The sequence below is a fragment of the Rahnella victoriana genome (genome assembly GCF_004330295.1).
GTDB lineage: Bacteria > Pseudomonadota > Gammaproteobacteria > Enterobacterales > Enterobacteriaceae > Rahnella > Rahnella victoriana.
On record NZ_SJOJ01000006.1, the window covers coordinates 1 to 203,071 of the forward strand.

A 203,071-nucleotide genomic window follows, 5' to 3' on the forward strand; every position below is an offset into this window, starting at 1 on the left:
TTAATAGACCATGCGAGACTTATAGCCTGAATTACGCATATAAGAGCAAGAGTAAACAGAATTTTTTTGTTTTTTAATTTTATAATAATACCAGCAGTAGCTGGAATCAGGGTAAGTGCACATAATAGAGCATTAGGTATGTCAGCGCCTAAAATTTGAAATATATATAATTGTGGCACAGACAGCACTAATGTGAAAAATAATCGCCAATGAAGTGGCAGCATGAAGAATATCACAGCCAATGGTACAGCAATGAGCAATGCCAGGAATATCATTTAATAGTCCATCGTTTTTCAATGTAGATATGAAGGAAGTGATTTACATTAGTGTTCATTTACTTTCGTGAGGTATTAGCTATTCCTATTCTAAATACGCCACCCACATTAAGAGGGTGACGTATTTACTTTCAGATTAAATCAATAACAATTATTAACTACATTGCAAATCGTTTAAGACAACGCCATCAATATTAATGCCATTTAATTCAAAATATTCGAGAGATTTGGAAACTTCCTTAATAGAGTTATAATTACTTCTAGCGAATAAAAGTGAATAACCTACATGCTCACCGACAATCGAAGCATCTGTATAATGTAAAATTGCAGGTGTGTTAATGATGATGTAGTCATATTTTTCATTACACCAGTCTATTAATTCTTTGAATTTACTTCTGGAAAGCAACTCCGAAGAGTTATCGGAAAAACTGCCAGAGGAGATGATATCAAGACTTGAGGTCTCATCCTTGTTGATAAGGCTCTCTACTGAAATTTCGCGTGATAAATATTCCGCCAACCCCGTCGTTTGGCTAAGCGAAATATATTGACCTACATGACCAGTTTTCAGATCAGCGTCAATCAGTATCACCTTAGAATCTGCTAGAGCAAATAGCCTTGCCAGGTTGACAGTTAAACATGTTTTGCCGGAATCATCCGTGGCACTGGAAACCATTAAAGCTCGATTAGCTTGGTTTTTCATGGAAAACTGTAATGTTGTCCGCAGACTTCTTAATGCTTCAAGGGACGGACTGGTTCCGGATAGTATTAAATTACCCAGACTGAAATACTTACTGCCATAACCATTATCTGCTCTGGGAACAGAGGCAACGACTTTGATGCCTTTGGCTTCTAATTCATCGGATGACTTTAATTTTTTGCTAAAGGTTGCCTTAATTATAATCGGCAACGTTGAAAGTAACAGTCCGATGAACGCAGCAGCAATCACTATTAACTTGCGTTTTGATGGCAGCGGAAGGTTATCCAACATTGGCTGGTCTACGACCTTAACATCAACCAAATTATTAGTAAGAATGGTATTAATCTGTTGCTGCTTATCAAGCAGGCTGATGTAGATCTCCTGCCCTGTCATGATATTTCTGCTTAACCTGATAATTTCCTGTGCAGAATTATTATCATTAACTGAGTTCAGGTCATCATTTTCGACACCTAATTCATTTGTCTTTTGGTTCCCTTCAGTTGCAACTTTATTTTTTCCATTACCTGGATTCGCAAGAGCTGGCAATCCAGAATTTACGATGTTAGCCCCCCCCATTTTATTTATTGATGCCTCAGCATCGTCTAAATTATCGCGCAACTGACCAATTCTGACTTTCAGATAGAGCAAATTCTCTTCCGCCTCAGACTTTCTGCGTTCTGTTCTATTCGCCACATAATTGTCTAAAAGTGTCTTTAGGGTTAACTCAGTACTTTCAGGCGTCTCACCAACAAGAGTGACTGAAATCAGCCCGCTGCTTTTAGCCGTTTCAATTGCCGTTAGCCCGGTTTGAATTTCATTAATAACACTTCTGAAATTTCTTTTAACAACGTCAAAGCTGGTGCCAGCCAATGCATCCGTTGAAGCGACTTTAATAGCAAAGCCATTTGATGATGCTTCCTCTCCAACTTTGCCTTTTAAAACTTCTTTACCATCGAAAGATAATGTGAAATTTTCAGCATCGATGAAGTTAACTTTCATCTTTTGATCTAAGACTTCTTCCGGAACGCTCAAGCTTTCAATTTTTAGATTTTTTTCATTACGATTTGAAAACTGGTTTTCTAACTCACCGATAATTGGCAGTGAAGATTCTTTAGTAAGAACTGTTAATGATAAATCCTTAATTGTCTTATCAATTACCGCGCGTGATTTTAACCATTGAATTTCTTCGTCAGAGCTCGTCGCTGATAATGTCATATCATCAGGATTACTATTTAACTGGACCAATGCGTCCGCTTGATATTGCGGACTAAAATATAATGAAATGATGGCACCGAGAACTGTTGCAAATACTACAGAGGAAAAGATTAACCACTTTTTTCCCCAAAGTAACTCAAACAGATAACTTACTTTTAGCTCATCGTCAGTGTTACTGGTAAAGACAGTGGACTCGTTCTTTTTGGCCATATTTATCTCTTATTAGGTTGTGAAACATCTCTTAAAAATTTTATTACTCAGCGCACTTAGGATTTTTTATGTCCCTAAATGAGCTCATGTTTCCCTACGTCAGACATAAATCCTTAAGGTCAACAACATCTCGTTTAAAGCATTTAAGCCAGGTTGCTCACTACTAAGAGTGTTTTTCATACAAAAATCTTGAAATTGGCACGCTACCGCCCTTGGCTTGTAGCTACCAATGTGCCTTATGTTACCTGCTAAATGTCTAACGGAACATTCCCGTCAGGATGTCCGGAAACAGCAAATTTTAAGCTAACAAGAAAATTTTTGAACAGCAAAACTCTTAAAATCACGATTTTCAGACTGATACTTGAAAAGCTTTATTTTTTGTCAAATATTGAGCTTTTTCGGACTGTGAATCATATAACCTTACAAAATCTGATTATTTTATGTGCAAAGTCGAATAAAATTAGCGGCTTAGCCCTTAAACTCTTACCATATTGTAGCTCTCTCACCGACATGACGCCATTTTTAACCGCATTATTATAGGGCATAAATTTTAGTGCTCCTTTCTTGTGTTGGCCCTGATACCGTCACAACATGTTTTAACTACCACGCTGATTTAAATTTGAAATTTCACCCTCTCCCGCCCATTATTCAACGTGCGGCGACCGCCGTGTAACCTAAGGTGAAAAACGCAATATGGAATGGATCGCCGATCCGTCGATTTGGGCCGGGCTGGCCACCCTGGTCGTTCTCGAAATTGTTCTTGGGATAGACAATCTCATTTTTATCGCCATTCTGGCGGAAAAACTCCCACGCCAGCAGCGTGATAAAGCACGGGTTACCGGGCTTCTGCTGGCACTGGTGATGCGTTTGTTGTTGCTGGCGTCCATTTCCTGGTTATCAACTCTGACCCGCCCTCTTCTCAGCCTTCTCGGTCATCCGTTTAGTGCGCGAGATATGATCATGCTCGCGGGAGGGATATTCCTGCTCTTCAAAGCCACGATGGAGCTGAACGAGCGGCTTGAAGGAAAGGATGAGGAGCAGAGTCACCAGCAAAGTGGTGCTAAATTCTGGCCGGTTGTAGCGCAAATCGTGGTGCTGGATGCCGTATTTTCACTCGATTCCGTGATCACCGCTGTCGGCATGGTGGAGCATCTTGCCGTCATGATGGCTGCCGTCTGTATTGCCATCGGGCTCATGCTGCTGGCGAGTAAACCGCTGACCCGCTTTGTGAACGCACATCCCACCATAGTCATTTTATGTCTCAGCTTCCTGCTGATGATCGGCTTTAGTCTGGTCGCTGAAGGTTTTGGCTACGCCATCCCCAAAGGCTATCTGTACGCGGCTATCGGCTTCTCTGTCATCATCGAGGGATTGAACCAGCTGGCGCAGTTTAACCGTAAACGTTTTTTATCCTCGCGCCGGTCTTTGCGTGAGCGTACGGCAGAGACGGTATTGCGTGTATTGCGCGGTAAACATGAAGAAGCTGAGCTGGATGCCCATTCTTCCAACCTGATCGCAGACAGCGCTAACGAAGAAGACGCAATTTTTAACCATCAAGAGCGCCATATGATTGAGCGCGTACTGGGGCTGGGACAACGGACCGTCAGCAGCGTGATGACTTCCCGTCATGACGTCGACAATCTGGAGCTTAATGATCCGCTCGAAGTGCTGACCCGCCAGATTGCCGAAAATCAGCACACCCGGCTGGTGGTGACGGAGGACAGTTCGACCGACGAACCTTTGGGCGTGGTGCATGTTGTCGATCTGCTGAGACAACAGCTTCTGCAGAATGAATTAGATTTGAAGGCACTGATCCGTCAGCCGCTGATTTTCCCTGAGCAACTTTCGCTGCTGATGGCCCTCGAACAATTCCGGCTGGCGAAAACCCATTTTGCCTTTGTGGTGGATGAGTTTGGTTCTGTCGAAGGGATTGTTACCCTGACCGATGTGATGGAAACCATTGCCGGAAATCTGCCGGAATCGGATGAAACGCCGGACGCCCGTCACGATATCCAGCAACAGGACGACGGCAGCTGGATTGCCAACGGCTATATGCCTCTTGAAGATCTGGTGATGTATATCGCGCTGCCGGTGGATGAAAAGCGGGAATACCATACCCTTGCCGGTCTGTTGATGGAATATACCCAAAGCATCCCGCAGGTTGGCGCACAGATAGAGATTAACCATTATCTGTTTGAACCGCTGGAAGTGAGCAGTCACCGCATATTGAAAGTGAAAATCACCCCGCCTAAAACCGAATCAGAAGACGATTACGAAGTCTGAGATGTTACGATTCACCGATAAAAAAACGGGATGCCTTTGCGGGCACCCCGTTTTATCTTTTTGGTTTAACAGCAATTACTTATTCAGATATTTCTGCACATCATCGTTTTCTTTGCTGTCTTTCCGCTTGTCGATCCAGTTCTGAATAGCGCTGCGGGCACTTTGCTCAAGTGTTTTGCGCAGCACCTGATCGACCTGCAACTGATAACCCATTTGCGCCCACGGTCCGTAAACACGCAGCGGGATGTCGGTGGTTTTCAACGTATTGATCAGGTTACTGTCGCCTTTCCAGCCGCCGGTCACGCGGATCAGCAGGTTCATATCCACTTTCTGCGCGGCCAGATCAATCGTGCCATCGCCTTTTGCCGACACCATCGGCGACTGGCCTTCCAGATTACTCAGCGTCAGCTTGCCGCCGGCGAGTTCCCCTTCGGCTTTCAGGGTATCGATCTGGCTGTAATGCTCATAACGTTCAAGCCCCTGAACCTTATCGCTGTTGCGGGAGACCGCCTGCTGGATAAGTTGCTGGATATTCAGGCCATTCAGGCGTGCATTATCCATCGATAACTGGCCGTTGCCCTTCCAGCGACGGGCAAAATCGGCTGCTGACAATCCTTCGCCGTTCACCTCACCTTTCATGGAGAAGCTGCCGGTCAGCGCCTGCGGTAATCCATACGCGGTCAGCAGATTACCCAGCTCAATTTTATCGACGTCCGGGGTCATATGAACCTGGATATTTTTCCCGGAGGCATCCATATCACCCGGCAGGGAGAAATGTCCGTTGCCCATTGTCCCGCTGAACGTCGCGAGAGAAACCTTGCCTTGCCGGTTATCTGCGTTCAGCGCCAGATCGTGAATTTTCATTCCGCGATAGGTCAGATCCGCGACTTTCAACGCCAGACGCGCATTGAAAGCTTGCAGGCTGCTGAGGCCGTTAGGCTGCTCGTCCACATCGCGCGCAATAACAGGGGCTGATGTCATCGACTGAGCGGTCTGATCTGCCGGTTGTTCCGCAGCCAGCGGCTGCCAGCCGGAAAGTGCATCAAGGTCGAGTTTATCGGCATTTAAATTCAGCTGATAATCCGCAATATCGCCGCCCAGCCTGGCAGACGCGGTGCCTGAAATCTGATTGTCATTCGCCGTCAATGCCAGCTGTTCCAGGGTCAGGGAATCATTATCACGCTCATAACGGGCCTGCATAGCGCCCTTGCCCTGAATGCCTTTGACCGGAATATCGGCACCGCTGAGCTGATAGCTGAACTGACTGATATTGGCAGAGACAGCCTGTGGATAATGTTGCATATCCAGATCCGCCTTCATCGTAAAGGCAAGATCTCGTTGATTACGGTTGATGCGGGTGGAAAGCTGGATCGTCGCCTGACGGCTGTCGTCTTTTTCCATTTCCAGATTGATATCACGCACATTGATTTGCTCATCATCGCCGCGCTGCCAGATAAGCAGACTGTCGGCGACCGTGATCTTATCGATATCAAATTTCCATCCGGCGTCGATGCCGGTGGCCACAGGGGCAATCGGCGTCGGTGTGGAAGGCGCGACCGGCGCATCCGGCTGATTCTCTTCAGTATCGGGCGTTAAACGGATCACCGCGTTTTTGAACAGAACTTCTTTCACCGCAAGCTGATGAGACAGAAGAGGCCAGAGTTTGACATCCAGCCGCATGTTTTCAGCACTGACAACCGGTTCTTTAGCACCCGGTGCGGTCAGGGAGGTTTGTCCCGCAATGATGCTGAGCTGCGGCCAGACATGCCAGCGCAGGGATCCGTTAATGGCTAAATGATAGCCACTTTTGACCTCAACGCGTTCCACCATGTACTGGCGAAAATCATTGGGGTTGATCAGGAACACCAGCGAAGTCATGCCGGCAATGATAACCACCAGTAAAATCACCAGTGTTGTCAGTAGTCTTCTCATGCCTTCCTCACGTTTTTATCCCAATGAACGGATAAAAAACAGAATCAGTCTTTATCAATACGACTGGCAATTGCGCTTTGCTGGTCGCGGTATTTCGCGTCCTGACGGCTGTTGTACGGGCGCGCCGCTGAACCGGATAACGGTTCAAAACTCAGTGCACCAATCAACATTCCCGGGCGCAACGCCAGCGGAAGCTTACCTGAATTATAGAACTCCAGGACAATACGCCCCTGCCAGCCCGGATCAATACGGTGTGCCGTTACGTGCACCATCAGCCCGAGACGTGCCAGGGATGAACGTCCGTCCAGCCAGCCGACCAGATCGTCAGGAAGGGTGACAGACTCATAGGTGACCGCCAGCGCCAGTTCGCCCGGATGCAGGAAGAAAGCTTCGCCTTCCGGCAAGACAATCTCATCGCTCATCACTTTATCGAGCGCGGCGCTGACTTCATCTTTCGGGCCACTCAGGTCGATATAACCCGCGTTATGCCCCAGAAAAACGCGAAATCCGTTACCCAGACGCACATCTACCGTTGCGCCGTTAATTCGTTCAACCGGCGGACGGGGTGAAATGCCTAATTTGCCGCTGTCGAGCCAGGCTTCTATATCTCGGTCGCAAAGTCTCATCGTTTCTCCGGTATGGTTTTTACGGATTGTTCCGCGATTAATTGAAGAACTGGCTGATTTTCGCCTTGAGGATATCAATCGCAATCCGGTTTTTGCCGCCGCGCGGCACAATGATGTCTGCGTATTGTTTTGAAGGCTCGATAAATTGCAGGAACATTGGACGTACCGTTTTCTGATACTGCGCCATTACGGAGTCCATCGAACGACCACGTTCGTTAACGTCACGCTTCATGCGGCGCATCAGACAGATATCCAGCGGGGTATCAACGAAGATGGAGAAATTCATTTCATCACGCAAGCGCGCGTCGGTCAGGAGCAGGATCCCTTCCAGAATAATCACTTTCTTCGGTTTTAACGTCACTGTCTCAGGCAGACGCGTGTGCTCAATGAAGCTGTAGCTCGGCAATTCAATCGCCTGACCCGACTTCATGGCCTGCAAATGCTGGAACAGTAAATTATGATCCATCGCACTTGGATGGTCGTAGTTGGTTTTGACCCGCTCTTCCATGGTCATGTGACTTTGGTCTTTATAGTAGCAATCTTCCGGGATCACCCCGATATGCTCATCACCCACCTGATCACGAAGTTCACGGTATAACGTACTGGCGATAAGGCTTTTTCCCGAAGCAGATGCGCCAGCGATACCCACGATGACACACTGATGGAATTTGTCAGACATAAAATTAAAGACCTGATTTGGAAGTTGGAAGGCAAGCACAAGGCATGTGCTTTGAACGCGCCAATTATAAGTACAAGACACTGCCCGATGCCAGCGTTAAGGCTGTGTAATCGCTGACATCAGGCAATAAATCGCGGAGTTGGGAGATTAAACGGCCCGGAATGCAATTTCTGTCGGGATGGCGTCGCCTTTCCAGAACAATTGTGACGCCACTTTTGCCGCCAGTTCGCGGTAAATCGTGGTGAATTCACTTTCCGGATTCGACACCACCGTCGGTTCACCGCGATCCAGATCTTCACGCAGTGAAATATGCAGCGGCAATTGCGCCAGTAATTCGCAGCGGTATTTCTCCGCCAGACGTTGCGCACCGCCGGTGCCAAAAATCGGCTCATGATGCCCGCAGTTGCTGCACACATGCATGCTCATGTTCTCGACAATGCCCAGAACCGGCACATGCACTTTCTCAAACATCACAATGCCTTTCATTGCATCCAGCAATGCGATGTCCTGCGGTGTGGTCACAACAACGGCACCGGTCACCGGAATGTTTTGCGAAAGCGTCAGCTGAATATCACCGGTACCCGGTGGCAGGTCGATCACCAGATAATCAAGATCCGGCCACAGCGTGTCGGAAAGCATCTGCATCAGGGCTTTGCTGGCCATCGGCCCGCGCCACACCATGGCGTTTTCATCAGTGACCAGATAACCAATCGAGTTGGTAGCCAGTCCGTGCGCCATAATCGGGGACATATGCACCCCGTCCGGCGAGGTCGGACGTTCGTCTTCGGTACCCAGCATATTAGGCACTGACGGGCCATAGATATCGGCATCCAGAATACCGACTTTGCCGCCCTCTGCCGCCAGCGCCAGCGCCAGATTCACCGCGGTGGTGGATTTACCCACGCCACCTTTGCCTGAACTGACCGCCAGAATATTACGGACACCTTTGATGCCGGGCTGATCGTTGGCCCGCTTCATCGTGGCGACATCGTGACGCAGGTTCCACTGAATCGCCGAAGCACCGGTAACCTGCAACAGTTCATTGCTGGTTTCTTCTTTTAATGCGTCAAATCCGCTGTTCCACACGAACGGCAACGTCAGATCGATGTGCAATACGTCGTCCATCAGCACGCACTGATGCAACGCTTTCATCGCGGACAGGTCTTTTTGCAGTGTGGAATGGCGGAAGGTGGCCAGTACGCCGGTCACGAGTGCGCGCAGCCCTGCGGGGGTGGTCTGCTGTGGGGATTGAGATGTCATCCCGGCTCCTTGAAAGGTGTTATCAGACTATGTATCTGCCTTTAAGCATAACAGAACACGCGTAAGGAGATCCCCCCGTTTGTTTACGCGGGGCGGCGGTTTCGGTTAACATCAATACCCCTGATTTCAACTACAGAAAGCAAGCTCTTACTATGGCTCAAGTCGCGAAAAAAATTTTGGTAACCTGTGCACTTCCGTACGCCAACGGATCCATCCATCTCGGTCACATGCTCGAGCACATCCAGGCTGACGTCTGGGTTCGTTACCAGCGAATGCGCGGCAATGAAGTGCATTTCATCTGTGCGGACGATGCACACGGCACGCCGATCATGCTGAAAGCGCAGCAACTCGGGATCAAGCCGGAAGAGATGATTGCCGAAATGAGCCAGGAGCATCAGAAAGATTTCGCCGGCTTCGGCATCAGCTACGACAATTATCACTCCACGCACAGCGACGAAAACCGTGAGCTGTCCGAGCTGATTTACGGTCGTCTGAAAGAAAACGGCTTCATCAAGAACCGCACCATTTCCCAGTTGTACGATCCGGAAAAAGGCATGTTCCTGCCGGATCGTTTCGTCAAAGGCACCTGCCCGAAATGTAAATCGCCTGATCAATATGGCGATAACTGTGAAGTGTGTGGCGCGACCTACAGCCCGACCGAACTGATCGAACCGAAATCAGTGGTTTCCGGCGCGACGCCGGTACTGCGTGATTCCGAGCACTACTTCTTCGATCTGCCAGAATTCAGCGCCATGTTGCAGGCGTGGACACGTTCCGGCGCGTTGCAGGAGCAGGTGGCGAATAAAATGCAGGAATGGTTTGAATCCGGTCTGCAACAGTGGGATATCTCCCGCGATGCGCCGTATTTCGGTTTTGAAATTCCGGATGCGCCGGGCAAATACTTCTACGTCTGGCTGGATGCGCCGATCGGCTACATGGGGTCATTCAAAAACCTGTGCGACCGCCGCAGTGACCTGAACTTCGACGAGTTCTGGAAAAAAGATTCCACCACCGAGCTGTATCACTTTATCGGTAAAGATATCGTTTATTTCCACAGCCTGTTCTGGCCGGCGATGCTGGAAGGCAGCGGTTTCCGCAAGCCAACCAACCTGTTCGTGCACGGTTATGTCACGGTTAACGGCGCGAAAATGTCAAAATCACGCGGCACCTTCATCAAGGCCAGCACCTATCTGAATCACCTGGATGCGGACTGCCTGCGTTATTACTACACGGCGAAACTGTCTTCACGTATCGACGATATCGACCTGAATCTGGAAGATTTCGTGCAGCGCGTTAACGCAGACATCGTGAATAAAGTGGTTAACCTGGCGTCACGTAACGCCGGTTTCATCGCCAAACGTTTTGACGGCAAACTGGCTGACAAACTGGCTGACGAAGCGCTGTACAAAACCTTCACCGATGCCGCTGAAAGCATCGCTCAGGCGTACGACAGCCGTGAATCAGGCCGTGCAATCCGTGAAATCATGGCGCTGGCTGATCTGGCTAACCGTTATGTCGATGAGCAGGCCCCGTGGGTGGTCGCAAAACAGGAAGGCCGCGACGCCGACCTGCAAGCGATTTGTTCAATGGGCATCAACCTGTTCCGCGTACTGATGACCTATCTGAAACCGGTTCTGCCTTCCCTGTCAGAGCGCACTGAGGCGTTCCTCAACTGCACGCTGGACTGGGACGCGATTGCGCAACCGCTGCTCTCGCATCAGGTGAATCCGTTCAAGGCGCTGTTTAACCGTATTGAAATGGATAAAGTGACCGCGATGGTTGATGCCTCGAAAGAAGATATCGCTGCCGCCAACGCACCGGCAACCGGTCCGCTGGCAGATGATCCGATTCAGAAAACCATCACTTTTGATGATTTCGCCAAAGTGGATATGCGTATCGCGCTGATCAAGAGCGCTGATTTCGTGGAAGGTTCGGACAAACTGCTGCGTCTGCAACTGGATCTGGGTGGCGAAACCCGTCAGATTTTCTCCGGTATCCGCTCAGCCTATCCTGATCCGAAAGCACTGGAAGGCCGTCTGACCATCATGGTCGCCAACCTCGCCCCGCGTAAAATGCGCTTCGGTATTTCTGAAGGGATGGTAATGGCAGCAGGCCCGGGCGGAAAAGACATCTTCCTGCTCAGCCCGGATTCCGGCGCACAGCCAGGTATGCAGGTTAAATAAAACTCATGACTGCTCCTCCCCCTGCGAAGGGGGAGGTTGGGAGGGGGTTTTACAGACAAAATTAAGGGTTGGAGAAAACTTCAGCTTATTTTTTTGACCTTAATACCCCACCCCAGCCCTCCCCTTCGCAGGGGAGGGAGCATAATTACTTCGGCCAGTTCGGCCACACGCTGCGCGGATACTCCCTGTCGATATCCGATTTCGCCAGCCCGATATCCTTCAGTTGATCTGCACTCAGCGCATGCAAAATCTTGCGACTCACGCGCCGCTCATTCCAGCCATGTACTGCGGCAAACAACTGTTTCAACCATCCGACCTTTTTCTGCGGCATCTGTACTGCCCGCTCATGCACTGCGATTTCTGCACAAACCCGTGTCTCACATCCGGCAAACTGCCGTTCTTCAATGATATTTTTCATATTCTGCTCCCGTTGACGACCTGACATCAGGATCTAACAACGGGCAAAAACATTACAGATTCAGTTTTTTTGTATTTCAACCATACAGATCTGGATCTGATGACAGATTCAGCGTTAGATTGTGTCCATCTGTACTGCTTTCTTTGCACAGGCGTTGAGGAAAAGATAATGAATCGTTACGAAAATCTGGCAAATGTCCTGAGTGATCGTATTGAACAGGGGCTGTATCCGGCGGGGATCCGTCTGCCTTCAGTGCGGGTGTTAAGCAGTGAACACGGCGTCAGCGTCAGCACTGTTCAGCAGGCGTACCGCGTACTGGAAGAAAAACAGCTGGTGGAAGCCCGGCCGAAATCGGGTTACTTCGTGAAAGATTCCCGTATTCAGGCGGCCCTTCCGGCGGTTTGCCGCCCGACGCAGCGTCCGGTGGATATTTCCCAGTGGGATCAGGTGCTGGAACTGATCACTTCCCCGCATCGTCCCGGCGTCATTCAGCTGGGACGCGGCTCGCCGGACGTGACTGCTGCCACGCTCAGGCCGCTCAGCCGCCTGATGGGGCGTGCCGGGCAGCATCAAAACCTCAGCGCGTTTCATTACGACAGCATTTACGGTTCAGAAGATCTGCGCGAACAGATTGCCCGCCTGATGATCGACAGCGGCAGCCATATGGATGCCAGCAATATTCTGATCACCACCGGTTGCCATGAGGCGCTGTCTATCGCCATCCGTTCGGTCTGCGAGCATGGCGATATTGTGGCGGTGGATTCCCCCAGTTTTCACGGCGCGATGCAGACCCTGAAAGGCTTCGGCATGAAGGCGCTGGAAATCCCCACCGACCCGGTGACCGGCATCAGTCTGGAAGCGCTGGAAATGGCGCTGGAGCAGTGGCCGGTCAAAGCCATACAGCTGACGCCCAACTGCAATAATCCGCTCGGTTACAACATGCCGGATGACCGCAAGAAAAGCCTGCTGCGTCTGGCGCAACGCTACGATATCGCGATTATCGAAGACGATGTGTATGGCGAACTGGCCTATCAGTATCCGCGCCCCGCCACCATTACCTCGTTTGATGAAGATGGCCGCGTGCTGCTGTGCAGCTCGTTTTCCAAAACGCTGGCGCCCGGTCTGCGCGTCGGCTGGATTGCACCGGGTCGCTATCATGACCGCGCCCTGCACATGAAATACATCACCACCGGCGCATCCGCCACCCTGCCGCAAATCGCTATCGCGGACTTCATCAAACAGGGGCATTACCTGCAACATATGCGGCGGATGCGTAATCAGTATCAGCGAAATCTGTGCACCATGACCGACTGGGTGATGAAATATTTCCCCTGCGGCTCGCGGGTCAGCCGTCCTCAGGGCGGATTTTTGCTGTGGATCGAACTCGATGAACGTGTGGATACGCAGCGCCTGAACCGGTTGCTGGAAGAACATTTCGTGCAAATTGCCATCGGTTCGATATTCTCTGCCTCTGGCAAATACCGCAACTGCCTGCGCATCAACTATGCCCAGACGCTGACGGCCAAAACTGAACGTGCTGTCCAGCAGGTGGGCATGACGATTTCACAAATGCTGGAAAACTGCTAAACGTCATCCGGAGAGACTTTTACCGTGCAGATAGAACCGTTACCGCCACTGAACACACTGGTGGCTTTTGAATGCGTGGCGCGTTATTGCAGTTTTTCGCGGGCTGCCGATGAGCTGAATCTGACTCAGAGCGCCATCAGCCGCCAGATTATCCAGCTGGAAGACATGCTCGGCTGTAAGCTTTTCCAGCGCGCCCAGCGTAAAACCACGCTGACACCGCGCGGTGAAACCTATGCGCAACAGGTACGTAAACTCCTGGGCGATATTTCGCAATCCACCGCAGAAGTCATGGGCTGGAATGGCCTGCCACAGGTAACCCTGGCCTGCACCAGCGCCATGAGCGGGCTGTGGCTTTCATCCCGCCTCTCCTCTTTGCGCCAGTTACTGCCTGACCTGCAAATCCGCATGAAGATTTCTGACAGTTTTTCAGACCTCAAGTCATCAGAATTTGATCTGGCTATTTTCTATCTCCGCGAGCCACCGTCCGGCTATCACGTTCAGGCACTGTTTGATGAAGTGTGTTATCCGATGTGTTCGCCGGAATTTCTTACCCGGCTTCCGCCGGACGCGTCTGCGGCTGATCTGCTCGAACAGACGTTGCTGATCCAGGACGACCCGCAGCGGGAATGGACCGGCTGGCGCGACTGGTTTGCCTCACAGGATGTCAGTTTCGTGACGCCACGCAGAACCTGGCGTGCCAATAACTACCCGTTTCTGGTGCAGTCGGCGGTACTGGGGGATGGAATTCTGCTGGGCTGGGAAGGACTGGTACAGGATTATATTAACAACGGCCAGTTAGTCGCCGCACACCCCGGAAAACTGGCCGCCGCCGGAAAATGCTACATGCTGACCCCGCAGGACAGATTCCTGAAACCGGTGGTGCACAAAGTGATTAACTGGCTGAAACAGCCATAATAAACGCCTCCCCCTTCGCAGGGGGAGGCGTAAAATAATAATAATCTTATATGTTAATTATATATCTGCAGGCGGGATTTTATTCCTTTCCAGATATCTTCGTTTTCTCGCAGAATTCATACCAATTAATGTAAACAACAGCCAGCATGACTGTGAAATACAGGATGCAAGGTTAAAATCATGGCTTAACGAATACAGCCCAAACACACCGCCGATTATATTAAGATAGGCGTAACTGTTAGCATCAACCGCTAGCCTGCGCATCTGAACCAGCGCATAAGCCAGAAGATAGCAAAACACGCCAATTAAGCCGACAACCGTATGCAGTTCCACGGGTCCCTTTCCTTTCCTCATAGTGATTAGCTGGAAAAATAAAGCTTTTCAGGGTGTTCTGCCGCGTCTTTTTCGCATACCCTCATGATAAATTCTCATGCAAGTTCAACAGGGGGTTTTGATATAAATCATCAAGGCAATCCATTGCGCCATTTAGAAACACCCGGGGTATTTCGCCTGCACCTATAAAATTCCAGCACGTACTATGGAGAAAATTAATGAAAGATAATAATTCCCCTTTGACGAAATTAATGCAGGATGCACAACTTAGCCGTCGCGGCTTTATTACCAGCGCTTCCGCTGTGGGTATTACCAGTGCCATGGGCTTTTCACCGTTCTCTGCGTTCGCGGCCGGACCGAAAAAAGGCGGTGTATTAAAACTGGGTATGTCAGGCGGAAATACCAGTGATACGCTGGACCCGACATTATTCAGCGACTGGGTGCCCTTAAATCAGGCGTATATGCTGATGAACGGCCTGATTGAAATTGATGAAAATAACAAAGCCACGCCGGAATTGTTCTCCGCCTGGGAAGCCAAACCGGGTGCCGCCGAATGGGTGTTTACCGTTCGCGATGGCGTGACCTTCCATAACGGCAAGAAACTCAATGCCGAGGACATCCTCTACTCCATCAACCTGCATCGCGGCGACAAATCGAAAAGCGCCATCAAAACCCAGCTGGCACCGATTACCGGCCTGACCAAACAGGGCGACAACCAGATCCTGATCACCCTCGACAGCGGCAACGCCGACCTGCCGTATCTGCTGGCGGATTACCATCTGGTGGTGGTGCCGGACGGCTTCACCGACTGGTCGCACCCGATTGGTACCGGCGGGTTTATCTTTGATCAGTATGAGCCGGGTGTACGCTCCCTGTTCAAACGCAACCCGAACTACTGGAAGCCGGATCGCGCGTTTGTCGATGCGGTAGAAGTGCTGGTTATCAACGACCCGACCGCGCGTACCAACGCCCTGATTTCCGGTCAGGTTCATGCAATTAACCGCGTCGATTTCAAAACTGTCGATTTCCTTAAACGCAGCCCGGCGCTGAACATTGTGCGTTCTTCCGGCGGCCAGCATTTCACCTTCCTGATGGATTGCAGCGTCGCGCCGTACAACAACAACGACGTGCGCATGGCGATCAAACACGGCATCGACCGCCAGAAAATCCTCGATACCGTGCTGCGCGGCTACGGCTCGCTGGGCAATGACCATCCGATCCCGAAAACTGACCGCTTCTTCAATCACAGTCTGGAACAACGCGTTTACGATCCGGATAAATCAAAATTCTACCTGAAAAAAGCCGGTCTGACGGATCTCAAAATCGAGCTGTCTTCCTCTGACGCCGCCTTTGCCGGTGCGCTCGACGCCGCTGCCCTGTTCCAGGGACAGGCGCAGAAAGGCGGTATTCAGGTCAACATCAAGCGCCAGCCAGCGGACAGTTACTGGGATGACGTGTGGATGAAAGCGCCGTTCAGCATGGGTTACTGGGGCGGACGTCCGACGGCGGACCAGATGTTCTCCACCGCCTACCAGTCCACCGCCAAATGGAACGATACGCACTGGAAAGATGAGAAGTTTGACGCCCTGCTGTTACAGGCCCGTTCCCTGCTTGATGAAGGTAAACGCGCGGAAATCTATGGTGAACTGCAAAGTATCGTGCGCGATAACGGCGGCGCGATGATCCCGCTGTTTGGCGATTATCTGGATGCGGCCAGCAAAAAAGTCGGCGGTATCAAACCGCATCCGATGTTCAACTTTATGGGTGGTCGTCTGGCCGAGCGCGTCTGGCTGGAGGCATGATGAAAAAACGGATTTTACAGCGGGTCCTGTTGGGCATCATCACGCTGTGGCTGGTTTCCGTGCTGATTTTTATCGGCACGGAAATGCTGCCCGGTGACGTCGCCACCGCCATTTTAGGCCAGAGCGCCACGCCTGAAACCGTGGCCGCATTGCGCCTGCAACTCGGGCTGGATGAACCCTCTGTGTTGCGTTACCTGCACTGGCTGGCGGGCATTATGCACGGCGATCTGGGGCATTCACTGGCGAACGGTCGCGCCATCAGCGACGAACTGCTGCCCCGTCTGGCAAACACCTTGTTCCTCGCCGGATACGCGGCAGTCATCGCCATTCCGCTGGCGGTCGGTCTGGGTATCGCGTCAGCTATCTGGCGCGGTTCCGTCTTTGACCGGCTGGCCAATACCCTGACGCTTATCAGCATTTCGGTGCCGGAGTTTTTCGTCGGCTACATTCTGGTGATCGCCTTCGCCATCCGCCTGACCTGGTTTCCGAGTCTGGCGATGGTCGACAGCAGCTCGTCGTTCATTGACCGTCTTTACGTCTGCACCCTGCCGATGCTTACCCTGACGCTGGTGGTGCTGGCGCATATGCTGCGCATGACGCGGGCCTCGGTGACGGCGGTCATGGCCAGCCCGTATATCGAAAGCGCCGTGCTCAAAGGCATTCCGCGCTGGCGCATTGTGGTTTCTCACGCGTTGCCGAACGCCCTTGCGCCAATCATCAACGTGGTGGCGTTTAACCTCGCGTATCTGGTGGTCGGCGTGATCCTGGTGGAAGTGGTGTTTGTCTATCCGGGCATCGGGCAATACATGGTAGATGCCGTGACCAAACGCGACCTGCCGGTGGTTCAGGCCTGCGGTCTGCTGTTTGGCGGCACTTACATTTTTCTCAACACCACTGCCGATTTACTGGCGATCTGGTGCAATCCACGTCTGCGCCATGCGCGCTAAAAGGGGGAACACATGAACCGATATTTCATTAACATCCCGCTGTCGGCCTGGATTGGTATTGTGATTATTGCGGTGAACCTGCTGGCGGCTATTTTTGCGCCCTGGCTGGCGCCGCACAGCGAAACCGAGCAGGTCGGCGACATCTGGCTGCTGCCTTCCGCCGCCACGCCCTTTGGCACTGACAGTCTCGGGCGCGACATGCTGTCCCGCATTCTGTTCGGTGCCCGCACCACCATTGCCATTGCGCTGACCATCACCTTCAGCTCCTTCATCATCGGCATTGTCACCGGCTTCACGGCGGCGATTTATGGCAAATGGGTTGATGTGGTGCTGTCGCGCATCGTCGATACCGTGATGTCGATTCCGGTGCTGATTTTCGCGCTGATCGTATTGTCCGTGATGGGCACCTCGATTCCGGTGCTGGTGCTGACCATCGCCCTGCTCGATGCCACCCGCGTGTTTCGTCTGGCGCGCCTGGTGGCGCAGGCAATCGTCTGTCAGGAATACGTGGAAGCGGCCCGTCTGCGGGGTGAAGGCTTGCGCTGGGTGCTGATGAAAGAAATTCTGCCCAACGCCCTGCCGCCGCTGCTGGCAGAGTTTGGTATGCGCTTCTGCTTTACCTTCCTGTTTATCGCGGGCTTAAGTTTCTTAGGGCTGGGTATTCAGCCGCCGTATGCCGACTGGGGCAGCATGGTACGTGACAACGCGCAGGCGATTAACTTTGGTCAGTTCGCGCCGTTGTATCCGGCGGCGGCCATTGCCCTGCTGACGATCGGCGTCAATCTGGTGGTCGACTGGCTGCTGGCACGCAACAGCCTGCCGCATGGAGATGAAGCATGATACGCACGATTTTAGAAATGCGCGGGTTGCGCATCGAAACTCTCGACGGTTCGCCGCTGGTGCAGGATATTTCCCTGACGCTGGCTGCGGGCGAAGTGCTCGGCCTGATCGGGGAATCCGGCGCAGGCAAATCCACTATCGGGCTGGCCGCGTTAGGCTATGCGCGGCAGGGCTGCCGGATTGCCGGTGGTGAAGTCTTCCTCGATGGCACCGATATCGTTTCGCAGCCCTCACGCATCAAGCGTGAATGGCGCGGCAGGCGTGTGGCCTATGTGGCACAAAGCGCGGCAGCTTCGTTTAATCCGGCGCTGACCATTGAAAAACAGGTCTGCGAAGGTCCCATCCGCCACGGGCTGATGAACAAAGAAGAAAGCCGTCAGTGGGCGATTTCACTGTTCCGCTCGCTCGATTTGCCGGATCCGGAAAACATCGGCAAACGCTATCCGCATCAGCTTTCCGGCGGACAGCTTCAGCGTGCGATGGCTGCAATGGCGATGTCCTGTAAACCTGATTTACTGATCATGGATGAGCCGACCACGGCGCTGGACGTCACCACGCAGATTGAAGTGCTGGTGATGCTGCGCAAACTGGTGCGCGAATTCAACACGGCGGCGCTGTACATCACGCATGATCTGGCGGTTGTTGCGCAGCTTGCCGACCGCATTATGGTCCTGCGCCACGGCAAAGAAGTGGAAACCGGCGACACACAAACCATTCTGGAAAATCCACAGCAGGATTACACACGGCGTCTGGTGGCGGAGCGCGAACAGGGGCTGAAGCCGCTGGCAGACGACCATGACACTGCCGGTCAGCCGTTGCTGACGATGCGTAAACTGAGCACCGGCTACAATGGTAAACGGGTGGTGCACGATGTCAGCCTGCAACTGCCGCGCGGCAAAACGCTGGCGATTATCGGCGAATCCGGCAGCGGGAAAAGTACGCTGGCGCGGGCGCTGGTCGGATTGCTGCCCGACACCGCAGGTACGGTGGATTTCGACGGCATGTCGCTTTCGCACAATTTCCACCAGCGCAATAAAGAAACGCTGCGCCGTATGCAGATGATTTATCAGCTTCCCGATGTGGCGCTCAATCCGCGCCAGACCCTGCTGGACATCATCGGCCGCCCGCTGACCTTCTACTTCGGGATGAACAAAAAGCAGGTGCGCGAACGCGTGGAAGAGTTACTGCGCCTGACCGAACTGCCGGTCAAACTGATCGACCGTCGCCCCGGCGAACTTTCCGGCGGACAGAAACAACGCGTCTGTATTGCCCGCGCGCTGGCCGCGCAGCCGGAACTAATTATCTGCGATGAAGCCACCTCGGCGCTCGATCCGCTGGTGGCGGAGGAAGTGCTGAATCTGCTGCGTCGTTTGCAGGAACAGCTCGGTCTGTCCTATTTGTTCATCACACACGATCTCGGTACGGTTAAACGTATCGCTCATCAGGTCGCGGTGATGTATCAGGGGCAGGTGGTCGCCAGCGGCGATACCGACGTGGTTTTCAGCGCGCCAATGCACAGCTATACCGAAAAACTGCTGACCTCCGTACCGGAAATGCGCACCAGCTGGCTGGACGAAGTTCTCGCCCTGCGCGGCACGGCGCTTCCGGCGGCAGCCATTTCTTCGACAGGAGTCTTATGAGCACCAAACGTATCGTGACCGAATTCCCTCACGCCGTCACCGTGACCGAACATCTGTGGATCCCGCTGAGCGACGGCACGCGTCTCGCCGCCCGTCTCTGGCTGCCGGATGACGCTGAACGCCAGCCGGTTCCGGCCATTCTTGAATACATTCCCTACCGTAAACGCGACGGCACCCGCACCCGCGATGAACCGATGCACGGCTTTTTCGCCGGAAACGGCTACGCAGTCGTACGTGTGGATATGCGCGGCAGCGGCGAATCCGACGGTCTGCTGGCCGATGAATACCTGTTGCAGGAACAGGACGACGCGCTGGAAGTCATTCAGTGGATCACCGAACAACGCTGGTGCAGCGGTAACGTCGGCATGATGGGGAAATCCTGGGGCGGCTTTAACGGCCTGCAGGTGGCCGCCCGCCGCCCCGCCGCGCTGAAAGCCATCATCACGGTGTGTTCAACGGATGACCGTTACCGCGACGATATTCATTACAAAGGTGGCTGCCTGCTCAACGACAACCTCTGGTGGGGCGGCATTATGCTGGCGTACCAGAGCCGCCCTGCCGACCCCGCACTGGTCGGCGAAAGCTGGTATCAGGACTGGCTGAACCGTCTGGAAAACATGCCATTCTTCCCGGCGCTGTGGATGGAACATCCGTTGCGCGATGCATACTGGCAGCACGGTTCGGTGTGCGAAGACTGGTCAGCAATCCAGTGTCCGGTGATGGCGATCGGCGGCTGGGCGGATGCCTACAGCAACGCCGTGTTCCGCCTGATGGACAACCTGAAAGTCCCGCGCCGCGCCATTCTCGGCCCGTGGGCGCATATTTATCCGCAGGACGGCACGCCGGAACCGGCGATAGGTTTCTTACAGGAAGCCGTCCGCTGGTGGGATCACTGGCTGAAAGGCGAAGACAACGGCGCGATGGAAGGCCCGATGATCCAGACCTGGTTGCAGGACAGTCAGCCGCCTTCGGCGATGCGTCCGGTCAGTCGTGGCGAATGGGTCGGATTTGATCGCGGCACCGCCAGCAACATTAATCACAGCCCGCGCTGGCTGACACGCGGCCAGCTGAATACCCAGCCGGACGTTGACGCAGGCGTGCTCAATATCTGTTCGCCGCAGAATCACGGTCTGATGGCCGGAGAATGGATGGGCGCCGGTGTGCCCGGCGAAATGCCGCCGGATCAGCGTGTCGATGACGGCATGGCGGAAATCTTCGACGGCGAACCGCTGGCCGAACCGCTGACCATTTTCGGTTTCCCGGAATTCACCGTCGAACTGAGCAGCGATAAACCGGCGGCGATGTTGTACGTCCGGCTTTCAGACGTTTCGCCGGACGGCGCAGTAAACCGCGTCACCCACGGCTGGCTGAATCTTTCCCATCTGCACGGTCACGACAAGTCTGTGCCGCTGATCCCCGGTCAGAAAGTTAAAGTACCGGTACAACTGGACGGCATCGCGCACCGCTTTGCCACCGGCCACCGGATGCGACTCTCGCTGGCGACCACCTTCTGGCCGATGATCTGGCCGATGGCAGAAGCGGCGACGCTGACGTTAGATTTGCACAGTGCGCAACTCAGCCTGCCGGTGTGCGAGCAGCCGGTGGCGATTGAAGGCCCGATCAAAGAACCGCAAAGCGCGCCGCTGACGCCGCAAACGGTACTGTCGCCGGGACGCGTTGACCGCAACATCACTTATGATTTCCTCACCGACAGCTGGACCAGCGTCACGCACGGCGTGGGCGGCGTCTTTGGTGAAGGGGTTTACCGCTTTGATGATATCGATACCACCGTCGATCACGGTCTGCGCCGCGAACTGACGGTGAGTAACAGCGATCCATTATCCGCCCGTTATCTGCTGACGCAGACCATGAAAATGGGACGTGAAGGCTGGTGGATGGAAGCGGAAATCACCCTCGAACTGCGCAGCGACCTGACGCACTTTATCGTCAGCGGCGATATGGTGGTGAGCCTCAACGGCGAGGAAGAGTTCACCAAATACTGGCACGAGAGGATTGCGCGGTAATCGTGCTCCTGCCCTTCGCAGGGGTGGGAGCCGATCGAGCCATTGCAGGTTTCGCTTTTAGCTCCTCCCCTGCGCAGGCGCGGGAGCCGATCGCGTTCAAATTTTAAATCTCAGGAAAAATCGCCGTAATATCCTGGCTTTCCAGTACCCGCCCGTCCTGCGCACGGATTTCCAGTTTGCGCAGCGGCTGGCGGTTTTCACTGTCCACCAGTTGCGTACAGGCTTCGCCTTCCTCAAACAGGTATTCACTTCCCCACTGCCCCAGCGCGACCAGCACCGGTTGCAGCGCCAGCCCTTTTTCAGTCAGCACATAATCCTGATACGCCGAACCATCGGCCGCCGGTTCAATTTTCAAAATGCCTTCCGCCACCAGTGCTTTCAGACGGGTACTGAGAATGTTTTTTGCCGCGCCCAGACTGCGCTGGAACTCGCTGAAACGCGAGATGCCACGCATGGCGTCGCGAACGATCAGCAGCGTCCACCAGTCACCAATTAAATCCAGCGCGCGGCCAGCCGGACACGGCGTGTTTTCCAGACGGGTTCGTTTCATGGCACGTCCTGCTCATAGGGTAGGAAAGAATCTGGTTGCATTATAAAACCACTGGTGCTAAAAATCATCTGGTTTCATTATTAAACCACTTAATCAACCCAGAGGTCTTCTCATGTCAGATTCAATTCGCTCTCAGTCTGTAGCCTTAATCACCGGCGCTTCCAGCGGCATTGGTGCCACTTATGCCGACCGTCTGGCGAAACGCGGCTATGATTTGGTGCTGGTTGCCCGTGATGCGGCGCGTCTGAAAACGCTGGCTGAACGCCTGCAACAGGAAACGGGCGTCAATATCACCGTGCTGCCTGCCGATTTAACCCGCAGCGAAGAGTTAGCCCGGGTTGAGGATTTTATCCGCGCCACGCCGCAGATTTCCCTGCTGATCAACAATGCCGGGGCGTCCCTCAAAGCCGGTTTTGAGAACAGCGATGCCGATGCCATTGAGAATCTGATCACCCTGAACGTGACCTCCGTGGCGCGACTTTCCCGCGTGGCGTTTGATGGCCTGATCAAACATCCGGACGGCGCGATCATTAATATCGCGTCCGTGATGGCGCTGACGCCGGAACTGCAATCGGCGGTGTATTCCGCGACCAAAGCGTTTGTACTGACCTTCAGCCAGACACTGCAATTTGAAATGGCTCAGCGCGGCCTGTACGTTCAGGCGGTGCTGCCTGCCGCAACACGTACGGAAATCTGGGAACGTTCAGGCAAGAATATCGATGAAGTGCCGGGCGTGATGGAAGTGGGTGAACTGGTGGACGCCGCCCTGCTGGGCTTTGACCGCAAAGAGAAAGTCACTATCCCGCCATTGCAGGATGAAAAACAGTGGGACGATTTTGATGCCCTGCGCGGCGCGATGGTGCCGAACTTCCTGCAGGCTCACGCGGCACCGCGTTACAAAGCCTGACACTGACACATTGACCAGTAACATAAATTTACTGGTCAATGTGGATTCGCTTTGCAAATATGTTAATTCGACAACTTTGTGAAGTGAATACGATGACTGACTATGTAATTGCTGCACCCGAAGTTCCCTCTCTTGCCGTTGCTGGCCAGAGCGCCCGTTTTCCTCTGCGCCGCGTGTATTGCGTTGGCCGCAACTATTCCGAACATGCCCGCGAAATGGGCCATGATCCCGACCGTGAACCGCCTTTCTTCTTTGGTAAACCGGCTGATGCGGTGGTTCCCGCCAGCGGCAACGTGCCTTATCCGACGCTGACCGAAGATCTGCATTACGAAGTGGAACTGGTGGTTGCGATTGCCAAAGGCGGCAAAAACATCGCGGCTGAAGAGGCACTGTCGCACGTCTGGGGTTATACCGTCGGCGTGGATCTGACCCGTCGCGATATTCAGGCGCAGGCCAAGAAACAAGGGCGTCCGTGGGATTTTGCCAAAGGGTTTGATGCGTCCGCACCGGCCAGTCCGCTGCTGCCTGTCAGCCAGACCGGACATCCGGCGGCCGGTAAAATCTGGCTGGATGTGAACGGAGAGAAACGTCAGCGCGGCGATTTGAGTGACCAGATCTGGCAGGTGGCGGATGTCATCAGTTATCTGTCGCAGGCGGTGGAACTCAAGGCAGGCGATCTGATTTACACCGGCACCCCGGCGGGCGTCGGCCCGGCAGTGCGCGGTGATGTGATCACCGGCGGCATCGACGGTCTGAGCGAGTTCAGCTTCACCCTCGTGTAATGCGCACAGGACGCCTTTCTCAGGCGTCCTTTTCAGCCGGTTCTCCCCTCATCTCTTCCTCAACCTGTGGGATCAGCTTCTCAAACGCACAGGCACTTGACGGATCAAACAACGACAGCGTTTCGATCTGACTCAGTAAAATCACCTTGCGGAATTTCAGCGCATTCACCGGATCAGAGACCGGCGTGACGCCGTGTTCCTGATAATAACGGGCATAATTGTGCTCAACGCGCAGTTCCAGCGTGTCTTTATCGCGATAGCCGCTGACCATCGGGATCACCACCACGTTGTCCGACGAACTGGTTTCACAGCGTGCGGTATGCACCATGCCGATATAAACGCGACGTGACTGTAAGGTGATAAACACCATGTCGCCCTCTTCCATGCACTGATATAACAGCCCTTCTACCCCGTTGGCGCGGGTGAGTTGTTTGTACAACTGTTTGCGTCCGGCGGTATTGAGCCGTAGCCCCGGCGACCACGTGGTTCGCACCAGACACAGCATCACGGACACCGCGAGCATAATCACCACCGGCGCCTGAATGCCCAGGAAACTCCAGTTGATGAAATCGCGATGATAATGCACATCCTGATGCAAGTGTGGCAGCGCGGGCAGCCAGTTGATCACGCCGGAAATCCCCCACAGCGCCATATAGACCAGGGCGATGACCAGTACGCCCTGAAGGACAAAAATGCAGCCGTACAAGGCCACCAGAAAATAGACGTCCCAGCCGAAAGTCCGTTTAAGTTTGAAACGTGATGAGATGTCGCGGGTGGTATACCAGTAGCCGCAGACCATTAACACCATGAAAACCGCTGTCGCCATTACAGCACACTCATGCGTTTTACGTGGCGGGCAAAGTCTGCCTGCATACTTTGATTGGCCGGGTTCACCGACGCTGTACCATTCTCATCAATCAAAATACGCTCGCCCTCTTCCAGCGTATTTTCCATATCCGCAGCACTGAACAATCCGAGGAATTTTTCCGGGCTGGAAAAAATCTGCAATACAATCTTAAGCATAGGTTGGCCTCCATAACCAAAGGCTAAGCCTAGTCAATCCACAGGGTCACTCCGGCGGTTTCGGATTTATTACACATGCGGATATAAAAAAGGGCCGCCATGACGGCAGCCCTTTACGGATATTCCACGAAATAGGTTATTTCGCTTCTATGCTTTCCTGATGCGCTTCTTCCTGCGCAGCCTGTTCGGCGTGCACTTCAGCGGCGCGTTTGCGCAGGCCAATCCAGCCCAGAACCAGCAGGATAATCAGTACCGGGATCGTCGCCACAGTGAACGTACCATTCGGGTAGTCAAACGCCATCAGGATCAGCACGCCCGCGAGGAACGCCAGCGTCAGCCACGAAGTGAACGGTGCCCACGGCATTTTGAAGGAGACGTCTTTCGCGCGGCCTTCTTTAATCGCGGTACGCAGTTTCATCTGACAGACGATGATGAAAGCCCAGGAACTGAGGATGCCGAGTGACGCGACGTTCAGGACAATTTCAAACACCTGCGATGGCACGTAGTAGTTCAGTACCACGCCGATCACGTAAATACCGACCGTCACCAGAATACCGGCGTAAGGCACCTGTTGCGCACTCATCTTCGACATGAATTTCGGTGCGGAACCGCCCATCGACAGCGAGCGCAGAATACGGCCGGTGGAGTACAGCCCGGAGTTCAGGCTCGACAGCGCGGCGGTCAGCACCACGATGTTCATGATGGTACCGATATAAGGCACGCCCAGCTTGCTGAAGAAGGTCACGAACGGACTCTGCCCCGCCTGATAGGCATTCCACGGCAGCAGCAGAACCAGCAGCACCACGGAACCGACGTAGAACAAGGCGATACGCCAGATCACGCTGTTGATGGCTTTCGGCAGCACTTTCTCAGGATCTTTGGTTTCGCCCGCTGCGGTACCGACCAGTTCGATCGCCGCAAAGGCAAAGACCACGCCCTGAACCAGAACCAGCGCCGGTAACAACCCGTGCGGGAAGATACCGCCGTTATCGGTGATCAGATGCAAGCCGGTGGTGTTGCCGTCGAGTTGTTTGCCGGTGCCGAGGAACACCACGCCCACCACCAGGAAAATCGCAATCGCGGCAACTTTGATCAGCGCAAACCAGAATTCCATCTCAGCGAACCACTTCACGCCGATCATGTTCATGGTGGCGACAATCGCCAGCGCGCCAAGGGCAAACATCCACTGCGGGACATCACCAAACGTGCCCCAGTAATGCATATACAGCGCCACTGCGGTGATATCGACAATGCCGGTCATCGCCCAGTTGAGGAAGTACATCCAGCCTGCAACATAAGAGGCTTTTTCACCCAAGAATTCACGGGCATAGGATACGAAGCTGCCGCTGGTCGGACGGTGTAACACCAGTTCGCCCAGTGCGCGCAAAATAAAGAAGGAGAAAATACCGCAAACCGCGTAGACGATAGCCAGCGCCGGACCGGCCATCTGCAATCGCGCACCCGCGCCGAGAAACAGACCGGTACCGATAGAACCACCAATGGCAATCATCTGAACCTGACGGTTGCCCATACTTTTGTGATAACCATGATCGTGCGAGTCCAGCCAGCGTCGTTTCGCCGCGTGCTTCGCCTCTGCCGTTTTCTTATGAGACTTCATTATGACTTGTTCTCCAAAATAACCTTCACCTGACGCCGGGTGCTGCAAGCAAACGATTGCAAGCCTCGCCGTTTATGGGGTTTACCCACTGTAATTTTTTTAGCCGGAACTGTTTTGGTGCAATAACGGCGAGGGATGCTACCTGTTCTCATTAACCGTGGCAAAAAAAACCGTCATTAAAAATTGTGAGCAGTCATATTTCGCGCAGAGAATTTTGCCCTTGCGTGCGGTCAGGCCGTTCCTTTCGGTAAACACTCTTTTCTCACCCGTTCAATATTAATCGACAGATACATGATCTCTTCGGTGGTCAGTTCACGCTGATACTGCGCGGTCAGGTAATCGCCGATTTTTTCCGAGCACAGCCACGCCTGCGGGTAATTTTCTTTCACCGCCACATGCAGGGTCATGTCGTCATCCGCCACTACCGTGCGGCTGAGCATCCGCTGGGCGAAAAATTTAAGATGGGTGACGAAACGCTGATAGCTCAGCGACTCTTCGTCGTATTCGATGCGTAACTGGTACTTCACCAGATTGAGGATTTCCTGCATCACGCGGGTGATTTGCGCCACTTCCGGCATTTCGCCGTTGAGCTGCGCATTGACCAGATGCAGGGCAATAAAACCCGCTTCATCCACCGGCAGACGCACGCCCAGACGGGAATCGATAATCTCCAGCGCCTCCAGCCCGAGCGCATATTCCTTCGGGTACAGACGACGGGTTTCCCACAGCAAGGCATTGCTGATCGGCACGCCTTTCTTTTGCCGTTCGATGGCAAAATTGCAGTGATCGGTCAGCGCGATATACAGATTTTCCTGTAATTTCCCCAGCCGTCCCCGCGCCAGCGAAATGATCTGATCGCAGGTGGTCATCACTTCCATCGGAATATGCGACAGCAGTTCCGTCAGATGCGCCACCAGTTCGTCATTTTGCAGGGCGAAGATTTTCTCGATCTTGCTGTCATCGAGTTCATCCCCGGCTTTTTTCATAAACGCCAGCCCGCGGCCCATCACCACCTGTTCGCGCTGCTGTTCGCTGACAACCACCACCACATTATTATTGAGTATTTTGGCGATTTTCATTGTAACTCCCTGAAAAGAAAAACCCGATCGTCCGTACGGATGATCAGGTTTTGTCTGCCGCAGTCTTGGGATCTGCCTGATAATTTTACCAGATCCGATCCTCAGTCAGACGTAAATTTTGCACTCAGAACGTGACGATGGCTTTCAGTCCCGTCACCCAGGCATCCTGCGTTTCCTTCACCCCGCCCGGACGGTACCAGTATTGCAAATCCGGTTGCAGAATCAGCCATGAACGCACTTTGATCTGATAATACAAATCGGCGTTCACCGAATGACCCGACAGCGGCGTATACAGCGGATTCCCGTAATCATCCACCTGATAAATGTCATTCAGGTTTTCCTGATTCTGACGGTAGTGATTGCTCATTTTAATGTACGTCATGCCAAAGCCCAGCCAGTCGTCAGGACGGGCATCAAACAGCCCGCGATAACGCATAGACGCCGCCTGCGAGTAATGAATGCTGTTGCTGCGCTGATCGCCCAGACCGAGGCTGTAAGAGACGCTCATGCCACGGTTCGGATCGTCGCCGCGCTGTGTCACCTGCTGGTTGAAGCCGGTGTACATAAACCAGGTGCTGCTGTGTTTGCGATACCCTTCAGGATCCGTCGCGCCCACGCTTTGCGTTTTGCCTTCTGACAAATCGGTTTGCGGTGAGTTGGTATACAGCAGGCCAAGGTTATAAATCCCCGGCAAACCATTCACTTTAGTTTTCAGCTCAGCTTCCATCGGCAGCAGGATACCGCGCGCGCCTTTCAGGGAACCGCTCCAGGCGTATTTGCGATCCGACGCGTCGGGGTTTTGTTCCATGATGCCGGTTTTCAGCGTCAGTTCCGGCGTCAGTTTGTACTGGATCGTGGTGCCCCAGTAATGTTTGTTCCAGTTGTACCAGGTCATGGAGTTAGCCGATTTACCGCCGCACTGGCTCAGCAACTGGAAATCGCAGGGAATGATCTGATCGAAATCCTGATTCTTGTTCATCATGCCGATACGCCAGTGCAGCTTGCGGTCATCAAAGCTGCGGCCAAACGTCAGCCAGCCCAGACGGGTAATCGACTGCCCGCCCCAGCTTTCCTGCGCAATGTCGTTAATCCCGACGCGCGGATCCTGCGTCCGTTTGGTGGTCAGGTTATCATTGTGGTTACGGTTAACAATGTTGCCTTCAATGGCGGCGTCGGGAATGCCGGTGTACATCTCCAGATCCTGGGTAAAGGTCAGCGAGAATTGATCGATATACGCCAGATGTTTATCGTGGTTATACCCGCCACCGGCGTTATAAGAAGATTCACTCAGGTAGCCCAGCTGATAATGGAAACCGTGATCTTCAATAATCGGCCGGATGCCCATCATATCGCCGAGCATCCCTTCGCCGGGCGCTTCAAAACCCAGAACGGTACCGTTCCAGTTTTCGGCAGCCTGCGCTGAATAAATACTTGCCGTGGTAAAACACAGCGCCAGAAGGCTGCTTTTCAGCAGCCGGATATTCTTATTTACAGGTGTAGTGGTAGGTGTTGCAGAAGTCTGAGAAATTTTCATTATTATATTTCCGTATGATTATTAACATCATCATTATTGTTATCGGGCAATACAAGGCGAACAGGCGGCTTATAATATATAAGCCGCACGGGTTATTGATAATTAGCGGGAAATTCAGATCAGGATGTTAACGCTGCACCGTTTGAATTAATCACTTCTTTATACCAGAAGAAACTTTTCTTACGGCGGCGTTCCAGCGTGCCATTACCCTGATCGTCACGGTCAACGTAGATATAGCCGTAGCGTTTGGAGAATTCCGCTTTCGAGGCGCTGACCAGGTCAATCGGCCCCCAGCTTGTGTAGCCCATCACGTCGACGCCGTCTTCAATGGCTTCGCGGACCTGCACCAGATGGTCGTTGATATATTGAATACGGTAATCGTCATTGATACTGCCGTCTGCTTCGACTTTATCCCGTGCACCCAAACCGTTTTCCACAATAAATAACGGTTTCTGATAACGGTCATAAAGTTCATTCATTAAGAAACGCAAACCTTCCGGATCAATCTGCCAGCCCCATTCAGAACTTTTCAGATGCGGGTTGGGCACCATATTTAATATATTGGCGCGCGCCTTAATATTTTGTTCTTCATCTGTCGTCACACAACCGGTCATGTAATAACTGAATGAAATAAAGTCGACCGTTTCTTTTAATGCAGCTTTATCTTCAGCGGTAATAATGATCTCCATTCCGCGATCTTTAAAGAATCGTTGCATATAGGCCGGATACGCGCCGCGCACCTGCACATCGCCGAAGAATAACCAGTCGCGGTTTTGCTGCAAGGTTTCCATCAAATCGGCCGGTTTGCAGGTCAGCGGATATAACATGCCGCCGAGCAGCATATTGCCGATTTTGCCGTCAGGAACGATCTCGTGACAGGCTTTGACTGCTTTGGCGCTGGCGACCAGCTGATGATGGATGGCCTGATAGATTGCCTGTTTGCTGCTGTCTTCCGGCAAGCCGACGCCGGTGAACGGGGCGTGCAGCGACATGTTGATTTCATTGAAAGTCAGCCAGTGTTTCACTTTGTCTTTATAGCGCGTGAACACCGTGCGGGCGTAATTTTCGAAGAAACCGATGGTGTCGCGACTGCCCCAGCCACCGTGTTTTTTTACGATGCCGTACGGCATTTCGTAGTGAGAAAGCGTGACCAGCGGCGTAATGCCGTATTTCGCCATTTCATCAAACAGGCGGTCATAGAATGCCAGACCCGCTTCGTTCGGCTGCGCTTCATCGCCCTGCGGGAAAATGCGCGTCCAGGCGATGGAAGTACGCAGGACGGTAAAGCCCATTTCGGCGAACAACTTCATGTCTTCCGGGTAACGATGATAGAAGTCGATGGCGACATCTTTCACGCCGAAATCCCCTTCCGTACGTTCCTGCACCGGGCCGAAAACGCCCTGCGGTTGCAGATCCGAAGTAGATAACCCTTTTCCGTCAGTCAGGTAAGCCCCTTCAACCTGATTAGCGGCAACAGCACCGCCCCATAAGAATCCTTTTGGGAATTGCTTGTTCATGTGAACCTCCAGGCTCTGGTCGTTATCGTAATAAAGTCAGTAAAGGTGTCTGTTCGCTGACGTCCTGACCGACACCGGCCGGAATGACGTCGAGATAATCGTCGCTGTTGGTGACCAGCACCGGCGTCGTCAGGTCGTAACCGGCATCCGTGATCCCCTGCACGTCGAATTCCAGCAACAAATCGCCCTGCTTCACCACCGCATCGACGTCAACGTGTGGCGTAAAGAATTTACCGTCGAGCTTCACCGTATCGATGCCGACGTGGATCAGGATTTCTGCGCCGTCCTCCGATTCAATCCCGATGGCGTGATGGGTTTTGAACAGTGACACTACGGTGCCGTTCACCGGGGAGACCACCCGTCCTGCCGTCGGCACCACCGCGACACCTTTGCCCAGCAGGCCGCTGGCGAAGGTCGGATCCCCGACATTCTCGAGAGGGATACAGGCACCGGTCATCGGGCTGGCAATCAGCGTTTTTCCTCGCGGGGCCTGTACTGCGTCGGCTTTGGCCTTTTCGCTGACTTCCGGCGTTGCTTCTTCTTTCATGCCGAAGAAATAGGTCGCCAGTGCCGCAAATAACAGGGCAATCAATGTGCCGGCAATCGCGGCGGTGACGGTCTTATCGAAGCCTGTCGGTGGAATGATTTGGGTGAAGGTGAAAATGTTGGCGAAACCAAAGGAATACGCCGTGGTCTGGAAGTAACCGAGTACCGCCGCACCCAGCGCACCACCGACGCAGCCGAAGATAAACGGACGACGGCGCGGCAGGTTGATACCGTAAACCGCCGGTTCGGTAATGCCGAAAATACCGGCGCTGATGGCGGAACCCGCCAGTGCCTTTGTCCGTGCATCTTTGGCGCGCAGCATCACACCGGCGACCGCACCGACCTGGCCCATTACCGCAGGCAGTAACAGCGGCAGCATGGTGTCATGACCGAGCACACTGAAGTTGTTGATCATCAGCGGCACCAGCCCCCAGTGCAGACCGAAGATCACGCATACCTGCCACAGCGCGCCCATAAAGGCACCCGCGACCATCGGGCTGACGTGATAAACGAACTGATAGCCATTGGCCAGTTGCTGACTCGCCCAGGTCGCGACCGGGCCGATGACCAGGAAGGTGAGCGGCACCACCACCATCAGGCAAATCAGCGGGGTGATAAAGTTGCGCAGTGAAGAAGGCAGAATTTTCATCGCGCGTTTTTCCAGCCAGCTTGAAACCCACGCAGCCAGAATCACCGGGATCACCGATGAGGCGTAATTAATAAACACCAGCGGGATACCGAAGAAATGTTCGCTCTGCGCGCCGGGCTGCTGTGCCTCGAAGGCGGCAATCATCAGCGGGTGAACCATCGCCCCGCCAATCATCATGGTGACGAACGGATTCCCGCCGAATTTCTTACCGGCGGTGTAACCGATCACCAGCGGGAAGAAGTAGAACATTGCATCGCTGGCGGCGAACCAGACTTTGTAAGTGCCGCTTTCCGGCATCAGCCAGCCGCAGGCCAGCGCCAGTGCCAGAAAACCTTTCAGGATCCCCGATGCCGCCATGATGCCGATAAACGGCGTGAAAATGCCGGAGATGACATCTATCGCCCGGGCAAACAAACTGCCTTTATCGCCGGTGTCATCCTCACTGTTTTCAGAAAGCGCGCTGCCTTTGACCAGTGCGTCATACACCGCGCCAACATGGTTGCCGATCACGACCTGAAACTGACCGCCGCTTTCGACCACCATGATCACACCCGGATTTTCTTTCAGCCCGGCAGCATCGGCTTTGCGGGTATCTTTCAGTTTGAAGCGTAAACGGGTGGCACAATGCACCACGCTGTTGACGTTGTCTTTTCCGCCCACTCCGCGGAGAATTTCATCGGCTAATGTTCTGTATTCCATGGTGTTGTCTCATCAGAGTAAGGGCGTCGTGCACGACATTGCCGTTGTATTTCAAAGGGGCGGCCTGCCCCTGAATTCAGGCCAAAAAAAAACCTAAACGTCCGGTCTCTTCGTCATACACGAAGAAACGAGAAGTTTAGGTTTTGCCTGTCAGACAGTAACAATCCTGCTTTCTGAAACGGATTCTCTGGCGAATCGGAAACAGAAACAAGTCGTAATACTCGCCGGATGATGAAACTGTGATCGGCTTCAGACTTTGTGCAGACCGACACTCATCCCTGAGCTTCGGTTATGCGTTTACGGCTCAGACGGGAGTGGCTTCTGCGCAAATCAGGCTCTGCGCCCATTCACCGCAAACGGCATCCAGCTCACCGCGTGCTTTGGCTAAACCGGCTTCGCGCGCGGCTTCATCGGAAAATTGCAGCGGCTGCGCATCCACAAACCACGGGTTTTCCACGCCGATAAAACCAAACGCATTTTTCAGTACCGGCGTCATCGCATCCATATTGGCGAACGGGCTGCCTTCACTGAGATCCGCGCCGCGCGTGGTGATAAACAATACTTTCTTATCGCCCAGATTGCCGGTAATGCTGCCGTCGGCGTGCAGGTCATAGGTGATGTTTGTGCGGATAATATTGTCGATGAATGTTTTAAACGTCGACGGGATGGTCCAGTTATACATCGGCATCGCACAGACCAGCGCATCGGCTGCCATCACGCGCTGACACAGGGCGTCGGACTCCGCCAGCACGTCACGCATGCGGTCCGTACGTTGCGCTTCCGGCGTGTAGGTCGCCTGCACAAATTCCGCTGACACGTGCGGCTGCACATCTTCCGTCACATCGAGATAGTCGATCTCGATATCGACCCCTTTCTGTTCCAGTTGCTCAATAAAGTAACGCCCCAGTGCCCGGGAATTTGACCATTGGTGAAATTTTGAACTGGCATCGACGTGTAGAATTTTCATGTTTTTCCTTCCTGATCTTCGCCGTTAACGGCGCGCATTTAAACTAGGACTAACTTTGTCGTAGTTAAAAATACGCGCAATGCTATCCCGCTGGCAAGTGCCAGTGTGAAATAAAAAAAGACAAGGAATCAGATAATGCGGCGGGAGCCTTTATCACCTAACCAGCGGGTGATCTGCTGTTCGAACTCCGGAGGCGCTTTACGGCCAAATTGCGAGGCCAGTCCGGCCAGGGTTTGCGCAGCCAGCACATCGCGCATTTTGTTGTCGGCGTCGATCATCAGGGAATGGATCGCACACAGGCCCGAACTCGCCCAGGCAGGCGGATCGTTGTCAAACACGGCGCAGCGGTTGCGGATTTCCTTGCAGTCGAACAGCTTTTTACGCCCGTCGATAGCATCAACCACATCCAGAACAGTGATCTCGTGTGGCGGTTTCGCCAGCCGGATGCCGCCCTTCGCACCTTCGGTGGCGATGATCAGTTTCGCTTTGTGCAGTTTGGTGAACAGTTTGGCGACGTAATCAAAGGGCACGCCCTGAAGTTCAGATAAATCGCGGACACTGGCTTCCGTCACACTTCCCTGCGGATGGGCGATAAACAGCAGGCAATGCAGTGCGTATTCCACGCCAGCGCTGATATGGGACATACAACCTTTAACTCCAAACTAAGACGGAATGACTCTTAATTAAACACCAGTTGCCCCGAAATTGACACCAAAAGCAGGGATTTCTGCAAGTCAGGCCAAAAGCCCGCGCTCAGTTTGAACCCGCTCACAAATAAAAAACAAAATCAAAAAACGTAATTTGTATATTCGTTTCCTCAATTGTCTGACTCGATTCTATTCACAATACTTCTGGCAACATTTTACTTCTCCATGCTGTTTATCTTTCTTTTCGTCAAAGACATTAATTAATTTCAGTCGGTTATCTCTCCTTACCCAAAGCAGGTAACAAATAATGATGATCACTCCGGTTCTTTCAGTAAAAGATAAGATTGGCTACGGACTCGGCGATATGGCCAGTGCGCTGGTCTGGCAAACTGCGACCTTGTTTCTGGCATATTTCTACACGGATGTTTTTGGTTTACCCGCCGCGATTATGGGCACATTATTTTTAGTCGTGCGTGCCGTGGATGCCTGTGTGGATCCCTGTATCGGCGCACTGGTAGACCGGACAACCTCGCGCTACGGGAAATTCCGTCCCTGGCTGCTGTGGTTTGCGATCCCGTTTGGTGTCTGTTGCCTGATCACGTTTTACGTGCCGGATGTCTCCCCGACCGGAAAAATCATCTACGCGACAATCACTTATACCTTATTAAGCCTGGTGTATTCCGCCATTAATGTGCCGTATTGCGCGATGCCGGGGGCGTTAACGCTGGATCCGCGCGAGCGTCATTCGTTGCAGTCGTGGCGCTTTGCGCTGTCATTTATCGGCGGACTGGTGGTGACGGTGATTGCCCTGCCGCTGGTGGCAAAACTGGGCGCGGGCAATCCGCAAAAAGGCTATTTCTACGCCATGAGCCTGATGGGATTACTCGGCATCGTATTATTTTTCTGCTGTTTCGCCATGACGCGCGAGCGTTATCATCCGCGCAATGACACCTCCGGTTCGATGCTGAGCGATCTGAAATTACTGTGGAATAACGCACAATGGCGCATCGTGTTTATTTTTAATATTCTGCTGTTGTGCGCGGTGGTAATCCGTGGCTCCGCGACCATGTATTACGTGAAATATGTTCTCGCCCGCCCGGATCTGATTTTCAATTTTATTGTTTTTGGCATGATCGCCTCATTATTTGGCGCGTTACTGTCTGAAAAATTATTAGGAAAATTCGACCGGGTTAAATCCTATCAGTGGACGATCCTGACGTTTGTGGTGTGTAACGCGGCTATTTTCTTTATCCCGTCTCCTTCCATTGGCCTTATTTTCGCCTTCAATCTGGTGTTCAGTTTTATCCAGAATCTCACGACGCCGCTGCAATGGACGATGTTCTCCGACGTGGTGGATCACGAGGAATCCCGTACCGGCCGCCGTCTTGACGGCCTGGTGTTTTCCACCGCGTTGTTTGCCATCAAATTCGGACTGGCGCTGGGCGGCGCCATCGTCGGCTGGGTTCTCGGCATGGTCGATTATGTGCCGAATGCCGTCACGCAAAGCTCTGGCGTGATGCTGACCATCAATTCGCTGTTCACGCTGGTGCCGTGCGCCTTGTTCCTGCTGATGGCCGCCCTGCTGTTTGCCTACAAACTTAACAGCCGCACGATGCAGAACATCGCGGCATCCCTCGCCACCCGCCGTTCTTTCGGCGGCGAAGAGGAACCCGTGCTCAGCGGTACCCGCCCTTTGATTAATCAAGGAGATGCAAGATGACTCACCTTTATCAGGATGCTTCACAACCCGTTGCCACCCGCGTCGCCGATCTTCTGGCACGCATGACGCCGGAGGAAAAATTCGCCCAGATGCATGCGTTCTGGCTGATCCTCGACAGCAACGGCAATCATCAGGAGCGTACCGATCTCAGCGACGATTTTGCCGGTCACAAGCAGAGTGACGCGCTGGAACAACAACTGAAGTCCGGCGCGGGGCAAATTACTCGCCCGCTCGGCACGCATGTGGTCAGCCCGGCGGAAGGCGTACGGGCGCTGAACCGGCTGCAAAAAACGCTGGTGGAAGACACGCGGCTGGGTATTCCGGCGATGTTCCACGAAGAGTGTCTGGTCGGCCTGTTGTGCAAAGATGCCACGCTGTTTCCCTCATCACTGAGCTATGCCTCCACCTGGGATCCGCAACTGATGGAGCAGATTGCCGCCGCGATCCGCGACGAAGCACAAAGTGTCGGTTGTCATCAGGGGCTGGCGCCGGTGCTGGATGTGTCGCGCGATGTGCGCTGGGGACGTACCGAGGAAACCTTTGGCGAAGATCCCTATCTGGTTGGTGTCATGGCGACGGCTTACGTGCGCGGTTTGCAGGGCGAAAAACGTGACCTGCTGGCAACGCTGAAACATTACGTCGGGCATTCTTTCAGCGAAGGGGCGCGCAACCATGCGCCGGTGCATCTCGGTTTCCGCGAGCTGAATGACACCTTCCTGCTGCCGTTTGAAATGGCGGTAAAACTGGCGAATGCCGGTTCGGTGATGCCTGCCTATCATGATATCGACGGCCAGCCGTGCCACAGCGATCACTTCCTGCTGACGGAAGTGTTGCGCGAACAGTGGGGATTCGATGGCCTGATTGTCGCCGACTACGGTGGCGTCAGTCTGCTGCATCAGCATCATGGCGTCAGCCATGATGATGCGGAATCTGCCGCGCTGGCGTTTAATGCCGGTCTGGATATCGAATTGCCGAAAGGCGACTGCGCGCAACATCTGGCCGATGCGGTGTCGCGGGGGCTGATTGATATGGCGAAAATTGACGAGATTGTCGCCCGCGTGCTGACCGAAAAATTCCGCCTCGGATTATTTGAGCAACCTTACGCCAGTGTGCCTCAGCCGCAATTGCAGCAACCCGCCACGCGGGAACTGGCCTGGCAAGCCGCCGTCCGCTCCATCACCCTGCTGGAAAACAATGGCATCCTGCCGCTCAGGCCCCGGTCCGGCCAGAAAATCGCCGTCATCGGCCCGACGGCAGATGATCCGCTGGCCTTACTCAGCGGTTACAGCTTCCCGGTGCATCTGATCATCAGCGAAATGGAAGCGCAGACAGAACAGGTCATCACGCCGTTACAGGCTTTGCGTGACGCTTACGGTGAACAAAATATCCGTTATGCCAAAGGTTGCCATATTCTCGAAAAACGCACCGCCGGTGCGCCGGTATTCCCCGGCGATGCGGGAACCCCGATGCAAAATTCACCGGTCTCACAAAGCACCGCACTTATTCCGCAGGCGGTGAAACTGGCGCAGGAGAGTGACGTCGCACTGGTATTTGTCGGCGATCTGGCCGGATTGTTCCAGAGCGGAACGGTCGGAGAAGGTTCTGATACTGACAGCCTGCAACTGCCCGGCGTTCAGCAGCAGTTGCTCGAAGACATTGTGGCGACCGGCAAACCGACCATTGTGGTGATGACCGGAGGCCGTCCGTATTCTCTCGGCGGGCTGGAAGACGACGTCGCGGGATATCTGATGGCCTTCGCGCCCGGTCAGGAAGGCGGACGCGCGATCAGCGATATCATCAGCGGCAAACAGGCACCGTCGGGACGTCTGGTGGTATCCGTGCCGAAAAGCGCCGGGGCGATGCCCTATTATTACAATCACAAACTGAAAAGTGGCGGCACGCCGATTGCCTTCCACTTTGGCGCACAGTACACGTTTGGTTACGGGCTGAGCGGCACCACGTTCCGTTATCATGATTTTCAGCTCAGTCAGCATCCTGTCGCCATCGAAAATGGCGACATTGAGGTGCAGATACAAGTCACCAATACCGGTAAGCAGGCGGGCAGCGAAGTGGTGCAGGTTTATCTGCGCGACTGCGTGGCATCACTGGTGCGTCCGGTGCAGGAACTCAAGGCTTTCGAACGTGTTGAACTGGACGCCGGACAAACCGCGACGCTGAGTTTCAGCATCCCCACCGACATGCTGAATTTCACAAATCATGCGGGTAAACGCATCGTGGAACCGGGTTTTGTCGAGGTACAGGTAGGGTCGTCGAGCAGGGATATTCATGCGCGTGGCAAGATCACGCTGTCCGGCGAAGTGCGGGAGTTGCCGCGTCACTGGCGGATGGTCAGCCGCTGTGAGGTCAGTCAGTAATTTCTGCTGGCTGAGATAAGCAAAACGGACGCTCAGGGCGTCCGTTTGACTTTCTGGCACAGAACCCTGCGCAAAGAACCGGTTATTCCGTTTCTCTCGCGATACCAAAGTGCTTATACGCATGATTGGTTGCCATGCGACCGCGCGGTGTGCGCTGAATAAAGCCCTGCTGGATCAGGAAGGGTTCGATGACGTCTTCAATCGTCTCGCGTTCTTCGCCGATTGCCGCCGCTAAGTTATCCAGTCCGACCGGTCCGCCGGTGAACCTGTCGATAATCGCCAGCAGCAGTTTGCGGTCCATGTAATCGAAGCCTTCGGCATCCACGTCCAGCATATCCAGCGCGCCGTTGGCCACATCACCGTTAATGGTGCCGTCGCCTTTGACTTCGGCAAAGTCACGCACACGGCGCAACAGACGGTTGGCGATACGCGGCGTACCGCGTGAACGGCGGGCAATCTGATGCGCGCCCTCTTCCGACAACTCCAGCCCAAGGCATGACGCACTGCGCCCGACAATGTGCTGCAAATCCGCCACCTGATAAAACTCCAGACGCTGCACAATCCCGAAACGGTCACGCAAAGGAGACGTCAGGGAACCCGCGCGGGTGGTGGCACCAATCAGGGTAAAGGGCGGAAGATCAAGTTTGATGGAACGTGCCGCCGGGCCTTCACCGATCATGATATCCAGCTGATAGTCTTCCATCGCCGGATAAAGAATTTCTTCAACGACGGGCGAAAGACGGTGGATTTCATCGATGAACAGCACGTCGTGCGGCTCGAGATTGGTCAGCATCGCGGCCAGATCACCGGCCTTTTCCAGCACCGGCCCCGACGTGGTGCGTAAATTCACGCCCATTTCGTTCGCCACAATGTTAGCCAGCGTGGTTTTTCCCAGTCCCGGAGGGCCGAAAATCAACAGGTGATCGAGCGCATCTTTGCGTTGCTTAGCCGCCTGAATAAAGATTTCCATTTGCGAGCGCACATGAGGCTGACCGACGTATTCGTTGAGCAGCTTCGGGCGGATCGCACGGTCAATGACCTCTTCTTCACTGAAGACTTCGGAAGAAATCAGGCGGTCAGCTTCAATCATCGTTTACCTCACAGCGCCGCGCGCAGCGCTTCTCTAATTAACGTTTCAGATTCGGCGCCCGGTTTGGCAACCTTGCTGATCATGCGGCTGGCTTCTGGGGGTTTGTATCCGAGGGATATCAGGGCTGCAACGGCCTCGCCTTCGGCGTCAGATTCTTTAGCTTTCGACGACGATGCAGGTAGCGTGATATCAGTATGACTGTTAAATAGATCACCGTTTAATCCTTTAAACCGGTCTTTCATTTCGACAACCAGGCGTTCTGCGGTTTTCTTACCGACGCCGGGTAACTTGATTAATGCGGTGATTTCTTCCTTTTCGACCGCACTGACAAACTGCTGTGCCGACATGCCTGACAGGATCGCCAGCGCCAGCTTTGGCCCGACGCCGTTCACTTTAATCAGTTCCCGGAACAGCGCGCGCTCTTGCTTATCGTTAAATCCGTAGAGCAACTGGGCATCTTCACGGACGATAAATTGCGTGAATATGATAGCTTCCTGGCCCAGTTCCGGCAATTCATAAAAACAGGTCATCGGCATATGCACTTCATAGCCCACGCCGTTGGTTTCAAGCAGCACCAAAGGGGGCTGTTTTTCCAGAATAATGCCTCGTAGTCTGCCTATCACGTTCATTTTCCTTATCAGGTCAAAAGCAGCGATGTTTATATCATAAAAAAAGCTGGATGGATATCCAGCCCAATGGGCTTGCGGCGTCTATCGCATACGTCCGCGCGCCATCTGCAATTTATCGCTGCTGAGCCGGATGGCATTCTGGCTCATGTGACAATGGGTGATGGCAATCGCCAGCGCATCGGCGGCATCCGCCTGAGGGTTCGCCGGTAATTTCAGGATCGAACGCACCATATGCTGCACCTGCGATTTTTCAGCAGCACCGGTACCGACGACGGTCTGTTTCACCTGCCTCGCCGCGTACTCAAACACCGGCAAATCCTGATTTACCGCCGCGACTATCGCCGCACCACGCGCCTGTCCCAGCTTTAATGCCGAGTCGGCATTCTTCGCCATAAACACGGATTCGATGGCAAAAAAATCAGGCTGAAATTGCGTAATGATTTCCGACACACCGGCGTAAATCAGTTTCAGACGCCCCGGCATATCGTCAACCACGGTGCGGATACAACCGCTGCCGAGATAGCTCAGCTGACGCCCTGTCTGGCGGATAATGCCATAGCCGGTAATACGCGAACCGGGGTCGATCCCCAGAATAATAGCCATAGCCAGTCAACGCCTTGTGTTGTCGTTTTTTTTGGAAAGTTGGGGAGAGTATAAACTGCTGAGGCACAACAGGATAGCCAGCCGGTGGCAGCCACCGGCGGCACTGAGATTACAGAGTTTCTGCGATCTCGTCGGAGATTTCACCGTTGTGGTAAACCTCCTGCACATCGTCACAATCTTCCAGCATGTCGATCAGGCGCAACAGTTTCGGTGCAGTTTCTGCATCCATGTCGGCTTTGGTCGATGGGATCATGGTGACTTCTGCGGAATCAGCTTTATAACCTGCCGCTTCCAGCGCGTCTTTCACTTCACCCAGGTTTTCCCAGGCGGTGAAGACGTCGATAGCGCCGTCATCGTAAGAAATGATGTCTTCAGCGCCCGCTTCCAGCGCGGCTTCCATCAGCACGTCTTCATCCAGGCCAGGAGCGAAAGTGATCACGCCTTTTTTGGAGAACAGGTAAGCCACGGAACCGTCGGTACCCAGATTGCCACCGGTTTTGGTGAAGGCATGACGCACTTCTGCCACGGTACGGTTGCGGTTATCACTCAGACATTCAACCATGATGGCTGAGCCACCCGGACCGTAACCTTCATAAATGATGGTTTCCATGTTGGTGTCTTCGTCACCGCCCACGCCACGTGCGATAGCGCGGTTGAGGGTATCGCGGGTCATGTTGTTAGACAGCGCTTTATCAATTGCCGCACGCAGACGTGGGTTTGAACCCGCATCGCCGCCGCCCAGACGTGCCGCTGTCACCAGCTCACGAATGATTTTTGTGAAAATTTTGCCGCGTTTAGAATCTTGCGCCGCTTTGCGGTGCTTGGTGTTGGCCCACTTACTGTGACCTGCCATAAATATCTCCAAAAAGTCTAAAGTCTTAACAGACCGAATAGTTTACAAATTCTTCAATCGCCTGCTGGTTGCTCGGAGACACCGTCAGCGCAGCCGCTGCGGATTTATCGAGCCACCGGTATGCATGATGTTCAGTAAGAACCACATCACGCTCGTCGGGTAACGCCAGACAGAACCAATGTTCTTTGTTACGGGTCACGCCGGGAGCATAGCGATGGCGCAAATGCGCAAATATTTCAAAGTCCTCGCAGCGGTCGCAGTCCTGCAGAGTCAGGTTTTCACCTGCAATGTCGATACCGACCTCTTCCAGAACTTCACGCTGCGCGGTTTGATCCGGGGATTCCCCGTCCTCCAGACTGCCGGTTACCGACTGCCAGAAGTTCGGGTCATCCTTACGTTGGAGCATCAGCACCCTGCCGGTGTTGCTGGCGTAGATGACGCACAGTATCGACTCAGGACGCTTATAGCTCATTAGTTATTCTCTGTATTTGTGTCTGGTGTCACTTCTTTTTTCGCGACTACCGCAATGCCCAGCTCCAGCAGTGATGCCGGATTGGCAAAACTTGGGGCTTCGGTCATCAGACACGCCGCAGCGGTGGTTTTCGGGAAGGCGATCACGTCACGGATATTATCCGTACCGGTCAGCAACATCACCAGACGATCCAGACCAAATGCCAGACCGGCATGCGGAGGCGTGCCGTATTTCAGGGCGTCGAGCAGGAAGCCGAATTTCTCGCGCTGTTCGTGCTCGTTAATCCCCAGAATGCTGAACACGGTCTGCTGCATTTCGCTGCGGTGGATACGCACGGAACCGCCGCCCACTTCGTAGCCGTTGATTACCATGTCGTAGGCGTTCGCGATAGCGGAAACCGGGTTCGCCGCCAGTTCTTCTGCGGTCATGTCTTTTGGCGCAGTGAACGGGTGGTGCATGGCACTCAGGCCGCCTTCGTCGGTGTCTTCAAACATCGGGAAGTCGATGACCCACAGCGGAGCCCACATGTCTTCTTTGGTGATTTTCAGGTCACGGCCAACTTTCAGACGCAGCGCGCCAATCGCGTCGGTCACGATCTTGGCGCTGGCTGCGCCGAAGAAGATCATGTCGCCGTCTTGTGCGCCGGTGCGTTCAATCAGCGCTGACAGCAGGTCTTCATTAAGGAATTTCGCCACCGGGCTCTGGATACCTTCCAGGCCTTTCGCGACTTCATTCACTTTGATGTAAGCCAGACCTTTCGCGCCGTAGATTTCGATGAATTTAGCGTATTCGTCGATTTGCTTACGGCTCAGGGAAGCCCCGCCTGGCACGCGCAACGCGGCCACGCGGCCTTTCGGATCGTTAGCCGGATCGGCGAACACTTTGAACTCGATGTTTTTCATCAGGTCAGCGACATCGACCATTTCCATCGGGTTACGCAGGTCCGGCTTATCGGAACCGTAACGACGCATTGCTTCTGCAAAAGTCATGATAGGGAAGTCACCCAGATCCACACCTTTCACTTCCTGCCACAGTTCGCGGGCCAGTTTCTCCATCACTTCACGCACTTGTTCGGCGCTCATGAAGGACGTTTCCACGTCGATCTGGGTAAATTCTGGCTGACGGTCAGCACGTAAATCTTCATCACGGAAGCATTTTACGATCTGATAATAACGGTCAAAGCCGGACATCATCAGCAGCTGTTTGAACAGCTGAGGGGACTGCGGCAAGGCGTAGAACTTGCCTTTGTGCACACGGCTTGGCACCAGATAGTCACGCGCACCTTCCGGCGTGGCTTTGGTCAGCATCGGGGTTTCGATGTCGAGGAAGTCATGGCTGTCCATGAAACGACGCACGAAGCTGGTGATTTTGGCACGCGCTTTCAGGCGGTTCGCCATTTCAGGGCGGCGCAGATCCAGATAGCGGTATTTCAGACGCGCTTCTTCGGTGTTGACGTGGTTGGAGTCCAGCGGCAGCGATTCTGAGCGGTTGATGATGTTCAGCTTGCTGGCGAACACTTCCACTTCACCGGTCGCCATGTCTTTGTTGAACTGGCTTTCCGGGCGCGCACGCACGGTGCCGGTTAACTGGATACAGAACTCGTTACGCAGTTCAGACGCCAGTTTGTAGGCTTCTGCCTGATCGGGGTCGAAGAAAACCTGAACGATGCCTTCGCGGTCACGCATATCGATGAAAATCAAACCACCCAAATCACGGCGACGGTTAACCCAGCCACACAATGTTACTTCCTGGCCCACATTGGACGCATTCAGTTTTCCACAATATACAGTACGCATAACGGTATCCTTTTGATCCCACTACCCGGCCTCATGGCTCACAGGCACAGAAACGGTTATTGACTCTGGTCGCCCGCCGCAAAACTCAGCAGCGCGCGGAATGGGTTTTATTCAGGTCGAAAAAAGGCGGCTATTATAAAGGAATTTCCGACGAAGGATAAGTGCGAACACGTCAACGCAGGCGCGGAAATTCACACCTGTTGCTTGCTACACATAATTTAACAAAATTATCCCCAATTTGATCCGCCCGTTAGCATAGACTCGCGCAATCCCCTTTGTACACGCAGTAAATGATTCCTTTCTCTCATTACCCATTTTGAAAACCGGGAGCTAAACATGAAACTTGACCCTAAAACCACCGCGCTGGTGCTGATCGACTTACAGAAAGGGATTTTACCGTTCGCGGGTGGCCCGCACACCGCACAACAGGTGCTGGATAATGCCACTGAACTGGCAAACCGTTTCCGTAAGCTGGGCGCACCGGTGGTGATGGTCCGCGTCGGCTGGTCTGATTCCTTCGACGAAGCGCTGAAGCAGCCTGTCGATATTCCTGCGGCTGCGCCGGAAGGCGGTTTACCGGCAAGCTGGTGGGAATTCCCGGAACAACTGGGCGTGACCGACAGCGATCTGCTGGTGATCAAACGTCAGTGGGGCGCGTTTTACGGCACCGATCTGGATTTACAACTGCGCCGTCGCGGCATTAAAAGCATCGTGCTGGCGGGTATTTCAACCAATATCGGCGTGGAATCGACCGCGCGTAACGCCTGGGAACACGGCTATGAGCTGGTGATCGCTGAAGATGCGTGCAGCGCGCACAACAACGATCATCATCAGTCAAGCATGCAGTTTATTTTCCCGCGTATCAGCCGCGTACGTTCCACTGCCGAAGTGCTTGCCGCTCTGCCAGAGTAACGTTACCCTGATTTTCATGCCTGAACGCCGCCCGCTGAGGCGGCGTTTTATTTGGGAATTCCGGCTCAGAAAACAGGGAACAGCGATATGTATATTGGCTTACCGCAATGGCACCACAACGCCTGGACACAGGTGGGTTTGCGTGATCTCCTCCCTGAAAACAGTGCCAGTCTAAACTGAAGTATCCGGTCTTTCTTTCATCTCACTGAGAGGCATATCAACCATGAAAAAGACCCGTTATACCGAAGAACAGATAGCCTTTGCCCTTAAACAGGCTGAAATCGGCACTCGGGTGGAGGAAGTGTGCAGAAAGATGGGGATTTCTGAGGCTACTTTTTACAATTGGAAGAAGAAGTTTGGCGGCATGGGCGTGACAGAACTGCGTTGGCTGCGCCAACTGGCGGAAGATAATCACCGCCTGAAACGGCTGGTCGCCGATCTCAGTCTGGACAAGGAAATGCTGCAGGACGTCATCCGAAAAAAGTTCTGAGGCCGGTGCAGAAACGCGAGGCGGTTGAATACCTGCTGGCGGCGTACCGCATCGGGGTTCGCAGGGGATGCCGGCTGATGATGCAGAGCCGAACGGTCTACAACTACTGCAGCTGCCGCGATGACCGGGCCCTCACGCAGCGGATACGGGAGATTGCAGAAACCCGCATTAATTTGTGTCAATTTTTATGAATTTAATCCCGAACCATGCCACAACACAGGCCGGGAAGCCCCTAAACAAGCCGTATTAAATGCAACTTAAAAAGACTTCTCTGCGTATGCTTCGCTAACATTAGGGTGATTTTGAGCACAGATTTTTAGGATGGTTAGCGCATGTTGCATTAGCGCCTCACTGCGCTCTGGTTCAAACCATTGACCATTAAACTTACCACCATGGAAAAGGTTGTTTCTCACGCGACGTATTAATACAAAAATCTTTAGTGCTACGTTCGGTTCTTCTAGCGGAGTGGCATCCCAAGCAAGAGCACCATCTTTAACAACCTGCTTTTTTGGCGGGTGATTAATAAAATAGTCAACAGCGGCAATGAATGCAGGGTCTTTAGGTGAGGTAAAGACGTGCTTAACATCTTTTGCATACCAATCCCAGTTTGCCTCTGCTTTTCCATCTTTGGGCTTTGGCTGAGTTGCTTTTAGGCAATACTCATAGCGTGAAAACTCACGAAAGAACTCAAAACTAAGATTATCTATGTTGGATTTTTCCATGCTGGCTGCCTACCTTTTTTATTTGACCACTACATCTGACCATCTGGCAATTGTTGCTAAAAACCTGAAAGAAGCATTAGAGACTGGCAAGAAGGCACCTTCATCCACTTATACCAAAGAATTCAAAGATGACCTTGTGTCTGCTGGCGTGTTCAGTATCACGGACGGCGTGGAAGCGTTAAAAGTAAAGGGTGGCAACCCTGCTGTGTACAAGAAAATCGCAACACTGGCTTTCCATGAACTGACAGGTGAAGACTTGCCGAACTACAAAACATGGCAGAAATGGACTGATGAGCAGGCCGCTAAGAAACATGCTGAATGGACTGCTGCGCTTGAAGCGAAAGGTTTCTAATAATGACACCTGCACTTACTTCAAATTGCTACGCCGTAATAACTGGCGGAGGCTTCAGCAGAACTGCCAGATTACCAAGACCACCAAGTGATGAAGTCTATGAAGTCTTTAAAAACGCCCCGCTAGACTTTAGACCGTAGGAGTTAACAATGATTGATGATGATAAGCCACGCCGCCACCAACGCTGGCTGATGGTTCTCGAAAGCGTCAAAGGTGCTGAACATCCGAAACTGGATAATTTGGAAAGCTGGCACACAACACTGAAAGCTGTCGGTGTACCTTCAAAGGTTCTGATAGGCACCAAGAGTAAGCGAACGAAAGCCATAGACCTTACGCTACAGGATTCAAAGCACGTCGCTTTGTATGAGTGGGAAGGTATCAGCGTTCGTTATCACATGAAGCGGGAGAGTTAGAAAATGGGGCATAACAGCAGTTACACGAAAGAAGAACTGAACGCACAAGTTGAAGGTTGCGGTAAGCCGGTACAAGGGTCAACAGCTAACTGTGGAGACCGTCAGCCTGACGGTGAAGCGTGGTACTGCCCTGATTGCCGACGTAAGAATAACGCCGCCCTGAAATCTCTACGCTAAAGACTGATTCCAAGAGCCTCCTTAATCTGGGGCTTTTTTATTGACGCTTCTATGTGAAATCTACCGTACCCACCCACCCTGCCCAATTTTCAGAAATGACGTACATGCACCAGTACTTACCAGCTACTGACCCAGATAATGAAAACCCGCCTCTCAGCGGGTCTGTGCAATCAGTCATAAAGCCATTTTCCAGCCCTTGCAGAATCTGCCAACATCTTGAGCGTTAACGGTTGCGGTTCATCATCATCAGCGCCACACGTGCACAGCGCAAATAAGATAAAGGTCTCTACAGGCCAGTATTTATAGAAATCGAATCCAGCAGGGTCTACCCCGAATTTCTCAAAATACTCATCCATAATCTCAGCACCCGTTTCACTTGCCCAGACATAGCGACCAGTTGACAGGCTGGTGTCAATCGTGACCGAAATCCGTTTCTTAGAAAACAGCACGGGCTTGTTGAATCGCTGGCTGTACCACTCTATGACATCCTCATTGCTTACCATAGTTTGTCATTACCTCGAGCTATGGTGTTGTACTTATTCGTAGCTTTGTACGCTATCGTAGAGACATCAGCAGCAATGATGATAATCCCCAGAATTGGAATCCACCTACCAACGAAAGCCCCCAGATTTGTCACATAGCTGAACTTGAGCCGCTTGATACTCCCCGATGTCAGCGTGGGTAAACGTCTGGTTTTGACGTCGAGTAAATGACGCAACTGTGAACTGAGTGGTGACGTTCCAAGCGTGGCGCCTACTGGCTTCCCTCTTGTTGCAATCTCTGGCTGACCAAGCAGAATTAAGCCAATCGTCAGGAAGTCATCAACACCGAAATGTTCAGCGGTAGTGTCCAAGAAAATCCAGAACAGCAATTCACCCGATGACAGGTTAGAGAATCCCCGATAGAAGTACGTTCCGTTTAGCTCTTCAACTGTATCCATGTTGCAGCACCTATCCGGTTACGCGCTCATTCCACGCATCACTGTACTGAATGTTTCCGTCAAGATACGACCATGTGATTTTGTCATACCTGACCTGCACCTGTTCAAGGTGTCCTACGTTTATGACTGTTTTGCAATCATGCATCATCGGCGTTACTGACACGATTTTAACGTTTTCTAGCGTCATGTTGTAATACTCGACTTCCTCACCAGCGTCATTGATTCGATACCACTTGAATTCAGCGGATTTGAGACTTTGACCCGTGGCAACTGCTTTCATCAGGTAGGGCGATGAGCTATCAAATTCTTTCTCGAAAATAAGTGCACCGTGGACACGTGTACCGGTCAACTTGCCGGTGTTGCCATCCGTGGGAATGTAGAGGTTATGGCTAAATGAGGTGATTTCTATTGAATGCTCACGATTCAGAACGTCAACCGAACCCTTGATAAGCGCCCCACCATCGTCTTTGAGCCATAGGTAAGCTGGTATAGCCATCTTTCAAATCTCCTTTTGAAAATTGTGGAGATAAATTATTCACGCAAGAATGACCAATAACAAGAAAAATTCATAAATTTGACTTATAGGAAGATTTTATTCCAGACACTAAATAGCCACCTTATGAGCGGGTCTGCTTGGTCAGTCATTCAAATTCTTCTTCACCGTCCGTCCAGTCTCTCCTGTCGGTGGAATCATGCCAGCCTTCACGGTCTACTTCTGCAAACTCGTTGTGCTCATTCATCGGCTCACGATGTCTTACGGGGAACGGAAACGGGGCAGATTCTTCATCACGCCAATCACCTGACGGCAAACTAAACACATGATTCATTGCTGCAAACTTTGCGTAAGGTTTCCAATCCTCTACCGTGTCCCATTCTTCAGGCTCGCGTTTGCGCCAGCCAACAATCTGCTCTGGCATAACAGTTGAGAACATCTCTTTAACGTCTCCGTGGTTTGGAGAATTGCCAATGAGACGCTTCACTTCAGGCCAAAACTCAGCAGGTATCAGGGTGCAAAGTTCATCCTGCTTCTTGGTTACTTCAAGGTAAAAATCTTTATGTGTTATTTTCATTCGTCACCGGTCGTATTTGTATAATCAGGTTCAACCTCTGGAAACAAACGGTCATCAACCTGACAGCCAGACGGCTTACCCTGCACAAAGTCAGTAACACGCTCAGTGATACCGGTGCTGACGCCCTCCGCCCCCGTAAACGTGTATTCCTTCTCTCCCAGCAACAGGAAAAAATTCACCCAACTTGCTCCGTCAAAATCTTCACGCCATAACGGATAATTAAAGAACTTATAGCCATTGTGAAATTCGATGTCACATTGCTTCATGTTGGTATTGATTATGATTTCTTTGATAAGGCGTTTAATGATGATTTGTGCTTCGATGCGGTCGGGCTTAGTTGTTAGGTCAAGATGACTTATAGTTTCGAGTTGAGATAAGGATTCCCGCTGGTGACTCTCTGCTACAGACCTTTCAGCATCCTTAATTTGCGTATTGAGTTCACGTAGTCGTTTTGCTGATGACTCTATGCCACCTGATAACTCAGCCAACTTCAAAAGATTTTCTCTTCTCTAAATAAATTCAGTAAGTTGAGACTGTAGTTTACCCATCTCTGAATCCTTCGGCTGTTTCAAAGAAAAGCGATTGGTGTTGTAGAGAAGTCCGTGAACCAATGCGCGGTCTGTTTGAAGGCGACTAAGACCTTTTGTGTTACACCGCCCTCCAGCTTTCATCGAACATTTGTAGATTCCGTTCCGTTTCGCTGTTACGCCTGCAATCACCATGATGAAGCCGCATTCTGAACAACGCATAGCTCTTTTGAAAAGATTTGTTAGCAGTAATAGGTCAGCTAACGGTTTACGCCTTAAACCCTGCTTAAACAATTGTAGAGCTTAAATTTTCTCATCGGTGATAATGGCTGATAGTGGTTCTATATCTTGGTGACTCCTTTGGCGCAAGTTTGTTTGAAGTGTAAAACCAATCACAATCACCGTGTTATTACTTAATAGTTAAATGGCCTAAGTCTGGGATCATAATATTTAACGGCTATGAGCTGGTGATCGCTGAAGATGCGTGCAGCGCGCACAACAACGATCATCATCAGTCGAGCATGCAGTTTATTTTCCCGCGTATCAGCCGCGTACGTTCCACTGCCGAAGTGCTTGCCGCTCTGCCAGAGTAACGTTACCCTGATTTTCATGCCTGAACGCCGCCCGATGAGGCGGCGTTTTATTTGGGAATTCCGGCTCAGAAAACAGGGAGCAGCGATATGTATATTGGCTTACCGCAATGGCACCACAACGCCTGGACACAGGTGGGTTTGCGTGATCTGGCGGATTACGCGCGGTACTTCAATTGTGTCGAAGGCAACACGACTTTTTACGCCCTGCCCAAACAGGATGTGGTGATGCGCTGGCGCGACATGACGCCGGAGACCTTTCGTTTTTGTTTCAAATTTCCTTCCGCCATCAGCCATAAAGCCGCGCTGTCGAACTGTCAGGAAGAGGTCGATATGTTTTACCGCACACTCGCACCGCTCGGTGAACGTATCGGGCAACTGTGGCTGCAACTTCCGGCCACCTTTGCCCCGGTGCACCTCGACCGTTTATGGCAATTTCTGGATGCCCTGCCCGCCGGTTTTGATTACGGCGTGGAAGTGCGTCACGGGGAATTCTTCAATAAAGGTGACGCAGAACGGGCGCTGAATCAGGGATTACATCAGCGCGGCATTAACCGTGCCATTCTCGACAGCCGCCCGGTTCACAGCTCAAAATCGGTGACAGAAGCGGTACGTGAAGCGAAGCGGAAAAAACCTGTCCTGCCAGTGCATGCGCTGGCGACCGCCTCGCGGCCCATTGTACGGTTTATCGGCGGGGACAGCCTGGATGCCAACCGCCCGCTGTTTGGCCAGTGGATCACTAAGCTCAGCGACTGGCAATCTCAGGGGCTGTCGCCTTACCTGTTTATTCATACGCCCGATTGTTCCGACGCGCCTCAGCAGGCACGCAGCCTGTGGCAGGATCTGCGCCAGCGTTTGCCTTCCGTTCAGCCCGAGCCAGACTGGCCGGAACAGGATGCGCTGTTCTGAGAATTTTCGTGTTTTTCTGACGACAGTGTTGCCCCGTCCCGTTATCATAGTGGCGCTGCGGAACCGCCGTATTGTTCCGCCGGGAAACAGGGATTAACCAAGGAAGTCAACATGATTAGCGCGTTATATGTCGTGCTTGCCGCCATACTTTTAATCAAACTCTCTTTCGATGTTGTCCGTCTGCGGATGCAATACCGCATTGCCACCGGCGACGGCGGCTCCTACGAATTACAAACCGCCATACGCGTTCACGGCAACGCTGTTGAATATCTGCCGATCGGCTGTTTATTACTGCTGTATATGGAAATGAACGGAGCGGCCATCTGGACCGTGCACGCCTGCGGTTTATTACTGATCCTTGGCCGTTTATTCCATTATTACGGATTGAAAAACCGGGAGTTTGCCTGGCGCCGCAATGGCATGGCAGCCACGTATATTTCGCTGGTGCTGATGGTGGTGGTCAATATTATCTATCTGCCGTGGTCTCAATTTCTGAATTTTGACTGATCGCTGCCCCTTTTCCCCACTGTTCTGATGCCCTTTTGACGTAACTCCCGGGCGCGCAGGTATCTGCCTGCGCCAGTATCTGCTAAAATCTGCCCTCAACTTTTTACCCACAATCTTTTTGGCCTGACTCACCGCTATGGCAAACCACGATACGCTGTTTTCTGCACCGATAGATAAACTTGGCGACTGGACGTTCGATGAACGTGTCGCTGAAGTCTTCCCCGACATGATCCAACGCTCTGTTCCGGGGTATTCCAACATCATTTCGATGATTGGTATGCTCGCCGAGCGTTTCGTACAACCCGACTCCAATGTCTATGATCTGGGTTGTTCGCTGGGTGCTGCCACGCTGTCAATGCGTCGCAACATTAAGGTGCCGGGCTGCGAAATTATTGCTGTCGATAACTCCCCCGCCATGGTGGAACGTTGCCGTCGCCACATTGATGCTTTCCGCGCGGACACACCGGTAAACGTCATCGAAGCGGATATTCTGGATATCGAGCTGAAAAACGCCTCGATGGTGGTGCTCAATTTTACCCTGCAATTCCTCGAACCCGCTGACCGTCAGCGTTTGCTGAATCAGGTGTATCAGGGCATGCGTCCCGGCGCGGCGCTGGTGCTTTCCGAAAAATTCAGCTTTGAAGACAAAGATGTCGGCGAGTTGCTGTTCAATATGCATCACGATTTCAAACGGGCGAACGGTTACAGCGAACTTGAAATCAGCCAGAAACGCAGCATGCTGGAAAACGTCATGCTGACCGATTCCGTTGAAACCCATAAAGCCCGCCTCCGTCAGGCTGGTTTCCAGCACACGGAAGTCTGGTTCCAGTGCTTTAACTTCGGCTCACTGATTGCGCTGAAAGCCGGAGACGCACAATGATTGATTTTGGTGATTTTTATCGCGTTATCGCCAAAGGGCCGTTAAGTCCCTGGCTCAATACCCTGCCTTCTCAGCTGACTGCGTGGCAGAAAGAATCCCTGCACGGCAAGTTCAAATTGTGGTTTAACTCCGTCGATCGCCTGCCGTTGTTGCAGCCGGAGCGTCTGGATTTGCTGCACAGCGTCAGCGCGAATATGGAAGTGCCTTTGCCAGCCGGTCAGCGCGAAGGGATTGAAAATCTGCTGCGCAACATGATGCCGTGGCGCAAAGGGCCGTTTTCGCTGTACGACGTGGAAATCAATACCGAATGGCGTTCAGACTGGAAATGGGATCGCGTTCTTCCGCACATTTCCTCACTGGCGGGGCGCACCATTTTAGATGTCGGCTGCGGCAGCGGTTACCATATGTGGCGCATGATTGGCGCAGGCGCACATCTGGCGGTCGGTATCGACCCGATGCAGCTTTTCCTGTGTCAGTTCGAGGCCGTACGTAAATTACTGGGCGGCGATCAGCGTGCGCATTTACTGCCGCTGGGCATCGAGCAACTGCCTGAACTGAATGCGTTTGATACCGTTTTCTCCATGGGCGTGCTGTATCATCGTCGTTCGCCCCTGGATCATCTTCTGCAGCTGAAAAATCAGCTGGTCAGCGAAGGCGAACTGGTGCTGGAAACCTTAGTCATCGAAGGCGACAGTGAACAGGTGCTGGTGCCGGGGGATCGATACGCGCAGATGGGCAATATTTACTTCATCCCTTCCGCCGCCGCACTGAAAAACTGGCTGATCAAATGTGGGTTTGTTGATGTGCGTATTGCGGACGTCAGCGTCACTACGCTGGAAGAGCAACGTCGCACCGACTGGATGACCAGCGAATCACTGGCGGAATTCCTCGACCCGAACGATCCGGGCAAAACCATCGAAGGCTATCCGGCACCACGCCGTGCCTTGCTGATTGCACGCAAGCCATAACCTGCCTTTTTGCCGCCGGAGATTTTTCTGGCGGCATGTGCCCTGTCAATCATCCTCACACTTTATCCGTATATTCTCTCACGCTGCGCTGTACATCCTGCGTTAAAAAGGTCTAACCTTTCAGAAAGCTATCGGGGTTTTCTGGCGGAGATCGTCGTTGACGTTACGGGAGGATGTATGAAGTTCCCTAAAGGCAGCATCGTGAAACACAGATCCGGTGAAATCAAAGGTACTGTCATGAATACTTTTGAATCACAAGCGGACAACGTGTCATATTACGTTTCCTGGGAAGATGGCAGCAGCAGCCTGCATCAGGAGAACGAATTACACTGGGCAAATATCGACGTCGCCATCAGAATTAAAAATTTCTACGAGAAGTAGCCTCCTGCGCTCTATCACAAGCCTTTGTAAATCTTCCTCTCTGTATGCTTAATCAATGGATTGATTCATATCATTTCGTGTATAAACTCGGCAAAACCTATTCACCAGTACGCGAATATTTCGTGGGGAAACCAATGCGCAGAAGGATCCGATTCCTGTTTGACCGGGCCGTGATTGTTTTAGGCCTTTTTGTGATGTGCCTGGTCGTGAAAGCAGGAATGTTTGGCGTGGCATTGCTCACCTGGGGCTGAGCGCATAAAAGAAGCCCCGCCAATGTGACGGGTGACGCGGCGGGCTGTATAATTTTTTACTCTTTAAAATCATTGAGTTATACATTCAACTGTATATTTATACTGTATATTATTGTCGATTATAGAAACGTTTTAGGCTATTTTATTCTCCTCGGCACCCCCTGCAGCACCCCCTGAGGCAGTTTGATATGGCCTATTATAGTATTGAGAAAAGACTCACCGCTTCAGGTGAATTGCGTTATCGCTGCACTGTCGGCGTCAAAGAAGATGGTGTTTATCTTCATCGTGAGAGGAAAACTTTCCCCAAGCAAAGTTTAGCCAAAGCATGGGGGATCAATCGCGTCGCTGATATTGAGCAGAACGGATTGCCACTTACTGCCAAACCTTCAGAAAAAATACTGACCTTGGGTGAATTGATTCAAAAGTACATGGATCATCCCCATGTAAAGTTTGGACGGTCAAAAAGAGAAACACTCAACCTGGTCCTAAGGTCTTATATTTCGTCCATTCCCTTAAACGAGCTAACCACAGCTTCGTATATTGATCATGCAGTTATGAGGCGTACAACCGTACAGCCTTCTACTGCGGCCCATGACATCAATTATATTGGTAAGGCACTTAGTTCAGCCAAACCACTTTTCAATATTAATGTCGATTATGATGCTTTTGTCACCGCAAGAGAAACCATGCGCCAGATGGGGATCATTGGGGCCGGCAATACTCGCAGTCGCAGACCTACGGGCATTGAACTCGACAAAATCATTGAGCGGTTGAAGGAAAAAACGCTCACATCCTATTCAGGTGCCCCCTTCGCCGACATTCTAATGTTCTCCGTATTGTCATGTATGAGGATTGGTGAGGTCACCAGAATACAGTGGTCCGATGTTGATAAAAAAAACCGGGCTGTTCTGGTTCGTGATCGGAAAGACCCGCGCAAAAAAGAAGGAAACCACATGGTTGTCCCTCTTCTTGGTCAGGCGTGGGAAATATTGGAAAGCCAACCTGAGAACAGCGATTGCGTGTTTCCATACAAGGAGCGTTCTCTTACTCAAACTTTTCGGCAGGTCACTAAAGATCTGGGTGTTGAAGACCTACATTACCATGACCTCCGCAGAGAAGGTGCGAGCCGATTATTTGAGGCTGGATTTAGCCTGGAAGAGGTTGCACAGGTTACTGGACACAAATCATTAGACATTCTGTGGAAGGTGTATCGGGAAATCTACCCTCAGTCGCTCCACGATAAATTTGCGTCGCTTAAACTGAAGTCATCGGTTGATCAGTTGAAAATTTAATTATACTGTACATGCAACCAGTGTTATTAAATGAGGTGTTTATGTTTGTTGAGCTGATTTACGACAAAAGAAATATGGCCGGTGTGCCGAACGCCAACGCACTGATCCTGGCTGAACTTACCAAGCGCGTACATGGCACCTTCCCTGATGCTGACGTGAAGGTTAAGCCAATGGTGACGCTAAGCAGTATCAACACGGACGCCAGCAAAGCGCAGAAAGCGATTCTGTCCGGAATAGTGGAAGAGATGTTTGATGATGCGAATGAATGGCTGGGAATCGAATGAGGGGGTTTTATGCACGTTGAATTGCTGATCGATAAAACCAAGCAGCTGCCCGTCGGCGCGGTCGAGGCTTTCAAAGTTGAGTTTGAGCAAAGGCTTGAAAGGAATTACCCGGGCGCTACGTTCAGCGTTCGCCGAGCTGGCAGTGATGGGATGTCGGTGATGGGCGGTACGCCTCGGGATAAGGAGGTGATCGACGTGATGCTGCAGAATACGTGGGAAAGTGCGGATGACTGGTTTCACCCTTGAAATAACACGGCTCTATCTTACTCCCTGATATATCCCCAGTATTTGTATTCTGCCCTTTTCGCCATATGATGCTGGGACAGATTTTCTCCCTGCGGCTTAAGAGACCTTCGCCAAATAATTGGATTATCGATGAAATTTAAATTTATACCCCCAGTTATCATACTGGCGGGTGCTGTAGGGTTTATGGTGTGGTTTTTTGCTAGCGGCGCCGCAACGCCTGGTGGTTGAGTTGCAAATGGAGTGTTAATGTCTATTTACTCAATGATTGGACTGGTTCTCATAATATCATCGCTTGTGAATTTGATTTTTTCTATGTGGAGAAGAGATCAGCAGCAGATAATTCGCGCGCGCTGGGTAGCAGTCCTTGCCATCGTGATCATTATTTTGGATCAGATTAGCGGGTGAGAAACTAGGCGGAAGAAAGATTCGGAGGAATTTTGAGCGAGTTACAAGTCTGGATTGCGATGGCAATCGTAACTGCTGTGGCAGTCTATCTGGTAGTAAAGGATATCTACTTTTTGTAAGTGGTGAGTCGGGTGAGGTCGCAGAGATGCGGCCTTTTTTATTGGAGTAAATCAGGCAAGCATTTAGCCAACAAATAATGCTTGCTTGTATAAAAACACAGTATTTATAATGCAAGCACATTTCACAAAAAGCGGTGCTTGCATATGTCAGAAGATAAAGATAACTCAAAAGCTAAAGGCGGCCTTGCCAGAGCTAAGTCTCTAACCAAAGAACAGCGTTCTGAAATAGCTAAGAAGGGAGCCGCAGCAAGATGGAAGAACAAGCCTCTGAAGGCGACTCACAAGGGTAATTTTAAAGATTACTTTGGAATTAATGCTGAATGCTACATTTTGGATGATGAAACAAAAACACCTGTTGTTACTAAAACTGGATTGGCTAGGCTTTTAGGGATTGGAGAATTAGCTCGTGATATTGACAGACTTCTTGAGTCTCCATATATGCGAGAATATGGTGATCCAGAATTGAGGGCTAAAATGAAAAAAGCCTATAATTTTCAGTATAGTGGTCAATCCAAAAACATCCCTAACGCCCACGGATATGACATCACAACCATAGTAGATATTGGCAAGGCACTCATTGATGCCAAGGCTGCAAATGCACTGCCTGACTCCAGAATCAGCTCCGCAGAGACAGCTCAAAAAATAATAAACGCTTCTGCAAAGTCAGGTATTCGTGGTCTTGCGTACGCCCTTGCCGGATACGAGCCTGAAGCTCAGGAGGTTATCGAAGCCTTCAAAGTTCACGTTCAGGAAGAAGCCAGGGCTTGGTCTAAGGTTTTCCCTGATGAACTTTACTATGAATGGTACCGATTATATGGCCTGAATAAGCCTGAGAAAGGCGGACATCCTATTGCGTTTAGATGGTTCACTGAACGTCATATTTATAAACCTTTGGCAAAAAGCAAAGGAGTTGTATTCGAATTAGCCAAACAGAGCCGAGATGAGAACGGATCTCGCAGTGATAAAATCCACCAGTTTTTATCAGAGATTGGGGATAAAGCATTAAGGCATCATATCGGTAAGGTCGTCGGCATGGCGTCCATGTCTGAAAATAACGAACAGTACGAATCCGGCCTGAAGAGGGTTTTCGGAGAAATAGATTAATAAACTTCCCAACCCGGCCAACGAGCCGGGTTTTTTGTGCCTGTCGTCAGATAAAGCGACCACAGTCACATTTTATCCCCTCCCCTGCCTCCACCGTTTGGCTTACACAAAAATTATGTTCTAGCCTAAAAGTACGGTCTGAGACCCCTCATATCGTAAGCAAGCCTTGGAAGACTTATTCTGCCCACTCTCTCCCGAAAGTGGGCTTTTTTTTTGCTTTCAATCTGGAAAACACGAGGCACCAGACTATTATTAGAAAAGCTGACAAAAGAGCAGCAAGCCTGCCAAGGCATAAAGTATTCCTATCCTTGAATCTGCCCGCCTACAACGCGGGCTATTTTTTTTCCACACAGTGGTGTTTATGTTGCATTCCTCTATTCTTACTATGTGAGGGATGCCTACCTCATGCTCCAGTAATGTTGAAAACTTGTGTTTCGCCCGCTGTCCGAGCGGGCTTTTTTTTATTGGTAAAACATCCCAGAGTTTCTTTAATTACGAAACCTTTTTTCTTAAGCTAAATTCATTAAAACCACTAATATCTCTTCGGGAGCATAGCTCTCGTTCCGAAACTAAATTTGGTGATGTTCACTGGCCCTCTTGCGAGGGCTTTTTTATGACATTGAGATCAGAAATTCGATGGCGTGCTTGAACCTATCTTTATGATGCAGATGAACTACTTTTTGCTGTTTCCGCTCCAGCTGCGTAATGATTGTTTCCACACTCACTATCTTACCTTGTTCAAGGACAACAGCGACCGCATCACCGATCTCCTGACGTATTAACAAATGTTCTTCGTCTGTAAGCATAATAACCTCTCAATTTTCTTTGAGATTATCACACCTATACAAAAATGAAGCTCAATGCTTAAGAGTCAGTTTCTTCTTCGCTGATCACACCATCAACAGCAACTGGCGGCATCAGCATACGGACATCAATCCAGGAATTGGCTGGTACATCCATCGATGCGCCAGCAATCAGATCAATATCACCAGTTTCCTCATTCAGCTTATAACGCTTTTTGAACAGCTTAATTGTCAGCGTGCCATCTTCTGCCTGTTCGCCTTCAACGATTGCTAAATCCCCATTCCCAGCAGGGTCAGCAGGTGCTTTTAGATGCCAGCTGTCCTCTGCAAAACCGAGGCTACCAGCGACCGTATAAACGCCGACATCAACCCGAGTGATAGTGATGCCCCGGGCTTCTTCATTCGCGACCCCTGCACCGCACCATTCAAATGAGTCTTCTGCAATATCAGGGCGAGTACATGCTGATTTTGACTGCACTACTCTGGCCACTGGCGACGCAGCGGAGAGGACACCATTAGAAGCTTTCGTCGTGTTTCCGGTTGTGTACAGTTCGTGGTAAGTCCATGCCGTACCATTCGAATAACTGACGAAGGATCGTCTTAAGTTATACGCTTGAAGTAGTCGGGTCGGGCGCGATCCGCGCTGACATACAAAATAGGTAAAGTCAGTTGTTAAACCAATTTGGGGCATGTAGCCGTTAGGGACATTATAGAACCCTGACGGTCTGCTATGGCTGGCCGTGGAGTCTATCGGTTCCATTATGCTATCACCGCCAAGCCCCCACGCCCCGTTAACCATAAGACGCCCCGTGGTAGCGTCTTGAACACCTGTCTGGCCATCCATTGTGCCCGCGGTTTTAATGCCCAAATTATTGCGGGCGCCCGTGTCACCATTAGCACCGGTACCGCCCTGCTGTAGCGAAAGTGGCGTCGTCAGCCCACCAAGTGAGGTTATGTCTGAGTTTGCCCCTGATGCTGCTCGCCCACCCAGTGACGTTTTGAAATAGGTGATAGCTTCCGCAACCTGCGAGCCAAGGCCATCGACCGAGAGCGCATCTGTTGTCAGAATTGCATACGTGGTTCCGGCTGGAATTGCTGCGGCAGGTACTGGCGACAGGGTTAAACTCGTCGCGCTATTGATGGTCTGAATAGTGAACTGCTGCGCCGGGTTGGTATTCACCAGGATAGTCTGCCCTGTGCGGATCCCCGTGCCTGCTGTCGTCCACGCTGTTCCGGTACCGGTGGCCGCGCCAGCGGTGGAAATTGCGATTGTACCTGCTTTGTAAAGTCCCATTCATTTTCTCCGGGCATAAAAAAACCCGCCGAAGCGAGTTTATATGAGTTTGGTTAAGTTATTTACCGCACGTTGTGCGTCTGAAATTTGTTTTACTAATCCATCGCCAGCCAAACGGATCGCCTGCCTTATACTGGGTCTGATTGGCTACATGGCGCACACCATAAATTTGTACTGACGTTTCCTGCCCGCCGATCATGGCGGTGCCAGTGCAAACGGGTTCCTGTTTTTCAAAGACCCCGGCACACGCCGTTACCATTGCGATCATTCCCAGCAGCACGAAGATTCTCATCATTTTTATGTTCCTATCAACTAGATTAAAGGACATTAACAATGAATATGGTGTGGGGATAAGTGGTTATATAGATCAATTATTTGAGATTGATCGTTTTTAACGATCGTTCTCTTTATTTATTGATTAATAACGTGAAACATCAATTGCAAATATCTGGTCTCTCGAGTTTGAATAGCCAACATTATGTAGTTCTTCACCTGGTGCATCACGCTGACCAGCCCTAATCCGAGTGGATGAACCGTTGTAGTATGCTGAAGTATCAATGGGTGAAGACCATGGGCGTGGCTGTGTTGTTCCCAAAACCCCCACCACAATACCCATCACTCTCGGCAGAACCGCCCACTTTCCTGCAACGGTCTTATCAACGAGATAGCCAATGTCCGTGGTTGACCCAATCGTTCCGTACCCAACCGGCGGATTCATCACCTTTGTTTCATTGGTTAAAATGCATTGCCCGGCAGCGTTCCATATAGCAACGCCCCATTTCGGTAAAGGCTGCGGAATGACGTATCCAAAAATATAAATTGTCACCGTGCCCGGACTTCCGCCGACACCTGATACTGAGTAATTTAGGGTATAAGTCGAATCAACCTTTCTGATATAGAAAAGCGTATTTGCCACCGTGGCGTGGCAGGCAATAATAAACGGCGAAGATGAGTTCACCGGCAAATTGTAGGATCCCCCCGTCGACGGTGTTAAAACAATCTTCTGCACAAGACACATCGGCGTTGTGTCCGGTGTAATCCACGGATTTCCGTACTGATCAGTAAATAGTGCGCCCCAGGTTGCCATTATACTTTCACCAAATAAATGATTAACCAGCACTCATCAGCGGTATATGTCCCGGCTGAATAGTCTCCATTCGCATCGCTGATTGTTATCGTGCCACCAGTGCCAGTAACTTTACGGCGTGATCCAGAATATGCATCACCAGTAATCGGTGACTGAATTGCGGCAACTTTAAATCCTGCCGGCACGCTGTAAGAATACGTGCCGGAAACCTGCCCGGCACTCAAATACACGGTGGCCACAACTAACACCGGCACAATACCGGTGTTATTCGGATTCCCGTTAGCGTCCCAAGTCTGTATCCCCCAGTTTGCCATCAGAAGACCCCAGTGATTAAACCAACCTGAACACGAAGCACACCGTTTTCATCTTTCACGCTGTCCGTAACGTTCGTCGACTTTTTAGCCCCATTACCTGACGTCCCCATATTGATGAACGTCCCGCCTTTATCCAGCCGCCAGCCTGAGACGTTAGCCACGTAGTTAGTTGACTGAATGTAACTACCGATCATGGCATTGGTGATAAACCCATCTTTGATAACCGCTGAGTTCATGATCACCTGACCGCCGTCAAGAACGAACGGAGCCACAGCACTGCTCGCGCTTCCCGTTGAGCCGGGGAGGATTGCAAACCGGTCAGTGGAAAAGAGCACCTGAGACTGTACGGTGCCGGTTTCGTTGCTCAGACCGATCGCCATCCCTGCACCGTAATATGCACCGCCGGAGGTAATCCCGACCTTGATATTGTAGCTCGCTGTGACCTGCCCGGATAACGTGGACACGGCAGAGGCATTTGTCTGAACCTGCGCCTGCGTATCATTCATCTGTGCCGTCAACGTTTCAATCTTCTGAGCAGACGCAACCTCGTTATTGGCTACCGCTTTTGTCAGGGTCGTGACGCTGGCGTCGGCCAGCACTTCTGATACTGCCTGGAACAAATTGGCTTCGGCATTGTTGTGGTTCGATGCATTTACACCATCCAACTGTGTGGCCACCGAACCGCTGATATCACTAACCACTTCACTGAGATTGGTGATCTGAGCGGTGTTCTGCCCAACGGTTGTTGAAAGGTCAGTGATCGCCTGAGCGTTGGCAGTGTCCCCTTCCACCCGCGCAGTTTGCTCGGCCAGAATAGCGGCACTGTTGTCTCCCACGGATGTATCCAGCAATGTGATGCGGGAAGCTAAAGCCAGATCGCCCTCTACCCGAGCGGTTTGCTCAGTGGTGATCGCCGCGGTGTTATTCGCCATCTGTGCGCCAATAACATCCAGCTGCTGTGCAAAGGCGCTGTCGGCGGACGTAAGCACCTGCAGTTTCTGGTAGATGGTCGCAACGTTCTGGCCTGTCTGTGCAGACAGCTCGCGGATCAACTCGTCATTGTCTTTTATGGCAATGATGTTATTCAGGACACCTTCAGCCAGAGAACCAAGGCGGCCTTTCGTTTCCCCGATATCGCTGCGAACGTCAGCCAGCTCCTCCTTAGTGATTGCGTTGTTGATTTTAGACAGCAGATCCTGAGCAAGTTGAGTCTCATTAATCTGCCCGGTGAGGTAAGTAAGAATTGCCTCAGCGTCGGTCGAAGACATCCCGGTAACAAAATCAGTCCAGCCCCCAACGTTACCAATCCTGTCAATGAGCCGGGCGCGATACCAGCGCCGTATTCCGGCGGCCAGTGGCCCATGCTGATAACTTGCCGAAGGATACGGCACCAACGCCAGAAGTTGTGCATTCTCATTATCAGCCGTTGTGGATTGCTGGATTTCTGTATAAGCAGTATCTCCGGAACCTTCCGGAAAGGCCCAGGTTACGTTGATATTGAAAATGACATTGTCGCTGGCCAGCAGATTGGTAGGTGTTCCGGGCCTGCCCACTTTGCCGTTTAAAGCTGTGGAATCAGCGTATCCCCACGGAGAAGAAACATCTACGGCATTAACAGCACGCACCCGCACATCATAAACACCGGCATAAATCCCCTGAATGGTGAAGCCCTGAGCACTGGTTTTTCCTACGTTTACCCAGTCGCCGTTGTCTTTGCGCCACTGCGCGGTGTAATTGATTGCCCCTTCCACTTTGTCCCAAGACGCCTGCAGCGACGCAACGGTAAGCCCCTGCGCGATATGGTCAACTTCTGTGACCACGATATTGGCAGGTGCTTTCATGACGTTGGTAGGCGTCACAGTGATCGGCGCAGAGTCGACTTTTACGCCGTCATCGATATACCGGTATTTATTAGGGTCGTGCTGAACACCGGCAACCGTAAAGGTGCCGTCATCATTCGACGCGATGGACGTGATCCGGAAATATTGTATCGCTAAGTTATCGCTGTCGATGGCCCATACAGCGCCAGCGACCGGCGTCATCCGATATGCTGTTGCCACCGTGAACGTTTTCTTATCGGTGCTCACGGCGCTGATTGTCCGGGTCTGCGCTGTACCATCCGGTAAATTCACCACAAGACGATCGCCGATCCCATAGTCAGCTGTACGATCAAGCGTGACATTTCTGCCATTCACCGCACTGATGCGGCCACCGTTGGCTTTCCCGGCTCTGAACGGATCGGCAATCCCGATAATCTCAGCGGGCATCGGAATGTAACCATCAAGACCGACGCCGAATGAGACCGTGCCGTCTTTCGCATTTGACAGGATCACCCAGCGACCGCGACGGTGGGCCTCACTCTGAGAGGTGCACCCAATTGCCGTCAGCTGAGTTTCATTCCAGTTATAACGCTCTACCAGTTCTGGCTCGTAAACACTTTCAATGGTGTCGGAAAAGTGATTACCCGGATCAGACCAACTGACCTGACAGGATGAAAACCGGTTTTTATACGAACCACCTGCGTAGGTGAACAGGCCTTCGACTACGTTAGAGCTGTGGTATGTGAAATCAACATCATCCTGTGGCACATCAGCGCGCACAAATATCTGGTCGTTTCCCCAGAAAGTGATCCCACGGAAGATGGCGGCCAAATCTCGCAAAACGGTATAAGCGTCCTGCTGGCTCTGAATAAAAACGTTACAGGTAAAGCGTGGTTCGGTGCCGCCGGCGCCGTCGGACACTGCCGCGTCGCAATATTGCGCGATGCTGTAAAGCTCCCATTTGTCGATCATGGTTGCGTCTACGCGGTTGCCCATGCCGTAAATTTCATCCAGCACCAGGTCGTAAAAAATCCATGCTGGATTATTGCTGTAGGCAATTTTGAAATCACCTGCCCACGTCCCGCTGTAGGTTCTGGTTACCGGATCATAGGTGGTGGGCACCCGGATCAGTTTCCCCTTTGGCTTGCAGGTTGTTTTCGGCACGCTTCCGTTGAACTGGCTGGAATCCAGTTCGATATAGAGCAGCGCAGTATTGGGGTACCGCAGCTTGCTGTCGATCACCTCAGCAAATGAAAATACTTTGAAGGCATTGATGAGTTTGGTCGAAGTCGAATCGGCGGTGATGCGCCGGACACGTATCGTCCAGCCAGTAGTGGCGGAGGGGAGATCAATACGGTGATCTCGCTGATACTCTGATGTGGTTTTCCCATCGAATTTGCCGTTTACCACTGTCTTGTAGGCGGCGCCATCAGTAGAAAGGTCAATTGCATACTGGGTGACGGTCCCCACCATGTCACCGTTGTCTTTGTACTGATACTGAATAGGCAGGCTCAGCTTGATACGGATGGCATCGAGCGTCAGGTTTGAAAACTGACGTGTCCACGGCGAGGTTTCTTTGACTTCAATACCTACGGAAGATTCGTTGTCAATTTCCGGCATGCCTTGCAGATAGGTCTGATCCTGCGTTCCTTTGCGATAATCCCACTTTACACCGGTGAAGTTATATGTACCGTCGTCGTTGGCCAGTTGGGTATCGTTAAGGAAAATTTGCTGAGCAACCAGGTCACCCTGAATCTCACCCTCTGAAAGGGCGATAACCATTTTTAGTTTTGCTTCAGACAACAGATCATCGGCCTGCTCCACCGGCGTATGGGCACTCCCGCCGCCGCCTTTTGCACCCCGGATAATGGTCTCACCTTGAAGTAATTGCATATTTCGCCCATAAAAAAGGCCGCCACGTGGCAGCCATTGGATGATTACTGATCGAATATCAGGATGTTGCTGATTTACTGATAGATATATGGTGAGTATTCAGCCCGGCCATGTTTGGAGCATGGCCGTTATTCACTGGAGGGATGGCTGATTAACTCTGGGTAAGGAAATAAAATGGATATTCAAACGACTGCAACTGATGATGGGAGAATAATTGCTCTTCAGGTTGCTTTATCAGCTCTGGTAGAACTAATTGGTCGGGATAATGCCACCCTGCATAAAAACTTAATTAGCTTTCTTGAACGGACTGGGATGGACCCTGTGAATACTCGCTCTTCGGCGGCTTTTCATGAGTTAATTCAGATAATCCAAGCCATGGAAGATAGACGCGAATAGTGCCATCGGGGTTATAAACCATAGCCCCACCTTTAGCATCTTTAATAACCATAGTCATAATTCACTCCTGCCTTTCGGCGGTAATTAATTACTGCTGATCGCTGGAGAAAATCCCCGCGCTGATTATTGCACCGCCGATTTCACGCTGACCATAAAGCAGCGGTACCGGATAACCCATAGCCACCGTATTCACTGGCGAGCCGAACGCATAGTTGGCTTTGTTATCAGTGCTTGAGGAAGATCCAACATTGAAACCCGGCTGCGGCGTCAACATTTGAACTACACCACCGAGCATCATGCTTAAACCAACCCCCGATAAAATAGTCGCCGCAGCCATAGAAGCGGTCGCGGTGCCCGCTGCTGTGGCCGACACTGCAGCTCCCCACGCAGCCATAGTCGTCCCTGCTGTAAAAAATGCTGCAACTAAAGCCACTGCACCAATGACGAGTTGTAAGGTCCCTCCGCGCTTTGCGCCTTCAATGACTGGCACCATGGTGTATTCGGTAGCTGCCGCTGACATGTCGAATTCTTCGATCGAGATGTTGTTCTTGCCGTTATAAAAAGCGAATTTCACCCCGTTGAGGTGAGCATTCGATACGTACTTTTTGAATCCCTGCACCTGCGAGCACATCGCGCGCAGAAACTCGTTTAGATCCGCCACGTGGAACCGGTGAACTTTACCGAATTTCTTCGCAAGACCACCTTTCAGCGTCATTGTCTTAAACATGCATTAACTCCTTACGGCGGACGACGCGCACCGTCCGGTCACGATAATATTTGCCGTACGGAACGCGGGCAGAAAGGTTGCCAAACAGGTGGTGAACCATGATGTTTTCGCCAAGATAAATCGCCGCGTGATTGGTCACCGGCGCCTGAACGCTCATCATGATCATGTCTCCCGGCCGCATGCCGCTGGCATCAACCTCTACGAACCCCTCCGCCTGCCAGTTATCGTCATAAAGATTTTCCTCTCCATTAACCCACCATTCACGGTCAACCGAGTAGTTGTTTACGATAATGCCGTGTTCCGTCCGGTAGTAGTCCATGATGAGTGACCAGCAGTCAGCATGCCCCAGCACCCAGCGCCGCCCCGCGAGCTCACGATCGCCGCGCGGTGACAGCGTACAGAAATCACCGTCCGGCCACGACATGATCCCCCACTCAACGCCGGAGTGGTCGCACTGGATGCGGTCCATTTCTGACGGCACCAGCTGCACCACATCGGGGTGCGAGTGGATCACCATAATGACATCACCCAACTCAGTGGCTGCCAGGTAGTCATCGGGCGAAAGCGTGAAAGTATCAGAAGGTTTATCAGCGATATTTCGGCTGGGTATGAACCGCTGACCGGTACCGGTTTCAACGATCAGGCCGCAGGCTTCGTTTGGATATTCGGCTGATACATGCGCACGGATTTCATTCATCAGTTTTTCGCGCATGGTTATTTACCCTGTAAGTTTGCCGCCGGAAACCCGCCGAATGGCAGCGGATTTTCTGTACCGAAACGCAATTTGCAATCTGACATTCGCCCACCACAAACGTCGAGCGCCGGATTATTTGTTGGCGTGCCGTCTTTGAGGAAGTAATTTGAACCCGCGTAATCACACCCGGTGCCAGTGCGGTACCAACCTCGCATGCACCAGGTGCACACTGGGGTTATCTGGCGGGTCGGCAGTTGTAGGCTCTGGACATCGAAAGGAGAACACAGCTCGAAGTCGACCTGAATGCGCGTCTCGGCTTTTTTGGCGTTGATATAAAAGAGTTGAACCCGCTCTTCCGTCTGGCTGGCTGTGGGGTTACCGGATGTCCAGTTAGCCGCATCGAGGTATTTCGCCAGCGTCGTGTGAACTTTGACTTTCGCCTTCACCATATCGTCATACTGCAGGCACAGCGCCGTGACGTAATTGCCTACGTTACCGATAGAAAGCGTGGGTACAGGCTGAGAACCCGTACTGGTCAATTCAAGACCGGTAAGCTCATAAGGATGGGGATCATATTCATTGCCCTGCCAGATAATGGAGGGCAGGTTTTCCGAGGCAAAAGCATTCCAGCCTTCGAAGTCGATATTGTGCGCATGGAAGCGCAAAACAGTATCCAAACCAAATTGAGTACCATCAATCTCAATAAGCTGGATCAGCTGCCCCGGCTCAAGCGCCTGTACATCCTGCGTAAAGCTCATGGTTTCTCCCAATAAAAAAAGCCGCCCGCAGGCAGCCTTTCAGGACTGTATTAATATTAAGGCGCAAAGGCCCTTTCAAAGGTAAAAGTCAGCGTGGCTTTATTACCGGCGGGAAAACTGACCGAGAGGGAGTCAGATTTGACACGCCATAAATATTTCTCTCCCCAGGGATTTGTCCACCAGAACGATGAAATTACGTGGCTCAGTAAGAATTTCCGGATCGTAGCCGCATCCGTTTTTTTTCCGGTCCAGCTCAGGCTCCAACTTTCGTCGTTCACGTTAATGCCGCTTTCGGCAACCTGCTTATAGCCATCGCCAAACTGTGCCTGCAGCGTTCTGACCGTGTCGGTACCCTGTGCACTTTTTTGCGTTCGCCAGGTAAAGGTATCAGTCGCCATATCTCACCCATAAAAAACCCGCCGGAGCGGGTTGATGATATTGAATAGGTTTATTTAATTATCTTTATCAAGTTGGAAATGCAAACTAGAATACCATCTCACTTTTACAACTTAGGAATAAAAAGTATTGAAATTATTACAACAAAAACGACGCCAACTATAATAAAAAGATATTTTGGATAATTAAAATCAGGCATCCCCTCTTTGTTAACCACCTCTTTTTCAGAGATCTTCTCTAAAGATATTTCACTCCCGCAATGTTTGCATTTTTTAGCTTCGATATTAACTAGCTCAGCACAATATGGACATTTCTTAACACTTACCGCATTGATTTTTATTCTATCTCCAAATATAGCCAACAATAGGCCACAAAGAGTAATAAAACCACCTGCGATTATTCCGTTCTGCCTGGTTGAAATCAGGCCTATATTATTCACTCTATAACCAGCCTCAGTGGCAACGCTAACGTCCATTAAGGTGGCTGAAATGATAATAACCATGCCAATAACAAATGCTACGAACCCTATAATTTTCACAACAATTCCCCAATCCTTTATGAATAATCACATCCTACCACCAGGGAAAATCAAAACAATTACTTTCAAAGCATCAATAATTCATTCACTTTTTATACAACAGCCCCCCCGGCGACATTTCCTTCCTGAGCCTTTCAGACAGAACCTGCTGAACGATGCCCTGCAGCTGTTTGGCAGTATTTGTCGTATCACTGAAGCTGGTTTCACCCGCAGCTGACTGTTGGTCGATGGTCACCGGCGCATAAACGCTAATGCCGGAAGATCCAAATCTTCCCCCACCCAACTCTGAATTACCAACATAGCCACCCGTTGCATACCCTTTCATCAGGCGATAAAGATTGGCTATGCCCAGACGGCTGGTCGCCTCCTTGGTGAAAACGAACTCTCCGCCGTGAACGATGCCTTTAGGTTCATACTTACCGCCGTGCCCGGTGTAGCCGCCCACGTCAAACTCCCGGATGTAGCCGCCGTTATAAGCCAGCTGTAAATTACTGTAGGCGCCCGAGGAAAAGGATGTGTTTGAGGAGGATTTGACACTGCCTGCACTTATCCATCCCATCGCAGACTGAATCGTATAGGCAACAATCAACCGGCTGATAACCTGACTGATCATTTTTAAAATTGAGACGCCAAACTCTTTAAAGCTCGCTTTACCGGTAGCCGTCAGACTCGTCAGGCTGTCAGCAAGACCATTGAATCCCGCCTGTGCGACCTGCTGAACGGAAGTGAAAACATCCGTTGCTGATTCGGCATATTCTGCCCAGCCCTGTTTCGCGCCAGCCACCCAGTTTGACCGCAAAGCGTCCTCTGCATCATACGTTTTCTGTTGTTCCTGCAGAACGCGTTGCTGGGCAGAGGGATTAAACACATAGGTTTCCTGCAGACGCTGCAAGGTGGCCGCGCGGTCAGCCTGACGAGAGGAAACCCCCTCCGCCTGGGCATCCAGTGCGGCGCGTTTTGCCGACTGCTGCTGGGCAAATTTATCGGCCTGATCGGAAAGCGCATTTAGTCGTTGCTGGGCAACGACCTTATCGCCCAGCGCAGCCAGTTGCCGCTTGTACTCCAGCGTTTCATCTTTATGTGCCAGCAGGGATTTTTCCTGTGCAGACAATTGTCGGTTGCTTTCCGCCTGCTCGAGTACTGCGTACTGATTTTCGGTTTGCCACAGATCTTTGCGTTGCTGGCTGATAACATCGTTTACGCTGGCATGCTGCTGCAACACGTTCAACTGTGCCTGCAGAGACAGTAAATCGCCTTGGGCGCTGTCTTCTGCCCGGTCTCCCGCAGAAGTGGTGACCCGCGTTTTTTTCGGTTCTTGCCGTTTCTTGGCCTGCTCAACTTCTTTTTCACGCAGGACAATGAGTTTTTGCGCGTTCGCGATAGCGGTAGCATCACCCGAGAAGGCAATTCTCCGCGACTGTTCCCTGGCGTCTTTGAGTTTAGCTTCAGCTCCTGCAACAGCATCCGTAGCCAGATATTCCTTATTTATCCATTCCACTGATTTCTGTGTTGCAAGGTTACCGTCTATCGTGGCTTTTGTGAGGTCCCCCCTTAACTGCTTCGCCTGCTCAAGAACGCCAACGATGGGATCAATAGCCCCCCCTAATGCGACGTTTTGCTTGCCTAAGTTCACACCCGAATAATAATTTCTGACAGCCACTTCCGCGTCGGTCCACGCATCCGGAATACCGAGAACCTTAAGTCGGTGCGCTTCGATCTGGGCATTGAGGCTGGTAAAGTCAGATGATCCTTTGTATTCACTGACCTTAGCTTTGGCGTCGAGATAACTGAATCCGACTGCAATCATTTTCTGCGTTGCTTCGTCAGCGCCATCTTTCGTGGTGATAAAGAGATCGGCGACACTTTTAATCGAGTCGCCAGACGAATCAGCAATAGCGCGAATATTTTGCGCCAGCTTTTCCGCAGCACTGCCACTTAACCCTAACGATCCCTGAATGATTTTGCTGGCTTCTGCAATCTCCTGCCGGCTTTTATATACAGCCATGCCAAGGCTACCAAAGACCACGGCGCCAACGCCGATAGCAGCATTCAGCGGGGTGATATATGTCAGCAGTATTTTGGCAACATTCGCGACTCCCCCAAACGAATCTTTAATCTGCCCTCCCTGCTGAAGCAGAATTAGCCATGGGCTTTGGCCGCCCGCCAACTGGGTAGCAATATCGGTAAACTGTGCCGGCAACATACGCATGGCCGCTTTATATTGTCCGATAGAAATACCGGCCCGTTGTGCAGCAAGTTCCTGTTTAGAGAATGCCTGCTGGACCTGCGTCCCGGCTTTCGTCGAGTCCGCCCCTAAGCCGGTAAATTGCTTGCGGACATAACTAACCTGTTCATTAAATTTTGCGGCATCAACATCAAGGCTGACAACCAAATCACCCACGGGCTGGGCCATAGCGAACTCCTCCTGACAGACCTTCTGCGATAGCCATTAATTGTTCATCATCGAGATCCGGCTGCTCCTCCGCCACATGAGGTTTTAGCAGACTGAAATGGCCCAGGTTAATATCGGTTTCCCCGCATACCAGCGACAAAATATTAAGGTTCAGCGCGGCGAAATGTGTATCAAGCAGCGCATCTTCGAAGTAATGGGACTCATAAAAGCGGTGCCATTCCTCCAGATCGCTGGAGGACATATCAGAAAGCATGGCGCGCCAGTCAGGTCGTTTGAACTCACGTGCCAGCTTCATGACAAAATCCTTTTCACGGGTTAGCGCTTTTCCGCCGTCTCCTTTTCAGCAACGGACTCTGAGGGCGCAGCTTCCGTGGTGACCTCGCCCTGCTCCGGGTTCAGCATGCCGGACAGGATTTTGACCTGCGTATCCGCTTTGCCGATGGCCTCGACAGGCCAGGTGCTCATGACCTGCTGCTGCAGATCGTGAATATCCGGCTTTGGTGACTCACTGTGCCAGAGCGACATGGCAATGATCATCGCACCGGCGCGGATATTGAGTTCGACCAGCGCGGACGTCAGAGTATGATCATCAGGCTCATCTTTCGGCAGGGCCTTTTCCTGCGCCGCCAGATAATGCAGCAACTCAACGCGCTGCAGCGCCGAGAGCTCATACAGCGTTGTTTTCGCCCCGTTAAACTCAAACAGTTCAGACTTTAAAAACATACTCGCTCCGTTAGGCCGCCGTGACGGTCAGGTTACAGATGGCCACTTTCTGACCCTCATTGGTCATGATGATGATTTGCGCCGTGCCTGCTTTGACGCCTTTTGCCGTCACGTTTTTACCGGAGACGGTGATGGTGGCAACGGTCAGATCAGATGACGCCGCGCTGAAAGAACCGTTAGTCGCGCCGTCAGGCAACACCGTGACGCCGATGACGCTGCTCTGCCCGACCACGACGCTCGCGGCGGACGGGGTGACGGTGACGCCCGAGACCGGAACCGCGGCAGCCTGATTGCTCTCCGCCAGCGCCGGCTTGCCGGTGTTGGTGATTTTCACCGTGCGGGTGATCACCTCTTTTACCGGTACCGCCTTGCCTAGGCTACTGATCCAACCACGGAAGACATCGACAGCAGTATTGGGATAACGGATTTTGTACCCGCGCACCGTGCCATCGTAAAACCAGTTAACCAGATCCTGCTGGCCGCTTTCTCCTGGCTTCCAGGCCAGTGTAAAAGATGTGTCGCCGGAGGATTTAGCCCCCTGCGCGGTGCCGTTCCAGTCGGCGTCGGCATCATCGAGATAGGTGTCATCGTAGGATTCCGCCGTCATTTCACCCGGCGTCAGCTCCTTGATTTTCGCCAGCCGCGTCCAGTCCTGATCCGATAACGGATTGGCATAGGGATCGCCGCTGCCGGTGTAAATCCAAAGCGTGGTGCCCGCACCTTTGGTCGGTTCGAGTTGTGTGGTCATAGATTCCTCACATTAAGTAAGTCAGGGTGTAACGCAGGTCAGCAGAGCCCCACGTCGACATTTCATCATCGCGCTGGTAGTCGTAGCCCTCCGGCGTGATGTTTTCGATAAGGTCTGAAAGTGCCGGGATGTCGCCTACCACCGGATAAATATGCTGCTCCATCCACCGGTCGAGCTCGGTGTCGGGGCTCACCGCTTTGAGAAAAACCTCGACGTGAAGCGTTGCCCGCCATTCGTCTTCATCAAGGGTTTCTCCGGTAGGTTCAGCGCCCGAAAGATAGACGGCGACGGCGGGCAGGTCTTCGGCAGTCAAAAAGCTCGGGCGACCGTCATACCAGGTCACAGAGGGGGCGGTCACCGAACGCTTGAGCGCGTCCAGCACGGCGTTGCGGATGTTGGGGTGCTTTATCATCGTTTAACAATCAGCCTCAGTTGATTTTTCAGGGCCCCCGCCATCTCTTTGGGCATATCGCTTTGCATCAGGCGGTTTGTCTCCACCGTATAGGCGTTGGTCAGCGGTGTCGTCAGGGGTATTTTCACCACGTCAATCGGGTACCGGCTTTTTCCCGAGCGCTGGAGAACGTGCCAGCGTCCGTTGGCAAGCTGCTGAATAAAGGCGTCGCGGAACGTGAAACGCCCGATTTTCAGCACGCTGCCCTGCCCGCGCACGTTGCCCTTACGCCGGGAGATACGCATTTGCGCGGCCCCGAGCTTGATGGCGGGCAAGTTGCCCCGGTTGATTTTTAACGTGGCGACCGGCCGGTTCATCGTGGCTTTTTTCAGCTTTGCGCGCTGCATGACCAGCTTTCTCGGCACCTTTGTTTCCTTTGACACCGTGCTGCTGCTCCGGCTGATGGCCCGCCCCGCCACCCGGTTCACGGCCTGCGCCGAGGCGCGGGGAACGGCGGTCTTACTGATGTTGTTCAGATTACTGATCGCCTGTTCAAGCCCTTTGATGGTCATGTGCTCCCCTTTATTCCAGCCAGATTTGCGGCTTTCCGTTAAACACCTGATGGCGGGTGACGATGTAACTTTCGCCCTGATACATCACCTGATCGTTACGGTGAGGCCGGTAACCGGGAGAAAAAACCACTACAGATAGGCCATCGCCGCTCACTGGCCCCATCTCGGGCAGAAAATGGCTTTCAACACCAATGAACACGGTGCCATTAATCACCACATCCCGCCCAAACCGCGCGGTCGTTACCGCATCCATCCGCGCTGCCAACGCATCAAAGGCGTTAGCCATTGATTTTCACTTCAACGACGGTGCTACCCGCGGCGGCAGCTTCCCAGGCAATGCCGGCGGCCACTGCATCCGCAGACGCCAGCTGGATTTCACCGTCCGCGATATACACTTTTGTCCCCGCCGGAATGACGTCGGCGGAGACTTTTGGCAGCAGGAATACCCCTTCAGCCATGCCTTCACCGGTTTCATTCGGGGCAATATCCACCAGAGAGACAGCCACCAGGGAACCCAGTACCACGGGATCGCCGCTCTCAATCACCGCCTGACCGGTATTGGTAATGGAAATGGTCTGCCCTTCCTGCACAAAATTCTTAGCCATAACAAAGCTCCATACGCCCCGCGAAGGGGCGAATTTTAGGTATAAAAAAAGCCCTGACGGGCGTGAAGGTAACGCGGGAAATGTTACTGGCCGCTGGACTTGACCAGGCCGCGGTAATCCAGCGGCGCCACGCCGGCGTCGATGCGCACTTTCGTCGCGATGCCGTCGGTGTTGAAGCCTTCCTGCTGGTCGATGTACGGCAGCTCGACCCCGTTCAGGTAAGCCACCTCGATGGTGTCCATACCCTGTGCAGCGGCCAGGTACCAGGACTTGGCACTGTTGTCGTCCAGACGCGGTTCACCGATCACCGTTGCAAAGTTCTGGATCGGGTTGATGATACCGGCGTTAACGTCGGCGCCTTTCACGCTGGCAGATTTAATGGTCTGGTTTGCCACGGTTTCGAGGGCGGTAGGCACCAGCAGGAACGCCGGGCGGATATTCAGGGTGCGGCTGGTGGTTGGCTCTTTCTGCACGCGCATCAGCTGGCGGCCCGCATCCAGATTCGTGACATCAATGGCACCGGTTGCCAGGTTTTTATGATCGCTGCTGAACAACGCCTTGCCGTCTGACAATTTCGGGTTGCTGGTCAGCACGGCATACACCAGATCGCCGATCGTGGCTTTCGCGGCGCGGCCCATTTTCATCGGCACGTCGGTCAGTTGGTTCAGATCGTCATTGATGATGGCCTGACGGGTAATGGAGAAAATTTCACCGTAAGTGGCCAGCGCAATGGTCTCGCTGTTATCGGTCGTCGTGACGTATTTGTACTCTGCCCCTTCGCGTACCTTACGCAGCGACGGGAAGCCTCCCAGCCCGACGCGGTGAGCCGTTTTAAAGTCGGAGAGTTGCCCTTTCTTCGTCCAAGCTTCAAAGGTCTCCTGAGACTCTTCCCAGCCCTGCAGCAGAGATTTGTTCGCCACATCCAGCAGAATATTGCCGAAATCGGAGGTGGTGTGCGTCATCGCTAATCCCACCATCTGCATCGGATTGTAAGCGGCAACGCCGACCCCGCGCTCGGTCAGCGACATTCGTGCGTATTCACGCAGGGTCATGCCGTTATACACGTTGTCATTCTGGCGGTCTTCATAGCCCGCGCGCGCCATCAGCGCCTGGCGGATCCCGTCGCCGGTGAAATTCCCGTTGCTGGCATGAATGTGCGCGTTATTGCCGTTTTTATTGGACGGACTGGCGTCTTTGCCCAGCATGACCAGCAGCTTGTCCTTGGCCTGCTCGACCGTGCAGTCGATGTCTTCGATGCACGTCGCCTGCAATTCCTGATGGCGGCCGCCGAACATCGCGAACAGGTCTTTGATCCCCGTTACGCGCTGTTTCTGCGCCGCAATCACCTGATTACGAATGGTATTTTCATCCAGTGCGGCGGGGGCAGGAACAACCGGTGCAGCGGGCGGATTCTGCGGCACTGGCGGGTTCTGGGTAGTCGCTTTCGGCTTAGTGATCATGTTTTTCAGTGCGTTAGGCATAGCGTCGAATTCCTCGATACGTTTTGAATTAATGCGGGCCATTGCCTGCACCGCGGTAGAGATCTGGTCGGCAAAACCGTGCTCAAGGCATTCATGAGCGGTCATCCACGTTTCCTCACCCAACATCAGGGCGAGTTCGTCGGAGGTTTTACCGGTTTTTTTGGCATACGAAGGGATCAGCACGGCCTCGACCTTATCCAGCAGGTCGGCGTAGTCGCGCATGTCGTTGGCGTCGCCGCCGGTGATCCCCCAGGGTTTGTGGATCATCATGCAATACCTTGAAAACAGGCTATTGAAGTTAAAGGATATTTTTAAGCATGACTCCGGCAAAAAAACAAACTGCAATACACTTTGCAATACATCTTATGATGTTATGGAGAGCAAAAACTGTTGTTGCTTGATTACTCAACGACTTGCTGGAAGGAATTACATTTGACAACGCGATCAATTAGCTAATATTTATGTATGCAGTTTATTTAACTTGAAGTTCTATCTTTATAGAGGGATTTTAGATGAAACATAATGTCCGTGCCCGAGTTGCTTCAATAGTTGGAGCACATAAATTACAAAAGAAAATTACTAGTGTATTTGACTATACAACTTCGAAGTACGTGAGTCTGGATACTAAATTTGAAAGAGGAGTAGTTAATGGATTTGATTATACAACCTCATCTCATTTTTCTGGTTCCAATTCAGGAACACTAAATTTTTTTAACTACGACTCAAACAGTTATGTAGACATGAAAGAATCGGGCAGTAAATACTCTGGTTTTGATTATGGTTCATCTAGTTATTTCGACGTCACTATATCAGGAAAGAGCGTTACCATATTTGATTATGAGTCAAGCAGTTATTATAACTTTTCTGTATGAGATCATAAACAAGGTGAAGGTTATATCAGTCAGGACATTCTTATGAGCATTTTCGTTACCTTCATATAAATTTATGGCCCTGATGCAGGGCCTTTTTATTCAATGCATCTCCAAGCTACGCGTTTCAGTTAATAGCGCCCGTTGCTTTTGAGTAAGTCAGCCTATTGGCTGGTAATACCTTTTTCATGTGCGCCGCCCAAGCGTCAAAAATGGCTTCTGATGTCCCGGGATACGCGATGAGAAACGACATCAGCACACTATCTGTAATCCGGTCTTGCATATCCCAATCAACGATAAACTGACGGAATAGCGTATAGGCTTTTGCGGGGTCTTTGTTTTCCCAGGTCTCAACAACTACGTCGAAAGCAGGTACCACGTAAGTGATAAACACCGGCAACGATTCGAAATTGGTTGGGATATTCACCTCAAGGGTGAACTGATCACCCTCGGGCCATATGCGTTGCGTTGAATTCATTGCTGATTTTCCACATAGATACCGGCTGAGATAATCGCTCCACCGATTCGGCGCTTCCCATAAAGCAGCGGCACAGGATAGCCCTGAGCAGCGGTATTCGTTACGCCGCCGAAAGCATAGGAAGCCTGATTATCTGCATCCTGTTTGCTGGAGAGACCAGCGGTTTGTGGTGACAGCATTTGAATTACTCCACCAGCCATCAAGGCAGCGCCTGCTTGCATAGCATATGGCCCCCATGTAGCACCGCCCCATGCCTGACCGATAGTCGCACCAAGCACGCCGACAACAACCAAAACGGCACCGAGGATTGTCTGCAGCACACCAGCCCTTTTGCTACCGATTACCACAGGAACAATTTTTATTACTTCCCCTGTGACGGGATAATCTAAGTCGTCTTTCCCAATATTCTTTTTGCCGCAGAATACCGCGTAAGTGATCCCGTGGCGCTGGCTCGATAACATGTACTGATGAAAGCCCTTGATGGTTACCGATAACGCTCGGGATGCTTCATGTTTTGTCCTGATCAGACGATGATGCTTTTTACCGTATATTTTACCCAACTGGCCAAAGAGCTGAATCTCGGTCATAACTTCTGAATTGCTCATTTGCTACCCTCTAATGTTGAAATTGCTCTCGTCACCTCTGACAGGTCTTTCAACAGGTATAAAAGCAATAAACTGATAAGAATCAGTAACAACAACCTGCTGAATATGCTGACTCTATAAAAATCACCAAAAACGGCTATTAATTACCCTTCTCGCGACAATTGGCAGCGGGTAAATCGGGTGGGTTTTCCGCAATCTGGCAGGCTTAATATTATGTTTCTTAATAACTTTCGCTACGGTAGCCCGGTCAATCTCCAAAAACCGGGAAATTTCGCTGATGCTGCATACAGGGACACCATTCATCACCTCAAGTGCAACCTCATTTTCATTAAGAACGCGCAATCTCATTGATATATATCCTCTAATTTCAACTCATGAGTTGATGATGATGATGACGATCGAAATACGAAAACTAGCCGTTTTCCGCGAGCGCGCCGCCCCGTGGCAGGCACTCCCGTCGGGAGTACCTTTCGTTTTGAATCATTTTATTTGCAACTAAATCACGCTTGCCCGGTCGATTTGACCAGCCCGCGATAATCCAGCGCGGCAACGCCTGCATCGATGCGCACCTTCCATGCAACGCCATCAACCGTGAAGCCCTGTTGCTCTTCGAGGTAAGGCGTATCCATGCCATCCAGATAAGCCACCTCGATGGTGTCGCTGCCCTTGGCTGATGCCACATACCATTGCTGCGCGTTCTTCTTATCCAGTCGTGGCTCAACAATGACCTGCCCCATATTCTGCACTGTGTTGGCTACCCCGGCGTTCTGATTGAATACCGGATTGGTATCGCTGCCCACGGTCTGTGTGCCGATCTGGAACGGTGAGGATGTTGATTGCACAGTCCGCATGGCTGCACCTTCCAGCGCGGCAGGGACAATGATGTAAGCCGGGGTCACGTTCAGCGGGTTGCCGTCTGCATCTTCCTGCAGGCGCATGGCCTTACGCGCCTCTGTCAGGCCGTCCATGTCCATGCCCTTAGCAATCAGGTTGTGGTGGTCAGCGTGGAACAGCGCCTTACTGTCGGTGTATTTAGGATTATCGGTCAGCACTGCATAGACCAGGTTGCCGACTGTGCGTGACGCGGCGCGGCCCATCAGTTGCGGGATGGTCGTCAGCTGTGACAGATCATCATTGATAATGGCCTGGCGCGTGATGGAGAAGATATTGCCGTAGGTGGCCAGCGCGATTGGCACACCGTGGTCGCTGGTGGTCACATACTTGTACTCGGCACCCTCCGGCACCTTGTCCAGCGACGTGAACCCGTTCAGACCAACGCGCTTAGACTCATGAAAGTTGGAGAGTGAACCTGTCTTCGTCCAGCTCTGGAAGGTTTCGCCGCTGTCCTGCCAGCCCATCAAAACAGATTTCTCAGCGCCACCGGCAAGGATGGAAGAAAAGTCGCTGGTGGTATGGGTGAATGCAAGGTTCACAATCTGCATGCGGTTGCCGAACCCCGCAACGCTGATCCCGCGGTCAGTCAGAGAGGCTTTCGCCATGTCAAAGAGCGACATCATGGTGTACGGGTTTCCGCGCTCTGCCTGGTCATGTCCGAGTCGGGCATAAAGCCCCTGACGGATGCCGTCGCCGGTGACGTTCCCATTACCTGCGTAAATGTGCGCATTGCTACCGGTTTTATTGGATGGGGTTGCATCTTTGCCCATCAGCACCAGCAGCTTATCTTTGGCCTGTTCAACCGTACAAGATGCATCTTCAATACAGGTTGACTGCAATTCCTGATGACGGCCGCCGAACATGGCAAACAGGTCTTTAATGCCGTTGATACGTTGCTGCTCTGGTGCAGCTGGCTGGGTTACTGAACCCTGTGGCGCAGTGATCATGTTCTTCAGTGCATTTGGCATAGCTTCAAATTCCTCAATTCTTTTTGATTCCAGACGAGCCATAACGTTTACAGCTGGCTCCAGTTCATCGGCAAATCCCTGTTCAACACATTCACGGCCATTGAGCCAGGTCTCACCCTCGAGCATCTGCGCCAGCTCATCGGCAGATTTTCCCGTTTTATTGGCATAGGCAGGGATGAGCACGGCCTCAACCTTGTCCAGCAGGTCAGCGTAGTCGCGCATCTCTTTAGCATTCCCGCCTGAGATGCCCCAGGGCTTGTGAATCATGAGCATGGCATTTTCAGGCATCACCACTTTGTCGCCGGCCATCGCGATAACTGAAGCCATAGACGCTGCCAGGCCATCGATATGCACGGTCAGATTGGCGGGGTGTTTTTTCAGAAGGTTGTAAATAGCGATCCCGTCGAACACGTCACCGCCCGGGGAATGAATAAACAGGCTGATTTGTTTTACCTGTCCCAGCGCGGCCAGCTCGTCGGAGAACTGACGGGCGGTAATACCCCACATGCCGATTTCGTCGTAAATCTTGATTTCAGCAGCGCCAGCCACTTTAGCCTTGATGGAGAACCAGCTTTTCATAGCCATGCCCCCAGGGAAGCGTTGTACCAGTAATGCACGCTGTTACGGACAATTTGCCCTTTAGTCGGTACCGGCATTTCAGGGTGGTTTTTACGGCACCAGTCCTGATAAGCCTCAATCTTGTTCATCGTGTCAGCGTCGATATGCACGGCCTGACCTTTCTTTTTCGTCGGCATTCTTACCCCTGATGTTTATCCAGTATTGGTGCAAGAATCATACGATCAATTATTTTTATCGTAAAGAGCAATATTATTAATCAAAATTATGCAGACACAAAAAAAGCCGGGTCTCCCCGGCCAGATGTGATGCCATGTTAATTCTGCTTTTCTTCATGTTCTTTTATCTGAAACAGCCAGTAACTCAGCGTGGATGAGGTATCACAAATATGATCGTTCATATCACTGCTTGGCTTTGAGCCACGCCGGATTTTATCAATCGAACTCAGATAAACATCATTTATGGCTGGTTCAATAAAACAACGTTCAAACTCTGATAGCTCGCCTCGCGAATGTTGCTTTTGGATTTTCTTTCGTTCCTCCTGAACGTGGTCTTTCAACTCAGTTACCAAATCGGTAATTGCAGGATCCGGACGAAATCGGGGATATTGCTTATCAAGTGCGGCTTCAATTACGTCCAACCTTTCTTTAATTTGCATAAGTCTTTGCATGAAAACTTCCTCAATAAATCAGATAAAAAATAAATTATGCTTTTAAGTGTCCACCTCTCCACCCAAGGCATTTTCTTCATTTAAATCATATCATTAATGGGTGGTTAGTATATTTTCAAGTCTCCTCAAGTCACCACCCCAACTCACCACCTTCTAGGTTTATAGGTGGAGAGGTGGATAGTAGGTGGAGAGTTAAATACAAAGTATCCACCCATTAAATGCATGTTTTTAAACACATAATTTAACGAGTGGAGACAGGTGGAGACTTATTTAATAAATTTTATTCTGTACCCCCTGTTGCGGCAGGTAGCCACTCCTCAGCATCCTCAGCCAGCCGGATGTTTGAGCGCATATTTCCCTTGGTACTTTTCTTTCTAATGTACTCCTTCCCATACTCAGCCATCGCGCCAGCCATATCCGTACCGAACCGGGTAAGTGATACCGGCCTGTTAAGCCCGTTACTCTGCATATAGGCCAGATAGGCGTGATACAGATACTTGCGCGGGCTGAACGGAATGATGCTGGCATTGCCGATAAACATACCGTCGCACTGTACAGACGCCATCAGGTAACCGCAGAAGTCCACCAGCGAATCGCCCTCACGCTTTATGGCTAATGCCTCCTCTGATTTCTGCTGCTCAAACAAAAGGCGCTTAGCCTCTGACTGATCAGCAAATCGAGTCAGCAAATGGCGGATTATCACCGGCAATTCAGCCTCTATCTTTTCGGACAACATCGGATCACGCTCATTCTCTGGCACAACCTGCGAGAAATTGAATATCACCCGCCGCCGCGATATGCCGCCGCTCCGGTCGCTGAATGACATAGCGTTGTTATTGACAGCCAAAATCACAGCCGGGATCCGAGTCGAATAAGGGGCTTTGTGTTTCGGGTCAATAGCCACCTTGTCACCGCCGGTTATGGCCTTAATTCCTGCACCGTCACCGGCATAGCGGGTCATGTCCGGCATGATAATCAATGAAAACCCGACAATCAGCGCCCTTTCTCGCGGCTCTTCCAGTGCCTTCATGCTGGCTGATACCGTGTTGCCCTTACCGGCCAGCATGGTGCAAATCTCGGCCATGACGCTTTTACCGCTGCCACCCGCGCCAGTCACCTCAAGGAACAACTGCCAGTCATAACGGTTTGCCATCACCATATATAGAGCCGCCAGCACTCTATCGGCTTTTCGTTCGTTTCCGGCCGTTGACCAGGTGAGCCACTTCCAGAACGCTGGCGCATGAGTGGCCAGGCTCTCGCCTTCCTCGGCCTGAATGAACTCTACATCACTGGCAATAAGCAACCAGTCGGCCTGGTTGTGTTCCCTGAATACGCCTTCCCGGGTATCAAAAACCCCGTTACTGAAACCAATCAGATTGCGGGCGGTAGGTTCCATCAGTGGCAGGCTCAACTTCATGGTGTCTACGGCGTTCTTCATGCTCGGCATTGAATACGGAACCCGAGATTCCATGAAGATAGCAGCCATTTCCCGCGCCAGCGCTTTATCAGGAACCGGATCCCAGATAACACCGTTGTAGTGATGTACGGTATCCGAGTCACCATTCAGCGCCAGCCGTCCGTCATAATGCGCCAGCAAAACTTCCCCGCGCTGGCTCGGCCCCATCTGATTAAGCGTCGGCGTCCCACCATCCACAGCGACAAATGGCTCTGGCTTTCTGTCCGATTTCTTGACGACTGGCGCAGGGAACAGGCGGTTGATCCGCGCACTGTCACAAAGCAGTGCCTTAACGTCATTTTCTCCAAGATACTTAGCCACCAACTCGGCCCTGGCTTTCTTCTGCTTTTCGGTGTCAGTCAAGATCAAGCCACTCTCACAGAGCGATTCATAAGTTGCACCAGCACCAGGAACAAGGCTCTTTAACTTCTGAGCCAGTGCGCCGAAGGTGGTAGCTTTGTCGCGGTGACGGGCGGCAGCGGCACTGGCTTCTTTCTTGTCGATTGGGTGGCCGTTGATCCATCGATAAACGCAGGAGAACAGCGCATCAGACATGATGTCCGGGTCTAAAGCAGACATACTCATAGCTGTGGCCTCCGTGTCATAGTGAATTTACCGATCAGCGGGTGATACCAGTATTTACTACGGCACTGGCGTTTTGCCCCTTTGATGATGATCAGCGCCGCCTCGCGGAATTTAGTTTCATGCACTGCATAGCTGGCGCCATGACGGACAATCAGCACACCGCTGTTTCTTGCCAATTCCTCAGCCTTCTTGGTGGATATGCCCATCTCAGCCGCCATGGTGGTAAGCGGGGCCATACCTTCTGGGCAGGCATCCTTCCGGGACATTGCCGCAAGCGCCAGCTCAAGGGCGGCAACACGTTTTTCCAGCTCGTTAAATTTGATTGGGCTGATCATTTGGTTCCTCCCCGGCGTTTTAATTCGTAATCGGCGTTCTCACGGTTCTGATCAAGGGCCTGCATCAATCGTGGCAAGTGCTTCAAAGCGCTACTTAAACCCATCATGTCTCTTCGGCATTCTTCATCTGAATATTCGTCACTATCACAAGCTTCCATGGACAAGCAGCCCAGTGTGGTAAGTGCGAAAACTATTCCTGATGCAGCGTCGCCACAGTTGTTTTTGTAATCAGTCAGCGCTTCTTGGGAGAGGTTTTTGAGTAGGTCAGAACTACCCACGACAGCATGGTAGATATCACGCATGACGCACCTCGCTTGCCTTTTTCAGGTCACGGATACGGTTCAGAACTTTATCGACTAGGTTGATCGCTATGTCATGCTCTGTCTCGTTTTCATCATTCATACAAAGCGATGCCGCGAGAAGTGTTTCCATCACCCAGAGTTCGTCTCTTATATCGATATCTGACCATTTCAAATTAGGCATGAGATACCCCCTGAACAGGCAGGCGGCCAGCAAATACCATCACGCAGCCAACTGGTGATTGATTACGGGCTTCGCGTTCGGTAGCGGCGGTAATGCGAAGAATGCTGCTCTCGGTGACACTGAGTGCCAGAAAACGCCATGTGAATTTAGGGTGAGTTTGGGTAGACTGCATATCAGCCATAACTGTTACTCCGATTAACGATTGTGGTTAGAAGCCCGGTGAGTGCTGGTAACACTACCGGGCTTCGCTATTTACACATGTCAATCATATGATGTACATTGAATGACACATTAAAGATACGCCGAGTGTAAGACACATGTCAAACGTAAAGATGCCGAAAGGGAATAAACAAATAGCTTTCCGGGTAGACCCTTCACTAGAGGAGGCTATGCTTTTAGCCATGAAAGAAGATGGTGACGAAACACTTTCTGCATGGCTAAAGAGAGTTGTAAGAAAAGAGCTAAATCAACGTGGTGTTGAAATAAAAAACTAGAGTCAACATTTATTCAGGGTCATGGGTTACGATTGTCTCAAAAGCCTCCATGAATATCTTCTGAAGTTCTGGAGGCGGCACAGATATAAAAGCACATGCAATTGGTGTAAATGCTTCTATCGCTTTTATCGGATCATCGAGATTAATACCTTTTCTTGCGATAGCTAACACTTCGTAAATTGCTGAGATATTATTTCTCTCAATTTGCGTACTCAAATCATGGCCAAGTTTGTTTCTTATTTTATTCAATTGAATTATTCCCGGCCTGACAAATGATGCACTCCCACCAGCTCTAGGGACAAGTTCAATTTTCTGAGCAAAACGTAACTGTAGATTTTCGAGACCGTCTATTCTGTAATAATCCACCAAGAATTTGGTCAAGAAATGCTCCACCACAAGATGACATTTCAGAACTCTACCAATATTATCATGCGGCTGCTCCATTAAATTAATAAAAATACCATTCATTTCGGAGAAATGTTTCTCGATACTTTCCATGTGCGGTTTCATTACTTCTAAAACCTTATGAACTCCGTCTATATCTTTCATATAGATCTCCCTATCATATTAGCCTCAACAATTACACCAAGAGGAATAACATCATTAATCAACTCGTTAATATCAACGCCAGCACGCATATACCTCACAGACCCATTTTTATTCTCATACATTGAAAGTAGTGTAATATCATTAGACTGACATTTAGCATACTGTATAGAACCACCAACAGAATTGCATGCAGGATCAGAAATTACTGAAGCCAATATATCGAGCAATGGATTCTCTTTGTTTATTGCATCTGCCCTAGCGAAATGATTGCCTAATGTGTCTGATGTTTTTAAGAAAGTCGCCCCACTCCCATCAATAATGAAACTTTCTTGCTCGAAGCACTTAGTTTTAGAATAAATAACTTGATTTGAGACAGAATCCATCTTGACACTGAGCTTATACATTTCCATCTGTTTAGATAATGGACAGAAACCAGCAATATAGACAGAACACGCCCCGTCCAACTCCATATAGTACGCTAAAATATCAACTGTAATTTTTTTATACACATTAAATGCAACTTCAGCAATAACATCCATAGATGCATTATTCGTGTCAGGGAAAAATACCATCTGATTCAAAATCTCTGCAAGACTCTCTTTTATGGTATAGGCACTAACAAACCCGCCACAAAAAGAAATAGCTAACTTAACCGTTCCTTTTAATATTTTATTACCGCCCGTTACACTATTCGCCTCGTACAATTCACAATTAAGCCTAGATATCTTCAAACAATGATCTAGTATAGTTTTACCATTACTTAAGCGAGAATCTGTAGCCATGTGAATATCATTAGCTCTGTCTTTCCAAAACACACACATAGTCATTAACTTACTCCCAATTAATTGTTCCACTTACCTCTTATCCAAGCTTGCACCTCTGAGAGTCGGTAAGCAACTGCTGATGGCCCAATTTTGATGCGCTTCGGAAATGTTCCTTCCTGTTCCATGCGCCAGCGTGTGGAGTTAGACAGCGTGGTCATAGCCCGGCACTCAGGTTCGCGGATCATTCTGTCAAGCTCAGGCATGTACTGGAGATCTTCTTTTTTTACGACGGATAACATAGCCATATCAGGCACTCCTTTTCTTAATCACTTTGACTGTATTTTCTTCACCCACCAGCCCATCAAGGTAATCAACCCATCGGTCCAGTGCTTCTTGTTTTTGCGGGATGTATTTACTTCGGTTATAAATTCCAGCAACGCCTCTTATTGTGTGTCCAAGCAGTTGCTCTACTACAAAAAAATCAACTCCCATATCGTTGAGACTTGTTGAAATCGTTCGTCTCAAGTCGTGTAATGACCAGCGTTTCTCATGCTTTAAAGAAACAAAGTTAGTACACCCCATCACGCTGACTGTTGAATCAGATTTCAATTCGCCGAGTATGTAGTTTCGCCTTTTAGTCTCTTCATGCAGGTTTATGAGCCACTGACGCATCTTTTGTGGAACAGGACGAACAATCTCCTCACCGTTTTTACTATGCTCCTTAGGCACAGTCCAAAGCCATTTCTCGAAGTCCCATTCATCCCATGTGGATAGGCGTGCCTCACTGAGCCTGCAGCCGAAAATAAGACACAAAATACTGATCCTCTTTTTGTAATTCATCACACGGGTTTTCCCTTTGCCATGAAAGTAAACGCCCCACAGGTCGGCAACGTAACTTTCTTCAAGCAACCGCTCTCTCTTATTCTGATATTTACCAATATCACCAGGACTCAAGTCATCCAGCACATTGCATCGCACATACTGGCGTACCCGGCAGTATTTGAAGATCTGCTTTAACTCAATCAGCATCGCGGCAGACTGAACCGGTGCAATTTTCTTCACGCGATCAAAGCATTTTATCCAGTCTGAGAGAGTACATTTCTCGACCGGAAAGCCCCCTATGTAGGGAAATATGTATCTCTCATAACGGCGATAAAGCCGCATCGTCTCCTTGCGTTTCTCCCTGGCATAGTTATCAAACCAGTAATCGATAGCGTTCTTAACGGTGACAGGTGTGAATAGGCTCTTTTTGGTGAGTTTGTTCTCTATCCGTGGATCAAGTCCTTGGGATAGCCATGCCCGGCACTCGTCCCTTTTCTCCCTAGCCTGTTTGAGTGTCATATCTGGATATCTGCCTAACGTCATCCAGACCGGGGCGCTTTGTCGGCCAGAATGCCTAAAGAAAAACACAAAGCTTACGGATCCATTCGTGCTGACTCTGACAGACAGGCCTCGGCCATCAGCCACCATCTTTTGACGCTGCTGCGGTTTACCCTCTAAGGATTTTAGCGCCTTGTCGCTTAACTTGTTCTCGCCAGCCATAACACCTCATTCTGCAATACACATTGCAATACACATTCATCCGCAACGCCCAGAAAACGTAGAAAAGCAATGCAAACAACATTCTTTCCTTCTTCATAATTAACAAAGAGTTAATGAATAAAGCTGGTTCTCCATGCGTACCCATGAGGTAGTGTGATGGATAATGGATCATCATCATGGCGTTTTCAGGCATGATTATAGGGTTACCCACCATGGCAATCACCGAGGCCATTGAGGCGGCAAGACCGTCGATATACACGGTTTTGCTCGCCGTATGGCTGTTAAGCAGGTTGTAAATGGCAATGCCGTCAAAGACGTCGCCGCCCGGCGAGTGGATATGCAGATTGATATGATCCAGATCGCCCAACGCTTTCATGCTGCTGGCGAACTGGCGGGCAGTGACGCCCCAGTAACCAATCTCGTCATAAATATAAATATCGGCGGTCTTGTCACCGCTGGCCTTCATGCGGAACCAGCTTTTATCCCCCGCAGAGGCTTTGGGTGACGCCCCCAGTTTATTTCTTGGATTCTTTCGCACTGGCTTCCCCTTTATCGTTTGCCGGGTCCGTGTCGAAGACCAGACCTAACGTTTTGTTTTCATCAACTTCCGCTTTGCGGCGGCGTTTAACATCACCAGGATTCGCACCGCGCGCCCTGACCCAATCCCCTTCCGTCGCAGCGCCACCGCGCAACAGCACGCGCCAGGAATTAGCCTCTTTCATCGGGTCAATCCATGGCATTACCGGCCCGCTGTAAACCGCATTAAACAACGTCGCCATATCCACATCAGGCGGGACATTGATCACGCCCGCCGTGATCGCCATTTGCAACCAGCTGCGGTACATCGGGCGGGTCACTGCTGCGATAAAGGCATCCTGAAGAATTCCGTAGCCTTCAAAAGACTCAACCAGCTCCTGCCGCTGTGAGCTGTATGTACCGTTGTAGTTACGCGAGATGCTGGAAAAGCTGCTTCGGCTGCCGGCGGCCACCGCCCTGAGTTGCCCGTTTCGGAACGACTCAAGGTTAGGATTGGGACGATCCGATTTAATCATCCCGATTTCTTCGCCGGGTTCGAGGTCATTAAAGAGCATGCCGGGCTCAATATTGAGCTCGCGGGAGTCCTTACCATTACCATCCGCGCTTTCGTAAGATTGCCCGTCTCCTTTTTTGACGTACATACCCAGCGCGGCGGCAATACGTGCGGCCGTCAGTTCAGAATCTTCATACTCTTTCAGTGCGCTCAGGCGGATCAGAATGCCGGACAGCAGGCTGTTTCCCCGGACCTGATGAAGCCGGCGCATGAATTTCAGGTGCATCATGCCGTCTGCGGCGATTTCTTTGGTGTTACCGAGCGCCACACCTGAAGTCACCAGATTTTTATAGACGACATACTTTGTCGGGCGACCCCAGTCGTTGAGATAGATCCCCTGACAAACACCCTTCCCGGTATCGTTCATTTCTAAAGGAATGTAGTCCGGCTCCAGCGCCTCAACCCAGAATGGAATTTTCGCCGTCGGGGTAAGTCCGGGGGCTGAACCCCTTACCATCTGGCCGAAAACCTCTCCGTCGCGCAGCCAGGTTCTTGCCATCAGCCGCTCAAGTACGGGGCGGGTAAACTGCCCTGTCACATCGGGCGAAACGGACCACTCTGCCCAGGCTGCCCGTATTTGTTTTGAGAGCTCATCGGCCACCAGCCCCGTTTTCAGGATGGGCTGCGGGTCAACCACAATTCCGCGAGCGCCGACAATGCGCTCTTCGAGTTTATCCAGCAGGCCAATCACCAGATCGTGATTATTGTCCAGCCAGCGTGCCTGCTCCCTGATCGACCGGCCAGCAAACTGCGTGAGCTGATTTGCGTTGCGGTTTTCCCGCTTCGCCCGGTGCGTACGGGTCGGCAATGCTGCCTCATAGGCATTGATAGCCACACGGGACCGCAACCGGGAGGCTTTCCAGCCCGGCGAAAATATGCCAATGGCATCATCAATCAGGCTCATCGCGGAAACCTCGCCAGCCGGTATTGCGGTCGCCCGCGCTGCGCTGCCAGTAACGTGCTGAGCCGTCGCTCCCATTTCTCGCGACCCTTTTGTATCTCGCTTAAGTTTTCCATCGTCATGGACTGCCCGTTGAAGGTGATGGATTTCCCCTGCAAGACGGCGCGTTCAGCGGTCATATACTGCTGGATCATGTCTTCAATATCGGCCTGATTCATACCCAGCCTCCTGATGTCGATGGCGCCCAGGCAGAAGGTTTATCCTCTGTCTTAGCACGGGTTGTTTTCGGTTTTGGGTGATTACTGCGGGGTTTCGGTGCGGGTGAGTCAGAAGGTGAAGACGGCGCGGACTGTTCAATGGGTTGTGCCCAATCAGGCGGTTTTTCCCAGTTTATCCGTTCGTACCCGCGCAAAATCACCAGCGCATGGGCGTAAACCATCAGGTCAAACGCTTCGTTCGCTCCTTTGCCAGGTTTCGTCCATTTGCCGTCAGCACCCCGTTCTTCATAGGTCAGTTCGTCGTAAAACCACTCCCCCAGCCAGTCAGGAAAGTGAACGTAGTTAGCCCCCGGCGTATCGCGCTGAAGCGCATTACTGATCCGGTCTTTAAGCATATTGGTTTGCAGAAGATAGAGGGGCACGTCGCCGCGGGCCTCCGCCCGGCGGTTTGGGCGGTCGGTATTGTCCGGCAGTGACTTGGTGATCAGCTTGCTGCGGGTGGTGCTGTCGCCTTTGAAGAGATAAACGCGCTTGTGCACCCCATCACGGCGGCATTGACGCCAGAACTCATAGGCATTGCCGGTGACACCGTCTTCACCGCCGGAATCGACGGCCATCGCCAGCACGGGCAGAAAAACACCCGGATTGCTGTTGAGTGGCCACTGCTTATCCAGTACGTCTGTTCGCAGTAAATCCCAGTCTTCCAGATAGCCAGCCGGGTCAATCGGCAGGCTTTCGCCGTTCGGCCCCGTGCGCATCGACTGTTTAATGTTGTATCGGTCAACGACCCAGCGCTCACCGTGGGCGCCATAGCCGATCACCTGCACAACGAACCGCCGGTTGCGTCCGCCCTGTACGTCAACGGTCGCCACCAGAAACCGCACCCCGTCAGGCACGGTGCGCTTGGTCACGGTCGAGGCGCGCGCCATCAGGGTTTCGGATTTGCGCTGCTCAACGCTGGACTGAGGGATATAAGGCAGACCCCAGTCAGTATTGATCACCGCTTTAAGGGTTTCTTCACTGCCGTTCGCCTCGTAGTCCTGCTGAGCGGACAGCAACTTGTAGACCAGCTGCGAAAGCGTTTGGTACGCCGCGGCGGGTCCTTCCATCCAGAATGACGCAATGCGCGATCGTCTGGCCGTTCCCGTGACAGTGCCATGACGGTCAATCTGTTCACCGTCGCGCAGCCAGACACCTTTCTGATTAAGTGCGCGTTTCTGCCCTGCTGTAATTTTTCCCCGGCAATGCGGACACTCTATGAATGCCGCCTCGCTGGCGACCACAGGGTCGGCAATATTCTGATAACCCTGCACTACGTCTTTCGCGGGCTGGAAGTGTTCGCCGCAGTGCGGACAAGGCCAGTACCAGCGTCGGCGATCGCCACGGTTATATAAAGAAAGAATGCCGGTGGTCGGCGGCGCCTCATGCAGTGAACTGCGGCGCCATTTGGTATCACGAATATCGCGACCCGGTGAGCTCTCCACCAGCGTCATGCCCGAAGACATAAATGTCGTCGTACGTTTTGAGGCCAGCGTAAAAGCGTCCCCCTCACCGTCAATATCTTCGGGGAATCGGTCATAATCCGTCAGTGCAACGCACTTATAATCGGACGAGGATATAATATTAATAGAGGGCCAGCCGATTTTGAGGTAGTTCCCTGCCCGGAATGTCCGGTCGTATACGTTGTTATCATTACGGCGTGGGCTCAGGCGTTTAGCCACTTCAGGGCTGCTGCGAAAGGTCCGGTCAAGGCGCTTTTTGCTGTGCTCACGCGCCTTCTCTTCCGTCATCTGGATAAGCAACATATCCGAAGGGTCACAGACAACGTTGTAAACAATCCAGCCGTCGATCAGACCGATGGTTTTACCTGTTCGGGACGGACCGACGAAGATCACGGCGTCGTACTCGCGGGATGCCAGGCAGTTCATGGGGTCGACAACATACGGTGCCAAATTCGGATCCCAGGGAACGGAGTTTCCCGCCCCCATCGGCACGCGCATATATTGGCTGACCGCATCGGCAACCAGCATGCGCCGCGGTGCGCGAAGAATGCCCGGTACATCTCTCCGGATGCCATGCGCTGAAGCCCGCTTTGCCATCAGTCCTCCTCAGACGTGTCCTCCTCCGGTTCTGCATCAGTGACCTTCTGCGCAATCTGGTCACGCAGATCATCAATAATATTTTGTATACGCATCACGGCGGACGGCGGTAACGCACAATCTCGCTCGAGTACGTCCGGCAGCGTTTCCAGCACCTGAACCACGGCTTTCGCCATCACTGAAAACTCTCTTGCCACATCTTCTGCAGGGATGAGCTGCCCCATGCTTTGTTCAAAGGTCAGACGCTCATTCTCGGCTTTCCAGTGCGCCAGCCGGTCGGACGGCGTCATTTCTGCCACGTCGCCAGAAACCGTCGGGATCATCAATTCGGTTAACACATCGGTGACGGAAAATAATTTCAGTTTCGCGTTACTGCCCGGTGCCGGGTCGACGTTTTTCAGGCGCGCCGCGACCGTCTGCCGATGCACACCGGTGATCCCTGCAAGTTGGTTGATGTTCAGTTTGAGCGAGGCGATTTCTTGGTCCATGATGGTGAACACTTTTTAAACGATTCGACATCTTTACAATTTCGCATACTGCAAAATCAATAACCTGCACAGATGATGATGATGACCCTAGATCGCGAAAACTAGCCGTTTTCCGCGAGTCCGCCGCCCCGTGGCAAGGCCCCCTGCCGGGAGTACCTTTCATTGCTAATAGTTTCATTTGATACTATAATTCAGGGCTGGCATTGCATTGTTACCCGAATTGCACGCAGGCGCATACGGGACACCATCGATAGTGACCTGCATATTAGCTCCAATAAAAAAACCCGCCGAAGCGAGCCTTGGATAAAACTAAATATATATTTAACTTATGCGCTTAGACTTTTTCTTTCCATTAAACGCATCCTCAGTTACATAAAAGATGTGAATCCACATAGAGAAGACAAATACTGCAGCAGCACTAATCCATGCAATTGCAGGAAGTCTTGCGTCCATAAATCCACCATAAGGAATTACGGACCAACAAAGACTGACATATGTATAGCATATGAAAAGAGGTATAAGGTTCAGTCTACTCAGAAGCAATAAGACAGCAGAGACCCCATAAACTAGCGCGAAAGTTAACCCAAAAGACACCTTTGCATGCTCAACTGTCATGAACACAAGGCAAAGGTTGAATACAATAACTTCGGCAACTATAAGCCAAAGATTCCCAATAGATGGACCACCATAAGCAATCCGGTGTAAACTTTTTTTGATTTCCTTCAAATCATCTTCTGTACTCATTTATATACCCTTCTTAAAAAGCGAACAACGTTCGCAACGGCAAATAAGCCTAAGGTGAACACCCTGACTGTGTTCAGGTATATTGATTTTCCTTTTTCATAATGTCTTTTCTACATCTTACTAATTCAGGAAAGCTGGTTCAATATAATTATAAAAAGTGTAGATTGAGGAGTTCAAAGTTGGAAAAAAATCTAAAATAAAGCGCCATTTTTGCATGAGTCTTGTTCAGGATCACGCAGCGCTTTACAGCGTGGCTAACCGTTTAAGTATGCGTTGCACCGTGATAATCGCCATCTTTCAACGTGTAAAGGCGGTTAAAGCTCAAGTGGATTTTATTAGTCATTTAGCTGCACCTATTGAATTTTGCAACGCTTCTGGGCTTCAGCGGCATAGCCCTGAAGATACTGGATCACTTGGTCGTCTCTGCTGGTTGACTCTCTGAGACTGAGAACAGCTGATCCACCTGCTGGCGTGAGGTCGATTTGTACTGCATCGCCCAGGCTGCCGGTGCCGGAAGTGCTGTTCCCGACGAGCTGGCAGGTGGCAAGGTTTGCCGCGGCGATTCGCACCCGGCGAGTGCCAGCAGCAACATCAGCGCGCAACTTCTCATTCTTGGCCTGTTCATCTGCCATTTCCTTCGTGTGTTTGGCATCAAGCTCCGCCAGCGCGGCCTGTGCCGCTTCGGTGCGCGTCTGCTGGTTGGTCAGGTCAATCACTGCCTGATCGCTTTGTTTCTTCAGCTCCGCCGTGTGGGCTTCATTGCGTTTGGAAACGTCGGCATCCCAGCGCAGACCTTCAATCCACCAGGCCAGCACGGCTGCCAGCACAATGGAGACTGCCGTTTTCCAGTAAGCCTTCAGCAGAGCAGTAAACAGCGATGTTTCCACTGGGGGATCCTCAAATGCCTAATGCCTTTTTGGCGACAGAATATCGAGCCTGACGATCAGCCAGACCGTTGTCACCGCCGTTAATGCGTTTGGTCAGCCCCACAAAGTCGCCGGAGTCGGCAAAGCTGTTGCAGTTATTGGCCTTCCAGAACCAGCCCGCCGACCGCGCCGCGTATTCATCCTGCAGCAGCAGATCAGGATTGCTGATCAGGTCGATGCCCAGCGCGCGGCCACAGGCCAGATAATTATCGAGGAACGTGATTTGCTTCAGACCGCGCCCACGGAATTTGTACCCATCACCCGCCGCTTTGTTGCCGTACCGGCCTCCATAGGCAAGATTGGCAATGGCGCGCTGGCGCTCTACCGGCAGAGGTCCTTCCCCATTCCGGCGCCCGAGCTGTTCCCGTTGTGATGCTGTGAGGCGGGTAAACACAGACAGACCGGCGATCGAATAGTTGAAGGACTCGACCAAGGTTTTGAATCCGCCGGACTCATGCCCAACCTGAGCAATAAATGCCGCCTGACGTGCTGGCGTGGAAATATCGAATTCAGCCATCGTTGATACCAGGTGCGGATACCAGCGCGTGGCTAAGTCGGCGCTAAGTGAAGCCGCCCGGGTAAATTGGTCTTTTGTCATTGCGGAAGTCTCAGGACTTTAATGATTTTCGCCACGTTCCCGCGCACGGCGAATATCGCAATGCAGATCACGAGGTTCAGTAAGAGGATGGCCCAGCGCGTGCCGTCGTAATGATCGAACAGGAAACGCAGTGGGACATGGCCGTAAATCAGGATCAGCAGGTAGGCCAGCCACGACGCCCAGCGGCGATGTGTGGCCCCATTCTTTCGAAAGAAGCTCAGCCGGATAACCACCAACGTACACACCACCACGTTCAGGATTACCAGCGGGTCATTTATTACCACTTTGCCCCCTCCACCGATCAATCAGTGATGTTGGGTTCTTTGCCCGGTTGCTGGCGAACGTAAGCAGCTGCACCGCCAGTGCGGAGATAATCACCGCGCCCAAGGCATCCAATGGTTTATCAGGGTAACTGAGCCAGACAGCCAGCTTAGCGCCAGCAACACCGGCACCGAGCAGGCCACACATGAATGAAACGCCAAAATACGAAATGCGACGCCACGCTGACAGGTCAACGGCTGACGTGACGTAGAACACAGCGCCAGCAAAGGCACCGAACACCACGCCGTAATCCAGACCGGTGAACCAGCCGAAGACACCGACGGTGGCAAGCGCCGCTGAAGCCGCTGAAGCTGAAACCGGCTCGGACATTGATAAACCCCTTATCGCTGTAGGTGTCCTCACAACCGAATTGAGGGCATAAAAAACCGCATAAATGCTTCGGATGATGAATTAAAAAGAAATTTATGATAAATCAGTGCTAACAATACGAAAAATCTTAAAAAAGGAAGAGTCTATGAAAATCACTTGGGTTTTGGGTTTGGTTTTAATGAGTGCAACCCTGACTGGTCATGCAGAAGCCCAAAAAAGCTTTCCAGGTTGGACCTACTCAAATAGCACTGAGGATTCTGATTATTATGTCAAAGATCAATCGGGAAATTTGGAAAATGGCATCAGGTCTATGCTCGTTCAGAACGTTCCCAAGGCTAATAATAATGATAAAACAGTGAACTATAGAAAGTTCACAATTTTGGATAAGGACTGCCAAAACGGCTATGGTGCCGTCACTCTTTATACTCCTTCGGGAGAGTTCGTTGCTAAACTTGATTATGTTAAAGGTGGTAACAGTTTAGCTTCGGGCATGGCGGATATACTTTGTATGGTTAAGTTTGCGAAATAATATGTTCTTATTACGCCTCGCCTGCTCCAGGCTTTACCAGTTCATACTCCTCGACATTCAAATCCAGAAACAACAAAACCCCGCCAAAATGGGGTTTTGAGATTGTCTAAGCTTTGTGACTACGTGACCACTCTTAACACGTTACAAGCAAATTTGCGGACCGCGTTAGTGATTTTTTCTTCAATTTAATTTATGTTTGCTTACACACAGCTTACTCAAAATTAAAAGAAGCCGGACAACTCTGGTTGCAACCTCTGGCTGCTGAATTTTTGTTCCACAAGGAGTTCGTATTGGACGATAATAAGGTTACTATTAACTCAGAGGATGAAGCCTTTGAGTATGTTCAGCAGTACCTATCTGGCTATTCCTTACCCGAGCATATTTCTTTTGATGGTTGGCCTAACCTAACGTTTCGTTTAACGGGCAAAAAATTTAATAACAGTCTTACTCCTTCAGTGATGAAAGGGTTTGTTGAGATGCAGGCGCAGATCAATAAATCTTACGCATTGGCCAAATACGGCGTCCCAGACTCAAGAAAACTGACTAAAGAAGAGTTGGATGCCTTAGAGATAGAGGTAACTGTTGAAAAAGGTTCGTCAATTGTGGAAGTAAACATTGACGGATTTTTAACCAAACTTATGCAGGAATTAATCGGCAAAATGAGCCCTCAAGAAATCGTCATTATCGTTCTGGGCGCCGCCTTGATCTGGGGTGGCACATCCCTTTTCAAAAAATTCCTTGATAACCGCAAAGAGATTCGCATGGCTGAAATCGCTAAAGATGGCGATAAAGCTCACTTGAAGACCATGGAAACTATGAGTTCGCATGAAACCGAACGCCTTAAAGTTGTCCAGCAAATCATCCATGAAAAGCCGTTATTAGATAACATGGAGCGCATGTCTTATGATGCTAAGACCGAAATGGTCAAGTCATTTGTTAGAGCCGACACAGCCGAAATTGGTGGTGTCCAATTAGATTCTGATATGGCAAGTGAACTCACTAAAAACGCCCGCAGGCGCTCTACTGAGATGCGTGTGGATGGAATCTATCGCATTGAAGAAGTCAACAACACTGATCCTGAGTCATTCAAGGTGAAAGTTCGCCGTGTTGGCGGGGATCAGCGTTTAACATGTGTTGTTCAAGATATCTTCTTGGATGAGTCAGGTAACAAAGATGCCCTTCAGAAGGCTGAATGGGAGAGAAAACCTGTTCACCTAAGCATCAACGCTAAACATGTTGATGGTGAAATTAAGTCTGCGGTCATCCTTTATGTTAAAGACGTTGAAGAAAAGCCCGAGTGATCGGGCTTTTCTTCATTAAACTTCCATCTCAAGCCTAACATCAAGCATCGACAAGCAGCCTTCGATGAAGCCTTCCGCCATCTGTAACTTTATGCGGATCATCTTTTCGTCGCAGCGATACTTTTTAGCTATCTGGCGTTTAGGAATATCCTTTATGTAATGGTCATGAATGAATTCCCACTCGTCAGGTCGCTTCTGCTTAAGTTTGCCAACACATGAGTCAATGATCATCGCGTCTGAATCAGTGCAGCTAACCGAGCTTGCCGATTCAGGTAACAAACCTTTGAACCCTGCCGCTATGGGCGAGAATTCCATTTCATATCTATGCCGAGACCATACACCCCAACGCTCTAAAACCAGTTGAATATCACGCATTATTCTCTCCACACTTATCTTTGCTTGCCGGTAGCGATAACACCCATCGCCAGCGCGCGGTCTAATGTCTTCATGACCAAATACATCTGATCACCATGTTCTTCTTCCCAAGCCTGGGTATTCTCATGAAGTGAGTCGTGACACCGTCTGCACAGCGGGATCACGAACAGGTCATGCGATTTTGTTGCCATACCGCCAAAGCCATTGCCGGTGATGTGGTGCGGATCATCAGACCCGTTGCCACAGCCGCAGCATGGCTGGCGCTTTACCCATTGGGTGTATTTCGTGTTTTCGTACCGGCGGCGCTTCGGGCGCAGCATGAAGGATTCAGGGGTTTCCGGATCAACGGCCAGCGCCAGCACAGGTTTGATGTTGCTCGCCAGCACTTCACGTGGTTCGCGTTCGCCGGGGTTGATATCGGATTCCTTCAGCTGTTCGCCAGGCGGCCGGTATCTCATCCCCAGCGCCTCGCAGATAATTTCCTCCGGCAGATGGGACGCCAGACCGTTACTGATTGCCCACCAGCAAAGCTCCGGCAAAGTCAGTTGGTGTCCGGCAGGTAACCGGGAGCGTGCACGGATCATCTCAGACACAAATTCAGTGGCGTTCGCCCGGGCCGCTGCATCAAGTTTCACGGATTCTTTCCCGTGATATTCGTTGTCATGGGACCAGCATAAGGACACCACGCCACGCCCACGGCGAGACTGAACCAGTTCGTGATGATGGTACTGGCCGCCAAAGTCGGTGCATTGGCAGCCGCGATTGCGCTTAACCCACAACGTGAGGGCACCCCACCCGCCAACCAGATTGATAATCGGCTCTGATGTAAGAAATATTGCAAGGCGCGGATCAACCGATAACGGCTGAGCCTCTACCGGTACCAGTCCGTCTGCCGCGCCCCGCAGGTCCGCCGGCTCATCGGTGATCAGCAGGCGTTTCCCGCTGAAATGCTGCAGCAGGTCGCCCGGTGGCCGTAACAGCACGATCCCCAGATCCCGCTGCGGGTATGGTTTCAGTAATGCTCTCACGCCGCGTTCTCCTGTTTCTGTCGCAGATAACCAGCCCACAACCCGGCAACCCATTCAACACCCTTTGCCGTGAAGCGCGCCTGACGGAATGCATGTTGGTTATTCAGGCTTGTACCGGTTTTCAACTCAAACCGCCCTGCCTCTAAATGATTGGCCTTTGGCGTCAACTGGCCTTCCAACCGGTAAACAATGTCTTTTTCGAGCAGGAACATCCGAAATTCAGGTTCTTTCGCATGCAGCAATTTGCAGACCGCGCGGAATCCCATAGAGCCCTTAGCCATGACGTACTGATCAACGAATTCAACTTTCGGGGCCGCCAGCGCCAGCTGAGATTCCAGCACCTGCTTTTCTTCGGCCAAGTCAGCAGCCATGCGGAGAGCTTCCGGCAAAGACTGCGGTAACTGGCTTTTCGATTCCAGTTCCTGCCAGCGGTCAACTACTGCGGCGGTGAACTCGGGCGACAGCCGGGCAACCAGCACCAGCGAATCGCGCTTATTGAACCAGTACTCCTGATACTCCTGACCGTTCTGTTCATGAAAATAGGGGGTGTGCGCCAACGGCGCGCTTAAAATTACACCAACTGCGAGCCGTTCAGCTGACCGCTTCACATCGCTATGCTTACTCTGCACCAGCGCAGCAATCTCACGGCTCGACATCGTTACCACTTTTCCTGACAGCAAACTGTTCGACATAATCACTCCACACGTTAAACCGGCTGCACACCGGCGGTTTTGAAATCAGTAATCGTTATTTCTGCCTTCCCATCTTTGGTAACCGGTCCCCATTCGACCGTCATTCGTTTCACCTGGCTGTCGTCCTTCCAGATCCCCGCGTGGGTAAGGCCATCAAACAGCGCCTTCTGGAAATTATCTAAATCGCGTTTCGCTCTGGTCGGCGGGAACAGAACCAGATGCACATCCAGCTCAGTCAGCAGCGCCGGTGGCCGGCATCGCAACTGTTGATAAATCGCCGCCAGCGCATTTGACCGGAAGATCCGCCCGCGCTCGCTGATCAACACGCCTTTTCTGGTGGAGCGCCAGTAACCGTTGACGCTTGGCGGGAATGGCAGGATCAGTTGCATGCAACCTCCCCCGCCTTGATGAGGCTATTCAGCACAGAGTCAGCATGTTCCCGCGCAGCGGTGTAATCAGTGGGATGCAGCTCCCCCTCCGGGGAGACTGCTTTTAACCAACCGCGATAAGCATCAAGCCAAATATTTTGGAGTTGATTCACGCGGCCACCTCTTTATCAGCGCCACACATTTCCGGCAGGTTGGCGCGCACCAGAGCTTCAGCGAACGGCGGCGGAACCGCGTTGCCGCAGCGCGCAACTTGTTTGTCTTTCGCGTATTTAGTGCCCCGGTAGTCCTGATCGATGATGTACCAGCTCGGGAATCCCTGCGCCGCGTAAAGCTCATGCGGTTGAAGCATGCGCATTCCGATATCGACTATCTGATAATCGACGCCTTCCACTGTAACCAGGCCGAACCGGTCATTCGTTGTAACGGTGTGCAGGGATTCATCCAGACTGACGCCCTCTTTCTCGTTGCCGTAGTACTTGAGCAGGAAAGCGCGAACCTCACCAATGTGCAGGCCGCCGGCAGTGATGGTTGGGGCTGGTTGAGTGACGGGCTGGCCGTCTTTGCAGGTGCCACGCAGCTTAATCAGATTGGATGTGACCAGCGCTTGATGATCGGTGGTGGTAACGGTGTGAGCTGGTGCATCCATCGCCGCGCCAGCACCGGTGTAGTTACCGCCGAAGTGTTTCGCGAGGAAAGCCGTGCATAACTGACTTTTGCCGCCACCGCCCGCAGTGATAGTGCCGTTTGGCTCATCAGCAGCGTGTCCAACACTGTTGCCAAACTGCCGGGCGATCACCGGAGCCACCAACAGGTGTTCTGCTTTGCTGGTTACAGTGGTAAGTGGTTTGCCAGCTTCATACGCCATGCGGTCGCCGCCAAAGCCTGTTTGTCCGATACGAGCAATGATTGGCGCTACCACCGCAAACTTATTGCCGCCAGCAGTTACCGTGCCGATCGGTCTTTCGATATTCAGTGCACGGGGAGCCTGTCCTTCACGTTCGCCATAACCCATCTGAATCAGTGCTGGTGCCAGGGTTGCTTCAACCATGCCCAAAGCATGCCCATTCCCACCCGGGCGTTCTGAACTGCCAGCGGTGATCGTCGGCAATGGCTCATCAACTTCCTGACCAGTCGCACCGGTGCGGAATTTGGTGATGTGTGGGGTAACGACCGCATAACCGTGGGTTTTCGTGATCGTCTGAAGTGGCTCATCCAGCGCCTGACCACGGAAGCAGTTATAAACGGATTTGGTGCTGGTGTGATTGCACTTCACGATAAACGGCGTCGGGTTGTCGATTACAAAGCGCTGGATGCCACGGGCAATACGTTTCAAGGTGTTCTCTGCCAGCGGCTTTTTGCGTTCGAAGATGCTCGGGCATGGGATAGACCAATCAATGCACTCGGCTGCGGTGCGGTATGGCGCCAGCTTGCCGCTTTGTACATCGAGAGACTTGGGATCGCCGTGGCTGGCCAATGGCCACTGAACCGGCTGTCCATCACAACGCATCACCATGAAGAACCGGCGGCGAATGGTCGGCGCGCCGAAGTCGCAGGCGCGTAACTCGCGGTGATCGACAACGTAGCCCAGACCGGCAACCAGACGGCGGACATTGTCGCTGTTCACATCAATGTTCAATACTTCGCAGCACTCGGCAATTGCTGGATGATCCGCGGGAACGCCGGTTGTCAGCATGCCAATGAACGCGGCAAAGGTTTCGCCAGCGAGCGCCGGATCCGGATGTTCGGTGCCGTCTTCTGCGGTAAGCAGCGGACCCCACGTTTTAAATTCTTCGACGTTCTCCAGCATCATCACGCGCGGGCGCTTCGCCAGTGCCCAGCGGATCACAATCCAGGCCAGACCACGGATTTCTTTTTTTACCGGTTTGCTGCCCTTCGCTTTGCTGAAGTGACGGCAATCCGGGCTGAACCATGCCAGGCCAACGGGACGCCCAGCGGTCGCCGCAATGGGGTCAACATCAAACACCGATTCGCAGTAATGCAGCGTTTCAGGGTGATTGGTGCTGTGCATCGCAATGGCGTTCTCATCATGGTTGATCGCGATATCCACGCTGCGGCCCGTTGCCATTTCAATACCGGTGCTCGCACCGCCGCCGCCCGCAAAATTGTCTACGATGATTTCTTTCATGCTGTTGCTCCCATTGCGCGGGCCAGTGTGCCAGCGGTGTTAATGATTTCAGCCGTTGGCAGGCCGTCCATTTTCAGGCGATTGATGTGGTGACGCAGTTTGTTCTGGAGGTGGGCGGCAAGGTTTGAAGACTCAGCCACCTGGTCGAAGAGGTAATGCACTTCGGCTGGCCACACCTGGTTATTGGTTTCTGGTACCGGAATAATTTCGGGAATATTTTGCGGTTGGTTTTGTTGTAAGGCGCCAGCCAGCACAGCCAGATAATGACCGGATAAGGATTTCACGCGGGAATTGCGTGCCGGCGGGATCGTGGTGAAGGTCGCAGGCACCAGCTCGATATCGTTGAACGGGTTTTCATTACCCCAGTGATGCCAGCCAGCAGCATCACCACGGCTGAACAGTTCAATGCGGGATACTGATCCGTAAAGCTCTTCGAGACGGAAGCGCACCTCGGCTGGCTTTTCGCTATGCTCGCCGCGGCAGCTGTATACCACCTGCTTAACGCTGGCGCTGAGACGATCGAGGCCAGAACCACGAACTGCGATCAGCACGTCTTCGGTATTGCCGCGCGTGTAGTTGCCGCCATTCATAACCGTTTCGACGTTCAAAGCATCCATGAAGTCTTCAAGGTCCATCATGGTCTGCTCTGCCAGTGCGCGCTCAATGCGGCTGCGGGCCTGTTCGTAGAGTTTCACCCAGGTGAAGCCCTTCATGGTTTTGACTTTAAAGCCCCACGCCTGCGCCAGCTCAACCGCTTCTGAAGCGAAATTGCCGGTGTACCACATTGCGAGAACGGCATTTTCATCGGCGATAGCCCACACCGGAAGGCGCTTCATTTCTTCGGTTGGCATAGTGCTGTATTGATCGCCCGCTGCGCCGTTGCTTATTTTGTTTGAGTACTGCCACGCCGGATCGGCGTAAATCAGTTGATATCTCATGCTGCTTTCACTCCCTGCTGGCGCTGGGCGCATTCTTTCCAGATGCGGTTCCAAGTGCTGATCGCGAAATCACTACGCATACCGCGTACGCTTGCCTTACTTGCCTCGGTGCAAACCAGTTTTTCCAAATCACTCGGGGCTTTGGCCGCCGCTACGCCACTGATGAACCGGCGATAAGCTGAATCGCGTTCTGAGGTATCAACAGCTACTTCGCCGCGATCCCACTTACCGTTTTTACGGGCTGGGCGGCCAGCACGATTCCATGCGTTGGCTCCCTCGAGATAGCCAGGGAACTTTGAAGGCTGGAACAGCGTGGACGGTCGCAGGTATTCGGCCATTTCCAGATCGCCGCCCCACTTGGCATGCATGTAATCAACGGTCAGTTGCTGTTCTTCACGGGTGAAGCCTTCACGCAGTCTGGCGCGGATATTATCCAGAGAGGATTTGCTGACCTGATAGCGTGAGCCGGTGGTCTGGTTCAGGTAATTCAGAACCTGTTTAGCCTGATCAGTAATTTCGACTTCTGCGTCGGTCTGCGCAGCAGGCTGACAAGGGGTTTTAATATCTGATGGATCTTGTTTTGAATTTACTAACGGATCCCCCCCAGATTCTGGCGGGTGAAAACCGGTATTCGTGCTCGATTTTGATGCGTCGGATTTTGACCGGTCAGATTTTGATGCGTCAGATTTTGATGTGTCAGAATCTGACGGTTCAGCAGCAGCACGAAGCTTAGCGATATTCAGCTGGTACATGTTCGATGTATTGCGGTTTCCCTTTCGGCGCTGGGTGCTGGTGATCCAGCCGTCAGCCTCAAGTTTACCAAGCGTTGTACGCACAGTGCTTTCACCTGCACCCAGCTGGCGGGCAATCGTAGTGATAGACGGCCAGCACAGGCCCTCGTCAGAACTGAAGTCAGCGAGGCGCGCCATAATGGCCACCGCCGATATTTTTAAACCGGCAGCAGCGCAACCATCCCAGACGTATGCGGATAACTTAACGCTCATAAGACCCTCTTAAACTTTCGCCGGAATTGTTCAGTAGGCTGGGCGCACTCATGCGGGTAGCCGGCGCGCATGAAGATGACGCGATCACCCGCTCTGTCGAAGCCCACGACGTGTACCACAACGCCCCACCAATCCTTGTAGTTCCGGTCCAGCTTCTGGATTTCTTCAGACATGCGCTCACCTTCCGGCTGTGCTCACAGACATAAACTACCCACCACGCAGCGAACTGGTAGTTGCAGGGGATCCAGCGGTTACCTATCATCACTTCATACGAAAGAGAGCCAGCGGCCCCGCCTGTCGCAACACAGCGGATTTGCGGAACGCCAGCTTTTATGAGTAGACTGTTCATGCGTTAATTACTCCACACGATTTGTTAATGCACCGACGCCTCGGGACTGCACTCCTGAGGCGTCAACCCTTTCATGCAAAGCCACAACTGACTTCACGTACTCATCGCGGGCAGCCAGATGCTTACGATGCAGAGCCATAATTTCGGCCTTTTCGTCCTGGTCAATAACGCCATCATCTGCAATTGACGCATTGATTTGCTGATCAACCTTCCCGCTCTTTGCCGCTACCTTTACCCCTTTGATAAACAGATCAACGTGGTCCAGTTCGTCACGATTGGGGATTTCAACGAAAAAGCCCCCACGGCGCTGAGCAAAATAATCCGCCAGATGGTTGGTACCGCTGATGTCTTGCATCGCCTCCAATTCAACGATTTCGAAGAACCGGCAGCCGTTTTTTTCGTACAGGTTGTTGTTGAACTGCGTTTCAGTCATTCCCAGAGCGCCAGCCATTGCAGACCGACCACCGGGATAGGCTTTGCACATCGCTTTAACTACTGATTTCAGGTCTACCATTTCTCATTTCCTTCGGTAGTTATGCTCAGGCAGCTGAGTCTGTAGTCTTTTCATAAAGCTCAGCTTTGAACTGAAGCTTTCCCTTGGTTCGGTATGCAGCTTCGGCTGCCCGTCCTTTCGGGATTAACTTCCCGGGGCGATTACGCCATTGATAGACGGCCTCGCTGGTTATCCCAAAAAAGGCGGCAACTTTCTCTGCACTGCCGAAGTGTTTTTCGATGTCGTCTGTGGTCATATCGCCTCCATAACTAAGTTAAGTTAGATACTAAATACTAATCTTTATTAGGTCAATAAAAACTAAGATTACTTAGCTTTATTTAATTCATGGTGGTGAGATGGAAACGGTCGGCCAGCGGATAAAATCGCTAAGAAAGGTGACAAAAACATCCCAGAAAGATCTGGGCAAATTCTGCGGCGTGAGTGACGTGGCGGTGGGTTATTGGGAAAAAGACGTGAACGTGCCGAGTGGTGAGTCTCTTTCTAAGTTGGCTAAGTTTTTCAACACGTCGATTGAATACGTACTTTACGGCACTGAGTTTGAAGATAAGCTGATCACCAGAATGCGGCGCATACCGGTCATTTCATGGGTCCAAGCCGGTGCTTTCACAGAGTCAAAATCACCTGAAACCTTCGCAGATATAGAGCGATGGGTAGAGACATCCCTTAGAGTGTCGGGTAATTCTTTCGCTTTAGAAGTTAAAGGGGATTCTATGACAAATCCCAATGGCCTCCCGACCATTCCCCAGGGTGCCACGGTTATCGTCGACCCTGAGGCAGAGCCTGTTAATGGGAAAATCGTTGTTGCCAGAATAGATGGCACAAACGAGGCAACCGTTAAGAAACTGGTTATCGATGGGCCACAGAAATTCTTGGTACCTTTGAATCCTCGCTATCCAAACTTACCGATCAACGGTAACTGCACCATCATCGGTGTTGTCAAAGGCGTTCAATACGACCTTTAGTCCCTCTCCAAATTCCTGACTATCCCCAAACCAAATTAAACTAAGTTTAGTTTGGTTTTCCGCTTGACCATAAAACTAAGTTAAGTTAGATTTATTCTAACTACAGCACAACGACAAGAACACTGGGGGGTTGAGGGACTCACTTACCATCAACCCGATCTGACCACAGTCCCAGTGTTCTTCCCGTTGTGGTGAATGCGCAGGCTGATGCGCTATCAAAATGCGCCGGAGCCAGTCCGTAAATCCGGGCCGCTATGGACATATGCCGGAGATAGTTCAGCACCGGCCACCGCAACCGCGAGTTGATCCAGCGCGTTATCTGGTCAGTGACCTGCCTGCACTCTCATGGCAGTGACAGCTGGGAAAGACGCGCAAGTCCAGACGATATCTGAGTGACTTAAAAAACAGATGTGAGCCAGTGGGAGCCTGGCACATAACGGAAAGAGCACTGACGGTGAGCAAGCTGGCGAAGCTTTCACAGTCCGACAGTCCCGATAGTGCTCTCTCCGTTGTGGCAAGCATTAGGTGATGGTCGGGTTCCCTACCCGATTGCGGGTTCGACTCCCGCCGCCCAATCAGATCGACGTGGAACCTCGATAATTGCTGTGTGTAGTTGTCTTTCGGCGGTGGCATGACTCTTCAACCATCCAACATCAGGGGGAGCGAAGATAGTGTTCTGATCATGACCACCGCCAATTTTTTCGCAGACATAGACAAGGGCCGCTGGCACCCACCCAGCACGCCCTGTGCATTACCGGCCGCCCTTGTCTATGTGTGTGAGTAATTTCCCGCGGTGTGCGCCGCGATAACGAGGACATGAAAATGGCTGAAAGTCGTATGACCAACGTCCCGGAGTTTCTCTCCGAACTGGACGCCGGTATTTTCGAAAACAAAATCGCCGCCGCGCTGAACACTGCCGCTCTTGGTGTTCTGAATAATGGTGGTAAAGGCAAAGTAACCATCGAGATTGATGTTTCCCGGATCAGTAATTCGATGGAAGAAAAACGCGTGATGCTGGCTCACAAACTGAAGTTCACAGCACCTACGCCGCGCGGGAAATCGTCTGAAGAAGACACCACCGAAACCCCAATGTACGTGGGTAAAGGCGGCAAGCTGACCATCATGCAGGAAGACCAAGGCCAGCTGTTCACCATCGCCGGGGATCCTGACGGCAAACTGCGTGACGCGCGATAAGCATCGTTTAACCATCCGATAAAAGGAAATCATTATGTCTCAAGTTTTAGACGCATCAGCAATCAAAGAAGTCAGGGATATGTCGCTATCCGCGCTGCTGGAAGAGCGCCTGTCCTCAGCTGATTGCCCTGCTGTTGCTTTGCCTGAATCAGTCCGTATTCATTCGCTGGAAAGCCTGCAGGACGGCCGGTTCCGGTTCCGTGGGAAGATGGAAACCGCCAGCATTCAGGATTTCTCCCGTTACTGCAAAGATTACGCAGGCGAAGGCGTCCGCAGCTTCATCAACGCTGACAGCATGTCGGCGGTGACCGTCTTTAACCTCGGCACGCTGGTCGCACCAGGGCACGCGGATAACACAGCCGTTCTGAAACTGAAACGCACCGCGCCATTCCAGGCACTGCTAAATATCAACGGCGATAAAAACTCACAGAAAGATTTGGCTGAGTGGCTGGAAGACTGGTCTGAATTCCTGCTGGCGTTTACCGCTGACGGCGAAGTATTGGACATCAAGAAAGCGATCGGCGGCGTCCGCAAAATCACCATCGAAGCATCCAGCTCTGCAGATCACGAAGATAGTGATTTCGGCGCTAAACGCTCAGTGATGGAAAGCGTGGAGGCGAAAAGCAAAGAAGCCATGCCTGCGGCTTTCGAATTTAAGTGTGTGCCGTATGAAGGCCTTGGCGAACGCCGATTCCGTCTGCGCTACAGCGTGCTAACCGGCGGCAATGCTCCGGTGCTGGTTCTGCGGATCGTGCAGTTGGAAACAGCTGAAGAAATGATGGCCACCGAGTTCCGCGAACTACTGGAAGCCAACTTCACCGACGTTGAAGTCGAAACATTCATCGGTGAGTTCAAAGCCTGATAGCGCGGCCTTAAATGCCCTGACCTACTGGGGCATTTAGTGAATCGTTATTAGTGAAATTTAATTGCCAACTCTGGCAAGGGATTCGTTCACGCTGAAATCTGAGGAAGGCTATTTCATGAAACTTGATATTGCATATTTCTTGGTGCTCGGAGTGGTAATGGGAATGACTTATTTGGGGATGCAGCCATGAAAGAACGCCCTATTTTATTCAACGCTGAAATGGTTAAGGCCATTCTCAGTGGTCGCAAAACGCAGACGCGCCGGGTTATCAAATTCCCTCTTCGTGATGTGAACATGGGTTGTGAGCTCGCTGGAAATGAACTAGCAGGAGAAGTTGCAGCCGGTGATTACCGCAACTGCCCTTTGGACCAGCCAGGAGATCAGCTGTGGGTACGTGAGGCTATTTTCCCAGCACCATTGGAACTTCAGTCGATACCACCACGGGAAACTCTGTGGAACATCGCATATCGCGATGGCAAGCAACTGGAGAAACTTGCGCCAGCGGCATACAACCCAACGATTTATAACTATGAGCGCTGGACGCCATCCATCCACATGCCGCGCTGGGCCAGCCGTATTCAGTTGGAAATAACCAAAGTCGGCGTACAGCGTCTGCAGGAAATCAGTTCAGGTGACGCTGTCCGTGAGGGAATTTGTCAACTTCCGGCTTCTGGCCGCTACTGCATCAATCCCGGTGACCAATATTTCGGCGGTGCCAGTCACAGCGCCAAAGAAGTTTATTCCTGGTTGTGGGAGTCGATTTACGGCGAAGGCAGCTGGCAGGCTAACCCGTGGGTATGGGTGATCGAATTCGAACGTGTAGCGCCAGCAGGGGAGCAGCCATGACTGATAAAACACAAATGGAATATTACTTTGAGTTCCCTGCGTCATACGGCTTTCAGGGCGACACCTATGTTTTGCTGATGACTATTCCGGGCAGAACGCTGACCAGAGTTTTGTCGTCTGATAATTTCGGCCACGCACTGGACCATTCACAGCGCGAAATTAACAAAACGCGAGTTAAAAAATTCCATGACTATTTAGTCAATTCAGTTGAAACCAAAACGGCATTCATTATTCCGCCGCTGGTTGGCAACTGTGATTCTGATATTGAATTCGAACCGTTCGGCAACACGAACGTCGGCATCGTAAGATTTCCAATGGATGCAGAAATTAAATTATTTGATGGTCAGCACCGCGCCGCCGGGATCAGCGATTTTTGCCGGAACTACAGCACCTCAGTTTCAGTTCCTCTGATGCTGACACAGAAATTACCGCTAAAAGTAAGGCAGCAGTTTTTCTCTGACATAAATAACAACGTCTCTAAACCGTCCGCCGCCATCAATATGGCTTACAACGGAAGAGATGCTGTTGCCCAAAGCATGGTGTCTTTCCTGTCTACTCACGAACTTTTCTCAGTGATCACTGACTTTGAGCACAATGTTGTTCCGGCCAAAAGCGAGTTGTGGATCAGCTTTAAGGCGCTGAGTGATGCAACAGCAAAATTCTCTGTCAGTAAGGGGAAAGAAGTCTCAACAGGTGATATTTACGACATCTGGGAGGCGTGGCTTAGCCTTACCGCTATCAAGGATCTTCACCATTCTGTTTCACCCGCTGAATACAAACGGGATTACATCCAGTTCCACGCCGTGATGATCAATGCATTCGGCTACGCAATTCAGGAGCTGCTTAAACATCGTCCGGTTCAGGGGGTTGTGTTGATGATCGAAGAGTTAGCCAACAAGAGCACATCTCTTGATCTGGAAAACTTCTTCGAGATTTTCAATTGGGGAGGTATTTGCGCCAATACAGACAAAGAGCGGCCAACGGTAATTGCCAGTATTCCAGCTCAAAAGGCGGCCGGCCAGCGCCTGGCTCTTGCGATTCAACAGACATCTTTCAAACCGGATATTGCATGACTGAGTCCAACCGTTCGCATTTAGTCAGAAGGTTACTTGTGAAACGAATGCTGAACCTGTGGTTTGTTCCAGTTGAGTTTGCGCCAGCAATGCCACCAGGGAAGAAAATGCTCTGGTGGCGAGCTGGGAAATATTACGGCCGATTTCGGATCAGCCAGTAAGCCGGTGTGCAGCCGACAATAACTAACCGTGTGGAGAATACTTATGAACACAGCTTTTTTATTAATGGCCGAGTTTGAAACAGCCACCATTAGTCTCTCAGATGTTGCAGAGCGCTATTTCGGAATGAAGCCGTCAACGGCAGAAAGCAAAGCGGCCATCGGTCAATTTCCGGTACCAACCTTCCGCGCCAGCGATAGCCAGAAGTCGCCGCGGATGATCCACATTCAGGACTTAGCGGATCATCTGGACAGGCAGAGGCAGAAGGGAAAGGAGCTTTTCGAAAGCATGCAAAGCAGAGCGTGAGCAGCCGGGGAAACCCGGTTTTTTTAATTTTATTTTTGGGGATTCTCATTTATTGCGCGGGTATTTTATGACACATCAGCACCCCAAGAGCACCCCGTGAACATATAACTGATTGTTTTAAATAAAAGAAGCCCCGCCAATGTGACGGGGCCTGGTACTTGCGCAGGGCGACGCAATAAGGGTCGTGTGACCCGGTTAAATTTGCTGTCGTTACGCCGTGCGGGATATTTCATCGTCAAACTGCAATGTGCTTTTCATTGCGGCAACAATATCGCCGTCTACGCAATAACGACTGAATTCATCAAAATCCGTGTCAGAACTCATGGTGACACCGGCTTTGCGGTAGCGCATGGAAGAAGGCACCTGACGCCCTGCTGAGCTGTGCAATTCGGTCAGCCCGATATCGACAAACTTTTGCAGGTTGGTCAGCCGCACACCCGCGCCCGCCATAATAATAGGACCACGCGTCAGCTGATTCAGTTCCCGAAGCATCGGTAATCCGACCTCGGCATTTTGCTGTTGGCCTGAAGTCAGAATGCGCGCCACCCCTAACTGAGTCAACTGCTCTAATGCGATCTTCGGGTTAAGACACATATCGAAAGCGCGATGGAATGTCACGGCCATATCGCCGCACAGCGCCATCACTTCCCACATTCTTGGCATATCAATATGCCCTTCCGCATCGAGCATACCGACGACCAGCCCGGGAAAGCCGAGATCACGGATACAGGCGATGTCACTTTTCAACACCTCAAACTCACTCTGGCTGTAGCAAAAGTCACCGCCCCGCGGACGTACAATCGGATGTACCGGGATGGTCACTTTTTCCTTCGCCAGTTTCAGGGTGCCGTAACTCGGCGTAATACCGCCGTCAGCCTGACTGGCGCATAATTCGACGCGATCGGCTCCGGCTTGTTCTGCTGTCAACGCACAGTCCACGCTGTAACAACACACTTCTAATTTAGTCATGTGATCTCTCCTGATTACGGCATTATGCTACAACACTTGTCTGTAACCGGCCATGTCGCGTAGGCTTTGAGATGAGCATCCCCGCCCAACCTGCTTGCTTAGGAAAGCTAACTATGACACTCAATTTTGATTTATGGGTAGACCGCAGTCACAGTGATAGCGTTAAGTGGAATAAATACTCCCATCAGGATGTCATTCCACTTTGGGTAGCCGATACCGATTTCACGTCTCCGCCGCAGGTTATCAAAGAGTTACAGCAACGCGTCGCCGAAGGCGTCTTCGGGTATGGTTTTACTCCGCCGGAACTGACTGATTTAGTGGTCAGCCGCATGGCAGAACGGTATGACTGGGCGATCAGGCCCGAATGGATCGTCTGGTTGCCGGGGCTGGTGTGCGGATTGAACGTCGCCGTGCGCGCTGTCGTTGCTGCGCATGACACCAGTCTGATGCCGATGCCTGTCTATCCTCCTTTTATGCAGGCGGCGCAATCGGAAGGACGACAGTTTAAATCTGTTAATGTGAATGAGCAGCAACAGCGTTGGGTGGCCGATTTTGCAGCGGCTGAAAACCAGCTTGATGGCAGCGAAAAACTGCTGATGTTGTGCAACCCGTATAATCCGGGCGGAACGGTCTATCGCCGCGAGGAATTACTCGAACAGCACGCTTTCGCACAACGTCACGATCTGGTGGTGTGCTCGGATGAAATTCATTGTGACCTGATCCTCGAACCGGGCCTGAAGCACATTCCGTTTGCCGCCCTGAATGCCGATGCCGAACAGCGTTCGATCACGCTGATGTCACCTTCAAAAACCTTCAACCTCGCCGGTCTGGGCGCCTCGATGGCGATTATCCCGAATGCGGAATTACGCCGTAAATTTCTGGAAACCAGCAAAGGCATTGTGCCGCACGTCAACATTCTGGCCTATGTCGCCGCCACGGCCGCCTACCGCGACGGTGAAGCATGGCTTGTCGCGCAGCTTGAATACCTGCGCGGTAACCGCGAATTAGTCACCGCCAGAATCAACGCCATGCCGGGATTGCGCATGCTGGCACCGGAAGGCACTTATCTCGGCTGGATTGATGCCAGTGCGCTGCCGGTACAGGATCCTTACCGCTTCTTTGTTGAAGCCGGTGTCGGTTTCTCAGGCGGAGCGGATTTCGGCGCACCGGCCTTTGTACGTATCAATCTCGGCTGCCAGCGCGCATTACTGGAAAAAGCGCTGGATCGCATGGAAGCCGCGTTGCAGACATTGCAACGTTAGCGGTCTTCCCTTTCACTGGCGACAATCGCACGCAGACTGTGCGGATGGAATTTGATGGTCACGGAGCCGTCGGTTATCGCCAGCGTCGGGTTCGGCAAACGTTCGTTTTCTCCTTTCGGCGCGCTTTGTTTCAGCTTAATACCGGGTGTCATCAGCGCTTCATCGGCAATCAGCGCCAGCGCCCGCGTAGATAATTCGTCTTCCGCGCCGGGCAGGACAATCTCAATATGCTCCCAGCCTTCGTGCGGATAACGCTTATCACCGGGATACGGCAATTCCACCAGATCGATACTCAGCGGGCCGACCTGCAAAGGCGCGTTAAGCGAAAACAGACAAATCGGCCGCCCGTTAATCAGGGTTTCATTCAGCAGGCTGCCGCATTGTTCCAGCCCCGCCCGCCAGCGGTCCGCCGTGGTGTTCTGATGGCAACGGACTGAAATATGATCCGCATGAAAATCGCCGAGATTGAGTTGCAATTTGGCGGCAAACGCCGTCAGCACACCGACAAAACGCGGCAAATCTCCGGCTAAATCCTGTAACTCAGTCACCTGTTTCATGGCCGTTATCCTGTCTCATTTTAGTTTGCTTGTCTTCAGGGTCGGGTAATTTACACAGCCTTTCATCCGGTTGCCAGAGACATGCCGCAGAAACGCGTTTTCCTCACCTGCCTTCATGCGGCGATACTGACGCCGCGGGGCTAATATGATATAAACACGCATCATTTTAGGTTCGTCCGCATTGGGATGAACAGCAAACAACCACATTCCTAAATAAAGGTACTTCGGTGAATATTCAGTCACTTCTTTCAGATAAAGTCAGCCAGGCGCTGATCGCTGCAGGCGCTTCTGCCGACAGCGAAGCGCAAGTCCGTCAGTCCGCTAAAGCACAGTTTGGCGACTATCAGGCTAATGGTGTTATGTCCGTGGCGAAAAAACTCGGTATGCCACCACGACAACTGGCAGAGAAAGTGGTTGAACTGTTAGACCTGAACGGTATTGCTAACAAAGTCGAAATCGCCGGACCGGGCTTTATCAATATCTTCCTGGACCCTGCTTTCGTGGGCGCACATGTTGACAACGCACTGAACGACGAAAAACTGGGCATCACGCCGGTTGAACCGCAAACCATCGTCATCGACTACTCTGCGCCGAACGTGGCAAAAGAGATGCACGTCGGTCACATCCGTTCCACCATCATCGGTGACGCGGCCGTGCGTACCAATGAACTGCTCGGTCATAAAGTGATCCGCGCTAACCATGTCGGTGACTGGGGCACACAGTTTGGGATGCTGATCGCCTATCTGGAAAAAGTGCAGAACGAAAACGCGGCGGACATGAACCTGTCTGACCTCGAAGAATTCTACCGTGCCGCCAAGAAAAACTATGACGAAGACGAGGCCTTCGCCGGGCGTGCACGTGGCTACGTGGTGAAGTTGCAGGGCGGCGACGAATATTGCCTGCAAATGTGGCGCAAACTGGTTGACGTCACCATGAAGCAGAATCAGCTGACCTATAACCGTCTGAACGTCACCCTGACCGAAGACGATGTGATGGGTGAAAGCCTGTATAACAGCATGCTGCCGGGCATCGTTGCCGATTTGCAAGCCAAAGGGCTGGCGGTCGACAGCGAAGGCGCGGTGGTTGTCTATCTTGATGAATACAAAAACAAAGAAGGCGACCCGATGGGCGTCATCATCCGTAAAAAAGATGGCGGCTACCTGTACACCACCACCGATATCGCCTGCGCGAAATATCGCTACGAAACACTGGGTGCGGATCGCGTTCTGTATTACATCGACTCCCGTCAGCATCAGCACCTGATGCAGGCGTGGACCATCGCCCGTAAAGCCGGTTACGTGCCAGATTCCGTGGCGCTCGAACACCATATGTTCGGCATGATGCTGGGCAAAGACGGCAAGCCGTTCAAAACCCGCTCTGGCGGCACGGTGAAACTGTCTGATCTGCTGGATGAAGCGATTGACCGCGCACGTAAGCTGATCACGGAAAAGAACCCGGAACTGAAAGACGCTGAAGAGCTGGAAAAACTGGTGAACGCGGTAGGTATCGGCGCAATCAAATACGCCGACCTGTCAAAAAGCCGGACCACGGATTATATCTTCGACTGGGACAACATGCTGGCCTTCGAAGGTAACACCGCGCCTTATATGCAATATGCCTACACCCGCGTGGCCTCCATCTTCAAACGCGCTGACATCGACGTGAACAGCCTGACCCAACCGGTCGTACTGAGCGAAGAACGCGAAGCCGCGCTGGCCACCCGCCTGTTGCAGTTCGAAGAAGTGCTGACTGTCGTCGCCCGCGAAGGCACGCCGCACACCATGTGCGCGTATCTGTACGACGTGGCCGGTCTGTTCTCCAGCTTCTACGAGCACTGCCCGATCCTGAACGCAGAAGACGAAACCAGCCGCAACAGCCGTCTGAAACTGGCACTGCTGACTCAGCGCACGCTGAAAACCGGTCTGGATACGCTGGGTATCGAAACCGTAGAACGCATGTAATTCGCGGTTTGTGGCATTAAGAAAGGGCGCTCAGGCGCCCTTTTGTGTTTCTGAGATTCGGATGAATCAATCTAACCGGCGGGCAAATTCCTTCACACGGAAACCCAGCAGGCCGAGCACGGCAAAGTAAGCCACCACACCTACGGCCACTACAGCCGCCAGACGCGCCAGACGATAGGCCATACCGCCCACGTCCCAGGCTGGCATCACGTACATCATGCCAAGCAATGCTGCGGACATTGCTACCACGGCAACAATCAGCTTGATGAGGAAAATTCTCCAGCCCGGTTGTGGCTGGAAGATGTCCTGCTTACGCAGTTGCCAGTACAACAGGGACGCATTCAGACAGGCCGCCAGCCCAATCGACAGGGAAAGCCCGGCGTGTTTGAGTGGCCCGATAAAGGCGAGGTTCATCACCTGCGTCATCAGTAAGGTGATGATGGCAATTTTCACCGGCGTTTTGATGTCCTGACGCGAATAGAAGCCAGGTGCCAGCACTTTCACCACAATCAGCCCCATCAGCCCGACGGAATAAGCCACCAGCGCGCGCTGGGTCATCGAAGCATCAAAGGCACTGAATTTACCGTACTGGAATAAGGCAACCGTCAGCGGTTTTGCCAGAATGCCCAGCGCCACAGAACTTGGCAGCGCCAGCAGGAAACACAGACGCAGCCCCCAGTCCATCAGGCGGTTGTATTCGCCGTGATTACCGCTGGAGAAGCTGCGTGCCAGCGACGGCAGCAGGATGGTGCCCAGCGCCACGCCCAGCACGCCGGAAGGAAACTCCATCAGGCGGTCAGCGTAATACATCCACGACACTGAGCCGGAGACCAGAAACGAGGCGAAAATCGTGTTGATGATCAGTGAAATCTGGCTGACGGACACCCCTAAAATCGCCGGTCCCATCTGGCGCATCACACGCCATACACCGGCATCTTTCAGATTCAGACGCGGCAACACCAGCATGCCGATTTTCTTCAGATGCGGCAGTTGGTAACCCAGTTGCAGCAACCCACCGGCCACCACCGCCCAGGCCAGCGCCAGCACCGGGGGATGGAAATACGGTGCCGCGAACAACGCAAAACCGATCATACTGACGTTGAGGAAGGTCGGTGCAAAAGCGGGTATCGAGAAACGGTTCCAGGTGTTAAGGATCGCCCCGACCAGCGAGGCCAGTGAAATCAGCAGGATATACGGAAAGGTGATGCGCAGCAGCGAGCTGGTCAGCGCAAATTTGTCCGGCGAATCGACAAAGCCCGGCGCGGTAATATAAATCACCCACGGCGCAGCGATCATACCCAGCACCGTGACTATCGCCAGAACCAGTGTCAGCAGCCCCGACACATAAGCAATAAAGGTGCGCGTGGCTTCCTCGCCCTGCTGCGTTTTGTACTCCGCCAGAATCGGCACGAAAGCCTGCGAGAATGCGCCTTCTGCAAAAATACGTCTCAGTAAATTGGGCAGTTTGAACGCCACAAAAAAGGCGTCGGTGACCATTCCGGCGCCAAACACACGAGCCACAATGGCATCGCGGGCAAAACCTAATACACGTGAGAACATCGTCATTGAACTGACGGCTGCCAAAGATTTAAGTAGATTCATGTCACTTTTCTTGTTTACCGGTTTGCTTTTAATTCAGACAGTTAAACGACCACGCCTGCATCAGCAGGCGTGAAAGATGAACCGGCATGGCTCAAAGATGCGCTTAGTCTACGCATCCGCCATGCAATAGCCACCGGCAGTTGTTTTATGTTGTTATAGATTGTTAACCGCACCATCCTGCGCGGTATTCCCTAGTCTGCCTGCAAGATTTTCTCGATCATTGCCTGCGCATAAATCGCCTGCTCACCGCTGGTTTCCGGCGCAGTGTGATTGCTCACACAATCGACAAAGTGTTCAATGGCACCGACAAATCCACGTTGCGTCAGCGTACTTTGCCAGCCCGGTACCGGAAGTTGCGTCAGAATATCCTGCTGCTCTTCGCGCCAGATTTGCATGTTGTCCAGCTGATACACCGCGCCCTCAGTCACCGCCTGAACACTCTCGCGGAAAGTGCCCGCACGGCGATGCATCGATGTGGTGACCAGCGTTTCGCCGCACAGGAAATGATGTTCACCGTAGAGCATCTGATTCGCTTCGTTAATCTGAATCAGGCCGCTTTCCAGACTGGCATTGCCGCCCGCCAGCCACAGCGCGGTATCGACGACGTGCAGATAATCATCCAGCAAGGTGAAGCGCAGATCGTGTGGGCCGACGCTGTCCGTACGGTGCTTATCCATGCGCACCGACGCAGGATTTTGCATCTGGTCCTTAAGCTTGCGGTACAACGGCGCAAAGCGGCGGTTGAAACCGACCATCAGCGTTTTACCCGCTTTATGCGCCTGTTCAACCAACTGTTCAGCCTGATCAAGTTCTGCAGCCAGCGGTTTATCAACATACACATGCACGCCCTGCGCCAGCAATTGTCCGACCACTTCAAAATGGCTGGCGGTGCTGCTGTGCACAAAAACGGCGTCACACTGCCCTGCCAGCTCGTCCATCCGCGAATAATTCGCCATCCGGTAACTGTCGCAGACCGCCTGCGCTTTCTGCTGATTAGGGGAAAAACCGCCCACCAGCGTCCAGTTTTGTGCATGACTGAGTACCGGCAGATACGCCTTTTGCGCGATACCGCCCAGCCCGATAACACCAATACGCAATTTACTCACACTCTCTGCTCCTGTTAATCGGCCAGATGCTGCAACAAATTTTCCAGACGCTGCTTCAGTTCCGCGACTTCCGCCTCCAGCGTTTCTACCCGTGCCGCCAGACCGGCGCTCTCCGGCGCGGCGCTGAACGCAGGTTCGTCGGCGGCGCTGACCGCGTCACTGACTTCGCCGCTGAACAGATGCATAAACCGGCTTTCACGTTTGCCCGGTTCGCGGGCCAGACGCACGCAAAACGGGCCGTCCTCGCGGTTCGCAAGTTCGGTCAACGTCTGTTCGACTTCGCCGACATCGGAAAAATCATGCAGGCGGTTGGTGCGGGTGCGCAGCTCGCCCGGCGTCTGTGCGCCGCGCAGCAACAGTGTGGTCACCACCGCCACTTCCTGCGGGGAAAATTTGAGATTGCCGAATTCAGAGTTACAAAAACGATGCTCGTACTTCATGGTGCGCGAGCCGCTGAGGGTGCGGATAATGTGTTTACGCAGCAGGAGATCCAGCGTTTGCTGAACGTCACTTTCGCTCAGTTCCATGACCGGTTCGCGGTTGGTTTTCTGATTGCAGGCCGTGGTCAGGCCGTTGAGGGTCATCGGATATTGTTCTGGCGTGGTGAGCTGTTTTTCCAGCATACAGCCCACGACACGGGCTTCCCGGGCGCTGAGTTCATGTTTCATCTTGCTCTCCTTATCGGGACGGGGGTGTCCATTCTTGCCAGGTGAGTGCCGTCAGCACGTGGTCCTGCCATTTGCCGTCGATCAGCAGGTAATCTTTCGCGTAACCCTCACGTTCAAATCCGAGGCGTTCGAGAAGCTGACCGCTGCGTTTATTGTGTGGCATGTAATTGGCCATAATGCGGTGCATTTTCTGCTGACGTTGCATATAGCGGATAAGGGTTTGCAACGCTTCCTGCATCAGCCCTTTGCCCTGCCATTCCTGACCCAGCGAATAGCCGAGGAAACAGGCATGGAAGGAACCGCGCAGCACATTACTGAAATTCGCCACGCCCATCACACGATTTTCGTCCGGATCGAGCAGGATAAAATAATAAGCACTGCCCTGTTTTTGCATCTCGGTGATTAACCCCAGACGCGCCTGCCAGCCGGAAGGATAACAATGACTTTCATCCCTGACCGGTTCCCAGGGTTTCAGAAACGCCCGGTTCTCAGCGTAGTATTCAGCCAGCCGGTGCGCATCGCGGTCATGAACCAGGCGCAGGACCATCCGGTCAGTGGTAAGCCGCACCTTTGGCACGGCAGATTTGTAGCCAAACATCCCTTCCCTCCACATCCCGCATGGGTCGATAAATAGAATTTATAGGAAACGACAGATCACCGCTAATTCTGCCAGTCAGAACGCGGCTTGACGATAAAAAAATATTATCAATAGCGCCCTATCTAATTGCCCGATTCCGGTTCAGACTGGATGCGTCTTTTCTCCTTTCTGTATCTGCCGGACAGGATACAAATAATCGCTCATGGTGAAGCATGTCTCTGGTATCACAAGCTCGGAGCTTGGGTAAGTATTTTCTGTTATTAGACAACGCGCTGGTTATTTTAGGCTTTTTCGTGGTTTTTCCGTTGATCTCGATCCGATTTGTCGATCAGCTTGGCTGGGCCGCCATGGCCGTCGGTCTGGCACTGGGCGTACGTCAACTGACACAACAGGGATTAGGCATTTTTGGCGGCGCGATTGCCGACCGCTTTGGTGCAAAACCGATGATCATCACCGGCATGTTATTGCGTGCCGCCGGATTTGCCACCATGGCGATGGCCGACCAGCCGTGGATCCTTGTTTGCTCCTGTATTCTCTCCGGCCTTGGCGGCACCTTGTTTGATCCGCCGCGAACCGCGCTGGTCATCAAACTCACCCGTCCGCACGAGCGCAGCCGTTTCTTCTCCCTGATGATGATGCAGGACAGCGCGGGTGCCGTCATTGGCGCCCTGATCGGCAGCTGGCTGTTGCAGTACGATTTTCATTATGTCTGCTGGGCGGGTGCCGCTATTTTCTGTCTGGCAGCAGCCTGCAATGCCTGGCTGTTACCCGCTTACCGTATTTCCACCCTGCGTACGCCGATGCGCGAAGGCATGATGCGCGTGTTACGCGACCGTCGTTTTCTGGCTTATGTGCTGACGCTGACCGGCTATTACATGCTGACCGTGCAGGTGATGCTGATGCTGCCGATCGCGGTCAATGATGTTGCAGGAAGTCCGGCGGCGGTGAAATGGATGTATGCCGTCGAAGCCGTATTGTCACTGACGCTGCTGTATCCGATTGCCCGCTGGAGCGAAAAACGTTTCCGTCTCGAACAGCGTCTGATGTTCGGTCTGCTGATCATGACACTCAGCCTGCTGCCGGTCGGGCTGGTCACCTCTATCAATCCGTTATTGCTGCTGATTGGCTTCTTCTATATCGGCTCCATCATTGCCGAACCGGCGCGTGAAACCCTCAGCGCATCACTGGCCGATGCCCGCGCGCGCGGCAGCTACATGGGCTTCAGCCGTCTCGGTCTGGCGCTTGGCGGCGTTATCGGTTACACCGGCGGCGGCTGGATGTACGACACCGGCCGCGCCCTGGATCTGCCTGAACTGCCGTGGTTTTTACTCGGCGTCGTGGGCTTCATTACCCTCACCGGTTTGTACTGGCAGTTCAACCTGCGCCGCATCGAACCGGCCATGCTCAGCGGTGGCTGATCTTTTACTCATTTTTTAATACCCAAAATGATTGGCGTTGTAACAAGGCGGCAAGCGGGTGAATCCCGATGAGCTGACAAAGGTCAGTGATTCGGGTAAACGAGCGTAGCCAACACAGTGACAGCGACAAGTCATGACGGGTAGGTTTGATCTCACCCGCATCTATACCCATACTGAATCATAGCGTTAGATAAAATCCGAACCTACATCCGGCAGTTTTCATGCACCCTACAGGTCAGCGCCGGCGATAACAGGAGCTAAAAACGATGAGACTTTACGTTTACGAACATTGCCCATTCTGCGTGAAAGCACGCATGATTTTCGGTTTGAAAAATATCCCGGTTGAGATCAAGGTGCTGCTCAACGACGATGAAAAAACGCCCGTTTCGATGGTGGGTAAAAAGATGGTGCCGATCCTGCAAAAAGAGGATGGCGGCTTCATGCCAGAGAGCATGGACATCGTGCATTACATCGACAAAAGCGACGGTAAGCCGCTGCTGACCGGCCCGCTGAATGCCCAGGTGGCCGCATGGTTACGTCAGGTTTCTGAATACACCGGTCGCCTGCTGTTGCCGCGTTTTGCTACCGCGCCGCTGGAAGAGTTCTCCACGCCGGAAGCCCGTAAATACTTCTCCGATAAAAAACAGGCCGCCAGTGGCAGCTTCGCGGAACACCTGCAACATTCCGAAGGTCTGGTGAAGAAAATCAGTCAGGATTTGCGCGCACTCGACAAGCTGATCGTCGAGCCAAATGCGGTGAATGGCGAACTTTCTGAGGATGATATTAACCTGTGGCCGCTGCTGCGTTCACTGTCGATTGTTCAGGGTATCGACTGGCCTTCACGTGTTCAGGCTTATCGCGACAACATGGCGAAACAAACCCAGGTTAATTTACTGACCCGCCTGGCAAGTTAAGCCCGTCAATCCTATCTGCCGGAAGTGCGCTTCCGGCAATTTCCCCTTTTCTTCCCTCCCTTCAGCACTTAGGCTAATCAGCGTTGTCTGATTGGAGCAATGCCGCTTTGCGGTCATGCTGACAAAATAGTTTTTACGTAATGAGGGAAGAATGACAAAGCGATTTTTAGGTGCCGCCGTACTGATGTGTGCCAGCCTGCTGGCAGGCTGTAACCAGCTGACGCAGTACACCATCAGCGAACAGCAGGTGAATGATTATCTGCAAAAGAACAACAACTTCGAAAAACAGTTGGGTGTTCCGGGACTGGTGGATGCAAAACTGGTACTGACCAATCTCAGCAGCCAGATTGGCCGCGCTGAGCCGGGCATCGTGACGCTGACTGGCGACGCTCATGTCGATATTTCCTCCCTGTTCGGCCCGCAGAAAGCCGATATGCACCTGACCCTGAAAGCGCATCCGACCTATGACCGTGAAAAAGGCGCCATTTTCCTGCGGGATATGCAGGTATCTGATTACACCATCAAACCTGAGAAAATGGATAACGTGATGAAAGGCCTGATGCCTTATCTGAACAACTCGCTGAACACCTATTTCAACCAGCGCCCGGCGTATGTGCTTAATGGCGATCGCAGCAAAGGCGAAGCGATGGCGAAAAAACTGGCGAAAGGGATAGAAGTGAAACCGGGACAGCTGGTGATCCCGTTCACTGACTGACCGGCAAAACCTTGCCATGAAAAAGCCCGGCGTGATCACTCACCGCCGGGCTTTTTTTATGTCAGTCGTCAGGATTACTGGTCGTCTTCTTCCACGTCATCCAGATCCTGCGGTAACTGTTCTTCCAGCTCGTCACGCATGACCTGCAAGGCTTCGCGGCTGATTTCAGACAGCGTGCGGTAGAAACCGCTGGTGGCATGGGCTTCTACTTTGCCGAGGAATTTTCCGCACCACGGGAAGAGTAACTCATCGAAAAGGGTAATCTGCGCACTGACTTCGTCTTCCTGCGACTGGTCTTCCAGCCAGGAGGCCGCCAGTAACATGGCACCGAAATGGTCGGCAGGTGTTTCACCCAACGGCATGCCGCGCTGTTGCAGGAATGTCCGCACATCCATTTCGCTGGCACCCTCAACGTAATCGCTGCGGAAAGGCGATACCGCGCATTCTGAGCCGACAAACAGACGGTTAAACTCAGCGGCCAGCGCTTCAGGATTGGCGCTTTCCTGCAAACGGATCAGCAACGCATCCTGCTCCAGCGGCCAGTGTTCACGCAGCTTGCCGTCCTGAATCAGACCAAACAGCGGAACCAGTAACGGATCCTGCGGCTGGCGGTAAAACAGCGTGCCCAGCACACGGCAGACAATGGAAAATTCATTCATAACAGTCACCAGATCAGACAGTGAAAAGGGTTAATCACCCGCAATTTGGTCGCGACAATGTCACAGTTCGCTTAATTCAGCAATGGGCGCGCGGCCACGTTTTTCCAGAAAATCAAGGAAACGACGCGGACTGACGTTAAGGATACGGTCTTGCGGGAAATCAATGTCGCGCAAAATACGTTCGCAATGTTCAAAGCCGCCGAGGGAATACGCGATATGCGAATCCGAGCCCAGCGCCAGCCAGCCACCGGCTTCTTTGACTGCCAGCGCAATGGCACGGCAGTTTGGCTCACTGCCGACGCGTGAATGAATAAACGACGAATTATTCAGCTCCAGCGCGACGTTATATTTCGCGGCAGCGGCCGCCACGGCCGGAATATCAATCGGGTATTTCGGGTTACCCGGATGGGAAATAATATGCACTTCACCGCCAGCCATCGCCGCAATCACCGCCGCAGTATGGGTCTCTTTATCGACAGGTTGCATGACCGGCTCATGGAAACCGGCAATAATGACGTCGATTTCTTTGAGCATCGGGCCGGTACAGTCGATATCGCCATGAATGTTTTTAATGTTTGATTCAATACCGCGCAGGATACCGATCCCGTTTACCAGACGCGGCCAGACCCGCATATTCATAAAGTGCCAGTAGTGCGGCGCATCGGCCATATCAGGGCCATGATCGGTAATGGCAAACAGCTTAATGCCCTTTTCCGCTGCTTCATCAATGTAATCATGTAACGTGCTGTAGGCGTGGGTGCTGGCAACAGTATGCATATGTAAATCAACCGGGTACGGCATGTGCTCTCCTCGAAAGTATTCCGCTGCGGCGAAATAACCGCAGCATTGATAATGTTAGCAGATGAAAGTCAGTAACCCCGCGCAGGATCGACACGTCCGGCTGGCTCGCGCCCCGCTTCTATCGCCAGAATATTGCTGACGATGCTGTCCATCGCCTGCTCCGGCAAGGTATCCGCACCGACGTGTGGCGTGATGCTGACACGCGGATGCGACCAGAACGGGTGCATGCCCGGCAACGGCTCTTCGACAAAAACGTCGAGCGTGGCCGCCGCAATCTGCCCGCTGTCGAGCGCGCGCAGCAAATCGCCTTCCACCAGATGTCCGCCACGGCCAAGGTTAATCAGATAGGCATTATGCGGGAGATGTGTGAACAGTTGATGATTGAGAATACCGGCGGTGTGCGGGGTATTGGGCAACAGATTGATCAGGACTTTGCAGCCCCCGGCGAACGCCGCCAGTTGGTCATCACCAAAGAAACTCTGCACGCCCTGCTGCGACTTGGCACTGCGGCTCCAGGTGCGGACGTTAAACTGCATCGCCACCAGCGCCTCTGCCACGCGACTGCCGAGCACGCCGGCACCGAGAATACCGACAGTAAAATCACTGCGGGAGTGCGGTGTCAGCGGACGCCACTGCTTCTGTTGCTGGAACAGCTGGTATTCATCCATCCGGCGGAAATAACGCAGCACGCAGGCCAGTGCGTATTCCTGCATCTGCAACGCCATGCCGGTATCCTCAAGGCGCAACAGCGGCACACCGGCAGGCAAGGTGCCCGGCTGACGCTGTTCCTGCGTGAGGATCGCATCGACCCCCGCCCCGAGCGCAAAAATGCCTTTCAGCGTGGTACGCGCCGCCAGCATGGCATGCGGCGGTCGCCAGACCAGCGCATAATCCGCCGGCTGGTCATCGCTGGCATTCCACACGCGCATGTTGGCCTGCGGCAATCGTTGGGTTATTCCGTCAATCCAGGGTTTTGCATCAGCTGTAGGGTGGTAAAAAATAATGTTCATCGGGGAAGCCTCCTGTGAACAGACAGATTTCCCTGAATATCATCAGGATGCAACCCTGTGGAGTAAAAAAGAACAAGCCCCGGAATCCGGGGCTTGTAAGGTGACATGGTGATACTGCGATAACATCAGGCGGTGGCAGGCTCGCGGCGGATCATCCGGCGCAGCAGCGGAATAAGCACCAGCAGCACAACACCCGTCGCAACCGCTCCCCAGCCCAGCGCATTGAATACCTGGCTGTAGCCCGGATTGGTCAGCACCGGCGTGCTGCCCGCGTTTTGTGGCATCAGCCCGGAAATGTAACTCGCCAGTACCGAGGCCACGCCTGTAACCATCATCCAGCAACCCATCATCACGCCCTGATAACGCGCCGGAGCCAGTTTGCCAATCATGGCGTAGCCGATCGGCGAAATCAGTAACTCACCGATACTTTGCAGCAGATAGCTGATGGCAATCCATTTGAACGCCACCAGACCGTCGCCGCCCGCCAGATGGATGCCGAAAGGCAGTACCAGCATGCCCAGCCCCATACAGAACAGGGATGCCGAAAACTGCGCCGGAATATCGATGTTCCAGCCGCGCTGGCGCAGGCGATTGAACCACAGCGCCATCAGCGGGCCGCCAATGACGATCACAACAGTATTGATGTTCTGGATCCACTGCGGTGCCACGCGGATACCGTAAACGTTCAGATCGATATTATGTTCAGAGAACAACATCAGCCCCATTGGTGCCAGCTGATACAACGTCCAGAACACCAGCGAACCGAGCGCCAGCAGCAGATACGCCTTCATCCGGCGGCGTTCATCCGCATCACGATGGCGGAAAGTGACCAGCGTCATCAAGGCGAAAATCACAATGCCCAGCGCGACGACAAAGTAACTGCTGAATTCTGCGTGGGTCAGCAACATACGGATCACCGGCACCAGCACGATCAGAATGGCAATACCGACCGCCAGTCTGCGCAACCACTGACTGCGGCTGACGTCTTTCAGCGGCGTACTGATATCAGCCAGAATAGACCAGCGGGAGATCGTCACGACAATCGCCGCCACATTCCCCAGCGTGGCGAACAGGAACAGCGCACGGTAGTTTTCGCTCAGTTGGAAATACCCTGCCACCGCAAAACCGATAAAGAAGCCGAGGTTCATCCCGGCGTAATTCCACAGAAACGCGGATTCACGGCGGTCATCGTCCGGTGCGAATCGCTGCGTCAGCATCATATTCAGGCAGGTGACATTCAGCCCGCTGCCGGTCAGGAACATTGCCAGCCCCCAGTACAACCCGGTCACGCCCTCCAGCGCAATCAGTGCGCAGCCAAAGACCTGCAACACCATGCCCAGCACAAACAGATTCCGGTTACTGAGATAACGCCCGCCGAGGTAGCCGCCGAACATGTGCAGCCCGTAGTTGAACGCGCCGAACACGCCCATGATGGCGTTGGCGTTATCTTCGCTGAAGCCGAGTTTTTTGGTCGCGTACAGGACCAGCGTGGAATACAGCACCGCAAAGCCGAGCGTCGCGAATGTCTGAACGAAGAATAACGTGCCCGCGCCGGCAGGTATCGCCGTCCGGTGCTGCGATGTGGTGTTATTTGACTGACTCAAGAAAGACCCCTGTCCTTATCTGATAGATAAACTCTGCTTCAAATGGTGACTTGTGCAGTTCTTATACGAAGCATTTTTTTAGAGTGCATTGTTATACCGCTACCACCAGCGATCGCCACAACATATCTTGCTATTTTGCCGTCACAAAAAGCGTTTGCCGGTAAATTGTGCTTTTATGCAGTTATGCTAATTATTTATTCACGATGATAAGCGAGATTAATCACGCAACGTGACCGCATAACCGCTGTTCATCCTTCACGCATTTTTTGCTCTGTAAATCATCAGATTGTTCTAAGTTTGTCTAATCGGTAAAGATCCTGCAAAAGAGGGTTGACGCTGACCTCAGTTTTCCCTACATTAGCGCCGGTCAGCAGCACTGCGGTGTGGCTGACAGCTGGAGAGGTGTCTGAGTGGCTGAAGGAGCACGCCTGGAAAGTGTGTATATGAGCAATCGTATCGAGGGTTCGAACCCCTCTCTCTCCACCACATTATAGAAAAAAGGTCCTGATGAAAATCAGGACCTTTTTTTTGCTTTCGTACAAGCCGCACAAGCAACTCAAATAATCGTATAGCCGCCATCAACGATAAGATTTTCGCCGGTGATCATCCCGGCCTTTTCACTGACCAGATAGGCTACCGCACCGGCAATTTCATCCGGCATCGCAAATCGACCTGCGGGAATTTTTGCCGTCATGGCCGTCGCTCTTTCCCCCTGCCAGTAGCGTTTACCTAATTCCGTTTCTACTACCGTCGGTGAAATCGTATTAACCGTTATGCCAAATTGCCCCCACTCCGCCGCCAGTACTTTTGACGCGATCACCAGACCGGCCTTGCTGGTGCAATACGCCGCATGATTCTCCAGCGCAATCACACTCGCCTGCGAAGCGATATTCACAATGCGCCCGTATTTCTGAGCAATCATGTACTTTCCGGCAGCCTGCGAGAGAAAATAGGGTGCGGTCAGATTCACTAACAACGTGGCATCCCAGCTCTCTTTTTTCACCTGAGAGGCCGCTTCGAGAATGCCGATCCCGGCGTTGTTCACCAGAATATCAATCCTGCCGTAACGGCCGATAACCTGCTCAATCAGCGCGGGAATGGCGGCAATGTCCGACAAATCAGCCGCGATACCGAACCCGTCACCGGTGAGTTCCCCGGCCTGCACGGCAACCTGTGGATCCTTATCCACCATCACGACGGTGGCGCCGAGCTGGATCATCAGTTCGGTGATCGCCAGTCCGATCCCTGCCGATGCGCCAGTCACAACAGCAATGCTCGGCAGAAACGAAGCGATAATGCCGTAACCGATAGTGAACATCGACCAGATCCACCCGGTCGCCGACGCCAGCCTGTGTGAAGGTGTTCTTTGTACGACCAGCACATAGAACGCGTAGAAGAACAGCGGATAGGCAAAACCGCGCAGCGCGTAGAACACCAGAATTAACGGATAATTTTTGGCAGCGAGTCCGAAGTGAAAAAACAGCACGTGGAAAACGACCCACCAGACAACGCCCAGCGCCATAATTTTACGCGGGCCATAAATCTCACTGATGCCGCCGGACAACCAGCTGGCAATCGCAGCAGTGACGGCATAGACGGTGAAGACGGTGAAGACCATCGCGCTTTGCGAAACGTTAAAGCCGATATCAATGATGTATTTCGATAAAAAAGCCAGTTCGACGCCATCGCCGGTCATAAAAATAGCAATGGCGATCTAGCCCAGAAAAGTTTGACGGGCATACCAAAGACGACTTTCGACATTTCAGACGGGTTTTCAAAGGCAGGTGATGAAGTCATTTCCGCTGTATCCTGATTGAAAATTATTGTGAGGAAGGAACGCGGATTGAGTATAAAAAACAGGCGGGGGATGAAACCTTTCTCTCATTGCCAACAGCCTGAGATAATGGCACTCAGTAACAACGACTATTGAGGTGTTTCACAGATTGGAGATCAATCCGGCAGGGCTGCACAGACTCTGAGCGTCTGATGCAAAACGCCGAAATTCTGCTTGACCCTTTTCGGCTGTCTCCCTATAGTAGCGCCCCGTTGCAACGCTCGCGCTGTAACGAACACGGTGAGGTGTCTGAGTGGCTGAAGGAGCACGCCTGGAAAGTGTGTATACGAGAAATCGTATCGAGGGTTCGAACCCCTCCCTCACCGCCATATTAAAGAAAAGGGTCCTGATGAAAATCAGGGCCCTTTTCTTTTGGTGCAACGCATGTGCTCAGTGGATAAAACGACCTCTTTTAGCATTCAGTGGCTGATTTCGCCATCGCCCGGCCAGCCATTCAAATTCCTGATAAGTATTTACCGATTTCAGTTCTTCCCGCAAAGCTTTAATGAAAGGCTCAGCAATATTCCAGGTGTCGATCACGGTCGAATAGGAAATGCGTTTAATCATATCTTCATCATAAATTCCGCTCTGAATAGTCACTGCAACTCGCTCATAAAAATTAAGAATATATTGAAACTTACTGCATTCCCGAATTTCCTCTTCAGTCAATGGAGAGGACTCTGCGGGAAATACAAATGAGCGGAAGGACTTACCTGACCTGTGTACCTTTTTCAGCACTTTCAATGACTGTATGTAACGGCTATCCATTCGGCTTTCAAACAAAAAAATAGCGGTCTGAGTTTTTTTGGCAATACGGACGTTATAAAAAATGGTGCCTATGGCGACAAAAACGCCGAGAAGCAAAATCGCATTACTGAGTAGCTGCATTTTTAACGCATCAAATTCCATGATTTTCATCCATGAAAAAGGCGGGGTAACCCGCCTTATTGAGATTAGTGTCGTTTAGAACCAATCATATTCATCTTGAATTGAGTTCATATGTTCCTCCCTGAGGCTGCTTTATTGCGTTTTCCCGTAACGAAAACATGTAATGAATTCAACGCCATGCCAAATTCAATGAACATAAAATACTCACATGAAGGTTTCCTTGCAATACTGTATGAGCAATTCAGGAAGACATCTCGCAAAAAATCACATCTTCACCAGCATCAGCCCTGCCCTTAATCCCAAAGCCACATTTGGATTCGGGAACAACACCACTTCTTCCTCCGCTTCCACCCGGTAAGTTTTGCCGCTTTCCTGCGCGATCACAAAACCCTGGGTGAACGCCGTAAAATTCAGTGCATCCGCCGGGATAAAGAGCCGGAAATCGTCTTCTGAGCGGATCACATCCTGCACCACGCGGTAATGCATCAGCGGCGCAGTGGCTTCACGCACGGGCAACGGTTCGCCGCTGACCAGCGTTTCCAGCGCGCGGCGGATACCGGTGAACTGCGTGTGATCGTTGCTGCCAAACGGCAGCGCCTTGCCCAGTTCGAGTGTGCAACTGTCAGCCTGAAAAACATCGCTGCTGAAATGCGTAAAAGTGCCACCCGGCGAACGGTGATGCACCAGCGCATCCAGCCCGGCGGCCCCGAGCCACGCCAGCATCGCGTCGCTTTTCGGGCGCGACTGTAGCGGCAATAAACCAAAACGCACATGTTTCGATCCGCGGATCGCCGTGTGCAAATCGTAATGGAACCGCTGCGTGGTGCCCGCAGCCGTCGCACTGCGGTAAAACAGCGCCATCACCTGCTCGAGTTCCTGCGCCCGGCGGGTTTCATCGTTTGGCATATAACGCGCATGACGTCCGCCAAACATGCGGTTCATGTCCGCATCGGCAAATCGCTTATTGATGCGCATCGATGGCGGATTACCCAGCAACACCAGCAGCCGGACGCGTAACGGTCGTTCGCCTGCAAGCAATTCACTGACCAGCTGATTCAGCAATTCTATCGGCGCGGTTTCATTACCGTGGATACCGGCGGAAATCACCACCGCCACCTCACACGGCTGACGCGGTGACAGTTCGAGGATACCTTCGCCGCGCCATTGCCAGTCCAGCGTTTCGGTTTGTCCGGCGGGTTCTGTCACCGCGTCGCCGGAAAGCGTCGTCGCCAGTAAATCAAACATACACTCACTCCTGTGATGGCTCAGCGCTGGAAGGGATAAATCGCACCCAGCCCGAGAATATTGGTCAGCTCATCTAACGCCGTGCGCACTTCGGTCAGCAGTTGCGGATCCGCCAGATCTTTGGCCTGCATCCGGTCACGGTAATGCGTGTCCACCCAGGTGTTGAGCCGTGCGAACTGACTGTCACTCATCAGCGAGGCGACGTTCACCGCATTCAGTTCGTTGCGGTTGAGCGCCACCCGCAGACGCAGACAGGCCGGGCCGCCGCCGTTACGCATACTTTCGCGCAGATCAAACACTTCAATCTGATCGACCGGTCCGCCGCTGTCTTTCAGCGCCGACAGATACGCCCAGACACCGCTGTGCTGCCGCGATTCTTCCGGCACCACCAGCATCATTTTGCCATCCGTTTTACTCAGCAACTGGCTGTTAAACAGATACGTCGCCACCGCATCGTCGAGCGATACTTTCGATTGCGGCACTTCTATGGGTAAGAAATCCAGCTCAAGTGCCGCCATTTTTTTGCGGATTTCCGCCAGCGCTTTATCTGAATTCACAAACGCCTGTTCATGGTGGAACAGCACGTTGCCGTTGCTGACCGAAATCACGTCGTTGTGAAAAACACCGCTGTCGATGGCCTGCGGATTCTGCTGAATAAACACCGTGCGCTTTTCATCAAGCTGATGCAGACGCGCCACGGCGTCGCTGGCTAAACGTGTCTGACGCGCCGGATAACGCACCGGCTCGTTTTCACCGGTGACCAGCCCGTCACGTCCGTAAACAAATACCTGCACGCCGGGTTTATCGTAGGCACCGCACAACCGGTTGTGATTAGCCGCCCCTTCATCGCCCAGCGCCGCCACCTGCGGCAGCGCATCATGATGGGCAAAATACTTATCAGCATGGAACGTGGCACGCAAAATCGCGGACGTGGTTTCCGCCTCAATGGCGCGGTGAAATTTATTGTTCAGGTTGGCGACGGTGAAATGCACGCGCCCGTCCGCGCTGTCTGCCGATGGCGAAACCGTGGCAGCATTGGCGACCCACATGGAGGATGCCGAACTCAGCGATGACAGCAGACGCGGCGAATAGGCCTGCGCCTTGAGCAACACTTCGCGGTCGCTGCCGCCAAAGCCCATCTTGCGTAACGTGCTCATATGCGGGCGCTCGTGCGGCGGCAAAATCCCCTGCGCAAAACCAAGATCGGCCAGCGCTTTCATTTTCAGTAAGCCCTGCTTTGCCGCCAGACGCGGGTTTGCCACCGCGTTCTGGTTTTTTGTCGAGGCTTCGTTACCGAACGACAGCCCCGCGTAATGATGGGTCGGCCCGACTAATCCGTCGAAATTTGCTTCACATCCGGACATGCCTGTCTCCTCAGGTTGCACTTAAATCAATACCAGGCGACAACGTCGCAGGGAGTTCCAGCTTGTCTGTTTCCAGCGAGGCCATCGGCCAGGCGCAATAATCCGCCGCGTAATACGCACTCGGGCGATGATTGCCTGAAGCGCCGATGCCACCGAAAGGCGCGTTGCTTGATGCGCCGGTCAGCGGTTTGTTCCAGTTAACAATGCCTGCCCTTGCTTCCAATAATAGCTGCTCAAACTGATCCCGCTCAGCGGAGATCAGCCCGGTCGCCAGCCCGAAGCGTGTCTGATTGGCCAGCGCGATGGCCTCATCAAAATCGCTGTAACGGTAAATGCTCAGCAACGGACCGAAGTATTCTTCATCAGGAATGCCCGCCACGCCGGTCAGATCGATAATGCCCGGCGTCAGCACGGTATTGAGCGGATCCGGACGGGTCAGCAACAGCAACGGCTTGCCGCCCAGCGCCAGCAACTCATCCTGCGCTTTCAGCATGTTGCGTGCTGCCGCATCAGAAATCACACCGCCCATAAACGGCTGCGGCTCGTCGTTCCAGCCACCAATACGCAGTTGCATGGTCACATCCAGCAGACGGGCGATAAACGCATCGCCTGCCGCGCCCTCTTTCACCAGCAAACGGCGTGCGCAGGTACAACGCTGACCGGCAGAAATGAACGCCGACTGAAGGGTCAGATTGACTGCCGCATCAATATCTTTCACCGGCTCGACGATCAGCGCATTGTTGCCGCCCATTTCCAGCGCCAGAATTTTTTCCGGCTGCCCCGCCAGCTGACGATGCAACTGATAGCCGGTGCCCGCGCTGCCGGTAAACAGCAGGCCGTCGATATTGGCGCAGGCCGCCAGTGCCTCGCCGGTGCTGCGTCCGCCCTGTACCAGATTCAGTACGCCGTCCGGCAGGCCGGCCTGTTGCCATAACTTCACCGTTTCTTCGGCGGTTTTCGGCGTCAGTTCGCTCGGTTTGAACACCAGCGTATTCCCCGCCAGCAGGGCCGGAACAATATGGCCGTTCGGCAGATGACCAGGGAAGTTATACGGGCCGAATACTGCCAGCACGCCGTGTGGCCGGTGGCGCAGCACCGCTTCACCGTCCGGCATTGCCGTGTGTTTCTCACCGGTACGTTGCTGATTTGCCTCAAGTGAAATCGCCACCTTGCCGATCATGGCCTGAATTTCGGTCAGCGTTTCCCAGCGCGGTTTGCTGGTTTCCTGACTGATGATTTCCGCCAGCCGGGTTTTGTGTTCCGTCAGCAGATCCGCGAAACGCTGAATCACCTCTGCGCGTTCGGCCACGGTTTTACGCGCCCATGCCGGAAATGCCGTGCGTGCGGCGGTACAGGCGGCATCGACATCCTCCGCACTGGCGCTCAGCGCCGACCATAACAAGGTGTTATCCGCCGGATTGGTTTTGTTCAGCTGCGCGCCTTGTCCGCTGCGCCACTGGCCCTGAATAAAAAGTGCAGGTTGCATCATGCGAGACTTTCCTTTTTAAGAATTTGGGTGGCAGGCGTGATCGTGCTGCAGGGAAAAAGTGCCACGGCGCGTAAAGCATCGCCCTCGCCCACGCCGAGCAATTCAGCTTCTTCGGCGTTAAGGGTGAGGTTTTCCGGCGTTTCGCAGCCGGGTATCAGCAGGGCACGGAAGTTCTGATATTGCTCGTTGGCGACCAGATACAGCGGCTCGTCGCGGTCTCTGCGGTGTTCTGCCAGCCGCACCGGCAGCAGACGGCTCTCTTTTACCGCACGTAACTGATCGATTTCCCCTTCAAGCGTCGGGCCGGCATCGAAAATATCCACATAACCTTCGTAGCGCAGCCCTTCCCCTTCAAGCACGGCCCGCGCCGGGGCGGTTTGCGGATGGACTTCGCCGATCACTTCGCGCGCTTCATGACTCAGCAGTTCGGTATATAAAGGGTGTTTGGGCATCAGTTCGGCGATAAAGGATTTCTGTCCCATGCCGGTCAGGCGGTCGGCTTCGGCGAATTCCATACCGAAAAAATGCCGCCCGACGCTATCCCAGAACGGTGAATGGCCGCTGTCGTCTGACATGCCGCGCATCTCGGCAATCACCTTGCGCGAAAAATACTCGCGGAACGCCGCCAGAAACAGGAAGCGGACTTTCGACAGCAACTGGCCGTTTTTGCCGTGGCGGCAATCCGGATCGAGAAACAGCGTGCAAAGTTCGGTGTAACCGGTGTGATCGTTACTGAGAAACAGCGTCGGCACCGGCTTATAGATATTCAGGCTTTTAGAGGCATGAACCAGCGTACCGAGGCGGAAGTTGTACCAGGGTTCGCTCAGCCCGACGGCGACTTCAATGGCGCTGACGCCCACCACTTTCTGCTGTTCCGTGTCTTCGAGCACGAACAGATAACCCTGCTCGCCTTTATCCAGACGACCTTCCCAGGTCGCCACAGAGCGTTCAATACGCCCGCGTAAATGCGCTTCATCCTTGGGCAAAGACGTTAAACCGATGCCGGTTTTGCCTGACAACTGCAGGATATCGGCGAGATCGCCGGGCCGCACAGGTCGAATCAACATCATGATGCTCTACCTCATTTAACCCAATGAATCATACGCACAGGCGCGCCACGGCACGTTCCAGGCGGTTCAGCCCTTCTTCCACATCCGCACCGGGAATAATCAGTGATGGCGCAAAACGCAGCACGTTGGGTCCGGCAATCAGCGCAATTAACCCTTCTTCTGCCGCCAGCGTGTTCAGTTGTTTGGCCTGATCTTTATAACGTTCACTCATCACCGCACCGAGCAGCAGCCCCTGACCACGGACTTCGCTGAACACCTGATAGCGGTCGTTGATACGCTTAAGCCCGGCGATAAACCATTCGTGGCGTTTACTGACACCCGACAGCACATCCGGCGTATTGATCAGTTCAAACACTTTACCCGCCACCGCCGTCGCCAGCGGGTTACCGCCGTAAGTGGTACCGTGTGTGCCCGGCTGGAATAACGCCGCCAGGCGATCCGTGGTCAGCATTGCGCCGATCGGGAAACCGCCGCCGAGCGCCTTGGCGCTGGTCAGAATATCCGGCACCACGCCGTAATGCTGATAGGCATACAGCTCACCGGTGCGGCCAACGCCGGTCTGCACTTCATCGAAAATCAGCACGGCCTGATGTTTGTCGCAGAGTTCGCGCAGACCTTGCAGGAATTCACTGTCCGCAGGCACCACGCCGCCTTCGCCCTGAATTGGCTCGACAATCACTGCGCAGGTGTGGGAGGAAATCTGTCCGGCCACCGCCGCCAGATCGTTAAACGGCAGATGGGTGATGGCCGGAGGCAGCGGCGCAAAATCTTCAGAATATTTCGGCTGACCGCCTGCGGTGACGGTAAATAAGGTGCGTCCGTGGAAGGCATTTTTGAAGGCGATGATTTCATTCTTTTCGCCGCCCGCTTTATTGCCAGCCAGACGCGCCAGTTTCAGCGCCGCTTCGTTGGCTTCTGCGCCGGAGTTACAGAAAAAGACTTTGTCCGCAAAGGTGGCATCAATCAGCTGTTTCGCCAGACGCAGCACCGGTTCGTTGGTGTAGCCGTTACCCAGATGCCAGACTTTATCCGCCTGCTCATGCAGGGTTTTACGAATTTCCGGATGCGCGTGGCCGAGCGCATTGACAGCGATGCCGCCCGCAAAATCGACATAATCTTTGCCAGCCTGATCCCACAGCCAGGATCCGTCGCCACGCACGGGAATGAACGCCGCCGGGGCATACACCGGCACCATCCAGTCATCGAAGTTCTGGCGGCTGACGTTTTGCGGTTGCTGTTGGTGTTCCATATAAACCTCTTCAATGTAAGGCCAGTGACTGGCTGAATTCAGGGTGCAGGCGTCCGCCCCCCATACCGGCAGGAATGCTCGTTATTAGTTTGTTATTTAAAAGTTAATAAATAATCTCACTCAGTCACATCATAGAGTGCAGTCTTCATGCCAGCAAAGGAAAAAAGTGAATAAAAAAAGTCACATCCAGAAAAAACAACCACTTAAAACCGGCTGTTATTCACTTTAATTGCATAAAAAATGAATAAAAGAAAAAATCCCCTTTCACAGCAACGAGGGGTAAAGAATGAGTATGCAGGGAGTTATTTTCATTTCGGCGGGATTTATTGTGCAGGACTGTGATCCGGCGCGTATCCGCCATGCCCCCTTAAGAACGACTGCACCTTTGCGGTGCTGCGCACGCACTTTTATCGCGCATCGGATCTGCGTGACTGCCCTCACACTCTGCGCAAATAAAACGCAGCAGGTCGCTTTGCTTTCTGAAAAAGGGCGCATTCACGCCGGTGATGTTCATTTATTGTTAATACAATGATCCAAAATGGTTAATTTGTTATCGGTAACGCACCCCAACTTTCTTCCCGGCCACTGCCTTTAGATTTTAATTAACTTATATTTAACATTAAAGAATACATATATTAACAATAAAGGACTTTGATCACATTCCATTCACGTCTGCGCGAAAACCGCTTTCCCCTTCAGTTAATCTCTGAATGTGGATTACATCACCACTGCCCGTTCCCCTACACCAGAACAGAACATCATAAGAAAGGTACAGACATGAAATTTAACCTCGCATTAGTTAACGCATGTGTGGTTTCAGCATGCATGTTATTCACGACACCGACATTCGCCGCCAAGCCTTACGACATCGCCGTCGTCGCCAAAGTCACCGGCATTCCCTGGTTCACCCGCATGGAAGTCGGCGTAAAAGAAGCCGCGCAAAAACTGGATGTGAATGCCTATCAGGTCGGCGCGTCGACGCCGGACCCGGCGCAGCAGGTCAAAGTGATTGAAGATCTCATCGCCAAAAAAGTCGATGCCATTATCGTGGTGCCGAACGATGCCAAAGTGCTGGAGCCGGTGCTGAAAAAAGCCCGCGATCAGGGCATCGTGGTATTAACCCATGAATCGCCGGATCAGCAGATTGGTCAGTGGGATATCGAAACCATCGACAGCCAGAAATATGCGCAAGCGAATATGGATGAGCTGGCAAAAGATATGGGCGGCAAAGGCGGTTACGCTATTTATGTCGGTTCCCTGACCGTGCCGTTGCATAACGCCTGGGCAGATGCCGCGATTAAATATCAGAAAGAAAAATACCCGGATATGCATGAAGTCACTTCACGCCTGCCGGTGGCAGAAAACATCGATAAGTCTTACTCCACCACGCTGGATCTGATGAAAACCTATCCAGACCTGAAAGGGATTATCGGTTTCGGTTCCCTCGGCCCGATCGGTGCCGGTCAGGCCGTTCAGCAGAAACGGGCGAAAAACAAAATCGCCGTTGTGGGTATCGCCATGCCTGCTCAGGCTGCGCCATACCTGATGCGCGGTGATGTGAAGAAAGTGCTGCTGTGGGATCCGAAAGATGCCGGTTACGCTTTAGTCACCGTCGCCGACCAGCTGTTGCAGGGTAAAGAAGTTACCAAAGACCTGAGCATTGAAGGTTTAGGCAAAGCTGATGTGGATATGGATAAACACGTGATTCGTTTTAATAAGATTCTGGAAGTCACACCAGAGAATGCGAAATCACTCGGCTTCTGATTTCGTTTTTTAATTATTCAATTTACCGGAGATAAATTCATCTCCAGCGCCACACCAGGCAAATAGAAACAGATACGGCGATGTTTGCTGTGCCGTATCTGAATTTCTAATCAGACATTGAAAACTTATACCCTAAATAATTCGGGTTGTGGGAAGGCGGCAAATGAGTGAATCCCGATCAGCTTACATAAGTAAGTGATTCGGGTGAGCGAGTGCAGCCAACGCATCCACAGCGTGAAGTATGAAGGGTATGTTGTAAGGATAATGTGATGAACACTCTCACTCCGTCGTCCAGTTCGCGCACGTCCCCTGCCCCTGCCGAGGCTTTTATCAGCCTCGAAAAAATCAGTAAAAAATTCCCCGGCGTATTAGCGCTGGATAATGTCAGCCTGACGCTGAATAAAGGCGAAGTGCATTGTCTTGCGGGTCAGAACGGCTGCGGCAAGAGCACCATTATTAAAGTCATTTCCGGGGTTTATCAGCCGGAAAAAGGCGCGGCCATTACGCTGGACGGAAAACTCTTTCATACCCTGACGCCGCAACTTTCTTCTTATTACGGCATTCAGGTGATTTATCAGGACTTGTCTTTATTCCCCAATTTATCGGTCGCCGAAAATATTGCCATTCACCGTTATTTACCGGGGGGTGATTTTTGGGTACATCGCGAGGCAATGCGCAAAAAAGCTGTGGCGGCGATGCAACGGGTCGGAGTTTCTCTGGATCCGGATCGTAAAGTCGAAAAGCTGTCGATCGCCGACCGCCAGTTAGTGGCAATATGCCGTGCCATCGCCGCTGACGCCAGTCTGGTGATCATGGATGAACCGACGGCGTCCCTGACCCGCACCGAGGTCAACGGCCTGCTGCGGGTGGTGAATGAGCTGAAAGCCGCCGGTATCTGCGTGGTGTTTGTCAGTCACCGTCTGGATGAAGTGATGGAAGTCGCCGACCGGATCAGTGTGATGCGCGACGGCAAACTGGTCGGCACCTATCCGGCCAGTGAACTCGACAGCAATGAGCTGGCGTTCCTGATGACCGGACAGCGTTTTACCTACAGTCATCTGCCGCACCGCGCGCCCGCCGACGTGACGCCGCTGCTGGAAGTCAGCCATCTGAGCCGCAAAGGCCAGTATCAGGATATTTCGCTGTCGTTGCGTCAGGGCGAAATCACCTCGGTTATCGGCCTGCTCGGTTCGGGGCGCACCGAACTCTGTCTGAGCCTGTTCGGCATGAGCCAGCCGGATAGCGGCGAAATCCGCGTCAACGGCAAGGCGGTGAAATTTCACAGCAACCGCGACGCTATCCGCCACGGTATCGCTTATGTGTCGGAAGACCGGCTGACGCAGGGGCTGATCATGGAGCAATCCATTTACGACAACACGCTGGTGTCGATTTTCGACAAGCTGCATACCGGCACCGGGCTGATGGATCACCGCAAGGCCGCGTCAGTGGTAAAAGACCTGATCCGCGATTTGAACATCAAAGTCTCGGACAGTGGTTTACCGGTGAAGACGCTTTCCGGCGGGAATGCGCAGCGTATCGCCATCGCCAAATGGGTGGCGACGCAGCCGCATATCCTGATCCTCGATTCGCCGACCGTCGGCGTGGATATCGCCAACAAAGAAGGAATTTATCGCATCGCCCGCGATCTGGCGGAGTCCGGCATGGCGGTGCTGATGATTTGCGATGAAATTCCTGAAGCATATTACAACAGTCACCGCGTGCTGGTGATGCGCAAAGGCCAGCTGGTGGCGGAATTCGCGCCGCACCAGAGCAGCGAAGCGCAGATTGCGGAGGCGATCAATGGCTAACACTTCTCTCTCGAAACTGTTCTCCCGGCATGAATTCTGGCTGGGATTGCTGGTACTGCTGCTGGTCATCGGCCTGAGTCTCAGTACCCGTGAATTTATGACGCTCGGCAACCTGACGGACGTCGCCACCAGTTATGCCATTCTCGGCATTCTGGCCTGCGGACTGTTTGTGGTGCTGATTGCCGGTGGCATCGACATTTCCTTCCCGGCCGTCACTTCCATCGGCCAGTACGTGATGGCGAGCTACATCATTCATCATGGCGGCAGCTTTCCGCTGGCGTTTGCCCTCTCGATGGGCACCGGCTTGCTGCTCGGGCTGGTCAACGGGTTTCTGGTGTACTGGCTGCGCGTTCCGGCGATCATTATCACCATCGCCACGCTGAACCTGTTCTACGGGTTGCTGGTGTATCTGACCAACGGCACCTGGCTGTACGGTTTCCCCGACTGGTTTATGAACGGCATTAACTGGTTCTCCTTTACGGCCGCCGACGGGTACGACTATGGCCTGACACTGCCGCTGCTCAGCCTGCTGGGGGTGATTATCGCCACCGGCGTACTGATGAACCGCACCCGCGTGGGGCGTCAGATTTATGCCATGGGCAGCAACCGTGACGCCGCATCGCGCCTCGGCCTGAACATCTTGCGGCTGCATTTTTACGTCTACGGATTTATGGGATTACTGGCGGGCATTGCCGCCGTGGTACAGGCGCAAATTACCCAGTCAGTCGCCCCGAACTCTTTGCTGGGTTATGAACTGACAGTACTGGCGGCGGTGGTATTAGGCGGCACCAGCATGACCGGCGGGCGCGGCTCGCTGACCGGCACCCTTCTCGGTGTCATGTTGCTGGCCTTCCTGCAAAACGGCCTGACCCTGCTGAGTATTTCGTCTTACTGGCATCAGGTTTTCAGCGGCGTGATCATTCTGGTCAGCATCAGCAGCACCGCGTGGAATGAAAAACGCAAACTGGCAAAGGGGATGTGACATGACGACCTTAACCCGATTCTTCCCCGGCGACCGCATCATCCGTTTGCAGTTGCTGATCATCGTCGCCGTGGCCGTGTTGTTCTCGTTCACGCTGGGCGGCAGTTTTTACAGCGTCGGCAATTTCCAGTCGATCTCCTCGCAGTTGCCGGTGCTGGGCATGCTGGCGCTGGGGATGGGCATCACCATGCTCACCGGCGGCATCAACCTTTCTGTGATTGCCGGTGCTAACGCCTGTTCGCTGGCGATGGCCGCCATTCTGGTGGCGCATCCGGGTCAGCCGCAATATTTCGTGCTGGCGATGCTCGCCGGTCTGGCGGTGGCGGTGGCGATTGGCGTGCTCAATGGCGCGCTGATTGCGTATATCGGTGTCTCGCCGATTCTGGCAACGCTCGGCACCATGACGCTGATTGCCGGACTGAATATTCTGCTGACCAACGGCGCGGTGATCTCCGGCTTTCCGGCGGCAATCCAGTATCTCAGCAACGGCAGCCTGCTGGGCATCCCCGTCGCCCTGTTGCTGTTCCTGCTGGTGGCACTGCTGTTGTGGGTGTTACTCGAACACACCACCCTCGGCCGCAGTCTGTATCTGATGGGGTCCAACGAACAGGCCACACGGTTCAGCGGCGTCAACACTCACAAAGTGACCATTGCGGTGTACGTGCTTTCCGCCCTCCTCGGCTGGGGCGCGGCACTGCTGATGATGTCCAAATTTAACTCGGCAAAAGCAGGCTATGGCGATTCGTATTTGCTGGTGACCATTCTGGCCTCCGTACTCGGCGGGATTAACCCCGACGGCGGATTTGGCCGGGTCATCGGGCTGGTACTGGCGCTGATCGTGCTGCAAATGCTGGAAAGCGGCCTGAACCTGATGGGCGTCAGCAGCTACCTGACAATGGCCCTGTGGGGCGGCGTCCTGATCCTGTTTATCGCTCTGCAAAACAGAAAATCTTAAGCGAAAGCTTTTTACCGAAGGGAAAGAACATGGCGAGTTATTTTGTTGGAGTTGACGTAGGAACCGGCAGCGCCCGTGCGGGCGTATTCGACATGACCGGCCGCATGGTCGGTCAGGCCAGCCGTGAGATCACGCTGTACCGCCCGAAAGCCGATTTCGTTGAGCAATCTTCCGATGAGATCTGGCAGTCGGTCTGTAACGCGGTAAAAGACGCGGTCAATCAGGCTGACATCAACCCGATTCAGGTCAAAGGCATCGGCTTTGATGCCACCTGTTCGCTGGTGGTGCTGGATAAAGAAGGCAAACCGCTGACTGTCAGCCCGTCCGGACGCAGCGAGCAGAACATCATTGTGTGGATGGATCACCGCGCCATCACGCAGGCCGAGCGCATCAACGCCACCGGTCACCGCGTGCTGGAGTTTGTTGGCGGGATTATTTCGCCGGAAATGCAGACGCCAAAATTGCTGTGGCTGAAACAGCATATGCCGACCACCTGGAACAACGTCGGGCATCTGTTTGACCTGCCGGACTTCCTGACCTGGCGCGCCACGCAGGACACCACCCGGTCACTCTGTTCCACCGTCTGCAAATGGACCTACATCGGTCACGAAGACCGCTGGGACCCGAGCTATTTCCGCCAGATCGGGCTGGAAGATTTGCTGGAAAACAACGCGGCGAAAATCGGCAGCGAAGTGAAAACCATGGGCGAACCGCTCGGCCACGGCCTGACTCAGCGCGCCGCGGCGGAAATGGGGCTGATGGCGGGCACGGCGGTCAGCGTGTCGATTATTGACGCCCACGCAGGCAGCCTCGGCATTCTCGGGGCCAGCGGCGCTTCCGGTGAATCCGCCGATTTCGACAACCGCATCGCGCTGATTGGCGGCACCTCCACGGCGCACATGGCGATGTCGCGCAGCGCGCGTTATATCGGCGGCATCTGGGGACCGTATTACTCGGCGATCCTGCCGGATTACTGGCTGAACGAAGGCGGGCAATCCACGACAGGCGCACTGATTGACCACGTGATCCAGTCACACCCGTGTTATCAGGATTTGCTGAAACAGGGCAAAGACAGCGGCAAAACGATTTATGAAGTGCTGAACGGCATCCTGCGCAAAATGGCCGGCGAACCGGAGAATATCGCCTTCCTGACCAAAGACATTCATATGCTGCCCTACTTCCACGGCAACCGTTCACCGCGCGCCAATCCGACGCTGACCGGTACGCTGACCGGGCTGAAACTGTCACGCACGCCGGAAGACATGGCGCTGCATTATCTGGCGACCATTCAGGCGCTGGCGCTCGGCACCCGTCACATTATCGAGACCATGAACCAGAGCGGTTACCGCATCGATACCATGATGGCCAGCGGCGGCGGCACCAAGAACCCGGTGTTTGTGCAGGAGCATTCCAACGCGACCGGCTGCGCGATGTTATTGCCGGAAGAAAGCGAAGCGATGTTACTCGGCAGCGCCATGATGGGCACCGTCGCGGCGGGCGCGTATGACTCATTGCCGGAAGCCATGGCGGCGATGAGCCGTATCGGCAAAACCGTCACGCCGCAGACCAACAAAATCAAAGAGTATTACGATCGCAAATACAGCGTATTCCATGAGATGTACAACGACAGCATGAAATACCGCCGCCTGATGCAGGGGGAAACCGAATGAATGCAGAGGAAGAATTTGCCCTCGCGTGTCAGGGCTGGCAAACCTACAGTCAGGAATTGCTGGCATTGCAGCACCATCTTGATGCCGATATCTGGCAGCAACTGCTGACGCTGGTGACCGGCTGTAAGGGCAAAATTGCGGTCACCGGCGTGGGCACGTCGGGGATTGCGGCGCGGAAAATCGCGCATATGCTGGCGTGCGTTGAACAGCCTGCGGTGTATCTCAGCGCCACCGATGCCGCGCACGGCGATTTGGGTTTTATGCGCAGCAACGATCTGATGATTTTGATTTCCCGCGGCGGCAACTCCGAAGAGCTGACGCGCCTGTTACCGACGCTGAAAGCCAAAGGGGTGGCGATCATCAGTGTCACGGAGAATCTGGATTCGGCGATTGCCCGCGCCGCCACGCTGGTGCTGAAAACGCATATCCGGCGGGAAATCGACCCGCTGAATATGCTGGCCACCACCTCCATCGTGCTGGTGCTGGCGGTGTTCGATGCACTGTGCGGCAACATTATGCTGCGCAACGGCTTCGATCAGCAGCGCCTGCTGAAAGTGCATCCGGGCGGCAACGTCGGCAAAACGTTGCGCGAGCAGGATGTCTGAAACGTGACTTTTACCCGTTAATCTCTTCCGCCACCAGCGCCGCCAGTACCGAGATGGCGCGCGCGGTGTGCGGTCCCCATTCGAACGACGTATTGATGCGGATGCAGTGACTGAAACGCTCATCGGCGGAGAACATGGTGCCCGGCGCGACGCTGACGCCTTTGGCCAGCGCGCGCTGATAAACCCGCGCCGCATCCACGTTATCGCCCAGATCCAGCCACAGAAAATAGCCCCCCGCCGGTTGTGTCACCGACACCTGCGCCGGAAACTCCGCCAGGATCGCATGACGCATCGCCATCTGCCGTTGTTCCAGCATGCGCCGTAAGCGTCGCAGGTGCGTATCATAACCGCCCTTGTGCAAATAATCGGCCAGCGCCAGTTGCACCGGCACGCTGGCTGACAAGGTGCTCATCAGTTGCAGGCGTTGAATACGTTCGGCATACGCTCCCGCCGCCACCCAGCCCACACGAAAACCCGGTGCGAGAGATTTTGAAAAAGAGGAGCAATGCAGAATTTCGCTGCGGTAAGACGACGCTTTCAGCGGTACTGTCCGCTCGCTGCCAAAATGCAGTTCGTTGTAAACGTCGTCCTCGATCAGCGCCACCTGATGCTTTTGCAACAATTCAACCAGCCTTGCCTTGTTCTCCGGCGGCAAACTGCATCCCAGCGGATTTTGAAAACTCGACATCAGCCAGCAGGCTTTGACCGGATAGGTTTCCAGCGCCTGTTGCAGTGCATCCGGATCCATGCCGTATCGCACGTCGGTGGGAATGGCGACGGCTTTCAATTTGCGCCGCTCAATGGCCTGCAATACGCCATAAAATGCCGGTGACTCAATGGCAACCCAGTCGCCCGGTTCGGTTACCGCCTGCAAACTCAGACCAAGGGATTCCATCGCACCCGAGGTAATGACGATTTCATCCGGGGCCACTTCAATGCCGTTCTGCGCATAGCGCCGGGCAATGCTGCGGCGCAGTTCTTCGTTGCCGGGCGGCAGATTGGCAATCGCACTGTGCGGCGACATGCGGCGGACGGCGCTGGCAAGAGAACGCGCCAGACGGGGCTGAGGGAAAAGTGTCGGATCAGGAAAGGCTGAACCGAGCGGCACGACAAAAGGATCCTGCCCGGCTTTCAGAATATCGAAAATGGCGTCATTTACGTCCACCTGTTCCGCCGCATGCAGCCGTTCATCTGCCGCAGCCCGCACCGGACGCTGCGCTCCCGCCGCCACGTAATAGCCGGACTGCGGACGGGCGACAATGACTCCCTGACTTTCCAGCAACTGATACGCCTGCAATACCGTCATCAGACTCAGGCCGGATTGTTTGCAGGTATCGCGTAATGAAGGAAGACGGTCGCCCGGCAGCCAGACCTGGGTCTCAATTTGTCTGCGCAATGTGCGCGCCAGCGTTTCGTAACGGGATTCAGCCATAAGTCATCAGCACTGTTATAGATGTTGTTAATCAAATGATAACTATTATGCCTGATTGTGGCGCTTTTACCTGAAGTAAACCGCGGCACAACATTCATCACTCTTTACCAGAGAGGTCTGGTGGTGAAACATTCACCGTGTTAATGTGGTTACTCACCGCATTACTCAGATTTATCCGAACCATCCTTCACACCTGTTCGCGCAACCTTACGCTTTCTAAACATTTTCTCCATGATCGCCGGAAAAATGACATTTCGCCTTTCACTCTTTTACATCTTCCCCGCATTACTATTCATTGGAATGAGTAGACTTGTTTACGTCGAAACAAAACGGGCGAATTGCCTGAATCTCCAATGAGGAATTTAATTATGCGTAAACTTACCGCAATGATTGTGGCTTCAACTCTGGCTCTTAGCTCTGCTTCTTTCGCGTTCGCTGCTGAAACCACCGCCACACCGGCAACTGACGCAACGACCGCGCCGCACGGCAAAATGCTGCACCATAAAGGCCCGCACCACATGAGTCCGTTCGCTGGCCTGAACCTGACTGAGCAGCAAAAAACTCAGATGAAAGAGATCATGAAAGACAGCGGCGCGCGTCCTGACCGCGCAGCAATGAAAGCGCAGATGGATCAGATGCACAGCCTGGTGGCGTCCGACAGCTTCGATGAAGCCAAAGTGAAATCGCAAATTGATACCATCACCAAAGCCCAGTCTGACCGTATGCTCGACCGCGCCCGTGCTGAAAACAAAATGTACAACCTGCTGACACCTGAGCAGAAAAAACAGTTCAATGAGAACTACCAGAAACGCGCTGCCAAAATGGAACAGATGCGTGACCACAAACCAGGCCAGGAAAAACCAGCAACCGCTGAATAATCACTGACCTCTGAGAACACACCGGCCCCTCGTGGCCGGTTTTTTTTTGTTTTTTTTGCTACCCCGCCACAACTTTTCTGCCAGCCGGTCTGCGTTCCCTGCGCAAAGCGTCAACCCCATCACAGATTCATCTTTAACTTCATACTTTTTTGTTCAAAAACATTATTTTTAAACAGTAATTTAACATAGGTGCAACGTTATGACGGCTGCGCCGACCCTTACCTCTCTACCTCACACTCTCTACATAAAAAGTGGCCCGCCTTGCGCAGGACCACTCACAAGGAGTTGTACATCATGAAAAGCGTCAAGTCCGGGATTACCTGGCTGGTGGTGGCGTTAATCGGGGCTTTTGCCTTTGGAATGCTGGCCCTGAGCCGTGGCGAACACGTTAATGCCCTCTGGCTGGTGGTCGCCGCCATTGCCTGTTACAGCATTGCCTACCGTTTCTACAGTCTGTTTATCGCTGAAAAAGTCTTTGAACTCGATGACAAACGCCTGACGCCCGCCGAACGTCATAACGACGGGCTGGATTACGTGCCAACCAACAAATGGGTGTTATTCGGTCACCACTTTGCGGCGATCGCAGGCGCAGGCCCGCTGGTCGGCCCGATCCTGGCGGCTCAGATGGGCTTTCTGCCGGGCACCATCTGGATTTTAGTCGGCGTGATGCTGGCGGGCGCGGTACAGGATTTCCTGATCCTGTTCATTTCCACCCGTCGCGATGGCCGCTCTCTGGGTGAAATGGCGAAACAGGAACTGGGTCATTTCGCTGGCGTCGTGACCATGCTCGGCGCGCTCGGTGTGATGATCATCATTCTTTCCGCGCTGGCCTTAGTGGTGGTCAAGGCGCTGGCTGACAGCCCGTGGGGTCTGTTCACCATTGCCGCCACCATTCCGATTGCCCTGTTTATGGGCATCTATATGCGTTTCCTGCGTCCGGGGAAAATCGCAGAAGTGTCGGTGATTGGCTTTGTGCTGATGATGCTGGCCATCGTGTATGGCGGCAATGTCGCCGCCGATCCTTACTGGGGGCCATTCTTTACCCTGCACGGCACCACGCTGACCTGGGTGCTGGTGATCTACGGCTTTATCGCCTCCGTTTTACCGGTCTGGCTGCTGCTGGCGCCGCGCGATTACCTGTCGACATTCCTGAAAATTGGCGTGATCGCCGGTCTGGCGGTCGGTATCGTCTTCGCGATGCCGGAAATGAAAATGCCCGCCGTCTCCCGCTTTATTGATGGCAGCGGCCCGGTGTTCTCCGGCAGCCTGTTCCCGTTCCTGTTTATCACCATCGCCTGCGGCTCGATTTCGGGTTTCCATGCGCTGGTGTCCAGCGGCACCACGCCAAAACTGGTTGAGCGCGAAAGTCACATCCGCTTTATCGGTTACGGCGCGATGTTGATGGAATCCTTCGTGGCGATCATGGCGCTGATTTGTGCGTCCGTTATCGACCCGGGTGTGTATTTTGCCATGAACTCACCGGCAGCCCTGATCGGCACCACGGTGGAAAGTGCCTCGCAGGTGATCAACGGCTGGGGCTTTGTCATCACGCCGGAAATCCTGACCCAGATCGCCAAAGATGTGGGCGAACAGTCGGTACTTTCCCGTGCCGGTGGCGCACCGACCTTCGCCGTCGGGATGGCGCACATTATTACCGAGGTGTTCAACAGCCGCGCGATGATGGCTTTCTGGTATCACTTCGCCATCCTGTTTGAAGCCTTATTTATTCTGACCGCCGTGGATGCCGGCACCCGCGCCTGCCGCTTTATGGTGCAGGATCTGGTGGGTGTCGCCGTCCCTTCTCTGGCCAATAACCGTTCCTGGATAGGCACCTTCGCCGGTACGACCGTCGCCGTCGCAGGCTGGGGCTTCTTCGTGTATCAGGGCGTGGTTGATCCGCTGGGCGGGATCAACACCCTGTGGCCACTGTTTGGTATCGGTAATCAGATGCTGGCGTCGATGGCGCTGATCCTGGGGACCGTCGTGCTGTTCAAAATGAAAAAACAGCGTTATGCGTGGGTGACTATTTTGCCGACCATCTGGCTGTTTATCACCTCCATGACAGCGGGCTGGCAGAAGATTTTCCATGAAAAACCGTCAATTGGCTTCCTCGCGCAGGCGAAGAAATTCAATGCCGGGATCGACAGTGGCGAACTCATCAAACCGGCCAAAACGCTGGCAGACATGCATACCATCGTGCTGAACAATCAGATCAACGCCATCCTGTGCGGCTTCTTCATGCTGGTGGCGGTCACTATGCTGATTTCAGCGTTCTTCGTTATCCGCCGCGCGCTGCAATCCGACACCCCGACAGTGCATGAAACCGCCATCGTACAACGTCGCGAGGCCCGCCATGTCTGAGTCACGCGCGTTATTCAAAATATCGCGGCCTGCTGCGCTGCACATTATCCGCTGCCAGCCTTTATTCACCGTGCAGCCAAAACCGCACAATGTCACCGACTGGCTGAAACTGGCGATCAAACGCACCGCGCAAAGTTTCCGCCTGATGGTCGGTGTGCAGGATTATCAGAATTATGTCCGGCATATGCAGGTCCGGCACCCGGAAATGCAACCCATGACCGAGCGCGAATTCCACCGGCGATGTCTGGAAGCGAGGTTCCCGAGCGAAGGCGGGAAAATGGGGAAATGTCCGTGCTGAGTGAGTATCCTTCGGCACAATAAAAGAACATGGACCTTCCCCTTTCAACAGGGGAAGGCTGCCCGCCGGAATCTCCTTCGCCCTGTATTCCATTGTTCCGTGAGCTCATTTATATTTTTACATCCCCTGTGATAACCGCCTCAAAACCTCACATTGAAATGTGTTGCCTTGTGATTTTCGCCGGAACGCCTCTGCTGCTAATTTGACCGCATTCGTTTTATATCAGTTTAATTTTAACTTCTGAGGAAAAGGTCATGATTGGTGCAGCACAAGCCCGCGATATCGTATTAATGGAGCACGGTATCATACTTGCTATTGTCGGGATGTCGGCGTGGGGCGGATTTGTCCGCTATATCATGCTGAGAACACGTAAGCCGTTTATTGAAGAGTTGAAAGCCTGTCTTCTGCAAATTGTCGTTTCTTGTTTCACCGGGATGCTGGTGAGTATTTTTGTTCTTTCACGGGATGCAAGCGATGACCGGTTAATGATCGTCGCCGGTTTAGGAGGCGTGTTTGCCGGTCCGCTGCTCACGCTGGTGGGCAAGAAAATCGCGGGTTATATCGATAACTACAATCCGGTGCCCAAATAAGCACATTCACTTCTTCCACTTCTTCCACTTCTTCCACTTCTTCCCCGGCAACCTGCATACGCCGGGGATTTTTTTGCCTGTTCTGGTAGCTGACAGGTTACGCCCCGCTTAACTTGCCACCAGCATCGGTTCCAGCACCGGCGCGGTTTGTTCGAAGACCAGTGACAGCAGGATCTTCTTCACGGCCATCGCTTCCTGCGATAACGCCAGCGTTTCTGACACGCAAAGTGAAAGCGGCACCTGTATCGACGGGCTGCTGATGCAGGACATCCAGGCTTTCGCCGGGCCGGTCATGGCACGGGCGGCAGACTCCGGCAGGATAGTCGACCCCAGCCCGCTGGCGACAACAGCCGTCAGCGTGGCGGAGGATTCAATTTCACCAATAATATTGGCGCTTAAACGGCGCACCGCCATGGCATCATCCACCAGACGGCGCATGACATTGTGCGAACGCGGCATAAACAGGTTAAGTCTCGCCACATCACTGAGTTCGACATATTTCCCCGGATTCGGCACGGAATGCGCTCCGACCAGATACAAATCTTCTTTCATCAGCGGCTGACTGCTCAGCCCGGTCGCGGTATGGGTGGCGTAAAACACGGCCATATCCATGCGCCCGTTGAGCACTAAATCGCCCAGCGCGGTGCCGAAATTCTCGTTGAGATACAACAGAATACCCGGATGCTGCTTGCGGACTTCCTGTAATAACGGCAGCGCCAGCTGAGAAGCCGCCGTTCCCGGCGCGAGACCGACTGAAACCTGCCCGCTCAGGGACTGACCGGCGTTGTTGACCGCGCTGTGGATCTGGTCGCACTGGCGTAAAATCGCCTGCGCATGGGAATAAAGAATATTACCGGCTTCGGTGGGAGTGACGCCGCGCTTGGTGCGAATCAGCAATTGTTGCTGCAATTCCCCTTCCAGTGTCGCCAGTTGCTGACTTAATGCCGGTTGGGCGATGTGCAGAACATCAGCGGCCTGCGTCAGGCTGCCGATATCGACGATTTTCACAAAGTACTTCAGACGTCTGAGATTCATCTCGGTCTCCATCTTGCGCGAAAAGGGTTTACCCCGGGCTGTCGTTATTGGTGTGAATAATAAGCGTGACTGATAAAAGCAAGATTTACGCCAATCTCCGGCGCACAGCGGAAAAACGCCCGTCGCCGGGGCTAACATCGCAAGATATAAGAGAAAACGATTACGGGAGGGGAAGAAAAACCGGGAAGACCAGAAAAAATTAAGCCGAATGTAAGGCTCTGCATCACAAGAGTGCACCAACATAATGCATTCTTATGGAGCAGACTTATAAATTAGCAGGGTTAATATCTGTGATGTCACGCCACGCTGCCGTGACATCACGCTCAGATGAAGTGCTTATATTGACGGGATCATGCCGCCATCCACGCGGATCACTGAACCGGTCATATACGAAGCCTGCTGGCTGGCGAGAAACGCCGCCACCGCGCCATACTCTTCCGGTTTTCCGTAACGTCTGGCCGGAATGCTGGCGGCACTTTTCGCCGCAACGTCTTCCACCGACGTGCCTTCACGCCCGGCGCGGGCGGCATCAAGCTGCCCCAAACGCTGAGTGGAAATGCGTCCCGGCACCATGACGTTAACCGTAATGCCGTCGCCCGCGACTTCAGAAGCCAGTGTTTTTGACCAGCCGACCAGCGCCATGCGCAGCGTATTCGACATCCCGAGACTGGCAATCGGGGCAATAACGCCGGACGAAGTACTGGTAATGATCCGCCCCCAGCCCGCGTTGTGCATATCCGGCAGCACTTTATCGGTGAGCTGGATCAGCGAACTGACCATGGTTGAAAATTGCGTCTGCCAGGCTTCCGGCGCGACACCTGCGGCTTTGGTCGGCGGCGGCCCGCCGGAGTTGTTAACCAGGATCCCGACCGGACCCAGTGTGCGGCGGATCTGCATCAGCACGTCATCGAAGCTTTCCGGTGCCGTCAGATCCAGCACCCACGCCTGCGCGGTGCCGCCCTGCTTTTTAATCAGGCTGACCGTCTCCTGCAACGCACTCAGCGTACGCCCGCAGACCGCCACCTGAACGCCTTCGCCCGCCAGGGCAATGGCCATCGCACGGCCTAAGCCGCCGCCCGCACCACTGACCAGCGCCACGCGGCCCTGAATACCAAAATCCATCACTTTTTCCTCTGGTTTACGTATGACAAAAACAGCGGATCACCCAACCTTGCTGACTTTGTTGAGCACCATCTGATAAGCCGATTGCAGGTGACTGCGCATCATCTCCGCCGCCGCCTCCATCCGCCCTTCCAGCACGGCGTCGATGATCGCGACATGTTCCTCGCACCATTCGCGCACGCGTTGTTTATTGGTGTAACTGCCGAATTCCAGCAGGCGGCGCAGCCGGTTTTGCTGCTGGATCGCCTGTAAAACGAAAATATTGCCGCTGAATTCCGCCAGCAGCTCGTGGAAGGTGGCGTCCGTTTCGAAAATCTGACGGCCATCCACGGCCAGAATGTCCGGGTGAGTAATCAGATAGATATGCTGCATCCGCAGACGCCGCAGCGCGCTTTTATCGGCGTGAAAACCTGCCGCCATCAGCGCGCCCGGCTCAATCATCAGACGGAAACCGTAGCCGTTACTCAGCGCCACGTCAGTATTGAGCGTCGGTAAAAACGACCAGCCATGCCCCTTGTTACGGGCGATCAGACCGTCTTCCGCCAGCCGCAACAATGTCCGCGCCAGCACCCCGCGATCGACGTCATAGCGTTGTGCGATTTCCGTCTGGGTCAGGGAATCCGGCAACTTTCCGGCAATGCGATCCTTCACCAGTTGCTCATACAAATCCTGATCGCTGCTGGCGGGAATATCGATGCTGATCCGCTGAAGTTCATCGAAGGCTTTCAGCAGAAAAAAACCCTGATTGCGCCGGGCTTCGATAATCCCCAATTCACACAGCAATTTCAGCGCAGTACGTACCGGCGTGCGCGAAACGCCGAGCATATCGGCCAGTTGTTGTTCCCTGAGATGATGACCTGGCTCAAATCTTGCTTCACGTATCAGGTCAAGGATTTGGTTTGCCAGACGCCTTCCGCTGGCTGTCGTAGTTTGGGTCATGGAGTTGCAGTACCTGAAAGTATTTGTTGTTTAGGTTTGTACAATATCACAAGCCTTGAGGATGGTGAAGTCTGGTTATAAAGCCCCCAAATCGTGCAATTAATGCACCAAAAAAGAGCCTTGACTCACAAATTTAATTGTATTTAATGAGACACAAAGAGCAATCCTGCTCATGGGAAACGGGAGTCTGTCATGTCAAAAAAAGCTTTTTTGCGTCGATATGCCGCCATCTCTCTGGCCGCTATTTGCCTGAGTGCCCCGCTGTTCAGCCAGGCCGCCGCGCCTGCACTGGTCAGCAAAGGTCAGCTGACGTACGGCACTGCTGCCACGTTCATGCCGTTTGAATTCACCAAAGACGGCAAGCTGACCGGTTTCGATATCGATCTGATCACCGCCCTGTCGAAAGCACTGGCGCTGAAACCGGAACCGATGTCGATGGAGTTCAAAGGGCTGATCCCTGCGTTACAGGGGAAACGCCTCGATATCATCAACTCGGCGATGTACATCAACCCGACCCGCTCTGAACAGGTGGATTTTGTGCCGTATCTGAAAATCGGCAGCCGGGTGATTGTGGCGAAAGGCAATCCGGAAAAAATCACCGGCCGCGATTTGTCGCTCTGCGGCAAAAACATTGCCGTGACGCTGGGCGGGATTGAAGAGAGTCAGGCGCGGGCGGATAACCAGAAATGTCTGGATGCCAAAAAACCGGCGCTGACCGTACTGACCTTCCCGGCCGCGACGGATTCCGCCGTGGCGGTGGCTCAAAAACGGGCTGACGCGGAATTCCTTTCCACACCGGGTGCCGTGGCCTTACTGAGCGAAAAAGGTGACACCTTCGAAGCCGTCGGTGACGAGTTTGAAGCTGACACCCATATCGGTTTTGCTGTGCGTAAAGGCGATGCCGAAATGAAATCGCTGCTGGAAAAAGGCCTTCAGGATCTGGTGAAAGACGGCACTTACCAGAAACTCATCACCAAATGGCAGTTCCCGGCTTCCGTATCCATCTTCTGACATCCTGAAGTGTAGAAAAGCGTTGCCCTGACGTTGAGGAAAGTTCATGTCGCTTGATCTTGTTTGGCAATACCTGTTCTCACCGGCGTTCTTTCAGGGCGCATTAATGACCTTGTTGTTAACGGTGTGCTCGTTGTTCTTCGGCATTATCGCAGGGCTGGTTCTGGCCCTGTTGCAGGAATCCCGCTTCCGGGCGGGTTCCGTACTGGCGTTCTTTTATCTCTGGTTGTTCCGCGGTACGCCGGTGCTGTTCCAGATTATTTTTGTTTACAACGTACTGCCGACTTTCGGCCTGCGTTTCTCGGCCTTTACCTGTGCGGTGATGGCGCTTTCATTAAATGAAGGTGCCTATATGGCAGAGATTTTACGTTCCGGTTTACAGGCCGTGCGCAGCGGTCAGCGAACCGCAGGGATGGCGCTCGGCATGACCCAAAGCCAGATCATGCGCAAGATTGTGTTACCACAGGCGGCGCGGATTGTGCTGCCGCCGATGGGGAATCAGATGATCAGCATGCTGAAATCCAGTGCGCTGGTGTCAGTGATTGCCGTGCAGGAACTGCTGCTGATCGCCAACCAGACCGCCAGCGCCAGCTTCCGCTATTTCGAAGCACTGTGCGCCGCCGGGATTTACTACCTGGTGCTCACTTCCATTTTCATGGTCGGACAGGCGTGGCTGGAACGCTCGCTGGATCCTAAAAAGCGCAAGAAACCCGCGCTGTCACTGACTGAACGCCTGCTGCGCAGCAGCACGCCAAACTGAGGAGAAGCCCGTGAGTAAATCCAAACCCGTTCTGGAAATCATCGGCGTCGATAAACATTTTGGCGCACAACACGTGCTTAAAAACTGTTCCCTGAATGTGGTTCAGGGCGAAACCGTGGTGCTGATCGGCCCGTCCGGCTCAGGAAAATCCACCCTGCTGCGCTGCATTAATTTGCTGGAACCGATCCAGGGCGGCTCGATTTTCTTCCGCAATCAGGACATCACCCACGCCAGCATGGAACCGCATAAATTGCGCCAGGATATCGGCATGGTATTCCAGAACTACGAACTGTTTTCTCATCTGACCGCCGCTGAAAACATCATGCTGGCACCGATGACCGTGCTGGGCGTCAGCCGGAGCGAAGCCGAAGCGCAGGCGCTGGAACTGCTCGGCAAAGTGCGTATTCCGGATAAAGCCGATGCGTTCCCCGATGAGCTTTCCGGCGGCCAGCAGCAGCGCGTCGCCATTGCCCGTGCGCTGGCGATGAAACCGAAACTGATGCTGTTTGATGAACCCACTTCGGCACTCGACCCGGAAATGATCCGCGAAGTGCTGGATGTGATGGCCGATCTCAGCGCCGAGGGCATGACCAGCATTGTGGTGACGCATGAAATGGGCTTCGCCAAACGCGCCGCCAACCAAATCGTCTTTATGGAAAACGGCGAGATTATCGAAAACGCGACCGGCGAAAAATTCTTCGGCGGCGACGTCAGCCTGCGGGCGCAACGTTTCTTAGATCAAATCTTACATTGATCATTTTCAGCACCACCAGACACCTATTGCGCCCTCACCAGGGGCCTGACTTTTGCCACAACACTGTTTTCAGGAGACACCGATGAGCCTTTCATCGCCCGATATCAGCAGAATGAAACGCGATCTGGCTGCACTGGTCGCGATTAACACCGAAAACCCGCCGGGACGCGAACGCGAAGCGGCAGAACTGATCAGCGCCATGCTCAGTGAAATCGGTTTCGACATGACGCTCAGCGAGTACGCGCCGGGACGCACCAACGTCATCGGCAGGCTGGAAAACGGCAGCGGCCCGTGCTTTGCCTTTAACACCCACATCGACGTCGTTCCCGCCGGTGAAGGCTGGCAGCAGGATCCCTTCACCCTGACCGAACACGATGGCAGGTTATATGGTCGCGGCGCCTGCGATGCCAAAGGCCCGCTGATCGCCATGATCGAAGCCATGCGCTGGCTCGCCGCCAACCGGAATGACTGGAGCGGCACGCTGATGGCGATTTTCGTTGCCGATGAAGAAGTCGCCAGCGAAGGCGCGAAGTTTTACGTCCGCGAAGCCCCGGCACATATCGATTACGTGGTGATCGGCGAACCGACGTCTAACACCACGTATTCGGCACACAAAGGCAGTTTACGTCCGCTGGTTCGCGTTCACGGTGTTACCGCGCATTCCGGTACGCCGGAACTGGGCGAAAACGCCATTTTCCGCGCGGCAAAATTGCTCGGGCTGGTGGAAGAAACGCACCAGCACACCGTGCGCTGCCGCTGCCATCCGCTGGTCGGCAATGCCAGCCTGACAGTGACCCGCATTAACGGCGGCCATGCCGATAACGTGCTGCCGGGTGCCTGCGAATTGCTGCTCGACCGCCGCATGGTGCCGGGCGAAGACGAAAACGCCGTCAAACAAGAAATTCAGGATTTACTGCAACTGGCGCACGACAAGTTCGGTGTGCGCAGCGAAATCGTCACTTATAAGCCGACCACCGGCGGCGCGACGGAAACCGATTCCGATGACCCGATTGTGGTGGCGGGCGTGGAAGCCTGCGCCGCACAAGGCAATCCGGAACCCGGCCCGTTCGGCTTCCAGGGAGGATGCGACTTAGTGCATTTCCGCAGTCTCGGTACCAAAGGCATCATCATCGGCCCCGGTTCTCTGGCCGTTGCGCATAAACCCGATGAATTTATCCCCATCGATGAATTCGTGGCGGGCAGCAAAATTTACTGCGATGTCGCATTAAAAATGCTGAAACGCTGAGGGGAAGCCGGTGAAAGCTACGTTATATCGCGCCGATTTGCGTTATCCGCATCTGCAACTTTACACCGCCTCTTCCGGCAGTGTGCCGGGGCTGGACACCTTGTATCTGTTGCTTGAAGACAAAAACGTCAACGGACTGGGCGAAGTGCGTATCAACATCGCTTATCTCAATGGCTACCCCGCCGAACGGGTATTGAGTGACGTGATCCGGGCGCTGCATCAGTTGGATCTCAGCCAGCCTGCCAGCACGCTGCTGCTCAATCTGCCGCACCTGCTGGCGGATTTTCTGGCACCGACGCGGATGCTGCTGGATATCGCGCTGCATGATCTCATCGCCCGTCAGGAAGGCATCAGCGTGGCGCAACTGGCCGGGGCGGAAAACAGCGAAACGGTCAGCTATCACACCAACCAGACGCTGTTCTGGACGCCGATGGATCAGATGCTGCAACAGGCCACCGCCTACGTGGAACGCGGGTTTACCCAGCTCAAACTGCGCGTCGGCGTGGCCTCATTTGCCGAAGACGAAGCGCGTCTCAGTGCCCTGCGCCGCCGGTTCGGTCATGAGATCAGTTTGTCTGCTGACGCTAACGGCCAGTGGCAGCCGGAAGACGCCCGCCGCCATTTACCGGCGCTGGCGAAATTCGACATGCGTTATCTCGAACAGCCGGTGTCCGATGCCAATGCGCACTATTATCCGGCGCTTGCCGATGCCAGCCCGGTGCCGCTGATGCTGGATGAAAGCATGAGCAGCGAGGCGGATTTAGACCGTATTTTGCAGCTTAACGGCAAGATCATGGCCCATCTCAAACTGGTCAAAATGGGCGGCATTGCGCCGACGATTGACGCCGCCCGACGACTCAACGCTGCCGGTGTGCCTTTTATGATCGGTCAGATGAACGAAGGCGGTGCCGCAACCGCCGCTGCGCTGCACGTCGCCCGTGCCTGCCAGCCCGCATATGCAGAACTTTACGGTGCCGACGGGCTGGGCAACGACCCGGTTCACGGCCTTACCTATCATCAGGGGTTACTCAGCAGCCAGCCGGGCGCGGGGCTCGGCATCCGCTTTACCCCTTCCCAGGCAGAATTTATTCAGGAGTTTGAACAATGACAGCAACATCATTGCCCGATCTGGGCCGCGTCGTACCCGGCGCAGAATCCGCATTTCGTGAAGCCGAATACCAGCAGCGCATGGTCAAGGCGCGCCAGTTACTGGTGAACGCCGGTCTGGACGTGATGGTGATCACCGGCCCGGAAAACATCTTTTATCTGACCGGCCAGCAAACCCCCGGCTATTACACCTTCCAGACGCTGGTGTTGCCGGTGGAAGGCGACCCGGTTTTTGTTATCCGTCAGCTGGAATATTTTAACTTCATCTCCAACACCTTTATCCGCGACGCCGCTATTTATACCGACGGCGATAATCCGGTGAATTTCCTGCTTGATGTCCTCAAAGCGCGCGGCTGGATGAAAAGCCGGATTGGTATCGACAAGCGCGGCTGGTTCCTGCCGATTGCCGTGTATGAAGCGTTGCAGGCTGAAATCGGCACTATCCACGATGCGGCCGGGGTGATCGAACAACTGCGCGCCGTGAAATCGGACGCGGAACTGGAAAAAATGGCGCACGCCGCCCGTTACGTCGATGCGGGGATGCTGGCAGGCCGCGCGGCGATTGCCGCAGGCGCCACGGAAAACGATCTGGTCTCCGCCATGATGGGCGCGGCCATTGCCGCCGGTTCGGAATACATGGGCATGGAACCTCTGGTCTCCAGCGGCCCGCGCACCGGCGTACCGCATGGCACATGGCGTCGCCGTAAAATTCTGGACGGCGACCCGATTTTCCTCGAAATGGCCGCCACGCACGACCGTTATCACGCCGCCCTGATGCGTTCGGCGTGGCTCGGCAAACCGCCCGCCATTGCGCTGGAAATGGAAAAAGTCTGTCAGGAAGCCTTGCAGGCTGCGCTCGATGCCATCCGGCCGGGGGCAACCTGTGAAGCGCCACATCTGGCGTGTCAGGCCGTCATCGACCGCGCAGGCTACACCGATAACTTCAAAAAACGCACCGGCTATTCGATTGGCGTGTCGTTCGCACCGGACTGGGGCGAAGGCGCGATCCTCAGCCTTTACAGCGGCATTACCACCGAACTGCAACCGGGAATGACCTTCCATATCCCGCCTGCGCTGCGCATTTACGGTGAATTCACCGTCGGCGTCAGCGAAACCATCGTGGTCACCGAAAGCGGCTATCGCGCCCTCGGCACGGTGGATCGTCCGCTGACCTTACTTTGATTTTGCCTTTAACAAGATGATGGGAACCGAATAAATGAAAGACATCAGTGAAAGTCAGGCACGCCTGAAGGGGATTTTTAACATTACCGTGACGCCTTTTACGGCAGGTGGCGAGTTTGATTTTGCCGGGTTATCACGCAACATCGAGCGGGTGATCGGCCTCGGTTATGACGGCATTTTGATTGGCGGCACCTACGGTGAATTCCCGGCGATGACCGCAGACGAACGCGCCACACTGTTCCGTCATGTGATGGAAGTGGTCGGCGACCGTGTGCCGGTGATGCTGTGCAGCGCCGGATCCGACGCCCGTGTGGTACGTGATTTAACCCAACTGGCGGGCGATCTGGGCGGCCTGCCAATGGTTACGCCTCCGTTCGTGTCTGAAGTGACCGATGCGCAAATCATCAGCTTCTTCAAACAGATGGCACCGTTATCGCGCACCGGCATTCTGGTGTATAACGCGCCGGGTATCGGCATAACGCTGCCGCCGGTGGTGCTGGAACAACTGGCCGATATCGAAGGCGTGGTCGGCATCAAACAGGGTGATCTGAACCCGACCGCTATCGACCAGATTGCTAACCGTCTGGGCGGACGTCTGCGTCTGTTCTGCGCTTCCGATCTGGCATTTTTAGGGCCGATGATGTGTGGTTTTGACGGCATCAGCACCACCAACAGCGGCGCGCTGCCGGAGATCATTCTGGCGACCTACCGCGCACTGGAGAACGGCGATGCCAATACGGCCCGCGAACTGCACCGTCTCTGGTATCCGTACCGTGCCCTTGCCCGCCGTTTCGGCCAGCCGCAACTGGTGAAAGCAGCGATGAATCTGCGCGGGTTTGACGGTCATCATGTACGCGCACCGCTGATTGACCTGGAACCGGACGTTATCGGTCTGGTGGAACAGGAGCTTCGCCGTCTGGCCGCCGATCCACGTTCCGGCGTCACCCTGAAGTAATCCACATTTTTGCGGCAATCCCCGTCTGAGCAGGCGGGGATTTTCTTTTGTTGCATCCCCTTTTTCGAGACATCACGCAAAACGGATAATGCTTTTTTTTCTGTTCTTGCCATCCCATCACCACGTATATACCTTTGCACTATATTTTTCAGGCGAGTAGTATTTGAGCAGAAGTTTTGGCTTACATAACACCACTGAGGAGTATCGACATGCCTAAAGGCACCGTCTTTTTAAACAACAGAACGCAGAGCGTACGTATTCCGGCAGAATGCCGTTTTCCTGATGAGGTAAAAATCGTGACGATAAGAAAAGTAGGGAATTCACTGGTATTAACCCCCGCCGATAACAGCTGGGATAATTTTTTCGGCAGTGAACTGCGCGTCACTGACGACTTTATGGCAGATCGCGCATCACAAGATCAGTCTGACAGGGACACGTTTTAATGCTGACCTATCTGCTGGACACCAATATTGTTATTTACATACTGAAACGCAGGCCGATGAGTGTGCTGGCAAAATTCAACCAGCACACGGATCAGCTGGCCATCTCGATGATCACCTACGCGGAATTGCTGCATGGCATTGCGAAAAGTGCCAGCCCTGTCAAAAACAAGCTGGCGGTCGAGGAGTTCGTCTCCCATCTGCGTATCATCGATTATGACCAGAAAGCGGCCGCGCATTACGGACACATCCGTGCCTGTCTCGAAAAGTGCGGCAACCTGATTGGCGTAAACGACATGCATATCGCCGCACAGGCGCGAAGTGCAGGCATGGTCATGGTGACCAACAACCTGCACGAGTTCGCCCGCGTGGACGGGCTGCTGACAGAAAACTGGGTCGGTCCGATCTTAACGGCGCTGTAAGCCCGCCGTCTCTAAAAATGCCATCAGCAACGGATGGGGTTTTACATGCAATGACGACAGCTCAGGATGCCCCTGCACACCGAGATAAAACGGATGCCGGGTGTATTCGATACCGTCCGCAATCTTGCCGGTGATGTCTGTTCCGCTGATCTGCACGCCATACTCTTCCAGCGCAGGTTTCAGCCCGGGGTCAAGGTGAAAGCGGTGGTTATAACGCACGGGATATTCACCGCCAAGAATGTCATGCAGCCTGCTGCCTGCCCGTGAATACATCAGGTGATTGCCCAGACGATGCACCGGAAAGGTCGGCGTATCGGCCAGCGGAATAAAGGTTTTGATCTCCGCATCCGGGTCGGCTTCCGTCAGGTTAGCTTTTTCGGAACCCAGCATTTTTTGCACGAGAGCGGTGGTCATGGTTTGCATTCCCAGACACAGACCGAGAACGGGAATATTACGGTTCAGGGCGTAATGCGCTGCACAGATTTGTCCGGCAACGTTACACATCGCCGCCCCGCCCGGCAGCAAAATGCCATCCACGTTTTCCATCACTTCATGCAGATGTTCTTCCAGCGCCAGCGGCGCGGCATAGACGATATCCAGCGACAGCGAGAGTGCGTCTGCCGCATCACCCAGCGCCGCCAGCGTGGCGGGATACACACTGCATTGATCTGACTGCGCGCCCACCAGAGCAATACGCAGCGAAGTGCCGGTTTGCGGCGGAGTATTATGATTTATCCAGCGCCCGTAGCGGTCACGCCACCAGCATCCGGCCGTTTCATCAATCTGACCATGACGGCTGAACGCATAGCCCTGATTGGAACGCTCCACGTTGATCAATTCGTAATCAAACGCATTTTCGCGTACCTGCCGCGCAATGTGCGTGAACTGAATGATCTGCATCGGACCAAGCGGGATCACCACATCCTGCGTACCAAAGGTATCCAGTAACTCGTCCAGCTCCATCACCCTGCCCGCACTTTGGGGATTCAGGCGTTCCGTCCACAACAGTCCGCTGGTCATCAGTTGCCCTTCTCCGATGACGTGCTGACAGGCATCCGGATAACGTGCAATGTCCCAGCTCACCGGCAGGTGCGCCAGAGGTAAATGTTTTTGTGCCGCCAGTATTGCTGCCATCGCGCCATACAGCGACGGTTCCGGTGTGTCGTGCGCAACAAAAATAAAAGCCATAAGACAACCTTGAAATATAAAAGGAAAGTTCAGGCAAGCCGCTGACAGCAGGTCAGTAAAACGGGCTACCCGGCCATTTCCGCCGGTAAAATCCTGCTCAGCACGAAGAAATTATGAGCAAAGCAAAAAGAAGAATGGTAAGTTTAAATTGGTTTTAATGATTCACATAATACAATTTTGTTATTGTTCAAACAGGGGAAACAATGTCTGCTGAATTTCTTGCACCGCGTTTACGCCGCGTGCGCCCTTCGCCGACTGCGGCGATTTCCGACCAGGTTCGCGCGCTGAGCGCGGAAGGGACAGATGTCATTAACCTTGGCGAAGGTGAACTGGATTTCGATACGCCTGAGCATATTAAGCAGGCAGGCATCGACGCGATTGTACAAGGTGACACAAAATACACCGCCGTTGCCGGTACCGCCGCGCTCAAACAGGCCATCATCTCTAAGTTTAATCGCGAAAACAGGATCAGCTACCGTCCGGAGGAAGTCATTGCAGGCAGCGGTGCCAAGCAGTTGATCTTCAATGCACTTTTAGCCACCGTTTCGGCGGGCGATGAGGTGATTATTCCTGCGCCCTACTGGGTGTCTTATCCGGATATGGTGACGCTCGCAGAAGGCGAATCGAAGAAGGTTGCCTGTCTGGAAACTCATGGCTGGAAGTTGCAGCCTGAAGATCTGGCCGCGGCGATCACCCCGAAGACCCGCTGGGTGATCCTCAATTCCCCTAACAACCCGACCGGCGCCGTATATTCCGCCGACGAACTCCGCGCGCTGGCCGCCGTTCTGCTGGACCATCCCCATGTGCTGGTGATGGCAGACGATATTTATGAGCAGATCTGTTTCGTGCCCGGCACGTTCGCCACCCTGGCGGAAGCCGAACCGCGTCTGAAAGACCGGCTCCTGACCATCAACGGCGTATCCAAAGGCTATTCGATGACAGGCTGGCGTCTGGGTTATGCGGGCGGTCCGGCGTGGCTGATTTCAGCGATGCAAATTTTGCAGTCGCAAAGTACGTCCAACCCCAGCTCGATTTCTCAGGCAGCGACCGTGGCCGCACTGGAACAGGGCAGCGAATTCATCACCGAATGGATCGACATCCTGACCCGCCGCCGTACCCTGATTATGGATTGCATCAATGACGTTGATGGCCTGAGTGCGCAAGTGCCGCCGGGGGCATTTTACGTGTTCGCCAACTGCCAGGGCATGACAGGCAAAACCACGCCTTCCGGTGACATCATTCACACTGATGAAGATTTTGCGGCTTATCTGCTGAAATCGGCCCATGTCGCCACCCTTCAGGGCTCTGCGTTTGGCGCACCGGGGTATTTACGCATTGCCTACGCCATTGATGACAGCCGTTTACAGGAAGCCTGCACGCGGATCAGCCGTGCGTGCCGTGAACTGCGTTAATGCTGAAAAGGCCTGTCTGATGCCGGAAACAGGCCATTTTGACTCTATTCTCAACAACTTGACTAAAGTATCAGCAAACGCACGCATTTATGCAGTTTCCCCTTTGACATGCCACGGGGCACTCGCTATTATTCGCCCCGTTCACACGATTCCTCTGTAGTTCAGTCGGTAGAACGGCGGACTGTTAATCCGTATGTCACTGGTTCGAGTCCAGTCAGAGGAGCCATATTAGAGAAGCCCGCTTAAGGAAACTTAAGCGGGCTTTTTGCTTTTGTTGCCCGCCATACTCACCTTTCCCTACGTAAATTTCCCTTTCACGTTGCAAAAGCGTTTTCACCCGCCCCCTGACGCTGTAGTCTCAGTAGCGGTTTTATCTTTGCGTCACGCAACATGCGCGCCCTTCCCGCGGATTTAATAACAAGAAATTCCAGAAATTAGAGAAACTGACAGGAAAATTATGGACTCCACGCTCGCTACCCCCCGCCCCGATGAGGAGATACCTTCATTTAATCGCGCCCGCCGCGCCGCCTGGGGAAGCTTCGTCGGCGCCGTAGTCGACTGGTTCGATTTTTTGCTCTACGGCATCACTGCGGCACTGGTTTTTAACAGCGAATTTTTCCCGCAAATCGACCCGGCAATGGGCACCCTCGCAGCATTTGCCACCTTCGGCGTCGGCTTTTTATTCCGTCCGCTGGGCGGGATTGTCTTTGGTCATTTCGGCGATCGTCTGGGACGTAAACGGATGCTGATGATGACCGTCTGGATCATGGGCATTGCCACCGCGTGTATTGGCATTCTTCCCTCTTTCGCGGCGATTGGCTGGTGGGCGCCGGCGCTGCTGGTCACCTTACGTGCCATTCAGGGATTTGCCGTAGGCGGCGAATGGGGTGGCGCGGCGTTGCTGGCCGTGGAAAGTGCGCCTGCGGGTAAAAAGGCGTTCTACAGCAGCGGGATCCAGATGGGATATGGCGTCGGGTTGTTGCTCGCGACCGGACTGGTGTCCCTGATAAGCAGCCTGACCACCGACGCGCAGTTCCTGAACTGGGGCTGGCGTTTACCGTTTTTGTTCAGCGTGGTGCTGGTGCTGGGCGCACTGTGGGTACGTAACGGCATGGAAGAATCGGTCGAGTTTGAACGTGCTCAGGAACAGCAGCCTAAAGAGGCGAAAAAACGTTTACCGGTATTCGAAGCCCTGATTCGCCATCCCGGCGCATTTTTGAAAATCATCCTTCTGCGCCTGTGCGAATTGCTGACGATGTACATTGTTACCGCGTTCGCGCTTAACTACTCGACGCATAACCTCGGGCTGTCGCGGGAACTGTTTCTGAATATCGGGCTGCTGGTCGGTGGTATCAGTTGCCTGACCATTCCCTTGTTTGCCTGGCTGGCGGATCGTTTCGGGCGTCGCCGCATCTATATTACCGGCGCATTAGTTGGCGCACTGAGTGCCTTCCCGTTCTTTATGGCGCTCGAAGCCCGTTCCATTGTCGGCGTGGTGATCTTCTCGCTGCTGCTGGCGAATATCGCCCACGATATGGTGGTGTGCGTCCAGCAACCGATGTTTACGGAAATGTTTGGCGCGGGTTACCGCTACAGCGGAGCCGGTGTGGGTTATCAGGTCGCCAGCGTTGTCGGCGGTGGATTTACTCCGTTTATTGCCGCCGCATTGCTGAACTTCTCCGGCGGTGAATGGCATTCCGTCGCCATTTATCTGATGGCGGGCTGTTTGCTCTCCGCCCTCACGGCAATGTTGATGAAAACGCCTCAGCCACACTGAGCAGCAGACCATTAAAAAAGCCCGCTTAATCGGTTTTAAGCGGGCTTTCTGGCATTTCAGACAGGGTTACACCACCCGCAACTCGTCATAAGACACCATCACATGTTCCGCAAACGCCGGGCGTAGTTTGAGCTTTTCATAATAGTGTTCGATTGCCGGATACGAAGGCCGTTCAATCGCAATATCAAAGTAGCGGTACAGACTGTGACCAAACTGAATATCGGCCAGTGAGAATGTACTTCCGGCAAGATAGCCATGCCTGGCTATCTGCGCCTCGGCAATCGCCAGTTTCTTATTCAGGTTCTGCAATGATTTTTCTAATGCCTGATGATCCTGATCTTTCGCCGCCGTTCTCACCACCATCCAGAACACCGGCGCGGTGAAATTCATCGCCACACCGATTTTTGCCCATTCAGTCCACTTATCGATTTCCGCCCGGCACTCCGCGTCTTTTGGCCAGAATTCATCCGCGCCGTATTTTCCTGCCAGATAACGCAGAATGGCACCGGTTTCCCACAACGGACTGCCTTCGCCATCGCGGATCACCGGCACCGTGCCATTGGGGTTCATCGCCAGAAATTCCGGCGTGTCATTGCCACCGTATTTGTGCCCGATATCAAACCGCTCGTACTCCAGCCCTAACTCGCCGATACACCACATCAGTGCCTGAACATTTGACGATGTTTTTCTGCCCCATACCTGGATCATCTGCTTTCTCCTGTTCGTTCATAAAAGCGCCATCCGGCTTTTCTATCCTAATAAAACATTGGCGACGCCGGTCAGACAAGCCATATTTAGAGTGAATGATGATAAACGAAGAACCAAGGAAAAGCGTATGGATAACAAGTCCCTCACCGCTTCACAGGCGATTGAGAAGCTCGAAGAGATGTATACCAACTCGGTAGCCGCCCTGCGGGATGCGATTAAAGATTTCATCGTTCAGGGAACGCTGCCGGATATTGCCGCGCGTGCCGCCGGGCTGTTTGTTTATCCCGAACTGCGGGTCAGCTGGGACGGCGTAACGCCCGCCAAAAACCCGACCCGAGCCTATGGCCGCTTCTCTCATCCCGGACGTTATGCCAATACCATCACGCATCCGGAGTTGTTCCGCCATTACCTGCTGGAACAACTTTCCCTGCTGGAAGAGGAATACGACGCCGTGATTGAAGTGGTGCCGTCTCAGCAGGAAATCCCCTATTCGTACGTGATTGACGGCTCGGACCTGATGCTGGACCGTTCGATGAGCGCGGGGCTGGCGAAGCATTTTCCGACCACGGAACTGTCGCAAATTGGCGATGAAACGGCGGATGGCCTGCATTATCCCGGCGACATCTTCCCGCTGTCACATTTCAACGCACTGCGCGCAGACTTCTCGCTGGCACGCCTGCGCCATTACACCGGCACGCTGATCGAACATTTTCAGCCCTATGTGCTGTTCACCAACTACACCCGCTACGTCGATGAATTTGTCAGCTGGGCCTGCGCGCAGATTGCCGATCCGGAAAGTCCGTATGAGGCACTGGCTTGTGCGGGCAGCGTGTTCATCACGGCGGAAACGCAGAATCCTGAGCAGGCGGTGTCCGATCTGGCCTGGAAAAAACACCAGATGCCCGCCTATCATCTGATTGCCCGCGACGGTGCGGGGATTACGCTGGTCAATATCGGGGTCGGTCCGGCAAATGCCAAAACCATCTGTGATCATCTGGCGGTACTGCGCCCGCATGTCTGGCTGATGATTGGTCACTGCGGCGGATTGCGCGAAACGCAGTCGATCGGCGATTACGTACTGGCGCACGCCTATCTGCGTGACGATCATGTACTGGATGCGGTATTGCCGCCGGATATCCCTATTCCGAGCATTGCCGAAGTGCAGCGTGCGCTGTACGACGCCACCAAAATGATGAGCGGTATGCCCGGTGAACAGGTCAAACAACGGCTGCGAACCGGGACGGTGGTCACCACCGATGACCGCAACTGGGAATTGCGCTATGCCGCGTCGGCGCTGCGTTTTAACCTCAGCCGCGCCGTCGCAGTCGATATGGAAAGCGCCACCATCGCCGCGCAGGGTTACCGTTTCCGGGTGCCTTACGGGACACTGCTTTGCGTGTCGGATAAACCGCTGCATGGCGAAATCAAGCTGCCGGGTCAGGCGAATAAATTCTACGAAGGCGCAATCTCAGAACATCTGCAAATCGGTATCTGCGCCATCGACCTGTTACGCGCCGAGGGCGATCATCTGCATTCACGCAAATTGCGCACGTTTAATGAACCGCCGTTCCGTTGATAACCACTCTGGCTCCCCTAAATAGTTCGTGTTGCAGGCAGGCGGCAAGTTTGATAATCCCGATGAGCTTACATTAAGTAAGTGACTCGGGTTATTAAACGCAGCCAACGCATCTGCGGCACGAAATATGACGGGGAATTAAGGATTTCCAAAAAAAGACTTTGCATATTGCACAGTCTTTTACCATCATAAATTAAAACGCTGTTCTACTTTCTGCCACCCTGGAACTCTCTTGCAAAACGTCATCGTCTCTTTGCGCAAAGCCATCGAGCGCACGCCCTGGTATCCGAAACGGCGTTCTTACCGTACCTTGTTCTGGCGTGAGATTACGCCCCTCGCCGTCCCTATCTTCTTCGAGAATGCCTGCGTCCTGCTGATGGGGGTGCTCAGCACGTTTCTGGTCAGCTGGCTGGGTAAGGAAGCGATGGCGGGCGTAGGGCTTGCCGACAGTTTTAACATGGTGGTGATTTCCTTCTTCGCGGCGGTCGATCTCGGTACCACGGTGGTGGTGGCGTTCAGCCTCGGAAAACTCGATCACGAACGCGCCCGCGCCGCCGCCCGCCAGTCTCTGGCAATCATGACGGTGTTTGCCGTACTGCTGGCGATACTTTTGCAATTTTCCGGGCATGTGATCATCGACATGATCGCGGGCAATGCAGAACCTGAAGTGAAAGAACTGGCGCTGTCGTACCTGCAAATGAGCAGCTGGAGCTATCCGGCGGCAGCGATTGCGCTGATCGGTTCCGGCGCCCTGCGCGGTGCCGGTAACACCAAGATTCCGATGCTGCTCAATGGCGGCATGAACATCCTCAATCTGATGATCAGCAGCGTATTGATCTACGGCTGTTTCGGCTGGCACGGGCTGGGCTTTATCGGTGCCGGTCTGGGGCTGACTATTGCGCGCTATATCGGGGCGATCGCAGTTATTTTTGTGCTGATGGTGGGGTTCAATCCATCGCTGAAAATCTCGCTCAAAAGCTACTTCCTGCCACTCAATACCAATATTCTGCGTGAAGTATTAGGCATTGGTATTCCTGCCAGTATCGAATCCGTGCTGTTTAACGGCGGTAAACTCCTGACACAGGTTTTTGTCGCCGGCATGGGCACCAATGTCATCGCCGGTAACTTTATTGCCTTCTCCATTGCGGCACTGATTAACCTGCCAGGCAACGCGCTGGGGTCGGCATCGACCATTATCGTCGGAACCCGTCTGGGTAAAGGACAAATTGCGCAATCCGAGCGTCAGTTGCGGCATATTTTCTGGCTGTCCACCTTCGGGCTGTGCGTGCTGGCGTTCCTTTCTGTGCCCTTTGCCGGGCTACTGGCACGGTTTTATACCAATGAACAGGACGTTATCGACGTCGTCAAAATCCTGATCTGGCTGAATGCCGCCTTCATGCCATTCTGGGCCGCGTCGTGGGTGTTGCCGGCAGGCCTGAAAGGCGCGCGCGACGCACGCTTTACCATGTATGTGTCAATGCTCGGCATGTGGGGTTGTCGCATCGTGGTGGGCTATTTCCTCGGCATTGTTCTGGGCTTCGGCGTGGTCGGCATCTGGCTCGGCATGTTCCTCGACTGGATCGTGCGCGGCCTGTTCTTCTACTGGCGAATGGCCAGTGGCCGCTGGTTGTGGAAATACCCGAGAGCCAAAAAGACAGAATAATCTTTTGCGTTTACGCCCGCCGGTACATCCGGCGGGGATGGCCGATCTTGCCGTAGAGCATTTCTACCCGCAAATCCCCTTTCTGCACACAATGCTCGAGATAACGGCGTGCCGTCGTTTTACTCAGTTTCGTTTCACTGACCACTTCATCCACCGAATAACAGCGTGGTTCTCCCTGTAAGAAGATGCCTTCCACCAGATTCAGCGTGTTTTCTTCAATGCCTTTGTTTCCCGCTTTCGGCGTGAAATCTTTTGCCTGAAGCTGATACAGGCTGTCTACGTTCTGCTGATCCACCACTTTCCATGCCCGCTGGGTCTGGCTGAACTGAATAAAGCGATCCAGCGATTGCTGGAGGCGGTTCCACGACACCGGTTTAAGAATGTAATCAAAAGCACCACAGCGGATCGCCTGACTACAGGTGTGCATATCACTGGCCGCCGTGATGAAAATGACCGAGCAGTGAGCCTTCTTAAACAGATCGTGTTCAATCAGCGAAATACCCTGTCCGTCCGGCAGATAATTATCCAGCAGTAATAACTGTGGACGCTTTTCTTCGATCAGCGCCCTTGCTTCCCGCAATGTGGACGCGACGCCGACCAGCCGCAGCCAGCGGTGATTATCAATAAGCTCGGCATACAGCCGGGCCAGCTGGTTTTCATCTTCCACAATCATTACGTCAATCATTTCGGCTTGCATCATTTACTCTCTTCAAATTCCGTGACGTTGTCCGGGATAAAGACCGAAAACACCGCGCCGGTCGGCGGGTTATCCGAAACTTCAATAAAGCCACCCGCGTGGCTGACATAGCTGGCCACCAGATGCAGCCCCAGCCCGTGATCGCCCTGCGACTTGGAGGTCACGCCCAGCGTGAAAATCTGTTCCCGCCGCTCCTGTGCGATTCCGATGCCATGGTCAGCGACTTCAATCACCAGCTCACTCGCGCCGGAAGCGATATAGACCTCAACCGGCCCCGCATCATGACCCCGCAACAATGTGGCTTCGATGGCGTTATCCAGCAGGTTGCCGATAATCGACATCAGCTCGGTTTCACTGAGTGCTACAGGCAACCGGGTTAACTCACAGGCCGGGTCAAAAGCCAGTTCAACGCCTTTTTCCCGCGCACGGGCGTATTTACCGAGCAACAGTCCGCACAGCCTTGGCGAGCAAAAGCGTGCCGAGACGAAATCCAGTAACTCCTGCGCCCCTTCTGACTGCGCTTCGATGTAGCGGATCGCCTCGTCATAGCGTCCCATGTGCAGCAACCCCGCCAGCGTCGCCGTCCAGTTAAGTTGCTCATGGCGCATGACGCGCAGGTTATCGGCATAACGCTGCACCTGACTGAGCTGAATACTGAGCCGGTCAATGTCGCTGCAATCGCGGAAGGTAATCACCCAGCCCTGCAGCTCATTTTCCAACATAATCCGTACACGGCTGGCGATCACCGTCAGGCTGTTGAACAGGCAGATCTCATCGTGGATGTCTTTTTCCAGCATCACCTGCGGGTCAAAGAAACTGACCGGTGCGATGACTTGCTGAAGTGGCAGGCCGCGCAGTTCACGGGATGGTGCATCCAGACCGAGCAATTTTTTAGCCGCCTGATTGATCACCGCGACACGAAACTGATCGTCAATGGCGATCACCCCTTCGTAGATCGATTCCATCAGGGCTTTTTGCTGTCTCACCAGCAGGCCGATTTCGCGTGGCTCCAGCGAGAACATCTGTTTTTTGATCGAGCGTGAAAAAAACCATGAGAAGGTGAACAGCGCCAGTAACAGCATGGCGGCCGCCAGCAGAATGCTGATCACTTTCTCAAGCGTCAGATTATTAATGTGGCTGGTGAGATAACCGACAGACACGATGCCGATCACCTGACCTTCAGCATTACGGATCGGCGCTTTACTGCGCAGCGACAGCCCGATACCGCCCAGCCGGATGGTAGTCGTGCTTTTACCCGCCAGCACTTCTTCGTTATCACCGCCGACCAGCGTGGTACCGACCCGGTCGGCATAAATGGAATGAAACAGATGCATTGCCTTGCCGTCACCAATGACCATATAACTGGCGTCGCTGCGGGCAGAAATATTCCTCATCAAACTATTAATTTCCGTAATATCCTTATTTTCCACTGCCGAGATTAAAGAGGGAATAAGTGCAATTTCTTCCGCCTGAACTTTTGCACGAATTCCCATATCTTCATATAACTGCCGCTGAATATCCTGATAGTAATAAACCCCCACGATGGAAAACAGCGCCATAAATAACACCATGAGATAAAGAAAAAGCTTTATCTGAAAAGAAGGCCGGAAACGCATCTGAACACTCATTATTAGGCAGTGATATTAATAAACCCTGTGTGCACTTTATCATCCGGCAGTATTTCCGTCAGAAGGAACACTGAAAGTTGCGAGATGTGCCGCAGAACAATCGCAGGCACAGCAAGCCATTGCGCGGACACAACAAAATCCACAACAGCTTTTTCACCATAAATTAACAGTAATATTATAATTACAAATAACACCATAAAAACCACGATAAAATAATTTCACTCCGACATCTAAAATCAATTAAAACCATTAAAACCTTTCACTCCTTTAAAATACCATTTCTAATTTGCGGCACCTCACATAATAGTGGCAATTATCTCTCTTACACTCCCTGCACAAATTGACACAGGGGATTCATCATGAGTACAACCGACGACACCTATTCTGTTCCCGCGGCCTCTTCCTCCGCAAAACAGCTCTCATTAAAAGAAAAATGGTGGCACATTCTCGATACCTGGAAAATTGGCATTATTCCGTTACCGCTGTTTGCCATGGCGGGATTGCTGATTGCCATTGACTGTCTCGACGGCAAACTGCCCAGCGATATCGTGGTGATGGTCGCCACGCTGGCGTTCTTCGGCTTCGCCTGCGGCGAGTTCGGCAAGCGTCTGCCGTTCATCGGCAAAATGGGGGCGGCGGCGATTTGCGCCACTTTCATTCCTTCCGCGCTGGTCTATTACGGCCTGCTGCCCGATGTAGTGGTCGAGTCCACAACCAAGTTCTATAAAAGCACCAACATTCTGTATCTGTACATCTGCTGCATTATCGTCGGCAGCATCATGAGTATGGATCGCAAGGTGCTGATTCAGGGCTTCATGCGCATCTTCTTCCCGATGCTGTGCGGTGAAGTGATCGGCATGTTAACCGGGATGGGCGTGGGTCTGGCGCTGGGCATGGAACCCTTCCAGATTTTCTTCTTCCTGATCCTGCCTATCATGGCGGGCGGCGTAGGCGAAGGGGCCATTCCGTTGTCCATCGGCTATGCGACATTACTGCATATGGATCAGGGCGTGGCACTGGGTCGCATTCTGCCTATTGTGATGCTGGGCGGTCTGACGGCTATCGTGATCTCAGGCTCACTGAATCAACTCGGTAAACGCTATCCGCACCTGACCGGTGAAGGCCAGCTGATGCCGTCCTCCAAAAACGCCACCGCAGACAGCAGCAAGCTGAGCGGTACCGGCGGTAAAACCGATGTCACCACCATCGCTGCCGGTGCGCTGCTGGCCGTGCTGCTGTACATGGTCGGCATGCTGTTGCACAAACTGATTGGCCTGCCTGCACCGGTCGGCATGTTGTTCGCGGCTGTCGCCCTGAAACTGGCGCATGGCGTTTCTCCGCGCCTGCTCGAAGGTTCTCAGGTGGTTTACAAATTCTTCCAGACCTCAGTGACCTACCCGATCCTGTTCGCCGTCGGTGTGGCTATCACCCCGTGGAATGAACTGGTTGCCGCGTTCACCCTTTCTAATCTGCTGGTCATCGTCAGCACCGTCGGCGCACTGGTGGCCACCGGCTTCTTCGTCGGTAAGAAAATCGGCATGCACCCGATTGATGTCGCCATCGTCTCCTGCTGCCAGAGCGGTCAGGGCGGAACCGGTGACGTGGCGATTCTGACGGCGGGCAACCGTATGTCGCTGATGCCGTTTGCCCAGATCGCCACCCGTATCGGCGGTGCGATCAACGTCTCGGTTGCACTGCTGGTTCTCGGCAACTTCCTTGTCTGACGCCGTGTTCAACCCTTTTTAAAATTCAGGACATTTTTATGAAACTGGCAAGTTATCTCTATAAGGGGCGCAAGTCCTACGGTATCGCAACGGAGCACGGCATGATCGACCTGGGTCGTCATCTCGGACAGCTTTACCCGGACCTGAAAGCCCTGCTGGCGGGGAACGGGCTGGCACATGCTCAGGAACTGGCTACCCTGCCCGTCGATCTCGATTTCAGTGATCTGACGTTTCTGCCGGTAATTCAGAATCCGGAAAAAATCCTCTGCGTCGGCATGAACTATGCCGAAAAACGCAAAGAGTTTGACCAGCATAATCCGGCACCGACCTTGTTCGTGCGCTTTGCCGACTCGCAAACCGGCCACGGTTCTCCCGTCATCAAACCGAGCCGGTCTGTGGAGTTTGATTACGAGGGGGAACTGGCGGTGATCATCGGTTCGGCCGGGGAAAATATCTCACGCGAAGATGCCCTGTCGCATGTCGCCGGATACAGCTGCTACATGGACGGTTCCGCCCGTGACTGGCAGCACACCTGGTTTACCGCCGGTAAAAACTGGCGTCAGACCGGCGCATTCGGGCCGTGGATGACCACCGCCGATGAAATCCCGGACCCGCACTCGCTGGCGATCCGTACGTGGCTTAACGGCAACATGGTGCAGGAAGACAACACCCGCAGCATGATCCACAAAGTCGCTGAACTGATTGAATACATCAGCACCTTTACCACGCTGCATGCCGGTGACGTGATCATCACCGGATCTCCGGGCGGCGTGGGGAAAAAACGCGTGCCACCGCTGTTTATGAAGCCCGGTGACCGCATCGAAGTGGAAATCGAAAAGATCGGCCATCTGAGCAATGTGATTGTCGCCGCAGACATGAAGATTGCCACAGACCGTCAGCTGAGCCCGGCTTATGTTCAGTCGTAATACGCCCGACTTTCACGTCGTTTCTGTCAGCCAGCCGCCGCAAGGCATGCTGGAGGAAATCCGCGCCCTGCTGCAACAAAGTCAGCTGGGCATGGATGACGACATTGAGCAGTTTGTGGTGGCCTGTTCAGGCCACAAGCTGGTCGGATGCGCCGGACTGGTGAGCAACACCATCAAATGTGTGGCTGTTGCCGCCGACTGGCGCGGTGAAAATCTCAGCGCCAGACTGCTCGGTGAAGTGGAAAATCTGGCGGTCTCCGGCGGACATTTCCATCTGTTTCTCTACACCCGCCCCGCCAATCTTGAGCGTTTTCGCGGCTGCGGGTTTTATCCGCTGGTGCAGTGGGATCAGGTGGCGGTGCTGATGGAAAACACGCCGGTAGGCATCAGCCATTATTGCCGTGGGTTGCAACGCCATTATCACCGCGGCCAGCGTATCGGCGCGGTAGTGATGAATGCCAATCCGTTTACGCTTGGTCACCGTTATCTGGCTGAACAGGCGGCGGCGACCTGCGACTGGCTGCATGTGTTTGTGGTCAGTGAAGACGTGTCGTATTTCCCGTTTCAGGAACGGCTGGAGATGGTGCGTCAGGGGGTGGCAGACCTGCCCAATGTGACGGTGCATGCCGGTTCGGAATATCTGATTTCCCGCGCGACTTTCCCCGGTTATTTCCTCAAGGACGCCGGACTGGTCAATCAGGCCTGGAGCGTGATGGATCTGCTGATTTTCCGTCAGTACATCGCCCCGGCCTTGGGGATTACCCATCGTTTTGTCGGCAGTGAGCCTTTCTGCCCGGTCACGCATCAGTACAACTGCGATATGCATGACTGGCTGGAAACCCCTTCCCGCTCGGTGTCGCCGCCCCTGAGTGTGACCGAGTTACCGCGAAAACGTCACGCCAGCGGCAGGGCCATTTCCGCCTCTGAGGTGCGTGCCTTGCTCAAAACACAGCAACTGGCACGGATCCGCGACATCGTTCCGCCCGGCACCTATGCACATCTCGAACAACATTATTTCGCCAGTGCGCCCGCTGAAACCGCACTCGGTGACGAACGTATTATTTCACCCTCACTTTGTTAACAGCAGGAAAAACCAATGAAAATTGTGAAGGAGGCGCTGGCAGGCACGGTTGAATCCAGCGATTTGCTGGTCAAAATCGCCCCGGCCAGTGAGCTGAATGTGGTGATCAACAGTGAAGTCATCAAACAGTTTGGTGATCAGATCCGAAGCGTGGTCAGCGAGACACTCGCCGCCCTCGGCGTGACCGAAGGCTTACTGATTATCGAAGATAAAGGCGCGCTCGATTGTGTGATCCGCGCCAGGGTACAAAGTGCGGTGCTGCGCGCGGCACAGGCTGAAGAGATTAACTGGGAGACGTTACGATGAAAAAACTGCGCCGCAGCATGCTGTTCCTGCCGGGAGCCAGCGCCGCCATGTTGTCCACTGCGTTTATTTATCGTCCGGACTCCATCATGTTCGATCTGGAAGATGCCGTTTCGCTGCGTGAAAAAGACACCGCGCGCATTCTGGTTTTCCATGCCCTTCAGCATCCGATGTATCGCGATATCGAAACCGTTGTCCGCATCAACCAGCTAAGTACTCCCTTTGGCCTTAAAGATCTGGAGGCTGTGGTACGTGCCGGGGTGGATGTGGTGCGCTTACCCAAAACCGATACGCCGGACGATATTTTTGAACTGGAAGCACATATCGAACGCATCGAGAAAGACTGCGGTCGTGAACCCGGTTCGACCAAAATCATGGCGGCGATCGAATCGGCCATTGGCGTGATTAACGCCGTGGCGATCGCCCGCTGTTCACCGCGTCTGATCGGCATCGCGCTGGCGGCTTTCGACTACGTGATGGACATGCAAACTGAGCGCGGCGACGGCACCGAGCTGTTTTATGCCCGCTGTGCCGTGCTGCATGCCGCCCGCGCTGCCGGTATCGATGCCTTCGACGTGGTTTATTCCGACATCAACGACGAGGCCGGTTTCCTGCGGGAAGTCGAGCTGATCCGCAAAATGGGCTTCAACGGCAAATCCCTGATCAACCCGCGCCAGATTGAGCTGCTGCATAACGCTTATGCGCCATCACAGGAAGAGGTGGATTACGCGCACCGCGTGATTGCTGCCGCTGAAGAAGGTGAGCGTAACGGTCTGGGCGTGATTTCGCTGAACGGCAAGATGATCGATGGCCCGATCATCAATCATGCACAGGTGGTACTTGAACGCGCCAGCGCGTCAGGCGTGCGCCGCTAGCCCTCAATTTTGCACAGGAAGATCTTTATCATGAGTCATTTAACTGAAACTTTGCACAGCCATTATCCGCAACTCCGGCACCTTGTGCCGTTTGACGGCGCGCACCGCACGACGCCTTATCTTTCCGATCCGGATGCCCGTCTGCACCGTAAATTGTGCGATTCGCTGGAACAGGCGATTGCCCGCAGCGGCCTGAAAGATGGCATGACCATTTCCTTCCATCACGCTTTTCGCGAAGGCGATCAGGTGATCAATCACGTCGTGGCGACGCTGGCGAACCTTGGCTTTAAAAATCTCACGCTGGCGTCCAGCTCGCTGATGACCTGCAACGAGGCGCTGATCGAACATATCCGCCATGGCGTCATCACCCGTATTTATACCTCCGGCATGCGCGGCAAACTGGCCGATGCCATCTCGCACGGGCTGATGGAAGAACCGGTACAAATTCACTCCCACGGCGGACGGGTGAAGTTGCTGCAGGACGGCGAACTGAACATTGATGTCGCGTTTCTCGGCGTGCCGTGCAGCGATGAATTCGGCAACGCCAACGGCACGCACGGTAAATCCTGTTGTGGTTCGCTGGGTTACGCGATGGTTGATGCACAGTTTGCCAACACCGTGGTGCTGCTGACGGAAGAACTGGTGCCCTTCCCTAACATGCCCGCCAGTCTGGTGCAGGATCAGGTGGATTACATCGTAAAAGTCGATCAGGTCGGCGATCCGGCAAAAATCAGCGTCGGCGCGGCGCGTGTCACCAGTAATCCGCGCGAGCTGATGATTGCCCGCACGGCAGCGGAAGTCATCGAATATTCAGGCTATTTCAAACCGGGCTTTTCGATGCAGACCGGTTCCGGCGCGGCGGCGACGGCCTGTACCCGTTTCATGGAAGAAAAAATGGAACGCAACCAGATCACCGCCCGTTTTGCCCTCGGCGGCATCACCGGCAGTCTGGTGGATTTGCATGAAAAAGGTCTGATCGACACCCTGCTGGATACGCAATGTTTCGACGGGCAAGCGGCGGCCTCGCTCAGCCGTAACCCGCGGCACATCGAGATTTCCACCAATGTGTACGCCAATCCGGGCGCGAAAGCGGCGAGTTGTGATCAGCTGGATATCGTTATCCTGAGCGCACTGGAAATCGACACCGGTTTTAACGTCAACGTGATCACCGGCTCCGACGGCGTAATGCGTGGTGCCTCCGGCGGACATTGCGACGTTGCCAGCGCCGCCAACCTGACCATCGTGGTCGCGCCGTTACTGCGCAGCCGGATCCCGACGGTGGTGCGTCGTGTCACAACCCGCGTGACGCCGGGGGAAAGCATCGACGTGCTGGTGACCGACCACGGCATCGCCGTGAATCCGGCACGTCCGGAAATCCGTCAGCGGCTGGAAGAGGCGGGGATGAAAATCATGGACATTGAAACCCTGTACCAGCGGGCAATTTCCCTGACCGGCGAGCCAAAACCGATTGAATTCACCGACCGTATCGTGGGGGTGATCCGCTATCGCGACGGCAGCGTGATCGACGTGGTTCATCAGGTAAAAGAGGACGCATAATGACCATCATGACGCCTGCTCAGGCAGGCGTCAGCCTGGAGGATTTGCTGGCAGCAAAGGAACTGCGTGCACAGCGGCAAACCGACTGGCTGACACAATTCTCACAGCCGCTGATCTCCCTCACGCTGGTCACGCCGGGGCCGGTGAAAGATTCCGTGAGCTACCGTCAGGTAATGCGTGAGGCGCTGCAACGCGCCGACGTGATGTTACTGCAACACGGCTGGCCGGTACTGAAACATCAGGTTTTCTGGCTGCCTTCGGGAGCGGAAGCGTTCTGGTGTGTGGCACATCCGGCAGCGGAAGTGAAAGCAGCGACCGTCGCGCTGGAGCAATCTCATGCGCTCGGGCGTTTATGGGATTTCGATGTGATTTGTCCGCAGGCAGGCGTGACAGGTCGACGCTCACTAGACCTTGCCAGCCGTCGCTGTCTGGTCTGCGACGGCCCTGCCCATGCCTGCGCCCGTTCGCGTCAGCACCCGCTGGAACAGGTGATCTCAAAAGTGGAGGCGCTGATCGATGGCTGGCACCGCGCTCACTGAATCACTTTCCCCCCCGTCCGTCGCCACGCTGGCGGCAGACGCCCTGCGCAGTGAAGTCTGGCTGACACCCAAACCGGGACTGGTGGACAGTGCCAATAACGGTTCGCACGATGACATGGATTTGCCGCTGTTTCTGCGCAGCATCGACTCCATAGCGCCGTGGTTGCATCAGTTTCAGGCGCAGGGACAGCAGGATTTTTTACAGCCTGCACCGGCGATGCTGATGCGTATCCGCCCCGCCGGTCTGGCCTGTGAACAGGCGATGTTCGGCGCAACACAGGGGATTAATGCCCACAAAGGCGGTATTTTCTCTCTGGGGTTGTTGTGTACGGCGGCAGGCAGGCTCAGCGCAGGCCACCGTCCGCTGACCCGTCAGGGTTTATGCGCAGAAGTGGCCGCCATGACACAAGGTCTGGTCGAACGGGAATTACAACATTGCCGTCAGCCCGCCACAGCCGGTGAACGCCTGTTTCAGGCTCACGGCATGACCGGCGCACGCGGCGAAGTGGAGAGCGGTTTCCTTACCCTGCGCCGTCACGTATTTCCGCACTGGTACAGCGAAACCCATCCTGAACGCCGCAGCCTGAACGCCCTTCTGCGCCTGATGGCATATAACCCGGATACCAATCTGGTGGCGCGCGGCGGGCTGAGCGGATTACATTTCGTGCAGGATTATGCACGCCGGTTACTGACATCGGGCTGGCAGAAAGAGGATTTACAGGAGATGGATCAGGCGCTGATTGCCCGACATCTCAGCCCCGGCGGCAGTGCTGATTTACTGGCGGTGGCGACGGTATTAATGGCTTTCCCGCAATGAGCACCGCGTCTGACATCACCCTGATGCTGGTTCCCGGACTGCGCGACAGCGAAGCCGGGCACTGGCAAAGCCGCTGGCATGAGCAACGCCCTCACTGGCTGCGCATCCGCCAGCGCGACTGGTCACAGGGCGATCTTGAAGGCTGGGTAGCCGCTATTGACCGCGAACGAAAACTCACCCCCGCCCCGCTGTTGCTGATCGGCCACAGTTTTGGCGCGCTCGCCAGTCTGGTGTGGGCGAACCGCCACCCGCAACATTGCGCCGGGGTGATGCTGGTCGCGCCTGCGGAACCGCTGCGTTTCGGGCTGGAGGACGACATTTTGCCTGTGCCGCTTGCCGTGCCGGGGCTGCTGGTGGCAAGTCACACCGATCCGTTGCTGTCTTTCGGCCGGGCAAGGTTTTGGGCACAGGCATGGGGCTGCGAGCTGGCCGATATCGGCGAAGCCGGACACATCAATGTCGAGTCGGGGTTTGGCGAATGGCCGTGGGGGCTGGCAAAACTGGAGCAGTTTGCCGCCGGACTGACGGCAAACGTGTCGACATAACGACAGGAAACGCACTCAGTATGGCGTTACTCAACAATACGGGATTGCATTGCCTGCGGAGGCTGAGACTTCTGGCAGCAGAGAAAAATCATCATCAGCAGCGGGATCCACCCCAGTACAATGCCCAGCGTGATTTTCATCCAGACATACGTTTCCGGTGAAGCGTATTCCATCAGAATCGAATTCAGCAGGCGCGAAACCACGCCTGCCAGATAGACACAGCCAAACCACCAGCCGGAACGGTTGATGTCATGCATGCGCCGGACACCCACCGCCAGCAGCGGCAATGCCGTCGCCAGGGCAAACAGGGTGTAAGCCACGCCAGCGTAAAAGATGCTGTGAGGATCCCCCGCCAGCGCGAACAGGAAGGACACGCCCATGGTCAGCAAAATAATGATCAGCAAGTTGCCCAGTGCAAATGTCCAGAACTCCTTGCGCGTCGCCCGACCATTAAAATCCACATACCTTTTCCAGCCCTGCAAATAACACTGCCATACCGTCATCTCATCACGTCCTTTTACCGGTTAATCAGTTTTATAACGTTAATTTTCAATTCGTAATCAAACAGAGCGTTTTCTTAATGCCCCCGCAACTGCTTCGCCAGAATATCAAGCTGGTCGGCAATCTGATTCAGATCTTTATCCTGTTGCCCCGGCGCGCGCGTCGAGTTACGCACCACCAGTTGCGCCGGCAGAATTTTCGACGATGTCGCCTCAGGGCTTTCGGCCAGGAGATGTTCAACCGCCTCTTTGCTCTGCAAATCGAGATCCAGCGAGACGGTGGTCAGCGCCGGATGGAAGAAGGCACTGTCGTAGGTGTCATCGTAACCAATGATCGACACCTGCTGCGGGATGGCGACGTTATGCTGATGCAGCGCACTGATCACGCCCAGCGCCATCTGGTCATTCCCCACCAGCATGGCGGTGAATTGCGGCGTCTCCCGCAAAATCTGCAACGCGCTGTAATACCCGCTTTTTGCACTCCAGTCACCGTGGATCACCGTCACCGGACGGATGTCTTTCTCCGCCAGTGTTTCCTGCCAGCTTTTCAGACGCAGACGGGATGACACGGAATCCTCCGGCCCCGCCAGCAAGGCGAATTCGCGATGCCCTAAATCATGCAGATATTCCACGCTGGCGCGTGATCCATCGGCCGGATTGAAGCACACGTTGAACACCGGGCTGGTGGGATCGACATCGAGGAACAGACACAAAATGTCGCGGTTATTTTCGTAAATCCGCTCTGCCTCTGCGCTTTCCAGCGGAATGTTGATGATCACCCGTTCCACACGCTGCGATTTCAGCTCGTTGATGGAGTCCTGAATGCTCTGATTCACGTCTTCATCAATCATGGAGATCAGCACCTGATATCCAGCCTGATGGGCGTATTTCTTCACGGAAGCGGCAATTTGCGACGGCGCATGTAACGCCAGCGAGGTGGTCACCAGTCCGAGGGTGAAGCTTTGTTTTCCAACCAGTTGTTGCGCCAGCCGGTTCGGCACATAACGCAATACTTCTATCGCCTGCTCGACCTTGCGGCGGGTGGCGTCTGAGACATTGGCCGACTTATTCAATACCCGCGAAACCGTCTGATAAGAGACACCGGCATAGCGGGCAACATCTTCTAATGTCGAACTTTTTGATTTCATTCTTTCCCCAGTCTGCGGCCCGTGATTTTGCTTCGTTTCATGATAATCGAGCCAACGTACGGGATCTCATTTAAAAGTTCAATCTGGAGAGCCGGTCATTGCATAAGTTATACGTTAACATTGCATATAATCGTGATTTGCATCACCACCGCATTAACAAAAACGTCATAATTACCAGACATATCTCACAATTCCGAATGTGTAAAATTGATCATTATTGTTTCTGGGTATCTTATAGATTCCGTAAATGTGAACGTCATACAATCATAAGGAAAAAGAATGAAACACAACTTACGCACTCTGGCTGTGGCGGTTTCACTCGCCATTACGGCAGGCCCGGCAGTGGCAAACGATATTGATTTTCATGGGTATCTGCGTTCCGGGCTTGGCGTTTCCGGCAGCGGCAGTCTGGAGCAATTCCAGAAAAACAAAGTCGGTCGTCTGGGCAACGAAGATGACACCTACGGTGAAATCGAACTGGGCAGCGAAGTCTATAAGAAAGACGATGTGAGTTTTTATGTCGACTCGATGGTCAGCATGGTATCCGACGGTTCCAATGATGATGAAAATACCGTCAACGACGATGCCCAGTTCGGTCTGCGTCAGCTGAATCTGCAAATTAAAGGGCTGGTGCCGTGGGATAAAGATGCGGTGATCTGGGGCGGTAAACGTTATTACCAGCGCCACGATTTACACATCATTGATACCAAATACTGGAACATTTCCGGTGCCGGTGCCGGTGTTGAAAACCTGAAACTGGGCGATGGCGCGCTGTCCGTGGCCTGGATCCGTGGCGATGCCAATGACGTGGATTACCGCGTGGAGGGCGATAACGACGTCAACATCAACTACATCGACGTACGTTATGCCGGGATCAAACCGTGGAACGGTGCATGGATGGAAGTCGGTGCCGACTACGCCATGCCAAACCTGACGCACGATCAGAAAGACTACGGCGGTCTGTACGATGCGGATAACGGCGTGATGCTGACCGGCGAAATCAGTCAGGATATGTGGGGCGGTTACAACAAACTGGTGTTGCAGTACGCCAACAAGGGTCTGGCGCAGAACATGATTTCGCAGGGCGGCGGCTGGTACGATATGTGGAACTACACCAATGACGCCACCGGTTATCGCGGTATCATCACCGGCCTGATCCCGATCACCAGCAAGTTCAGCCTGAACCACGTGCTGACTTACGGTCACGCGGAAAACATCACCGATTATACCGATACCACGGAGCTGGTTTCTCTGGTGGGCCGTGCGCAATACCAGTGGACGGATTATGTCCGCACCATCGGTGAAGTCGGTACGTTCTATCAGAAAGACGATTACAAGAACGGTTCCAACTATAAGCAAGGCGGTCAGAAATATACACTGGCGATGGGTCTGGCAGCCGGTCCTGAGTTTATGTCACGCCCTGAACTGCGCGTGTTCGCTTCATATCTGAATGATTCAGAGCATGGCGATACCTTTGAAGATCACACTAAATCTGATACGTGGAACTTTGGGGTTCAGGTCGAAGCCTGGTGGTAAATTTCCTTCATTCTTGAAGCTGTTGCTGCGTTGGCTGCAACTCCAATGACTTTGAAAAAAACAGGTTTTAGTTATTAGAGAAATATCCTCATTGTAATAAAGCGACAGACAAAAACTTAATTTCTCTTGTAGGGGATCGTTACGTTTTTTCTCCGCACAGCAGCATCATTATTATCCGCAACAAAAAGAAGAAACAATAAAGGCAGCCTTGTGTCGGGCTGCCTTTATTTTTGCGTTATTTAAAGAAAGGAGTTAATTGCTTTTTAATCCAAATTTCTCAGTCATTAATTTCTTCAGGCTGTCGGATTGTTTACCGAATATCGCATGCACTTCCTGGCCAATAATCACCACGCCAATTGCACCGGTCTGCTGGATAGCGCCGGAGTTCACCCGTTTGAGTTCTTTTACAGTCACCCGCAAACGGGTAATGCAGGCATCAACGTTAATAATATTCTCGCGCCCGCCGAGGGCATCAATTAATAACGCTACGTCAGTCGATGGCGGTGCGTCATTTTCAGGAGTTTTATTCTTCGCGGAGAATACATGCATAAAGTCTTTAATATTTACCATGATGATTACTCTCTTTCAGGAATGAAAAAAAACGTGCAACCGGGAATTCCTGATTGCACGTCGGTATTAAAATAAAGGTTTAAGCAATAACGGATAACCGGCGCGTCAGGATCTGGCAACCCAGTGCCGGAAGCGTCAGTTTGCGCGGCAATACGCCACCATGCACCATATCGCGATAATCGTCCGGCAGTGTCACGGTCTGGCTGTCTGCGGCATAGTTTTGCAGGAAGATAAATTCACTTTCCCCGTCGGTGCGTCGTGCTGCAGTAACGCCTTCCGGCAGTTCGGTATCTAACGCCTTCGGCAGTTTCATCTCTTTGGCCAGCGCGGTATAAAAATCAGCGTGGAACTGCTGATCATTGCGCGAAGCCAGATAATACGCCTGCCCTTTGCCGAACAGATTCACGGTCACGGCTGGCGTTCCGGCATAGAAATCATCGCCGTAAGTGGCCAGCGCCGCCGCGCCTTCCAGATGGATCACTTCGCACAACTCACTGGCACGGTACGGGCCGTTTAGCCCCAGCGCGTTGCCTTCGACACCGCTGACGCTGTTGTGCTGGTCGTCAGTCAGGCTGTCGATTTCTTCCGACCAGATGCCAAGCACCGGACGCAACGGTCCGGGGAATCCGCTGAGGAAACATAAATCGCTTTCGTTAACGATGCCGCTCCAGTAAGTCGCGACAAACCGGCCACCGGCCTGCACAAACGCGGTGATCCGCTCGCCAACGCCGTCGCGCACCATATACAGCATCGGCGCGATCACCAGGTCATAACCGGTCAGATCACAGTCGGCATTGATCACATCCACCGCGATGCCCTGCGCCCAGAACGCGCGGTAATGTCCGGCGACGGTGTTTTCATATTCCAGCCCCTGATTGCGCGGGCCGAGGGAATCGTCCATCGCCCAGCGGCTTTCCCAGTCAAAGATAATCGCCACTTTGGCGTCGACGCGGCTGCCCGCCACCGGAGCCAGCGCGGATAAAATCCCGCCCAGTTCGGAGACTTCGCGCCCGACACGGGTATCGATATGCCCGACGTGATCCACCACCGCGCCGTGGAATTTCTCCGACGAGCCACGGCTTTTGCGCCACTGGAAGTACTGCACCGAATCCGAACCGTGTGCGACCGCCTGTAAGGAAGAAAGAATGTGCATGCCCGGTTTTTTCAGCTTGCTGACCGGCTGCCAGTTGGTGAAGCTCGGCGTCGATTCCATCAGCACAAACGGCTGGCCCTGTTTCAGGGTGCGCATCAGATCGTGATACATCGCGGTGTACGCCGCCAGACCGATATCATCTTTGCGGGTATGCCACATCGGGTAGCTGTCCCACGAGATGAAATCCAGCACGCTGGCGAGTTTCCAGTAATCGTAATCGTAGAAATATTCCATGAAATTGGTGGTCGCCGGTAACGCCGGATTCTCCGCTTTCAGCGGACGGATTTCTTCGCTGCAAAAACGGGTCACCTGATCGGTGTTAAAACGACGCCAGTCAAGATTGAGGCCATGAACGCCGCTTTCGCCCTGCGGTGACGGCGATTCGATCTGTGCCCAGTCGCTGTACGTGTGGCTCCAGAAGGTGCTCCACCAGGCTTTGTTCAGCGCATCCAGCGTGACATAGCGGGCTTTCAGCCAGTCGCGGAAACGGGTCTGACAGTGATTGCAATGGCACTCGCCGCCGTATTCGTTGGAAATATGCCAGCCGATCACCGCCGGATGATGGGCATACCGTTTCGCCAGCGCGCTGTTCATCAGCTGCACTTTTTCAGCATACACCGGCGAACTCATGCAGTGGTTGTGACGCCCGCCGTGCAGCGCTTTTACGCGGTCGCGGCCTACGCGCAGAACTTCCGGATATTTTTGTGACATCCACGCCGGGCGCGCCCCGCTTGGGGTGGCGAGAAAGACGGAGATACCGTTTTCATGTAAACGGTCCAGCACCTGATCCATCCAGCCAAACGTGAACTGGCCTTCTTCGGGTTCCAGCGCCGACCAGCTGAAAATCCCGACAGACATGACATTACAGCGTGCCTCTTTCATCATTTCGACATCGCGGATCAGGACATCAGGGCTTTCCAGCCACTGTTCCGGGTTGTAATCCGCACCATGTAATAGCCCGGAAATCTTACTGCTCAGAAGAGGAAATTTCGTCATGCTTGGTCCTTAGGAACTTTAAGAAATATCAACTCCCCGGCCAATGAAGCCGGGGAAAAAGGGATTAATTGAACACTTTGATGGAAGGAAGGACCTGACCGTCACAGCCGAATAACGCCTGGTTTTCGCGGGCATTGCCCTCTTTCCAGTGGTCATTGATGTAGGTCATACCGGCGGGCGTCGCCCAGCCTGCGCCGTCAACGGCGATCCAGGTCGGTTCCCAGTAGAACAGGCCTTTGCCGCGATGATCCGGCACCGTCACCAGGCTGTTGATCATGTCGCTGAGGAAATCAGCCTGCCCCTGCACCGTGCCCGGATAGCCGCCGTCTTTGGCTTCTTTTTCCGTAAAGCTGTTTTCAGCCGCGTCGCAGTTTTTGGTGGTATAGCCGTAGGCCACTTCCACCACAATCACGTCTTTGTTGTAGCGTTTGCTGATGTCATCCATGTTGGCCTGTAAGGCGGAAATCGGGCCGTTCCAGTAGGTGTAAAATGACAGGCCGATCACGTCGTAAGGCACGTTGCGCTGGTTGATTTCATCGAACCACCAGCGGAAGGTGTCGTTTTTGGTGCCTTCCGCCAGATGCAGCATGATTTTGATGTCAGACGGATTTTTTTCGTCCGCCCGCACCCCGGAAATCGCGGCATTCAGCAGCCCGGCCAGACGGTCAAACTCGCCGCCGCCCGCGCCCCAGCTTTTGCCTTCCGGCCACAGAATGCCGCCGTTCATTTCATTGCCGACCTGCACCATATCCGGCAGGGTGCCCTGCGCACGTAATTTGGCGATCACCTCGCGGCTGTAATCATGAATGGCCGTTTTCAGCTGCGGATAATCCATTTTTTCCCAGCTTTTCGGCTTGAACTGTTTGCCGGGATCGGTCCAGAAATCGCTGTAATGGAAATCGAGCAGGATTTTAAACCCCTGCGCTTTGGCGCGTTTCGCCAGTTCCAGCGTGGTGGCGAGATCGTTATTGCCGCCGCCGTACGGATGCCCCTGCGCGTCTTTCGGATCCACCCATAAACGCAGGCGCACGTAGTTAAAACCGTTCTGCCGGAGGATCTCCATCGCATCGGTCTGTTTGTGGTGCTGATCAAAGAACTTGCCGCCGTGTTTTTCGACGTCAATCAGCGTCGAGATGTCCGCGCCTTTGATGAAATCCGCCGGAACGTTGGCGACCTTTTTGATCACCACATCCTGCGCCACGGTCGAAAATGACATCGCCAGCACTACACAGGCCATTGCGCTTTTGTTGAAAATCTTCTTAGAAAATAACGTCATGACATTATCCTTTTGTACTGCCAGCGGTCAGGCCGGAGACGAAGTATTTTTGTAAGGCAAGATAGAAAATGGCGACCGGCACGGCGATCAGCACGGCGCCTGCGGCATACATGGTGTAGTTCGCGCCCATCTTCTGCGCCACCAGGTTGTACAGGCCAATCGGCAGGGTGTACTTGTCAGGCGTACGCAAAATGGTGCTGGAGAGGATGAAATCCCCCAGCGGTCCGGTGAAGGAAAACAGCGCGATCACCGCCAGTATCGGTTTCGATAACGGCATGATGATTTCGATGAAAATGCGGAAATTCCCCGCGCCGTCCATACGCGCCGATTCATCCAAATCTTTCGGGATAGCGTCGAGATAGCCTTTCATCAGATAGGTGTTCATCGGGATCATGCCGCCGACGTAAATCAGCACCAGCGCCAGATGGCTGTTAATCAGGCCGAGTAACTGCGCCAGCACAAAGATGGCGATCAGCGCCGAAAACTGCGGGATCATCTGCAATAACAGAAACAGCATCAGCCCGTCTTTACGGCCTTTAAACCGAAAACGTGAAAACGAATAGGCGGTGAAACTGACGCAAATCAGGGTCAGGATCATGGTCAGGAAACTGATTTTCATCGAGTTCCAGTACCAGCCGACGTAATTCACGTCGCCGTTAAACAGGTCTTTGTAATGCTGGAACGAGACGTTCTCCGGAATAATCGACGTACTGAGCAGGCTGTTACCGGCATTCAGAGACGCACCGACCGTCCAGATCAGCGGATAAATAATGATCACCGCCACAATCAGCAACAGGAAATAACTCAGCCCCAGGCGGATAAACCGGTTTCTTTTAATACTGCTGTTCTTACTCATAGCCCTTCCCCCGGTTACGCCATATCATCTTGTTTAAATGAATTGGTTGAACGGAATTGCCACAGCGCAATACCGACCACAAATATCGACAGCAAAATGGTAATGGTCGCGGCAATGGCATATTGCGAAGATGACATGGTGAGTTTATAGATCCACGACACCAGAATATCCGTCCCGCCTGCATTCGAACCCGCCACCGCCGGGCCACCGTTATTAAACAGATAGATAATATTGAAGTTATTAAAGTTGAAGGTGTATTGCGTGATAATGATCGGCGCAATGGAATATAAGACCAGCGGAAGCGTAATGGTTTTTAATTTCTTCCAGGTGCTCGCACCGTCCATCGTCGCGGCTTCATATAAGTCGTTGGGAATGGCCTGCAATACGCCGGTGGTCATCGCAAAGACAAACGGGAAACCCAGCCAGGTCTGCATCATGATCAGCGCCGTTTTGGTCCAGAACGGATCGGTGAGCCAGGCTTTCGGTTCAATGCCTAATGCCGCCAGAATGCCGTTGTTGATGACGCCGAAGGAATCATTGAACATGCCGGCAAACACCAGAATGGTGACGAAGCCCGGCACCGCCCACGGCAGGATCAGCACGGTGCGGATCAGCGCCTTGAAGCGCAGATCTTTCTGATTCACCAGAATCGCCAGCATCACGCCCACGGTACATTGCAGCGTGGTCGCCAGCACCGTCCAGACCACCGTCCATTGCAAGACGTCCAGCAAGGTCGAGCGCCAGATATTGAGCGTGAAGATATTAATAAAGTTTTTGAACCCCACCCAGTCGACGAGTTTCGCCGGTGGCGTGTGATACAAATTGTAATTGGTAAACGCAATCGAGAAACCGAATATAATCGGGAAGACCACCACAAACACCAGCAAAATAAAGCCCGGCGTGATCATTAAATAAGGGAATCCCTCACGCAGCAATAAATGATATTGCTTACGCACGCCGGGTAATTCCACTCCCTGATCGCGACGTTTACCGTTAGCCCACGCATCGCGCAGACTCCAGTAATAAAATCCCACGCCAAATGCGCCGATCAGCACGCTGATAATGCCTTTGGCTAACAGGAATATGGAATTATCACGCGGCACTTCTTCGCCCAGCGTATATAACCCCCATAATCCCTGACGCAGGAAATCATAGAACACGCCGGCGAAACAAATAAGAATGATAAAAAACACGATTCCCTTGGCCCATTGCCGGTTATAGAACTGCCCAAAACCGGGGATCAGCGCCACAGCCAGTGCCACCGGTGCATGGTGACTGGCAGAAAGTGGCGCCGGGTTTTCCTCATGAAGACGCATAGACACAAAGATGTTCCTTTCACTGGTGAGGGCGTGAATTCACGCCCTCTTGTCAGACATACGGGGGTATTGCCGGTTACTCGTTGCTGGCTTTCGCCGCTTCGATCTGCATCTGGATATTTTTCACGGCATCATTGAGTGCCGCGTCAACCGGTTGTTTACCGGTCACACCCAGCTGGATGCCATTGTTGGCCGGACCCCAGACTTCCTGCATTTCCGGTACACCCGGCATGGCCGTGGCACGGGTAGACTGTTCAGCCACCGCATTGGCTTTCTCATCGTTTTTGATCATCGGATCATTCACCAGCACCGTCAGTGCCGGGATTTCCTTGGTCACTTCGTAACGCACTTTGGCGTACTTAGGCTGGTTGATGAAGGTGATGAATTTCTCGGCCAGCGGTTTTTGCTTGCTGTACGTCGAGACCGCATAACCTTTCACGCCAAGGAATGAGCTCATCGGTTTGCCGTTCGGCAACTGCGGCAACGCTTTGACGCCGTAGTTGATGCCCGCCGCTTCATACGGCTGAAATGCCCACGGGCCGGTGATCACCGCGGCCGCTTTCTTCTCCGTAAACAGTGAATCGATGGCGTTCAGGCCGTTATCACCGACAATCCCCGCCGGGAATAATCCGTCGGCATAGAATTTTTTCAGGTAAGTAATGGCTTCGATGCTGCCCGGTTTGTTCAGGCCAATATCTTCAACGTTGATTTCGCCTTTGGCGTCTTTACCGAAGATATAGCCGCCCATGGAAGCCATCGCGCCGTAGGCGTAATAGACTTCGTCAAACTTGGCCAGCAGGCCGTATTTGCCCTTCGCCCTTTCCGCTTTCGAGAAGGTGTAATACTCGTCGAGCGTTGCCGGAGCCTGCGGCAGCAAATCTTTGTTATAAATCAGCACCAGCGTTTCCACTGCTTTCGGCACGCCGTAGGTCTGGCCTTTCAGCTGGAATGCGTTTAATGCCGACGGGGTAAAGCTGCCGAGAAACACCTTGTCGAGGGTCATCGGTGCCAGCAACCCCTGAACCACAGCGGTCCCTAACTGGTCATTGGGGATCACGACGACGTCGGGGCCGATACCTGCCGGACCATCCAGACGTAATTTCTCCGTTTGTTGTGCATAAGGCGTTTCCTGCACCACGACTTTGACGTTGTTCTCTTTTTCAAAATCTTTCACCGCGTCGGCAATACCGGAAGATTTCTTAATATCTTCCCAGATAAGTAACTGACCCTCGGCTGCCCGGACGGCCTGGCTGCTAAGGCTTAACGACATCAGTACCAGGGCAGTAAGGTGTGTAATTTTCATTGTTGCTCCTGAATGTGAAGGTATAACATTTTTGTAGGGTCAAACACGACACCGAATCAACAACCCATGCCAAAAACCCTTTAAAAGCTGATTGCATAGTGATTAATGTCGTCCTGAAAACTATGTTATACGTTAAACTTACAAGCCATAAATCACTACAAAAAGATACGTATTGTGTGATCTTCTCTCCAAAATTCGAACCCGCCTGTGCAAACGCTTACACAAGGTGGTTATAGTCCGAAACATCAGCGGTATGAATTCTTTATGAGGTCAAACATGTCCAGCATCAGACTTAAAAATGTGGTCAAACGTTTCGATAAAACCGTGACGTTGCATGGCATCAATATTGATATTGAAGACGGGGAGTTCACTGTCTTTGTCGGGCCATCGGGATGCGGGAAATCCACCCTGCTGCGCATGATTGCCGGGCTGGAAGACATTACGGAAGGAGACGTTTACATTGGCGAGCAGCGGGTCAATGACGTTGACCCGTCACGGCGCGGCGTGGCGATGGTGTTTCAGTCTTACGCGCTGTATCCGCACATGACCATTGCCGAAAACATGGGTTACGGACTGAAAGTGAACGGCGTGCCAAAGGAAGAAATTCGTCATCAGGTGGAGATGGTCGCCAAAACCCTGCAACTTTCTCATCTGCTGGACCGAAAGCCGAAGCAGCTTTCCGGCGGCCAGCGCCAGCGTACCGCCATTGGCCGGGCGATTGTGCGTAACCCTCAGGTCTTTATGTTTGATGAACCGCTGTCTAACCTGGATGCCGAACTGCGCGTGGACATGCGCCTGCACATTTCCAAGCTGCATCAGGAACTGAAAACCACCATGGTTTACGTGACGCACGATCAGACCGAAGCCATGACGCTGGCCGATAAAATCGTGGTGATGAACTACGGTAAAGTCGAGCAGATGGGCGCGCCGATGGACCTTTACTACAACCCGGTAAATCAGTTTGTGGCCGGATTTATCGGCTCACCGAAGATGAATTTCCTGCCCGCAGAAGTGCTGAGCTGGCAGCCTGAGCGGCTGGAAGTACGACTGACGCCGGAGAAAACCCTGACGCTGGCACTCAGTACCGCCGAACTGGCGGCGGGCGATAAAATCACCCTCGGCATTCGCCCCGAACATCTGCTGTCGCAGGAAACCGAAAACGTGCTGGAGTTTAACTGCGAAGTGGTTGAGCGTCTGGGCAACAGCACCTACCTGTTCGGGCAATGTTACGGCACCGACGGTTTTAAAATGCTGCTGCCGGGCGACATGGCCTTCAACCCTTATCAGAGCCTGACCACCTGGTTCGATGCCAAACGCTGCATGGTGTTCAGCCAGGACGGACTGCGCATCAGCGCGCCAAGCCTTTCTCATCTGCATTAATCACTCGCTTCAGGCCGCCCTTTCGGGGCGGTTTTGCCCCTGCCCTGCCCCGCAAAGGGATTTCAGCCGTTAAGTTCATTCACGCCGTTCCCCGTATGCAGGGCTTTTGCGCCGCAGGTGGCTTTATCCCCTTGCCTGATACGCTGTCTTCCGTTGATCAGGATATTTGGCGCGCCGTTCAGGAAAACCGATCTCACGTTGCATATCGGACATAAAAAGCCGTGACCGGTAAGTACGGCATAATGTCCATCAACCGTAAAATTATATTCCCCTTCCCTTAACGTTCCGCCGTGAGTTGTGGTATCTCCGGTGACGATTAATGGTTGCTTCATTTTAAATTCCCTTTATTTTTTAAGTCCGCCGGGCGCTATAATACCACCGGTTTAAAAAGGATATTAATCTCAAGGAAATAAAATCATGACCGGTCATGTGATTTCACTCGCGGAAACAATTTTTAATCCTGTTAATAGTCAAAACCGTTATTTACTTCACTTATTTAATTCGGATGTCGTCGCCGACGTTGAATCCTTCACCGGGCATGAGGCATTAAGCGAACCTTATTTCTATGTTATTCGCTTCACCTCACACCAGAAGGATATTCCGGCCACCAGCCTGTTAAAACAATACGCTTCTTTCGAAATGCGTGTACCGAATCCGGCCTGGTCGCTTTATTTACCGGGTTCAGAATACTGGAAAAAAAACTGGCAGGTTGAAGGGGTAATCAGCGTATTTGAACGGCTCAGCACGTCCGCAGATGAATCACTTTACGAAATAACTTTATCTCATCCTATGGCTCTGATGAATAACAAGCGGCGCTCCGCGATTTATCAGGATATTTCCGTGCCTGAGTTAGTTAAGCAAATACTCAAAGAACATCATTTCGAAGGGTATGAAATTAATTTTGATGGTCTGGCGTGGATTTACCCCCGCCGTGAAATGATCGTACAGTGGGGCGAAACCGATTTACAGTTTATCCGCCGTTTGCTTTCTGAGGTGGGGATCTGGTTCCGCTTTGAGAAGCACCCGAAACACGATGAAATTGTTACGATGGTTTTTGCAGACAGTCAGAGTCTGTACCTGTTTAATCATGCCATCCGCCTGTATAACGAAGCGGGAATGTCAGGCAATGATTATACGATCCGCGAACTGAAAGCCCGTCATAATGTGGTGCCGGCCAGCGTGATGGCAAAAAACTACTATTACCCGCTGCGTAACTATGACATCACCACAGAGACAATAGACGTGACCCGCGGCGACGATAAAACGCAGGGTACGCAATATATTTACGCGGACATACACCAGGCCCCCGGCGAACGTTACGCGCACGGGCGCGGCCAGCCCGCTGAGACCAGTGTTTTTTATGCCCGTATACGTCATGAACTCCTGCTGAATGAACAACACCGGCTGACAGGAGTAACCGACAGCCCGCAGATCCTGCCGGGTACGGAATTAATCATTGACGGCAACCTTTCCGACGCCTTTAAAAACAGTTTTGTTGTGACGGCCATGAAGGCCACCGGTTCCCGAAAAAATGCCTACAGGTCAGAATTAAGCGGCATTCCCTACAGTGAAGATGTTTGTTTCCGGCCTGAACGTCTGCCGCGCCCCTGCATTTCCGGCACTGTTCCCGCCCGCATTTCCGCATTAAAGTTTAATGACACGCTGGCACATATTGATGCTTTCGGGCGTTATCGCGTGAAATTTCACTTCGATTTAGAAGATCAATGGAAAAAAGGCTACGAAAGCCTGCCGGTAAGGCTGGCCCGCCCTTATGCCGGTGATACTTACGGTTTCCATTTCCCTTTGCAGGATAATACCGAAGTCGCGATCGCCTTTGAGGGGGGCGATCCTGAACGGCCATACATTGCCCACGCCCTGCACGACGCCACAAATCCCGATGTAGTCACCAACCGCAACAACACCCGCAACGTGATACGCACCCAACGAAATAATAAATTGAGGATGGAAGATAAGCGGGATCAGGAACATATCAAGCTGGCCACCGAATACGGAAAATCACAGGTCAATTTAGGCCATCTGGTTGACGCCAGCGGGGAACCACGCGGGGAAGGTTTTGAAATCCGCACGGATAAACACGGCGCGTTACGTGCGGGTCAGGGGCTGCATATCACGACAGAAGGACAGCCAAAAGCCAGCGGCCATCAGTCAGACATGGCTGCGACGGTCGCCCAGCTGCAGGCGGCTTTACAATTAGCGCAATCCCTTTCGGCCAGCACCACAGCCAGCGATACCCCCGCCACAGACACCGGCAAACAGCAGGCATTACGCCAGGCGACTGACAAGCTGGCCGAACCGGTGATCGCACTCTATGCCGATGCGGGCATAGCCCAGACGACGCCGAAAACCGCGCAAATCAGCGCGGGTCAGAACGTGATCACCACGTCGCACAAGGACACGTCCTTAAATGCTTTTGGCCGCTTTACGGTTGCCGCTGCGGAACTATTTTCCGTTTTCGTCCGTAAGGCGGGGATTTTTCTGACAGCTGCAGGTGGCCCGCTCCACCTGAAAGCGCAAAAAGATGAAATCAAGCTAACGGCATTCGGGGACGTGATCACCACCAGTTCTAACGGGCGCATTTCTTTCAATGCGAAAAATGAAATTGTCCTGATGTCCGGCGGCGCGGGCATCCGTATAAAAAATGGCGTGGTTGAGGTATTAGCGCCGCAGGGCATTCTCTATAAAACCATGGATGTGCGTTATTTGCCTGCGGCCAGCATTCAGGAAGCATTGCCCGTTTTCAAAAACGGCGAATTATCGCAGCAATTTTTACTCCATGCAGACGGGGAACCGGATCACCCCCTCACCAACCAGAAATTTATGCTGATTAAAAACGGCGTACAGATTGAGGGGATCACAGACGCTGACGGCCATTCCCCTTTGCTGAACCCGTCAGAACTGGAAAGTTATTCGTTAAGACTCATTCACGACGAACAAGAATAGGGAAATCATCATGACAGATAACACAGAAAAAAAGACACCGCCGCGCCCGCCGGTCTGGCTGGCGACCGGCTGTATTGGTGTGCCTACGGATGCGGGGCCATCGATGTACGTCACAAAATGCGCGGTTCCGCGCCCTATGCCCTGCATTGTGATTCTGGTTCACGGCGTTAACGACGTGGGGGAAGCCTATCAGAATCAGGAAAAAGGCATTATTGCGGGGCTGAATCAGCGTTTAGGCCGCCATGACCTGACGTGTCACGAATGGTCAGAAAAGGAATTCCAAATCAGGGACGCTGACGGAAAGCAGCAGACTTGTACTGACACCGATAACACACAACGGGAAGTGTTATCGGATGTGGCTTCCCCCGTTATTCCGTTTTACTGGGGTTACAAACCGGTTGACCACGCAACCTACGTTGCCGATCAGGAAGAATACATAAAGCAAATGCAAAAGACTTACCGCAGCCCTGAAACGCCGCTGCCGTATGACGCTTTTCAGGAATATAACGAATGGACAATCAGAAGGCATGACGGGAAAAACATTGATAATTACAGCAACGTTTTAGATCCGAATTTTGCCAAAGGCGGCGGCACCTTTGCCAACGCCACAACAAATATCCCTGATATGTTCGGACCAGGCGCAAACGGGGCAATGATGGGCATTCCCAAGGCCATAAGCCAGAACAACGCGCCGGACCGCACACACCCCATTTATGAGAATCCGAACCGGATTTATCAGGTCTTTGCCGCGTACCGGCTGGCCGATCTGATTTTAACAATTCGCCAGAACGAAACAACAAAACATGACGTTATCAACATCGTCGCCCACAGTCAGGGGACTATTATCACCATGTTAGCCAACATGATGGTTAAATCGAAGAATGTTAATCCCGCTGATTGCGTGATTTTCAATCATTCGCCCTATTCGCTTGAAAACCGGATCATGGAAATGGGCCTGCCGGGTAATCAGCAAACCACCGCCGCCCGTGAAAAAACCTTTAAAAACTTCTGCGCACTTATGCGTACAAATAGCCGGTATCAGGAAGGGGGCGACGGCCTGCACACAGAGGCCGACACCCAAAAACTGTACGATACGATTTGCATTAAAAAGGCGGGGGCGTGGTATCAGGATCCGCGCCACCGGCGGAATAATTTTGGCAAAGTTTATAACTACTTTTGCCCCAACGACCAGACCGTATCACTTGAACCGATACAGGGTTTCGGCTGGCGTGGCGTCCCTGACAAGATAGCCAACACGATCCCCAACCTGCGCCAGCGGGTTTTCGCCCAGGATGAATTAGTGGGCGTTAAAGCCTCCGGCCCGTACCGTTTTGCGGGGCCAATAACGCAGGGTAAAGGCGTTTATACCGGCGCGGCGCACTGGTTTACAAACGCCGCATATACGTTTAATGATGTGACGGTGACGGGGGAAGAACTGCCAGAGCCTTTTATTTTTGAATTGCAGGGGCAGCGCAATCAGGGAGAAGAAAAATACCGTTCAAAAATGAGCGGGCCGGATATTGAGATCGCCAGCGCCAACCTTGCCAGCCAAACCACCATATCTGAACGGCGGGAAGTTCCCCCGTATCAACCTTTCGGCACAATGCAGGCCGGGCACAATTTAACCACGAATGAATGCCGTATTCTGAGTGCGTATTTATATCCGGCGGGGCAAGCCGTTATAGAAACGGCGGTGATTATTGATGTTAACGGAGAAAAATATTTTTCTTACCGTCGTACAAAAACCAGGGAAGAAGTCAGAAAAGAAATAGATGAGGCGCAATCTACGGTATTAAGTCAGCATTCGTCTATTGTGATGAGTGATAAAGCGCCAGCCATGGCAATGGCTTACGATCTGGCTATCGGTCAGTGTAAATCTCACGTTATTGAAGACGGCAGATTCTGGCGGAGTTTGTTGCACCGTGCGGACTGGCGGCGGGAATATAATCCCGGCCCATTCACATCTGAATATTACCGCAGCGGAAAATTAAACTTTCCGACAATCAAGCGATTTATGAACAAACCAGACGAGTTTTTACCAAAAGGAGAATTTGAGGTAGTTAATGATTATGGCCCCCGCACCCGTATTCATGCGGCCCGTTATCCTGCAATCCATAACCAGGAGGTCACCGTTTACCAGTGGCCGATGCCGCCAACGCTGACCGAAAAGGAATTAAAAAGAACATGAAAACATGCCCGCGCATTGCCGCCGGTCTGGCGGCACTTTTACTGGTTGCCGGTTGTTATGGCCGCACCAGCGAAAAACCGGCACAAATTATTTACCGTTTTGACGATCACCGCTATCTGGAAATAGTGGGGTTTTATTGTCAGGGGGCTTTAAATTATGTCGATACAAAACGTGGAATAAAATCGGAAATAGCTAGCCAGTTTTACAGGGCTTTTTCAGAAAAATATATTCATCCCTCTGAGCGTTATATAGTTATTCCTGACTGGGATGGTGGGGCGTTTATAGTATCAAAAGATTATGGGCAGACATGGCAAACTGCACCAATCTCAGGAGACTACGCCCCAAGCAGCAAAGACGCCAAATCTCTTACCGTTGTTAATGATCGTGGTTATTTTCTCGCAAAAGACAGGCGATTATACGTGAGTTCAGCGCCGTTTGATGATTTGCGCATTATGCCTGGAGGGTCGGGAATTGATTTTATTGTTGATGGAGAGAAAGACACGCTTTTACCGGGTTCATCCGGCCCTGAATGGGGCTTAATGTTTATAAAACAAAACGATATCAATAAATTGATTTATAAACATCTTTCAAACTGGCAAAACTTCCCGCAAAAAGTACCCGAGGTAATAAATTATCAGGGATGGGATCATATGAAATGTAATCCCTCATTAGGGCTTGAGGAAAAATGAAAAAACATCCACGCATTGCCGCCGGCCTGGCGGCGCTTTTACTGGTTGCCGGTTGTTATGGCCGCACCAGCGAAGAACCGGCACAAATTATTTACCGTTTTGACGATCATCGCTATCTGGAGTTAGTAGGGTTTTATTGTCAGGGGGCTTTAAATTATGTCGATACAAAACGTGGAATAAAATCAGAAATAGCTAGCCAGTTTTACAGGGCTTTTTCAGAAAAATATATTCATCCCTCTGAGCGTTATTTAGTTATTCCTGACTGGGATGGTGGGGCGTTTATAGTATCAAAAGATTATGGGCAAACATGGCAAACAGCATCAATTATAGGAAACTACTTCCCAAGCAGCAAAGAGGCCGAATCTCTTACCGTTGTTAATGATCGTGGTTATATGCTGGTAAAAGACGGGCGATTATACGTAAGTTCAGCGCCGTTTGATGATTTACGCGTCAGAAAAGGCGGGTCAGGAATTGATTATACTATAGACGGGGAAAAACAACATCTTAGCCCGCTTTCCGCTGGCCCTAGTTGGGGCCTTGAGTTTGTGAAAGAAAAAGATATGCCTAATTTAATTTATCAATATCTTTCAAACTGGCAAGATTTCCCGCAAAAAGTACCCGATGTAATAAATTATCAGGGATGGGATCATATGAAATGTAATCCCGCGTTGGGGCTTGAGGAAAAATGAAAACACGCCCACGCATTGCCTGAATCCAGCCATTGTAATGTTACCCGCCGCCCTTTCGGGGCGGTTTTGCCCTCCTCTTCCGCACTAATGTAAACCGCATTGATAATCGTTATCATTTCTTTTATTGTTAGCGCCTCTTCAGGGAAACGTAAAGGAATCGGAAGAAGATGAATTATCAGCAGAATTTTTTCACGACGCTCACCGCTAAGCGCATGGCTGGCGGATTAGCCGGACTCACGCTTGGCGTGCTTAGCTTCGCCACGCAGGCTGTCACCGTGACCGATATCGCCGGGCGCACTGTTACCGTGCCGGATGATATTCAGCGTGTGGTACTGGGAGAAGGCCGGTTGTTCTTCGCCCTTTCCCTGCTCGAAGGCCAGAAACCCTTCGACCGGATTGTCGGCTGGCAGGGAGATTTCCGTAAGCTTGATCCGCAAACCTACGCCACCTATCAGGCAAAATTCCCGCAAATCGACAAGATCCCGCTGATTGGCAACACCAGCGCCGACAGCATCAGTCCGGAGAAAGTCCTGACGCTGAACCCGCAACTGGCGATCTTTGGTTTGTCAGGCCACGGGCCGGGCCGGGAAAGCGAACTGGTGACGCAGTTGCAGAAAGCCGGAGTGCCGGTGGTGTTTGTGGATTTCCGCACCTCTCCGCTCAAAAACACCCTGCCGAGCATGGAGCTGCTGGGTAAAGTGCTGAACCGTGAGAAGCAGGCGCAGGACTATATCCGCTTCTATCAGGACAATATCAGACGCGTCACCGACGTCACCAAAGACATTCCTGAGCAGGATAAACCGAAGGTGTTCATCGAGTTACGCGCCTCGACGGCAGATGAATGCTGCCGCTCGGCCGGTAACGGCAATATGGGCGATTTTATCGATCAGGCGGGCGGCGTGAACATCGCCAAACCTCTGCTGCCCGGCCCTCTCGGTCAGGTGAATCTGGAGAAAGTGATTGCCGCACAACCGGATGTCTATCTGGTGAGCGGTGGCGGTAAACCGCCGAAAGCTGGCGATCCGCAACCTGCGGGTTTAGTGCTCGGCGCGCAAACCACGCCGGAACAGGCCAGCGCCAGCCTGAAACCGCTGCTGGCACGCAAAGGCATCAGCACCCTGAAAGCTGTCGAAGATGGCCGCAGTTTTGGCATCTGGCACAACTATTACAATTCCCCTTATAACGTGCTGGCGGTGCAGGTCTTCGCCAAAGCGTTTTATCCGCAGAAGTTTGCCGATCTCGATCCCCAGCAAACGCAGCAACAGCTTTATAAACAGTTCCTCGCCGTCGAACCGACCGGCACTTACTGGACAGAGTAAAGGGACACCGCCCCGCGCTGCCGGGGCTTTTTATCTCACGGAGAGAAAACATGGCTAAGATGACATTCACACCGGCGATCAAAGCCGGGCTGCTCGCACAACTGATTGCTGCCGCGTGTCCGGTGATGGCGGAAGACGTCAGCGAAGTGAAAGAAAAAGAAGATCAGATGGTGGTGACGGCTTCCGCGATTGAACAAAACCTCAAAGATGCGCCCGCCAGTATCAGCGTGATCACCCGCGAAGACCTGCAAAAGAAACCGGTACAAAACCTCAAAGACGTACTGAAAGATGTCCCCGGCGTGCAAATCACCAATGAAAGCGATAACCGTCAGGGCGTCAGTATCCGCGGGCTGGGCAGCGGCTACACCCTGATTCTGGTTGATGGCAAGCGCGTGAATTCCCGCAATGCCGTCTTTCGCCATAACGATTTCGATTTAAGCTGGATCCCTGCGGAATCCATTGAACGCATTGAAGTGGTGCGCGGGCCGATGTCTTCCTTATATGGCTCTGACGCGCTGGGCGGCGTGGTCAATATTATTACCCGCAAAGTCGGTACAAAATGGCACGGCACGCTGAGCGCCGACACTACCGTGCAGGAACACCGCGATCGCGGTGACAGCGGCAACGGGAATTTCTTCGCCAGCGGTCCGCTGGTGGACGATTTACTGGGCGTGAAAGTTTACGGCGCACTCGGTAAACGTCAGAAAGATCAGGCCAGTTCCGCCAGTGGCAGCACCGGTCAGCCGCGCATTGAAGGGTATACCTCGCGTAACGCCAACGTCGAATTCTCCCTGACGCCGGATGAAGATCAGGACATGACCTTTGGCTACGGTCTGGATCGTCAGGATCGCGATTCCGATACGCTGGATAAAAACCGTATCGAACGCGAGAATTATTCTCTCGGCCACAACGGCCGCTGGGGTCTGATGAATACCGAGCTGCGTTTCTACGGTGAAAATATCGAGAACAAAAACGCCGAAACCATTACCTCAAAAAACAACTCTCTCGACGGCAAAGTGGTGATCCCGCTCGGCGATTACAATCAGTTCCTGACGTTCGGCGGCGAATACCGCAACGACAAACTGGAAGACGGCGTGAACATGAAAAACGGTGGCAGCACGCAGGCCAATCAGTACGCGCTGTTCCTCGAAGACGAATGGCGTATCTTCGAAAATCTGGCGCTGACCGGCGGCGTGCGCATGGATGACCACGAAAACTACGGCGTCAACTGGAGCCCGCGTGCCTATCTGGTCTACAACGCCACCGACAGCGTGACGCTGAAAGGCGGCTGGGCGTCAGCGTTCAAAGCTCCTTCCCTGTTGCAACTCAGCCCGGACTGGCAAAGTGCCTCCTGCCGTGGCAGCTGTAATGTGGTGGGCAGCAAAGATCTGAAAGCGGAAACCAGCGAAAGCGTGGAGTTTGGCCTGTATTACGCTGGTCAGGAAGGCTTGCTGGAAGACGTGACCGCCAGCTCGACAGTGTTCCAGAACGACATCGACGACATGATCACCGTGATCCGTACCGCCAACCGCAATCTGGCACCGACTTATCAGAACTTTGTCGGTTTCGACGCCAGCGGCAATCCGATCTTCCGGTATTACAACGTCAACAAGGCGCGGATCCGCGGGCTGGAAACCGAACTGGGTTTGCCGCTTTCCGATACGCTGAACCTCAGGCTGAATTACACCTACAACGACGCCCGCGACCTGAGTAACGGCGGCAATAAGCCCCTCTCGGAACTGCCGTTCCACACCAGCAATGCGACCGTTGACTGGAAACCGCTGGAAGACTGGAGCTTCTATATTTCCGCCAACTACAAAGGCAAAAGCCGCACCGTCACTGACGGCAACGCCACGCCGGGCGGTTACACCATCTGGAACACCGGCGGTTCGTATCAGGTCAGTAAAGCGGTAAAAATCCGCGCCGGGGTGCTCAACCTGACGGATAAAGACCTCAACCGCGACGATTACAGCTATAACGAAGATGGCCGGAGATATTTCGCCGCTGTCGATTACAGTTTCTGACAATAACCTCCTGCCGGGTCGCTTCACGCCCCGGCAGTTTCAGTGCTATACCTCTTATCATTATTTTTCCGATAAGAGGTTCTCATGCCACTGCAATGCCGCATTCTTGATGATTACCAAAACGTTGCCCTCTCGCTGGCTGACTGGCAGGCGCTCGCGCCGCAGGTAGAATGCCGTGCGCTGACGGAACACATCGAAGACGAAAATACCCTGGCGGAGACGCTGAAAGACGCCGATATCCTGGTGATTATGCGTGAACGGACGCCCTTCACCGCCGCGCTGTTTGCACGTCTGCCCAATCTGAAACTGCTGATCACTTCGGGTATGCGTAATGCAGCCATCGATCTGACCGCCGCGAAGCGCCATAGCGTGACGGTATGCGGTACCGGCAGCGGGCAATCCGCCCCGGTCGAAATGACGTGGGCGCTGATCCTCGGGCTGGCACGGCATCTGGTCACAGAAAATAATGCGCTGCGCCAGAACGGCCCGTGGCAAAGCACGCTCGGTGCTGGCCTGAGCGGTAAACGGCTGGGGCTGCTGGGACTGGGGAAAATCGGGCAAAAGATGGCGCATATCGCGCAGGCTTTTGGCATGGATGTCTGCGCCTGGAGCCAGAACCTGACCGCAGAACGCGCAGCGGAACATGGCGTGACACTTTGCGCATCGAAACAAGAATTGCTGCAAACCAGCGACGTGGTGTCCATTCATCTGGTGCTTGGCGAGCGGACACGCGGTTTACTCGGCGTCAGCGAACTGGCGCAGATGAAACCGTCCGCCCTGCTGATCAATACCTCGCGCGCCGCAATTGTCGATCAACCCGCCCTGATTGATGCACTGCAACGGGGTGTGATCGCCGGTGCCGGTCTGGATGTGTTTGATGCCGAGCCACTGCCCGCCGGTCATCCTTTCCGGACCCTGCCCAATGTGCTGGCGACGCCGCATCTGGGCTATGTCTCCGACGGCAATTATCAGGTCTATTTCAGGGAAGCGGTTGAGGATATTCAGGCATTTCTGGCGGGTAAACCGCTGCGTGTTTTGGATTAGGGTAAATCACAGGCGTAAAAAAACCGGGCCTGAACCCGGTTTTTGCTTTCAGCAGCGACGAAATTACTTAGTTTCGTTGGCTTTGATTTCGCCCATCGCTTTCAGCTTTTTGGACATTTCACGACGTTCTTTCGACAGGTCTGCATTGCGAATGATGTAGTCATCAACACGATCTTCATAGTCGCCGCGCATGCTGGCAATGATCGCCTGAATTTCGTCGATGCTCATACCGGGTTTGATGTAGTCGCTCAGGTTGTCGAGCAGCAGAACACGTTTCTGGTTGTCACGGATTTTCTTTTCGTTATCAGCAATTTCGCGTTGTAATTTGTTTTTACGACGGAAAATGCGCACAAACTCCAGAACGTCCTGGAAACTCGGCTTATTGATATTGTCCATTTTAACACCTTCGATTAAGTTACACAGATTCAGTGACTTGTCGCAACCGCTTTGCCTGCCTTTACGCAAAAGCTTAGCAGGAAGAGTAGCAAAGATCGGGCTGCGCGCTCAGATAATCGTCCAATAAGCCCATCTTACCCGTTTTAGGCCGCAGACAAAAATCCCTTCATGCTTTCGTCGTTTTAACGCTGCTTATTTGAGCGTCTTCTTTTTGCATCGTCATGGTGATCAGGTCACCCATGGATTTCAGTTGCTCGGCCACCTGCGCGCTGAGCCAGACGTAGCCATACACCTGCGCTTCCAGATGATTCGCTGCGTTCATTTCCGCCATCAGCGCTTTCAGTTCTTCAGCAGATTCATTGAGCTGATGATTGATGGTCAGTTCATCACCTTTCGTGCCGTTCATCAGCATCAGACTGAGTTTTTCCAACGTGCTGAGCATCAGCAACTGCGCGCTGCGCAACGTACGGGCATTGAGCATCAGGAAATGGCTTTCGCGCGAACTCCAGTAAGCATCGGCCAGCAGTTCGAGCGTACACAGCAGGTTGCGGCTCAGCGTCTGGATCGCGTCAAACACTTCGCGCGGAATATGAGATTCTTTACTGGCGGGCGCGAACAGAGAACGCATCTTGATCATCTGGCTCATAGATGTCTTCATTTTGCCATGCAGATGCGGACGCTCTAGCATGTTCGGCGACAGCCACGCGCTGTAGAGTTTATTCAGCGACATCAGGTAATCCGCCATCTGCATACGCCAGTGAATAAAGGCACGTTGCGGATAAATACTGGCAAACAGCAACGCCAGCAGGGATCCAAAAATCACATCGCCCGATCGCCACAGCGCCATTTTCATGTCGCCCGGCCCCGCCCCGCAAACTACCGCCAGCGTGATACCAATCAGCAACGCCATATAAGGACGTTTACCGAGGGTCAGATACCCGCTGACGAACATCACGACGCCGCACCACACCAGCATCAGCGGAAATGAATACAGCTCCAGCCACAACGCGATCAGCCCGGAAGCTGCACCTAAAACAGTGCCGCTGATGCGCTCCAGTACGCGCTGCACGACATTTCCCCAAAACGAAATCGGCCCCATTACCACGACCAGGGTGATCAGCGGCCAGGTGCCTTCGGGGATTTCAGTCAACCGGACAATCAGAAATGTCAAAATGAACGCCACCGCGATACGCAGGGCGTGAGTAATCCGGTAATGACGGTAAATGACGTTATCCAGCGGAGAAATTTTCTTGTCGAGACGCACGTTAGGCCTGCCGTAAGGCGTGAATTCAGATTAGGCGGTAGTTTAGCCGAGTTGGGAAAGGGGATCACCCTGCTTTTGTCAGGGTTTTGGGGGATCGGTGCTGAAAATTTGTCAGATGGCAGATTTACACATCGACCTATCAAAAATTACATTTTGATTACATAAAACTTTCAAAAAATGACATTTTGTGGATAATTGCCAACTCATATTTTAAAATTTTGAATGATTGTGGTATTCCGTGCAAAATTTGACCCAACAATCACAGCAGATTCAATGGATTAACTACCTCAAAGGGATTGGTATCGTTCTGGTTGTTGCCGGACATGTTTATACCAATTTCCTTAGCCCGCTGATTTTCTCATTTCATATGCCGCTATTCTTTTTTATCGGTGGGTACTTATTGTCAGTTAAAGATCCTAAGGAATTTTTAATTTCAAAAGCCAATCATTTATTAATTCCTTACTTGTCCTTCATAATCATTTTCATTGCATTGTGGACATACACATTTTATACACGCAATCAGCTTTCACCGGCAGTTTTCACAAAATTGATAACCGACAGTTTACTTGGTGGAAAACACCTAGCGGGATGGCAAGGTGTATTCTGGTTCGTGACCGTTTTTTTTGTTAGCCAACAGATTTTAAATTTTATCTGTTACAAAACATCAAATAATCAGGTGATATTTTCTATAATGGTGGCGTCACTGACGTTATCCTATTTAAATCAAACCTACCTGCCTTTATTATCCTTCCCGCTTGGGATAAATATTGTGCTCTTCGCACTACCCATAATGTATATGGGTAAAGTCTATCGTGAGACGCGTTTTAATTTGCCATGGTGGTTTATCCTGCTTGCCAGCATTGCGATTATTTATTTTTATCATACCGATTTTTCAAAAATGAAGATCGATTTGAAATACACAAAATATGGAATTCCTGTTATCAGTTTATTCATTGCGCTGATCTTCATTGAATTGCTTATTTTATTTTCTAAAGATGTGGGGCATTTTCTGGGCTCAATACTAAAACCGCTAAGCAGTGCATCTATGATGATTATGTTCACTCATCAATACTTCCATTTCAAGCTGATGGAATACGGTCTTAAAAATGAAACTCTGATTTTTATATTTTCTCTTCTCCTCTCTTTTGGCTGTTATCTTTTAGTCATAAGGTCATCGAAAGCCTCCTTGTTGTTAATTGGTGTGAAAAGAAACAGCGCCCAGTGTACTGAGAATAACTATAATGAGTAAACAAGGTGAGTCAGAAATATTAAGCCTGACATACATGCGTGGCTTCGCAGCTCTATCCATTGTGATATTTCACATGCGAGGTTACCTTAACAATATTTATTTAAAAAATGACCTTGGTGATTTTGTCTTTGA

Annotated in this window: 202 protein-coding genes, 3 tRNA genes and 6 pseudogenes; 90 read left to right on the top strand and 121 right to left on the bottom strand. The window is 52.9% G+C overall.

What is annotated here, in order from left to right; genetic code table 11:
* Both EYY67_RS24570 and EYY67_RS06445 read right to left on the bottom strand, forming a co-directional pair.
* A pseudogene (locus tag EYY67_RS24570) lies at window positions 1–275 on the bottom strand (O-antigen ligase family protein); the annotation flags it as partial.
* Window positions 276–429: 154 nt separating this feature from the next.
* On the bottom strand, window positions 430–2,397 hold the full coding sequence (locus EYY67_RS06445) for a polysaccharide biosynthesis tyrosine autokinase (RefSeq protein ID WP_131693117.1): 1,968 nt from the start codon (window positions 2,395–2,397) through the stop codon (window positions 430–432).
* A gap of 693 nt (window positions 2,398–3,090) precedes the next feature.
* On the opposite strand from EYY67_RS06445, the gene EYY67_RS06450 reads away from it, so the two are divergent.
* Window positions 3,091–4,680, top strand: a complete 1,590-nt coding sequence (locus tag EYY67_RS06450; protein ID WP_095922356.1) for a TerC family protein — start codon at window positions 3,091–3,093, stop codon at window positions 4,678–4,680.
* A 75-nt stretch (window positions 4,681–4,755) separates the two neighbouring features.
* Here EYY67_RS06450 and asmA read toward each other — a convergent pair whose 3' ends face one another.
* The 4 genes from asmA to apbC all read right to left on the bottom strand — a co-directional run bounded on the left by asmA (window position 4,756) and on the right by apbC (window position 9,177).
* Window positions 4,756–6,612, bottom strand: a complete 1,857-nt coding sequence (asmA, locus tag EYY67_RS06455; protein WP_131693118.1) for an outer membrane assembly protein AsmA — start codon at window positions 6,610–6,612, stop codon at window positions 4,756–4,758.
* Window positions 6,613–6,656: 44 nt separating this feature from the next.
* Window positions 6,657–7,238, bottom strand: coding sequence for a dCTP deaminase (dcd, locus tag EYY67_RS06460; protein ID WP_095922358.1), 582 nt, complete (start codon window positions 7,236–7,238; stop codon window positions 6,657–6,659).
* Between the two features lie 37 nt (window positions 7,239–7,275).
* On the bottom strand, window positions 7,276–7,917 hold the full coding sequence (gene udk / locus EYY67_RS06465; protein ID WP_013575064.1) for a uridine kinase: 642 nt from the start codon (window positions 7,915–7,917) through the stop codon (window positions 7,276–7,278).
* A 147-nt stretch (window positions 7,918–8,064) separates the two neighbouring features.
* Window positions 8,065–9,177, bottom strand: a complete 1,113-nt coding sequence (gene apbC, locus EYY67_RS06470) for an iron-sulfur cluster carrier protein ApbC (protein ID WP_131693119.1) — start codon at window positions 9,175–9,177, stop codon at window positions 8,065–8,067.
* Window positions 9,178–9,287: 110 nt separating this feature from the next.
* Here apbC and metG point away from each other — a divergent pair, with 110 nt between their 5' ends.
* On the top strand, window positions 9,288–11,360 hold the full coding sequence (gene metG, locus EYY67_RS06475; protein WP_278248207.1) for a methionine--tRNA ligase: 2,073 nt from the start codon (window positions 9,288–9,290) through the stop codon (window positions 11,358–11,360).
* A gap of 145 nt (window positions 11,361–11,505) precedes the next feature.
* Here the strand turns inward: metG and EYY67_RS06480 are convergent, their stop codons facing one another.
* Window positions 11,506–11,778 (bottom strand): DUF1127 domain-containing protein, encoded by a 273-nt coding sequence (locus tag EYY67_RS06480; protein ID WP_131693121.1) that lies wholly within the window; start codon window positions 11,776–11,778, stop codon window positions 11,506–11,508.
* Window positions 11,779–11,946: 168 nt separating this feature from the next.
* Between EYY67_RS06480 and EYY67_RS06485 the strand changes: the two genes are divergently transcribed.
* Together EYY67_RS06485 and EYY67_RS06490 are read left to right on the top strand one after the other, a co-directional pair.
* Window positions 11,947–13,365, top strand: coding sequence for an aminotransferase-like domain-containing protein (locus EYY67_RS06485; protein WP_095922362.1), 1,419 nt, complete (start codon window positions 11,947–11,949; stop codon window positions 13,363–13,365).
* Between the two features lie 24 nt (window positions 13,366–13,389).
* Window positions 13,390–14,280: a LysR substrate-binding domain-containing protein gene (locus EYY67_RS06490; protein WP_095922363.1), complete on the top strand. Its 891-nt coding sequence runs from the start codon at window positions 13,390–13,392 to the stop codon at window positions 14,278–14,280.
* A 57-nt stretch (window positions 14,281–14,337) separates the two neighbouring features.
* Here EYY67_RS06490 and EYY67_RS06495 read toward each other — a convergent pair whose 3' ends face one another.
* Window positions 14,338–14,613 carry a CBU_0592 family membrane protein gene (locus EYY67_RS06495; protein WP_095922364.1) on the bottom strand — a complete coding sequence of 92 codons (276 nt, stop codon included), beginning with the start codon at window positions 14,611–14,613 and terminating at the stop codon, window positions 14,338–14,340.
* A gap of 218 nt (window positions 14,614–14,831) precedes the next feature.
* Between EYY67_RS06495 and EYY67_RS06500 the strand changes: the two genes are divergently transcribed.
* The 5 genes from EYY67_RS06500 to EYY67_RS06520 are packed head-to-tail and all read left to right on the top strand — an operon-like array spanning window position 14,832 to window position 21,866.
* Window positions 14,832–16,415 carry an ABC transporter substrate-binding protein gene (locus EYY67_RS06500; RefSeq protein WP_131693122.1) on the top strand — a complete coding sequence of 528 codons (1,584 nt, stop codon included), beginning with the start codon at window positions 14,832–14,834 and terminating at the stop codon, window positions 16,413–16,415.
* On the top strand, window positions 16,415–17,362 hold the full coding sequence (locus EYY67_RS06505) for an ABC transporter permease (RefSeq protein WP_119822365.1): 948 nt from the start codon (window positions 16,415–16,417) through the stop codon (window positions 17,360–17,362). The genes EYY67_RS06500 and EYY67_RS06505 overlap by 1 nt, the downstream gene beginning before the upstream one ends.
* A gap of 12 nt (window positions 17,363–17,374) precedes the next feature.
* Window positions 17,375–18,202, top strand: a complete 828-nt coding sequence (locus EYY67_RS06510; protein ID WP_095922367.1) for an ABC transporter permease — start codon at window positions 17,375–17,377, stop codon at window positions 18,200–18,202.
* Window positions 18,199–19,842 carry an ABC transporter ATP-binding protein gene (locus EYY67_RS06515; RefSeq protein ID WP_131693123.1) on the top strand — a complete coding sequence of 548 codons (1,644 nt, stop codon included), beginning with the start codon at window positions 18,199–18,201 and terminating at the stop codon, window positions 19,840–19,842. The genes EYY67_RS06510 and EYY67_RS06515 overlap by 4 nt, the downstream gene beginning before the upstream one ends.
* Window positions 19,839–21,866 carry a CocE/NonD family hydrolase gene (locus EYY67_RS06520; protein ID WP_131693124.1) on the top strand — a complete coding sequence of 676 codons (2,028 nt, stop codon included), beginning with the start codon at window positions 19,839–19,841 and terminating at the stop codon, window positions 21,864–21,866. The genes EYY67_RS06515 and EYY67_RS06520 overlap by 4 nt, the downstream gene beginning before the upstream one ends.
* Before the next feature lie 103 nt (window positions 21,867–21,969).
* On the opposite strand, the gene EYY67_RS06525 is transcribed toward EYY67_RS06520, so the two are convergent.
* A complete protein-coding gene (locus tag EYY67_RS06525) occupies window positions 21,970–22,416 on the bottom strand; it encodes a winged helix-turn-helix transcriptional regulator (protein ID WP_095922370.1) in 447 nt (148 codons plus the stop codon).
* Between the two features lie 112 nt (window positions 22,417–22,528).
* Between EYY67_RS06525 and EYY67_RS06530 the strand changes: the two genes are divergently transcribed.
* Both EYY67_RS06530 and EYY67_RS06535 read left to right on the top strand, forming a co-directional pair.
* Window positions 22,529–23,323 carry an SDR family NAD(P)-dependent oxidoreductase gene (locus EYY67_RS06530; RefSeq protein ID WP_095922371.1) on the top strand — a complete coding sequence of 265 codons (795 nt, stop codon included), beginning with the start codon at window positions 22,529–22,531 and terminating at the stop codon, window positions 23,321–23,323.
* Window positions 23,324–23,415: 92 nt separating this feature from the next.
* Window positions 23,416–24,105: a fumarylacetoacetate hydrolase family protein gene (locus tag EYY67_RS06535; protein WP_095922372.1), complete on the top strand. Its 690-nt coding sequence runs from the start codon at window positions 23,416–23,418 to the stop codon at window positions 24,103–24,105.
* A 19-nt stretch (window positions 24,106–24,124) separates the two neighbouring features.
* On the opposite strand, the gene EYY67_RS06540 is transcribed toward EYY67_RS06535, so the two are convergent.
* The 9 genes from EYY67_RS06540 to EYY67_RS06580 all read right to left on the bottom strand — a co-directional run bounded on the left by EYY67_RS06540 (window position 24,125) and on the right by EYY67_RS06580 (window position 34,381).
* Entirely contained in the window at window positions 24,125–24,931 is an 807-nt protein-coding gene (locus EYY67_RS06540; protein WP_131693125.1) for a hypothetical protein, read from the bottom strand.
* Entirely contained in the window at window positions 24,931–25,128 is a 198-nt protein-coding gene (locus EYY67_RS06545; RefSeq protein WP_095922374.1) for a hypothetical protein, read from the bottom strand. Before EYY67_RS06545 ends, EYY67_RS06540 begins: the two co-directional genes overlap by 1 nt.
* A gap of 136 nt (window positions 25,129–25,264) precedes the next feature.
* Window positions 25,265–26,746 (bottom strand): L-asparagine permease, encoded by a 1,482-nt coding sequence (gene ansP, locus EYY67_RS06550; RefSeq protein ID WP_119822361.1) that lies wholly within the window; start codon window positions 26,744–26,746, stop codon window positions 25,265–25,267.
* A 230-nt stretch (window positions 26,747–26,976) separates the two neighbouring features.
* Complete coding sequence (licT, locus tag EYY67_RS06555; protein WP_095922376.1) at window positions 26,977–27,825, bottom strand: BglG family transcription antiterminator LicT; 849 nt, start codon at window positions 27,823–27,825, stop codon at window positions 26,977–26,979.
* A gap of 124 nt (window positions 27,826–27,949) precedes the next feature.
* Window positions 27,950–29,359 carry a carbohydrate porin gene (locus tag EYY67_RS06560; RefSeq protein WP_131693126.1) on the bottom strand — a complete coding sequence of 470 codons (1,410 nt, stop codon included), beginning with the start codon at window positions 29,357–29,359 and terminating at the stop codon, window positions 27,950–27,952.
* Window positions 29,360–29,478: 119 nt separating this feature from the next.
* Entirely contained in the window at window positions 29,479–30,876 is a 1,398-nt protein-coding gene (locus tag EYY67_RS06565; protein ID WP_131693127.1) for a glycoside hydrolase family 1 protein, read from the bottom strand.
* A 22-nt stretch (window positions 30,877–30,898) separates the two neighbouring features.
* Entirely contained in the window at window positions 30,899–32,770 is a 1,872-nt protein-coding gene (gene bglF, locus EYY67_RS06570; protein ID WP_095922379.1) for a PTS beta-glucoside transporter subunit IIABC, read from the bottom strand.
* A gap of 304 nt (window positions 32,771–33,074) precedes the next feature.
* Window positions 33,075–33,737: an FMN-dependent NADH-azoreductase gene (locus tag EYY67_RS06575; RefSeq protein ID WP_095922380.1), complete on the bottom strand. Its 663-nt coding sequence runs from the start codon at window positions 33,735–33,737 to the stop codon at window positions 33,075–33,077.
* A 128-nt stretch (window positions 33,738–33,865) separates the two neighbouring features.
* Window positions 33,866–34,381, bottom strand: coding sequence for an RrF2 family transcriptional regulator (locus EYY67_RS06580; RefSeq protein ID WP_095922381.1), 516 nt, complete (start codon window positions 34,379–34,381; stop codon window positions 33,866–33,868).
* Between the two features lie 310 nt (window positions 34,382–34,691).
* On the opposite strand from EYY67_RS06580, the gene EYY67_RS06585 reads away from it, so the two are divergent.
* Both EYY67_RS06585 and EYY67_RS06590 read left to right on the top strand, forming a co-directional pair.
* The gene (locus EYY67_RS06585) at window positions 34,692–36,104 is read left to right on the top strand and encodes an MFS transporter (protein ID WP_131693128.1); all 1,413 of its coding nucleotides are present in this window, start codon (window positions 34,692–34,694) and stop codon (window positions 36,102–36,104) included.
* On the top strand, window positions 36,101–38,479 hold the full coding sequence (locus tag EYY67_RS06590; protein WP_131693129.1) for a glycoside hydrolase family 3 N-terminal domain-containing protein: 2,379 nt from the start codon (window positions 36,101–36,103) through the stop codon (window positions 38,477–38,479). The genes EYY67_RS06585 and EYY67_RS06590 overlap by 4 nt, the downstream gene beginning before the upstream one ends.
* 82 nt (window positions 38,480–38,561) lie before the next feature.
* Here the strand turns inward: EYY67_RS06590 and ruvB are convergent, their stop codons facing one another.
* The 6 genes from ruvB to aspS form a co-directional block, all read right to left on the bottom strand.
* Window positions 38,562–39,569, bottom strand: a complete 1,008-nt coding sequence (gene ruvB / locus EYY67_RS06595; protein ID WP_131693130.1) for a Holliday junction branch migration DNA helicase RuvB — start codon at window positions 39,567–39,569, stop codon at window positions 38,562–38,564.
* Window positions 39,570–39,577: 8 nt separating this feature from the next.
* Entirely contained in the window at window positions 39,578–40,192 is a 615-nt protein-coding gene (ruvA, locus tag EYY67_RS06600; protein ID WP_095925158.1) for a Holliday junction branch migration protein RuvA, read from the bottom strand.
* 87 nt (window positions 40,193–40,279) lie between these two features.
* Window positions 40,280–40,801 carry a crossover junction endodeoxyribonuclease RuvC gene (gene ruvC, locus EYY67_RS06605; RefSeq protein WP_015696865.1) on the bottom strand — a complete coding sequence of 174 codons (522 nt, stop codon included), beginning with the start codon at window positions 40,799–40,801 and terminating at the stop codon, window positions 40,280–40,282.
* A 109-nt stretch (window positions 40,802–40,910) separates the two neighbouring features.
* On the bottom strand, window positions 40,911–41,654 hold the full coding sequence (locus tag EYY67_RS06610) for a YebC/PmpR family DNA-binding transcriptional regulator (protein ID WP_013575035.1): 744 nt from the start codon (window positions 41,652–41,654) through the stop codon (window positions 40,911–40,913).
* A gap of 25 nt (window positions 41,655–41,679) precedes the next feature.
* Entirely contained in the window at window positions 41,680–42,126 is a 447-nt protein-coding gene (gene nudB / locus EYY67_RS06615) for a dihydroneopterin triphosphate diphosphatase (protein ID WP_131693131.1), read from the bottom strand.
* Window positions 42,126–43,922 (bottom strand): aspartate--tRNA ligase, encoded by a 1,797-nt coding sequence (gene aspS, locus EYY67_RS06620; protein WP_095922385.1) that lies wholly within the window; start codon window positions 43,920–43,922, stop codon window positions 42,126–42,128. Before aspS ends, nudB begins: the two co-directional genes overlap by 1 nt.
* A 336-nt stretch (window positions 43,923–44,258) precedes the next feature.
* Here aspS and EYY67_RS06625 point away from each other — a divergent pair, with 336 nt between their 5' ends.
* A complete protein-coding gene (locus EYY67_RS06625) occupies window positions 44,259–44,834 on the top strand; it encodes a hydrolase (RefSeq protein ID WP_095922386.1) in 576 nt (191 codons plus the stop codon).
* Between the two features lie 223 nt (window positions 44,835–45,057).
* Window positions 45,058–45,494 (top strand): annotated as a pseudogene (locus EYY67_RS06630) (transposase); the annotation flags it as partial.
* An 87-nt stretch (window positions 45,495–45,581) separates the two neighbouring features.
* Here EYY67_RS06630 and EYY67_RS24680 read toward each other — a convergent pair.
* A complete protein-coding gene (locus EYY67_RS24680; protein ID WP_037034906.1) occupies window positions 45,582–46,046 on the bottom strand; it encodes a hypothetical protein in 465 nt (154 codons plus the stop codon).
* Between EYY67_RS24680 and EYY67_RS06640 the strand changes: the two genes are divergently transcribed.
* From EYY67_RS06640 to EYY67_RS06650, 3 genes and pseudogenes are all read left to right on the top strand, one after another.
* Window positions 46,045–46,398: a hypothetical protein gene (locus tag EYY67_RS06640; RefSeq protein ID WP_131693132.1), complete on the top strand. Its 354-nt coding sequence runs from the start codon at window positions 46,045–46,047 to the stop codon at window positions 46,396–46,398. The two genes, EYY67_RS24680 and EYY67_RS06640, sit on opposite strands and share 2 nt — an antisense overlap.
* Before the next feature lie 8 nt (window positions 46,399–46,406).
* Window positions 46,407–46,538, top strand: a pseudogene (locus tag EYY67_RS24975) (cell envelope integrity TolA C-terminal domain-containing protein); the annotation flags it as partial.
* Between the two features lie 9 nt (window positions 46,539–46,547).
* The gene (locus EYY67_RS06650) at window positions 46,548–46,811 is read left to right on the top strand and encodes a hypothetical protein (RefSeq protein WP_037035834.1); all 264 of its coding nucleotides are present in this window, start codon (window positions 46,548–46,550) and stop codon (window positions 46,809–46,811) included.
* Between the two features lie 347 nt (window positions 46,812–47,158).
* On the opposite strand, the gene EYY67_RS06655 is transcribed toward EYY67_RS06650, so the two are convergent.
* From EYY67_RS06655 to EYY67_RS24980, 6 genes are all read right to left on the bottom strand, one after another.
* A complete protein-coding gene (locus tag EYY67_RS06655; RefSeq protein ID WP_131693134.1) occupies window positions 47,159–47,491 on the bottom strand; it encodes a DUF1493 family protein in 333 nt (110 codons plus the stop codon).
* Window positions 47,485–47,928 (bottom strand): STM2901 family protein, encoded by a 444-nt coding sequence (locus tag EYY67_RS06660; RefSeq protein WP_037035837.1) that lies wholly within the window; start codon window positions 47,926–47,928, stop codon window positions 47,485–47,487. The genes EYY67_RS06655 and EYY67_RS06660 overlap by 7 nt, the downstream gene beginning before the upstream one ends.
* A 10-nt stretch (window positions 47,929–47,938) precedes the next feature.
* Window positions 47,939–48,424, bottom strand: coding sequence for an Hcp family type VI secretion system effector (locus tag EYY67_RS06665; RefSeq protein ID WP_131693135.1), 486 nt, complete (start codon window positions 48,422–48,424; stop codon window positions 47,939–47,941).
* Between the two features lie 145 nt (window positions 48,425–48,569).
* Window positions 48,570–48,998, bottom strand: coding sequence for a hypothetical protein (locus EYY67_RS06670; RefSeq protein ID WP_131693136.1), 429 nt, complete (start codon window positions 48,996–48,998; stop codon window positions 48,570–48,572).
* Window positions 48,995–49,486: a hypothetical protein gene (locus EYY67_RS06675; protein ID WP_131693137.1), complete on the bottom strand. Its 492-nt coding sequence runs from the start codon at window positions 49,484–49,486 to the stop codon at window positions 48,995–48,997. Before EYY67_RS06675 ends, EYY67_RS06670 begins: the two co-directional genes overlap by 4 nt.
* Before the next feature lie 21 nt (window positions 49,487–49,507).
* Window positions 49,508–49,819, bottom strand: coding sequence for a recombinase zinc beta ribbon domain-containing protein (locus tag EYY67_RS24980; protein WP_479725246.1), 312 nt, complete (start codon window positions 49,817–49,819; stop codon window positions 49,508–49,510).
* Window positions 49,820–49,980: 161 nt separating this feature from the next.
* Here EYY67_RS24980 and EYY67_RS06680 point away from each other — a divergent pair.
* From EYY67_RS06680 to EYY67_RS06725, 10 genes and pseudogenes are all read left to right on the top strand, one after another.
* Window positions 49,981–50,118 (top strand): annotated as a pseudogene (locus EYY67_RS06680) (hydrolase); the annotation flags it as partial.
* Window positions 50,119–50,205: 87 nt separating this feature from the next.
* A complete protein-coding gene (locus EYY67_RS06685) occupies window positions 50,206–51,024 on the top strand; it encodes a DUF72 domain-containing protein (RefSeq protein WP_131693138.1) in 819 nt (272 codons plus the stop codon).
* A gap of 111 nt (window positions 51,025–51,135) precedes the next feature.
* The gene (locus EYY67_RS06690; RefSeq protein WP_095922388.1) at window positions 51,136–51,531 is read left to right on the top strand and encodes an MAPEG family protein; all 396 of its coding nucleotides are present in this window, start codon (window positions 51,136–51,138) and stop codon (window positions 51,529–51,531) included.
* 136 nt (window positions 51,532–51,667) lie between these two features.
* Window positions 51,668–52,411, top strand: a complete 744-nt coding sequence (gene cmoA, locus EYY67_RS06695; RefSeq protein WP_095922389.1) for a carboxy-S-adenosyl-L-methionine synthase CmoA — start codon at window positions 51,668–51,670, stop codon at window positions 52,409–52,411.
* Window positions 52,408–53,379 carry a tRNA 5-methoxyuridine(34)/uridine 5-oxyacetic acid(34) synthase CmoB gene (gene cmoB, locus EYY67_RS06700; RefSeq protein WP_095922390.1) on the top strand — a complete coding sequence of 324 codons (972 nt, stop codon included), beginning with the start codon at window positions 52,408–52,410 and terminating at the stop codon, window positions 53,377–53,379. Before cmoA ends, cmoB begins: the two co-directional genes overlap by 4 nt.
* Window positions 53,380–53,556: 177 nt before the next feature.
* Complete coding sequence (locus tag EYY67_RS06705; protein ID WP_095922391.1) at window positions 53,557–53,760, top strand: hypothetical protein; 204 nt, start codon at window positions 53,557–53,559, stop codon at window positions 53,758–53,760.
* A gap of 439 nt (window positions 53,761–54,199) precedes the next feature.
* Window positions 54,200–55,303 carry a site-specific integrase gene (locus EYY67_RS06710; protein WP_119822355.1) on the top strand — a complete coding sequence of 368 codons (1,104 nt, stop codon included), beginning with the start codon at window positions 54,200–54,202 and terminating at the stop codon, window positions 55,301–55,303.
* 41 nt (window positions 55,304–55,344) lie between these two features.
* Complete coding sequence (locus tag EYY67_RS06715) at window positions 55,345–55,587, top strand: DinI-like family protein (RefSeq protein ID WP_131693139.1); 243 nt, start codon at window positions 55,345–55,347, stop codon at window positions 55,585–55,587.
* A 9-nt stretch (window positions 55,588–55,596) separates the two neighbouring features.
* Entirely contained in the window at window positions 55,597–55,833 is a 237-nt protein-coding gene (locus EYY67_RS06720) for a DinI-like family protein (protein ID WP_131693140.1), read from the top strand.
* A 668-nt stretch (window positions 55,834–56,501) separates the two neighbouring features.
* Entirely contained in the window at window positions 56,502–57,461 is a 960-nt protein-coding gene (locus tag EYY67_RS06725; RefSeq protein ID WP_131693141.1) for a P63C domain-containing protein, read from the top strand.
* Between the two features lie 611 nt (window positions 57,462–58,072).
* Here EYY67_RS06725 and EYY67_RS06730 read toward each other — a convergent pair.
* The 6 genes from EYY67_RS06730 to EYY67_RS06755 form a co-directional block, all read right to left on the bottom strand.
* Window positions 58,073–58,267: a hypothetical protein gene (locus tag EYY67_RS06730; RefSeq protein ID WP_131693142.1), complete on the bottom strand. Its 195-nt coding sequence runs from the start codon at window positions 58,265–58,267 to the stop codon at window positions 58,073–58,075.
* Between the two features lie 58 nt (window positions 58,268–58,325).
* Window positions 58,326–59,558 (bottom strand): phage tail fiber protein, encoded by a 1,233-nt coding sequence (locus EYY67_RS24685; RefSeq protein ID WP_131693143.1) that lies wholly within the window; start codon window positions 59,556–59,558, stop codon window positions 58,326–58,328.
* Between the two features lie 58 nt (window positions 59,559–59,616).
* Entirely contained in the window at window positions 59,617–59,853 is a 237-nt protein-coding gene (cor, locus tag EYY67_RS06740) for a phage exclusion lipoprotein Cor (RefSeq protein ID WP_131693144.1), read from the bottom strand.
* Between the two features lie 123 nt (window positions 59,854–59,976).
* Window positions 59,977–60,645: a hypothetical protein gene (locus tag EYY67_RS06745; protein WP_131693145.1), complete on the bottom strand. Its 669-nt coding sequence runs from the start codon at window positions 60,643–60,645 to the stop codon at window positions 59,977–59,979.
* Entirely contained in the window at window positions 60,645–60,959 is a 315-nt protein-coding gene (locus EYY67_RS06750) for a hypothetical protein (protein ID WP_131693146.1), read from the bottom strand. The genes EYY67_RS06745 and EYY67_RS06750 overlap by 1 nt, the downstream gene beginning before the upstream one ends.
* Window positions 60,959–64,672: a TipJ family phage tail tip protein gene (locus EYY67_RS06755; RefSeq protein ID WP_131693147.1), complete on the bottom strand. Its 3,714-nt coding sequence runs from the start codon at window positions 64,670–64,672 to the stop codon at window positions 60,959–60,961. The genes EYY67_RS06750 and EYY67_RS06755 overlap by 1 nt, the downstream gene beginning before the upstream one ends.
* A gap of 174 nt (window positions 64,673–64,846) precedes the next feature.
* Between EYY67_RS06755 and EYY67_RS06760 the strand changes: the two genes are divergently transcribed.
* Window positions 64,847–65,068: a hypothetical protein gene (locus EYY67_RS06760; protein WP_095921864.1), complete on the top strand. Its 222-nt coding sequence runs from the start codon at window positions 64,847–64,849 to the stop codon at window positions 65,066–65,068.
* Window positions 65,069–65,156: 88 nt separating this feature from the next.
* Here the strand turns inward: EYY67_RS06760 and EYY67_RS06765 are convergent, their stop codons facing one another.
* The 14 genes from EYY67_RS06765 to EYY67_RS06830 form a co-directional block, all read right to left on the bottom strand.
* A complete protein-coding gene (locus EYY67_RS06765) occupies window positions 65,157–65,795 on the bottom strand; it encodes a tail assembly protein (RefSeq protein WP_131693148.1) in 639 nt (212 codons plus the stop codon).
* Entirely contained in the window at window positions 65,788–66,507 is a 720-nt protein-coding gene (locus EYY67_RS06770) for a C40 family peptidase (protein WP_131693149.1), read from the bottom strand. The genes EYY67_RS06765 and EYY67_RS06770 overlap by 8 nt, the downstream gene beginning before the upstream one ends.
* A 2-nt stretch (window positions 66,508–66,509) precedes the next feature.
* Window positions 66,510–67,247 (bottom strand): phage minor tail protein L, encoded by a 738-nt coding sequence (locus tag EYY67_RS06775; protein ID WP_131693150.1) that lies wholly within the window; start codon window positions 67,245–67,247, stop codon window positions 66,510–66,512.
* A gap of 56 nt (window positions 67,248–67,303) precedes the next feature.
* Window positions 67,304–67,645: a phage tail protein gene (locus EYY67_RS06780; protein ID WP_131693151.1), complete on the bottom strand. Its 342-nt coding sequence runs from the start codon at window positions 67,643–67,645 to the stop codon at window positions 67,304–67,306.
* Window positions 67,646–67,749: 104 nt separating this feature from the next.
* Entirely contained in the window at window positions 67,750–68,181 is a 432-nt protein-coding gene (locus EYY67_RS24690) for a zinc ribbon domain-containing protein (RefSeq protein ID WP_131693152.1), read from the bottom strand.
* Between the two features lie 85 nt (window positions 68,182–68,266).
* Window positions 68,267–70,594: a phage tail tape measure protein gene (locus EYY67_RS06790; protein ID WP_131693153.1), complete on the bottom strand. Its 2,328-nt coding sequence runs from the start codon at window positions 70,592–70,594 to the stop codon at window positions 68,267–68,269.
* Complete coding sequence (locus EYY67_RS06795; protein ID WP_131693154.1) at window positions 70,575–70,889, bottom strand: phage tail assembly protein T; 315 nt, start codon at window positions 70,887–70,889, stop codon at window positions 70,575–70,577. Before EYY67_RS06795 ends, EYY67_RS06790 begins: the two co-directional genes overlap by 20 nt.
* A 20-nt stretch (window positions 70,890–70,909) precedes the next feature.
* Window positions 70,910–71,317, bottom strand: a complete 408-nt coding sequence (gpG, locus tag EYY67_RS06800) for a phage tail assembly chaperone G (RefSeq protein WP_131693155.1) — start codon at window positions 71,315–71,317, stop codon at window positions 70,910–70,912.
* A 10-nt stretch (window positions 71,318–71,327) separates the two neighbouring features.
* The gene (locus EYY67_RS06805) at window positions 71,328–72,065 is read right to left on the bottom strand and encodes a phage tail tube protein (protein ID WP_131693156.1); all 738 of its coding nucleotides are present in this window, start codon (window positions 72,063–72,065) and stop codon (window positions 71,328–71,330) included.
* Window positions 72,066–72,072: 7 nt separating this feature from the next.
* Window positions 72,073–72,477 (bottom strand): phage minor tail U family protein, encoded by a 405-nt coding sequence (locus EYY67_RS06810; protein WP_131693157.1) that lies wholly within the window; start codon window positions 72,475–72,477, stop codon window positions 72,073–72,075.
* Complete coding sequence (locus tag EYY67_RS06815) at window positions 72,474–73,028, bottom strand: phage tail protein (RefSeq protein ID WP_131693158.1); 555 nt, start codon at window positions 73,026–73,028, stop codon at window positions 72,474–72,476. The genes EYY67_RS06810 and EYY67_RS06815 overlap by 4 nt, the downstream gene beginning before the upstream one ends.
* A gap of 10 nt (window positions 73,029–73,038) precedes the next feature.
* Window positions 73,039–73,314: a DNA breaking-rejoining protein gene (locus EYY67_RS06820; RefSeq protein WP_131693159.1), complete on the bottom strand. Its 276-nt coding sequence runs from the start codon at window positions 73,312–73,314 to the stop codon at window positions 73,039–73,041.
* Window positions 73,307–73,633 (bottom strand): DUF2190 family protein, encoded by a 327-nt coding sequence (locus EYY67_RS06825; RefSeq protein ID WP_131693160.1) that lies wholly within the window; start codon window positions 73,631–73,633, stop codon window positions 73,307–73,309. Before EYY67_RS06825 ends, EYY67_RS06820 begins: the two co-directional genes overlap by 8 nt.
* An 83-nt stretch (window positions 73,634–73,716) precedes the next feature.
* Window positions 73,717–75,384, bottom strand: a complete 1,668-nt coding sequence (locus EYY67_RS06830) for a ClpP-like prohead protease/major capsid protein fusion protein (protein ID WP_242675584.1) — start codon at window positions 75,382–75,384, stop codon at window positions 73,717–73,719.
* Between the two features lie 242 nt (window positions 75,385–75,626).
* Here EYY67_RS06830 and EYY67_RS06835 point away from each other — a divergent pair, with 242 nt between their 5' ends.
* The gene (locus EYY67_RS06835) at window positions 75,627–75,986 is read left to right on the top strand and encodes a hypothetical protein (protein WP_131693161.1); all 360 of its coding nucleotides are present in this window, start codon (window positions 75,627–75,629) and stop codon (window positions 75,984–75,986) included.
* Window positions 75,987–76,110: 124 nt separating this feature from the next.
* Here EYY67_RS06835 and EYY67_RS06840 read toward each other — a convergent pair whose 3' ends face one another.
* From EYY67_RS06840 to EYY67_RS06955, 24 genes are all read right to left on the bottom strand, one after another.
* Window positions 76,111–76,461 (bottom strand): hypothetical protein, encoded by a 351-nt coding sequence (locus EYY67_RS06840; protein WP_131693162.1) that lies wholly within the window; start codon window positions 76,459–76,461, stop codon window positions 76,111–76,113.
* Window positions 76,458–77,066 carry a tail assembly protein gene (locus EYY67_RS06845; protein ID WP_242675585.1) on the bottom strand — a complete coding sequence of 203 codons (609 nt, stop codon included), beginning with the start codon at window positions 77,064–77,066 and terminating at the stop codon, window positions 76,458–76,460. Before EYY67_RS06845 ends, EYY67_RS06840 begins: the two co-directional genes overlap by 4 nt.
* A 500-nt stretch (window positions 77,067–77,566) precedes the next feature.
* Window positions 77,567–79,507 carry a ClpP-like prohead protease/major capsid protein fusion protein gene (locus EYY67_RS06850; protein ID WP_131693163.1) on the bottom strand — a complete coding sequence of 647 codons (1,941 nt, stop codon included), beginning with the start codon at window positions 79,505–79,507 and terminating at the stop codon, window positions 77,567–77,569.
* Window positions 79,504–79,683: a hypothetical protein gene (locus EYY67_RS06855; protein WP_131693164.1), complete on the bottom strand. Its 180-nt coding sequence runs from the start codon at window positions 79,681–79,683 to the stop codon at window positions 79,504–79,506. Before EYY67_RS06855 ends, EYY67_RS06850 begins: the two co-directional genes overlap by 4 nt.
* A gap of 137 nt (window positions 79,684–79,820) precedes the next feature.
* On the bottom strand, window positions 79,821–80,174 hold the full coding sequence (locus EYY67_RS06860) for a hypothetical protein (protein WP_131693165.1): 354 nt from the start codon (window positions 80,172–80,174) through the stop codon (window positions 79,821–79,823).
* Between the two features lie 280 nt (window positions 80,175–80,454).
* Window positions 80,455–82,215 (bottom strand): DNA primase family protein, encoded by a 1,761-nt coding sequence (locus tag EYY67_RS06865; RefSeq protein ID WP_242675586.1) that lies wholly within the window; start codon window positions 82,213–82,215, stop codon window positions 80,455–80,457.
* A complete protein-coding gene (locus EYY67_RS06870; RefSeq protein WP_131693166.1) occupies window positions 82,212–82,550 on the bottom strand; it encodes a hypothetical protein in 339 nt (112 codons plus the stop codon). Before EYY67_RS06870 ends, EYY67_RS06865 begins: the two co-directional genes overlap by 4 nt.
* A complete protein-coding gene (locus EYY67_RS06875; protein ID WP_131693167.1) occupies window positions 82,547–82,852 on the bottom strand; it encodes a hypothetical protein in 306 nt (101 codons plus the stop codon). The genes EYY67_RS06870 and EYY67_RS06875 overlap by 4 nt, the downstream gene beginning before the upstream one ends.
* Complete coding sequence (locus tag EYY67_RS06880; protein ID WP_131693168.1) at window positions 82,845–83,033, bottom strand: hypothetical protein; 189 nt, start codon at window positions 83,031–83,033, stop codon at window positions 82,845–82,847. The genes EYY67_RS06875 and EYY67_RS06880 overlap by 8 nt, the downstream gene beginning before the upstream one ends.
* The gene (locus EYY67_RS06885; RefSeq protein WP_242675587.1) at window positions 83,026–83,214 is read right to left on the bottom strand and encodes a host cell division inhibitor Icd-like protein; all 189 of its coding nucleotides are present in this window, start codon (window positions 83,212–83,214) and stop codon (window positions 83,026–83,028) included. The genes EYY67_RS06880 and EYY67_RS06885 overlap by 8 nt, the downstream gene beginning before the upstream one ends.
* A gap of 322 nt (window positions 83,215–83,536) precedes the next feature.
* Complete coding sequence (locus EYY67_RS06890) at window positions 83,537–84,076, bottom strand: hypothetical protein (protein ID WP_131693169.1); 540 nt, start codon at window positions 84,074–84,076, stop codon at window positions 83,537–83,539.
* Window positions 84,073–84,858, bottom strand: a complete 786-nt coding sequence (locus EYY67_RS06895) for a hypothetical protein (protein ID WP_131693170.1) — start codon at window positions 84,856–84,858, stop codon at window positions 84,073–84,075. Before EYY67_RS06895 ends, EYY67_RS06890 begins: the two co-directional genes overlap by 4 nt.
* Window positions 84,859–84,917: 59 nt before the next feature.
* On the bottom strand, window positions 84,918–85,145 hold the full coding sequence (locus EYY67_RS06900; protein WP_131693171.1) for a helix-turn-helix transcriptional regulator: 228 nt from the start codon (window positions 85,143–85,145) through the stop codon (window positions 84,918–84,920).
* Window position 85,146: 1 nt separating this feature from the next.
* Window positions 85,147–86,382, bottom strand: a complete 1,236-nt coding sequence (locus tag EYY67_RS06905) for a tyrosine-type recombinase/integrase (protein ID WP_131693172.1) — start codon at window positions 86,380–86,382, stop codon at window positions 85,147–85,149.
* Entirely contained in the window at window positions 86,330–86,848 is a 519-nt protein-coding gene (locus tag EYY67_RS24815; RefSeq protein WP_131693237.1) for a head maturation protease, ClpP-related, read from the bottom strand. Before EYY67_RS24815 ends, EYY67_RS06905 begins: the two co-directional genes overlap by 53 nt.
* 49 nt (window positions 86,849–86,897) lie before the next feature.
* A complete protein-coding gene (locus EYY67_RS06915) occupies window positions 86,898–88,376 on the bottom strand; it encodes a phage portal protein (protein WP_131693173.1) in 1,479 nt (492 codons plus the stop codon).
* Window positions 88,373–88,591 carry a hypothetical protein gene (locus EYY67_RS06920; RefSeq protein ID WP_131693174.1) on the bottom strand — a complete coding sequence of 73 codons (219 nt, stop codon included), beginning with the start codon at window positions 88,589–88,591 and terminating at the stop codon, window positions 88,373–88,375. The genes EYY67_RS06915 and EYY67_RS06920 overlap by 4 nt, the downstream gene beginning before the upstream one ends.
* On the bottom strand, window positions 88,588–90,690 hold the full coding sequence (locus EYY67_RS06925; protein ID WP_131693175.1) for a phage terminase large subunit family protein: 2,103 nt from the start codon (window positions 90,688–90,690) through the stop codon (window positions 88,588–88,590). Before EYY67_RS06925 ends, EYY67_RS06920 begins: the two co-directional genes overlap by 4 nt.
* Window positions 90,690–91,178: a DUF1441 family protein gene (locus tag EYY67_RS06930; protein WP_112166076.1), complete on the bottom strand. Its 489-nt coding sequence runs from the start codon at window positions 91,176–91,178 to the stop codon at window positions 90,690–90,692. The genes EYY67_RS06925 and EYY67_RS06930 overlap by 1 nt, the downstream gene beginning before the upstream one ends.
* 321 nt (window positions 91,179–91,499) lie before the next feature.
* A complete protein-coding gene (locus EYY67_RS06935) occupies window positions 91,500–91,922 on the bottom strand; it encodes a hypothetical protein (protein ID WP_119822328.1) in 423 nt (140 codons plus the stop codon).
* A gap of 353 nt (window positions 91,923–92,275) precedes the next feature.
* Window positions 92,276–92,809 carry a lysis system i-spanin subunit Rz gene (locus tag EYY67_RS06940; RefSeq protein ID WP_131693176.1) on the bottom strand — a complete coding sequence of 178 codons (534 nt, stop codon included), beginning with the start codon at window positions 92,807–92,809 and terminating at the stop codon, window positions 92,276–92,278.
* 10 nt (window positions 92,810–92,819) lie between these two features.
* Window positions 92,820–93,446 (bottom strand): glycoside hydrolase family 19 protein, encoded by a 627-nt coding sequence (locus EYY67_RS06945; protein ID WP_131693177.1) that lies wholly within the window; start codon window positions 93,444–93,446, stop codon window positions 92,820–92,822.
* Window positions 93,443–93,730, bottom strand: a complete 288-nt coding sequence (locus EYY67_RS06950; RefSeq protein WP_131693178.1) for a phage holin family protein — start codon at window positions 93,728–93,730, stop codon at window positions 93,443–93,445. Before EYY67_RS06950 ends, EYY67_RS06945 begins: the two co-directional genes overlap by 4 nt.
* Window positions 93,717–94,097 carry a phage holin family protein gene (locus EYY67_RS06955; RefSeq protein WP_131693179.1) on the bottom strand — a complete coding sequence of 127 codons (381 nt, stop codon included), beginning with the start codon at window positions 94,095–94,097 and terminating at the stop codon, window positions 93,717–93,719. Before EYY67_RS06955 ends, EYY67_RS06950 begins: the two co-directional genes overlap by 14 nt.
* Before the next feature lie 145 nt (window positions 94,098–94,242).
* On the opposite strand from EYY67_RS06955, the gene EYY67_RS06960 reads away from it, so the two are divergent.
* Together EYY67_RS06960 and EYY67_RS06965 are read left to right on the top strand one after the other, a co-directional pair.
* Window positions 94,243–94,626, top strand: a complete 384-nt coding sequence (locus tag EYY67_RS06960; RefSeq protein ID WP_119822322.1) for a hypothetical protein — start codon at window positions 94,243–94,245, stop codon at window positions 94,624–94,626.
* A gap of 290 nt (window positions 94,627–94,916) precedes the next feature.
* Window positions 94,917–95,927, top strand: coding sequence for a hypothetical protein (locus EYY67_RS06965; protein ID WP_131693180.1), 1,011 nt, complete (start codon window positions 94,917–94,919; stop codon window positions 95,925–95,927).
* 15 nt (window positions 95,928–95,942) lie between these two features.
* Here EYY67_RS06965 and EYY67_RS06970 read toward each other — a convergent pair whose 3' ends face one another.
* The 10 genes and pseudogenes from EYY67_RS06970 to EYY67_RS07015 all read right to left on the bottom strand — a co-directional run bounded on the left by EYY67_RS06970 (window position 95,943) and on the right by EYY67_RS07015 (window position 103,597).
* Window positions 95,943–96,302: an antiterminator Q family protein gene (locus EYY67_RS06970; RefSeq protein WP_131693181.1), complete on the bottom strand. Its 360-nt coding sequence runs from the start codon at window positions 96,300–96,302 to the stop codon at window positions 95,943–95,945.
* A gap of 14 nt (window positions 96,303–96,316) precedes the next feature.
* Window positions 96,317–97,330 (bottom strand): DUF968 domain-containing protein, encoded by a 1,014-nt coding sequence (locus tag EYY67_RS06975; protein WP_131693182.1) that lies wholly within the window; start codon window positions 97,328–97,330, stop codon window positions 96,317–96,319.
* Entirely contained in the window at window positions 97,327–98,022 is a 696-nt protein-coding gene (locus EYY67_RS06980; RefSeq protein ID WP_131693183.1) for a phage antirepressor KilAC domain-containing protein, read from the bottom strand. Before EYY67_RS06980 ends, EYY67_RS06975 begins: the two co-directional genes overlap by 4 nt.
* Before the next feature lie 14 nt (window positions 98,023–98,036).
* Complete coding sequence (locus EYY67_RS06985) at window positions 98,037–98,411, bottom strand: RusA family crossover junction endodeoxyribonuclease (protein ID WP_131693184.1); 375 nt, start codon at window positions 98,409–98,411, stop codon at window positions 98,037–98,039.
* 148 nt (window positions 98,412–98,559) lie between these two features.
* Window positions 98,560–100,557 (bottom strand): DNA cytosine methyltransferase, encoded by a 1,998-nt coding sequence (locus EYY67_RS06990; protein ID WP_131693185.1) that lies wholly within the window; start codon window positions 100,555–100,557, stop codon window positions 98,560–98,562.
* A 323-nt stretch (window positions 100,558–100,880) separates the two neighbouring features.
* Window positions 100,881–101,495: pseudogene (locus tag EYY67_RS06995) on the bottom strand (MT-A70 family methyltransferase); the annotation flags it as partial.
* A complete protein-coding gene (locus EYY67_RS07000; protein ID WP_131693187.1) occupies window positions 101,492–102,499 on the bottom strand; it encodes a conserved phage C-terminal domain-containing protein in 1,008 nt (335 codons plus the stop codon). The gene EYY67_RS07000 and the pseudogene EYY67_RS06995, both read right to left, overlap by 4 nt.
* Complete coding sequence (locus EYY67_RS07005) at window positions 102,496–102,672, bottom strand: DUF4222 domain-containing protein (protein WP_131693188.1); 177 nt, start codon at window positions 102,670–102,672, stop codon at window positions 102,496–102,498. The genes EYY67_RS07000 and EYY67_RS07005 overlap by 4 nt, the downstream gene beginning before the upstream one ends.
* 183 nt (window positions 102,673–102,855) lie before the next feature.
* On the bottom strand, window positions 102,856–103,362 hold the full coding sequence (locus EYY67_RS07010) for a YmfL family putative regulatory protein (RefSeq protein ID WP_131693189.1): 507 nt from the start codon (window positions 103,360–103,362) through the stop codon (window positions 102,856–102,858).
* A gap of 25 nt (window positions 103,363–103,387) precedes the next feature.
* Window positions 103,388–103,597: a Cro/CI family transcriptional regulator gene (locus tag EYY67_RS07015; protein WP_104922391.1), complete on the bottom strand. Its 210-nt coding sequence runs from the start codon at window positions 103,595–103,597 to the stop codon at window positions 103,388–103,390.
* Between the two features lie 100 nt (window positions 103,598–103,697).
* On the opposite strand from EYY67_RS07015, the gene EYY67_RS07020 reads away from it, so the two are divergent.
* The 6 genes from EYY67_RS07020 (at window position 103,698) to EYY67_RS07045 (ending at window position 108,767) form a co-directional block, all read left to right on the top strand.
* Window positions 103,698–104,324: a LexA family protein gene (locus EYY67_RS07020; protein WP_119822311.1), complete on the top strand. Its 627-nt coding sequence runs from the start codon at window positions 103,698–103,700 to the stop codon at window positions 104,322–104,324.
* A gap of 822 nt (window positions 104,325–105,146) precedes the next feature.
* Window positions 105,147–105,518: a hypothetical protein gene (locus EYY67_RS07025; RefSeq protein WP_095921826.1), complete on the top strand. Its 372-nt coding sequence runs from the start codon at window positions 105,147–105,149 to the stop codon at window positions 105,516–105,518.
* Window positions 105,519–105,552: 34 nt separating this feature from the next.
* Window positions 105,553–106,380: a YfdQ family protein gene (locus tag EYY67_RS07030; RefSeq protein ID WP_131693190.1), complete on the top strand. Its 828-nt coding sequence runs from the start codon at window positions 105,553–105,555 to the stop codon at window positions 106,378–106,380.
* Between the two features lie 189 nt (window positions 106,381–106,569).
* Window positions 106,570–107,229 (top strand): ASCH domain-containing protein, encoded by a 660-nt coding sequence (locus tag EYY67_RS07035; protein WP_131693191.1) that lies wholly within the window; start codon window positions 106,570–106,572, stop codon window positions 107,227–107,229.
* Window positions 107,226–108,302, top strand: a complete 1,077-nt coding sequence (locus EYY67_RS07040; protein ID WP_131693192.1) for a DGQHR domain-containing protein — start codon at window positions 107,226–107,228, stop codon at window positions 108,300–108,302. Before EYY67_RS07035 ends, EYY67_RS07040 begins: the two co-directional genes overlap by 4 nt.
* A 204-nt stretch (window positions 108,303–108,506) precedes the next feature.
* Entirely contained in the window at window positions 108,507–108,767 is a 261-nt protein-coding gene (locus EYY67_RS07045) for a pyocin activator PrtN family protein (RefSeq protein ID WP_119822305.1), read from the top strand.
* Between the two features lie 210 nt (window positions 108,768–108,977).
* On the opposite strand, the gene cutC is transcribed toward EYY67_RS07045, so the two are convergent.
* Window positions 108,978–109,736 carry a copper homeostasis protein CutC gene (gene cutC / locus EYY67_RS07050; RefSeq protein ID WP_095922392.1) on the bottom strand — a complete coding sequence of 253 codons (759 nt, stop codon included), beginning with the start codon at window positions 109,734–109,736 and terminating at the stop codon, window positions 108,978–108,980.
* Window positions 109,737–109,849: 113 nt separating this feature from the next.
* Here cutC and EYY67_RS07055 point away from each other — a divergent pair, with 113 nt between their 5' ends.
* Window positions 109,850–110,998 carry a MalY/PatB family protein gene (locus EYY67_RS07055; RefSeq protein WP_131693193.1) on the top strand — a complete coding sequence of 383 codons (1,149 nt, stop codon included), beginning with the start codon at window positions 109,850–109,852 and terminating at the stop codon, window positions 110,996–110,998.
* On the opposite strand, the gene EYY67_RS07060 is transcribed toward EYY67_RS07055, so the two are convergent.
* Window positions 110,995–111,555, bottom strand: coding sequence for a VOC family protein (locus EYY67_RS07060; protein WP_131693194.1), 561 nt, complete (start codon window positions 111,553–111,555; stop codon window positions 110,995–110,997). The two genes, EYY67_RS07055 and EYY67_RS07060, sit on opposite strands and share 4 nt — an antisense overlap.
* Window positions 111,556–111,782: 227 nt before the next feature.
* Between EYY67_RS07060 and argS the strand changes: the two genes are divergently transcribed.
* Entirely contained in the window at window positions 111,783–113,516 is a 1,734-nt protein-coding gene (gene argS, locus EYY67_RS07065) for an arginine--tRNA ligase (RefSeq protein WP_131693195.1), read from the top strand.
* A gap of 66 nt (window positions 113,517–113,582) precedes the next feature.
* Here the strand turns inward: argS and murJ are convergent, their stop codons facing one another.
* The 4 genes from murJ to rimJ form a co-directional block, all read right to left on the bottom strand.
* Window positions 113,583–115,118: a murein biosynthesis integral membrane protein MurJ gene (gene murJ / locus EYY67_RS07070; RefSeq protein WP_095922396.1), complete on the bottom strand. Its 1,536-nt coding sequence runs from the start codon at window positions 115,116–115,118 to the stop codon at window positions 113,583–113,585.
* Between the two features lie 191 nt (window positions 115,119–115,309).
* Complete coding sequence (locus tag EYY67_RS07075) at window positions 115,310–116,224, bottom strand: Gfo/Idh/MocA family protein (protein ID WP_119822301.1); 915 nt, start codon at window positions 116,222–116,224, stop codon at window positions 115,310–115,312.
* A gap of 14 nt (window positions 116,225–116,238) precedes the next feature.
* Window positions 116,239–116,892, bottom strand: a complete 654-nt coding sequence (locus EYY67_RS07080; protein WP_095922398.1) for a YceH family protein — start codon at window positions 116,890–116,892, stop codon at window positions 116,239–116,241.
* A gap of 10 nt (window positions 116,893–116,902) precedes the next feature.
* Window positions 116,903–117,490, bottom strand: coding sequence for a ribosomal protein S5-alanine N-acetyltransferase (gene rimJ, locus EYY67_RS07085; protein WP_013575017.1), 588 nt, complete (start codon window positions 117,488–117,490; stop codon window positions 116,903–116,905).
* Between the two features lie 212 nt (window positions 117,491–117,702).
* Between rimJ and mdtH the strand changes: the two genes are divergently transcribed.
* The 3 genes from mdtH (at window position 117,703) to EYY67_RS07100 (ending at window position 120,537) form a co-directional block, all read left to right on the top strand.
* Window positions 117,703–118,908 (top strand): multidrug efflux MFS transporter MdtH, encoded by a 1,206-nt coding sequence (mdtH, locus tag EYY67_RS07090; RefSeq protein WP_095922400.1) that lies wholly within the window; start codon window positions 117,703–117,705, stop codon window positions 118,906–118,908.
* Between the two features lie 266 nt (window positions 118,909–119,174).
* Window positions 119,175–119,822 carry a glutaredoxin 2 gene (gene grxB / locus EYY67_RS07095; RefSeq protein WP_131693196.1) on the top strand — a complete coding sequence of 216 codons (648 nt, stop codon included), beginning with the start codon at window positions 119,175–119,177 and terminating at the stop codon, window positions 119,820–119,822.
* A gap of 151 nt (window positions 119,823–119,973) precedes the next feature.
* Window positions 119,974–120,537 carry a lipoprotein gene (locus EYY67_RS07100; protein WP_119822299.1) on the top strand — a complete coding sequence of 188 codons (564 nt, stop codon included), beginning with the start codon at window positions 119,974–119,976 and terminating at the stop codon, window positions 120,535–120,537.
* Window positions 120,538–120,611: 74 nt separating this feature from the next.
* Here the strand turns inward: EYY67_RS07100 and EYY67_RS07105 are convergent, their stop codons facing one another.
* The 4 genes from EYY67_RS07105 to EYY67_RS07120 form a co-directional block, all read right to left on the bottom strand.
* Window positions 120,612–121,196, bottom strand: a complete 585-nt coding sequence (locus EYY67_RS07105) for a TorD/DmsD family molecular chaperone (protein WP_119822298.1) — start codon at window positions 121,194–121,196, stop codon at window positions 120,612–120,614.
* Between the two features lie 60 nt (window positions 121,197–121,256).
* Window positions 121,257–121,997 carry a phosphatase gene (locus EYY67_RS07110; RefSeq protein ID WP_095922404.1) on the bottom strand — a complete coding sequence of 247 codons (741 nt, stop codon included), beginning with the start codon at window positions 121,995–121,997 and terminating at the stop codon, window positions 121,257–121,259.
* A 68-nt stretch (window positions 121,998–122,065) separates the two neighbouring features.
* Window positions 122,066–123,007: a glyoxylate/hydroxypyruvate reductase GhrA gene (ghrA, locus tag EYY67_RS07115; protein ID WP_119822297.1), complete on the bottom strand. Its 942-nt coding sequence runs from the start codon at window positions 123,005–123,007 to the stop codon at window positions 122,066–122,068.
* A 125-nt stretch (window positions 123,008–123,132) separates the two neighbouring features.
* Window positions 123,133–124,611: a peptide MFS transporter gene (locus tag EYY67_RS07120; RefSeq protein WP_119822296.1), complete on the bottom strand. Its 1,479-nt coding sequence runs from the start codon at window positions 124,609–124,611 to the stop codon at window positions 123,133–123,135.
* Window positions 124,612–125,007: 396 nt separating this feature from the next.
* Between EYY67_RS07120 and EYY67_RS07125 the strand changes: the two genes are divergently transcribed.
* Window positions 125,008–125,097 (top strand) — tRNA-Ser (locus tag EYY67_RS07125).
* A 70-nt stretch (window positions 125,098–125,167) separates the two neighbouring features.
* Here EYY67_RS07125 and EYY67_RS07130 read toward each other — a convergent pair.
* Window positions 125,168–126,307 carry a GolD/DthD family dehydrogenase gene (locus EYY67_RS07130; RefSeq protein ID WP_131693197.1) on the bottom strand — a complete coding sequence of 380 codons (1,140 nt, stop codon included), beginning with the start codon at window positions 126,305–126,307 and terminating at the stop codon, window positions 125,168–125,170.
* Between the two features lie 377 nt (window positions 126,308–126,684).
* On the opposite strand from EYY67_RS07130, the gene EYY67_RS07135 reads away from it, so the two are divergent.
* Window positions 126,685–126,774: transfer RNA gene (locus tag EYY67_RS07135), tRNA-Ser, on the top strand.
* A gap of 61 nt (window positions 126,775–126,835) precedes the next feature.
* Here the strand turns inward: EYY67_RS07135 and EYY67_RS07140 are convergent.
* The 6 genes from EYY67_RS07140 to EYY67_RS07165 form a co-directional block, all read right to left on the bottom strand.
* A complete protein-coding gene (locus tag EYY67_RS07140) occupies window positions 126,836–127,354 on the bottom strand; it encodes a DUF4760 domain-containing protein (RefSeq protein WP_131693198.1) in 519 nt (172 codons plus the stop codon).
* A gap of 243 nt (window positions 127,355–127,597) precedes the next feature.
* On the bottom strand, window positions 127,598–128,578 hold the full coding sequence (gene astE / locus EYY67_RS07145; RefSeq protein ID WP_131693199.1) for a succinylglutamate desuccinylase: 981 nt from the start codon (window positions 128,576–128,578) through the stop codon (window positions 127,598–127,600).
* 20 nt (window positions 128,579–128,598) lie between these two features.
* Window positions 128,599–129,942: an N-succinylarginine dihydrolase gene (gene astB / locus EYY67_RS07150; RefSeq protein ID WP_131693200.1), complete on the bottom strand. Its 1,344-nt coding sequence runs from the start codon at window positions 129,940–129,942 to the stop codon at window positions 128,599–128,601.
* Between the two features lie 10 nt (window positions 129,943–129,952).
* A complete protein-coding gene (astD, locus tag EYY67_RS07155; RefSeq protein WP_131693201.1) occupies window positions 129,953–131,431 on the bottom strand; it encodes a succinylglutamate-semialdehyde dehydrogenase in 1,479 nt (492 codons plus the stop codon).
* The gene (gene astA, locus EYY67_RS07160) at window positions 131,428–132,501 is read right to left on the bottom strand and encodes an arginine N-succinyltransferase (RefSeq protein WP_131693202.1); all 1,074 of its coding nucleotides are present in this window, start codon (window positions 132,499–132,501) and stop codon (window positions 131,428–131,430) included. Before astA ends, astD begins: the two co-directional genes overlap by 4 nt.
* A gap of 28 nt (window positions 132,502–132,529) precedes the next feature.
* Window positions 132,530–133,750 carry an aspartate aminotransferase family protein gene (locus tag EYY67_RS07165; protein WP_095922413.1) on the bottom strand — a complete coding sequence of 407 codons (1,221 nt, stop codon included), beginning with the start codon at window positions 133,748–133,750 and terminating at the stop codon, window positions 132,530–132,532.
* Window positions 133,751–134,036: 286 nt separating this feature from the next.
* Here EYY67_RS07165 and EYY67_RS07170 point away from each other — a divergent pair, with 286 nt between their 5' ends.
* The 7 genes from EYY67_RS07170 (at window position 134,037) to EYY67_RS07200 (ending at window position 141,534) form a co-directional block, all read left to right on the top strand.
* Window positions 134,037–134,282: a hypothetical protein gene (locus tag EYY67_RS07170; RefSeq protein WP_131693203.1), complete on the top strand. Its 246-nt coding sequence runs from the start codon at window positions 134,037–134,039 to the stop codon at window positions 134,280–134,282.
* A gap of 245 nt (window positions 134,283–134,527) precedes the next feature.
* Window positions 134,528–135,514, top strand: coding sequence for an autoinducer 2 ABC transporter substrate-binding protein (locus EYY67_RS07175; protein ID WP_095922414.1), 987 nt, complete (start codon window positions 134,528–134,530; stop codon window positions 135,512–135,514).
* A 269-nt stretch (window positions 135,515–135,783) separates the two neighbouring features.
* Window positions 135,784–137,322, top strand: a complete 1,539-nt coding sequence (locus EYY67_RS07180) for a sugar ABC transporter ATP-binding protein (protein ID WP_119822290.1) — start codon at window positions 135,784–135,786, stop codon at window positions 137,320–137,322.
* Window positions 137,315–138,304: an ABC transporter permease gene (locus tag EYY67_RS07185; RefSeq protein ID WP_095922416.1), complete on the top strand. Its 990-nt coding sequence runs from the start codon at window positions 137,315–137,317 to the stop codon at window positions 138,302–138,304. The genes EYY67_RS07180 and EYY67_RS07185 overlap by 8 nt, the downstream gene beginning before the upstream one ends.
* A 1-nt stretch (window position 138,305) precedes the next feature.
* A complete protein-coding gene (locus EYY67_RS07190) occupies window positions 138,306–139,259 on the top strand; it encodes an ABC transporter permease (RefSeq protein ID WP_095922417.1) in 954 nt (317 codons plus the stop codon).
* Window positions 139,260–139,288: 29 nt separating this feature from the next.
* On the top strand, window positions 139,289–140,929 hold the full coding sequence (locus tag EYY67_RS07195) for an FGGY-family carbohydrate kinase (RefSeq protein ID WP_131693204.1): 1,641 nt from the start codon (window positions 139,289–139,291) through the stop codon (window positions 140,927–140,929).
* The gene (locus EYY67_RS07200; RefSeq protein WP_095922419.1) at window positions 140,926–141,534 is read left to right on the top strand and encodes a KpsF/GutQ family sugar-phosphate isomerase; all 609 of its coding nucleotides are present in this window, start codon (window positions 140,926–140,928) and stop codon (window positions 141,532–141,534) included. The genes EYY67_RS07195 and EYY67_RS07200 overlap by 4 nt, the downstream gene beginning before the upstream one ends.
* Before the next feature lie 10 nt (window positions 141,535–141,544).
* On the opposite strand, the gene EYY67_RS07205 is transcribed toward EYY67_RS07200, so the two are convergent.
* Entirely contained in the window at window positions 141,545–142,966 is a 1,422-nt protein-coding gene (locus tag EYY67_RS07205; RefSeq protein WP_131693205.1) for an aminotransferase-like domain-containing protein, read from the bottom strand.
* Between the two features lie 368 nt (window positions 142,967–143,334).
* Between EYY67_RS07205 and spy the strand changes: the two genes are divergently transcribed.
* The 4 genes from spy to EYY67_RS07225 all read left to right on the top strand — a co-directional run bounded on the left by spy (window position 143,335) and on the right by EYY67_RS07225 (window position 147,093).
* Window positions 143,335–143,844 (top strand): ATP-independent periplasmic protein-refolding chaperone Spy, encoded by a 510-nt coding sequence (gene spy, locus EYY67_RS07210; protein WP_095922421.1) that lies wholly within the window; start codon window positions 143,335–143,337, stop codon window positions 143,842–143,844.
* A 294-nt stretch (window positions 143,845–144,138) separates the two neighbouring features.
* Window positions 144,139–146,205 carry a carbon starvation CstA family protein gene (locus tag EYY67_RS07215; RefSeq protein WP_131693206.1) on the top strand — a complete coding sequence of 689 codons (2,067 nt, stop codon included), beginning with the start codon at window positions 144,139–144,141 and terminating at the stop codon, window positions 146,203–146,205.
* Window positions 146,198–146,503: a YbdD/YjiX family protein gene (locus tag EYY67_RS07220; RefSeq protein WP_119822285.1), complete on the top strand. Its 306-nt coding sequence runs from the start codon at window positions 146,198–146,200 to the stop codon at window positions 146,501–146,503. The genes EYY67_RS07215 and EYY67_RS07220 overlap by 8 nt, the downstream gene beginning before the upstream one ends.
* 254 nt (window positions 146,504–146,757) lie before the next feature.
* Window positions 146,758–147,093, top strand: coding sequence for a phage holin family protein (locus EYY67_RS07225; protein WP_119822284.1), 336 nt, complete (start codon window positions 146,758–146,760; stop codon window positions 147,091–147,093).
* A 108-nt stretch (window positions 147,094–147,201) separates the two neighbouring features.
* Here the strand turns inward: EYY67_RS07225 and nac are convergent, their stop codons facing one another.
* The 3 genes from nac to EYY67_RS07240 all read right to left on the bottom strand — a co-directional run bounded on the left by nac (window position 147,202) and on the right by EYY67_RS07240 (window position 150,189).
* Window positions 147,202–148,128, bottom strand: coding sequence for a nitrogen assimilation transcriptional regulator NAC (gene nac, locus EYY67_RS07230; RefSeq protein WP_095922427.1), 927 nt, complete (start codon window positions 148,126–148,128; stop codon window positions 147,202–147,204).
* A 336-nt stretch (window positions 148,129–148,464) separates the two neighbouring features.
* A complete protein-coding gene (locus EYY67_RS07235) occupies window positions 148,465–149,250 on the bottom strand; it encodes an SDR family oxidoreductase (RefSeq protein WP_095922428.1) in 786 nt (261 codons plus the stop codon).
* 39 nt (window positions 149,251–149,289) lie between these two features.
* The gene (locus EYY67_RS07240; RefSeq protein ID WP_095922429.1) at window positions 149,290–150,189 is read right to left on the bottom strand and encodes a GntR family transcriptional regulator; all 900 of its coding nucleotides are present in this window, start codon (window positions 150,187–150,189) and stop codon (window positions 149,290–149,292) included.
* 192 nt (window positions 150,190–150,381) lie between these two features.
* Here EYY67_RS07240 and EYY67_RS07245 point away from each other — a divergent pair, with 192 nt between their 5' ends.
* From EYY67_RS07245 to vapC, 9 genes are all read left to right on the top strand, one after another.
* Entirely contained in the window at window positions 150,382–151,200 is an 819-nt protein-coding gene (locus tag EYY67_RS07245; protein ID WP_119822283.1) for an ABC transporter substrate-binding protein, read from the top strand.
* 46 nt (window positions 151,201–151,246) lie between these two features.
* Window positions 151,247–151,960 (top strand): amino acid ABC transporter permease, encoded by a 714-nt coding sequence (locus EYY67_RS07250; RefSeq protein ID WP_095922431.1) that lies wholly within the window; start codon window positions 151,247–151,249, stop codon window positions 151,958–151,960.
* 10 nt (window positions 151,961–151,970) lie between these two features.
* A complete protein-coding gene (locus EYY67_RS07255) occupies window positions 151,971–152,714 on the top strand; it encodes an amino acid ABC transporter ATP-binding protein (protein ID WP_095922432.1) in 744 nt (247 codons plus the stop codon).
* An 82-nt stretch (window positions 152,715–152,796) separates the two neighbouring features.
* The gene (locus EYY67_RS07260) at window positions 152,797–153,960 is read left to right on the top strand and encodes a M20 family metallopeptidase (protein ID WP_131693207.1); all 1,164 of its coding nucleotides are present in this window, start codon (window positions 152,797–152,799) and stop codon (window positions 153,958–153,960) included.
* 10 nt (window positions 153,961–153,970) lie between these two features.
* Window positions 153,971–155,068 (top strand): mandelate racemase/muconate lactonizing enzyme family protein, encoded by a 1,098-nt coding sequence (locus tag EYY67_RS07265; protein ID WP_119822281.1) that lies wholly within the window; start codon window positions 153,971–153,973, stop codon window positions 155,066–155,068.
* Window positions 155,065–156,249, top strand: coding sequence for a M24 family metallopeptidase (locus tag EYY67_RS07270; protein WP_131693208.1), 1,185 nt, complete (start codon window positions 155,065–155,067; stop codon window positions 156,247–156,249). The genes EYY67_RS07265 and EYY67_RS07270 overlap by 4 nt, the downstream gene beginning before the upstream one ends.
* A 34-nt stretch (window positions 156,250–156,283) precedes the next feature.
* Complete coding sequence (locus EYY67_RS07275) at window positions 156,284–157,204, top strand: dihydrodipicolinate synthase family protein (RefSeq protein WP_095922436.1); 921 nt, start codon at window positions 156,284–156,286, stop codon at window positions 157,202–157,204.
* A 209-nt stretch (window positions 157,205–157,413) separates the two neighbouring features.
* The gene (gene vapB / locus EYY67_RS07280) at window positions 157,414–157,647 is read left to right on the top strand and encodes a type II toxin-antitoxin system VapB family antitoxin (protein ID WP_095922437.1); all 234 of its coding nucleotides are present in this window, start codon (window positions 157,414–157,416) and stop codon (window positions 157,645–157,647) included.
* Window positions 157,647–158,066, top strand: a complete 420-nt coding sequence (vapC, locus tag EYY67_RS07285) for a type II toxin-antitoxin system tRNA(fMet)-specific endonuclease VapC (RefSeq protein ID WP_095922438.1) — start codon at window positions 157,647–157,649, stop codon at window positions 158,064–158,066. The genes vapB and vapC overlap by 1 nt, the downstream gene beginning before the upstream one ends.
* Here the strand turns inward: vapC and EYY67_RS07290 are convergent.
* Window positions 158,052–159,254 carry a glutamine amidotransferase-related protein gene (locus EYY67_RS07290; RefSeq protein WP_131693209.1) on the bottom strand — a complete coding sequence of 401 codons (1,203 nt, stop codon included), beginning with the start codon at window positions 159,252–159,254 and terminating at the stop codon, window positions 158,052–158,054. The two genes, vapC and EYY67_RS07290, sit on opposite strands and share 15 nt — an antisense overlap.
* Before the next feature lie 203 nt (window positions 159,255–159,457).
* Here EYY67_RS07290 and EYY67_RS07295 point away from each other — a divergent pair, with 203 nt between their 5' ends.
* The 3 genes from EYY67_RS07295 (at window position 159,458) to shiA (ending at window position 162,443) form a co-directional block, all read left to right on the top strand.
* Complete coding sequence (locus tag EYY67_RS07295; protein WP_131693210.1) at window positions 159,458–160,666, top strand: pyridoxal phosphate-dependent aminotransferase; 1,209 nt, start codon at window positions 159,458–159,460, stop codon at window positions 160,664–160,666.
* Between the two features lie 150 nt (window positions 160,667–160,816).
* Window positions 160,817–160,892, top strand: a tRNA-Asn gene (locus EYY67_RS07300).
* A gap of 231 nt (window positions 160,893–161,123) precedes the next feature.
* A complete protein-coding gene (gene shiA / locus EYY67_RS07305; RefSeq protein WP_131693211.1) occupies window positions 161,124–162,443 on the top strand; it encodes a shikimate transporter in 1,320 nt (439 codons plus the stop codon).
* 66 nt (window positions 162,444–162,509) lie between these two features.
* Here the strand turns inward: shiA and EYY67_RS07310 are convergent, their stop codons facing one another.
* Window positions 162,510–163,151, bottom strand: coding sequence for a glutathione S-transferase family protein (locus EYY67_RS07310; RefSeq protein ID WP_131693212.1), 642 nt, complete (start codon window positions 163,149–163,151; stop codon window positions 162,510–162,512).
* A gap of 91 nt (window positions 163,152–163,242) precedes the next feature.
* On the opposite strand from EYY67_RS07310, the gene EYY67_RS07315 reads away from it, so the two are divergent.
* Window positions 163,243–164,727, top strand: a complete 1,485-nt coding sequence (locus tag EYY67_RS07315; RefSeq protein WP_278248206.1) for an AMP nucleosidase — start codon at window positions 163,243–163,245, stop codon at window positions 164,725–164,727.
* A 232-nt stretch (window positions 164,728–164,959) separates the two neighbouring features.
* Entirely contained in the window at window positions 164,960–166,390 is a 1,431-nt protein-coding gene (locus EYY67_RS07320; RefSeq protein ID WP_095922445.1) for an EmmdR/YeeO family multidrug/toxin efflux MATE transporter, read from the top strand.
* 10 nt (window positions 166,391–166,400) lie between these two features.
* On the opposite strand, the gene EYY67_RS07325 is transcribed toward EYY67_RS07320, so the two are convergent.
* Together EYY67_RS07325 and EYY67_RS07330 are read right to left on the bottom strand one after the other, a co-directional pair.
* Complete coding sequence (locus EYY67_RS07325) at window positions 166,401–167,087, bottom strand: response regulator (protein ID WP_162928562.1); 687 nt, start codon at window positions 167,085–167,087, stop codon at window positions 166,401–166,403.
* Window positions 167,087–168,703, bottom strand: coding sequence for an ATP-binding protein (locus EYY67_RS07330; RefSeq protein ID WP_095925159.1), 1,617 nt, complete (start codon window positions 168,701–168,703; stop codon window positions 167,087–167,089). Before EYY67_RS07330 ends, EYY67_RS07325 begins: the two co-directional genes overlap by 1 nt.
* 371 nt (window positions 168,704–169,074) lie before the next feature.
* On the opposite strand from EYY67_RS07330, the gene EYY67_RS07335 reads away from it, so the two are divergent.
* From EYY67_RS07335 to EYY67_RS07375, 9 genes are read left to right on the top strand one after another with little or no spacing between them, the layout of a single operon-like run.
* Window positions 169,075–170,439, top strand: coding sequence for a 2-hydroxycarboxylate transporter family protein (locus EYY67_RS07335; RefSeq protein WP_095922448.1), 1,365 nt, complete (start codon window positions 169,075–169,077; stop codon window positions 170,437–170,439).
* Between the two features lie 38 nt (window positions 170,440–170,477).
* The gene (locus EYY67_RS07340) at window positions 170,478–171,365 is read left to right on the top strand and encodes a fumarylacetoacetate hydrolase family protein (protein WP_131693214.1); all 888 of its coding nucleotides are present in this window, start codon (window positions 170,478–170,480) and stop codon (window positions 171,363–171,365) included.
* A complete protein-coding gene (citC, locus tag EYY67_RS07345; RefSeq protein WP_131693215.1) occupies window positions 171,352–172,446 on the top strand; it encodes a [citrate (pro-3S)-lyase] ligase in 1,095 nt (364 codons plus the stop codon). Before EYY67_RS07340 ends, citC begins: the two co-directional genes overlap by 14 nt.
* A 15-nt stretch (window positions 172,447–172,461) precedes the next feature.
* Complete coding sequence (gene citD / locus EYY67_RS07350; RefSeq protein WP_015696741.1) at window positions 172,462–172,752, top strand: citrate lyase acyl carrier protein; 291 nt, start codon at window positions 172,462–172,464, stop codon at window positions 172,750–172,752.
* Window positions 172,749–173,624, top strand: a complete 876-nt coding sequence (gene citE / locus EYY67_RS07355) for a citrate (pro-3S)-lyase subunit beta (protein WP_095922451.1) — start codon at window positions 172,749–172,751, stop codon at window positions 173,622–173,624. Before citD ends, citE begins: the two co-directional genes overlap by 4 nt.
* A gap of 30 nt (window positions 173,625–173,654) precedes the next feature.
* Window positions 173,655–175,181 carry a citrate lyase subunit alpha gene (gene citF / locus EYY67_RS07360; protein ID WP_131693216.1) on the top strand — a complete coding sequence of 509 codons (1,527 nt, stop codon included), beginning with the start codon at window positions 173,655–173,657 and terminating at the stop codon, window positions 175,179–175,181.
* Window positions 175,181–175,720, top strand: coding sequence for a citrate lyase holo-[acyl-carrier protein] synthase (gene citX, locus EYY67_RS07365; protein WP_131693217.1), 540 nt, complete (start codon window positions 175,181–175,183; stop codon window positions 175,718–175,720). Before citF ends, citX begins: the two co-directional genes overlap by 1 nt.
* Window positions 175,698–176,537, top strand: coding sequence for a triphosphoribosyl-dephospho-CoA synthase CitG (gene citG / locus EYY67_RS07370; RefSeq protein WP_131693218.1), 840 nt, complete (start codon window positions 175,698–175,700; stop codon window positions 176,535–176,537). The genes citX and citG overlap by 23 nt, the downstream gene beginning before the upstream one ends.
* Complete coding sequence (locus EYY67_RS07375) at window positions 176,534–177,082, top strand: RBBP9/YdeN family alpha/beta hydrolase (RefSeq protein WP_131693219.1); 549 nt, start codon at window positions 176,534–176,536, stop codon at window positions 177,080–177,082. Before citG ends, EYY67_RS07375 begins: the two co-directional genes overlap by 4 nt.
* Before the next feature lie 26 nt (window positions 177,083–177,108).
* On the opposite strand, the gene EYY67_RS07380 is transcribed toward EYY67_RS07375, so the two are convergent.
* Window positions 177,109–177,543 (bottom strand): DUF805 domain-containing protein, encoded by a 435-nt coding sequence (locus tag EYY67_RS07380; protein ID WP_242675588.1) that lies wholly within the window; start codon window positions 177,541–177,543, stop codon window positions 177,109–177,111.
* 116 nt (window positions 177,544–177,659) lie between these two features.
* On the bottom strand, window positions 177,660–178,730 hold the full coding sequence (locus EYY67_RS07385; protein WP_095922457.1) for a LacI family DNA-binding transcriptional regulator: 1,071 nt from the start codon (window positions 178,728–178,730) through the stop codon (window positions 177,660–177,662).
* Window positions 178,731–179,009: 279 nt separating this feature from the next.
* Here EYY67_RS07385 and EYY67_RS07390 point away from each other — a divergent pair, with 279 nt between their 5' ends.
* A complete protein-coding gene (locus EYY67_RS07390) occupies window positions 179,010–180,266 on the top strand; it encodes a maltoporin (RefSeq protein WP_095922458.1) in 1,257 nt (418 codons plus the stop codon).
* A gap of 252 nt (window positions 180,267–180,518) precedes the next feature.
* Here EYY67_RS07390 and EYY67_RS07395 read toward each other — a convergent pair whose 3' ends face one another.
* The 6 genes from EYY67_RS07395 to EYY67_RS07420 all read right to left on the bottom strand — a co-directional run bounded on the left by EYY67_RS07395 (window position 180,519) and on the right by EYY67_RS07420 (window position 187,736).
* The gene (locus tag EYY67_RS07395; RefSeq protein WP_131693221.1) at window positions 180,519–180,836 is read right to left on the bottom strand and encodes a PTS sugar transporter subunit IIB; all 318 of its coding nucleotides are present in this window, start codon (window positions 180,834–180,836) and stop codon (window positions 180,519–180,521) included.
* A 79-nt stretch (window positions 180,837–180,915) separates the two neighbouring features.
* On the bottom strand, window positions 180,916–182,985 hold the full coding sequence (locus tag EYY67_RS07400; RefSeq protein ID WP_131693222.1) for a beta-galactosidase: 2,070 nt from the start codon (window positions 182,983–182,985) through the stop codon (window positions 180,916–180,918).
* A gap of 64 nt (window positions 182,986–183,049) precedes the next feature.
* Entirely contained in the window at window positions 183,050–184,201 is a 1,152-nt protein-coding gene (locus EYY67_RS07405) for a glycoside hydrolase family 53 protein (protein WP_242675590.1), read from the bottom strand.
* A 64-nt stretch (window positions 184,202–184,265) separates the two neighbouring features.
* Window positions 184,266–185,117: a sugar ABC transporter permease gene (locus EYY67_RS07410; protein WP_095922462.1), complete on the bottom strand. Its 852-nt coding sequence runs from the start codon at window positions 185,115–185,117 to the stop codon at window positions 184,266–184,268.
* Window positions 185,118–185,131: 14 nt separating this feature from the next.
* Window positions 185,132–186,433, bottom strand: coding sequence for a carbohydrate ABC transporter permease (locus EYY67_RS07415; protein ID WP_095922463.1), 1,302 nt, complete (start codon window positions 186,431–186,433; stop codon window positions 185,132–185,134).
* A gap of 76 nt (window positions 186,434–186,509) precedes the next feature.
* Complete coding sequence (locus EYY67_RS07420) at window positions 186,510–187,736, bottom strand: extracellular solute-binding protein (RefSeq protein ID WP_131693224.1); 1,227 nt, start codon at window positions 187,734–187,736, stop codon at window positions 186,510–186,512.
* A gap of 276 nt (window positions 187,737–188,012) precedes the next feature.
* Between EYY67_RS07420 and EYY67_RS07425 the strand changes: the two genes are divergently transcribed.
* Entirely contained in the window at window positions 188,013–189,116 is a 1,104-nt protein-coding gene (locus tag EYY67_RS07425; RefSeq protein WP_119822253.1) for an ABC transporter ATP-binding protein, read from the top strand.
* A 62-nt stretch (window positions 189,117–189,178) separates the two neighbouring features.
* On the opposite strand, the gene EYY67_RS07430 is transcribed toward EYY67_RS07425, so the two are convergent.
* The gene (locus EYY67_RS07430; protein WP_131693225.1) at window positions 189,179–189,448 is read right to left on the bottom strand and encodes a PAAR domain-containing protein; all 270 of its coding nucleotides are present in this window, start codon (window positions 189,446–189,448) and stop codon (window positions 189,179–189,181) included.
* An 85-nt stretch (window positions 189,449–189,533) separates the two neighbouring features.
* Here EYY67_RS07430 and EYY67_RS07435 point away from each other — a divergent pair, with 85 nt between their 5' ends.
* The 7 genes from EYY67_RS07435 (at window position 189,534) to EYY67_RS07465 (ending at window position 200,030) form a co-directional block, all read left to right on the top strand.
* A complete protein-coding gene (locus tag EYY67_RS07435) occupies window positions 189,534–192,077 on the top strand; it encodes a type VI secretion system Vgr family protein (protein ID WP_131693226.1) in 2,544 nt (847 codons plus the stop codon).
* A gap of 10 nt (window positions 192,078–192,087) precedes the next feature.
* The gene (locus tag EYY67_RS07440) at window positions 192,088–194,265 is read left to right on the top strand and encodes a T6SS effector phospholipase Tle3 domain-containing protein (protein WP_131693227.1); all 2,178 of its coding nucleotides are present in this window, start codon (window positions 192,088–192,090) and stop codon (window positions 194,263–194,265) included.
* Entirely contained in the window at window positions 194,217–194,954 is a 738-nt protein-coding gene (locus EYY67_RS07445) for a T6SS immunity protein Tli3 family protein (RefSeq protein ID WP_242675589.1), read from the top strand. Before EYY67_RS07440 ends, EYY67_RS07445 begins: the two co-directional genes overlap by 49 nt.
* Complete coding sequence (locus tag EYY67_RS07450) at window positions 194,951–195,643, top strand: T6SS immunity protein Tli3 family protein (protein ID WP_131693228.1); 693 nt, start codon at window positions 194,951–194,953, stop codon at window positions 195,641–195,643. Before EYY67_RS07445 ends, EYY67_RS07450 begins: the two co-directional genes overlap by 4 nt.
* 212 nt (window positions 195,644–195,855) lie before the next feature.
* Window positions 195,856–196,962, top strand: a complete 1,107-nt coding sequence (locus tag EYY67_RS07455) for an ABC transporter substrate-binding protein (protein ID WP_165497952.1) — start codon at window positions 195,856–195,858, stop codon at window positions 196,960–196,962.
* A gap of 50 nt (window positions 196,963–197,012) precedes the next feature.
* The gene (gene cirA / locus EYY67_RS07460) at window positions 197,013–198,986 is read left to right on the top strand and encodes a catecholate siderophore receptor CirA (protein WP_131693230.1); all 1,974 of its coding nucleotides are present in this window, start codon (window positions 197,013–197,015) and stop codon (window positions 198,984–198,986) included.
* Between the two features lie 84 nt (window positions 198,987–199,070).
* Window positions 199,071–200,030: a D-2-hydroxyacid dehydrogenase family protein gene (locus EYY67_RS07465; RefSeq protein WP_131693231.1), complete on the top strand. Its 960-nt coding sequence runs from the start codon at window positions 199,071–199,073 to the stop codon at window positions 200,028–200,030.
* Window positions 200,031–200,093: 63 nt separating this feature from the next.
* Here the strand turns inward: EYY67_RS07465 and EYY67_RS07470 are convergent, their stop codons facing one another.
* Both EYY67_RS07470 and EYY67_RS07475 read right to left on the bottom strand, forming a co-directional pair.
* Window positions 200,094–200,426, bottom strand: coding sequence for a DUF496 family protein (locus tag EYY67_RS07470; protein ID WP_013574907.1), 333 nt, complete (start codon window positions 200,424–200,426; stop codon window positions 200,094–200,096).
* A gap of 166 nt (window positions 200,427–200,592) precedes the next feature.
* Window positions 200,593–201,690, bottom strand: coding sequence for an FUSC family protein (locus EYY67_RS07475; protein WP_131693232.1), 1,098 nt, complete (start codon window positions 201,688–201,690; stop codon window positions 200,593–200,595).
* Between the two features lie 238 nt (window positions 201,691–201,928).
* Between EYY67_RS07475 and EYY67_RS07480 the strand changes: the two genes are divergently transcribed.
* Both EYY67_RS07480 and EYY67_RS24915 read left to right on the top strand, forming a co-directional pair.
* Window positions 201,929–202,939 (top strand): acyltransferase family protein, encoded by a 1,011-nt coding sequence (locus EYY67_RS07480; protein WP_165497949.1) that lies wholly within the window; start codon window positions 201,929–201,931, stop codon window positions 202,937–202,939.
* A pseudogene (locus EYY67_RS24915) lies at window positions 202,932–203,071 on the top strand (hypothetical protein); the annotation flags it as partial. The gene EYY67_RS07480 and the pseudogene EYY67_RS24915, both read left to right, overlap by 8 nt.

Coding starts and splice junctions, on each gene's coding strand:
- EYY67_RS06445 (WP_131693117.1), bottom strand. CDS start 2,397: ATGGCCAAAAAGAACGAGTCCACTGTCTTTACCAGTAACACTGACGAT.
- EYY67_RS06450 (WP_095922356.1), top strand. CDS start 3,091: ATGGAATGGATCGCCGATCCGTCGATTTGGGCCGGGCTGGCCACCCTG.
- asmA (WP_131693118.1), bottom strand. CDS start 6,612: ATGAGAAGACTACTGACAACACTGGTGATTTTACTGGTGGTTATCATT.
- dcd (WP_095922358.1), bottom strand. CDS start 7,238: ATGAGACTTTGCGACCGAGATATAGAAGCCTGGCTCGACAGCGGCAAA.
- udk (WP_013575064.1), bottom strand. CDS start 7,917: ATGTCTGACAAATTCCATCAGTGTGTCATCGTGGGTATCGCTGGCGCA.
- apbC (WP_131693119.1), bottom strand. CDS start 9,177: ATGACATCTCAATCCCCACAGCAGACCACCCCCGCAGGGCTGCGCGCA.
- EYY67_RS06480 (WP_131693121.1), bottom strand. CDS start 11,778: ATGAAAAATATCATTGAAGAACGGCAGTTTGCCGGATGTGAGACACGG.
- EYY67_RS06485 (WP_095922362.1), top strand. CDS start 11,947: ATGAATCGTTACGAAAATCTGGCAAATGTCCTGAGTGATCGTATTGAA.
- EYY67_RS06500 (WP_131693122.1), top strand. CDS start 14,832: ATGAAAGATAATAATTCCCCTTTGACGAAATTAATGCAGGATGCACAA.
- EYY67_RS06505 (WP_119822365.1), top strand. CDS start 16,415: ATGAAAAAACGGATTTTACAGCGGGTCCTGTTGGGCATCATCACGCTG.
- EYY67_RS06510 (WP_095922367.1), top strand. CDS start 17,375: ATGAACCGATATTTCATTAACATCCCGCTGTCGGCCTGGATTGGTATT.
- EYY67_RS06515 (WP_131693123.1), top strand. CDS start 18,199: ATGATACGCACGATTTTAGAAATGCGCGGGTTGCGCATCGAAACTCTC.
- EYY67_RS06520 (WP_131693124.1), top strand. CDS start 19,839: ATGAGCACCAAACGTATCGTGACCGAATTCCCTCACGCCGTCACCGTG.
- EYY67_RS06525 (WP_095922370.1), bottom strand. CDS start 22,416: ATGAAACGAACCCGTCTGGAAAACACGCCGTGTCCGGCTGGCCGCGCG.
- EYY67_RS06530 (WP_095922371.1), top strand. CDS start 22,529: ATGTCAGATTCAATTCGCTCTCAGTCTGTAGCCTTAATCACCGGCGCT.
- EYY67_RS06535 (WP_095922372.1), top strand. CDS start 23,416: ATGACTGACTATGTAATTGCTGCACCCGAAGTTCCCTCTCTTGCCGTT.
- EYY67_RS06540 (WP_131693125.1), bottom strand. CDS start 24,931: ATGGCGACAGCGGTTTTCATGGTGTTAATGGTCTGCGGCTACTGGTAT.
- EYY67_RS06545 (WP_095922374.1), bottom strand. CDS start 25,128: ATGCTTAAGATTGTATTGCAGATTTTTTCCAGCCCGGAAAAATTCCTC.
- ansP (WP_119822361.1), bottom strand. CDS start 26,746: ATGAAGTCTCATAAGAAAACGGCAGAGGCGAAGCACGCGGCGAAACGA.
- licT (WP_095922376.1), bottom strand. CDS start 27,825: ATGAAAATCGCCAAAATACTCAATAATAATGTGGTGGTGGTTGTCAGC.
- EYY67_RS06560 (WP_131693126.1), bottom strand. CDS start 29,359: ATGAAAATTTCTCAGACTTCTGCAACACCTACCACTACACCTGTAAAT.
- EYY67_RS06565 (WP_131693127.1), bottom strand. CDS start 30,876: ATGAACAAGCAATTCCCAAAAGGATTCTTATGGGGCGGTGCTGTTGCC.
- bglF (WP_095922379.1), bottom strand. CDS start 32,770: ATGGAATACAGAACATTAGCCGATGAAATTCTCCGCGGAGTGGGCGGA.
- EYY67_RS06575 (WP_095922380.1), bottom strand. CDS start 33,737: ATGAAAATTCTACACGTCGATGCCAGTTCAAAATTTCACCAATGGTCA.
- EYY67_RS06580 (WP_095922381.1), bottom strand. CDS start 34,381: ATGTCCCATATCAGCGCTGGCGTGGAATACGCACTGCATTGCCTGCTG.
- EYY67_RS06585 (WP_131693128.1), top strand. CDS start 34,692: ATGATGATCACTCCGGTTCTTTCAGTAAAAGATAAGATTGGCTACGGA.
- EYY67_RS06590 (WP_131693129.1), top strand. CDS start 36,101: ATGACTCACCTTTATCAGGATGCTTCACAACCCGTTGCCACCCGCGTC.
- ruvB (WP_131693130.1), bottom strand. CDS start 39,569: ATGATTGAAGCTGACCGCCTGATTTCTTCCGAAGTCTTCAGTGAAGAA.
- ruvC (WP_015696865.1), bottom strand. CDS start 40,801: ATGGCTATTATTCTGGGGATCGACCCCGGTTCGCGTATTACCGGCTAT.
- EYY67_RS06610 (WP_013575035.1), bottom strand. CDS start 41,654: ATGGCAGGTCACAGTAAGTGGGCCAACACCAAGCACCGCAAAGCGGCG.
- nudB (WP_131693131.1), bottom strand. CDS start 42,126: ATGAGCTATAAGCGTCCTGAGTCGATACTGTGCGTCATCTACGCCAGC.
- aspS (WP_095922385.1), bottom strand. CDS start 43,922: ATGCGTACTGTATATTGTGGAAAACTGAATGCGTCCAATGTGGGCCAG.
- EYY67_RS06625 (WP_095922386.1), top strand. CDS start 44,259: ATGAAACTTGACCCTAAAACCACCGCGCTGGTGCTGATCGACTTACAG.
- EYY67_RS06640 (WP_131693132.1), top strand. CDS start 46,045: ATGCTGGCTGCCTACCTTTTTTATTTGACCACTACATCTGACCATCTG.
- EYY67_RS24680 (WP_037034906.1), bottom strand. CDS start 46,046: ATGGAAAAATCCAACATAGATAATCTTAGTTTTGAGTTCTTTCGTGAG.
- EYY67_RS06650 (WP_037035834.1), top strand. CDS start 46,548: ATGATTGATGATGATAAGCCACGCCGCCACCAACGCTGGCTGATGGTT.
- EYY67_RS06655 (WP_131693134.1), bottom strand. CDS start 47,491: ATGGTAAGCAATGAGGATGTCATAGAGTGGTACAGCCAGCGATTCAAC.
- EYY67_RS06660 (WP_037035837.1), bottom strand. CDS start 47,928: ATGGATACAGTTGAAGAGCTAAACGGAACGTACTTCTATCGGGGATTC.
- EYY67_RS06665 (WP_131693135.1), bottom strand. CDS start 48,424: ATGGCTATACCAGCTTACCTATGGCTCAAAGACGATGGTGGGGCGCTT.
- EYY67_RS06670 (WP_131693136.1), bottom strand. CDS start 48,998: ATGAAAATAACACATAAAGATTTTTACCTTGAAGTAACCAAGAAGCAG.
- EYY67_RS06685 (WP_131693138.1), top strand. CDS start 50,206: ATGTATATTGGCTTACCGCAATGGCACCACAACGCCTGGACACAGGTG.
- EYY67_RS06690 (WP_095922388.1), top strand. CDS start 51,136: ATGATTAGCGCGTTATATGTCGTGCTTGCCGCCATACTTTTAATCAAA.
- cmoA (WP_095922389.1), top strand. CDS start 51,668: ATGGCAAACCACGATACGCTGTTTTCTGCACCGATAGATAAACTTGGC.
- cmoB (WP_095922390.1), top strand. CDS start 52,408: ATGATTGATTTTGGTGATTTTTATCGCGTTATCGCCAAAGGGCCGTTA.
- EYY67_RS06705 (WP_095922391.1), top strand. CDS start 53,557: ATGAAGTTCCCTAAAGGCAGCATCGTGAAACACAGATCCGGTGAAATC.
- EYY67_RS06710 (WP_119822355.1), top strand. CDS start 54,200: ATGGCCTATTATAGTATTGAGAAAAGACTCACCGCTTCAGGTGAATTG.
- EYY67_RS06715 (WP_131693139.1), top strand. CDS start 55,345: ATGTTTGTTGAGCTGATTTACGACAAAAGAAATATGGCCGGTGTGCCG.
- EYY67_RS06720 (WP_131693140.1), top strand. CDS start 55,597: ATGCACGTTGAATTGCTGATCGATAAAACCAAGCAGCTGCCCGTCGGC.
- EYY67_RS06725 (WP_131693141.1), top strand. CDS start 56,502: ATGTCAGAAGATAAAGATAACTCAAAAGCTAAAGGCGGCCTTGCCAGA.
- EYY67_RS06730 (WP_131693142.1), bottom strand. CDS start 58,267: ATGCTTACAGACGAAGAACATTTGTTAATACGTCAGGAGATCGGTGAT.
- EYY67_RS24685 (WP_131693143.1), bottom strand. CDS start 59,558: ATGGGACTTTACAAAGCAGGTACAATCGCAATTTCCACCGCTGGCGCG.
- cor (WP_131693144.1), bottom strand. CDS start 59,853: ATGATGAGAATCTTCGTGCTGCTGGGAATGATCGCAATGGTAACGGCG.
- EYY67_RS06745 (WP_131693145.1), bottom strand. CDS start 60,645: ATGGCAACCTGGGGCGCACTATTTACTGATCAGTACGGAAATCCGTGG.
- EYY67_RS06750 (WP_131693146.1), bottom strand. CDS start 60,959: ATGGCAAACTGGGGGATACAGACTTGGGACGCTAACGGGAATCCGAAT.
- EYY67_RS06755 (WP_131693147.1), bottom strand. CDS start 64,672: ATGCAATTACTTCAAGGTGAGACCATTATCCGGGGTGCAAAAGGCGGC.
- EYY67_RS06760 (WP_095921864.1), top strand. CDS start 64,847: ATGGATATTCAAACGACTGCAACTGATGATGGGAGAATAATTGCTCTT.
- EYY67_RS06765 (WP_131693148.1), bottom strand. CDS start 65,795: ATGTTTAAGACAATGACGCTGAAAGGTGGTCTTGCGAAGAAATTCGGT.
- EYY67_RS06770 (WP_131693149.1), bottom strand. CDS start 66,507: ATGCGCGAAAAACTGATGAATGAAATCCGTGCGCATGTATCAGCCGAA.
- EYY67_RS06775 (WP_131693150.1), bottom strand. CDS start 67,247: ATGAGCTTTACGCAGGATGTACAGGCGCTTGAGCCGGGGCAGCTGATC.
- EYY67_RS06780 (WP_131693151.1), bottom strand. CDS start 67,645: ATGGCGACTGATACCTTTACCTGGCGAACGCAAAAAAGTGCACAGGGT.
- EYY67_RS06790 (WP_131693153.1), bottom strand. CDS start 70,594: ATGGCCCAGCCCGTGGGTGATTTGGTTGTCAGCCTTGATGTTGATGCC.
- EYY67_RS06795 (WP_131693154.1), bottom strand. CDS start 70,889: ATGAAGCTGGCACGTGAGTTCAAACGACCTGACTGGCGCGCCATGCTT.
- gpG (WP_131693155.1), bottom strand. CDS start 71,317: ATGTTTTTAAAGTCTGAACTGTTTGAGTTTAACGGGGCGAAAACAACG.
- EYY67_RS06805 (WP_131693156.1), bottom strand. CDS start 72,065: ATGACCACACAACTCGAACCGACCAAAGGTGCGGGCACCACGCTTTGG.
- EYY67_RS06810 (WP_131693157.1), bottom strand. CDS start 72,477: ATGATAAAGCACCCCAACATCCGCAACGCCGTGCTGGACGCGCTCAAG.
- EYY67_RS06815 (WP_131693158.1), bottom strand. CDS start 73,028: ATGACCATCAAAGGGCTTGAACAGGCGATCAGTAATCTGAACAACATC.
- EYY67_RS06820 (WP_131693159.1), bottom strand. CDS start 73,314: ATGGCTAACGCCTTTGATGCGTTGGCAGCGCGGATGGATGCGGTAACG.
- EYY67_RS06825 (WP_131693160.1), bottom strand. CDS start 73,633: ATGGCTAAGAATTTTGTGCAGGAAGGGCAGACCATTTCCATTACCAAT.
- EYY67_RS06830 (WP_242675584.1), bottom strand. CDS start 75,384: ATGATGATCCACAAACCCTGGGGGATCACCGGCGGCGACGCCAACGAC.
- EYY67_RS06835 (WP_131693161.1), top strand. CDS start 75,627: ATGAAACATAATGTCCGTGCCCGAGTTGCTTCAATAGTTGGAGCACAT.
- EYY67_RS06840 (WP_131693162.1), bottom strand. CDS start 76,461: ATGAATTCAACGCAACGCATATGGCCCGAGGGTGATCAGTTCACCCTT.
- EYY67_RS06845 (WP_242675585.1), bottom strand. CDS start 77,066: ATGAGCAATTCAGAAGTTATGACCGAGATTCAGCTCTTTGGCCAGTTG.
- EYY67_RS06850 (WP_131693163.1), bottom strand. CDS start 79,507: ATGAAAAGCTGGTTCTCCATCAAGGCTAAAGTGGCTGGCGCTGCTGAA.
- EYY67_RS06855 (WP_131693164.1), bottom strand. CDS start 79,683: ATGCCGACGAAAAAGAAAGGTCAGGCCGTGCATATCGACGCTGACACG.
- EYY67_RS06860 (WP_131693165.1), bottom strand. CDS start 80,174: ATGCAAAGACTTATGCAAATTAAAGAAAGGTTGGACGTAATTGAAGCC.
- EYY67_RS06865 (WP_242675586.1), bottom strand. CDS start 82,215: ATGAGTATGTCTGCTTTAGACCCGGACATCATGTCTGATGCGCTGTTC.
- EYY67_RS06870 (WP_131693166.1), bottom strand. CDS start 82,550: ATGATCAGCCCAATCAAATTTAACGAGCTGGAAAAACGTGTTGCCGCC.
- EYY67_RS06875 (WP_131693167.1), bottom strand. CDS start 82,852: ATGCGTGATATCTACCATGCTGTCGTGGGTAGTTCTGACCTACTCAAA.
- EYY67_RS06880 (WP_131693168.1), bottom strand. CDS start 83,033: ATGCCTAATTTGAAATGGTCAGATATCGATATAAGAGACGAACTCTGG.
- EYY67_RS06885 (WP_242675587.1), bottom strand. CDS start 83,214: ATGGCTGATATGCAGTCTACCCAAACTCACCCTAAATTCACATGGCGT.
- EYY67_RS06890 (WP_131693169.1), bottom strand. CDS start 84,076: ATGAAAGATATAGACGGAGTTCATAAGGTTTTAGAAGTAATGAAACCG.
- EYY67_RS06895 (WP_131693170.1), bottom strand. CDS start 84,858: ATGGCTACAGATTCTCGCTTAAGTAATGGTAAAACTATACTAGATCAT.
- EYY67_RS06900 (WP_131693171.1), bottom strand. CDS start 85,145: ATGGCTATGTTATCCGTCGTAAAAAAAGAAGATCTCCAGTACATGCCT.
- EYY67_RS06905 (WP_131693172.1), bottom strand. CDS start 86,382: ATGGCTGGCGAGAACAAGTTAAGCGACAAGGCGCTAAAATCCTTAGAG.
- EYY67_RS24815 (WP_131693237.1), bottom strand. CDS start 86,848: ATGAAGGCCAGCGGTGACAAGACCGCCGATATTTATATTTATGACGAG.
- EYY67_RS06915 (WP_131693173.1), bottom strand. CDS start 88,376: ATGAGCCTGATTGATGATGCCATTGGCATATTTTCGCCGGGCTGGAAA.
- EYY67_RS06920 (WP_131693174.1), bottom strand. CDS start 88,591: ATGAATCAGGCCGATATTGAAGACATGATCCAGCAGTATATGACCGCT.
- EYY67_RS06925 (WP_131693175.1), bottom strand. CDS start 90,690: ATGGCAAAGCGGGCTTCAGCGCATGGCATCCGGAGAGATGTACCGGGC.
- EYY67_RS06930 (WP_112166076.1), bottom strand. CDS start 91,178: ATGGACCAAGAAATCGCCTCGCTCAAACTGAACATCAACCAACTTGCA.
- EYY67_RS06935 (WP_119822328.1), bottom strand. CDS start 91,922: ATGAGTACAGAAGATGATTTGAAGGAAATCAAAAAAAGTTTACACCGG.
- EYY67_RS06945 (WP_131693177.1), bottom strand. CDS start 93,446: ATGACAAAAGACCAATTTACCCGGGCGGCTTCACTTAGCGCCGACTTA.
- EYY67_RS06955 (WP_131693179.1), bottom strand. CDS start 94,097: ATGTCCGAGCCGGTTTCAGCTTCAGCGGCTTCAGCGGCGCTTGCCACC.
- EYY67_RS06960 (WP_119822322.1), top strand. CDS start 94,243: ATGAAAATCACTTGGGTTTTGGGTTTGGTTTTAATGAGTGCAACCCTG.
- EYY67_RS06970 (WP_131693181.1), bottom strand. CDS start 96,302: ATGCGTGATATTCAACTGGTTTTAGAGCGTTGGGGTGTATGGTCTCGG.
- EYY67_RS06980 (WP_131693183.1), bottom strand. CDS start 98,022: ATGTCGAACAGTTTGCTGTCAGGAAAAGTGGTAACGATGTCGAGCCGT.
- EYY67_RS06985 (WP_131693184.1), bottom strand. CDS start 98,411: ATGCAACTGATCCTGCCATTCCCGCCAAGCGTCAACGGTTACTGGCGC.
- EYY67_RS06990 (WP_131693185.1), bottom strand. CDS start 100,557: ATGAAAGAAATCATCGTAGACAATTTTGCGGGCGGCGGCGGTGCGAGC.
- EYY67_RS07000 (WP_131693187.1), bottom strand. CDS start 102,499: ATGAGCGTTAAGTTATCCGCATACGTCTGGGATGGTTGCGCTGCTGCC.
- EYY67_RS07005 (WP_131693188.1), bottom strand. CDS start 102,672: ATGTCTGAAGAAATCCAGAAGCTGGACCGGAACTACAAGGATTGGTGG.
- EYY67_RS07010 (WP_131693189.1), bottom strand. CDS start 103,362: ATGGTAGACCTGAAATCAGTAGTTAAAGCGATGTGCAAAGCCTATCCC.
- EYY67_RS07015 (WP_104922391.1), bottom strand. CDS start 103,597: ATGACCACAGACGACATCGAAAAACACTTCGGCAGTGCAGAGAAAGTT.
- EYY67_RS07020 (WP_119822311.1), top strand. CDS start 103,698: ATGGAAACGGTCGGCCAGCGGATAAAATCGCTAAGAAAGGTGACAAAA.
- EYY67_RS07025 (WP_095921826.1), top strand. CDS start 105,147: ATGGCTGAAAGTCGTATGACCAACGTCCCGGAGTTTCTCTCCGAACTG.
- EYY67_RS07030 (WP_131693190.1), top strand. CDS start 105,553: ATGTCTCAAGTTTTAGACGCATCAGCAATCAAAGAAGTCAGGGATATG.
- EYY67_RS07035 (WP_131693191.1), top strand. CDS start 106,570: ATGAAAGAACGCCCTATTTTATTCAACGCTGAAATGGTTAAGGCCATT.
- EYY67_RS07040 (WP_131693192.1), top strand. CDS start 107,226: ATGACTGATAAAACACAAATGGAATATTACTTTGAGTTCCCTGCGTCA.
- EYY67_RS07045 (WP_119822305.1), top strand. CDS start 108,507: ATGAACACAGCTTTTTTATTAATGGCCGAGTTTGAAACAGCCACCATT.
- cutC (WP_095922392.1), bottom strand. CDS start 109,736: ATGACTAAATTAGAAGTGTGTTGTTACAGCGTGGACTGTGCGTTGACA.
- EYY67_RS07055 (WP_131693193.1), top strand. CDS start 109,850: ATGACACTCAATTTTGATTTATGGGTAGACCGCAGTCACAGTGATAGC.
- EYY67_RS07060 (WP_131693194.1), bottom strand. CDS start 111,555: ATGAAACAGGTGACTGAGTTACAGGATTTAGCCGGAGATTTGCCGCGT.
- murJ (WP_095922396.1), bottom strand. CDS start 115,118: ATGAATCTACTTAAATCTTTGGCAGCCGTCAGTTCAATGACGATGTTC.
- EYY67_RS07080 (WP_095922398.1), bottom strand. CDS start 116,892: ATGAAACATGAACTCAGCGCCCGGGAAGCCCGTGTCGTGGGCTGTATG.
- rimJ (WP_013575017.1), bottom strand. CDS start 117,490: ATGTTTGGCTACAAATCTGCCGTGCCAAAGGTGCGGCTTACCACTGAC.
- mdtH (WP_095922400.1), top strand. CDS start 117,703: ATGTCTCTGGTATCACAAGCTCGGAGCTTGGGTAAGTATTTTCTGTTA.
- grxB (WP_131693196.1), top strand. CDS start 119,175: ATGAGACTTTACGTTTACGAACATTGCCCATTCTGCGTGAAAGCACGC.
- EYY67_RS07100 (WP_119822299.1), top strand. CDS start 119,974: ATGACAAAGCGATTTTTAGGTGCCGCCGTACTGATGTGTGCCAGCCTG.
- EYY67_RS07105 (WP_119822298.1), bottom strand. CDS start 121,196: ATGAATGAATTTTCCATTGTCTGCCGTGTGCTGGGCACGCTGTTTTAC.
- EYY67_RS07110 (WP_095922404.1), bottom strand. CDS start 121,997: ATGCCGTACCCGGTTGATTTACATATGCATACTGTTGCCAGCACCCAC.
- ghrA (WP_119822297.1), bottom strand. CDS start 123,007: ATGAACATTATTTTTTACCACCCTACAGCTGATGCAAAACCCTGGATT.
- EYY67_RS07130 (WP_131693197.1), bottom strand. CDS start 126,307: ATGACCGGCGATGGCGTCGAACTGGCTTTTTTATCGAAATACATCATT.
- EYY67_RS07140 (WP_131693198.1), bottom strand. CDS start 127,354: ATGGAATTTGATGCGTTAAAAATGCAGCTACTCAGTAATGCGATTTTG.
- astE (WP_131693199.1), bottom strand. CDS start 128,578: ATGTTTGATTTACTGGCGACGACGCTTTCCGGCGACGCGGTGACAGAA.
- astB (WP_131693200.1), bottom strand. CDS start 129,942: ATGTCCGGATGTGAAGCAAATTTCGACGGATTAGTCGGGCCGACCCAT.
- astD (WP_131693201.1), bottom strand. CDS start 131,431: ATGATGCAACCTGCACTTTTTATTCAGGGCCAGTGGCGCAGCGGACAA.
- astA (WP_131693202.1), bottom strand. CDS start 132,501: ATGATGTTGATTCGACCTGTGCGGCCCGGCGATCTCGCCGATATCCTG.
- EYY67_RS07165 (WP_095922413.1), bottom strand. CDS start 133,750: ATGGAACACCAACAGCAACCGCAAAACGTCAGCCGCCAGAACTTCGAT.
- EYY67_RS07170 (WP_131693203.1), top strand. CDS start 134,037: ATGAGTATGCAGGGAGTTATTTTCATTTCGGCGGGATTTATTGTGCAG.
- EYY67_RS07175 (WP_095922414.1), top strand. CDS start 134,528: ATGAAATTTAACCTCGCATTAGTTAACGCATGTGTGGTTTCAGCATGC.
- EYY67_RS07180 (WP_119822290.1), top strand. CDS start 135,784: ATGAACACTCTCACTCCGTCGTCCAGTTCGCGCACGTCCCCTGCCCCT.
- EYY67_RS07185 (WP_095922416.1), top strand. CDS start 137,315: ATGGCTAACACTTCTCTCTCGAAACTGTTCTCCCGGCATGAATTCTGG.
- EYY67_RS07190 (WP_095922417.1), top strand. CDS start 138,306: ATGACGACCTTAACCCGATTCTTCCCCGGCGACCGCATCATCCGTTTG.
- EYY67_RS07195 (WP_131693204.1), top strand. CDS start 139,289: ATGGCGAGTTATTTTGTTGGAGTTGACGTAGGAACCGGCAGCGCCCGT.
- EYY67_RS07200 (WP_095922419.1), top strand. CDS start 140,926: ATGAATGCAGAGGAAGAATTTGCCCTCGCGTGTCAGGGCTGGCAAACC.
- EYY67_RS07205 (WP_131693205.1), bottom strand. CDS start 142,966: ATGGCTGAATCCCGTTACGAAACGCTGGCGCGCACATTGCGCAGACAA.
- spy (WP_095922421.1), top strand. CDS start 143,335: ATGCGTAAACTTACCGCAATGATTGTGGCTTCAACTCTGGCTCTTAGC.
- EYY67_RS07215 (WP_131693206.1), top strand. CDS start 144,139: ATGAAAAGCGTCAAGTCCGGGATTACCTGGCTGGTGGTGGCGTTAATC.
- EYY67_RS07220 (WP_119822285.1), top strand. CDS start 146,198: ATGTCTGAGTCACGCGCGTTATTCAAAATATCGCGGCCTGCTGCGCTG.
- EYY67_RS07225 (WP_119822284.1), top strand. CDS start 146,758: ATGATTGGTGCAGCACAAGCCCGCGATATCGTATTAATGGAGCACGGT.
- nac (WP_095922427.1), bottom strand. CDS start 148,128: ATGAATCTCAGACGTCTGAAGTACTTTGTGAAAATCGTCGATATCGGC.
- EYY67_RS07235 (WP_095922428.1), bottom strand. CDS start 149,250: ATGGATTTTGGTATTCAGGGCCGCGTGGCGCTGGTCAGTGGTGCGGGC.
- EYY67_RS07240 (WP_095922429.1), bottom strand. CDS start 150,189: ATGACCCAAACTACGACAGCCAGCGGAAGGCGTCTGGCAAACCAAATC.
- EYY67_RS07245 (WP_119822283.1), top strand. CDS start 150,382: ATGTCAAAAAAAGCTTTTTTGCGTCGATATGCCGCCATCTCTCTGGCC.
- EYY67_RS07250 (WP_095922431.1), top strand. CDS start 151,247: ATGTCGCTTGATCTTGTTTGGCAATACCTGTTCTCACCGGCGTTCTTT.
- EYY67_RS07260 (WP_131693207.1), top strand. CDS start 152,797: ATGAGCCTTTCATCGCCCGATATCAGCAGAATGAAACGCGATCTGGCT.
- EYY67_RS07270 (WP_131693208.1), top strand. CDS start 155,065: ATGACAGCAACATCATTGCCCGATCTGGGCCGCGTCGTACCCGGCGCA.
- EYY67_RS07275 (WP_095922436.1), top strand. CDS start 156,284: ATGAAAGACATCAGTGAAAGTCAGGCACGCCTGAAGGGGATTTTTAAC.
- vapB (WP_095922437.1), top strand. CDS start 157,414: ATGCCTAAAGGCACCGTCTTTTTAAACAACAGAACGCAGAGCGTACGT.
- vapC (WP_095922438.1), top strand. CDS start 157,647: ATGCTGACCTATCTGCTGGACACCAATATTGTTATTTACATACTGAAA.
- EYY67_RS07290 (WP_131693209.1), bottom strand. CDS start 159,254: ATGGCTTTTATTTTTGTTGCGCACGACACACCGGAACCGTCGCTGTAT.
- EYY67_RS07295 (WP_131693210.1), top strand. CDS start 159,458: ATGTCTGCTGAATTTCTTGCACCGCGTTTACGCCGCGTGCGCCCTTCG.
- shiA (WP_131693211.1), top strand. CDS start 161,124: ATGGACTCCACGCTCGCTACCCCCCGCCCCGATGAGGAGATACCTTCA.
- EYY67_RS07310 (WP_131693212.1), bottom strand. CDS start 163,151: ATGATCCAGGTATGGGGCAGAAAAACATCGTCAAATGTTCAGGCACTG.
- EYY67_RS07325 (WP_162928562.1), bottom strand. CDS start 167,087: ATGCAAGCCGAAATGATTGACGTAATGATTGTGGAAGATGAAAACCAG.
- EYY67_RS07330 (WP_095925159.1), bottom strand. CDS start 168,703: ATGCGTTTCCGGCCTTCTTTTCAGATAAAGCTTTTTCTTTATCTCATG.
- EYY67_RS07335 (WP_095922448.1), top strand. CDS start 169,075: ATGAGTACAACCGACGACACCTATTCTGTTCCCGCGGCCTCTTCCTCC.
- EYY67_RS07340 (WP_131693214.1), top strand. CDS start 170,478: ATGAAACTGGCAAGTTATCTCTATAAGGGGCGCAAGTCCTACGGTATC.
- citC (WP_131693215.1), top strand. CDS start 171,352: ATGTTCAGTCGTAATACGCCCGACTTTCACGTCGTTTCTGTCAGCCAG.
- citD (WP_015696741.1), top strand. CDS start 172,462: ATGAAAATTGTGAAGGAGGCGCTGGCAGGCACGGTTGAATCCAGCGAT.
- citE (WP_095922451.1), top strand. CDS start 172,749: ATGAAAAAACTGCGCCGCAGCATGCTGTTCCTGCCGGGAGCCAGCGCC.
- citF (WP_131693216.1), top strand. CDS start 173,655: ATGAGTCATTTAACTGAAACTTTGCACAGCCATTATCCGCAACTCCGG.
- citX (WP_131693217.1), top strand. CDS start 175,181: ATGACCATCATGACGCCTGCTCAGGCAGGCGTCAGCCTGGAGGATTTG.
- citG (WP_131693218.1), top strand. CDS start 175,698: ATGGCTGGCACCGCGCTCACTGAATCACTTTCCCCCCCGTCCGTCGCC.
- EYY67_RS07375 (WP_131693219.1), top strand. CDS start 176,534: ATGAGCACCGCGTCTGACATCACCCTGATGCTGGTTCCCGGACTGCGC.
- EYY67_RS07385 (WP_095922457.1), bottom strand. CDS start 178,730: ATGAAATCAAAAAGTTCGACATTAGAAGATGTTGCCCGCTATGCCGGT.
- EYY67_RS07390 (WP_095922458.1), top strand. CDS start 179,010: ATGAAACACAACTTACGCACTCTGGCTGTGGCGGTTTCACTCGCCATT.
- EYY67_RS07395 (WP_131693221.1), bottom strand. CDS start 180,836: ATGGTAAATATTAAAGACTTTATGCATGTATTCTCCGCGAAGAATAAA.
- EYY67_RS07400 (WP_131693222.1), bottom strand. CDS start 182,985: ATGACGAAATTTCCTCTTCTGAGCAGTAAGATTTCCGGGCTATTACAT.
- EYY67_RS07405 (WP_242675590.1), bottom strand. CDS start 184,201: ATGTCATTTTCGACCGTGGCGCAGGATGTGGTGATCAAAAAGGTCGCC.
- EYY67_RS07410 (WP_095922462.1), bottom strand. CDS start 185,117: ATGAGTAAGAACAGCAGTATTAAAAGAAACCGGTTTATCCGCCTGGGG.
- EYY67_RS07415 (WP_095922463.1), bottom strand. CDS start 186,433: ATGCGTCTTCATGAGGAAAACCCGGCGCCACTTTCTGCCAGTCACCAT.
- EYY67_RS07420 (WP_131693224.1), bottom strand. CDS start 187,736: ATGAAAATTACACACCTTACTGCCCTGGTACTGATGTCGTTAAGCCTT.
- EYY67_RS07425 (WP_119822253.1), top strand. CDS start 188,013: ATGTCCAGCATCAGACTTAAAAATGTGGTCAAACGTTTCGATAAAACC.
- EYY67_RS07430 (WP_131693225.1), bottom strand. CDS start 189,448: ATGAAGCAACCATTAATCGTCACCGGAGATACCACAACTCACGGCGGA.
- EYY67_RS07435 (WP_131693226.1), top strand. CDS start 189,534: ATGACCGGTCATGTGATTTCACTCGCGGAAACAATTTTTAATCCTGTT.
- EYY67_RS07440 (WP_131693227.1), top strand. CDS start 192,088: ATGACAGATAACACAGAAAAAAAGACACCGCCGCGCCCGCCGGTCTGG.
- EYY67_RS07450 (WP_131693228.1), top strand. CDS start 194,951: ATGAAAAAACATCCACGCATTGCCGCCGGCCTGGCGGCGCTTTTACTG.
- EYY67_RS07455 (WP_165497952.1), top strand. CDS start 195,856: ATGGCTGGCGGATTAGCCGGACTCACGCTTGGCGTGCTTAGCTTCGCC.
- cirA (WP_131693230.1), top strand. CDS start 197,013: ATGGCTAAGATGACATTCACACCGGCGATCAAAGCCGGGCTGCTCGCA.
- EYY67_RS07465 (WP_131693231.1), top strand. CDS start 199,071: ATGCCACTGCAATGCCGCATTCTTGATGATTACCAAAACGTTGCCCTC.
- EYY67_RS07470 (WP_013574907.1), bottom strand. CDS start 200,426: ATGGACAATATCAATAAGCCGAGTTTCCAGGACGTTCTGGAGTTTGTG.